This is a genomic window from Paenibacillus andongensis (genome assembly GCF_025369935.1).
Taxonomy (GTDB): Bacteria; Bacillota; Bacilli; order Paenibacillales; family NBRC-103111; genus Paenibacillus_E; species Paenibacillus_E andongensis.
Genome location: NZ_CP104467.1, coordinates 6,683,626 through 6,914,311, shown reverse-complemented (window position 1 = coordinate 6,914,311; position 230,686 = coordinate 6,683,626). Strand labels below are relative to the sequence as shown.

The 230,686-nt window shown below is 46.6% G+C and carries 185 protein-coding genes, 3 pseudogenes and 1 riboswitch; of the genes and pseudogenes, 134 read left to right on the top strand and 54 right to left on the bottom strand.

All coding sequences use genetic code 11. From position 1 onward, the window contains the following. Positions 1 to 287: 287 nt before the first annotated feature. Positions 288 to 467, bottom strand: coding sequence for a hypothetical protein (locus tag NYR53_RS30810; protein ID WP_261302844.1), 180 nt, complete (start codon positions 465 to 467; stop codon positions 288 to 290). A gap of 102 nt (positions 468 to 569) precedes the next feature. Between NYR53_RS30810 and NYR53_RS30805 the strand changes: the two genes are divergently transcribed. Further along, positions 570 to 1,541 carry a CapA family protein gene (locus NYR53_RS30805; RefSeq protein WP_261302843.1) on the top strand — a complete coding sequence of 324 codons (972 nt, stop codon included), beginning with the start codon at positions 570 to 572 and terminating at the stop codon, positions 1,539 to 1,541. Positions 1,542 to 1,706: 165 nt separating this feature from the next. Here NYR53_RS30805 and NYR53_RS30800 read toward each other — a convergent pair whose 3' ends face one another. Both NYR53_RS30800 and NYR53_RS30795 read right to left on the bottom strand, forming a co-directional pair. Next, the gene (locus NYR53_RS30800) at positions 1,707 to 2,705 is read right to left on the bottom strand and encodes a zinc-binding dehydrogenase (protein WP_261302842.1); all 999 of its coding nucleotides are present in this window, start codon (positions 2,703 to 2,705) and stop codon (positions 1,707 to 1,709) included. A 125-nt stretch (positions 2,706 to 2,830) separates the two neighbouring features. Then, positions 2,831 to 3,664 (bottom strand): helix-turn-helix domain-containing protein, encoded by an 834-nt coding sequence (locus tag NYR53_RS30795; protein WP_261302841.1) that lies wholly within the window; start codon positions 3,662 to 3,664, stop codon positions 2,831 to 2,833. Positions 3,665 to 3,851: 187 nt separating this feature from the next. Between NYR53_RS30795 and NYR53_RS30790 the strand changes: the two genes are divergently transcribed. Next, complete coding sequence (locus NYR53_RS30790; RefSeq protein ID WP_261302840.1) at positions 3,852 to 4,904, top strand: zinc-dependent alcohol dehydrogenase; 1,053 nt, start codon at positions 3,852 to 3,854, stop codon at positions 4,902 to 4,904. A gap of 472 nt (positions 4,905 to 5,376) precedes the next feature. After that, entirely contained in the window at positions 5,377 to 10,080 is a 4,704-nt protein-coding gene (locus NYR53_RS30785) for an OmpL47-type beta-barrel domain-containing protein (RefSeq protein ID WP_261302839.1), read from the top strand. 288 nt (positions 10,081 to 10,368) lie between these two features. On the opposite strand, the gene NYR53_RS30780 is transcribed toward NYR53_RS30785, so the two are convergent. Further along, on the bottom strand, positions 10,369 to 11,745 hold the full coding sequence (locus NYR53_RS30780; protein ID WP_261302838.1) for an extracellular solute-binding protein: 1,377 nt from the start codon (positions 11,743 to 11,745) through the stop codon (positions 10,369 to 10,371). A 224-nt stretch (positions 11,746 to 11,969) separates the two neighbouring features. Here NYR53_RS30780 and NYR53_RS30775 point away from each other — a divergent pair, with 224 nt between their 5' ends. From NYR53_RS30775 to abc-f, 9 genes are all read left to right on the top strand, one after another. After that, positions 11,970 to 12,698, top strand: a complete 729-nt coding sequence (locus NYR53_RS30775) for an amino acid ABC transporter ATP-binding protein (protein WP_261302837.1) — start codon at positions 11,970 to 11,972, stop codon at positions 12,696 to 12,698. A gap of 19 nt (positions 12,699 to 12,717) precedes the next feature. Continuing rightward, positions 12,718 to 13,590, top strand: coding sequence for a glutamate ABC transporter substrate-binding protein (locus tag NYR53_RS30770; RefSeq protein ID WP_261302836.1), 873 nt, complete (start codon positions 12,718 to 12,720; stop codon positions 13,588 to 13,590). A gap of 69 nt (positions 13,591 to 13,659) precedes the next feature. After that, positions 13,660 to 14,313: an amino acid ABC transporter permease gene (locus NYR53_RS30765; RefSeq protein WP_261306585.1), complete on the top strand. Its 654-nt coding sequence runs from the start codon at positions 13,660 to 13,662 to the stop codon at positions 14,311 to 14,313. A 20-nt stretch (positions 14,314 to 14,333) separates the two neighbouring features. Next, a complete protein-coding gene (locus NYR53_RS30760) occupies positions 14,334 to 14,984 on the top strand; it encodes an amino acid ABC transporter permease (RefSeq protein ID WP_261302835.1) in 651 nt (216 codons plus the stop codon). A gap of 34 nt (positions 14,985 to 15,018) precedes the next feature. Beyond that, complete coding sequence (locus tag NYR53_RS30755; RefSeq protein WP_261302834.1) at positions 15,019 to 15,780, top strand: TSUP family transporter; 762 nt, start codon at positions 15,019 to 15,021, stop codon at positions 15,778 to 15,780. A gap of 41 nt (positions 15,781 to 15,821) precedes the next feature. Next, a complete protein-coding gene (locus tag NYR53_RS30750; protein WP_261302833.1) occupies positions 15,822 to 17,075 on the top strand; it encodes a sensor histidine kinase in 1,254 nt (417 codons plus the stop codon). Between the two features lie 5 nt (positions 17,076 to 17,080). Then, positions 17,081 to 17,989 carry a response regulator gene (locus NYR53_RS30745; RefSeq protein ID WP_261302832.1) on the top strand — a complete coding sequence of 303 codons (909 nt, stop codon included), beginning with the start codon at positions 17,081 to 17,083 and terminating at the stop codon, positions 17,987 to 17,989. Between the two features lie 99 nt (positions 17,990 to 18,088). Beyond that, positions 18,089 to 18,232 (top strand): hypothetical protein, encoded by a 144-nt coding sequence (locus NYR53_RS30740; protein ID WP_261302831.1) that lies wholly within the window; start codon positions 18,089 to 18,091, stop codon positions 18,230 to 18,232. 107 nt (positions 18,233 to 18,339) lie between these two features. Continuing rightward, positions 18,340 to 20,409: a ribosomal protection-like ABC-F family protein gene (gene abc-f / locus NYR53_RS30735; protein WP_261302830.1), complete on the top strand. Its 2,070-nt coding sequence runs from the start codon at positions 18,340 to 18,342 to the stop codon at positions 20,407 to 20,409. Positions 20,410 to 20,937: 528 nt separating this feature from the next. Here abc-f and NYR53_RS30730 read toward each other — a convergent pair. Together NYR53_RS30730 and NYR53_RS30725 are read right to left on the bottom strand one after the other, a co-directional pair. Beyond that, positions 20,938 to 21,225, bottom strand: coding sequence for a transposase (locus tag NYR53_RS30730; RefSeq protein WP_261302829.1), 288 nt, complete (start codon positions 21,223 to 21,225; stop codon positions 20,938 to 20,940). A 47-nt stretch (positions 21,226 to 21,272) separates the two neighbouring features. Next, entirely contained in the window at positions 21,273 to 22,346 is a 1,074-nt protein-coding gene (locus NYR53_RS30725) for a GntR family transcriptional regulator (RefSeq protein WP_261302828.1), read from the bottom strand. A 388-nt stretch (positions 22,347 to 22,734) separates the two neighbouring features. On the opposite strand from NYR53_RS30725, the gene NYR53_RS30720 reads away from it, so the two are divergent. The 9 genes from NYR53_RS30720 to rarD all read left to right on the top strand — a co-directional run bounded on the left by NYR53_RS30720 (position 22,735) and on the right by rarD (position 31,822). Further along, complete coding sequence (locus NYR53_RS30720; RefSeq protein ID WP_261302827.1) at positions 22,735 to 24,078, top strand: ABC transporter substrate-binding protein; 1,344 nt, start codon at positions 22,735 to 22,737, stop codon at positions 24,076 to 24,078. Between the two features lie 93 nt (positions 24,079 to 24,171). Next, on the top strand, positions 24,172 to 25,056 hold the full coding sequence (locus tag NYR53_RS30715; protein ID WP_261302826.1) for a carbohydrate ABC transporter permease: 885 nt from the start codon (positions 24,172 to 24,174) through the stop codon (positions 25,054 to 25,056). A 3-nt stretch (positions 25,057 to 25,059) separates the two neighbouring features. Beyond that, positions 25,060 to 25,905, top strand: coding sequence for a carbohydrate ABC transporter permease (locus NYR53_RS30710; RefSeq protein WP_261302825.1), 846 nt, complete (start codon positions 25,060 to 25,062; stop codon positions 25,903 to 25,905). Between the two features lie 143 nt (positions 25,906 to 26,048). Continuing rightward, positions 26,049 to 27,380: an arabinan endo-1,5-alpha-L-arabinosidase gene (locus tag NYR53_RS30705; RefSeq protein ID WP_437180206.1), complete on the top strand. Its 1,332-nt coding sequence runs from the start codon at positions 26,049 to 26,051 to the stop codon at positions 27,378 to 27,380. A 2-nt stretch (positions 27,381 to 27,382) separates the two neighbouring features. Further along, positions 27,383 to 28,354: a glycoside hydrolase family 43 protein gene (locus NYR53_RS30700; RefSeq protein ID WP_261302823.1), complete on the top strand. Its 972-nt coding sequence runs from the start codon at positions 27,383 to 27,385 to the stop codon at positions 28,352 to 28,354. Positions 28,355 to 28,493: 139 nt separating this feature from the next. Further along, a complete protein-coding gene (locus NYR53_RS30695) occupies positions 28,494 to 29,192 on the top strand; it encodes a pirin family protein (protein ID WP_261302822.1) in 699 nt (232 codons plus the stop codon). 25 nt (positions 29,193 to 29,217) lie between these two features. Beyond that, positions 29,218 to 29,550, top strand: a complete 333-nt coding sequence (locus tag NYR53_RS30690; RefSeq protein ID WP_261302821.1) for a hypothetical protein — start codon at positions 29,218 to 29,220, stop codon at positions 29,548 to 29,550. Between the two features lie 72 nt (positions 29,551 to 29,622). After that, positions 29,623 to 30,708, top strand: a complete 1,086-nt coding sequence (locus NYR53_RS30685) for a nitric oxide synthase oxygenase (RefSeq protein ID WP_261302820.1) — start codon at positions 29,623 to 29,625, stop codon at positions 30,706 to 30,708. 232 nt (positions 30,709 to 30,940) lie between these two features. Then, positions 30,941 to 31,822, top strand: coding sequence for an EamA family transporter RarD (rarD, locus tag NYR53_RS30680; RefSeq protein WP_261302819.1), 882 nt, complete (start codon positions 30,941 to 30,943; stop codon positions 31,820 to 31,822). A 576-nt stretch (positions 31,823 to 32,398) separates the two neighbouring features. On the opposite strand, the gene NYR53_RS30675 is transcribed toward rarD, so the two are convergent. Both NYR53_RS30675 and NYR53_RS30670 read right to left on the bottom strand, forming a co-directional pair. Then, a complete protein-coding gene (locus tag NYR53_RS30675; RefSeq protein ID WP_261302818.1) occupies positions 32,399 to 34,063 on the bottom strand; it encodes an MORN repeat-containing protein in 1,665 nt (554 codons plus the stop codon). A 51-nt stretch (positions 34,064 to 34,114) separates the two neighbouring features. Further along, the gene (locus tag NYR53_RS30670; RefSeq protein WP_261302817.1) at positions 34,115 to 34,501 is read right to left on the bottom strand and encodes a DUF4280 domain-containing protein; all 387 of its coding nucleotides are present in this window, start codon (positions 34,499 to 34,501) and stop codon (positions 34,115 to 34,117) included. Between the two features lie 199 nt (positions 34,502 to 34,700). On the opposite strand from NYR53_RS30670, the gene NYR53_RS30665 reads away from it, so the two are divergent. The 10 genes from NYR53_RS30665 (at position 34,701) to NYR53_RS30620 (ending at position 50,251) form a co-directional block, all read left to right on the top strand. After that, on the top strand, positions 34,701 to 38,018 hold the full coding sequence (locus tag NYR53_RS30665) for a stalk domain-containing protein (protein ID WP_261302816.1): 3,318 nt from the start codon (positions 34,701 to 34,703) through the stop codon (positions 38,016 to 38,018). Positions 38,019 to 38,035: 17 nt separating this feature from the next. After that, positions 38,036 to 40,804: an adenylate/guanylate cyclase domain-containing protein gene (locus NYR53_RS30660; protein WP_261302815.1), complete on the top strand. Its 2,769-nt coding sequence runs from the start codon at positions 38,036 to 38,038 to the stop codon at positions 40,802 to 40,804. Positions 40,805 to 40,825: 21 nt separating this feature from the next. After that, positions 40,826 to 41,320: a GNAT family N-acetyltransferase gene (locus NYR53_RS30655; protein ID WP_261302814.1), complete on the top strand. Its 495-nt coding sequence runs from the start codon at positions 40,826 to 40,828 to the stop codon at positions 41,318 to 41,320. Between the two features lie 47 nt (positions 41,321 to 41,367). Further along, positions 41,368 to 44,400, top strand: coding sequence for a cyclic nucleotide-binding domain-containing protein (locus tag NYR53_RS30650; protein ID WP_261302813.1), 3,033 nt, complete (start codon positions 41,368 to 41,370; stop codon positions 44,398 to 44,400). 59 nt (positions 44,401 to 44,459) lie between these two features. Beyond that, positions 44,460 to 44,897 carry an ATP-binding protein gene (locus NYR53_RS30645; protein ID WP_261302812.1) on the top strand — a complete coding sequence of 146 codons (438 nt, stop codon included), beginning with the start codon at positions 44,460 to 44,462 and terminating at the stop codon, positions 44,895 to 44,897. Beyond that, positions 44,894 to 45,229, top strand: a complete 336-nt coding sequence (locus tag NYR53_RS30640) for an STAS domain-containing protein (RefSeq protein WP_261302811.1) — start codon at positions 44,894 to 44,896, stop codon at positions 45,227 to 45,229. Before NYR53_RS30645 ends, NYR53_RS30640 begins: the two co-directional genes overlap by 4 nt. A gap of 48 nt (positions 45,230 to 45,277) precedes the next feature. Further along, complete coding sequence (locus NYR53_RS30635) at positions 45,278 to 46,741, top strand: PP2C family protein-serine/threonine phosphatase (RefSeq protein ID WP_261302810.1); 1,464 nt, start codon at positions 45,278 to 45,280, stop codon at positions 46,739 to 46,741. A gap of 110 nt (positions 46,742 to 46,851) precedes the next feature. Next, positions 46,852 to 47,748, top strand: coding sequence for an eCIS core domain-containing protein (locus NYR53_RS30630; RefSeq protein ID WP_261302809.1), 897 nt, complete (start codon positions 46,852 to 46,854; stop codon positions 47,746 to 47,748). A gap of 47 nt (positions 47,749 to 47,795) precedes the next feature. Beyond that, positions 47,796 to 49,715 carry a hypothetical protein gene (locus NYR53_RS30625; protein ID WP_261302808.1) on the top strand — a complete coding sequence of 640 codons (1,920 nt, stop codon included), beginning with the start codon at positions 47,796 to 47,798 and terminating at the stop codon, positions 49,713 to 49,715. 14 nt (positions 49,716 to 49,729) lie between these two features. Next, positions 49,730 to 50,251: a YbjN domain-containing protein gene (locus NYR53_RS30620; RefSeq protein ID WP_261302807.1), complete on the top strand. Its 522-nt coding sequence runs from the start codon at positions 49,730 to 49,732 to the stop codon at positions 50,249 to 50,251. 80 nt (positions 50,252 to 50,331) lie between these two features. Here the strand turns inward: NYR53_RS30620 and NYR53_RS30615 are convergent, their stop codons facing one another. Together NYR53_RS30615 and NYR53_RS30610 are read right to left on the bottom strand one after the other, a co-directional pair. Continuing rightward, positions 50,332 to 50,964, bottom strand: a complete 633-nt coding sequence (locus tag NYR53_RS30615) for a hypothetical protein (RefSeq protein ID WP_261302806.1) — start codon at positions 50,962 to 50,964, stop codon at positions 50,332 to 50,334. Between the two features lie 495 nt (positions 50,965 to 51,459). Next, positions 51,460 to 52,443, bottom strand: coding sequence for a bile acid:sodium symporter family protein (locus NYR53_RS30610; protein WP_261302805.1), 984 nt, complete (start codon positions 52,441 to 52,443; stop codon positions 51,460 to 51,462). Positions 52,444 to 52,709: 266 nt separating this feature from the next. Here NYR53_RS30610 and NYR53_RS30605 point away from each other — a divergent pair, with 266 nt between their 5' ends. The 18 genes from NYR53_RS30605 (at position 52,710) to NYR53_RS30520 (ending at position 72,875) form a co-directional block, all read left to right on the top strand. Next, on the top strand, positions 52,710 to 53,363 hold the full coding sequence (locus tag NYR53_RS30605; protein ID WP_261302804.1) for a TetR/AcrR family transcriptional regulator: 654 nt from the start codon (positions 52,710 to 52,712) through the stop codon (positions 53,361 to 53,363). Positions 53,364 to 53,400: 37 nt separating this feature from the next. Continuing rightward, positions 53,401 to 55,176 (top strand): sensor histidine kinase, encoded by a 1,776-nt coding sequence (locus tag NYR53_RS30600; RefSeq protein ID WP_261302803.1) that lies wholly within the window; start codon positions 53,401 to 53,403, stop codon positions 55,174 to 55,176. After that, positions 55,148 to 56,758 (top strand): response regulator transcription factor, encoded by a 1,611-nt coding sequence (locus NYR53_RS30595; RefSeq protein ID WP_261302802.1) that lies wholly within the window; start codon positions 55,148 to 55,150, stop codon positions 56,756 to 56,758. Before NYR53_RS30600 ends, NYR53_RS30595 begins: the two co-directional genes overlap by 29 nt. A gap of 281 nt (positions 56,759 to 57,039) precedes the next feature. Next, the gene (locus NYR53_RS30590; protein ID WP_261306584.1) at positions 57,040 to 57,909 is read left to right on the top strand and encodes an ABC transporter permease; all 870 of its coding nucleotides are present in this window, start codon (positions 57,040 to 57,042) and stop codon (positions 57,907 to 57,909) included. A gap of 16 nt (positions 57,910 to 57,925) precedes the next feature. Further along, complete coding sequence (locus tag NYR53_RS30585) at positions 57,926 to 58,816, top strand: carbohydrate ABC transporter permease (RefSeq protein ID WP_437180108.1); 891 nt, start codon at positions 57,926 to 57,928, stop codon at positions 58,814 to 58,816. 59 nt (positions 58,817 to 58,875) lie between these two features. After that, complete coding sequence (locus NYR53_RS30580; protein WP_261302801.1) at positions 58,876 to 60,423, top strand: ABC transporter substrate-binding protein; 1,548 nt, start codon at positions 58,876 to 58,878, stop codon at positions 60,421 to 60,423. A 21-nt stretch (positions 60,424 to 60,444) separates the two neighbouring features. Beyond that, a complete protein-coding gene (locus NYR53_RS30575; protein ID WP_261302800.1) occupies positions 60,445 to 61,950 on the top strand; it encodes a DHA2 family efflux MFS transporter permease subunit in 1,506 nt (501 codons plus the stop codon). Beyond that, a complete protein-coding gene (locus tag NYR53_RS30570; protein ID WP_261302799.1) occupies positions 61,947 to 62,804 on the top strand; it encodes a sugar phosphate isomerase/epimerase family protein in 858 nt (285 codons plus the stop codon). Before NYR53_RS30575 ends, NYR53_RS30570 begins: the two co-directional genes overlap by 4 nt. A gap of 41 nt (positions 62,805 to 62,845) precedes the next feature. Then, the gene (locus NYR53_RS30565) at positions 62,846 to 63,946 is read left to right on the top strand and encodes a Gfo/Idh/MocA family protein (protein ID WP_261302798.1); all 1,101 of its coding nucleotides are present in this window, start codon (positions 62,846 to 62,848) and stop codon (positions 63,944 to 63,946) included. Between the two features lie 64 nt (positions 63,947 to 64,010). Continuing rightward, positions 64,011 to 64,109: riboswitch (TPP riboswitch) on the top strand. Between the two features lie 401 nt (positions 64,110 to 64,510). Then, positions 64,511 to 65,131, top strand: a complete 621-nt coding sequence (locus tag NYR53_RS30560; RefSeq protein WP_261302797.1) for a thiamine phosphate synthase — start codon at positions 64,511 to 64,513, stop codon at positions 65,129 to 65,131. Beyond that, a complete protein-coding gene (thiO, locus tag NYR53_RS30555) occupies positions 65,132 to 66,466 on the top strand; it encodes a glycine oxidase ThiO (protein WP_261302796.1) in 1,335 nt (444 codons plus the stop codon). Beyond that, positions 66,450 to 66,653, top strand: coding sequence for a sulfur carrier protein ThiS (thiS, locus tag NYR53_RS30550; protein ID WP_056828733.1), 204 nt, complete (start codon positions 66,450 to 66,452; stop codon positions 66,651 to 66,653). Before thiO ends, thiS begins: the two co-directional genes overlap by 17 nt. A 5-nt stretch (positions 66,654 to 66,658) precedes the next feature. Further along, on the top strand, positions 66,659 to 67,426 hold the full coding sequence (locus NYR53_RS30545; RefSeq protein WP_261302795.1) for a thiazole synthase: 768 nt from the start codon (positions 66,659 to 66,661) through the stop codon (positions 67,424 to 67,426). Positions 67,427 to 67,543: 117 nt separating this feature from the next. After that, complete coding sequence (gene thiD / locus NYR53_RS30540) at positions 67,544 to 68,431, top strand: bifunctional hydroxymethylpyrimidine kinase/phosphomethylpyrimidine kinase (protein WP_261302794.1); 888 nt, start codon at positions 67,544 to 67,546, stop codon at positions 68,429 to 68,431. Continuing rightward, the gene (gene thiE / locus NYR53_RS30535) at positions 68,428 to 69,072 is read left to right on the top strand and encodes a thiamine phosphate synthase (RefSeq protein ID WP_261302793.1); all 645 of its coding nucleotides are present in this window, start codon (positions 68,428 to 68,430) and stop codon (positions 69,070 to 69,072) included. Before thiD ends, thiE begins: the two co-directional genes overlap by 4 nt. Before the next feature lie 13 nt (positions 69,073 to 69,085). Next, entirely contained in the window at positions 69,086 to 70,870 is a 1,785-nt protein-coding gene (gene thiC, locus NYR53_RS30530) for a phosphomethylpyrimidine synthase ThiC (protein ID WP_261302792.1), read from the top strand. Positions 70,871 to 71,150: 280 nt separating this feature from the next. Continuing rightward, positions 71,151 to 71,756, top strand: coding sequence for an ArsR/SmtB family transcription factor (locus NYR53_RS30525; RefSeq protein WP_261302791.1), 606 nt, complete (start codon positions 71,151 to 71,153; stop codon positions 71,754 to 71,756). Between the two features lie 3 nt (positions 71,757 to 71,759). Beyond that, entirely contained in the window at positions 71,760 to 72,875 is a 1,116-nt protein-coding gene (locus tag NYR53_RS30520) for an aminopeptidase (protein ID WP_261302790.1), read from the top strand. A gap of 427 nt (positions 72,876 to 73,302) precedes the next feature. On the opposite strand, the gene NYR53_RS30515 is transcribed toward NYR53_RS30520, so the two are convergent. Continuing rightward, the gene (locus NYR53_RS30515) at positions 73,303 to 74,154 is read right to left on the bottom strand and encodes an AraC family transcriptional regulator (protein ID WP_261302789.1); all 852 of its coding nucleotides are present in this window, start codon (positions 74,152 to 74,154) and stop codon (positions 73,303 to 73,305) included. Positions 74,155 to 74,353: 199 nt separating this feature from the next. On the opposite strand from NYR53_RS30515, the gene NYR53_RS30510 reads away from it, so the two are divergent. Together NYR53_RS30510 and NYR53_RS30505 are read left to right on the top strand one after the other, a co-directional pair. Continuing rightward, entirely contained in the window at positions 74,354 to 75,205 is an 852-nt protein-coding gene (locus NYR53_RS30510) for a sugar phosphate isomerase/epimerase family protein (protein WP_261302788.1), read from the top strand. 136 nt (positions 75,206 to 75,341) lie between these two features. Next, positions 75,342 to 76,007: a TVP38/TMEM64 family protein gene (locus NYR53_RS30505; RefSeq protein ID WP_261302787.1), complete on the top strand. Its 666-nt coding sequence runs from the start codon at positions 75,342 to 75,344 to the stop codon at positions 76,005 to 76,007. 117 nt (positions 76,008 to 76,124) lie between these two features. On the opposite strand, the gene NYR53_RS30500 is transcribed toward NYR53_RS30505, so the two are convergent. Beyond that, on the bottom strand, positions 76,125 to 78,122 hold the full coding sequence (locus NYR53_RS30500) for an alpha-amylase family protein (RefSeq protein ID WP_261302786.1): 1,998 nt from the start codon (positions 78,120 to 78,122) through the stop codon (positions 76,125 to 76,127). Between the two features lie 140 nt (positions 78,123 to 78,262). Beyond that, complete coding sequence (locus NYR53_RS30495) at positions 78,263 to 79,147, bottom strand: AraC family transcriptional regulator (RefSeq protein ID WP_261302785.1); 885 nt, start codon at positions 79,145 to 79,147, stop codon at positions 78,263 to 78,265. Positions 79,148 to 79,612: 465 nt separating this feature from the next. On the opposite strand from NYR53_RS30495, the gene NYR53_RS30490 reads away from it, so the two are divergent. From NYR53_RS30490 to NYR53_RS30435, 12 genes are all read left to right on the top strand, one after another. Continuing rightward, a complete protein-coding gene (locus NYR53_RS30490) occupies positions 79,613 to 80,920 on the top strand; it encodes an ABC transporter substrate-binding protein (protein WP_261302784.1) in 1,308 nt (435 codons plus the stop codon). 88 nt (positions 80,921 to 81,008) lie between these two features. Further along, positions 81,009 to 81,893, top strand: coding sequence for a carbohydrate ABC transporter permease (locus NYR53_RS30485; protein ID WP_261302783.1), 885 nt, complete (start codon positions 81,009 to 81,011; stop codon positions 81,891 to 81,893). A gap of 18 nt (positions 81,894 to 81,911) precedes the next feature. Then, positions 81,912 to 82,739, top strand: a complete 828-nt coding sequence (locus NYR53_RS30480; RefSeq protein WP_261302782.1) for a carbohydrate ABC transporter permease — start codon at positions 81,912 to 81,914, stop codon at positions 82,737 to 82,739. A 39-nt stretch (positions 82,740 to 82,778) separates the two neighbouring features. Then, a complete protein-coding gene (locus NYR53_RS30475) occupies positions 82,779 to 83,813 on the top strand; it encodes a LacI family DNA-binding transcriptional regulator (RefSeq protein ID WP_261302781.1) in 1,035 nt (344 codons plus the stop codon). A gap of 66 nt (positions 83,814 to 83,879) precedes the next feature. Further along, complete coding sequence (locus tag NYR53_RS30470; RefSeq protein ID WP_261302780.1) at positions 83,880 to 84,833, top strand: carbohydrate kinase family protein; 954 nt, start codon at positions 83,880 to 83,882, stop codon at positions 84,831 to 84,833. After that, positions 84,833 to 86,203, top strand: coding sequence for a family 4 glycosyl hydrolase (locus tag NYR53_RS30465; RefSeq protein ID WP_261302779.1), 1,371 nt, complete (start codon positions 84,833 to 84,835; stop codon positions 86,201 to 86,203). The genes NYR53_RS30470 and NYR53_RS30465 overlap by 1 nt, the downstream gene beginning before the upstream one ends. Then, positions 86,203 to 87,486, top strand: a complete 1,284-nt coding sequence (locus NYR53_RS30460) for a glycoside hydrolase family 125 protein (protein ID WP_261306582.1) — start codon at positions 86,203 to 86,205, stop codon at positions 87,484 to 87,486. Before NYR53_RS30465 ends, NYR53_RS30460 begins: the two co-directional genes overlap by 1 nt. Positions 87,487 to 87,505: 19 nt before the next feature. Further along, positions 87,506 to 90,544 (top strand): glycoside hydrolase family 2 TIM barrel-domain containing protein, encoded by a 3,039-nt coding sequence (locus tag NYR53_RS30455; protein WP_367618593.1) that lies wholly within the window; start codon positions 87,506 to 87,508, stop codon positions 90,542 to 90,544. Positions 90,545 to 90,602: 58 nt separating this feature from the next. After that, positions 90,603 to 91,544, top strand: coding sequence for an aldo/keto reductase (locus NYR53_RS30450; protein WP_261302777.1), 942 nt, complete (start codon positions 90,603 to 90,605; stop codon positions 91,542 to 91,544). Further along, positions 91,541 to 92,296 carry a sugar phosphate isomerase/epimerase family protein gene (locus NYR53_RS30445; protein WP_261302776.1) on the top strand — a complete coding sequence of 252 codons (756 nt, stop codon included), beginning with the start codon at positions 91,541 to 91,543 and terminating at the stop codon, positions 92,294 to 92,296. The genes NYR53_RS30450 and NYR53_RS30445 overlap by 4 nt, the downstream gene beginning before the upstream one ends. Before the next feature lie 24 nt (positions 92,297 to 92,320). Next, positions 92,321 to 95,455: an alpha-mannosidase gene (locus NYR53_RS30440; protein ID WP_261302775.1), complete on the top strand. Its 3,135-nt coding sequence runs from the start codon at positions 92,321 to 92,323 to the stop codon at positions 95,453 to 95,455. A 602-nt stretch (positions 95,456 to 96,057) separates the two neighbouring features. Beyond that, a complete protein-coding gene (locus NYR53_RS30435) occupies positions 96,058 to 97,086 on the top strand; it encodes an LLM class flavin-dependent oxidoreductase (RefSeq protein ID WP_261302774.1) in 1,029 nt (342 codons plus the stop codon). 100 nt (positions 97,087 to 97,186) lie between these two features. Here NYR53_RS30435 and yxiS read toward each other — a convergent pair whose 3' ends face one another. Further along, positions 97,187 to 97,495 carry a protein YxiS gene (gene yxiS, locus NYR53_RS30430; RefSeq protein WP_056828707.1) on the bottom strand — a complete coding sequence of 103 codons (309 nt, stop codon included), beginning with the start codon at positions 97,493 to 97,495 and terminating at the stop codon, positions 97,187 to 97,189. Between the two features lie 76 nt (positions 97,496 to 97,571). Between yxiS and infC the strand changes: the two genes are divergently transcribed. Then, complete coding sequence (gene infC, locus NYR53_RS30425; RefSeq protein ID WP_261302773.1) at positions 97,572 to 98,057, top strand: translation initiation factor IF-3; 486 nt, start codon at positions 97,572 to 97,574, stop codon at positions 98,055 to 98,057. Positions 98,058 to 98,428: 371 nt separating this feature from the next. On the opposite strand, the gene NYR53_RS30420 is transcribed toward infC, so the two are convergent. Further along, positions 98,429 to 99,067, bottom strand: a complete 639-nt coding sequence (locus NYR53_RS30420; RefSeq protein WP_261302772.1) for a C39 family peptidase — start codon at positions 99,065 to 99,067, stop codon at positions 98,429 to 98,431. Positions 99,068 to 99,485: 418 nt separating this feature from the next. Between NYR53_RS30420 and NYR53_RS30415 the strand changes: the two genes are divergently transcribed. Beyond that, positions 99,486 to 99,992, top strand: a complete 507-nt coding sequence (locus NYR53_RS30415) for a hypothetical protein (RefSeq protein ID WP_261302771.1) — start codon at positions 99,486 to 99,488, stop codon at positions 99,990 to 99,992. Beyond that, a complete protein-coding gene (locus NYR53_RS30410; RefSeq protein WP_261302770.1) occupies positions 99,989 to 101,239 on the top strand; it encodes a M48 family metallopeptidase in 1,251 nt (416 codons plus the stop codon). The genes NYR53_RS30415 and NYR53_RS30410 overlap by 4 nt, the downstream gene beginning before the upstream one ends. A 133-nt stretch (positions 101,240 to 101,372) precedes the next feature. Here NYR53_RS30410 and NYR53_RS30405 read toward each other — a convergent pair whose 3' ends face one another. The 4 genes from NYR53_RS30405 to NYR53_RS30390 all read right to left on the bottom strand — a co-directional run bounded on the left by NYR53_RS30405 (position 101,373) and on the right by NYR53_RS30390 (position 106,238). Next, positions 101,373 to 102,521 (bottom strand): conserved virulence factor C family protein, encoded by a 1,149-nt coding sequence (locus NYR53_RS30405; protein WP_261302769.1) that lies wholly within the window; start codon positions 102,519 to 102,521, stop codon positions 101,373 to 101,375. 100 nt (positions 102,522 to 102,621) lie between these two features. After that, positions 102,622 to 103,209 (bottom strand): guanylate kinase, encoded by a 588-nt coding sequence (locus NYR53_RS30400; protein ID WP_261302768.1) that lies wholly within the window; start codon positions 103,207 to 103,209, stop codon positions 102,622 to 102,624. A gap of 156 nt (positions 103,210 to 103,365) precedes the next feature. Next, positions 103,366 to 105,369 carry a DEAD/DEAH box helicase gene (locus NYR53_RS30395; RefSeq protein ID WP_261302767.1) on the bottom strand — a complete coding sequence of 668 codons (2,004 nt, stop codon included), beginning with the start codon at positions 105,367 to 105,369 and terminating at the stop codon, positions 103,366 to 103,368. Between the two features lie 182 nt (positions 105,370 to 105,551). Continuing rightward, positions 105,552 to 106,238 carry a hypothetical protein gene (locus NYR53_RS30390; RefSeq protein WP_261302766.1) on the bottom strand — a complete coding sequence of 229 codons (687 nt, stop codon included), beginning with the start codon at positions 106,236 to 106,238 and terminating at the stop codon, positions 105,552 to 105,554. 278 nt (positions 106,239 to 106,516) lie between these two features. On the opposite strand from NYR53_RS30390, the gene coxB reads away from it, so the two are divergent. The 9 genes from coxB to NYR53_RS30345 all read left to right on the top strand — a co-directional run bounded on the left by coxB (position 106,517) and on the right by NYR53_RS30345 (position 124,998). Next, positions 106,517 to 107,533, top strand: a complete 1,017-nt coding sequence (gene coxB, locus NYR53_RS30385) for a cytochrome c oxidase subunit II (protein ID WP_261302765.1) — start codon at positions 106,517 to 106,519, stop codon at positions 107,531 to 107,533. A gap of 66 nt (positions 107,534 to 107,599) precedes the next feature. Beyond that, positions 107,600 to 109,432, top strand: coding sequence for a cytochrome c oxidase subunit I (gene ctaD, locus NYR53_RS30380; RefSeq protein ID WP_437180205.1), 1,833 nt, complete (start codon positions 107,600 to 107,602; stop codon positions 109,430 to 109,432). Further along, positions 109,429 to 110,043 carry a cytochrome (ubi)quinol oxidase subunit III gene (locus NYR53_RS30375; protein ID WP_261302763.1) on the top strand — a complete coding sequence of 205 codons (615 nt, stop codon included), beginning with the start codon at positions 109,429 to 109,431 and terminating at the stop codon, positions 110,041 to 110,043. Before ctaD ends, NYR53_RS30375 begins: the two co-directional genes overlap by 4 nt. A 1-nt stretch (position 110,044) precedes the next feature. Further along, entirely contained in the window at positions 110,045 to 110,362 is a 318-nt protein-coding gene (locus NYR53_RS30370) for a cytochrome C oxidase subunit IV family protein (protein ID WP_261302762.1), read from the top strand. A 75-nt stretch (positions 110,363 to 110,437) separates the two neighbouring features. Continuing rightward, positions 110,438 to 111,295, top strand: coding sequence for a cytochrome c oxidase assembly protein (locus tag NYR53_RS30365; protein ID WP_261302761.1), 858 nt, complete (start codon positions 110,438 to 110,440; stop codon positions 111,293 to 111,295). Positions 111,296 to 111,304: 9 nt separating this feature from the next. Then, positions 111,305 to 111,766 carry a DUF420 domain-containing protein gene (locus NYR53_RS30360; protein ID WP_261302760.1) on the top strand — a complete coding sequence of 154 codons (462 nt, stop codon included), beginning with the start codon at positions 111,305 to 111,307 and terminating at the stop codon, positions 111,764 to 111,766. 124 nt (positions 111,767 to 111,890) lie between these two features. Beyond that, positions 111,891 to 112,796 (top strand): ABC transporter ATP-binding protein, encoded by a 906-nt coding sequence (locus NYR53_RS30355; protein WP_261302759.1) that lies wholly within the window; start codon positions 111,891 to 111,893, stop codon positions 112,794 to 112,796. Beyond that, positions 112,789 to 114,075 (top strand): ABC transporter permease, encoded by a 1,287-nt coding sequence (locus tag NYR53_RS30350; RefSeq protein WP_261302758.1) that lies wholly within the window; start codon positions 112,789 to 112,791, stop codon positions 114,073 to 114,075. The genes NYR53_RS30355 and NYR53_RS30350 overlap by 8 nt, the downstream gene beginning before the upstream one ends. A 321-nt stretch (positions 114,076 to 114,396) precedes the next feature. Then, a complete protein-coding gene (locus NYR53_RS30345; protein WP_261302757.1) occupies positions 114,397 to 124,998 on the top strand; it encodes a glycoside hydrolase in 10,602 nt (3,533 codons plus the stop codon). Between the two features lie 176 nt (positions 124,999 to 125,174). Here the strand turns inward: NYR53_RS30345 and NYR53_RS30340 are convergent, their stop codons facing one another. From NYR53_RS30340 to NYR53_RS34690, 5 genes and pseudogenes are all read right to left on the bottom strand, one after another. After that, positions 125,175 to 125,882, bottom strand: coding sequence for a glycosyltransferase family 2 protein (locus NYR53_RS30340; protein ID WP_261302756.1), 708 nt, complete (start codon positions 125,880 to 125,882; stop codon positions 125,175 to 125,177). A 38-nt stretch (positions 125,883 to 125,920) separates the two neighbouring features. Continuing rightward, the gene (locus NYR53_RS30335; RefSeq protein ID WP_261302755.1) at positions 125,921 to 126,337 is read right to left on the bottom strand and encodes a protein kinase family protein; all 417 of its coding nucleotides are present in this window, start codon (positions 126,335 to 126,337) and stop codon (positions 125,921 to 125,923) included. Between the two features lie 57 nt (positions 126,338 to 126,394). Next, a complete protein-coding gene (locus tag NYR53_RS30330; RefSeq protein ID WP_261302754.1) occupies positions 126,395 to 127,831 on the bottom strand; it encodes a DUF7948 domain-containing protein in 1,437 nt (478 codons plus the stop codon). A gap of 166 nt (positions 127,832 to 127,997) precedes the next feature. Continuing rightward, entirely contained in the window at positions 127,998 to 130,601 is a 2,604-nt protein-coding gene (locus NYR53_RS30325) for a PAS domain S-box protein (protein ID WP_261302753.1), read from the bottom strand. 1,246 nt (positions 130,602 to 131,847) lie between these two features. Beyond that, positions 131,848 to 132,015: pseudogene (locus NYR53_RS34690) on the bottom strand (DapH/DapD/GlmU-related protein); the annotation flags it as partial. A gap of 558 nt (positions 132,016 to 132,573) precedes the next feature. On the opposite strand from NYR53_RS34690, the gene NYR53_RS30315 reads away from it, so the two are divergent. Next, entirely contained in the window at positions 132,574 to 133,413 is an 840-nt protein-coding gene (locus tag NYR53_RS30315; RefSeq protein ID WP_261302751.1) for a helix-turn-helix domain-containing protein, read from the top strand. Here the strand turns inward: NYR53_RS30315 and NYR53_RS30310 are convergent. Then, positions 133,403 to 134,293, bottom strand: coding sequence for a LysR family transcriptional regulator (locus NYR53_RS30310; RefSeq protein ID WP_261306581.1), 891 nt, complete (start codon positions 134,291 to 134,293; stop codon positions 133,403 to 133,405). The two genes, NYR53_RS30315 and NYR53_RS30310, sit on opposite strands and share 11 nt — an antisense overlap. A 175-nt stretch (positions 134,294 to 134,468) precedes the next feature. On the opposite strand from NYR53_RS30310, the gene NYR53_RS30305 reads away from it, so the two are divergent. Genes NYR53_RS30305 through NYR53_RS30285 form a run of 5 tightly spaced genes read left to right on the top strand, consistent with a single transcriptional unit; the run spans position 134,469 to position 139,263 of the window. Then, entirely contained in the window at positions 134,469 to 135,848 is a 1,380-nt protein-coding gene (locus tag NYR53_RS30305) for a GntP family permease (RefSeq protein WP_261302750.1), read from the top strand. Positions 135,849 to 135,873: 25 nt separating this feature from the next. Beyond that, positions 135,874 to 136,659 (top strand): 3-hydroxybutyrate dehydrogenase, encoded by a 786-nt coding sequence (locus NYR53_RS30300; RefSeq protein WP_261302749.1) that lies wholly within the window; start codon positions 135,874 to 135,876, stop codon positions 136,657 to 136,659. A 41-nt stretch (positions 136,660 to 136,700) separates the two neighbouring features. Continuing rightward, a complete protein-coding gene (locus tag NYR53_RS30295; RefSeq protein ID WP_261302748.1) occupies positions 136,701 to 137,408 on the top strand; it encodes a CoA transferase subunit A in 708 nt (235 codons plus the stop codon). Further along, positions 137,405 to 138,082: a 3-oxoacid CoA-transferase subunit B gene (locus NYR53_RS30290; RefSeq protein WP_261302747.1), complete on the top strand. Its 678-nt coding sequence runs from the start codon at positions 137,405 to 137,407 to the stop codon at positions 138,080 to 138,082. Before NYR53_RS30295 ends, NYR53_RS30290 begins: the two co-directional genes overlap by 4 nt. After that, a complete protein-coding gene (locus NYR53_RS30285) occupies positions 138,079 to 139,263 on the top strand; it encodes an acetyl-CoA C-acetyltransferase (protein WP_261302746.1) in 1,185 nt (394 codons plus the stop codon). Before NYR53_RS30290 ends, NYR53_RS30285 begins: the two co-directional genes overlap by 4 nt. Positions 139,264 to 139,346: 83 nt before the next feature. On the opposite strand, the pseudogene NYR53_RS30280 reads toward NYR53_RS30285, so the two are convergent. The 5 genes and pseudogenes from NYR53_RS30280 to NYR53_RS30260 all read right to left on the bottom strand — a co-directional run. Further along, positions 139,347 to 139,547, bottom strand: a pseudogene (locus tag NYR53_RS30280) (fumarylacetoacetate hydrolase family protein); the annotation flags it as partial. 22 nt (positions 139,548 to 139,569) lie between these two features. After that, positions 139,570 to 140,250 (bottom strand): TIGR00266 family protein, encoded by a 681-nt coding sequence (locus NYR53_RS30275; RefSeq protein WP_029194582.1) that lies wholly within the window; start codon positions 140,248 to 140,250, stop codon positions 139,570 to 139,572. 27 nt (positions 140,251 to 140,277) lie between these two features. Beyond that, positions 140,278 to 141,477 (bottom strand): MFS transporter, encoded by a 1,200-nt coding sequence (locus NYR53_RS30270; RefSeq protein ID WP_261302745.1) that lies wholly within the window; start codon positions 141,475 to 141,477, stop codon positions 140,278 to 140,280. A 99-nt stretch (positions 141,478 to 141,576) separates the two neighbouring features. Beyond that, a complete protein-coding gene (locus NYR53_RS30265) occupies positions 141,577 to 141,819 on the bottom strand; it encodes a hypothetical protein (protein ID WP_261302744.1) in 243 nt (80 codons plus the stop codon). Positions 141,820 to 141,899: 80 nt separating this feature from the next. Further along, on the bottom strand, positions 141,900 to 142,778 hold the full coding sequence (locus NYR53_RS30260; RefSeq protein WP_261302743.1) for a helix-turn-helix transcriptional regulator: 879 nt from the start codon (positions 142,776 to 142,778) through the stop codon (positions 141,900 to 141,902). 155 nt (positions 142,779 to 142,933) lie between these two features. On the opposite strand from NYR53_RS30260, the gene NYR53_RS30255 reads away from it, so the two are divergent. The 4 genes from NYR53_RS30255 (at position 142,934) to NYR53_RS30240 (ending at position 145,713) form a co-directional block, all read left to right on the top strand. Beyond that, positions 142,934 to 144,328 (top strand): MATE family efflux transporter, encoded by a 1,395-nt coding sequence (locus NYR53_RS30255; RefSeq protein WP_261302742.1) that lies wholly within the window; start codon positions 142,934 to 142,936, stop codon positions 144,326 to 144,328. 145 nt (positions 144,329 to 144,473) lie between these two features. Further along, on the top strand, positions 144,474 to 144,785 hold the full coding sequence (locus NYR53_RS30250) for an ArsR/SmtB family transcription factor (RefSeq protein WP_261302741.1): 312 nt from the start codon (positions 144,474 to 144,476) through the stop codon (positions 144,783 to 144,785). Position 144,786: 1 nt separating this feature from the next. Next, positions 144,787 to 145,242 (top strand): SRPBCC family protein, encoded by a 456-nt coding sequence (locus NYR53_RS30245; RefSeq protein WP_261302740.1) that lies wholly within the window; start codon positions 144,787 to 144,789, stop codon positions 145,240 to 145,242. Between the two features lie 36 nt (positions 145,243 to 145,278). Then, on the top strand, positions 145,279 to 145,713 hold the full coding sequence (locus NYR53_RS30240) for an SRPBCC family protein (RefSeq protein ID WP_261302739.1): 435 nt from the start codon (positions 145,279 to 145,281) through the stop codon (positions 145,711 to 145,713). A 183-nt stretch (positions 145,714 to 145,896) separates the two neighbouring features. Here NYR53_RS30240 and NYR53_RS30235 read toward each other — a convergent pair whose 3' ends face one another. Further along, positions 145,897 to 146,037, bottom strand: a complete 141-nt coding sequence (locus tag NYR53_RS30235; protein ID WP_261302738.1) for a hypothetical protein — start codon at positions 146,035 to 146,037, stop codon at positions 145,897 to 145,899. A gap of 536 nt (positions 146,038 to 146,573) precedes the next feature. After that, the gene (locus NYR53_RS30230) at positions 146,574 to 147,479 is read right to left on the bottom strand and encodes an ArsR/SmtB family transcription factor (protein ID WP_261302737.1); all 906 of its coding nucleotides are present in this window, start codon (positions 147,477 to 147,479) and stop codon (positions 146,574 to 146,576) included. Positions 147,480 to 147,644: 165 nt separating this feature from the next. On the opposite strand from NYR53_RS30230, the gene arfA reads away from it, so the two are divergent. From arfA to helD, 7 genes are all read left to right on the top strand, one after another. Continuing rightward, on the top strand, positions 147,645 to 149,156 hold the full coding sequence (gene arfA / locus NYR53_RS30225) for an arabinosylfuranosidase ArfA (RefSeq protein WP_261302736.1): 1,512 nt from the start codon (positions 147,645 to 147,647) through the stop codon (positions 149,154 to 149,156). A 492-nt stretch (positions 149,157 to 149,648) separates the two neighbouring features. Continuing rightward, positions 149,649 to 149,963: a c-type cytochrome gene (locus NYR53_RS30220; RefSeq protein WP_047687147.1), complete on the top strand. Its 315-nt coding sequence runs from the start codon at positions 149,649 to 149,651 to the stop codon at positions 149,961 to 149,963. Between the two features lie 97 nt (positions 149,964 to 150,060). Continuing rightward, positions 150,061 to 152,076: an LTA synthase family protein gene (locus NYR53_RS30215; RefSeq protein WP_261302735.1), complete on the top strand. Its 2,016-nt coding sequence runs from the start codon at positions 150,061 to 150,063 to the stop codon at positions 152,074 to 152,076. Positions 152,077 to 152,243: 167 nt separating this feature from the next. Next, the gene (locus NYR53_RS30210) at positions 152,244 to 153,020 is read left to right on the top strand and encodes an ABC transporter permease (protein ID WP_261302734.1); all 777 of its coding nucleotides are present in this window, start codon (positions 152,244 to 152,246) and stop codon (positions 153,018 to 153,020) included. Then, a complete protein-coding gene (locus NYR53_RS30205) occupies positions 153,017 to 153,808 on the top strand; it encodes an ABC transporter permease (protein ID WP_261302733.1) in 792 nt (263 codons plus the stop codon). Before NYR53_RS30210 ends, NYR53_RS30205 begins: the two co-directional genes overlap by 4 nt. A gap of 36 nt (positions 153,809 to 153,844) precedes the next feature. Beyond that, positions 153,845 to 154,816 carry an ABC transporter ATP-binding protein gene (locus NYR53_RS30200; RefSeq protein ID WP_261302732.1) on the top strand — a complete coding sequence of 324 codons (972 nt, stop codon included), beginning with the start codon at positions 153,845 to 153,847 and terminating at the stop codon, positions 154,814 to 154,816. A 21-nt stretch (positions 154,817 to 154,837) separates the two neighbouring features. Continuing rightward, on the top strand, positions 154,838 to 157,138 hold the full coding sequence (gene helD / locus NYR53_RS30195; protein ID WP_261302731.1) for an RNA polymerase recycling motor HelD: 2,301 nt from the start codon (positions 154,838 to 154,840) through the stop codon (positions 157,136 to 157,138). Between the two features lie 624 nt (positions 157,139 to 157,762). Here the strand turns inward: helD and bluB are convergent. After that, positions 157,763 to 158,410 (bottom strand): 5,6-dimethylbenzimidazole synthase, encoded by a 648-nt coding sequence (gene bluB, locus NYR53_RS30190; protein ID WP_261302730.1) that lies wholly within the window; start codon positions 158,408 to 158,410, stop codon positions 157,763 to 157,765. Between the two features lie 203 nt (positions 158,411 to 158,613). Here bluB and NYR53_RS30185 point away from each other — a divergent pair, with 203 nt between their 5' ends. From NYR53_RS30185 to NYR53_RS30150, 8 genes are all read left to right on the top strand, one after another. Continuing rightward, a complete protein-coding gene (locus NYR53_RS30185; protein WP_261302729.1) occupies positions 158,614 to 159,705 on the top strand; it encodes a GerAB/ArcD/ProY family transporter in 1,092 nt (363 codons plus the stop codon). Beyond that, on the top strand, positions 159,705 to 161,156 hold the full coding sequence (locus NYR53_RS30180; RefSeq protein WP_261302728.1) for a spore germination protein: 1,452 nt from the start codon (positions 159,705 to 159,707) through the stop codon (positions 161,154 to 161,156). The genes NYR53_RS30185 and NYR53_RS30180 overlap by 1 nt, the downstream gene beginning before the upstream one ends. Next, the gene (locus tag NYR53_RS30175; protein ID WP_261302727.1) at positions 161,153 to 162,316 is read left to right on the top strand and encodes a Ger(x)C family spore germination protein; all 1,164 of its coding nucleotides are present in this window, start codon (positions 161,153 to 161,155) and stop codon (positions 162,314 to 162,316) included. The genes NYR53_RS30180 and NYR53_RS30175 overlap by 4 nt, the downstream gene beginning before the upstream one ends. Positions 162,317 to 162,517: 201 nt before the next feature. Then, complete coding sequence (locus NYR53_RS30170; protein ID WP_261302726.1) at positions 162,518 to 163,450, top strand: hypothetical protein; 933 nt, start codon at positions 162,518 to 162,520, stop codon at positions 163,448 to 163,450. Positions 163,451 to 163,516: 66 nt separating this feature from the next. After that, positions 163,517 to 164,254 (top strand): ABC transporter ATP-binding protein, encoded by a 738-nt coding sequence (locus NYR53_RS30165; protein WP_261302725.1) that lies wholly within the window; start codon positions 163,517 to 163,519, stop codon positions 164,252 to 164,254. Continuing rightward, positions 164,247 to 164,996, top strand: a complete 750-nt coding sequence (locus NYR53_RS30160) for a DUF2705 family protein (protein WP_261302724.1) — start codon at positions 164,247 to 164,249, stop codon at positions 164,994 to 164,996. The genes NYR53_RS30165 and NYR53_RS30160 overlap by 8 nt, the downstream gene beginning before the upstream one ends. Positions 164,997 to 165,001: 5 nt before the next feature. Then, positions 165,002 to 166,477: a sensor histidine kinase gene (locus tag NYR53_RS30155; RefSeq protein ID WP_261302723.1), complete on the top strand. Its 1,476-nt coding sequence runs from the start codon at positions 165,002 to 165,004 to the stop codon at positions 166,475 to 166,477. Next, on the top strand, positions 166,474 to 167,163 hold the full coding sequence (locus tag NYR53_RS30150; protein ID WP_029194561.1) for a response regulator transcription factor: 690 nt from the start codon (positions 166,474 to 166,476) through the stop codon (positions 167,161 to 167,163). Before NYR53_RS30155 ends, NYR53_RS30150 begins: the two co-directional genes overlap by 4 nt. Before the next feature lie 27 nt (positions 167,164 to 167,190). On the opposite strand, the pseudogene NYR53_RS34685 reads toward NYR53_RS30150, so the two are convergent. Continuing rightward, positions 167,191 to 167,394, bottom strand: a pseudogene (locus tag NYR53_RS34685) (transposase); the annotation flags it as partial. A 446-nt stretch (positions 167,395 to 167,840) separates the two neighbouring features. On the opposite strand from NYR53_RS34685, the gene NYR53_RS30145 reads away from it, so the two are divergent. The 16 genes from NYR53_RS30145 to NYR53_RS30070 all read left to right on the top strand — a co-directional run bounded on the left by NYR53_RS30145 (position 167,841) and on the right by NYR53_RS30070 (position 185,022). Next, complete coding sequence (locus NYR53_RS30145) at positions 167,841 to 168,524, top strand: MgtC/SapB family protein (protein ID WP_437180204.1); 684 nt, start codon at positions 167,841 to 167,843, stop codon at positions 168,522 to 168,524. A 105-nt stretch (positions 168,525 to 168,629) separates the two neighbouring features. Further along, positions 168,630 to 169,568 carry a TrmB family transcriptional regulator gene (locus NYR53_RS30140; protein ID WP_261302722.1) on the top strand — a complete coding sequence of 313 codons (939 nt, stop codon included), beginning with the start codon at positions 168,630 to 168,632 and terminating at the stop codon, positions 169,566 to 169,568. Then, positions 169,565 to 170,236 (top strand): HD domain-containing protein, encoded by a 672-nt coding sequence (locus NYR53_RS30135; RefSeq protein WP_261302721.1) that lies wholly within the window; start codon positions 169,565 to 169,567, stop codon positions 170,234 to 170,236. Before NYR53_RS30140 ends, NYR53_RS30135 begins: the two co-directional genes overlap by 4 nt. Positions 170,237 to 170,689: 453 nt before the next feature. Continuing rightward, positions 170,690 to 171,943, top strand: a complete 1,254-nt coding sequence (locus NYR53_RS30130) for a DUF445 domain-containing protein (protein ID WP_261302720.1) — start codon at positions 170,690 to 170,692, stop codon at positions 171,941 to 171,943. A gap of 40 nt (positions 171,944 to 171,983) precedes the next feature. After that, complete coding sequence (locus tag NYR53_RS30125; RefSeq protein WP_047687171.1) at positions 171,984 to 172,823, top strand: ABC transporter ATP-binding protein; 840 nt, start codon at positions 171,984 to 171,986, stop codon at positions 172,821 to 172,823. After that, positions 172,756 to 173,520 (top strand): ABC transporter permease, encoded by a 765-nt coding sequence (locus tag NYR53_RS30120; protein ID WP_261302719.1) that lies wholly within the window; start codon positions 172,756 to 172,758, stop codon positions 173,518 to 173,520. The genes NYR53_RS30125 and NYR53_RS30120 overlap by 68 nt, the downstream gene beginning before the upstream one ends. Before the next feature lie 16 nt (positions 173,521 to 173,536). Then, positions 173,537 to 174,562, top strand: a complete 1,026-nt coding sequence (locus tag NYR53_RS30115) for an ABC transporter substrate-binding protein (RefSeq protein WP_261302718.1) — start codon at positions 173,537 to 173,539, stop codon at positions 174,560 to 174,562. 273 nt (positions 174,563 to 174,835) lie between these two features. Next, positions 174,836 to 175,795, top strand: coding sequence for an ABC transporter permease (locus NYR53_RS30110; RefSeq protein WP_261302717.1), 960 nt, complete (start codon positions 174,836 to 174,838; stop codon positions 175,793 to 175,795). Positions 175,796 to 175,879: 84 nt separating this feature from the next. Beyond that, positions 175,880 to 177,610, top strand: coding sequence for an extracellular solute-binding protein (locus tag NYR53_RS30105; protein WP_261302716.1), 1,731 nt, complete (start codon positions 175,880 to 175,882; stop codon positions 177,608 to 177,610). A gap of 80 nt (positions 177,611 to 177,690) precedes the next feature. Further along, positions 177,691 to 178,602 (top strand): carbohydrate ABC transporter permease, encoded by a 912-nt coding sequence (locus NYR53_RS30100; protein ID WP_261302715.1) that lies wholly within the window; start codon positions 177,691 to 177,693, stop codon positions 178,600 to 178,602. Positions 178,603 to 178,626: 24 nt separating this feature from the next. After that, positions 178,627 to 179,514 carry a CehA/McbA family metallohydrolase domain-containing protein gene (locus NYR53_RS30095; protein ID WP_261302714.1) on the top strand — a complete coding sequence of 296 codons (888 nt, stop codon included), beginning with the start codon at positions 178,627 to 178,629 and terminating at the stop codon, positions 179,512 to 179,514. Positions 179,515 to 179,557: 43 nt separating this feature from the next. After that, entirely contained in the window at positions 179,558 to 180,577 is a 1,020-nt protein-coding gene (locus NYR53_RS30090; RefSeq protein WP_261302713.1) for a LacI family DNA-binding transcriptional regulator, read from the top strand. Positions 180,578 to 180,608: 31 nt separating this feature from the next. After that, positions 180,609 to 181,565 carry a carbohydrate kinase family protein gene (locus NYR53_RS30085; protein ID WP_261302712.1) on the top strand — a complete coding sequence of 319 codons (957 nt, stop codon included), beginning with the start codon at positions 180,609 to 180,611 and terminating at the stop codon, positions 181,563 to 181,565. A gap of 73 nt (positions 181,566 to 181,638) precedes the next feature. After that, a complete protein-coding gene (locus NYR53_RS30080; protein WP_261302711.1) occupies positions 181,639 to 182,538 on the top strand; it encodes a metallophosphoesterase family protein in 900 nt (299 codons plus the stop codon). After that, a complete protein-coding gene (locus NYR53_RS30075; protein WP_261302710.1) occupies positions 182,535 to 184,103 on the top strand; it encodes a leucyl aminopeptidase family protein in 1,569 nt (522 codons plus the stop codon). The genes NYR53_RS30080 and NYR53_RS30075 overlap by 4 nt, the downstream gene beginning before the upstream one ends. Before the next feature lie 250 nt (positions 184,104 to 184,353). Beyond that, the gene (locus tag NYR53_RS30070) at positions 184,354 to 185,022 is read left to right on the top strand and encodes a DUF559 domain-containing protein (RefSeq protein ID WP_261302709.1); all 669 of its coding nucleotides are present in this window, start codon (positions 184,354 to 184,356) and stop codon (positions 185,020 to 185,022) included. 474 nt (positions 185,023 to 185,496) lie between these two features. Here NYR53_RS30070 and NYR53_RS30065 read toward each other — a convergent pair whose 3' ends face one another. Further along, positions 185,497 to 185,943, bottom strand: a complete 447-nt coding sequence (locus tag NYR53_RS30065) for a bactofilin family protein (RefSeq protein ID WP_261302708.1) — start codon at positions 185,941 to 185,943, stop codon at positions 185,497 to 185,499. Further along, on the bottom strand, positions 185,943 to 186,953 hold the full coding sequence (locus NYR53_RS30060; protein WP_261302707.1) for a M23 family metallopeptidase: 1,011 nt from the start codon (positions 186,951 to 186,953) through the stop codon (positions 185,943 to 185,945). Before NYR53_RS30060 ends, NYR53_RS30065 begins: the two co-directional genes overlap by 1 nt. Positions 186,954 to 187,223: 270 nt before the next feature. On the opposite strand from NYR53_RS30060, the gene NYR53_RS30055 reads away from it, so the two are divergent. Next, positions 187,224 to 188,426 carry a WD40/YVTN/BNR-like repeat-containing protein gene (locus NYR53_RS30055; protein WP_261302706.1) on the top strand — a complete coding sequence of 401 codons (1,203 nt, stop codon included), beginning with the start codon at positions 187,224 to 187,226 and terminating at the stop codon, positions 188,424 to 188,426. A 150-nt stretch (positions 188,427 to 188,576) separates the two neighbouring features. Beyond that, the gene (locus NYR53_RS30050; RefSeq protein ID WP_261302705.1) at positions 188,577 to 189,407 is read left to right on the top strand and encodes a C40 family peptidase; all 831 of its coding nucleotides are present in this window, start codon (positions 188,577 to 188,579) and stop codon (positions 189,405 to 189,407) included. Positions 189,408 to 189,427: 20 nt separating this feature from the next. Here NYR53_RS30050 and NYR53_RS30045 read toward each other — a convergent pair whose 3' ends face one another. The 6 genes from NYR53_RS30045 to NYR53_RS30020 all read right to left on the bottom strand — a co-directional run bounded on the left by NYR53_RS30045 (position 189,428) and on the right by NYR53_RS30020 (position 194,644). Further along, on the bottom strand, positions 189,428 to 190,354 hold the full coding sequence (locus NYR53_RS30045; protein ID WP_261302704.1) for a polysaccharide deacetylase family protein: 927 nt from the start codon (positions 190,352 to 190,354) through the stop codon (positions 189,428 to 189,430). 48 nt (positions 190,355 to 190,402) lie between these two features. Then, on the bottom strand, positions 190,403 to 191,095 hold the full coding sequence (locus tag NYR53_RS30040) for a polysaccharide deacetylase family protein (RefSeq protein WP_261302703.1): 693 nt from the start codon (positions 191,093 to 191,095) through the stop codon (positions 190,403 to 190,405). A gap of 191 nt (positions 191,096 to 191,286) precedes the next feature. Further along, positions 191,287 to 191,784: a hypothetical protein gene (locus NYR53_RS30035; protein ID WP_261302702.1), complete on the bottom strand. Its 498-nt coding sequence runs from the start codon at positions 191,782 to 191,784 to the stop codon at positions 191,287 to 191,289. A gap of 25 nt (positions 191,785 to 191,809) precedes the next feature. Beyond that, the gene (locus tag NYR53_RS30030) at positions 191,810 to 192,991 is read right to left on the bottom strand and encodes an MGDG synthase family glycosyltransferase (protein ID WP_261302701.1); all 1,182 of its coding nucleotides are present in this window, start codon (positions 192,989 to 192,991) and stop codon (positions 191,810 to 191,812) included. 57 nt (positions 192,992 to 193,048) lie between these two features. Beyond that, positions 193,049 to 193,624 carry a thymidine kinase gene (locus tag NYR53_RS30025; protein ID WP_261302700.1) on the bottom strand — a complete coding sequence of 192 codons (576 nt, stop codon included), beginning with the start codon at positions 193,622 to 193,624 and terminating at the stop codon, positions 193,049 to 193,051. Positions 193,625 to 193,666: 42 nt separating this feature from the next. Next, positions 193,667 to 194,644 carry an HD domain-containing protein gene (locus NYR53_RS30020; RefSeq protein ID WP_261302699.1) on the bottom strand — a complete coding sequence of 326 codons (978 nt, stop codon included), beginning with the start codon at positions 194,642 to 194,644 and terminating at the stop codon, positions 193,667 to 193,669. Between the two features lie 521 nt (positions 194,645 to 195,165). Here NYR53_RS30020 and gltB point away from each other — a divergent pair. The 3 genes from gltB to NYR53_RS30005 all read left to right on the top strand — a co-directional run bounded on the left by gltB (position 195,166) and on the right by NYR53_RS30005 (position 202,842). Then, a complete protein-coding gene (gltB, locus tag NYR53_RS30015; RefSeq protein ID WP_261302698.1) occupies positions 195,166 to 199,758 on the top strand; it encodes a glutamate synthase large subunit in 4,593 nt (1,530 codons plus the stop codon). Positions 199,759 to 199,865: 107 nt separating this feature from the next. Then, entirely contained in the window at positions 199,866 to 201,350 is a 1,485-nt protein-coding gene (locus tag NYR53_RS30010) for a glutamate synthase subunit beta (protein ID WP_261302697.1), read from the top strand. Positions 201,351 to 202,401: 1,051 nt separating this feature from the next. Further along, a complete protein-coding gene (locus tag NYR53_RS30005; RefSeq protein WP_261302696.1) occupies positions 202,402 to 202,842 on the top strand; it encodes a hypothetical protein in 441 nt (146 codons plus the stop codon). Positions 202,843 to 202,910: 68 nt separating this feature from the next. Here NYR53_RS30005 and NYR53_RS30000 read toward each other — a convergent pair whose 3' ends face one another. Together NYR53_RS30000 and NYR53_RS29995 are read right to left on the bottom strand one after the other, a co-directional pair. After that, positions 202,911 to 203,600 carry a response regulator transcription factor gene (locus NYR53_RS30000; protein ID WP_261302695.1) on the bottom strand — a complete coding sequence of 230 codons (690 nt, stop codon included), beginning with the start codon at positions 203,598 to 203,600 and terminating at the stop codon, positions 202,911 to 202,913. A 144-nt stretch (positions 203,601 to 203,744) separates the two neighbouring features. Beyond that, entirely contained in the window at positions 203,745 to 204,944 is a 1,200-nt protein-coding gene (locus NYR53_RS29995) for a sensor histidine kinase (RefSeq protein WP_261302694.1), read from the bottom strand. 200 nt (positions 204,945 to 205,144) lie between these two features. Between NYR53_RS29995 and NYR53_RS29990 the strand changes: the two genes are divergently transcribed. Together NYR53_RS29990 and NYR53_RS29985 are read left to right on the top strand one after the other, a co-directional pair. Continuing rightward, a complete protein-coding gene (locus NYR53_RS29990) occupies positions 205,145 to 206,077 on the top strand; it encodes an ABC transporter ATP-binding protein (protein ID WP_261306579.1) in 933 nt (310 codons plus the stop codon). 19 nt (positions 206,078 to 206,096) lie between these two features. Further along, positions 206,097 to 207,008 (top strand): ABC transporter permease, encoded by a 912-nt coding sequence (locus NYR53_RS29985; protein WP_261302693.1) that lies wholly within the window; start codon positions 206,097 to 206,099, stop codon positions 207,006 to 207,008. Between the two features lie 85 nt (positions 207,009 to 207,093). On the opposite strand, the gene NYR53_RS29980 is transcribed toward NYR53_RS29985, so the two are convergent. The 3 genes from NYR53_RS29980 to NYR53_RS29970 form a co-directional block, all read right to left on the bottom strand. After that, a complete protein-coding gene (locus tag NYR53_RS29980) occupies positions 207,094 to 207,828 on the bottom strand; it encodes an HAD family hydrolase (protein ID WP_261302692.1) in 735 nt (244 codons plus the stop codon). A gap of 81 nt (positions 207,829 to 207,909) precedes the next feature. Then, positions 207,910 to 208,362, bottom strand: a complete 453-nt coding sequence (locus NYR53_RS29975; protein WP_261302691.1) for a bactofilin family protein — start codon at positions 208,360 to 208,362, stop codon at positions 207,910 to 207,912. A 5-nt stretch (positions 208,363 to 208,367) separates the two neighbouring features. Continuing rightward, complete coding sequence (locus NYR53_RS29970; protein ID WP_261302690.1) at positions 208,368 to 209,399, bottom strand: M23 family metallopeptidase; 1,032 nt, start codon at positions 209,397 to 209,399, stop codon at positions 208,368 to 208,370. Positions 209,400 to 209,599: 200 nt separating this feature from the next. Here NYR53_RS29970 and NYR53_RS29965 point away from each other — a divergent pair, with 200 nt between their 5' ends. After that, positions 209,600 to 210,691, top strand: a complete 1,092-nt coding sequence (locus NYR53_RS29965) for a ParM/StbA family protein (RefSeq protein WP_261302689.1) — start codon at positions 209,600 to 209,602, stop codon at positions 210,689 to 210,691. Between the two features lie 64 nt (positions 210,692 to 210,755). Here the strand turns inward: NYR53_RS29965 and NYR53_RS29960 are convergent, their stop codons facing one another. The 3 genes from NYR53_RS29960 to NYR53_RS29950 form a co-directional block, all read right to left on the bottom strand. Continuing rightward, on the bottom strand, positions 210,756 to 212,126 hold the full coding sequence (locus NYR53_RS29960) for a GerAB/ArcD/ProY family transporter (protein ID WP_261302688.1): 1,371 nt from the start codon (positions 212,124 to 212,126) through the stop codon (positions 210,756 to 210,758). A gap of 305 nt (positions 212,127 to 212,431) precedes the next feature. Further along, positions 212,432 to 213,607 carry a Ger(x)C family spore germination protein gene (locus NYR53_RS29955; protein ID WP_261302687.1) on the bottom strand — a complete coding sequence of 392 codons (1,176 nt, stop codon included), beginning with the start codon at positions 213,605 to 213,607 and terminating at the stop codon, positions 212,432 to 212,434. Further along, positions 213,594 to 215,246 (bottom strand): spore germination protein, encoded by a 1,653-nt coding sequence (locus NYR53_RS29950; protein ID WP_261306578.1) that lies wholly within the window; start codon positions 215,244 to 215,246, stop codon positions 213,594 to 213,596. The genes NYR53_RS29955 and NYR53_RS29950 overlap by 14 nt, the downstream gene beginning before the upstream one ends. A 228-nt stretch (positions 215,247 to 215,474) precedes the next feature. Here NYR53_RS29950 and cls point away from each other — a divergent pair, with 228 nt between their 5' ends. After that, on the top strand, positions 215,475 to 216,902 hold the full coding sequence (gene cls, locus NYR53_RS29945; RefSeq protein ID WP_261306577.1) for a cardiolipin synthase: 1,428 nt from the start codon (positions 215,475 to 215,477) through the stop codon (positions 216,900 to 216,902). A gap of 29 nt (positions 216,903 to 216,931) precedes the next feature. Here cls and ligD read toward each other — a convergent pair whose 3' ends face one another. Beyond that, positions 216,932 to 217,816 carry a non-homologous end-joining DNA ligase gene (ligD, locus tag NYR53_RS29940; protein ID WP_261302686.1) on the bottom strand — a complete coding sequence of 295 codons (885 nt, stop codon included), beginning with the start codon at positions 217,814 to 217,816 and terminating at the stop codon, positions 216,932 to 216,934. 234 nt (positions 217,817 to 218,050) lie between these two features. On the opposite strand from ligD, the gene NYR53_RS29935 reads away from it, so the two are divergent. From NYR53_RS29935 to mnmH, 7 genes are all read left to right on the top strand, one after another. Beyond that, positions 218,051 to 218,650, top strand: a complete 600-nt coding sequence (locus tag NYR53_RS29935; protein ID WP_261302685.1) for a nitroreductase family protein — start codon at positions 218,051 to 218,053, stop codon at positions 218,648 to 218,650. A gap of 250 nt (positions 218,651 to 218,900) precedes the next feature. Continuing rightward, complete coding sequence (locus tag NYR53_RS29930) at positions 218,901 to 220,583, top strand: hypothetical protein (protein ID WP_261302684.1); 1,683 nt, start codon at positions 218,901 to 218,903, stop codon at positions 220,581 to 220,583. 158 nt (positions 220,584 to 220,741) lie between these two features. Continuing rightward, complete coding sequence (locus NYR53_RS29925; protein ID WP_261302683.1) at positions 220,742 to 221,308, top strand: sigma-70 family RNA polymerase sigma factor; 567 nt, start codon at positions 220,742 to 220,744, stop codon at positions 221,306 to 221,308. A 4-nt stretch (positions 221,309 to 221,312) separates the two neighbouring features. Then, positions 221,313 to 222,041: an anti-sigma factor gene (locus tag NYR53_RS29920; RefSeq protein ID WP_261302682.1), complete on the top strand. Its 729-nt coding sequence runs from the start codon at positions 221,313 to 221,315 to the stop codon at positions 222,039 to 222,041. Positions 222,042 to 222,123: 82 nt separating this feature from the next. Continuing rightward, the gene (locus NYR53_RS29915) at positions 222,124 to 223,092 is read left to right on the top strand and encodes a ring-cleaving dioxygenase (protein ID WP_261302681.1); all 969 of its coding nucleotides are present in this window, start codon (positions 222,124 to 222,126) and stop codon (positions 223,090 to 223,092) included. A 130-nt stretch (positions 223,093 to 223,222) separates the two neighbouring features. Beyond that, entirely contained in the window at positions 223,223 to 224,272 is a 1,050-nt protein-coding gene (selD, locus tag NYR53_RS29910) for a selenide, water dikinase SelD (RefSeq protein ID WP_261302680.1), read from the top strand. A gap of 15 nt (positions 224,273 to 224,287) precedes the next feature. After that, positions 224,288 to 225,340, top strand: a complete 1,053-nt coding sequence (gene mnmH, locus NYR53_RS29905) for a tRNA 2-selenouridine(34) synthase MnmH (protein ID WP_261302679.1) — start codon at positions 224,288 to 224,290, stop codon at positions 225,338 to 225,340. 40 nt (positions 225,341 to 225,380) lie between these two features. Here mnmH and NYR53_RS29900 read toward each other — a convergent pair whose 3' ends face one another. Then, positions 225,381 to 226,265, bottom strand: a complete 885-nt coding sequence (locus NYR53_RS29900) for a LysR family transcriptional regulator (protein WP_261302678.1) — start codon at positions 226,263 to 226,265, stop codon at positions 225,381 to 225,383. Between the two features lie 125 nt (positions 226,266 to 226,390). Between NYR53_RS29900 and NYR53_RS29895 the strand changes: the two genes are divergently transcribed. Further along, positions 226,391 to 227,668 carry an adenylosuccinate synthase gene (locus NYR53_RS29895; protein ID WP_261302677.1) on the top strand — a complete coding sequence of 426 codons (1,278 nt, stop codon included), beginning with the start codon at positions 226,391 to 226,393 and terminating at the stop codon, positions 227,666 to 227,668. A 91-nt stretch (positions 227,669 to 227,759) separates the two neighbouring features. On the opposite strand, the gene NYR53_RS29890 is transcribed toward NYR53_RS29895, so the two are convergent. Further along, positions 227,760 to 228,194, bottom strand: a complete 435-nt coding sequence (locus NYR53_RS29890) for a protein-tyrosine phosphatase family protein (RefSeq protein WP_261302676.1) — start codon at positions 228,192 to 228,194, stop codon at positions 227,760 to 227,762. Positions 228,195 to 228,229: 35 nt separating this feature from the next. Further along, positions 228,230 to 229,522, bottom strand: coding sequence for an arsenic transporter (locus tag NYR53_RS29885; protein WP_261302675.1), 1,293 nt, complete (start codon positions 229,520 to 229,522; stop codon positions 228,230 to 228,232). Positions 229,523 to 229,698: 176 nt separating this feature from the next. Between NYR53_RS29885 and NYR53_RS29880 the strand changes: the two genes are divergently transcribed. Then, a complete protein-coding gene (locus tag NYR53_RS29880) occupies positions 229,699 to 230,646 on the top strand; it encodes an ATP-dependent DNA ligase (protein ID WP_261302674.1) in 948 nt (315 codons plus the stop codon). Positions 230,647 to 230,686 lie beyond the last annotated feature (40 nt).

Genomic DNA, 230,686 nt, shown 5'->3' with positions numbered 1-230,686 from the left:
TGGTATTCGAGACATTCGTTGTTTAGTTGCGAGTAAAGGGTATGTTTACTTAAGGTGAACTTGTTTCATTTTTGTGGGACGTCGGTGCCGGTTAGGCTGGCTGGGTTGTAGGGTTTCCGCTCCGTAATGATGTTTTTCATTGCTAAAGTTTGAACGAGGTAGAAATGTGCTCCGTTAACGATATAAAACAACCTTAAATGATGTGGAATCAAGCTAATTAGTCCGATTATCGCTCCATAGTGATGTTTTTCATTGCTAAAGCGTGTGCCAGAGGGGAATCTCCATATTTAACGATGATTAACATCGCTAAATACCTTGCTACGGGTGAGGTTATCTGACCAGTATTCAGAATTAACACTCGCACCCACGCTCGCACCCACGCCCGCACCCGCAACTGCCCCTGTGCCCGCGCCACCCGTACCGCACCCGTACTCGCCCCCCGCACCCGTGCTCGCACCTCCCCGCACCTGCACCAGTTCTCCCACCCAGCGCGGACTCCAAAGCCCAGCCTATTTTACAATCAACAACCCCTTTCATCGAATAATGTGCTCATGAGAGGAGGGAATGCGTTGGAGCAAATAAAGATTGCCGCTGTCGGAGATTTGTTGATGAAAAGTGAAATCATTGACTCTGCGAAGCAAGGAGATGGTTACTCGTTTGATTCTATTTTTGAACCCATTAAGCCTTATCTAAAGAACCACGATCTAACGATTGGAAACCTGGAAACGACCTTCTCTGGGAACAGGAAATTGGGCAGGATGGGAATCCGACCCAAATGCAACTGTCCAATGGAACGAAGGAACCCGAGAACTGGGTACCCCGTGTTCAATTGCCCGGATGCATTGGCAGCAACGTTGAAAAGCGTGGGGTTTCATGTAGTAACAACTTCCAATAACCATTGTATGGATGGTGGTTCAGCTGGCTTGAAGCGAACGTTGAAGGTGCTCGATAAACACGGGCTCAAGCATACGGGTACCGCTCGTACCCTTGATGAAGCTAATCAGCATTTGATCATGCGTGTGAAAGGGGTGAATATTGGCATTTTGGCCTATACCAAAGGGACGAATGCCATACATGTTCCTCGTCGATGGATGGTGAATCCATTTGATCGAAAAAAGATGATTGCAGATATTCGCCAGTTGAAAAAGAAAACTGAATTCATCATAGTCTGCTTACATTTTGGGAAAGAGTATCAGACGTATCCGAGCAGAGATCAGAAGCAATTGATGCAGTTCCTCTTTAAACAGGGCGTTAACGTAGTCATAGGAACACATCCACATGTGCTGCACCCGGTAACTCAGACTGTAATGAAAGACATCGATGGTAAGGTGCGCAATCGAGTCGCTGCTTCCTCTTTAGGTAACTTCGTATCGTCGAAGCTAACAAAAAGTGAGAATACGATTCGGGGAATGATTCTGTCATTGACTCTCACTAAAAATGAAAATGGCATCGTAGATGTCCTGAGAATTGACGAAATTCCAACGATAGTGAAGAAGAGGAAAGCAGATAAGACTACGTTTACAGTTGTTCCGGTTAGGTAAAATGAAAAGTGCCTCTCTCTGCGTATAATCACACGGGAAAGGCACTTTTGTTGCATTTGTTATAAAGTAACTGATTTTCATTCCTATCGTGAAAAGGGAAGGGACTGCTCGATGCGAATCGAGTATTCAATGATCACCCCGAAACGGTCATAGGTTCCACTCTCATCATTTTAATTTCGTCCAATCAAACAAAACCCCCATGGCAGAACTGCGGTTCTGCACCAATGAGTCGTACACCTGCGGGGCCTCGGATGGCGAATAACGATGGGTAATCAAAGAGGTCACATCCATTCGTCCTTGCGCGATGTAGCTTAAGAATAGAGCGGCCATTTGGGGATGATTCCAACCGTTGTAATTCATAAGGGCGTGGATGCCCAGAATGGAAACGGAATTGGACACAACATTTCGGCCCATTCCCTGCTCAGAAGGAGTTGCCGTATCTCCCAGCAAAATAACTCTTCCCAAAGGCTTGACGAGCCGAGTAGCTTGGGCTAAGACGGCCGGATGCCCGGTAATATCGAAGATAACGTCCAGCATGCTGCCATCTGTTTTATGCTTGATTTCTTCATGTGCTTTTCCCGCATCCATGGGCAGCAGCTGAATGCCTGGCCGTTGCCCAACCAGCTGCAAACGGCTCTCTGCAGGATCGATAGCGAAAATATCTTTGACCCCGGACAGATATAAATATTGGGTTACCAGCTGTCCGAGAAGTCCCAGACCGATGACGCCCACCGTTTCTCCTAACTGCAGTTCTGCTCTTCTTACACCAAGCTGTGTTGTTTTGGAAAGATTGATCCATACGCCTTGCTCGGTGCTAATATTATGCGGAAGAAGATAGGCATGCTTGGCATCTGTTTTAAAATATTGCGTATGTGAATTCTCGACAAACACACGATCGCCTTTGTGTATCCCCTTAACTTCTGAGCCAATTTCAAGCACTTCAGCCACCATGCAATAACCGGGATAGAAAGGATACTTAACCCAGTCCGACCAGTTGGTATCGGGGTCAAATACACCTCTAAGGCATTGAAGCTCTGTCCCTGTACTAATCAGGGAGCATAGAGCGGCACATAGAATTTCGGTCTGACCGAGTGCAGGATCGAACGTTTCATTCCGGACCTCAACCTTTTGTTTTTCTGTGAAAACGATACGCAGTGTTTCCATTTCCCTACCTCCTCGAACGGGTTCATTTCCCCTCGAGATTAGTGTATAGGTATCGGATTTACAAAAATAGAGCACAACTTTGCTAATGTTTAACACTTATACAGGTGGTGCAGCTGGAAATATTTTTAAATATTTTTTTCAAACAAACGCTTGTATTGAACGGGGGAAATGCCCGTGTATTTCTTGAAAAGGCGGGTAAAGGATTGAAGGTCGTTGAATCCGAGGGAGCTGCTGATTTCGGTAATGTTCATTTCCTGCATTTCCAAAAGCGATTTCGCTTTTGCGATTTTCATTTCCCGATGCAGCAGGATCGGCGATTTGCCGAACATCTCTTTGAAGTGATTGCTTACGTAGGTTGGATTCATATGTAAATCCTTGGCTAAATCCGATAATGAAAACGAAGCCTCGGGCTGGGTTACTATTTTCAATAAGATGGACAAAAAGCTGTGAGACGGCTGTCTCAAATCCGTGGCATTCACACTTCCCAAAGCATTGTCCAATAACAAATAAAGCAATTCAAGAGACTTTGCTTTTTGCAAAATGATGGTAGGGATATGGCCTTCCCTTGTGGTAGAGAGCACGAATTCGTCGAATACGGCCTCGAATTTTTTGTGATTTTTCAGCGGATAGATATAAGGGATCTGTAAAAACGGCAGCACATCAATCACATTCTGAATCTTGTAAGTAAAATGCCACCAGAGAAACTCGGTTTCCTCATCACTATCTTTATATTGGTCGTGTTCCAGAAAGGTAGGGATAAAAATGACGGATCCCGGTTCGATCACATAGATATTGTCTTGAACCCTAAGTTTGGCCGAGCCTTTTCTCACATAGGTCATCATGTAATACTCATGAAATACACGGTTCCGGTAGTTCATCTCGCGGCGGCGATGGATATCAAACTTTAACACTTTAAGCTCGGCTGTTTCCAGCAGAGAAGAGAGCATCGTATTCTTCATGCTAGTCAACCTCCATTTTAAAGTTGATTATATCATAATCACTGGTTCTTATTTGATACTTATATAAATCTATTTTGCTGAAAAAATGAAAGAAAATCGCTATAAAAAAGGTTTGACAGTCCTTTTGCGATCGCTTAACATGAATTATATGATCCAGATAAATACCAATAAGGAAAGGAGTGAAGAGATGAAAGCAGTAATCTCCTTGAAAGGCAAGGTTGAAGTCTTAGACATTGAAGAGCCTTCCATTGAAGCGAACCATGTACGTGTTGAAACCTGCTATTCCGCAATTAGTTCAGGCACAGAGCTTCTGCTGAAAAACCTGAAGACGGATACTCCCATTCAACTTGGTTACAGTGCGATGGGAATTGTGCGGGAAATCGGGGAAGGAGTCTCCCATGTGAAGGCAGGGCAGCGAGTCGCTTGTTACGGTTCTCCTTATGTTAAGCATGCGGAGTTCTTAGTGGTGCCTAAGCATTTGATTGTTCCGCTTCCGGATGAATGCAGCTCGAAAGAAGCATCCTTCGTCGGACTCGGTGCGATCGCCATTCATGCGCTGCGGCAAGCGGATTTGCGTTTTGGAGAATCGGTTGCCGTGGTTGGACTAGGTATACTGGGACAAATCGTATGTCGGATTGCAGACGTTTCCGGCAGCCGGGTAATCGGGCTTGACTTGTTGGCTGAACGCTGTGCCAAGCTTTCGGCAGCCAGTGCCGTGCATGTGTGTGACAATGTACAGGATGTCAACCGCACAATCGACTCGTTAGGGCAGCATGAAGGTGTTGATGCGGTCATCATCTGTGCCAATGGTGCCAATTCCGGCATGATTGATCAGGCCCTTCACTGGATTCGCGACAGAGGGAAAATCGTCATTGTCGGCGATGTGAAGATGGACTTCGATCGGGAGTTGATGTTTGCCAAAGAAGCGCAGGTGCTCATCTCGCGTGCTGGTGGTCCAGGGCGGTATCATGACAGCTACGAAAGCAAGGGCGTCGACTATCCGATCGGTTATGTACGTTGGACAGAAGGTCGCAACATGGCGGAATTTATCCGTTTACTTGCGGAACGACGGATTTCCATCCAAACACTTATCACGCATGAGATGGCTTTACCCTCTATGACAGTGGCTTACGAATTGCTTCGCGAATCCCCGCGAGACGTATTGGGCGTTCTCATTGATTATGGGAAGGAGCAAGGAAGTAGAGCTGAGAATCAACTAGGTGCGGTACCTATATCTTAATAGTAATTGTTGCATTCCGACTCCAAAAGGCGGTTTCGAGTGTCGTTCAACAGCTTTATGAATGGATTTGGGTATTGTGGCTGGATACCAATGTTGTATTTCCTACAACAATTCGCATGCATGAAAGCTATTTTGCAACTTGAAGTTGCAGTTCGTACAACATTTTGAGCCCATTTGCTGCAAAATCGACTGTATTGGGCTCAATTGATGTACATTATGCAACAACGAAGGGGGAGAGGTGAGATTTAAGCAGCAATTGTTGCACTTTTTACAACATCATTTAACAAGAGAAATACAACCACCCTTTTTCATTTAAAATAGCGTTGTCATGTTTCAGGACTGGTTAGGTTACTGACTTTTTCCCATTATTTATACTTAAAATGTAAGCGGTTTCGTTAATGCAATCCATCAATATCACCTATCACCACACACACTGCCGATCGGGTAGAATTTTGAAAAAAGGATGATGAGAATGCCTGTATCTATGGTTGGGAGAAGTACATTTTTCAAATGGTTGTTGGGATTTTTAGCATTGCTATGCTTAGCTCTTTACTTGCCCTCCAACGTACGAGCCGCTGAGGCAGCGGAGATCATTCCGGTACCCAACTCCGGATTCGAGCAAGATCTGGTATCAGGCAAAATTCCGAGTTGGGGTTATTTTTCTGCTGGTATACCTTCAGGACTCTCATTGTCAGAAACGACCAAATTCGCTGGGAATAGGAGCTTGAAGATGGAGAGAACGGGGGCAATAGCAGGTGCGCTTGGAGCGGAAAGCGCAAAGCTGGCCGTAACGCCCGGAAAATCTTATGAGGCAGCAGTCAAGTTGTATATCGAAAACTTTACAGGAACACCATCTCTTTGGATTCGCTGGCATGACGCAGCGGGGAAGCCGTTGAACAAACAGGCGACTTATAACCTCGCCGCCCCCCCGTTAAACAAATGGCTGGACATTCGAGCCCAAGGTATTGCTCCGGCGGATGCTGCCTTTGCGACGGTATTCGTGTATGCTTCATCGGGTACTACCATGACGGCCTATGTAGACGAGGCTCAGTTTTACCGCGTGGCTGATACGATTGCCGTGATCAATCCAGGGTTTGAAGATCCTACTTCCGGATCAACTATTCCTGGTTGGGATTTATTCGGAGGTACACCCGCTAGCTCTGTGTCGGTAACTAAGACGGAGCAGAACAGCGGGTTGTCCAGTTTGTTGATTGATGACACCAGCACAACATCCCCATCTGGACTCAACACCAAGCCGATCACTGTTCAAGCCGACGGCATTTATGAAGCGAAGGCCAGTGTTTACTTAGTATCCGGAGGAGCCGTAAACCTTTATATGAAATTTTATAATTCATCAGGTAGCGAAATTGGAACATCCTCCGTTTCATACGGTACACCGCTGAATACATGGAGCCAGCTCAAAATAGAGGGTATAGCTCCGGATAAAGCGGCCACAGCGAAGGTTTTATTGTATTCCGGTGTAGCGACTCTCAGCAAAGCCTATTTTGATGATGTTTCATTTTCTTATAAAGGTGATGCGCTTAAATTGCCGTTTAAGTATGGCGCACCCGTCAATTTAGGTAAAGCGACACTCACGGCGACTACCTTAGGAGGAGCGATAGGAAACGGAGAGCTCTATTTCGTAGCCAACGGCAATCCGGGGACTTTCTATGCCGTCGATGCTGCGACTGGAGTCATCAATCATTCGGAAGCGGTGCCCGGTACGACAGAAACTTGGGCGGTTACGGTTGGGGCGGATAAGAACGTCTATTTTGCTGCTACAGCCAACCGTAAGTTCTGGAAATACGATCCGATCCTCAGAAAGATCACGGAAGTAGGGAATAATCCGTCCAATAATTTCGTATGGGATTTGGATGCAAGTTCTAATGGCCTCATATACGGCTCTACTTATCCGAATGCCAAAGTCTTTACTTACGATACCAATACAAGCTTGTTTGCCGATCTGGGCAGCATGCATCCAACCGAACAATATGCTCGGGGAGCCGGGGTTACGGACCAGTACTTGTATGTCGGAATTGGTTCAAAAAAGCATTTGATACGAATGGACAGGAATAGCGGAGAAAAAATGGAGATCCCATTACCATTCACGGGCATGGATGATTTCATACACAACATATCACCTTACAACGGACTGCTTTACATTACACATGGTACATCTCTCGCCGTCGTGAACGAATCGACGTTCGAAGTGAAGAAGCAAATTGCCTATACGGCTCCGGAAGCATTTGATGGCAAAATCTCACCTCCGTCTCCTTATGACGCCAATCTGCTTTATTACCGGAATAAATCTTCAAACAGTCTGTGGACGTACAACGTCGCAGCCAATACGGTGCAGGCCGTGATGCCGGAGGTTGAACTCCCGGAGGTTGGGAGTAAAGCGTTTGATTGGATCACTTTGCCTACTGGTGCTAAAGTGTTGGCTACCCTTTACGAGAACGGCAAGTACACGCTCTATAACCCGCAGGATCATTCGATACAGACCATCCAGGTGCCTATAGCTAGGGATGGTGTCAATATACAAAGCCTCGCAGCAGGGCCGGACGGCAAGCTATATCTCGGCGGTTTCATTGATGGATTGAGTGTATTTGATCAGTCAACGCAGAAATATGAAGCTCAAATGTCTTCTCCATTCTCTCCCCATCAAGTTGAGGAGATCGGCTTTTTGAATGGCAAGACCTATTTCGGCGCTTATGGCGGAGCGCGCGTTTACCGCTATGACGCAAGTCTGCCCTACAATTATGGATCAACGCCATCGCATAATCCAGGGCTCGTTTACACGGTTCCGGGTGGTCAAGATCGGCCATATGCGATTGCTTCTGGCGACAACAAGCTATTTATCGGTACGATACCGGTCTACGGCAATATGGGCGGCAGCTTGACCATCTACAATGAAACGACGGATAAGTGGACGTCAACTCGCAACGTTGTACAAGATCAAAGTATCATTGCGCTTGCCTATAAAGACGGCGTTGTCTACGGTGGCACCTCCATCGATGGAGGTCTCGGCACAACGACGTCAACCACAGCGGTGGCCAAACTGTTCAAATGGGATGTAGCGTCAAATGCCAAACTTGATGAGTTTGTACCCGTCATTCCTGGATTGACGTCCCCAAGATTACTCGGCGGCTTGTCTTTCGCTCCTGATGGACTTTTATGGGGCGGCGCATGGGGGAAGGACGATCAAGGGGGGCAGATTTTTGCTATCTATGCGATGAATCCCAGCACCAATGCGGTTGTGAAAAGTAAGCTGATGTACCCGAATGCAAGCGGTGGCAGCACATGGCGTTCCTTTTATTTACGCTGGGGACAAGACGGACTGCTGTATACAACGATTGCTCGTTATGTGACAGCAATCGATCCCGTCACCATGAATGCACGTAAACTTGTAGATACCCAGACGAATCTGATGGATTCGGGTGTGGATGGCAGCATTTACTATACGTCGGGGACAATCTTATTCAAACTACCTGTTCCTTTGGCTCAAGCTTCTATATCCATGGCCAAGGTTACGTTGGATGAGGGGCAAAGTGAGCCGGTCAACAGTTCTGGCGTTCTGGTGAACGGACTGCCGGCCATCTTGGCAGGGGGTACCACTGCCTTCACAAGCAGCGACCCGACTGTTTTGTCCGTTGTGTATGGTCAGGTTAAAGCGCTCAAGGCAGGAACGGCGAACGTTTATGCCGATATCACTCTAGGTGGAACGACGATTAGGACGAACACGATCGGAGTTACAGTGACTCGCCCACTGGTTATTGATCCTACCTTTACAGCAGATAAAATATCTCCGACCAATACGGACGTCACCGTAACGATCGGCTATCCAACGAACGCTGCAGTGAAAGAATATAAACTGGGTGCAAGCGGTACATGGGATGCATACACAAGCCCTATCGCCGTTTCGGACAATAACACCTTATATGCAAGAGCAGCGGATGCCGCAGGCAACGTTTCGAATGAAACCAGTTATGTGGTAAGTAATATCGATAAAATAGCTCCAGTTACTACAGCAAGCGTATCGCCTTTACAACCGGATGGACCGAATGGGACGTACGCAAGTCCGGTCACGGTTACATTGAATAGCAGCGATAGCTCGTCGACTGTAACCAATACCGTGTACAGTCTAGACAACGGGACTACATGGCAGCTTTATACTTCACCGATTACATTTGATAAGCAAGGCCAAGTCAAAGTGAGTTATAAGTCAACGGATCAAGCAGGGAATGTGGAGTCTCCTCAAATGGTTAGTTTTACGTTGTCGACGACAGCTGTTAAGGTTCAACTCAAAGACAGCAGCGGAAATCCGCTCAGCGGGGGAGTAGTCAGTTATTACGACGGAGGATGGAAGGATTTTGGCACAACGGATGCCTCCGGATCCGTAAGTAAAGCATTGCCGAATAAAAGCTACACGTTCTCGATGAAATATGAAGGTACGATCAAGGAGAAGTTACAGAATACGGGGACTGACGCTGTGGTTGGGTTCCAGACGGTTAAAGTCAAGCTGCAACTGAAGGATAGTCAGGGGAATCCGCTGGATGTCGGCAGTGCGAGCTACTATGCAGGAAGCTGGCGGACTATCGGAACAACAAGCGGCGGTGAGATTAGCAAGGAATTGCTGCCTGGCTCTTATACATTTGACATGACTTATGAAGGAACACACAAGGAAAAGGTACAGGATACAGGAGCCGACGCCGTCATTGTGTTCCAGACAGTTAAAGTCAAGCTGCAATTGAAGGATAGCCAAGGGAATCCGCTGGATGTTGGCAGTGCGAGCTACTATGCAGGAATCTGGCGGGCCATCGGAACTACAAACAGTGGTGAGATCAGCAAGGAATTATTGCCTGGCTCCTATACCTTTGACATGACATATGAAGGAACACATAAGGAAAAGGTGCAGAATATAGGAATCGATCCATTGATTGTCTTCCAGACGGTTAACGTTAAGGTGCAGCTGAAGGATAGCCAAGGGAATCCAATCAATGGCGGCATGGTAAGCTATTATGCAGGAAGCTGGAGGCCCTTCGGAAATACAACCAGCGGAGAGATTAACAAGGAACTACTAGCTGGTTCCTATACCTTTAGCGTGACATATGGAGCAACTCGCAAGGAAAGTGTAAATAACATCGCAACAAATCCAACGATACTATTTCAGCTGTGAATAAGTCTTACGATAGCTGCCGAAGGTGGGTTCTCACCAATTAGGCTATGTAAAAATTAAAAATCGGCTAGGGGAGCGTTTGCTCCTCTACCCGATTTTTTTCTTTTAGGCTACGAGGTAAGCCGAGGCTTATCCCTTTGGTAATCACTATAGCCCATCTGCCCTCACGAAAGCTGAATGACTCTAAACTCACATTCTGGAGTTGTGCATACCAGTTTTGAATCAATCGACAGTCTCTGTTCTGCAACAATTTAGTCCTTTTCTATGCTATAGAGCAACTTGTCTATCCTAATGGGCGACTTCCAACCTGCGGCAAACCGTCTCGAAGTCGTCGAGCCGTGCCCAGTATAGCTTGAGAATATGACGCATGGTTTCCAGTTCGCGGAAAGTAACATTCATGTCGGTATAGAAACTAAACGTCGGGATGATGTCCCGGTACATGAAGAACCTTGAAGGACGTGCCAACGTCTCTTCTCCAGTCCACTCCGCCGCCGTTTTGACACTCGGGATGGTAAGGGTCGTTTTGCGAATATGCAGCTGCGCTTCGTTCGAAACGAGAAAATCGAGCATGGTCTGGGCTGCTTCCTTGTGCTTGCTCGACTTAATGACCGCAAGACCAATGATTAAGAGCTGAGTCTTTGCTTCGAGCGAATAGGGAAGCGGCGCGATATCATAATTGAATTCAGCATTACGCAAATGGTTCAAGCTGTAATAGCTGGTCACGATCATGGACGTTTTTTGCTGCATGAAAAACCGTTCAGCATCAGAGTCATTCTCCGACATATAGACGGTGTCCGGGTTCATTCCTTCAAACAGCCCAAGGCTTGTTTGCATAGCTTTCCGAAAGTTATCGTTGTTGAAAATCAGTTTACCCTGCTGATCGCGTTCAAAAACAACTTTGTTTTGCAGCAAAAAAAGCGGCCAACGATTGATGGATTGCAGGTGAAACAAGATCCCGATTCGGTCTTGCTTTTGCGTTAAGGCTAGCGCTGCTTGGTTTACATCGTTCCAATGCCAGCTGCTATCCGGCTCTGGCAATGCTGCTTCCTTGAAATGATCTCGGTTGTAACATAAGATGATCGGTGAAAAAATAAACGGCTGCACGTACAACTGATTGTCTTTGGTGAACGGTCCCGACAGAAAACTATATGTGCTATTCTTTCGTTCAAGTGGCTCCAGGATATCCGAGACGGCCTTATTTTCAGTAACCCTTTCGTAGCTTTGGTTATTTAAAGTGATAAGGTCCAACGCGTCTCTCTCCATGGCTTCTTTCGCGTTCTGAGTAAAGTACGATTGCGAAAGAGGAATCATCTGGACGACAATATGCGGATGCTGCTGTTGAAACTTTTCGACCAGTTCCAATAAATTAGCTTCTAGAGTGAGAGTAGGGTAATAACCGAATTTCAGGGTAAGCTTTTCGTTCCGGCCTGTCCCAACTACGCGCGTCCCGATTCGCGGCACTTTTTCGATCATTTCCTGATCGAGTAGTAGTTCCAGTCCTTTGCGAACGGAGTTTTTGCTCAGCTGAAACTGTTCTGCAAGTGTTAATTCGGAAGGTAAGAAGTCACCGGGCTGCAGTTTTCCGATTGCGATGTCGCTGCGTAATTTCGTGACCATCTCTTCCAGTCGGGTTCGGAAGGTGGATCGTTTGGGTTTACCCGCCATTTATTTGAGAACCTCCGGGCCATTCAATGTTGGTATCTATCTGGGTTATATTATAGTATGCCAAGATGATCGGACACAAGGTTCGTAATCTTCTGTCGGCGTTATTTTTCTAACCGAATGTCGGATTGCATAAGATTCCATAGTTTTTCATTTATCCTTTAAATGTGTTAATTTACATAACAAACAGTTTACATCAATAATGATTCATCGAAGGGGGGGTTCCATTGATCTCATTTCGTCAAGTAGAGAAGCATTACGGCGATTTTCATGTGCTCAAAGGAATTAATCTTCAGATCAAGCAGGGTGAGGTCGTTGTCGTAGTAGGTCCGTCAGGTTCGGGCAAGAGCACGCTGCTTAGGTGTATTAACCGACTGGAAACCATCACAAGCGGTGAGCTTATCGTGAATGAGTACAAGGTCAGCGATAAGAAGATGGATTTGAACAAGCTGCGCCGAGATATCGGTATGGTATTCCAACATTTCAATCTCTATCCGCATAAGAAAGTGATCGATAACATTACGCTTGCTCCGATGAAGGTGCATGGTATGGCTAAGAAAGAAGCCGACGAGATCGCGATGTATTTCCTGGATAAGGTTGGGATTCAGGATAAGGCACACAGTTTTCCTTCTCAGTTATCCGGGGGACAGCAGCAGCGTGTAGCCATTGCTAGGGGACTGGCGATGAAGCCGAAAATTATGTTGTTTGATGAGCCGACATCAGCCCTGGATCCGGAAATGGTTGGAGAGGTGCTTGATGTCATGAAGGCGCTTGCAAACGAAGGAATGACGATGGTTGTGGTTACGCACGAGATGGGCTTTGCCCGTGAAGTAGCCGATCGCGTTGTTTTTATGGACAAAGGTCAAATTGTAGAAGAGTCACCTCCAGAGGAATTCTTCGTCAACCCACGTGAAGAAAGAGCGAAATTATTTCTGAATCGGGTACTTAACCATTAATAAGGAGATGAATAAAACCATGATGTCAAAAAAGTGGAATTTCATGTTTATGTTAATTACGATATTCGCATTGGTGGGGTGTGCCTCTAACGGGACAAAAGGAGGCGCATCAAGCACTCCGGCTAGCTCTACGGCAGCAAGCAGCGCTCCAAGCACTGCCAAGCCGGCAGGTGGAGCGTCCGTTCTGGATGAGATTAAAAGCAGAGGCAAAATTGTCGTTGGTGTGAAATTTGATACCAAGCTATTCGGATTGAAGAACCCGACTGGCGGCGAAGTGGAAGGCTTCGACATCGACATCGCCAAAGCATTAGCGAAAGAAATTCTCGGCGATGAGAAGAAAATTGAGTTAAAAGAAGTAACGTCCAAGACGCGCATTCCGATGCTCGACAACAAAGAGATTGATTTGATTGTTGCGACGATGACGATTACTGAAGAGCGGAAGAAACAAGTTGAGTTTTCCAATGTTTATTTTAAAGCAGGACAGTCTTTGCTCGTTAAGAAAGGCAGCCCTATTAAGAGTATAGCGGATATTAAAAAAGGAACGAAAGTATTGGCTGTGAAAGGCTCTACTTCCGTTACGAATATTAAAGCCAAATCCCCAGATGCCACCATACTTGAGTTTGATAATTACCAAGATGCTTTTAGCGCCCTGAAAGCGGGTCAAGGGGACACATTGACCACAGATAACGCTATCCTCTATGGCATGATGGTACAAGATAAGAACTTCGAAGTAGTTGGCGAACCGTTCACGGATGAGCCTTATGGTATCGCAATCAAGAAAGGTGAGACTGCTCTTACAACTGCTGTGAACGATGGATTGAAGAAGTTGGAGTCCAGCGGTGAATACGCGAAAATCTACGAGAAATGGATTGGCAAAGCGCCAACCAAATAAGAGCAACAAGAATAAAAGAAGAGATGGGTGGCAGCTGCTGCCCATCTTCTGTCTATGAGGGGGGAGCGCATGCCGGATTTCTCGATTTTTACTGATTATTTTGATCTCTACATGAAGGGCTTCTTCAACACGATCATTGCCAGCGTTATTGCGCTTATTGGCAGCTTTGTGCTGGGTACGATTATTGCCATTTTTCGTATCGGATCGGTGAAACCGCTGCAATGGATAGGGACTGCCTATGTAGAGTTCATTCGAAACATACCGCTCTTGCTTGTTGTATTCGTGTTCTTCTACGGGCTGCCGTCTCTCGGCATTACCCTTAGCGGATTCGTATGCGGGACCTTAGGCCTTACTGTGTATACGGCAGCTTTTATCGCAGAAGCGATCCGTGCCGGTATTATGTCGGTGCCCAAAGGCCAATCTGAGGCGGCACAATCCTCGGGACTGACCTATGTCCAAACGATGTGGCATATCGTCCTTCCACAAGCCATCAAAATTGTCATACCGCCGCTCAGCAACCAATTTATTAACCTCGTTAAGAACTCGTCGGTACTTGGCGTATTCGCAGGTTTTGACCTTATGTATTTCGGTGATCAGGTCGCAAGCGAGACTTATGCTACGTTCGATACCTATATCTTCGTTGCTGTGCTTTATTTGATACTTACGCTACCGCTAAGTTACGTGGCCTTGCGATTAGAACGTAAATTAGCTCGTACGGACTGACTTTAGGGGGAGGTGAACGAATGGATATCATACATGCTTTCTCAGCTGATAATGTAAGGTTTGTATTTGAAGGTTTCTATATGACGCTTAAAGTCGCTGCGATCTCTATTGTATTTAGCTTTATCGTGGGATGTGTTGTCGGTACAATTCGGTATACGAAGCTGCCGGTTGTTTCACCCATTCTGGCTATAGCAGTTGAGCTTCTTCGCAATTTACCACTGCTGTTAATCATTTTTTTCTCGAGGTTCGCCTTACCGGATATCGGGATCAAACTCGGACCCATGAATGCGACGATTTTGGCATTAACATTATTTGAAGGTGCTATGATTGCGGAGATTGTGCGAAGCGGGCTGAATTCCATTGATAAAGGACAGATTGAAGCCGCTAGATCTTCAGGACTAGGCTATGTGCAAACACTTTGGCATATCGTTCTACCACAGGGGCTGCGCCGAATGATGCCGCCACTCGTGAGTCAATTTATATCCCTGCTAAAAGATACTTCACTTGCCATTGTTATTTCCTTGCCTGAACTGATGCACCATGCGAAAATAGTAATTGGACAAAACTACAGTTATACCATTCCTATTCTATTTTTAGTGGCTATCCTGTATTTCGCTGTGAATTATGCGCTATCATTAGCAGCCCGCAGGATGGAATCAAGATTGGTATAAAAGGAATTTAACATCCAGAAGGAGTCTTAGCATCATGTTACATGTAAGTTGGGAAATGATGATATTCATCATCATCGGTGGTTTTGTGGCGGCGTATGTAGATTCTGTCGTTGGTGGAGGGGGGCTAATTGCTCTTCCGGTTCTGCTGGCAACGGGGTTACCCCCGGCTGTCGCGTTAGGAACGAACAAATTGGCGGGTACCATGTCTTCTCTGACGAGTACGATTTCTTTCATGCGGTCTGGGAATGTCGATCTGAAAGCCGTACGCGGTTTGTTCTTTTTGTCTCTCTTAGGAGCTGTATGCGGAACGATGGTGCTGCGGCAAATTCCATCTGATTTCTTAAGACCGCTAGTTATCGTTATGCTTATATTGATCACCATCTATACCATTTTTCGCAAAAATTGGGGGGATCTTTCTACCTTCCGCCAATTCTCAACGAAAACAGCGATGTTAATGGGCTTCGCAGCATTCGGTTTGGGCTTCTATGATGGTTTCTTCGGACCGGGGACCGGTTCCTTTCTTATTTTCGTATTTCTGATGTTAGGATTCGATTTCGTCAAAGCGGCTGGTAATTCCAAGGTACTTAATTTCGGGAGCAACGTGGCTAGCTTGGCTACTTTCATGGTCCTGGGATCCATTAATTACGGGATAGGCATTCCGATGGGAATAGCCATGGTTTGTGGATCTTTGTTGGGCTCACGCATGGCGATCCGCAAAGGCTCGGCGTACGTTCGACCGCTATTTCTTACTGTTTGTATAATCCTCATTGGTAAACAGATATGGGATATCTTATAGGGGGTGAAAGGCTGGGACGCTTAAAGAACGAAGGGCTGCAAATGATTTTCGTCGCAATTGTGACGGCCATAGCCGGAGAGTTTAAGATCACACCTTTCAGTGGCGAAGTGTTTCGGATTGGACTTGGCAGCAGCGCCTTTCTACTCTGTTTGCTTTTGATGAGGCATCTGCCTTATGTCTATACGGGTATCATTACTGGAATTACTGTTCTGCTTTTTCGGACTTTGGAGGATGGTATCCTTACTCAGGGGGCCATGTCTTACAGCGCGAGCGCGCAAACGCATTTATCAGCCGCATTTTATTATATGGCTTTTGCGATTGCCATGAGCTTGATTAAACGGGAATGGGATCAATTTCACCCATTTGTTCTGGGGTTGTTCTTTGCGGTTATTGATCTTATGTCCAATGAGATTGAATTGTTGGCGCGCAGCTTGATTTTTCATTCACCGTACATGTTTTACGAACAATTAGTATATATCACAGTTACCGCTGTCGTGCGGAGCTACTTCGTGGTTGGTATCTACAACAGCGTGACCATTAATCAGATGCGAGTCGTGCATAATGAGCAGCAGAAGCGTATGGAACAGATGTTAAATACGAATAGCGGTTTATATGGCGAAGTCTTTTACTTGCGGAAGTCGATGGACACGATTGAGCAAATAACAGCCAAGAGCCACAATTTATATGAAAAAATCAATGGCGCGGGGTTAAAAAGCTACGCTCGTACCATTTTGGAAATTACCCAGCAAATTCATGAGGTCAAAAAAGATTCGCAACGCATCCTAGCCGGGTTGTTGAAGCTGTTCGATCGCGATTTCGCTTCCGTTATGAGGCTGGCCGAAGTCGTGGAGTTCGCTATCAAATCTAATCTGGGTTACAGTGCGATGCTTGGAAAAAATATTCAATTCAAAAGCGGCATTCAAACGGACTATTGTTCGGATCAATATCTTCCCCTTTTAACCGTCATCAATAATCTCGTGTCTAATGCCGTAGAAGCAATTGAAGATCAAGGATCGATTCTCGTTAGTGCTTATGAGCAAGGTGCTGAGACCATCATAATCGTTGCCGACACCGGTGATGGCATTTCTGAGCAGGATAGAGATATGATTTTTGCACCTGGGTTTACGACCAAATTTAATCAGGAGGGCTTTGCCGCGACAGGGATTGGACTCTCTCATGTTCGAGATATTGTTCATTCTTTAGGTGGAGACATTCATTTGCGCTCTGACGAGCCGGGTTTTCAGACCACTTTTGTGATTACGATATTGACCGATACGTTGAAAAAAGGAGCGTAGAGATCATGCTGTCATTTGGGATTGTTGACGATGATGCGGTAAGTAGACGGATGCTGCAAAAGATCATTGAAAAAGGCGGTTTAGGCGAAGTCGTCGGTACGGCTGGCAGCGGAAGCGAAGGGGAAAAGGTCCTTCTGGAAACCACACCTGATGTTGTGGTCATTGATTTATTAATGCCGGATCAGGATGGCATTGAGACGATTATTCGATTGAAGGAGCAAGGTTATCAAGGGAAATATGTGATGATTTCGCAAATTGAAAATAAAGAAATGATTGGCAAGGCCTATCAAGCTGGTGTTGAATTCTATATTCAAAAGCCAATTAATAAAATTGAAGTGGAAGCGGTGCTATCCAAGGTTAACGAGCAGTGGAACATTAGCCGCTCCTTGCGGGAGATTAAAGAATCTTTAACCAAGCTAAGTTTACTGCACACAGGCCCTGAGAATATTCGTAAAAAGCGCAGTGTCCGCGAGATTATGCAGCCCATTCTCATGGATATGGGGATCGTGGGGGACACCGGCAGTCGCGACTTGATGGACATTATGGAACATCTTACACGTCATCATAAAGCGGAAGGAATTCCGCCGCTCAAGGAGCTTTATGAAACCGTTTCTAGATGCCACAAGATGAAAGAAGCGGATGTTGAAAAAGAAGGCAAAGCCGTCGAACAACGGATTCGCCGTACTGTTATGGCGGCATTAGCCCATATCGCCAGTATTGGCTTGACGGATTACAGCAATCCAAAATTTGAGCATTATGCGCCTCTGTATTTTGAGTTCCAGGATGTGCGTATGAAGATGAAAGAAATCGATGAGAACTCGAAGCCGGAGAAGGGTAAGGTCAATATTAAGAAATTTCTCCAAGTTCTCTATCTTGAGGTTACGGATAAGATGCGCAGCGAATATTCGGGGTAGGGCAGATAAGAACAATAACTCGGCCAGTTTCTGGTTGCGAATTGACCGGTGGTTATGGTATTATTTTGAAATAGTGACGAAGAAGGAGGTGAAGGTAGGATGAATCGAGAGTTCGTGAACAACCGTGTGAGCCAGTTACCCATTGCGATGGCTGGCATCGTTCATGCAGCATTCAAAGACGCGAGAAGTCTGTCCATTTATGCTCATACGGAATTACAACTCACGAAAAGACACCTACCTTAACCCTCAAACGGATCAATCCGAAAGGTCGTAGGAATTTTCCTGCGGCCTTTTTTGTGTTCAACGGTGCGATGGATAGGGTCTTTCACAAACTAGGAGGATCCTTCATTATGTTAATAATTAACGGTCAAAATATAAAGAAATACCATGGTGCCCAGCTCGTTCTTGAGGATGTTACTTTTGAAATTCATCAGGGAGAAAGAATAGGACTTGTGGGACGCAATGGCAGCGGTAAATCGACCCTTCTGCGCCTTATATCCAAGATGGAGAAGCCCGACGAAGGGCAATTAACGGTGCGAAAAGATACGCGGATTGGCTATTTAGCACAAATCTGGGCGGAGTGGGAGAGCGGTACGGTGTATGATGTGCTGGCGTCCAGCTTTCAAGAGATACTTGAATGCCGCGCCAACATGACGGAGCTTGAGCAGCGAATGTCCAGCCCGGAAGTCATGAGCGATGAGAAGCAGTTAGATCAACTGCTTAAGCGGTACGCACAGCTGCAAGAACGTTTCGAACGGGAAGGTGGCTACGAGCTGGATGCAAGAATCGACCAAGTGGCGAACGGACTTCGCATTGAACGGGAGTTTTACGAGCGAAGCTTTGCCTCGCTGTCTGGAGGAGAGAAGACGAAGATTGCTCTCGCATCCCAGCTGATCGGCAAGCCAGACTTGCTGCTGCTGGATGAGCCGACAAATCATCTAGATTTGTTTGGCGTGGAGTGGTTGGAGGACTATCTCACCCATTATGATGGTGCGTGCTTCATTGTTTCTCATGATCGTTATTTTCTGGATCGGGTCGTTACGAAGATCGTTGAGTTGGAAGATGGCGAGTCTACGACCTATCTGACTTCCTATTCAGGATATGTGAAGGAGAAAGAAGTCCGACTGCTGCAGCAGTTTGCTGAGTATCAGGAGCAGCAGAAGGTCATCAAGAAGATGAAAGAGACGATCAAGCAGCTGACGGAGTGGGGCCGAGTAGGAGGGAACGAGAAATTTTTCCGCCGGGCAGCTTCTATGCAGAAAGCGCTGGATCGGATGGAGAAGCTCAAACGGCCAGTTCTTGATCCGAAGGCAGCAGAATTCGGGCTGAAGCTTGACGACCGTTCAGGTCGGAGAGTGATTCGCTTCGAAGATGTGAATAAACGATATGGGGATAAGGTGCTGCTGCAGCGGGCAAGCGGATTGTTGGAATATGGCGAGAAAGTGATGCTCGTCGGGTCTAACGGTTCGGGCAAAACGACGCTGCTGAGGATGATTCTAGGTGAAGAGCAGCCTGACCAAGGGGAGCTCGAGCTTGGAGCGCGGGTCGATATTGGTTATCTGGCTCAACAAGAGTATCCAGAGGACCATAAGAAGTCGGTCCTAACTTACTTCTGTGAGGAAGCGAAACTGGAAGAAGGAGAGGCTAGGGGCCGACTTGCTGCTTATTTATTTTATGGCGCAGATGTATTCAAGTCGGTTAGTTCTCTCTCGGGAGGTGAGTGGACTAGATTGCGGCTAGCACTGCTTGTGCTGCGTAAGCCTAATTTACTTATTCTCGATGAACCCACGAATCATATGGACATTGCTTCAAGGGAAGCGTTGGAAGAGGCGCTTGAAGAGTTTCCGGGCACCGTGCTGGCTGTGACGCATGATCGTTATTTTATGAATCGGCTGTCTCGGAAAATATGGGAGCTGGATCAGGGGCGAATTACTGCTTACTTGGGTAATTTTGATGACTATAAAGAGAAAAGCGCTCAAAGGCGTGATAATCGAACGAGTGGCAACATAGACGTTGGGGCGCGGAAGGCACTTGCTGCAAATGATGATCCGAGACGCGCTACGGATGCTGCTTTGGCGGTTGGAGCTAAGTCTAAGACGAGGTCTGCGCCGAGAGATTCTGGGGGAGCAGCGACAAAAGATGCTAGGAGTACTGCTGCGCTAGGAGATTCAAGGATTGCTAAGGCTAAAAATAGTGCTGATGTGGCGCCACGAGGGAAGTCTAGAAGCTCGTCCGTGTTCGCACGGGAGAAGCTAGAGAAACAGATTGCGGATGGCGAAGTGCAGTTGAGCCATCTGGACCAGCGGCTGGAGAATCCGGCGGCAGATGAACTTAGCCAACTGTGGGCCGAAAGAGAAGCTGCGCAGGAGCTGTTGGATAGGCTCTATGAGCAGTGGATGCAGATAGAGGAGCAGGAATAGAAAAAGGGGAGCGGAAGCTCCCTTTTTGGTTTGGGTGGGCGGAGGCCCCTGCTTTTGGATTGGGTAGGGGCGGAGGCCCCCGTTTTTAGTTTAGGGTGAGCGAGTCTCACCCTTTTTTTGTTCCCGTGGATTCCGAGACGGCGAAATCGATGAGATTGCATCGCGTCGCGGAACGACGATCCGCTATTTGAAGGAAATAGCGCCAAATGGGCATGCCGCGGAACGTGAGGACTCTATTTGTTGGAAATCGCGTGATTTAGAGGACGAAACAAGGAAATAGAGGCACTACGTTCCGCGAAAGCATGAAACAGCCGAATTCCTCACAAATAACGCATCTACGTTCCGCGTAAGCATGAGAATGTACTTTCATCAATAAAGTAGATACACTTTTAAGCACGATCCGACGCTGCTCTTGAGAGCTTGGCTTACGTGTAAGCCATTTGTAATATCCGCTTCTTGATACGTGTAATACGGAGCACATCTTCTCGACCCGGTGCTGGAAGCGGTGATTAAAAACAAACGAATAAATCAGCGCGGGTCCTTTGTGAAGAAGTGCCTCGCCTTTTTTAAAATTTCATTTTCCTCCTGTAACTCCAGGTTGAGTTGTTCCAATTTCTTCAATCGCTCATAGTCGACAAACACTTGGGTTTGTGTCTCCGCAGCACCACTTCCATACTGTATAATCCAACGTTTTAAGGTACTTTCAGGGATATTTAGTTCTCTGGCAATCTCAATGGGTCTCTTATTCTCTGTTTCCATGCGTTCAACTGTTTTTCGTTTAAATTCCTCATCATGACTTTCGCGTTTGTTTCCCATGCCACACCTCGACCTTGCATTTATATATCTATTAGTATAATAGGGACTTAAACCTGAATCCACTGCACAGGTACTTCAATGCGCTGCGGAATATACTGCCCGTTGAACTGCTCAAGCAGCAACTTAACAGCAGATAAGGCCATTTGCTCTTCATCCTGTAAAATGTGCGAGATTCCCGGAATCTCAGGATCATCGAAGGAAACCAACTCGATCCTCGGGTTCAAGCCTTCTTCCTGATGCAGAGCATGATGCGTGAGCCTTGCCATCTCAGCGGTTAAAGCAAAAACTGCCGTAATGTTAGGATGCTGATGCAGGAATTTAACAATATAAGCTGAAGTATCGCCATTTCTAAGGATGTCGATGGGGACATGACACCATAAGCTTTTATCAATCAAAATGTTGCCATCAATATAAGCTTTCTCAAAGCCATGAGTCCGGTCTTCAACGGTTGTATTCGTATTATCGGGGGAGATGAGCGCGATTTGCTGATGGCCTTTGTTTAAAAGGTGGGTAACCGTCTCATAAGTGCCTCCCCAATTATCGGATGTAATCCGGTAGGTTTCGATATTTCGTAAATAGCGGTCAATAAACACAAATGGATACTTATCTAGGGATAAACGGAGCAAGGATTCATTATAGCGCTCATCCTCCGTAGGGAAAACAATGATGCCGCGGACGCCTGGGGTGTTGGTCAGTTCCTGGACCGAACGGGATTCTTCGATGGAAGATTCACGTGTGATATGCAGGACAAGCTGATACCCGGCCTCCTTGACGTAATATTCGATATAGTCGACAAGTCTCTGGATGACTTTCGTCTTCATGGTAGGGATAATCAAACCAATGTAGCTTGGAGAAGAAGACGTTGAAGAACGATGATGTTTAGAATCCACAGTGATTGAGCCCGGGGTGACTGACACGAATGTTCCCTTACCTTGAATACGATTGACAAGTCCCTCGTCAACCAATACAGCCAGGGCATTCTTCACGGTTATTTTACTGACCATAAATTCATCCATAAATTCTTGCTCCGAAGGTACACGATCTTTGGGACGAAGTTCTCCGGATAGAATCTTTTCTTTAATGGATTGGTAGATTTGTTTATAGAGAGGAATTTTATTCATTCGTGCATCACCTGATTCTTCATAGTCTTAGGTTCATTGTACTCAGTAAATGGGTAAAAGGGAATACATAAAAGTCAGAAAAGTATATTTATAATGTTTTAATGAAGATTTATAACCAATTGTATATATAAATAGTTTATATCTAATCATTCAACTGTCATCAACTCTGTTTTTCAAAATAAACCATTTAAATTTGGATTTCAAAAAATATTTCGCCATTAAATTTTATGTCGATAAATATAATAAACATAATTTTATACTCAATTGATTATATAATTATAGGTTTTTATGTACTATAATTCGATTTGTAAAGCGCTTACACATTAACCGACCATTTGTACGATAGTTTTTATGACAATCAAAATTTCTATTTAGGGGGATTAATTGTATGAAGAGAAAGCTACAAATGACTTCTGCTGCCATCTTGGCATCCATGCTTCTACTGTCTGCTTGCACATCAAACTCGGGTACGGGTAGTGAGGGAACAGCTACGGCAAATCCAGCAGCTACATCCAAAACTGATGGCGCAACCAAATCAGGTACTCCTGTTAAGTTGAGCTTCTGGACGTTCAATGAGCTGCATCAGAAATTTTTTGAAAGCATGGCAACATCGTGGAATAAAGCACATCCGGAGCAGCCGATCCAAGTGGAAGCAACGACTTTCCCTTATGACGATAACCACAATAAATTGTTAGTGGCACTGCAATCAGGAACTGGCGCTCCCGACATGGCTGATATTGAAATCAGTAAAATCGGTAATTTCCTGAAAGGCGATGTCCAGCTAGCAGCCCTGAACGATATTGTTGAGCCGGAGAAGGCCAACCTCGTTATGTCCCGACTCGATAATTATGCGAAGGACGGCAAATATTACGGAATTGATTACCACGTTGGGGCAGAAGTCATCTATTACAACAAAGAAATTCTCGATAAAGCAGGCGTGAACGCGGACGATATTAAGACTTGGGACGATTATGAAAAAGCGGGTAAGCAGGTTCTTGAGAAAACCGGCAAGCCGATGACGACGGTCGAAACGACGGACCAATGGAGCTTATGGCCGCTCGTTGTCCAACATGGATCGGACTTCCTTGATAAGAACGGTAACGTAACGCTTGGAGATCAAACGAATACAGAAGTGTTGACTTACCTGCAGAAGCTTGTGAAGGAAAAAGTGGCGGTTACAGCTCCGGGTGGCTTTCATCATGCGGAGGAATATTACGGCTTCATGAATAAAGGCGGCGCAGCTTCCGTCTGGATGCCGATGTGGTACATGGGTCGCTTTACGGACTACATGCCTGATTTGAAAGGCAAAGTCATCATTAAACCGATGCCGGTATTTAAACAAGGTGAGATGCGTTCTTCCGGTATGGGTGGTACGGGTACGGTTATTACGAAGCAATCGAAGAATCAAGACGTAGCGAAGAAATTCCTTTCCTATGCAAAATTGTCCAAAGAGGGCAACATTCAGATCTGGTCACAACTTGGATTTGACCCGATTCGTTCTGATGTTTGGAACGATCCGGCGCTGAAAGCGGACAATAAGTTCACGGCTTATTTTGGCAAAAATCTGTGGGACGTTTTGATTTCTGTGAAGAGCGAAATCGCGCCTACGAATATCAAGGAGAAAACGCCGGCTGTCTCCGACTATATTAAGACGAAAGCCATCTTCCAAGCGCTTAATGATTTGAAAGATCCGAAGCAAGTTCTTGATGATGCCGTGAAAAATATTAAGTAAATTGAACGCCCCGCGTTCCGTTGCTGGCTTTGCCCTAGGGACGTCCCTTTGGCAAAGCTTGCAGCGTTCTAGAGAGGAGTGGTGATTAACGATATGAATAAATTTCTATATTCCTCCCGGGTAGCTCCTTATGTCTTTGTTCTGCCGTTTGTGTTATCGTTCCTTATTTTCTTTGCTTATCCGGTTATGACCACGATTGTCATGAGCTTCCAGGAAGTTCTGCCCGGCCAAACCCATTTCATTGGGTTAGCGAATTACCGAAATTTATGGAGCGAGTCGTTTTTCACCGCGTTGAAAAATAGCAGTCGGTATACGTTCTGGACCCTGCTGGTGCTTATTCCATTGCCACTTGTACTAGCTGTATTCCTAAATGCGAAGCTGACCAAGGCGAGTGCGTTCTTCCGTTCCGCTTTGTTTATCCCCTCCCTCACTTCGGTTGTGGTGGCGGGAACGATATTCCGGCTTGTTTTTGGCAGCTTGGATGATTCGGTGATGAATGCTTTCCGTCATATGCTGGGTATGCCGACGATTAACTGGCTGGCTAACTCGACGACGGGAATGCTCGTAATGGTCATTTTGGCGACTTGGCGGTTTACCGGCGTTAACATTATTTATTTCTTATCCGCGCTGCAGAGCATTCCGCATGAATTATATGAATCAGCAGAAATAGACGGTGCTAACAAGTGGGAGCAATTCTGGCGAATTACACTGCCATTATTGAAGCCGGTAGCGATCTACGTCATTACGATTTCCATCTATGGAGGCTATTCGATGTTTACGGAGAGCTTCATTCTCTGGAATGGTAATCGTTCCCCAAATGACATTGGTCTGACGATGATCGGTCTGCTTTATCGCGAAGGCATCGAACGTAATAATTTGGGCTTCGGATCTGCGATTGGGATCACATTGCTAGGCATAACCATGATCTTAAATGTCATTCAATTGAAATTCTTCGGTTTGTTCAGAAAGGAGGACTAGGACATGCAGATACAACGAAATAAGTTCCTTCAAACCTCCTTACTGCTCTTACTGTTTGCGGTACTTGCTGCATTGGCGCTATTCCCGTTCTATAGTCTCACATTGGCTTCGTTTAAGCCTTCCAAGGAGATGCTGCGCTACGGGCTCAATGTGAAGCTGCAGCCGGAGTTATTGTCCTTTCATAACTATGCCTTCCTATTTTCTGCATCCGCGAAGAAGTATGTGATCTGGTATAAGAACAGCGTAGTTATCTCCATTGTTTATACAGCTTGCTGCCTGCTTTTATCCTCGATGGTGGGCTATGGACTCGCCATGTACCGATTTGTCGGAAGGAATCTTATTTTCCTCTTTGTGCTTCTGGTCATGATGGTGCCTGTGGAAATTATTATGCTGCCGCTTTACAAGCAAATGATTGCTTTCCACTTGATCGATACTTACAGCGGTGTCATTTTACCTTTCGTCGTTGCACCGCTGCCGATCTTCTTCTTCCGGCAATATGCTGCCGGGCTGCCCAAGGATTTCCTTGATGCAGGGAGAATTGACGGCTGTTCGGAGTATGGTATCTTTTTCAAAATTATGATGCCATTGATGGCTCCGGCCTTTGGGGCGATGGCGATATTGCAGGCCCTAGCTAGCTGGAACAGCTTTGTTTGGCCGCTGATTGTACTCAAAACAGGCGATAAGCTGACCCTGCCGATTGGTTTATCCAGTCTTGTAACGCCTTATGGCAATAACTACGATATTCTCATTGCCGGTTCCGTGCTTGCGATCGTGCCCATCCTGATCGTCTTCATCTTCTTCCAACGATTCTTTGTTTCGGGCCTTACGGTTGGCGGTGTGAAAGGTTAATGGCCGTCTCGCGGATGAAGAAAAGGCTGATGCTCACACTCGGATGCGCGCTTACAGCTGTGGCTGTTGGGGTTTCCATTCTACAATTCGGGAATTCAAGTACCGCCTATCTCGCGTTTCCGAAGAAACCTGTTCAGTACCCGATGTATGACACAGGAAGCACGAATACGGAATCAGGCTGGCACACGATGAATACGCACGACCCCTCTATTTATAAAGATGGAGATACGTATTATGTGTTTTCTACAGATATAAAGGTTGGCGCCAATAAGGAGCCGCTGCGGCCGGGGATCATGGTGAGACGATCCAAAGATTTGATCAGATGGGATTGGGTAGGCTATGCGCTGGATGGGATACCGAAGGAAGCCGAATCATGGACACGAGCAACGAATCTATGGGCACCAGACGTGTTCAAAATGGGAGATACCTACTATTTGTACTATGCGGCATCGACCTTCGGAAGCAATCAGTCCATGATTGGACTAGCAACCTCCAAATCGATTACCGGTCCATGGACGGATCAAGGCGTCGTCGTGAAGACGGCTAAGGGAGATGTGGCGAACGCGATTGATCCTAATCCAGTGTTTGATGCAGATGGAAAACCCTGGCAAGTGTATGGATCCTTCTTTGGCGGCATTTATCTTGTAAGACTTGATGAGCACATCGGCAAAGTAAAGCAAGGGGAGCAGCCTACGCTGCTTGCTCGAAGAGACAGCCGAACAGTTGCAGGTGCTGTCGAGGCGCCGTATATCATCTATCAGCCGGATCAGAAAAAGTACTACTTATTCGTATCCTACGACTCTTTATCATCCGATTACAGTGTTAGAGTGGGCAGATCTTCCTCAATTACGGGGCCTTATGAGGATTTCAATGGACATCAGCTTACGGATACGGAGTTTTCGCCGCAGACGAATGTAGGAAATAAGCTGATTGGCAGCTATGCGTTTAGTGGGAAAGAAGGATGGATCGCGCCTGGCCATAACTCGATTCTGAAAGATGGCAATCGGACGTTTATGGTTCACCATGCCCGGGGCGAAAAAGATAAAAATTGGTCTTACCTCCATATTCGCGAGCTTTTTTGGACACGTGACGGATGGCCGGTTGCTTCGCCTGAACGCTATGCGGGAGAGAAGCCACAGTCTCTATCATCGAAGCTGCTTGCAGGACATTGGGATCGATTGCCGATACCAATGGCATGGACGGGAACAGAACGTTCTGAACCAATGACATTGCAGCCAAATGGAAAGATCGAATCGGCACATGGTTCCGGCAAGTGGACATTTCAAAAACCAAACGAGCTCACCTTGCAATGGACTTCTTTGGATACTAATGAGGGTGTCCCGACGACAGAGAAGGTGCTTGTCTCGCCTGCATGGGATTGGGAGAAAGACAAGCCTACGCTTGTATTTACAGGCATGAACGAAAAAGGCATCAACATATGGGGAAAATACGCAGATAGCATCAAAGGAGAATAACGATGGGAAACTTAGAAACCGGCTATATCAAACCACTTTTGGAGCAGCGTGCTGATCCATGGATCTATAAACATACAGATGGATATTATTATTTTACCGCATCGGTTCCGGAATACGATCGTATTGAACTACGGCGTTCTGCCACGATTGCCGGATTGAATGAGGCGCAACCTGTCGTAGCTTGGCGCAAGTATGCTGAAGGTCCGTTAAGTGCTAATATTTGGGCGCCGGAGCTGCATTTTGTTGCAGGCAAGTGGTATATCTATTTTGCTGCGGCCAGAACGACCGAAACGAAGGAAGGCCTTTTTGATCATCGCATGTTTGTATTGGAAAATAGTTCGGCCAATCCGCTTGAAGGGGAATGGGAAGAGAAGGGGCAGCTGCGCACCGAGTGGGAGAGCTTTGCCCTGGATGCAACTTCTTTCGAGCATCGCGGCCAGCGATATCTCGTCTGGGCGCAAAAAGATTTGAATATACCAGGCAATTCCAATCTATATATTTCCGAAATGAGCAGCCCATGGACGCTTCGCGGTAAGCAGGTCATGATTACGACGCCGGAGTATGATTGGGAAATCATCGGCTTTAAAGTCAATGAAGGAGCCGCGGTGTTGAAGCGGAACGGGCGCATCTTCATCAGCTTCTCAGCTAGCGCAACAGACTTCAATTATTGCATGGGTCTGCTGACGGCTTCGGAAGATGCTGATCTGCTGGATCCGCAATCATGGACGAAATCCACGTCGCCTGTTCTGACGACAGATGAGAGCATTCGTCTTTTTGGACCCGGACACAATAGTTTCACCGTATCGGAGGACGGCACACAAGATATCTTCGTTTTCCACGCGAGAAATTATAAAGAAATTGTGGGCGACCCGCTCTACGATCCGAATCGGCACACCTTTGTGCGTGTACTGAAGTGGCACGCGGATGGCACGCCGGATTTTGTTGGCTCCGTATTAGCTGCCCAGAACAGTTAAATTAGTCTAAACCCTCTACCTCATGTTAATGAGAGATGAGGGTTTTTGACGTCTGGGAGATCTTTCCGCCACCGTTCCGACATGGAAGTCGGTAGTCCATATATGATAAGCTATACGTATTAAAGAGGAGGCGATTGCTGTGATACAAGTTTTCCCTGCGCATACGCGTAATTCAACCGATCTGGGCTGGCTAAAGAGCCATAAAAATTTCTCGTTCGGCGATTATTTTGATGAGGATAATGTAGGTTTCGGAGTTATGCGTGTTTGTAATGACGATGATATTGCTGCCGGTCGGGGCTTCGGTCCGCATCCCCATAGCGACATGGAGATTGTCAGCATCGTTCTCAGCGGAGCCATTAAACACGAAGATAGCTTGGGGCATGTTGCGGTAACGGGAGTGAATGGCGTGCAGCGGATGTCAGCTGGAAGCGGCGTTATCCATGCCGAGTACAATGCGTCGGATACGGAACCGATGAGTCTTTTTCAGCTTTGGTTCATGCCGTCTAAGCGGGGCTTGGAGCCGTCCTTTGAGAATGTTACCTATGATCCTGAAGCATTGGTCAACGCACTGCTGCCTGTAGTTACGCCTGAGGGAGGAGAGCATGCAGCCAAAATACATCAGGATATGAGCATTTACCTAAGCAAGCTGGAAGCAGGCAAAGAGCTTGTGTTTAAGCAAGGAGAGAATCGACGCATTTTTCTAATGCTTATAAGCGGGAAGTTATCTGCTAATGATGCTGTTTTGGAAACGAAGGATAGTGCTCGTATGGAAGCGGAACAAACGGTTGCAATTCGCGCGATAGAGGATACACATTTCATGCTAATCGATCTGCCATAATGGATGATGAAGGAGGGCTATACGAATGAAGGAAGTCTTTTTAATTAAACATGCAGTAGGCGGTCGAGCGTTCGTAGATACAGGGAAACATCCGATCCCCTACACGTTGGAGCAGGTTGGAGACCAATGGGTCTTTACTGTGCAGATAGAGAAGAAGGAAGATATTGCTGAGCTTTTGAAATGGAAAGAGGAACTCAATGTTTTCTTATTTCAGGAGTTTGAGAATGAGCCAACAAAGAAATTATGGTTTTATGTAGGCGATGATTCCGTTCATTATTCCGAGGAAAAAGGCGAGTTAACCATAGCAGCAAAGTCTCAAATCGTATACATTCCTGATCAGTTTAGTGCGCAATTGTAACTCAACATAGGGAGAGCTTTGCAGGCGTCAAATGCTTGTGGGGCTCCCCTTTACCGGATTGGAGTCACACCTATGAAAGTGCAGGATCAATTACTAGAGAAAGCTATCCCTTTTATCAAGGAATGTTATAGTGAACTAGGCCAAAGCTCGGGCGAAATCGAGGCTCGTCTTGCCCAAATTACCGAAACCATTAGGTACAAAGGTTACTACGAACATACCCGTCAAGAACTTGAGCACGGGGCCAAAATGGCTTGGCGCAACAGCAACCGTTGTATCGGGCGATTGTTCTGGGAAACACTGACGGTACACGATGCTCGTTATATAGAAACCGAAGAACAGATGGCTGAAGCCCTATTTCGTCATATAGAAACGGCAACCAATGGCGGCAAAATCCGCCCAGTGATTACGATTTTCCCACCTACGAACAATTCGGCTCAGAGAGCCTTTATTCATAATGACCAACTGATCCGTTACGCGGGCTATGAAAATGACAATGGGATTCTCGGTGACCCAGCTTCTCTTCAAATAACGGCGTTATGCCAATCGCTTGGATGGCAGGGGGCCGGAACGCCTTATGATGTGCTGCCGCTTGTTGTTCAACTGGGAGACCGGAAACCGAAGCTGTTTGAGATTCCTGCTGAGCTCGTCCTGGAAGTAGATATTACACATCCGGATATAGCCGCGTTCGATGATTTGCATCTCAAATGGTATGCCGTACCGATCGTCTCGAATATGTACCTTGAAATTGGAGGGATTCACTACCCCGCTGCGCCATTCAATGGATGGTACATGGGCACTGAAATCGGGGCGCGAAACTTCGCAGATGAAGCTAGATATGACATGCTGCCGCGTATAGCATCTGTCATGGGTCTGGATACTCGGCGTGATGCCTCTCTTTGGAAAGATAGAGCACTTGTTGAGTTAAATGTGGCGGTGCTTCATTCGTTTCAACAGCAGGGTGTAGCTATAGTGGATCATCATACGGCGGCGAGGCAATTTAGGAATTTTGAGGAGAAAGAGCAGAAGGTCGGTCGTGATGTCACGGGTGATTGGTCGTGGCTGATCCCGCCAGTATCTCCGGCGACGACACATATTTTTCATCAGCATTACTCAAATGAAGTGAAGCTGCCTAATTTTTTTTACCGGCATGAGGGTTGAGCAATTGATTACGTCTCCGTTCAAGGATAGTTCATTCAATCGCGTAGCCGGATCCTTTAGAATCCCCGTAAACCGGGGATATATTACCGCATAAGTAAGTACAACCTACATCTAAACGCGGGCGTTCCTCCTTGAATGGCCCCGTTAGAAGTTTCTTCATTCACGAATTAACCACCGGACAAATTGCTAGATTCATAGAATGTGTTACTAGAAATTGAAAAGAGGATTTTATATGAAAAAAGGGCTTTTGTACGCCATTCTTGCCTATACGGCATGGGGCTTGCTCCCTATTTATTGGCGGTCTTTTGAGTCTCTGCTCGCGGGTGAAATATTGTCCCACCGTGTTATCTGGTCATTTGTATTTATGGCCGTTCTCATACTGATAGGGAAAAGTCGCTGGACTGAATTTCGTAAGATGGTTACGAACCGGAAAGTGCTGCTTATGATCGGAGTCAGCAGCATCTTAATCAGCTCCAATTGGCTGATATTCATTTGGGCTGTCAATAACGGTCATGTTATCGAGACAAGTCTGGGGTATTATATTACCCCGTTGATAAACATCATGCTAGCGGTTCTGTTTCTACGCGAAAAACCAAGCCGCAGCCAGTGGGTGGCCGTTGCTTTGGCGGGAGCCGGCGTTTTGCTGGCAACCATCGATTATGGCAGATTCCCATGGGTTTCTCTCTCACTAGCGTTCTCTTTCGGGCTGTATAGTCTTGTCAAAAAGAGAGTTTCCTACGATGCCTCGCTCGGGTTGGCAGGGGAAACTGTCATTGTCTTCCCTATAGCAGTCGCGTATATTGCCTACTTACACTTTGCGCATCATGATGCCGCATGGGCATTACCGCCTGTCTCTTTAGCGCTGCTATTATTGTCAGGTGTGGCAACCGCTTTGCCTCTGCTATGGTTTACTAAAGCAGCTGCTCGGCTGCCACTTTCCATGCTGGGATTCATTCAGTATATTGGTCCGTCCATTACGCTGCTGTTAAGCGTGTTCGTATTTAAAGAGAAGTTCTCTCCCGTGCTTTTCATCAGTTTCTCCTTGATTTGGACGGCGTTGATCGTTTACGCCTTCGCGTCGATGCGAGTAGCGAGGACCGCTGTAGCGAAGTAGGCGTAGATAGAAAAACCGTTCGAGACATAGTCTCGGACGGTTTTGTTTTGGTTAGGTCCTGTAAGTACCGCCAATGGAACTGCTAGAACCGTAATAGAGTAATGACGAAGCTCTTTTCGCCGCTGAGAAGTGAGAAAGGCGAAGAGTTACCTGGTTATAACTGATTTAGAGGAACGAGGAGCCTCTAGTTTAGGAAATAAGTGTTAAAAATGAAAATGGCGGAACGTGAGGGCCTTATTTGCTCAATAAATGCGATTCGGTGGCAAATATAACGAAATAGCGCATCGTCGTTCCGTTTGCTTTGGATTTCGACCTTTTTCACCCAAATAGCGGAACGACGTTCCGTTAAAGGGCGGAGAACATGAATGTCAGGTCGGAATTTTATGTCTAGCTGTCCTTCCCGTATGTTAAAATGTGCCCATTAGCAAGTGAAGGACTCGAGGCAGACGCGTGTAAAAAGAACTACGTGAAGTACTGAGGCAGTGACGCCTGTAAAAAGAACTACGTGAAGGATTAGAAGCAGCGACGTGTCTAAAAAGAACTCACTAGTACATGAAGGACTCGAGGCGGCGCCTCTTATTTGGTAGAGCTGACCTGAAGCAGGTGAGCTTCTTTGGTTTTGTTGAAATGCGTAAAGGTGAAGATGAAATCACCTTTATAGTAGCTGTTCGTGTAGGTACCAGCCCCGGCACCTACCTGAAGTTCCATGACGATGTAGCCGGCATCGTTGGGTTCTCCGCGCTTTTTGATGGTCTCGATGGCTGGCTGCAGCAGCGCCAAAGGCTTCGAGCCCCAAATGCTGAGGGAGGTGACAACGGCCTCCTTCGGGTTGCCCTTGGACGGCTCTACCAGCAGCGACATCTGGTAGGCCGGATAGTTCATCAGCAGCTTAACGCCTGCTGCTGAAGCCGGATCGGCCGCGCCAGCGCCCGCGGCCGGAGCTCCCGCGGCGGCGTCGCCCGCAGCCGCCGTCTCTGCGGAGGCGGCCGCTGGCGCCTCCTGGCCCGCGAGCATGACGCTGGCATCCTGCAGCGTCACCTCGGCCGGTTTGCCCAGCAAGTCTTCGACTTTCTTGCTGGACAAACCGATGAAGCTCTGCAGGCTGGCCTGGCCGCCTGCAAAAAAGCTCCGCAGCAGCGGCGCACCGTCTGCGTCAAACAACGTGCCAAGGCCGTCATAGACGCCGGCCTTGAAATCGCCCTTGTAGACGAGTTTGCCTAACTCGTCATATGCTTCCCCGGCGCCGCTAAGGACGCCGCTCTGGAACGTGCCTTTGAAGCGCGGCACGCCCTTCTCATCGAAGGCGGTGCCTTCACCGCCATACGCGCCGGCGAGGAATTGGCCTTTATATTTGATCAGTCCATTCGAATAAAACTCGGTGCCATCTCCGGAATAGCTGCCGTTCTTAAAGCCGCCTTCATAGATGAGGTGGCCCTTCGCATCAAAAAGCTTACCAGCTCCGTTATATTGACCGGCAGCAAATTCACCCTCATACTGGGCGATTCCGCCTGATGAGAACAGCTTGCCGGCCCCATTATAAAGGCCGCCGTTAAACAAGCCTTCATACAAAAGATCTCCGCTTGGCGCGAACAATTTCCCAGCCCCGCCGTATTTTCCATTTTGAAATTCGCCGATATATTGCACTTTTTGCTGGGAGTCGTATTGGGTTCCCGCCCCGTTAAAGGCATCTCCGGCAAAGGCCCCTTTATATTGCAGGTTGCCGTTTTCGTCATAAAGGGAGCCGTTGCCTGACTTTTGCCCCTTTTCAAAATCACCTTCATAAGCGGGCTTGCCATTGCTGTGGAATAGTTTGCCTTTTCCGGCATATTTGCCGTCAACCAGATCTCCTACATAGAGAGAATCCTTTTGGGCACCCACGACGTTGCCATTGCCTGAAAAGCTCGTCAGTTTAGGAGTATCCTGCTGAAGAACAGGAACGCGATTCAACCACTTATTCACGATCGCAGGAGGGCGGATGAAGATAAAAAAGATCAAAACGAGTAGGAACAACGTGAGGAAAAGAAGCAATCTTTTGGAGACATAATAGGAGCCGATCAAAACGTAATTTTTCAGCGACGTTTCGCGCGTCTGCAGCATGACCCTAAGAATCTGTTGAAACTTAATGATCGCTAGTTTGGGCAGCCTTCCGACCGTTCCTATGGCTTTCATGATTTGCCCAATGAATGGTGCAACGACAGGCTTTAGCACTTTTTCAAGGGTTTTGACCGGCTGGATCTCCAAATCTTCTCACTCCTAGATGGAATTATGATAATGAGTTATTTTAAAAATGAGTTAAGGCACCTGAATGGTCATTTGCCCTGGTTGTTGAATTTGAATGACACCGCCCCAGTTGCACATGCATTTGGACGTATTGTTCAGAGCAGGCATGTTCGCGACGAGCACAGTCGGTGATCCAGGAGCCCAAGGAGCAGCGGTTACAGGCACACAGGGCATGGGGGTCAGAGCGCCAAATGCAGCCGCCGTTGCCGCAGCAACCATCGGATTCGCCATAGAATTGCACATCCCAAACGGCATAATGTTCACCATCGGCTTATTATCCATAATGTTGGCAATGGGCATAGCGGTCATCACCATGTTCGCTGGAAGCACCATTAATGTACCAGGTGCAGCACCAAACGAGCATTGCAGCATCGCTCCACCGCAAACGAGGTTTCCCATGTGAATGTCTCCTTTTCCGTCAAATCTCGCTGTTTTCCATTACTTTTATACTACTAGATAAGTATGTGAGCAGTCTATTACTATATTCGATCGTTTTCACTATTTTTCTCCAAAAGATGGGTGCGGGATTGGGGGGAGATATTGTACTATAAGAGAAGATGGTTGAGCGGAGGGATTTATAGTGATAGGGGTAAAATTAATGAAGTTGGGGCTTGTGCTGCTGTTAGGAGCATCGTCTATGGTGGCAGCGGGTTCGGGAGTCGAAGCTGCGACGGTGAAGTCTTTGACCATGCGGGAAGCCATCGATCAGGGTTTGAAAATAAGTCCTCTATTGCGGGATGCCAAGACGGATATTTTGAAGAAAAAAATAGAGCTGGAGCAAGCGCAGCATGCGGTTAAAAATGAGGAAGCTAAGGCTTCCGGACTATTTGCCAAGCCTCGCAATTTAGGTCAGGAATTGACGACTCATTTGAAGGTGCCTGAAGCACGCAAGCAGCTTTATATCGCGCAGGAGACGCTGCGGCAGTCGATGAATACGGCCCGATTTGATGTGCAGAAGGCTTATTTAGCAGCCTATCAAGATGCAGTGGCAGAAGAAAATGCACGTAAGAAAGCGGAAGAAGCTAAGACTTCAGTGGAAACGATGAAAAAGAAGCTGAAATTCGGTCTTGCAGATAGTGCCGAGCAGGAGAAGGCAAATAAGGCATTGGAGAAGGCGTTGTCTGAATATAAACAGGCACAGTTAACGGCGAAATCCAGTCGTCTGGCGCTGGGCAAGCTGTTGAATTTGGACATGGAAAATAAAGTTCAGCTTTCGTTTGAACCGGATTACGCGGATTTGAATCAGAAACAGCTGCCTGCCTATATCGCAAGGGCTCAAAAGTCGACGCTGAGTTTGCTTAAGGACACGGAGGACCGGCGTTTAGCAGATGAGAAGCTGAATACGACGCGTGATTTGTACAGCTCTAAGTTTGGTTCGGCGCGAATGAAGGTCATGGACGGGATGTATAAAGCCAAAGATGTGGATATGGAGCTGTTCCTAGCTAGCTATGAAACGACACTTTCACAAGTGAAGAAGGACTGGGAAGGCTTTTTCATGCTGCTTGGATTCATTCCTATTCCCAAATCGCTGCTGCAAGGGGAGTTTGACGGGCTGCGCTATTTGGACGATCTCCGGGATGCGCTTCCGATCGCGACCATGGAGCAGAATAAGGCGCTGCTTCAAGAGAAGGAAAGTCGGAATGCGGTCATTGCTGCGGTGCGGCAGTCGTTTTTGGAAGCAAAAGGGGCCGAAGAAGGTTATGCGCAGGCTTTGCGGGATAAAGACAATGCAGTAACCAATCTGGATAAAGCGAACCAGAAGCTGAAGCTAAGTCTAATGAAAACGGATGAGCTCCAAGCCTATAAGGATGCTGTCATTCAAGCTGATCAACAAATTCTATCTGCCCAAATGGGCTATAAAATGGCGCTTGGCAAGCTGGATATGGATACCGGCGGTGCGGTTGAACGAACGATAAAGAAAGGTATTTTGCCTTATCGTAGCCTCGATGATGGGCTAGCAGCTGTAAAGCCGCAAAAGCCGAAAGCTCCAATAGGAACTTGGAAACTGAAGCCTGCGGTCGGTGCGTTGCTTAGCGATTTCAGTGTGAAAGTTAATAAAAAGCTAGGTGCTACCGAGTACGCAGTGTTTACGAAAGAAGGCCGCGCGATTGGTAAGCGGACGAAAATAAATAAGCCTGTGCGTAATCTAACGCTCAAGTTTAGTTCAATCGATCAACTGAAGGTCGTGCTATACCGCAAAGGGAAAAAGATTGATGAACTGCCTCTGGAGGGAAAAGGGAATTCAGGGCAATTAGTAGCTGTAACTACCGAAGATGGAGCGGCTAGCGGAAATTCAGGCAGCAACAATTCTGGTGGAAGCAAAGGGGACGGAAGCAGCAGCACAGGAGAAAACGGCTCAGGTGCTGAGGGGGGGCTAGGAACCGTCATCATCGGTTCCTACAAAGTGCAGCTGGACGCGCTAACCCCAGCGGCCTATAACGCTGCAGCGGCTACGATGACGAAGTCGGGGCAAGGAATTTTTTATCAATCGGATGAGCCTGGGGCGGCTTGGATCGGCATGGATAATGCCGTAGACCCTAGCGCGCTAACCGATCCAAGCAGTTCTGCTGCGCTGACGAAGGAAGCAGCGGCTGCTTTGAAGGTTACCGTCGAGATCACGAAGCCGGGAGCTATTGCTTCCTTGGAAACACCCGCACAGCTGCAGCAGCAGATCGATACGCTGAAGAAAGATATTGTGAAGCTGGAAGCAGCCAAAGAAGCGGCTGTAACGGACTTGAAGCTGAGTGACATCGCTGATCTGGCGGTGCAGCTGAAGGATGCGCAGGCCCAGCTTGGGATGCTGGAGGCGCTGCTGAAAGGCGACAGCGGTGCAGCTCTCAAGCAGATGGAGCTGGTGAACAACCCGGACGCGCTGATCGCAGCGCTGGCCGAGGAGGCCGCACCGCCGGTCGAACCGGGCGGTGGAGAAACCCCAGGCAGCACCGCGCCTGGGAATAACGAGGCCAGCGAGGATCAGCTGGCCGATCAAGCCGAGCTCCAGCAGCAGAAGCTGGAGCAAGCCCTCGCCGCCGGCGACGCCACAGCGGCAGCAGCTCAGCTGCAGCCGCTTCTGGCGACGCAGGCGCAGCTCGCGGATGCGCAGGCTGGCGCATCCAAGGGTCTGGCTTCGCTCAAAGAGGCGAAGCAGAAACTCCAAGCTGCGCTTAGCGCAGCGCAGCAGGATCCTGAGCGGGTCGCGACGCTGACCCGCTCAATCGAAGCCGTCGACGAAGCGATGCAGTCGCTGCAGAAGGACGCGCTGTTCGCGCAGCTTGACGCTGTACAGGAGCTGCTGGCAGCGCTGCTGCCAGCTTCGGCCGTGCAGCCGCAGCTGGAACAGCAAATAACCAAGCTGCTGGAGCAGCTCCAGCAGCAAGAGAAAGCCAAGTACACGCCAGAGGAGCTGCAAGCTCTGGCTGAGATCTCAACCACCTTGGCTAACATCACAATGGTAGACACAAGCACTGCGTCTGGTTCTGACGGTTCCGCTGGTTCTTCGCTTGATTCTGCGTCTGAATCCTCTTCTGACCCGGAATCCAGCCTAGTTCCCGTCAGCATTCAACCGATTTCGGCAGAAAACGTACTCTCTTCCAATATTTTCATCAAGTTTGACGTTCCGCCTGTTATAATAAACGGGCAGGCCTATTTACCTATAAGGTCCGTATCCGAATCGTTCGGTGCGGCCGTTGATTGGGATCAAGAAAGTCTAACCGTAACGGTTAGCACGGAATATGCAACCATCACTAGCCGTATTAATAATACTACGGCCTATATAGACGGCGAGCCCACCCAGATCGATGGACCCTCTTTGCTGCTCGCAGGAAGAACCTATGTGCCATTAAGGTTCATGTCCGAATCCCTAGGTCTTCAGGTCGACTGGCATGCACCTACTCAAATCATTCAGATTTCTAATTAAGAGGAGATTAAAGAGCGATGAAGAAATCGATTGCGGCATTGCTGCTCGTACTGCTGCTTCTGGGTGCTGCCGGTACTTATCTTAGTCTAAACCGGGATAGCTTCTCGCTATGGCCCTTTAACCAAAGCATGCCTTTTGATGGTTTATCGAAGGCTGTCTCTGATCGTCAAAACAATTTGTTCGTCATCGACAATGCCAAAAAAACCATTCACAAGCTGAACAGTCAAGGTGTTCTACAATTCTCCATTACAAGTGAGACGGGGAAGAACGGTGAAGTGTATCGCTTTAATGATATGGCTGTCGATGACCAAGGCTATCTCTATACCATTCGTACGTTACTAGATCCGTATGGTATCGCAGTCAAATCCGAGCAGATTGTTCGTTATAGACCTGACGGACAGTTTGATCGCAGCCTGTTTACAGAAGAATATGATTCACAAACGAAACGATATAGACTGGGCTCCTTACGAAATGTCCAAGTTCGTGAAGGTGTGGTGTACTTTTTCAACGATGAAGTACATCAATTAACCTTATATCAGGCTCCAATTGGAGATACTTCTTCCTCCGAGCCGAAGTCCATTTACACGATCAAGCTTCCGGAGAATAAATATGTGTCTGAGGCAGATGGTTATAAGCCAGGGGAGATTTATTATTCAACGCGCAGCGGAGAAATTTACCGCGCTTTTGGTGATGGACGCTCGGAGCTGGTTTATCCGCTTCCGGGTCTTGACCGTACAAGGCGCAATTTTCCGGAGAGCTTGCATCTGGATAATCAGGGACGGCTCGTTTTCATCGATTTCAACAGCAAATCGATCTCCAGACTTGATCCCAAGCAGCCCTACATCATCGAAGGTCTTGTGAATGAGGATAAAGCCAAAGCTAGCGGTGTAGAGCTTGCTTTCGATGCAACGAATAGCAGTATCGGCCAAGATGGCAGCCTCATCATTGTAGAAACGGCTCAAATTAATCGCCGTCTTCCGGATGGAACCATTACCCCTTCCATGGTTGAGGCACAGTTTAGTGAAGCTATGAAGACAAAGGCCATTCTACTTTGGTCAATTGCAATTGCGGGAATCCTGCTTGTGCTGTATGCCACCAAATTAGTTTTCTTCAACTTGCTGCAGCGGCGTCTGCCGCTTATGATGAAGCAAATTTTCATTTTAGTGCCGGTCATCGCGGTTTCGATGATTCTTCTATCTACCGTTATTTACACGAGCTTCTCTAAGAAAATGGAAGAAGAAACCTTCAGTGAGCTTACTTTACTGGCCAAAAACGGTGGTCAAAACCTGATTGACGGCGATAAACTGGAAAGTCTAACCTCGCCGCTGGATTATAATGGGACTATATATCAATCGTTTCGTAAAAAGATTCAATCCGTCTTTGATAATAACGATCAAGATGATAATCAAGGATTTTACAAAGCGGTTTATAAATATGAGAATGGCGTCATTTATCGCATTTTAGAAGATGATGACGGGATGCATATGTTCAATCCGTTTCTGCCAACACCCGAGAATCAGCAAGTCGTGCTGCAAGGCAAGCCGGCGACAGGCCAATGGCAGGATTTCTCCGGTGAGTGGCGATATGCGATTGCTCCTATTTTTAACTCAGCAGGTAAAATTGTTGGTGTTTTCGAAACTAGTAAAAACTTGGACGGTATCCTTAAGCATCGCCAATTAGTACTTCAATCGATCATTCGAAATATTGCTTTTATATCGATAGGTTTACTGCTTGTTCTCTTTCTAATGACCTATGTGCTGCTCTCTTCGATTCGGAAGCTTCGCAATAGCGTTGGAGAGATTGCCAAGGGGAACTGGGATGCGGTTGTTACGATAAATACTAGGGATGAAGTGTCAGACCTGGGCGACAGTGTCAATACGATGGCTGCTCGCATTCGAGACTATATCACCAAGGTAGAAAACTTCAGCCAATCCTACTATCGCTTCGTACCGCAGCAATTTTTGCGTTTTCTGAACAAAGAAAGCATTCTGGATGTTGAGCTCGGTGATCAGGTGGAGCAAAATATGTCCATCTTAATTTTCAATATTCGAGGTTTTTATCAACTGTCCAAAAGGCTCTCGCCGGAAGAGAACTTCAACTTCGTCAACTCATTTCTGAAAAGATTCGGGCCTTATGTACGCAATCATCAAGGTCTCATGAATAAGTATCTGGGCGCGGGCTTCATGGCGTTATTCCCGAATCAAGCAGACGAAGCGCTGCGAGCCTGTATAGAGATGCGCAAAGAACTGGACATCTATAATTCTCATCGAGCCAAAGTGGGTTATAAGCCGGTTGATTTCGGCATTGGTTTGCATAAAGGACCGCTCCGACTAGGGATCATTGGTGAGGAGCAGCGTTTGGAAGGCAATGTGATTTCCGACGGAGTTAATTTGGCAACGATGCTGGAGAAAATGACGGAACCGCTAGGGGCATCGATTCTCATTACCGATTATGTGGTTCAATCATTGGAACAGCCTGAAGGCTTCCTCTACCGTAATCTGGGATTGATTCAGGTAGAAGGGGTGAAAGAGCCGCTTCATCTGTTCGATGTGTATCAGGGTGATCCGGATACGATCCGAACGCTGAAGGATAAAACCAAAGCTTTGTTCGAGCAAGCTGTTACGTACTACCAAGTAGGGCGTTTCTATGATGCGCGTGAAGCGTTCTTGATGGTCATAAAGCAAAATCGTCAAGATAAAGCAGCACAGCTGTATTTCTATATTTGTGATGAATACTTCCAGAACGGTACAACAGCAGAGTGGAATGGGACATTATCTGTTTCTTAATGTGAAAGAGGCGATCTTGGCATGTATGTACACGAATTAACAACGGAAAAGGACGCATTGCGCATTACAGATTTTTATTTGTCTTCGGAATCTTTTGATGACCAGCGGCATACACCGGGAGAACTAGAGCATTTCCGCAATGCCCCCCGACTTAGTTTAACGCAGCGCAATCACCGGCATTGGTTTATTGAGAACGAATCAGGTGAGATTATTGCCGTTACCAGCTGCAAAGAAAATGAGCATCAATCCGGAGGATTTCTGTGGGATTACTTAGCTGTACACCGCGATTACCGCAGACATGGCTTTGCGAAGATATTATTCCAAGCGTTGGAGACGTTCGCCAGATCAGCGGAGGGTCGATATATCCTTACATATACCTGTGATTTGCCAGAGTATCAGCCTATCCAAAAAATGTTTAGAACGAATGGTTTTGAATTAATCGGCACTTATCCGAATTACTATTATGAAGGTGAAGCCAGGCTGGCTTTTTACAAACCGCTGTTAAACAACAAATGAAATAATAGATTGGACCTGATGATATGCAAGGAAGCTTAACCAGATGGATGGGACTGCGCACAGAAGATATTCGGAAGCTATGGATGATGCTGCCGATCTTTTATTTTAGCGGGATTGCTGAATCCTTGAACTATACCGCGTTCATGGCGCTTTTTAACCAAAGATTCGGTGTGCAGTATCTGCCTTATATCTATATCGTAGAAGCGGCAATCATGCCTCTAGAGGGCTGGCTCTTAGCAAAGCTGGCGAATCGGCTGCCTAAGGCCAAAATGATGACTACGCTCTACCTAATTATGATGGGATTGCTTCTCCTCAATGGTGCGGTGCTGCTTGGATTTAAGCTGGGCGGCATTGATTTCAGGTATTACTACCCGATTCTGTTCTTGTCTTCCAACTTTGTCGTGAGACAGCTGACGCTGCTGCTTTGGAGTACGGCCTTTGATCTGTGTCCCACCCAGCAGGCCAAAAGGTTAATGCCGGTGTTCATCGCTTCGACGACGACCGGCGGTATTACGGCAGGCTTGATCGCCCACCAAATCGGTAAGCTGCTTGGTACCGAAGCGGTGTACGCGCTCGCTCCCGTGTTGATGGTGTTCGGCTTCATCTTTTTCCGCAAAGCGTTGGCAAGGTATTTGGTGCCTTTGACTTTGAAAGAAGACAACCGGTTGAAGACCCAGGGCACTTCTGGCACGGCGGAAGAGGAGCAGCAGCCTGCTGGCTATTATGTGAAGCAAATGCTGCGCAGCCCGTTCCTGCTATGCGCCATTGCTTTGATGACACTTATGCCCGCGGTCTATTTTATGATCGAGTATCAGTACTTCACGGCTGCTGAAAGCAGGTTCCCGATAGAAGGCGATCTAACCTCATTTTATGGATTAATTACCGCTATTCAATTCACGATCTGCTTGCTTCTACAAACGGTGTCTACCCGCTTAATGAACTGGCTGGGCGCGAGTAATATGCTGCTGGCGATTACGGTTATTTTCCTTGGCGGCTTTGGACTTACGGCTTTGTTTGTCAATCAATCGCTGGGACTCGTAATCGTATCTGGCTCTTATGCCATTTTTTATATCCTCCTGTATTACATTGCGGAGCCGTGCTATCAGCTCTTCTTCAAAATGATGCCTATCGGAAAGCGCGACGGCTATCGTTATTTTGCTCAGGGTGTGGCTGCTTCGGGCGGGATCTTAATCGGTTCGCTGCTATCCTTGCTGCATTCGTTTGGTCTCATTCAGCTGTCCCCCCTTGCTTGGGTAGGTGTCGTTGTAGCGGCTATTCTCGTCGTGGTGGCTTGGTACGGAAGGAATCTGTACATTCGTGAACTGGTCAAAAGTGTGCAGTCCTTGCATGCGGATCTATCGGATATTGCAGGCTCCTTTATCGGGGGCATTCGCAGCTCCAAAGCTTTATCCTCCATGCTCGGCTATCTGAAGCATCCAAATGATTATGTGCGAGAGCTGGCTCTCGAAGTGATTGGTAAAGCGAAGGACTCCGCTTTCCTGCCGCAGTTGATCGGAATGATCGGTGAGGAAAGCTCGCGAATCCGCATTGCTGTGCTGCGGGCTATGAATTTGCAAGGGGCAACGATTCAGGATCTCGTGCAGGTCGCTTCGTTCCTGGAAGATGAAGATCCTGAGGTACGTGCGGAGAGTGTGAAGTTGATTTCAAAGGCAACACACCTCAAAAGCCAATCGCATTTCTTCATTCGTGTTAAGCTGCTAGACAACCATCCGAAGGTCGTGCACGAAGGCGTTAAGGCGCTTTATGCGCTGGAAAGTGAAGAAAGCTATCAAGCCTGTGACGAGGCGATTATTAAAATGCTCGATAACGGTGGTGAATGGGCCGTATATGGCTGTCACACCGTAGCGGATCTGAAGCTGGATTCCTATTCCGCATGGGTGTTGTCGCTGCTCGACGATCATCGTCCTGCCGTTAAAGTTGCGGCTGCGCGCTGTATTGGCAAACTTGAGCATGTGGATGCAATTCCGCATCTCTTGTCGATGGTGCCACTGGCAGATCAGGAGCTGCGCAAGGCCATTCTCGAGGCTTTCGTAGATATGGGGGCTAAGGCGCTGCCAGCCTTGCTGAACGGTGTGAATCATGCGAATCCGTTTATTTGGAATTCGGCAGTTACAGCGCTAGCTGAGCTGCTGGATGAAAGTAAATTGCGATCAGAGTTAGTTGATCGCTGTGTAAGTCGAATGCTTGCTTCCACGCAGGAACGCGCACTGCCGGCTGCTCTGCAAGAGCTTGGGATGCAGGGGCTTGCCGAGCTTGCCAACCAGCGCTGCGGGGAGCTGCACAATGCGCTTGTAGGCGGAGCGTGGGCAGTAATGGCCAAGTTCGTAGATGAGCGTGTAGTTACGACACTCCGTGAAGCGACTCAGGACGAGAGTGACGAGGTTCGTGATAATGCCTTGGAAGTTCTTGCTGAGGGGCTCGGCGATCGCAGATTGGCCTTGGCTCTGTTGGAATTATTAAAGAAAGAGAATGGAAGAAGCAGTGTAGCGATGACGGAGCCGCTGCTCATTTTGCAAGAAGCTAAGATTTGGTCGGATGATTGGCTTCGAGATATTGCTGTTTATGCACTAAGTTCACTGGAGCGTGCCGATATGAAGGAAGATCGCAAGTTTTTAACGATGCTGGATAAAGTTATTTTCTTGAAGCAGGTTTCCCTATTCGCGGACCTATCTGTGGATGAATTAGGTTTAATTGCAGGGATTGCAACGGAAGAAGTACACGAGGATCTGACTTATCTATTGCGCCGTGGTGAGAAGAATGCAGCCATGTATCTCATTATTGAGGGTAACGTAGAGTTGAGCAATGAGACGGGGATTGGAGAGACCGTAACCATTGGTGTACTGGGACCGAAGCAAGCCTTCGGCGAAACGACGGCATTAGACGGATCGCCTTCCTCGATTACCGCTCAAGCGATTTTCGATGAGGTGCGAGTGCTCACTTTGCAAGGGGAAAGCTTGTCTCGGTTAGTGAGATTGTATCCAGAGATCGGAATTGGGCTGCTCCATGCTTCTAGTGCCAGAGTGCGGCTGCTCGAAAATATGCTTTTGAAAATGGCTTAAATAGGTTATTCCGCTATAGCTAGTGGCTTCAGTACTTAGTATCCGGGAGTGTGAATGTCGTGTCATCAGAGTCCATCATTTTGAGCAATGATCTGAAGGAACTGGAACGGCTAGGTGTATTCTTGCGAGGCTTGTCGGGGACGATGGGCATGGATGACCATACGTTGTACCAAGTGAATTTAGTCTGCGACGAGCTGGTGACGAACATCATTCTCTATGGCTATCCGCCTGATGAAAACCGTATGCATACGATCCGCATTGATTTGGGGCTTGTCCCTGGGGGCTGGGAGCTTCGAATGACAGATCGCGGAGTGGCATTCAATCCGCTGCTGAAGTCAGCTCCATGCACGGATCTTAGCATAGAGGAACGGGGGATCGGCGGGCTTGGCATCCACTTTGTGAAGCAGGTAATGGATGACATCGCGTATGAACGCTTGAACGAGGAGAATGTTCTAATGATGAAAAAATGGCGAATCAAGGAGGAGGGAATATCATGATGATAACCGAGCAAATGCAAGGCGATATCGTGCTGCTGAGCTTAAACGGCCGATTGGATGCGAATACATCCGCGAGTTTGGAAGCGGCTTTTGCAAAACTAGTCGAGCAAGGGAATGGCAAGTTTGTGTTTGATCTTCAAGGACTTGATTATGTCAGCAGTGCAGGGCTGAGAAGCTTACTTGCAGCAGCTAAAATGATTAAGGTGATTCAAGGGAAGTTGGCGCTGGCTCGAATGAATGAGCAGGTGAAGGATGTTTTCGACATGTCGGGATTTAGTCGTATTTTCTCGATTTATGAGACGGAAGCGGATGCTGTCCATGCTATTTCTTAGTATGAAGGCCAGGAATCTATGTAAGGCGAATAATAGGGGGCACGCTGGATGAATATGGTTGTAGCTGTGCTTCTTATTGTATGTCTTGTGGTCGTCATCGTTTGGCAGCTGAGCGAGCGAAAGCGTAGATCCGTAGAGCTGGAGCTTCAGAGAACTATGCAGCTATTCGATGTAAGTTTGGAAGTGAATTCAACGATTCGCAAGCAGGATTTGCTTGTGAAAATCATGGAAACCTCTTCTCGCATTATGAATGCGGAGGCTTCGTCGGTTATTTTGGTCGATGAGGAAAAAGGGGAGCTGTTCTTTGACCTCGCGCTGGGTGAAAAAGGCGATGAGGTTCGTGAAATTCGCCTCAAAATAGGTGAAGGCATCGCAGGCTGGGTGGCTCAGACCGGCGAATCGGTCAAGGTTGATGATGCTGGACAGGATAAGCGGTGGTCGTCGAAGGTAGCGAAACGAGTTGATTATCCAACGCGCAGCCTACTCTGCGTGCCACTAGTCAGCAAGGGGAAAATCATCGGAGTGCTGCAGGTGTTGAACAAGCGGGATGGCGCTCATTTCTCTGACCGCGATTTACAGCTGCTTGAGTCCATCGCATCGCCAACGGCGGTATCCTTGGAAAATGCCATGCTGTATGAAGCACTGGAGAAGTCTATCCATGCGTTGAAAACGACAACGGCTGCTAAGGAACGGATGGAGAGCGAGCTGCGTATTGCCACCGACATCCAGATGGGATTCCTGCCTCGCGGAAGTTTGTGTATAAGCAGTGGCGGTGTTGAAGGTGATACGAGCAGCTCATCTGAAGTGGATGGTCACGAAAGTGCTGCCGCAGTCACCGTGGAGACACTGGCCATTATTCGCCCAGCTCGTGAGGTGGGCGGAGACTTCTACGACTACTTCTGCATCGGCGCGGATCGCTTATTCTTCGTTCTTGGCGATGTTTCCGACAAGGGAATCCCTGCCGCTTTGTTCATGGCCGTAACGATGACATTGCTCAAAGGGAAGATGACCTCAGAGATGACTCCCGGTGAGCTGTTGACGGCAGTCAATCAGGAGCTTTATAAGGATGACTCGACGATGTTTGCCACGATTTTCTGCGGGGTTTTGAATGTCGCGACAGGTCTACTCCTGTATAGTGATGGCGGTCATTGTCCTCCTTACATCGTGAGAGATGGCGGTGAAGTTGAGCTTTTGAAGGGGGAAAAAGGTCTTCCACTTGGCGTCATGGACGACATGGTGTATATGAATAATGAGGTCATGCTAGGTCTAGGAGATCGCATAATCGTGTATACGGATGGCATTACAGAGGCTGAGGACCGACTTCAAGAACAATACGGCTTTTCCCGCCTCAAGGATGTATTAGTGAAGGAACAATCGAGTGCGCCTGAGCAATTGCTTGGTCAGATGGTGATGGATGTGGATCTATTCGCAGATGGTGCAGTGCAATCCGATGATATTGCCGTGCTCATTGTGGATCGCAGCCCTATCAAAATTGTAAACTCCGCTATATAGCGTTGTGATATAGTAAGTAGACAGACTTCTTGCACTCAAGGACAGAATTGTTGATGTACAACTATGATTCAATGAATGCTCCATCAAAAGCTCAATAGGAGGGTTATGCCATGCAAAAATCCCATATTAACCGGCAACCAGATTCTTCTTTGCATACGAATAAAATCAATAAACCGAATTCTTCTTCTGTTTCATCCGATTTGATGAATATTCAACGAACAATAGGCAATCGCGCCGTGGGCAATATGTTGACCGTTCAGACGAAAATGACCGTTGGACCAGCTGGTGATGCTTATGAGCAAGAAGCCGATCAAATGGGTAAACAAGCGGCTGACCATATTGCTGCATCTGAAAGTAGTGGAGCATCTAAGCCAGATGTTCAGCGCTCGGAAGGCGGAGAGTCTGAGGAAGAAGAGCTGCAGATGAAGCCATCATCAGAGTCGATTCAGCGCTCAGAGGGCGGAGAGTCTGAAGAAGAAGAGCTGCAGATGAAGCCATCATCAGAGTCGATTCAGCGCTCGGAAGGCGGAGAGTCTGAGGAAGAAGAGCTGCAGATGAAGCCATCATCAGAGTCGATTCAGCGCTCAGAGGGCGGAGAGTCTGAGGAAGAAGAGCTGCAGATGAAGCCATCATCAGAGTCGATTCAGCGCTCCGAAGGCGGAGAGTCTGAAGAAGAAGAGCTGCAGATGAAGCCATCGTCGGAAGGTGGCTTTGAAGCAGGTGCAGGGATTGAGTCGCAGATTAAAGCAAAGCAAGGAAGCGGGAGCAGAATGGATGCCAGCATTCAAGCGAAGATGGAATCGGCGTTCGGTACTGATTTTAGCAACGTAAATATACATAATGATTCAGAATCATCAAAGATTAACCGATCCTTAGGTGCAGAAGCTTTTGCTACGGGGAATGATGTGTTTTTCCGCGAAGGCAGATACAACCCAGATACACGCGAGGGGCAAGAACTGCTTGGTCACGAATTAACGCATGTTGTTCAACAACGAGGCGGCAAGTAGAGTAGCTATACAAGCGCAATTTTATCCCATAAAGGAGATATGTACGGATGCCTCAAGGAAGACAGTCCCTTACCAAAAAGCCGAGCACTTCGCATCAGCATGCACAGCAGTCGCCAATGTCACAGCCAAGTACTTCTACTTCACAAATGTCACCTGGGACCAATATCTTCATGCAGATGCAGCGTACGGTGGGTAATCGTGCTACGCAAGCTTACGCGAATCAGCTCATCCAGCGTACAGTCTCGGGAACGCAGCCTGTGCTGACTGTGCCAGCGCCTACGCAGACATCAGCGCCAGCGCCTACCGTGGCGCCGACGGTGGCTTTCCACCGCCGCAGGTCAGGCACAGCAGCACCGTCACAACCTTTGGCATCTACCGTAGCGCCAACCCAGACGTCCACCGTGGCACAGACCCCAGCGCCGACTACAGCAACAACATCACAGTCAACGACTACGGCACAAACGCATGCGCCAACAGCTGTGACAACGCCACAACCTGGTACAGTACAAACGCCAGCACCCACTGTGGTAACGCCAGTGGTACCTTCTGCCTCTACATTGCATCCTACGGGTGACGATACCAAAGACAATGCGGATATGACATCAGGTGTCACCTCTACTTTTAGTGATAGTTTCGGCAAACGTTCGGATGATTTGAAAGAGTCCTACGATAAAACGAAGGATGCTGGCACAGCGCAGCAGTCAGCTACTATGGGGGCAGTCGCCTCCACAGCAGATCTCGTTGGCGGGCCGTTCCAAATCATGAGTGCGATTAGAGAAACGCTTGCTGCTTCTCGCGAGCGCAAGGGACATGATAAACGTTTTCAGTATGCAGGTACAGGCTCGACTATGATCGAGGCAAGCGGTAAAATGGTCAGCGGCTCAGCTGGTATTGTTGATAAGGCAGCTAAATCAACTGGCCATAAGGATGGTGTCGGAGGCTCCTCGTCCGTCAGTGACTACACAGGGACGGTAGCGGAAGCAATCTCCGCAGTTAAGAATACGATTATGGCCGTTAAAGCGATTTACGATATGTATAAAAAGCATTCGGACAATGGCGGTCTGAATCATGCAGAAAAAGCAAGAGGCGTTATCGAGATCATTAGCAATGCGATTCAGGCTGCGCAATCTGGCATCAAAGTGGCCAAAGGCATCATGGATATCATGGAGTCAAGTACAGCTAGCTTGACGGCTGTTATTCCGGGCGTAAGTATTGCTGTTAGTGGTGTGAAAATTGCGATCAAAACCGTAGATGTGATCAAAGCCGGCTTAAATCGTAGCGCCATGACAACATTGAAACGTGACTTCAAAGGCAAAGCAGGGAATGCCGACGTACTCAAAGAAAAGCGCTGGTACACGCGAAATGCTGGTGTCGACAAAGCGAAGCTAGCAAAGAAAAAGCAGGATCTCGAAGTGCTTAAAGCGAGTGGAGATGCATCAGCAGCTGAACAACTGGACGAAATTGCCAAATATGAATTAGCGAAAGAAATGAAAAAAATTAACGTGAAGCGAACAGACCGTGGAGCTATTCAAATCGGACTTGAGCTCACGAAGATTGCTGCCGACATCGCTACGCTTACAGGGGTAGGAGCTCAGGTAGGAACGCCGCTGAAAATCGTTGCCACAGGTATTGGCGCAGCGATGCCAATTGCCAGATCCTTGAAGCAAGCTGGACGTGACCGCGCATCGAAAGCAGGCGCTTGGGGTATTACTAAAGCGATATTTAACGCTGATAAATCAACAGAGAAAAAGAAAGAAAAACGAGCCCATGACACAGAACTTATTTTTGATATGTTCGAGAAGCTCCCACTTTACAATGAACAGGATGCAGCGTGCGTCGCACGCTACAAACAAGTTGAGAGCTTCGTAGAAGCAGCTGGTGTAAGTCTTCAAGCTTTGTATAAGTTCGATGGCGATGCAGAGAATCTGAAAAAAGCCATTATTGAAGCGATGGGCAAGAGAGAATAGGAGATTGAAGAGATATGTTAACAGAACTTGCGCATGCGCGTCATTTGGCACAATTAGGGCATTTGAAAGAGATTTTGGATGAAGCAGAGCTTGCCACGAATTTATTAGAGAAATCCGAAGCTATTCCGCTGCATGTGCTAATGGCAGGGTTTCAAGAGGATAGTAAGGGACGAGATCGATTCCTTCACTTTAGTTTTTTACCGTTGAATGATGAGGAAATAGTCGCTATTCAACTGCTGCAAATCTACAGTACGCTGCCGTTTCATCTTCAAGCAGGTGCTCGCGAAGAGGTAGCCGCACTTTTATTGGAAGTTAATACTCGCTTACCCATAGGTCACTTTGGTGTGAATGAGGAGGGCGAGATCCATTATCGCTATGTGTATAGCCAATCGGCTTCGCGTACGTTCGATAGTGATGAAGTGTTAGAAATCCTTACCCTATTCGTGTATATGTGTGATATGTTCGGAGAGCACATCGAGCAGGTTGCCAGCGGTGAAGCAAAAGCAGAGCAGGTCATTCAGACCTTAAGATCATAAGAGTGAACCAGAAAGACCTCCAAACCCACATAGTGGTTGGAGGTCTTTCTCGGATTGTCATTTCCTCGGAAATATTCGACTTATTTCACCTTGTTTTGCAGCAGTTCGATCAGCTGCTTACCAGGATCTCTCATTTGGCCGCCAGCAGGACGATTTCCATTGCCTTTCTTGCCGCCGGTTTGATCGGGTGCGTCAGCGTTTGGTTGTGCAGAAGCATCTGGTTTATTTTCTGTATTTCCAGATTGACCATTTCGATTACCTTTGCCATTACCGGTGTTTCCGTTATTCCCGGGACCATTTGCACCGCCGTTTCCTCTATTACCCATACGCGCAGCTGAATCTTCTATAAATTTCTTCTGGGCATCTGTTAGCTTTTCGAACAGCTTGGTCTTGTTTTCATCACTAAGTTCAGCTTTTGTGACGATTTCTTGAGCAACGGGCAGCATGGCTTGAGCTTGTTCCTTCGTAATGGTAAGTCCATCAGCTTTGTCTAGCATGAGCAGGGTCTGAAACGTACTGAACATTTGTCTTTGCGCCGCACTCATGACAGGTCGGTCTTGAGCATTTTGCTTGCCGTCTGCCTGTGATTGTCCGTTTGATTGTTGTTGCTGCGGTTGCGCTGAGCTTGCTGCAGCAGGTTGTGAGGAAGACGCATTCCCACAACCGCTTAGTAAAACGGGGATAAGGATGCATAAGCCCGCTATTTTTGTCATTTTCATCAATGTTATGTATCGCTCCTTTCGATCATCTTCTTCACAATCGTACACGACAATTATGAAAAATCTGAGAAGAGAAGCTGAATGATACATAAAAGTTAGCTTAAAATGGGCTGAGGGAAAGGAGTTTTAGCCTAATATCACACAAATGATTCGTAATCGATCTGATTGCGCCGCGGCAAACATAATCTGCTGATAAGGGCATCCAGCTAATGGGGGTCCTTCATGTTAAAATAAATTCCAAAGTGATCGCCAGCAGAACAAGAACTGGAAGAATCAGAATGAGCAAAATTTTATAACTGGGAGGTGCTATTAATGAAGGAGCTTGTTGGGGAGTGCAAGGAATGCAAAAAGCAAATTTTCTGCCATGATGGATTTATTGACGGCGTAGTGTTAGACGATAACACGTTACTATGTTTTGAATGTTTCGACGGAGAGAGCGAAAACAACAGCTAGCAAAACAAAAAAAGAGCTGCCCGGGCAGCTCCCAAACTAAACTTGTTTCACACTATTGGCCGTTAAGTTAGGAATATCATGTTTCAGAGCGTAGCGTCTGTTCAACAGATAGCCGAAAAGCGAGGCCAACGATTGCTGGAACAGCATGCCTAGTACAACGGGGACAGCCACGAGAGGCGGGAAGTAGGCAACGGCGAGTACTGCGCCAGCACTTATATTACGCATCCCACTGTTAAACGTAAGTGCGACGACAACGTCTTGTTCCCACCGCAGGAGCTTGGCGACCAGCCATCCTAGGATGTATCCAAGTGAGGCTATGAAGAGTACAAATCCAGCTAAGCCTAGTAATTTAGTATTAAAGTCACGTAGATAAGGGGCGATTACGGAGCTGTTGATAGCGACAACGATGCCCATGGTTATTTTCGAAAAAGGACCTAGACGGCCACTCCATTGTTCCTTAATTTTGCCGCGTGTCCATTGATTCAGCAGCATGCCAATGATAGAAGGTAGAACGATCATGAGGAACAGGCCCTTCATCATCGCGAACGAGTCCATCTGTACTTTGGTACCAATTAACGCAGATAGCGTGTAGGGAACGACGAAGGGTGAAAGAATGGTGTCCATGAGAATAATCGATAACGTGAGCACGATATTTCCGCGATAAATGGCTACCCAGACGAAACTTGTAATGCCAGTAGGTATAGCTGCTGCTAAGATGAGGCCAGTTATAGTCATGGGCTCATGGCTATATACGACATGCCCGAGACCCATAGCAATCAGCGGCATCGCGACATGTAGAATCAACAGTGTGATGATGAGCGGAAGTGGCTGAACGACCACCTTGACGAATTCTTTGAAGCTGGAGCTTATGCTGCCTGCAAAGGTCATAAAGGCAAACAACCAAGGGGATAAAAAGGTGTATCCGGATAAATGACTGCCTAGTAAAACACCGATGAGAACACTGACTGGTGTGATTAGCGGCAAGATTTTTTCTAATTGACGATTCAATTGAGACAGCATTTAGGTGAACTCCTTCTTTTAAACTTCATGGGCAGCTTTGTCTCCCTATTATATGAGTTGGAAGGGGGAGTGACTAGCCCTACATCGTTATGGATGGAAATTGGGCGAGCCTTTTATGCCGCTGGAGAATGGTTAAAAGGGTCATTAAACTAATGAAAACGTTTGCAATGAATTTAGCAATTGGATATAATTGGAGTGAACTCAAAGGGTTTACACTGTGTAAATAGGCGATATTTTATGCATAGCTTGTATCAAGGAGTGTTTGTATGAAAAGCAAGTGGGAACAGGAATTAGAGGAGCATAGAGATAAACGGCGACAGGACATTGTTCTGGCTGCTCAGGAGCTTTTTTTGGAAAAAGATTTGCCAGGTGTAACGATGAAAGATATCGGACATCAATTGGGGATCAGCCGTGTCACACTTTATAAATATTATAATTCGATTGATGAGCTGGCGTTTGAAGTTCAGATGAAGGTTTTAGACGATTTATTTCGATTTGTCGATTCTCACAAAGTCGGTGAAAGAGCCGATGAGAAAATGCGGAACTTATTAGCAGCATGGCAGGATTTTACCCAGACTAGACCTAGCCATTTGCGTTTTATCGGACTGTTTGATCACTATTATCGGGAAAACTATCCAACCCGCGAATTGGAGGAGAAGTATCGAATATTCATCCAAAATGTCTTTCCATCACCTGTTCAGCTTATTCTCGAAGGCATTCAAGATGGCTCGATCCGTTCTGATCTCGATCCAGCCCAATCTTCAGCCATGATTGCAAACACGATGATGAGCATGACGCAGCGAATGGCATCTAGGGGGAATATTCTTCGTGTAGAACAAGCGATTGATCCAGGCGAGATGATGCGGCAGTTAATTGACATGATCATGGCCTATCTGAAACCCGAAGCACATTCAATTTGATCGAGTTAGCATTCATGAGAAGGGAGGTCTATCAGCCGTGCAAATTCGTACGCTGCCTCTATTCAAATCACTTCGCTTTCAGTTGGTAGTTGGGTTGCTAATTATTGTCATCCCCATCGTGGCTTTCATGATCTACAACAATTTATATGCCATCAAGGTTGTTCGGAATCAAGTGGCTCAATCGAATAAAAATTTAATCAGCTTATATATGGGGCAGATCGACCGTAATTTGGATGAGGTAGACAAGTATTTATTCAACTTCGCTGCGCAAGACACTGGACTGCTTGTACTTGACGCGCTGCGAGATCAAAATGCCGATCGGTACTCTTTTACGAAAATTCAATTAAACAATAAGCTGTTAAAAGACCTCCCTAGTTATAAACCAATGGACATGTTCTTTGTTTATTCGGAGCCGAATCAAGATTTATTGACAGTTATGAGTGATCAAGTTTCTTACACCAGACAGGTAGCCGTTGAAAATAACATTATGACCATTTTTCAGGACCAACGCGAGGGTGCAAATCAGACAAGCCTGAAAGAGTGGTTCATACAAAAGCTCGGAGATCAATATTTTTTGACCCGTGTAATTAAATATGGGAATGTCTATATCGGGGCGTGGGCAGATGCGAATAAATTAATGGTGCCGCTGAACTTAGTCGATTTGGGCAACAACGGCAGGGCGCTGCTGGTTACGGACGAGTTCGAGGCCATGTCTAACCAAGCTTTTGTACAAGAAAATCAAATTAATTTGAACGATGTTGGAACGGAGTACAAACTCACGGGAAAAGACGAGAAATTTCTAGTCGTAAGTGAAAAATCCGCGAAAGGTTGGTTCAGCTTAGTTGCTGTCATCCCAGACAGCATCATTCTGGAGAATCTTCCTTTCCTTCGCCGAATTGTCTCTTTTATTCTGATGGGATCACTGATTCTGTTTCCTTTCATTTTATTTCTTTTAAGGAAAATCATCTTAGTTCCGATAAATCGGATCATGATGGCTATGAGAAGAATCGAAGACGGGAATTTGGACGTCCGCATCACTTACCGTCCTTCCGTTCTGGAATTTGACAAGATGAACCAATCTTTCAATCGCATGATTTCGCAGATTCAGGAATTGAAAATTAATGTCTTGAAAGAAAAATTAAATCATCAGAAGGCCGAACTCAAGCATTTACAGCTTCAAATTAATCCGCACTTTTTTCTAAATTCGTTGAACATTATTTATAATTTGGCGCAGGTGAAAGACTTTACATTGATTCAGGAAATGGCGCTTAGTCTCGTAGAATATTTTCGCTTTATGTTTCGGAGCAACATGGCATTCGTCGCTTTGAGGGATGAGGTTCAGCATACACTTAATTACTTTCGTATCCAGGAGATGCGGTTTCCCCAAAATTTGACCTATGATCTATCCGTTCCGGACAATCTGATGGATATAGCGGTTCCTCCGCTTGTTATTCAAACCTTTGTGGAAAATACGATCAAACATGCCGTTAGCATGGACAAGCAGGTTCATATTGGTGTAACCATTGAAGCCAGGGAAGGTAACAGAATCAATATTCGGGTTCAGGATACTGGAAAAGGATTTCCTGAAGATGTTTTGGCTCGGCTACAGATGGAGATGGATATCGGTAACGGAGAAGGTCATTATATCGGGATATGGAATGTGCAGCGTCGATTGCGCCTGCTGTATCAAGATCAAGCCCAAATCGCATTTTCAAATTGTGATGGCCACGGCGCAGTCATTGAAATTCTCATCCCATTTCATGAGAAGGAAAGAGGCGAAGTCTATGCTTCAATTGCTAGTCGTGGACGATGAAATTCATGCCGTACGAGGGATCAAAGCGGGTGTCGCGTGGGACCAAGTTGGATTTTCGAGGGTTCATGAAGCTTTTAACATACGGCAGGCGAAGGAAATCATTTTAACCCAAAAAATTGATATTCTGCTTTGCGACATTGAAATGCCGGAAGGTGATGGATTTCAACTGTTAGCTTGGGTCAAAGAACACTCTCCGGATACCGAATCCATCTTCTTAACCTGTCATGCTGATTTCGAATTCGCGCAGAAAGCGATTCAATTGGGAAGTCTGGATTATATGCTCAAACCTGTCCGCTTTCCGGAATTGGAGAAAGCCGTTCGCAAAGCGATCGACCAATTGGAAAAGAAAAGAGGATTAGTCCAATTTAATGAAACCTATAAGCATTATTATAAGTTATGGGAATCGTATCAACCGATGGTTGTTGAGCGCTTTTGGCAGGATTTAATTCAGAGGTCTATCCCTTCGAATAAGCTTCAAATCAAAGAAATTATGGTGAAGCAAAATATACCTTATTCCGATACAGCCTTATTCGTGCCGGTATGGATCAGAGTTCAGCGCTGGCATAAAAAACTGACGCTTCGTGAAGAAAAAATAATGGAATACGCCTTGCGCAACTCTTTGGAGGAATTAGCTGTACGGAAGGAGTCCAACGGTCAAATCGTTCAGGTCAAAAGCGGAGGGTTACTGGCCATCCTCCCGGTCGACCCGGGCAGCAAGATCGATAAAGAGAATCTAAAGAGCGAATTACAGGGTTATATCGATGCTTGTAATCATTACTTTTTCTGTGATCTTTGTTGTTATATCGGTGCTCCCGTACATACGGAGGGAATGCTGGAGATGTTCGAATCCCTAGTCGCGATGGAATCCTACAATGTTACACAAACGAATAAAATATTCTTCCAGAGTGAACAACGGTGCAGCTGCTACGATACTTTTCAGCTGCCTAAAATGAACGGATGGGCGGAAATGCTCAAATGTGGATGCAAAGGGAAACTGATGAAAGAGATCGATCATAGTTTGAATGCGATGAAACAAATGGAGAGACTCGATGCCAAATTCCTGCGCGGATTTTATGAGGACTTTCTCCAGATGATTCATCACGTCTTGCATAATAAAGGTCTGAGGGCGCATCAAGTTTTTTCAGAGGAACTCCTGTCTATGCAAGCATCGACTGTTTCCCGTTCCATAGCTGATCTTAGACAATGGATAAATACGATGATCGAAGAAACTGTGAGTCGAATTTATTCGGTGGATGAAAGCCAAACCGTTGTTGAAAAAGCGAAACAATATATTGCTCTGCGCATCAACGAAGATGTTTCGCGGGAGGATATCGCCAGCCATGTGAATATGAATCCGGACTACCTGACAAGAATTTTCAAGAAAGAAACCAGCTTGACGATTTCTGATTATATTCTTCAGGAACGGGTCGAATTGGCTAAAGAAATGCTGGTGAAGACAGATCTTCCGATTGGCAGCATCGCCGCTTCGGTGGGCTACAATAATTTTTCCCATTTCTCAAAAATGTTCAAGAAAATGGCGGCCATCAATCCACAGGATTACCGCAAATTGTATGAAACTTAAGCAAATAAGGTTCCTGATACATGAGATCGTTCCCTTCTCGGGTTCGGTCTTTTTTTTCAAAAGAAGTCGGAAATGCTATAACAGGAAGTCGGGAAACAGGTAGAGTGCATAGTGGCAGAACTATATGATGAGAGTATAACGGATGAGGGGGGAACGACGTGGGGACAACGACAACAACTAGGACAAATACAGCGACCACGACAGCTGCTGGGATTACGACAACAAAATCAATTACTAGCAAAAAACTGAGAAAACTTTGGAGGTATGCCCCGCTGCTTGTGATGGTTATACCCGAAATTGTTTATCTGATCATCAACAACTACTTGCCGATGTTTGGTTTAGTCATCGCCTTCAAAGACGTCAACTTTACAAAAGGTATTTGGGCCAGCGATTGGGTGGGATTTAAAAATTTCGAATACCTGTTTAAAACCTCTGACGCTATGCTGATTACTCGAAATACGATTCTATATAACACGGCATTTATTATCATAAATTTGATCATCGCCGTCGGCGTAGCTATTTTGCTGAATGAAGTGAAAAAGAAATTATTCGCCCGGTTTTACCAAAGTGTCATTCTCATCCCCTATTTGATTTCTATGGTTATTGTCGGTTATTTGGTGCTTGCCATGCTAAGCGGAGAAACCGGTTACATTAATAAACAGGTGCTGCCTATGCTTGGAATGGATCCCATCTCATGGTATAGCGAAGCCAAATATTGGCCGTATATCTTGACCTTTGTGAACATTTGGAAGCATGTTGGCTACTTATGTGTCATCTATTTAGCGGCGATTATCGGAATCGACACGGAATATTACGAGGCGGCCAGGATTGACGGAGCGAGTAAATGGCAGCAGATCACGAACATTACGATCCCTTTAATCACCCCGGTTATCGTGATTATGACGCTGCTGCAAATCGGCCGCATATTTTACTCGGAGTTTGGATTGTTCTATCAAGTACCGCTTGATACGGGCGCGCTCTTTCCGACAACCAACGTTATCGATACGTATGTTTATCGGGCTTTACTAAGATTGGGAGACATCGGCATGTCTTCGGCAGCGGGCTTATATCAATCCGTTGTGGGATTCATTCTCGTCCTTATCTCGAATTACGTGGTGAGCAAGCGAAACAGCGATAACGCTTTGTTTTAATAAGGAGGGGACCCCATTGAAAGTAAAAAGCCAACTGTTCCAAGCTTTCATTCATGTTTTCTTTATTGGCATTGTTTGTCTCTGTCTTCTTCCGTTTTTTCTGCTCTTGATCACATCTTTTACGGATGAAATGACCATTGTGTCAGAAGGGTATTCTTTCTTTCCGAGCAAATTAAGCCTTGCAGCGTACGAATTCTTGTGGAATGATTCCGCTAACATATTTCGTGCTTACGGTATAACCATTCTCGTGACGGTAGTTGGTACGTTTGTGGGGTTGTCGATTACGGCCCTATGCGCCTATCCATTATCCAGAAAGGATATGCTGATTCGCAAGCCGCTCGCGTTTTTCGTGTTTTTCACACTGTTGTTTAATGGGGGCCTAGTCCCCACCTACCTGGTATATACACAAGTGTTTGATATGAAAAACACACTGCTTGCCTTAATCATTCCCGGTTTATTATCCAACGGATTTTACGTGCTGATTATGCGAACCTTTTTTATGACTTCAATCCCAACCCCGGTTATTGAATCAGCATCCATTGACGGGGCGGGGGAATTTAAAATCTTTTTCCGGATCGTGCTTCCGCTCTCTCTTCCCATTCTGGCTACGGTCGGATTGATGCAAACGATCGGCTATTGGAACGACTGGTTCAACGGATTAGTCTATGTGACCGACAGTAAGCTGTTCAGTTTGCAGAACTTGTTAAACCGGATTTTATTAAACGCGCAATTTTTGTCAAGCAATGCGAGCAGCAGCACAACGGAACTTGCCGCAAGCAGCAACATTCCGATGGAATCTGTACGGATGGCTATGGCGGTTATTGGGACTATACCTCTACTGTGCGCGTATCCTTTTTTTCAAAAATATTTCGTCAAAGGTCTCGTTATTGGAGCAGTTAAAGGCTAGGCTATACTCGGCATCAGCCGATTAGCATATATGCTAGGTAAATATAGGGAGGCTGCGAAATGAAAGGTAATCGGAAGCGTGTTCAAACCATGTTAGCGGGAATGATGATGGTTTCTCTTCTACTAACTGCATGCAGCAGTGGTAATGGAGGTTCTACGGCTACAAATGCAACAAGTACATCAAGTGCTTCAGGTGAAACAGGAAAGGCGAAATCGAACTTAAAACCTTATGAACTAACCGTGGCCTACTATAAAATTGGTAACAACAAGGATCTGCAGGAGGTCCAGGATGCCGTTAATAAACTGACCAAAGAGAAAATTAATGCAACGGTTAAATTTGTGCCTATTGATCCTGCTGCGTATCAGCAACAAATCAATCTGATGCTTGCGAGCAATGAAAATTTGGACTTGCTAGTCACTTTGACGGCACTTGGCTACGGTACGCAAGCGGCAAAAGGACAGCTTGTTCCTTTAGAGGATCTGCTTAAGAAATATGGACCGGATATTGCCAAGGTCGTCACACCGGAGATTCAAAAAGCAACGATGGCCAGCGGTAAACTTTATGGCATACCTAGCGTACGCGACTGGGCAGCCGACTACGGCATCCTGATGCGCAAAGATATTGTTGATAAATACAAGATTGATTTGAGCAAGATCAAGACCTTTGATGATTTGGATGCCGTATTCAAGGTCGTCAAAGATAACGAGCCAAATATGGCGGCTATAGTTCCGGAAGGCGGGGGTACATCCTATATCGCGTCCATTGCACCTGGCTTTATGGACCCTTTGAATGATGATAACGGCGTGCTGCCGGACCATGATAATAACCTGAAGGTAGTCAATTGGTTCGAATCGAAGCAATATGCGGATTTATTGAAAATGGTCAGAAGATGGTATTTGGACGGCTATATCCCTAAGGATATCGCTACAAACAAAATTCGCCCTGAAGACCTTGTGAAGGCAGGCAAAGCTTTTTCCTTTACAGTGCATATGAAGCCTGGCTATGAAACGAAGGAAGCCATCTTGACAGGCACACCGATGGTTGCAGCACGCATTATCCCACCTGTCACTTCTACGTCGTCGATTGCAAACGTCATGTTCAGTATCGCGAAAAACTCGAAGGATCCGGAGAGAGCCATGATGTTCCTCAACTTGCTTTATTCCGACAAAGAGTTGATCAACTTGATCGACTATGGCATTGAAGGAAAGCACTACGTCAAAAAGGGTGACTTGATAAGCTTCCCGAATGGCATCGATACGCAGAATGCCACCTATAGCCCGAATCATGGCTGGGAGTGGGGCAATCAATTCCTTTCCTACATCTGGGAAACGGATCCTATTACTCTTTGGAAAGATCAAGCTGATTTCAATAAATCGTCCAAAAAATCGAAAGCGCTCGGTTTCAGCTTCACTGTCGATCCAGTTAAAACGGAAGTGGCCGCTGTTCAAAGCGTGAAGGACCAGTTCAAATTAGGTCTGGAAACCGGTACGCTGGATCCGGACAAAAATTTGCCTGAATTTATAAGCAAAATGAAAGCTTCAGGCATGGATAAAATTATTGCTGAGAAGCAAAAACAGCTGGATGAATGGGCGAAAACGAATAAGTAGTGTTTTGCGAGGAGAAGCTGCATGTCCCCTAGAGAGATAAAGGAGAGAAACTTATCGTTTGTACCGGTAATGACTGCGATTTTCTTTGGATCCGTTCTTGCGACACTCGGAATGAGTTCGATCAGCGTCGCGGTCCCTGTTTTGATGGAACAGTTCCATACCGATTTGACGGCTATGCAGTGGACGATGACGGGCTATTTACTGGCAACCGGAGTGGTAGCTCCCATCACTGGGTATCTTGGGGATAAGTACAGTACGAAGTACCTGTATATCGCTGCGCTTATTGGCTATACGCTGATTTCAGGGCTTAGCGCTTTCGCTTGGAATATTGAATCGTTAATTGCGTTTCGTATCCTGCAGGGTATTTTTGGCGGGATGATCTTGCCAGCCACGATGACGATCCTTTATCAGGTGATTCCTCGCGAAAAGCAGGCGTTTGCGCTCAGCATGTGGACTTTGTCAACGATGCTTTCGCCCACGTTCGGGCCACTATTGGCGGGCTGGCTGATCGGAAAGTTCGAATGGAAATGGCTGTTCTTCATGGACATTCCGTTCGGCATTGCGGCAGTTGCAGTCGCTTGGCGGCTTATCCCTTATTACAAACTGAATACACCGAAAACGTTCGATTTGCCCGGCTTGGTTACCGTCATTCTGAGCAGCGGCTCCCTCCTGATCGCCTTCAGCGAAGTGCATGCTTGGGGATGGAGCTCATGGAGAATGCTGTCGCTGCTTGCTTTCGGCATCCTCATGCTCGGGTGCTTTATTCGAAGAGAATTGATGATACCCGAACCGCTCCTGAATTTGAAGGTATTTGTTAATGTGAAATATACGGTTAGCCTTGCCGTGTTGGCCGTTATTACACTCAACATGTATTCCGGCGCCTTCTTGATACCGGTGTTCCTGCAGAACGTACAAGAGGTATCCGCATTGGAGGTCGGTTTGATCTTATTTCCGGCCACACTTGCGATGGCGGGGGTGATGCCGCTCGTCGGCAAGCTGTATATGAGAGTAGCCCCGCAGTGGCTGATCGTTTCCGGGATTCTCTTGATCGCGATTGGAACGTTTGCGATAGGACGGCTAAATGTGAATGTATCCCACGGGTACATCGTGATGTGGCTAACGATTCGCTACATTGGGCTTTCCTTAACGATCATGCCGCTTACCAACGTTGGTATGGAGGCCATCCCGCGCGAGCTATCCGGTCACGCTTCATCGGTGAATAACTGGATCCGCCAAGTTTTCGGTTCGTTTTCAATCGCGTTGTTTACTTCACTTATCGCATCACGGTTGACCGTACATAACCAGGCACTTGATTTAGATGGGGCTGCGGAAACTGGGCGCAAGTTGCTGAAGGCGGAGGCCTTTACGTTGAGCTCCAATGATGTATACATCGTGGCGACGATGATCGTATTAGTCGGATTTCCTCTCGTATGGACGCTGTTTAGAGGCAAACCTCGAACTGAAAGGGTAGCGGGTCATAAACTTCGGCCCATCCAAAATTTAACACAAAAGGAGCAGTTAAAATGAGCATTTCAATTGGCGTGAATTTATTTTCAGTCTTTCAAGCACTAAACAACGACTACTTTGGCACCCTTGAGAGGGTAGCTGCTGCAGGCTATACCAATGTGGAGTTAATCACCACCAATTTTATGACAGGCGTCCGATACAGTGATTCATTCCCTCTGCAAACCATCAAAAATAAGCTGGAAGATTTAGGGCTTAACCCCATAGCATCCCATGAAAGATTGGATCAAGATGCCCAGAATTGGGATCAGTTAATCAAAGAAAATAGTGAGCTTGGATGTAAAGCGATTGTATTGCCGTCTGCCTGGATCAAAAATCGCGAAGATACACTGCAAACCGCAGAACAATTGAATGCGATCGGGAAAAAATGCAAGGAAAACGGTTTGCAATTTTACTTTCATAATCACTTCCATGAATTCAAAAGATGGGGGGATACGACCTTATACGATATTTTAGTTGAAAATACCGACCCGTCCTATGTCAAATTTGAGTTGGATTTGGTCTGGGTTATGCGCGCAGGCCTTGATCCCATGGCCGTTCTTGAGAAATTAGGCAGCCGATGTGATATCGTCCATCAGAAAGATTTGAATAAAGAAGTCCTCCATCTAAACGTATTTGACGCACTTCAGCCAGGTGACGAAGATTTGGATATGATGCAGCTATATCGGGGGAGGGGATACATCCAAGCAGGTGACTTTGTGGATCTAGGAACCGGTGTAATAGACTTCAAAGCCACTTACGACAAAATAAAAGAAATGGGCACCATCCAATATGCCTTTATAGAAAATGAGGGTATAAGCGATGATAAATTTACGAGTATAGAGAATGATTTAAAGGTTTTGCAAAAGGTTATATAGGGCCGCCAAATGGCGTATTAGCTTATAAGGAGTGTTCGATCATGTCAACAGCTAAATTGAAAATCGGAATTATAGGCTGCGGCGGCATTGCCAACCAAAAACATATGCCTTCTTTAGCGAAACTCACCCATTTAGGCGAAATGGTCGCTTTCTGTGACGTCGTTGAAGAGCGTGCTGTGAAAGCTGCAAAGGAATTTGGAACAGAGCAGGCGAGAGTTTACGTTGACTACTGGGACTTATTGCAAGACGAATCTATTGACGTTATTCATGTGTTGACTCCCAACCTTCAGCATTCCTTCATAACGGTGGCTGCACTGGAAGCGGGTAAGCATGTCATGTGCGAAAAGCCGATGGCCATCAATTCGATTGAAGCTAAAAAGATGCTAGAGGCAAGTAAGAAGACAGGAAGGAAATTGACCATTGGTTATCAAAATAGGTTCAGAGACGATTCACAGGTATTGTACAAAGCATGCCGCCAAGGTGAGTTCGGCGATATTTATCTGGCCAAAGCCCATGCTCTTCGCAGACGCGGCGTTCCGACCTGGGGCGTTTTTACAGACAAAGAGCAGCAAGGTGGCGGACCGTTGATCGACATTGGCACGCATGCGCTGGATTTATCTCTTTGGTTCATGGACAACTACAAGCCGAAATCGGTGACAGGATCGGTATTCCACAAATTGGCGGATAAGTCCGAAGGCAACATGTTCGGTCCATGGGATCCGAAAAGCTACGAGGTTGAAGATTCGGCTTTCGGATTTATCAAAATGGAGAATGGTGCAACCATATTCTTGGAATGCGCTTGGGCGCTGAATATAACCGATACCAGAGAAGCCATGACGACCCTGTGCGGAACAGAGGGTGGAGCGGAAATGAAAGGCAGTCCTGCTATCGGCAAAGGCGAATTGGTTTTCAACAGCGCTAAGTATGGAAAATTAGTGGAAACCAAGGCTACGACAGGCGGAGGCATCGCATATTTCGACACAGGTGCCGAAGATCCAGGCGTGAAAGAGGCTAGGCAATGGCTGGAAAGTATTCTTAATGACACGGAACCTCTTGTCAAACCTGAGCAAGCCTTCGTTGTTACCCAGATTTTGGAGGCTATTTATGAATCGGCAAAAACGGGGAAAACGATTGAATTTTGATCCACAAAAATTTCTATTTCCAAGCGTTTGATGACGTGCTATGATATTTAACAATTGCATACGAATGAATCCCTAGGGGCGCCGCAAGGCTGAGACAGAGCAATCTGAACCCTTTGAACCTGAACTGGGTCATACCAGCGGAGGAAAGTGGAACGATCATTGAGGCCATCTTTGTATGCTTATTAGGCGGCAACCTACAACCACTTTTCTTTGGAAAAGTGGTTTTTTTCATGTCTGAAATAGGTTATTTGGGGGCTGGGCCTGGGAGTTTGTGAGTAACGAGCAGCTTTAGGGGTGTTTAATGACGTTAAAGTTGGAATATATGAGATAGCTGGTGGGTTAGTGATGTTTTTCAGCGTTAAAGTAGCTGATTGCTCGTTGTGAGCGAGTATCGAGCAGCTTTGGCTCCATTTTTCATTGCTAAAGTGTATGTGAAGGGGAAAAGTGACTCCGCAGTGATGAACATGCTTAAAAACCAGAAAGTGAAGCTAAATAAGGAAAATTCTCGTTTTGTAGTGTTTTTCTGTTTTAAGGCAAAGAGCAGGAAAGGAGTTGAGTCTCTTAATGACTGGATATGAACTGCATGTCATTTCCAATGGTAAGTTACCTTGGACAGAGTTGGCGGCGATTGCAACTCAGATTCATCCCTATGTTACAGCCATCCATATACGTGAAAAGACGAAATCATTAGACGAGATCTTCCTAGGTGTTCAGTTTTTGCTCGAAACAGGTATTCCGGCGAAAAGCCTATATATCAATGGCTACCCGTCCATTGTCACGGCTGCGGGACTAGGTGGATTACAGCTTCAGGGCAGCACCCCGCCACTTGTAACCCTAAGAGAATTCTGTCAGGGAGTGCAGAGGACTGGCGTATCGATACATAGTGCGGAGGAAGCTAAGCAGCGAGAGCAGGAGGGTGCGGATTATGTGATGTTTGGTCATATTTTTGCTTCGAATTCTAAGGTGGGTATCCCGCCTAAAGGGTTGGAGTCGCTCAAAGATGTGGCAGCCCAAGTATCAATTCCGATTATTGCGATCGGAGGCATAAGGCCTGAGCGGGTAAGTTCAGTTTTGGAGGCAGGAGCTTCCGGAATAGCTGTGATGAGTGGGATATGGGAAGCGAAGGATCCGTTAGCCGCAGTGAAGGCTTACGCCAATGAGTTAGAGCGAAAGGAGGTGGGATAAATGAAACATACGAACGATGTGATCATCGTCGGCGGCGGAGTTATTGGCTCCTCGATCGCCTATAACTTGGCAAAGCGAGGCCAGTCCGTCCTGCTCCTCGAGCGCGGAAGGCTTGGCATGGAAGCCTCGGCAGCGGCAGGGGGCATGCTTGGAGCACAATCCGAGATGGAGGACACGGGAGCGCTTTTCCAGTGGGCCCGGCAAAGCCGAGCGATGTTCCCCCAACTGAGCGAGGAACTGAAAGCTCTCACGGGCATCGACATCGGTCTCGTCCGTGAAGGTCTGCTGAACGTGGCGCTCAGCGACGTTCAAGAGCAGGAGCTTCGCGCGAGAGAGAAGCTCCAACGCGCAGCGGGCGAGCAGGCGGAGTGGCTGAGCGCAGCTGCAGCCGCCAAGCTCGAGCCCGCCTTGAGCGGGGCGACGCGCGGAGCCTTATACCTGCCGGGTGATGGGCAGGTAGAGGCGCCGCTGCTGGCGGCGGCGTTCGCGCAGGCAGCCCGGGTACTGGGGGCGAAGGTGCAAGAATTCGCCCAGGTACAAGGGCTGCTGACGGAGCGAGGCCGAGCCGTCGGCGTTATGACGAGCGAAGGTCCGCTCTATAGCGATCACGTCATTGTGGCGGCTGGTACGTGGAGCGGACAGCTGATGGCCGGTATCGGCGTCGACTTGCCGGTGTATCCCGTGAAGGGCGAGTGCTTCTCTGTCTTTACTGCGAAGCCGTTGTTGAAGAAGACCTTGTTCACGACAGGGTGTTATATCGTCCCGAAAGCCGGAGGACGACTACTGGTCGGGGCGACGGTAGTGCCGAACAGCTACGACCGCAAGGTGTCGCTGGCTGGGCTGGCTGAGCTGATGGATCGCGCGAGGCTGCTCATGCCCGCGATTGGCGAAGCCGAGTGGGAGAAAGCTTGGTCGGGTCTGCGACCGCAGACGACAGACGGGCTGCCGTACATCGGCAAAGTGCCGGCGTACGAAGGTTTATATGCCGCTTGCGGGCATTACCGCAATGGGATTTTGCTTAGTCCGATTACGGGTAAGGTGATCGCGGATTTCGTTTTGGGCGGGGGAGAGGAGAACTTTCAGCTAGAGCTTGAGCTGGGATTTGAGGCAGGATCAGGGACTGGGTCAGGGTCAGAGATAAGATCAGGAATAGGAACAGAGACAGGACCTGAGACAAGATCCGAGGCAGGAACACAGACCTGTTCGGCTGTGGAATCGTTGCTCGATGCTTTTAGCCCAGATCTATCTGAGCAATCGAAGCGGATTGGGCGGCGTGAAGGGAACCTATTTTCAGCCACAGGAAAGGAGCTGCACGGCATTGAAGCTGCACATTAATGGGCAAAACGTAGACATTCCAGATTCGATCCGAACCATTGAAGAGCTGCTCGCTCATTTTGATTTGAGTGAGAAGATGCTCGTCGTGGAGCATAATGAAAACATTTTACAAAAAGAAGATCACGCGAAAGTTGAGCTTTCTGAAGGACATAAAATCGAAATCGTTCATTTTGTTGGAGGGGGATAATTCTTATGTTGAAAATTGGTCCTTACGAGTTTCGTTCACGGTTATTGCTAGGCACGGGGAAATTTCCGGATTTCGATATTCAGAAGCAGGCGGTTGATGTTAGTGAATCTCAGATTTTGACGTTTGCGGTGCGACGTATGAATATTTTTGAAGCGAGTCAGCCTAATTTCTTGTCGATGCTGGAAGTGTCGAATTTCACCTTGCTGCCGAATACGGCAGGCGCCAAAAATGCTGAAGAAGCTGTACGTATCGCGAAACTAGCGAAGGCTTCCGGACTATGCGACATGATTAAAGTCGAAGTTATTGGAGACGAAATGACGCTGCTGCCTGACCCGGTTGAAACGTTGAAAGCCTCGGAAATGCTGCTAGAGGAGGGCTTTATTGTGCTGCCATACACATCAGATGATGTTCTTTTAGCCAAACGTTTGCAAGCCCTCGGTGTTCATGCCATTATGCCTGGCGCATCCCCAATCGGAACAGGTCAAGGGATCATTAATCCGCTGAACCTGAGCTTCATTATCGAGCAAGCAACTGTGCCTGTCATTGTCGATGCCGGCATTGGCGCTCCTTCAGACGCGGCGCTTGCTATGGAGATGGGAGCCGATGGTGTGCTGCTCAACACCGCTGTGTCGGGTGCCAAGGATCCGGTTAAAATGGCTTACGCCATGAAATTGGCGATCGAAGCCGGACGTGCCGGATTCGAAGCGGGCCGTATTCCGAAGAAGCGATATGCATCGGCCAGTAGTCCGATGGAGGGTTTTAGTCGCGTTTAGTTGGGGGAGAGGTGAGAGGTCACTAAAGGTCTTCTCAGCAAATGTTACCCGGCTGAAGCAAGGATATGGGTCTGAGAGAGCGGACATGTAGAGGTTGAAGCTGAAAGGAGGAGTAAGATGTCTGTTTACAAAGCATTAACGATCGCGGGCTCGGATAGCGGAGGTGGTGCGGGGATTCAAGCAGATCTGAAGACGTTCCAAGAACTCGGCGTTTATGGGATGTCGGTCATTACCGCAGTAACTGCGCAGAATACGCTGGGTGTTCAAGGGGTTTATCCGATGAGCGCTGAGGCGATCGAGCAGCAGTTAGCCTCTATTGGGGATGATTTACCTCCCGATGCACTCAAAACGGGGATGTTATTCAGCGGTGACATTATACGAATTGTAGCGGCTGCGATACAAACCTATAAATGGGAGCGAGTCGTGGTTGACCCAGTGATGATAGCTAAAGGCGGGGCCTCCTTGCTTCAGCAAGAGGCTTTTGATGCGATGATTCACTCGTTATTGCCGCTGGCCGATGTGGTTACACCGAACATACCTGAGGCTGAAGCGCTTAGCGGGATGCAAATAACGGACAGCGAGTCGCGTCAGCTGGCTGCGAAGCGGATACATCTCTATGGCTGCAAGAACGTGATGATTAAAGGCGGTCATGAACTGAATACGGAGCATGCAACTGATTTGCTGTATGACGGGAAATCTTTCACGGAGTTTTCTTCCAGACGCTTGGTTACCAAGCATACGCACGGTACAGGATGCACGTTTGCTGCGGCGGTCACTTCGGGACTTGCGCAGGGATTAACGACGAAAGAAGCCATCCAACTGGCAAAAAGATTCATCCAAGCTGCAATTGCGGAGCCGTTAAACATAGGAAGCGGTCATGGTCCTACGAACCATTGGGCTTATCAACGAAGTGTCAGAGCGACTAATGCTCATGATTCAGTGGCAAAAGCGGAAGCTGATACGATCATAATCAACGAGAATGTTCACATTCGAGGTGCACGATGAATAGCGAGCAGCTGCGCAAAGCGCTGCGTTTGTACTTGGTCATGGGCAGCCCAAACTGCGGCGGGGCTGACCCGGCTGTGGTGCTTGAGGCCGCGATTGCCGGCGGCATCACGATGTTTCAGTTCCGCGAGAAGGGCGCCGGAGCCCTGCAAGGGGCGGCGAAGCTCGAGCTAGGCGCGCGGCTGCGCCGCCTGTGCGCGCAGCACGCGATCCCCTTCATCGTCAACGATGATGAAGGGCTCGCTCTAGAGCTTGAGGCCGATGGTATTCACATCGGCCAAGAAGACGCCCCAGCCGCCGACATACGGCAGCGGCTGAAAAATATGATCGTGGGCGTCTCGGCCCACGATCTCGCAGAAGCCCGGTCGGCGCTCGCCGAAGGCGCCGACTATCTGGGCGTAGGCCCCCAATACGCCACACGCACCAAGCTGGATGCGCGTGAGGTCCAGGGGCCAGCCGTCATCCAGCGGATTCGCGCAGGCGGCATCCGACTGCCGCTCGTTGGCATCGGAGGCATCGATGCCACGAATGCATCCCACGTCATCCGCGCAGGGGCGGATGGCGTAGCCGTAGTCAGCGCGATTGCAAGCGCGCACTCACCACGTGAAGCAGTAGCTGATCTGCTTAGAAACATCAAATAGAGGAGGAATTCGTATGACAACGACAAATAGTAGTTCCGTGAAGGACGTCCAAATTTCGACATTTCCAGGCAGTAAGAAAGTGTATGTTCAAGGTTCAAGACCAGATATTCAAGTACCAATGAGAGAAATTTCGTTGGGAACCTCCACGAATATACACGGAGAGGAAGTAGCTAATGATCCCGTGCAGGTTTATGACACAAGTGGTGTTTATACCGATACAGAACTGAAAACGGATATCCGTCAAGGTCTTCCTGCCAATCGCTTACCATGGATCGAAGAGCGCGGCGATGTTGAATCTTACGTTGGACGTGAAGTAAAGCCGGAGGATAACGGGCTTACATCACCTGATGCAAGAGGGGCTGCTGAAATGTTCCCAGGCTTACAACGCAGGCCGCTCCGAGCTAAAGAAGGTTGTAACGTGACACAAATGCATTATGCACGCCAAGGCATCGTGACACCAGAAATGGAGTACATTGCGATTCGAGAGAATCTCGATGCTGAATTCGTTCGTAAAGAAGTAGCAATAGGTCGTGCCATCATTCCTTCTAATATTAATCATCCCGAAAGCGAGCCGATGATCATCGGACGCAACTTCCTTGTGAAAATTAATGCCAATATCGGAAATTCCGCCGTCGCTTCTTCCATTGAGGAAGAGGTCGAGAAGATGACGTGGGCCACCCGTTGGGGCGCGGACACGATTATGGATTTATCGACGGGCAAAAACATACATACAACACGCGAGTGGATCATCCGCAACTCCCCGGTTCCTGTTGGAACGGTGCCGCTATACCAAGCACTCGAAAAAGTGAACGGCAAAGCAGAGGACCTCACTTGGGAAGTGTACCGTGACACGTTGATTGAGCAAGCAGAACAAGGTGTTAGCTACTTCACAATCCATGCGGGCGTACTGCTGCGTTACATCCCTATGACAGCTAAGCGCGTAACGGGTATCGTCTCCCGCGGTGGATCCATTATGGCCGCATGGTGCCTTGCTCACCACCAAGAGAACTTTCTCTATACGCATTTCGAGGATATTTGCGAAATTATGAAAGCTTACGACGTCGCTTTCTCCCTTGGTGACGGACTGCGCCCTGGTTCGATCGCGGACGCGAACGATGAAGCCCAATTCGCCGAACTGGAAACTCTTGGCGAGTTGACGAAAATCGCTTGGAAGCATGACGTCCAAGTCATGGTTGAAGGACCAGGCCACGTGCCGATGCACTTGGTCAAAGAAAACATGGACCGTCAGCTGGAAGTCTGCGAAGAAGCGCCATTCTACACGCTTGGACCGCTGACGACCGACATTGCGCCAGGCTACGACCATATCACCTCTGCCATTGGGGCAGCGATGATCGGTTGGTTCGGCACGGCGATGCTGTGCTATGTGACGCCGAAGGAGCATCTCGGCTTGCCGAATAAAGAGGACGTACGCGTAGGGGTTATCACGTACAAAATCGCTGCGCACGCCGCCGATCTGGCTAAGGGCCATCCGGGAGCGCAAATTCGCGACAACGCGCTGTCGAAGGCGCGCTTCGAGTTCCGCTGGCGCGATCAGTTCAATCTTTCACTCGACCCGGAACGCGCCATCGAGTATCACGATGAAACGCTGCCGGCCGAAGGCGCGAAAACGGCGCACTTCTGCTCCATGTGTGGACCGAAGTTTTGCAGTATGCGAATTACGCAAGATATAAGGCAGTACGCACACGCACAAGGGCTCGACGAAGAGTCCGCACGAAACAGCGGTATGGAAGAGAAGTCCAAAGAATTCCGGGAAGCAGGAAGTCAAATTTATCGATAAAATTGAGGGACGTTTCCACCATTAAAGGGTGACAGAAACGTCCCTTTTTGCTACCATAGAGAAAAGCTTAGCTTCGTTAATCCTTTAAAGCGTTGAAACGGTCAAAAAAGAGGACATTCATGCTTGCTGAGACTGCAATTGACATGAAATCCATTTCGCATTATGATACGGTTAAAAAGATTTGACCGTCGTTTAATTAATCTCATTAAGAGATTAAGCGTTGACCAAAAAGCGCATGTTTAAGGGCTAGATTGGTACAATAGAGGGAGGTCGAGTCCATATGAAGCTGCAACCGGTTTTTATTATTGAAGAACTCGAGCAATTAAAAACGATAAGCGATCCACTTCGCGCAAAGGTGTTACTTTATTTAATAGAGAAAGCTTACACTGGTCAGCAGTTGGCTAAAATGCTGGGTATGGCGCGTGCAAAAGTGCATTATCATTTGAATGAGCTTGAGAAGCATGGCTTGATTTCGGTCGTTCGTACGGAACTCAAGAATGGTATTTTGCAAAAGTTTTATCGTGCAGTAGCCCGCGGCTTCGTCCCTAGTGAAAAACTGCTGCCTTACGTTTCAGAGGTAGAGAATTACTATCGTGAGAGGACGCTTAGCGTACTTGGACGTGCCAGACGCAGAGCGATTAATGCCCCTGAAGAGGCGTTTCAAATTCCTTCTTCTGATCGTACACAATGGCCGATTATCATGACTCAGGTCGAAGTTAAAATGAGCAAAGAGAAGTATGCAGAATGGCTGAGAAAGTTTCGTGCTCTTATCTTTGAGCTCGATGCGTCACAGGAAGAAAATGGGGAGTGGTTTTATTTGACTACGGTCGGCTTTCAAACGAATGAGCCGTCTTTTGACCCTGTTGTAGAAGAAGAGGAGAGATAAAGGATGCTGGATCCAAGACTAACGAAGCTCGCAGATGTGCTTGTGAATTATTCGGTTAAAGCGCAGCCTGGCGAAAATATTTTGATAGAAGCGTATGGCATTGATTCTGCTCTTGTGAAAGAGATCGTGAAAAAGGTTCACGCAGCTGGCGCGCACCCTTACGTCAATGTAAGAGATCATGTAATTATGCGTCAGCTTATCATGAACGGTACGGAAGCTCAAATGCAAACATGGGCAGATGCCGATGCTTTCCAAATGAAACAAATGCAAGGCTACATAGGTGTACGCGGCGGAGCTAATATCTATGAATTGTCGGATATTCCGGCAGATCGGATGAAGCTGTATAATTCGATTTATTATCAGCAGGTTCATTTTGATGTCCGCATTAAAGATACGAGATGGGTTGTTCTTCGTTACCCGACGTCTTCTATGGCACAGCTTGCCAGCATGAGTACGGATGAGTTCGAGGAGTTCTACTTCAACGTATGTACGATGGATTATGGCAAAATGTCCAAAGCCATGGATGCTTTGAAGGAACTCATGGATCGCACAGATAAAGTGCGTCTTGTGGGTCCAGGCACGGATTTGACGTTCTCAATTAAAGGGATCGGCGGCGTTAAATGCGATGGGGAGCTCAACATCCCGGATGGTGAGGTTTACTCCGCACCGGTTCGTGAGTCGGTGAATGGTATCATTTCCTACAATACACCAACGCCTCATGATGGCTTCATTTTCGAGAATATCGTACTTGAATTCGAAAATGGTAAGATCATCAAAGCGACAGCCAATGATACGGATCGCATCAATGAAATTTTCGATATGGATGAAGGCGCACGTTATATAGGAGAATTCGCGATTGGTGTGAATCCTTACATTCAAGAACCGATGAAAGACACGCTTTTCGATGAGAAAATCGACGGCAGCTTCCACTTCACACCAGGTAATTGCTACGATGATGCTTATAACGGCAACAAATCCTCCTTGCACTGGGATATCGTGAATATCCAACGTCCGGAATACGGCGGCGGCGAAATTTGGTTTGACGATGTGCTCATTCGTAAGGACGGTATTTTCGTACTGCCTGAGCTGTTGCAGCTGAATCCGGAAAACTTGAAGTAGAGTAGGCAAGGTTTTCGGTAATCAGGTAGCTACTAGGTATCTCCTCGATTCAGTTAGATGTATTTTGTGCAGCAAATTTGGCTCTAAAGCTCTTATATCCATGATTTAACTGCAAAAAGTGCAGTTAATTTCGGCGATCAGGCTGTTATTTACTCAGAATTGGGAAAATAGATGCACTTTCTTCAGCAAGTCAACTCGCATCGGAGAATACTCACGAATTTGATGTACTTTCTGCAGCTACTAAGCATCAGAGTTAGCGTTCGCCTAGTCTGCGGATTTCATCCTGGTCTGATTACTGCTCTAAGTCCAAACAAAAAAAGGTTGTCCAAAGTCACGATGACTTGGGCGACCTTTTTCTGTTTGGAACCTTTTTCAATGGCACTTTCTCTAATTTGTCTAGCTTCCTGTTCCATTTGCAGTTTCCCGATCAAACCCGCCGCTGCTGGGCCTGATACTGCCGAGGAGGCAGGCCGACAGCCTTCTTAAAAGTTCGGATAAAGTTGGAGTAGTCGTTGAAGCCTGCTAGCTGGCACGTATCTGTGACTGTAGAGCCCTCACGCAGCAGTTGTTTCGCCTTGGCGATGCGCTTGAACAAAATATGCTCATGAATGGTGCTGCCTGTGTGTTTTTTGAACAGCCTGCATAGGTACGAACGATTCATGAATACGACGTGTTCTAGGACCTCGAGCGACAGATCCTGGTCTAAATTTTCGTCAATGTAGGTGAATAAAGAGGAGAGCTTGTCGGGAATCATGATCTGTTCCTCTTGTTTGCCTTGATTTTGAAAAATTCGATTGATAAACACGAGCAGCTCGATAAAGGCTGAAACAAAGAGAATTTCCGAGCCTGGGAGGGCTTGAGGTCGCTTATGCGTTTCCATACGCTCATAAAGCTTCATTATGTCATCAATTTGCGGTGGAGTTAACCGCATCCGATTTTGCTCACCAAATATACGATTATTGAAGCAATCGAGCAAGTTAAACTGAGGGGAATTAAACATCTCCACCAGCTTAGGATTAAAATGGATCACAACGTTCTCATAACGCTGCTTTTTGGATTGGAAATTAGGTCTGTGCAATTCATTACTGTGCATGATCAATAGATCCCCATACTGTAGGGGGTACACCTGTTTTTCAATGAAGTAGTGTACATCTCCGGTAAGAAAGAAATAAATTTCATATTGGTCCTGGTGCTGGTGGAAGTCCAATGGAATCGGATCATGAGTCACGGAATGTCTGAAATTGATCATGCGATGTAGATTCTGGTAAAGTTCCTGCATGTGAGGCTCTCCTCTATATGTAGCTGGAGTCAATATTAGCAAACTTTTGCCCAATTATTGCAATGAATACGTTTTTATTATACTGCAAAATAAGGAATAGTTAAACATTCAACCAGCTCTTGTTAAAAGCGAGACTTTAAGCTGCGCTCAAAGATCCCTGCAAAAGGGGGCCCCAAATGAAATTAGGAGGCATATTCAAATGAAATTATCCGTGTTTACTGTAGCGACACCTGACCTGACACCAGAAGAACTAGCCAAGGCGGCCGTCGCTGCCGGGATTGAAGGCATTGAATGGCGTTTTAAAGAAAATCCTGCTGAGGTTATAAATGAGAAGCCGTCTTTCTGGAGAAATAACCTTTGTTCTATTGATCCAAATGGGTCGGATGAAGAATTGGAACGTTTCCGACTTGCTGCTGTTAACAACAACTTGGTGAACTTAAGCGTCACCCCGTACTTAAACGCTTGTAATGTGGCAGAGACCGAACATGTTTTCAAAGCTGCGCAAAAAATAGGAGCTTCCTTCATTCGTGTTGGTGTTCCTGTCTATGACAGAAGCAAAAATTATAATGACTTGTTTGCAGCTGCTGTGGACTATTTGCACCATGTGCAGGAATTTGCTCAGCAGTATGGTGTTAAAGCCTTAACTGAAATCCACCATAATACGATCACACCAAGTGCTGGATTGGCACATCGGCTGGTTTCGGGCTTCAACCCGGATTACGTTGGGGTTCTGCATGATGCCGGCAACATGGTGCATGAAGGATTTGAGAATTATCGAATGGGTCTTGAACTGCTCGGACCTTACTTAGCGCATGTTCATGTTAAAAATGCAAGATGGTTGCCAACCGGCGAAGAGCAAGATGGTATCAAGCTCTGGAAAAGCGAGTGGGCACCACTAAATGAAGGGGTCGTCAATTGGAAGCAACTGCTGAGTGACCTAAAAGCGGTTGGCTACGATGGTTACCTTGGCATTGAAGATTTCAGCGGTCAATATGGCTCGCAGGAGATGCTGAACAACTTTGCTTCGAAAGTGAAGCAATGGTTGGCATAAATGCTTGTATGTTCGTAGGAGTCTCACTCGTCTTCAGCGGGTGGGGCTTTTTTTCATTTGACAGCCAAAAGGTTGATATTTAGCCCTTGCTTTGTGTAAGATTGAACCCAAGAACTCTGGGCAAGGGAGGGGAGCCATGGCGCGCTCGAAGTCGCTCTGGTTACTATTGTTATGGTTTATAATCGCTGTCGCGGGTCTGCTCGTTTTGAAATGGACCGGTGTATGGGAGCGCTTGGATCTAGATTGGCTGACTGATTGGCTGCGTGACTTAGGTCCACTTGGCGGGCTGCTATATATTATTGTTTATACGCTTCGTCCATTGGTGTTGTTTCCGGCGACACCGTTGACCCTGTATGGGGGCTATGTATTTGGCGCTTTCTGGGGGACTATCTATGATATTATTGGGGCTGGCGCCGGGGCGATGCTTTCTTTCTATATTACGCGCAAATGGGGTCGCAACAGCTTTCAGCGGATTTTGCGAAATAAGAAGCTGCAGTCTTTCGATCAGAAGGCCGAAGACAAAGGCTTTATGGTCGTCCTGTATATGCGGCTAATGCCTTTCTTCCCTTTCGATGGCGTGAGTTATGGGGCAGGACTGTCCAAAATTCGCTTCTGGGACTATACGTGGGGAACGCTGATTGGTATAATTCCGGGAGCCGTTGTTTATAACGTTTTCGGCGCATCACTGCAAAATATTGGATCGGGTAAGTTTTATGCCGCAGTGGGAATGTACATCGCGTTTGCGTTAATACCGCTGCTTCTGAAAAAGACACAGGCTCTAAGGACTCGCAATCGGGCATAGCGCACATACAAAAGGGCCGTCAGGATTCTCCTGACGGCTTTTTGGATTAAGGCAAGCTGGGAACTCTAGGATGGTTAGCCTTAGAGCGGCAAGTTTGAGTGGTTTTCAGAAAATTAGTTAGGTTTGAAAAAGAACCATTTGGTGACCGGTCAGGCTGACAGAAACGGAAGTATATCCTTCATCGTTCGTCATATGAGGGATCATCGTCATCTCAGGCAGCAGCATGACTTGTTTAACCGCCTCGTCCAATTTGATCTGCACGGAGATGTCCTTTAAAGTCAGTATATCTTCGATGACCTGGGTATCTCCACGCAAGATGGGAACGGCATAGAGCAAATGCAGCACGTAATCAGTCCCATTGGATTGACGGGTTAGGTTTACTTTGCCAGCGGAAGGCAGATCGGTTTTCACTGTTGGTGCTGAGATAAACTGCTTAACACACGCAAGGAATAAGTCTCTATACAGCTGCACGCCGTGTTTCCGATACAACCTGAATAGAGGTTGAGCGATATAGATGATATTGCCGTGTTTAATAACAGCCGGATAATCCGCTTCTTCTTTGGCCGGAGCATGGAGATGCGAACAGAAATGCCCGTATCTGCGGTTGAAATAAGGCCTGTAGGACTGGGCTAAGACTTCAGCTTTGTTCACCTGAACTTGATAACCCGATTCATAATTGAGAAAAGGGGATCTCACAAGCGAACCGGTTAGTTGATCCGTGACTGAGGTGTAATCCACATCCCACTCTGATTTCCCTTTAAATTCAACGCCTAGATCCAGCGCGAATTCAGGGCGGTCAACCCGAAGTCCGCTTTCTGCGCTCAAAATCACGTTTCCGCCGCTAGCTAGATAATCTTCAAGTTTACTCTGTAAGGTATCAGATACTCGAATACAGTCGGGCAGTACGATAATGCGATAGACAGAGAAGTCCATCGAGTCATCAATGATATCGAACAAATAGTGGCCCTCTTCCAGCATCATATAAGCACCCATGTCACTTGTTCGGCTATCGTCGGCATCCATGAGTGCATTGGCTGAAAGGATGGCAATTTCGGCTAAGCTGGTCGTATCCTTACACCAGGGTTCTTTGGCCGCAATGCCATCGAAAGCTTCCCCAATAATCCGGTAGGTTTCTTCGTCCATTCGTCCATCTGGGTGGAGCTGATCCCCAATACAAATTCTTGCGCCGAAAGCTAGCATTTGCTGGCATTCATACTTCAGAGCAGCCGGATTTTTGAATCCGCCGAATTCTCCCCACGATTTGTGGAATTTCCCTGTCATTCCAAGATACTGGAAGTCTTGTTTGCGAATGTACCGAACCATGCTGGTGAAGTAATCATAACCCCATCCGCCTGTCGGCAGCGATTCAATGTCGTAATGCGAATAGTAAGGGTAGTATTGTTTTTCGCCCATTTTTTCCGTGCAGCAGTTATGATACAGTCTGGTTTCCGGGTTAAGGGACCAGATGAGTTCGGAGGTCTTCTGCAAGTAATTCAAGTACACTTGCTTGGCCAATTGCTTGCGGTGATCCGCGTTGTTTGCATCAAGACCCATTTCTTTGAGGCTAGCTCGGCAGTAAGAACATACGCAAGGATATTCTCCTACAATATCGTAAAAGATGCCAACGGGCTGGAATCTCACCATAACTTCCTTCGTATAGTCGAGGAGATACTGTAAGTACGGTGTATTCAGACACAGCATATGCCAACCGTCAAAGCCAGTCGAACGGGGGTCCTCTGGATCCGATTTCGGTGGACCGTAAGGGTCATCACCTTCGGGAGCGATCGCCACCCAATCAGGGTGCTCGCGGGCAGAAAGCTCGTTAAATCCGACCGTCATATAGATCGGAGCTTCGATGTCATTTTTGCTGCAAGCATCCAGCATGCGCGGTAACAAATTCGTTTCCAAATGAGGATGAGGCTTCCCGACCTTCGTGTCAAAATAACTCCAACCGTGATGGCACATAGCGAAGACGTTGATGGTATCTACTTGAGCACTTTGCAAAACAGAGATGAATTGTTCTTCATCGAAATGTCTGCCAACGCCGGTAATGTGCTCGGACGTATGGAAGTCCAGATGGACTTGACGGTAACGAATTGATTTGAATGATTTCATAGATTCACATTCTTTCTACGTGTATTGTTATTCCTTGTGAACCATCAATCTGGATGGAAACTCACATTTAGAATAACAAAAGCGCTATGAACTGTCTTTGAAGGAATGTGCCCTATTTGTACAAAACTATCCTAATCTTTTTAATATCCCTCCCTTAATCGTTTGCGATAAGCCGAGGGTGACTCGCCAAAATTTTGCGTAAATAATCGTGAGAAGTAATGTATGGAACCAAAACCAAGGTCTTCCGTGATATCAGTGATCGACAGATTGGTCTCGCGCAGAATCTTTTTGGCTCTCTCCAGCTTGCATTTAATCGCATAAGAATGCGGGCTCATACCTATTTCCTGGATAAATAACTTATGCAGATACGATGTGCTTATCCCTAGTTGCGAAGCCCACTTCTCTATAGAAATATTATGTTGAGGAAATTCCTTCATCTGCTTCATGATCGATTGCATTCTTCTGTCACTTTTAAGGGTGGGATTCCGCCAGAGGTTCGCCAATTCTGAAACAAATTGCTCAAAAGCAGCCCTTCTGAAGAGCTTGGCATCTTCCTGTGTCTGCTCGATATTTTCGATGACATGCAGATATAATTCCATCCATCTCATCTGCTTGGGGGCCTGCACTTTGGTAGGAATCGTAGGCAAATCCTGAAATACGACATTAGGTGAGCACTCGGAAGGATCAGAGATCTGGTCTCCGAAATGAAACAAAGACATATCTCCCGCTCGGGGTCTCGTGTTGATCCAATCGAAGTAAATCGAAGCATGGACCATCGGATGCTGGGGGTCTGAATGAAAAGAGTGGGACAGGCCTGGCGGAATGTAAAATAGCTCTTCTCTGGTACAGGAATACATAGATGTTCCAATGGATATTGAACCCTTGCCTTCATAAATGTACACAAATGAATGTACGAACGATGTGCGCGGACCAATCTGCTCATTGGGACGAAACGGAAAATAATCGGCACGAAATATTTGCGGCACAATGTCCGAAAGCTGTATTGTTTTCACTTCTAGATTCATATATGTAGTGTCACCTCGATCACCTTACTATTTGTATAATACAATACTTTATGAATGAATGAGATTAGTAGGGTGGAATTTTCAATGCTTTGTAAATTTATGCCATTGTCAAAAGAAGATAATCGATTTATACTATGAACCAGAAGGACAGGAATAATTCTGGTATCGATACCAGAAAACGCGTTATGTATTTAGATACAAAATATTTGGGTATTGAACGAACAATCTGGTATCGATACCAGATTGTTCTAATCTTACACAGGAAGGTGGTTAGCCCCTGCGAACGTTTTGCCCATCATTCTGGAATCGATACCAGAAATAATTCTTAGATGAACTGTTTATGCTAATGGATACCGTGAAATCAAGAGGGCGCGTCGTAAGTGGTTGGGGAAAGCTGAAATGAGTCTTGGAGTTACAAAAGTCTGATATGTTATCAAATTTCGCTAAATCGGAGGAACAAAAACTATGAAATTTAAAGCATTGTATAGTGTGCCACTAGCTCTTAGTTTGATTCTTGTCGTTTCTGCCTGTGGTGACCAGAATAATACGAGTACTTCGACGCAAAAACCAACGACGACCAGTTCTAATCAAAATGAAAGCGCTTCTAACCAGAAGGTTGCTTTAACGATGTGGTATTGGAACGGTGCGATATCCGATTCAACCATTGAAGCAGCGAAGAAAAAATTTCCGAATATTGATTTGCAAGCACAGAAACTTCCGTCCGGAGGTGACTATGCTACCAAGTTAAAAACAACCATCTCAGGCGGAGGAAGCGGGCCGGACATCGTAGCGATGGATAGCTGGATTTCTTCCATGCTGCCTTACAAAGAAAAATTCGTCAATCTATACGATCAAGGCGCTAAGGATATTCAGCCGCAGTATTTGGACTGGAAATGGAAAATGGCTTCGTCAGCAGATAACAAATATTTGATCGGTTTGCCGATCGACGTCGCTCCTGTAGTTATGTACTACCGCAAAGATTTGTTTGAGAAGGCGGGAGTGCCGAGCACGCCGGAAGCCATTAAGAGCCAAGTGAAGACATGGGGAGATTATTTCAATCTTCAGCAGAAAGTGAAAGACGCAACAGGATCGCAATTGCTATCCATTGTGGATGTTTTCAGAAACATCATAGGCCAGAATAGCCAAGGTTATTTTACGGAAGATGGGAAATATATTGGTGATCAGGCGCATATCAAAGGTGCTTGGGATATGGCTGTGAAAGCTTACCAATCAGGCTTAACGTACCCGAATGTCAGCGATGCTGAGAAAAATGCCGCAATGAATAACAGCAAGGTTTCTTCTTTCATCGGTGCGTCTTGGGCCGTTGGTGATTTGATTGGCGCAGCTCCTGACACGAAAGGGAAATGGGAGATTGCCTACCCGCCTGGTGGTGTGGGTAATCAAGGGGGATCATTCTTCGGATTGTTGAAAACAACGAAAAATCCGAAAGAAGCTTACGAAGTGATTAAATTCCTTACAAGCCCCGACAATCTGGTTGCTGGGTATAAGGAATTCGGTAACTATCCGTCTACGCCGGAAGTTTACACGAAACCAGAAATGGTCAATAAAAATGAGTTCTTCGGAAATCAAGATCTGAGTCCGATATTCGCTGACGCGGCAAAAGATGTAAAAATCGCACCTGTCGATGCAAGAGACGATATGGTCGGTACTTCTTTGACCGATGAAATTGGATTAATTGACACGCAGAAGAAAGACCCAGAAAAAGCCTGGAAAGATGCGCAGGAGAAAATTAAAAGGCAGCTTTCACGCTAAACTGGATTTGGCAAGAAAAACGAATGAAATAATGGATGTAGGTGAGGAAGGAGACTTCCTCGCCTTGTCCAATTAGCGGAGGAATAGCATGGGAGGTCTTTTTAAAGAAATTTATAAGAGCAGAACACTGTATCTATTTATTTCTCCATTTTATCTATTGTTCCTGATCTTTTCTGTATTTCCCATTTTGTTCTCGATGTACTTAGCCGTACATAAATGGGATGGGATCGGGGAAATGAAATATGTTGGATTCAAAAATTTTGATTATATGCTCCATGATCCGACCTTTTGGAAGGTGTTAGTCAACAATATCGCACTTTGGATATTAGGGAACGCCCCGCAGCTTCTATGTGCATTGGTCGTTGCCTATATCATCAATTTATCCATCGTAAGATTCAAAGGCTTTTACAGAATTGCTTATTTTCTTCCGAATGTAACGGCTATGGTGGCTGTCGTCATTATCTTTCAGTCCTTGTTTGGCAACGAATACGGGTTGATTAACTATTTGATGGAAAAAATCGGCCTTCATAAGATCGCGTGGTTAAATTCTGAATTTGGGGCCAGAGTCGTTATTGCAGCCATGATTTCATGGAGATATATGGGGTATAACGCAGTTATTTATTTATCAGGCTTGCAAAGAATTCCAAAAGATCTATACGAAGCAGCAGAGCTGGATGGCGCTACATTATTTCAAACTTTCACCAAAATTACGATACCTATGCTGAGACCTATCATCTTGTTCTCAGTGATGATGTCGACCATCGGCGGGTTTCAAATTTTCACGGAACCACAAGTATTAGCTGGTAATCAAGCACCATACCCGGGTACCGATACGATCGTTCTCTATATGTTCCGGGAAGGTTTTAATTATCAGAATTATGGTTATGCAGCTGCGGTATCATGGGTGTTATTCATCATCATCGGCTTATTATCCGTCCTCAATTGGAAGTTTTTCAACAGATCGGATGATTGATAAAAAGGAGAATACAAGATGACTGTTGAAGTGTTGACCAAAAAAGTAATCGTAAATAGTTTATTGTTGATCGGTGTCGCGATTTCCATATTTCCATTTTACTGGCTTATTGTCATGTCTACGAATGAGACAAGCGCAATGTTTGCTTTTCCTCCGAAGTTAACGTTCGGAACTAATTTTATGAATAACTTTCATCATGTATTGGAGAAAAGCAATTTTATTCGTGCCTTCTTCAACACGATTTCTATTGCCTTAATTAGCTGCACGCTTCAGTTATTTTTCAATTCATTAACAGGATTTGCGTTTGCCAAATTTAAGTTTCCAGGTTCTAAATTGCTCTTTTTTGCCATGATGGCGACGATGATGATTCCTGCGCAAATGCTTCTCGTACCGCAATTCATCATCATTAAGGAGTTCGGCTGGTTGGGAAGTTATAAGGCCTTGATTATTCCGGGAATGGCAAGTGCATTCGGAATTTTCTGGATCAGACAATATGCACTTGCGATACATGATGATTTGCTTGAGGCTGCGAGAATCGATGGCTGTAATAAATTTGGTCTGTATTGGCATGTTGCTTTGCCGATTCTAAGACCTGCACTAGCCTTTCTCGCTATCACGACGTTTATGGGAGTTTGGGAAGATTACTTGTGGCCATTGATCGTATTGACGGACACATCCAAATTCACATTAATGTTAGCCTTGCAGCAGTTAAAATCGGCTCATACCGCAGACTATTCTATGGTCATGACTGGAGCTCTTATGGCTACCCTTCCATTGATTGTCTTCTTCCTTATTGTGAGCAGACAATTTATCGCTGGGATCACAGAGGGCGCAGTAAAAAGCTAAGATATACGTTGGAAGAGAATTCGTTTTTCAGAAGGCAGGGTGACGAGGTTGGCTCCGAAGATTAAGGATGTCGCCAAACAAGCAGGCGTTTCCGTGACTACGGTTTCGCGGGTGCTTAATGGAGAGAAGTACGTAAAGGACGATCTAAAAGCTAGGGTGAAGAGAGCTATTGAAGAGCTCGGCTATGCGCCTAGTCATATCGCAAGGAGTCTGGTACGGAAAAAGACGAACCTTATCGGTATCATTGTCCCAGACCTCACGTCAAGCTTTTACTCGACCATTCTAAGCAGTATTGAAGAAACAGCAAGTCTGAATGATTACAATCTTTTGGTGTGTAACATTATTGAGGATACCGATAAGGAATTCAAATATTTGAATGTATTTCATGAAATGCGTGTAGATGGCATTATCATTATGCATGAGAAATTAAATGATGAAATCCGGGCATTTTTGAATAAGCTGGACATTCCAATTATTTTCTCAAGTGTAAGACCATCTGATCAAACGTTCCTTTCTGTGATCATTGATGATTACGCGGCAGCCTTCGATGCAACCAATTATTTGATAGAGCTTGGACATCAACGAATTGGCTTTATTGGCGGGGACATGAGAGATGTGACCTCCGGCCAAAATCGCTATATCGGGTACCGCGGTGCTCTATCCGAGCGCAGCATTCCCATCGTAGATGAGTACATTCGGTTCGGCGATTATAAAATACAAAGCGGATACAATCTGATGAAAGAGATTCTGGCTTGCGGTACCCATCCAACCGCTATATTTGCGGTGAGTGACGATATGGCTGTAGGGGCTATGAATTGTATTCATGATCATCAGTTGCAAGTTCCTGAAGACATTTCGGTCATAGGATTTGATGGAAGCCAGTTGACGGAGTTGGTTCGACCACAGTTATCCTCGATGGAGCAGCCTATTCAAGATATGGGGAAAGTTACAGTGGAAACGCTGCTAGATTTGATAACAGGGGATGCGGAAGCACCCAAGGAAGATATCATTTTGAAACACAAGCTTGTTGTCCGCAATAGCTGTGGACCTTATCGTGAAGACAAAAAATTATAGAAAATCATACATGTAAAGAAGCGTAAAAGCATAGATAGTTAACTGGATTGAGAGAGGGAGAGTATATTGAAAAAATTTGATGCGGTGGTCATCGGTGACGCCAATATCGATCTCGTTGTGGCAGGACTTACTCAAATTCCTCAGCCTGGGCAAGAGATTTTCGTTAATAATATGACGATGCATGTTGGCGGGGGAGCGGCTTTGTTCGCGATTTCACTCGCTAAGCTCGGGCTTGATGTAGCTTTTAACGGTGTTCTTGGAGATGATAGCTACGGCCGTTATGTTCGAGACGAGTTCGGCCAATATGGTATCGATACCAGTTTGATAAAAACGAGTAAAACGAGTAATACCGGTATTACGATAGCGATTAATCCCGAGACGGATCGGTCATTTATCACTTATGGGGGATCCAATATGGAGCTTCATATAAAGGATTTGGACCCGTTACAAATCGCTCAAGGGAAACATGTCCACGTGACCGGATATAGAGGAAGACGCAACCACGAAGAATTCATAGCGATGGCCAAAACACTTAAGGAGATGGGGATGACCCTTTCCTGTGATGTAGGCTGGGATGATTCCGGTGAGTGGTTTAAGGGCGTATTCGATTTAATGACTTACTTTGATGTGTTTCTAATGAATGAAACGGAAGCTTTTCATTACACAGGCTTCGATGATATAGAAGAAAGCTTACGTTTTATGGCGAATTACTCTAATCATATTGTAGTTAAGCTTGGTCCAAAAGGGGCCGCAGCCATGAAGGAGGGCCGGATAACGTATCACTCGGCTTTTCCAGCCGAGACTGTAGATACAACTGGCGCAGGGGATTCCTTTAACGCTGGCTATATTTATGGACATTTGACGGGTCAAAATGTGGAAACATGCTTGCAGTACGGAAATGTTTGCGGAGCACTATCTGTCGGCGCTCACGGCGGCAGCACGGGTACACCGGACAAGGATGGGCTGGATGCCTTTATCCTTCAATTCGGAGATCATATCAAACAACGTATGGAGGCGTAATGATGAAATTGACCTTAATCGGAGGCGGCGGGGTTCGCGCCGTGTTATTTACCAAAAGCTTAACGTTAAAAGCAGAAGATACCGGGATTACTAAGCTTGTTCTTCATGATACGGATGAGGAGCAGCTTGCTGTTATCTCGAAGTTATGCCAAATCGTCATCGATCGCAGCGGAATCAACCTTCAATTGGAGACGACGACAGATAGCCGCGAAGCCATTAAGGGTGCCGACTACATTGTAACTACGGTACGTGTAGGTAAGGAATGGTCACGGTATGTAGATGAGCAGATCGCTCTAAAGCATGGCGTGATCGGTCAAGAAACGACGGGGCCTGCCGGGTTCTCGATGGCGATTCGGACGATTCCGGTTCTCATGGAATATTGCGAGATTGCTAAAGAGCTTGCACCAGAGGCTTGGATCTTTAACTTCTCGAACCCGTCTGGACTCGTAACGCAAGCCTTGCGAAATGCGGGCTACGATCGGGTGATCGGAATCTGCGATTCGCCAAGCCATACGAAGCTGAGAATGGCGGAGCAGCTAGAGATCGATCCGAAGGAGCTTGAGGTTGAATTTTTCGGACTTAATCATTTGTCATGGATGACCAAAGTGATTTACCAAGGCAAGGACATTATGACGGAGCTTAAGAATGATCCTGATTTTACAAGTCGGGTGGACGAATTCAAAATGTTCGACAGCGATTTGCTGAAATCACTTCCTTATCTGCCGAATGAATATTTGTACTATTACTACCACCGTGAAAAGGCCTTCGCCAATATTGTCAAATCAGGCATGACGCGCGGCCAGATGATCGCTGAGAATAATAAGGAAATGCTGGGTATCTTACGTGAGATGGATATCGAAAGCAACCCGGATGAAGCCATTCAAACCTATCTGTACTATACGCAAAAAAGGGAAGCTTCTTACATGGCGATTGAAACTAATTCGGCGTCGAAGCCTGTGTTACCGACAGATCAGCTGGAACTGCCTAACTCACTTGGCTATGCGGGTGTCATGCTGGATTTCGTGGAGTCGCTGCAAACGGGTGCGACCCATAATATTGTCCTATCCGTACCGAATGAAGGCAGTATCGAAGGGTTCGCAGATGATGATGTCGTTGAAATTTCTTGTGTTATTACGAAAGACGGAGCAAAGCCAGTTCACATCGGTTCCGTGCCAGAGGAAATGAGTCTGTTGATGAAAAATGTGAAGCTGTTTGAACGGCTTACCGTTGAGGCTGTTAAACATAAGTCGCGTGATTTGGCCATCCAGGCACTCACGGTTCATCCGCTTGTTAATTCCTATTCCATTGCTAAGCTGCTTGTCGATGATTATTTGGAAGCCTATAAGGAGATTCTGGGGGATTGGAAATAATGACCTTGCCTAATGCTGTCACTTCCTTGCTGGAAGAAGCAGAGATTAAGCTTGCTGGGCACCCGAAGCTGCTCGCCATGTTTAAGAACTGCTATCCGAATACGCTTGAAACGACAACCAAAATAATGGACGATAATACCGCATTTGTGTTCACCGGGGATATCCCGGCGATGTGGTTAAGGGATTCCAGCGCGCAGGTGAGGCATTATATACCGCTTACGGCCGGAGACAAAGAACTGCAGGACATCGTGGCAGGCTTGATTCGCAGGCAAATCGCTTATATTCATATTGACCCTTATGCGAATGCGTTCAATGAGGAAGCGAACGATAACCGGTACGATCAGGATCTGACCGAGCTGAATCCGTGGATTTGGGAACGCAAATACGAAATTGATTCGCTCTGTTACCCGATCCAACTATCTTACTTGTTTTGGAAGGCGACCGGACGGATGGATATGTTCGACGATTCCTTCCGGGCAGCGGTTCACACTATTATCTCGCTATGGAAAACGGAACAAAGACATGCTGAAGAGTCTCCCTACCGGTTCGCTCGTGTAGATTGTCCGCCAAGTGATACACTGCGTAATAATCGGATGGGTATGCCCGTAAATTATACAGGGATGACTTGGTCCGGCTTTCGGCCAAGCGATGATGCTTGTACATTCGGCTATTTGATTCCCGCCAATATGTTTGCGGTCGTGGTACTCCGATACATCGAGGAAATTGCCCAGATCGTATGGGACGATCAGGAGTGCGTACAGCTTGCGGCGGAGCTTCGCGAAGAGATAGACTTTGGCATTCAAACCTACGGCACTTATCTTCATCCTAAGTACGGAAAGATCTATGCGTATGAAACAGACGGATTCGGCAATTACAACCTGATGGATGACGCCAATGTTCCCAGCTTGCTGTCGATTCCTTATTTGGGTTACACGATCTTTGAGGATCCAGTCTATCAAAATACGCGTAGATTTGTGCTAAGCGATGACAATCCAACCTTCTTTGAAGGGAAATATGCGAAGGGGATCGGAAGCCCCCACACGCCTGCAGGCTACATTTGGCATATCAGTCTTGCGATGCAGGCTCTTACCTCGGAGGATGAAACTGAAATAAGAGAGCTTCTAGCGATGATCCTGAGCACGGATGCGGATACGGGGTACATGCACGAAGGGTTTGATCCGAATTCCCCGACCGATTATACGCGCCCATGGTTCGCTTGGGCCAACAGCTTATTCGGTGAGTTGATCCACCGTCTGATGGTCAAAGGTTACTTTAATTCATAATGTCTTGACGAAGGAGAGAGTGGTCACATTGATTCACATCAATCGATATTGGGAAGACTTAAGCGTTTTGCAGGTGAACAGGGAGACTCCCCGAGCCCATTATATCCCTTATGCGGATGCAGGATCGGCGAAATCCGGTAAACGCGCGCGTTCCCCTTTTTATCAGACATTGAACGGAAGTTGGAAATTCCAATATCATCGCAGTGTTAGGGATGTAGAGGAAGCTTTCTACGAGGAATCGGCGAATGTCAGCGCTTGGGACGAGTTAATCGTTCCTTCTTGCTGGCAGGTGAATGGCTATGATCAGCTTCAATACACCAATATCAATTATCCTTTTCCTTGCGATCCCCCTTATGTACCGGATAACAACCCAGCCGGGCTTTATGTGAGAGAGTTCAACCTTTCGGGTTACTGGGACAAAAAGGACAAATATATCGTCTTTGAAGGGGTTAATTCGTGTTTTTACCTATGGGTAAACGGCAAGTTTGCCGGTTACAGCCAAGGCAGCCGAGTACCTGCGGAATTCAATGTATCTTCCTTACTCCGCGAAGGGAAGAACCGTATTGCCGTCATGGTGTTGAAATGGTGCGACGGTTCTTATCTGGAAGACCAAGATGCGTGGCGGTATTCCGGAATCTTCCGGGATGTGTATTTACTTGCACGCGATTCTGTCCATGTTCGAGATGTGTTCAATAAACAAACGTTCGAAGATGGTTTCCGGAAGGTGACCCTGCTGACAGAACTGGAGACAACGGGTCAGGTTACGATCCGAGCCGAATTAAAGGATGCGGAAGGTAACCTCGTGGGTACGGATGAAGCTGATGTCGACGGAAAAGGCACGCTCCGCTTCGAGGTGACGGATCCAGTCTTGTGGAATGCCGAGAAACCGAATCTGTACCAACTCTATGTTCATAGTGGCAATGAGGTGCTTCAATTTCCAGTCGGATTCAGGCAAATAACAATTACAAACGGTGTTTTCCAGATCAATGGACAGGCGGTCAAGCTGAAAGGCGTCAATCGCCACGATTCCCATCCTGAGCTCGGACAAACGATTCCGCTGAATCATATGATCAAAGATCTCGTTCTGATGAAGAAGCATAATATCAACACGATCCGTACCTCCCATTATCCGAATGATTCGCGATTTATGGAGCTGTGCGACGAGTACGGTTTCTATGTCATTGATGAAGCTGACTTGGAATGCCATGGCATGGGGACGGCAAGCGAGGAATGGGATGATACGAATATCCATCTGCTTTCTCAGAAACCTGAATGGAAAGCCTCGTTTCTAGATCGTGCTATTCGTATGGTGGAACGGGATAAGAATCATCCGTCGATCGTGATGTGGTCCTTGGGCAATGAATCAGGTTATGATGTTAACCATATCGCGATGGCGGAATGGATCAAATCGCGTGATGCGTCCATCCCTGTTCATTATGAAGGTGCTGCATCGAGTCAAGCTAATCCAGACGTGGAAAGTCTCGATATGGTAAGCCGGATGTATGCTTCTGTGCAAGAGATTGAAGCATATGCCAAGGATGAGAAACATAAGAAGCCGCTGTTTCTATGCGAGTATAGCCATGCAATGGGGAATGGTCCAGGCGATTTGAAGGATTATTGGGATGCCATTTACAAATATCCGAAGCTCATGGGCGGCTGTGTATGGGAGTGGTGCGATCACGGCATCAAAACCGTGTCGAAAGAGGGTACGCCTTTCTTTGCTTATGGGGGCGATTTTGGAGATAAGCCTAACGACGGCAATTTCTGTATCGATGGTCTGATTACGCCGGATAGAAAACCGCATACGGGGCTGCTGGAGCTCAAAAAGGTGATCGCGCCTATTCGAATCGAAGCACAGGATTTGCGAAAAGGTACGATCAAGGTAACGAACCTTTACGACTTCATCGATTTATCTCATTTGGGGCTTCATTGGAAGGTGGAAATGGACAGACAGATCGTCCAGCAGGGACAGCTTTCGTCTATTGAAGCCGCACCGCATGGTCATCAAATGGTGACAATTCCTTATGATTTGCCGGAAACCTCAGCGGGAACTTATATGTTGACCTTATCCTGTTGGTTGAAGGAACAGACGAATTGGGCGGAAGCCGGTTACGAAATCACATTTGAACAGTTTGAATTGCCCGTGGAGCAGGTGACAGAATCAGGTGATAGCTTACGGCAGATGTTCCCTCTTCAAGCTTACCAGGAGGGAGATATCCTGACGATCGAAGGTTTTGATTTCTGCCATTCCTTTGATTTGTACAGCGGAACGATACAGAAGATGTCCAAGCAGGGAGTGAATATGCTCCAGGGTCCGGCTCAGCTCACGATTTGGCGCGCTCCAACGGATAATGACATGCATGTGAAGGAAAGATGGTTGAACGCAGGTTATGACCGAACAGCAATGAAGATCTACCGCTGTGATTGGACAAAAATAGACGAAACAACCGTTGAAATCAAGAGTGATTTCTCCTTAGGCAGCGATAGTCGGTTTATCGCCCTTCATGGAGAAGCGATCTGGCGAGTAAACGGAACTGGCGAGATTTCAGTCAAGCTGCAAGTAAAAGTGGGAGAAAAGCAGGTCTATCTTCCGCGTTTTGGCCTTCAGCTTACGATGCCTCAAGGTATGGAGGAAGTCGAATATTTAGGCTTCGGACCGCATGAGAGTTATATCGACAAACGTCAAAGCGTGAAAAAAGGCAGATACCTGATGACCGTCGATGAGATGTTTGAAGATTACATTATGCCTCAGGAAAATGGGTCCAGGTATGGAACAGCGTGGGCTATTGTTTCCAATGAGCAAGGGATGGGCATCAAGTTTTCCTCGGCAGAGGATTTCTCTTTGAATGTGGCCCACTTTACGCCAGAGGATTTGACAAGAGCGGCTCATAACTACGAGCTTGCGAAGAGGAAGGAAACGATCGTCCATCTGGATTACAAGATGAGCGGGGTAGGGTCCAATTCTTGTGGACCGCAGCTTCTTGAACCATACCGTCTTGATGAGAAAGAATTCGCGTTTGAACTCCGTTTAATGCCGGTGTTTAAAGAGGATGAATAAATTGTCGCTGCCGTACTCACTTTGATTGGTCGATCAATTGTTTGAAGGAGGATTCAGGATGAGATATATGAATATCAAGGGCGTAGACAAACCTATTTCCCGCTTGTTCATGGGAACGGGAGATTTGAGAAAATTGGAAGAGCCGGAACGGATGATGCTGGATGCTTACATTCGCGCTGGCGGCAATGCCTTCGATACCGCTCATCAATATCGGGGGAAAGAGCTGGTTCTCGGTCAATGGCTTGCGGAGCAGAAGAATCGGGAAAAGTTGGTCATTCTAACGAAGGGTGCTCACCACGATGACGGCAGCCCGGGTCCACGGGTAAATCCGCAAGCGATCCGCAAGGATTTAACGGAGAGTTTAGAAAGGCTAGGAACGGATTATGTCGATCTATATGCGCTGCACCGGGACGATCCGAGCGTTGCGGTCGGACCGATCATCGAAGAGCTGAATGCACACCTTGAGGCCAAGCGAATCCGGGCAATTGGAGCTTCCAACTGGTCACATAAACGAATCCAGGAAGCGAATGAGTACGCGGCTGCCCATAACCTCACAGGATTTTCATTCAGCAGTCCGAATCTCAGTCTTGCTAAGCCTAACGAACCCCGCTGGGAGGGCTGCGTTTCGGCAGATGAGGATACCTGCGATTGGCATTCGGTCAATCAGCTGCCATTATTGGCATGGTCCGCACAAGCTGGTGGATTTTTCTCAGGAAATTTCACACCAGACAATCGTGCGGATGAGGAAATGGTCCGCGTGTACTACAGCGAAAACAACTGGGAGCGTTATCGTCGTGCCGTAAAGCTGGCAGAAGAAAAGCAGGTTACACCGATTCAAATTGCCTTATCCTATGTTCTTAATCAGTCATTCCCGACTTGTGCAATTATTGGGCCTCGAAACCCGGAGGAGCTGAATTCCTCAATTCAAGCAATGAATTTGCCCTTAACTGAGCAAGAGGTCGAATGGTTGGATTTGAAAAGGGAGGCGATGGCGGAATGATTAAACATAAATTGGCTGCGCAATTGTATACCTTGAGAAACGAATTGAAAAAAGATTTCCCAAGCGTACTGAGAGAGCTGAAAAAGATGGGATGGGCGGCCGTCCAGATCGATGGGCTGCATGGTAATCCAGCGAAAGATATCGCTGCGGTTATGAAGGAACTCGGCTTGCAAACGGCAGGCATGCATGTCGGTTTGGAACGATTGAAGAACGATATGGACGCCGTATTGGAGGAGGCTCGCCTTTTCGATACGAAGGATCTGATCTGCCACTCCCTCCCTGATGGGCTGCAGAATCCAGAGGGGTATGCCAGTGTGCGTCATGATTTGCTGCAGGCAGCTTCCAAAGTCAGCGGCATGGGTTACCGCGTAGGTTATCATAATCACGATTTTGAATTTCATACGACAATCGATGGAAAATTTGCCTTGGAATATTTGCTTGAAGATCCGGCTATTTATGCAGAAATTGACACCTACTGGGTAAAAAAGGCGGATCAAGATCCGCTATCTTTCATTCAAAATTATGCTTTTCGTATGCCGATCCTTCATCTGAAGGATATTACTGCAGACGAAAGAAAATATTTTGCTGAAATCGGAACGGGATCGATTGATTTCGCACCTATCCTGAAGTGGGGATTGCAAAGTGGTGTCAAATGGTTCGCTGTTGAGCAAGATTATTGCCCGGGAAACCCGATGGATAGTTTGGCGTTAAGTTATACCAATTTGCTCAAGCTAGAGAAATTGATTCATTGAAATCGATAGGAGGAGAGATTCGATATGTTTTTTACAGAATCGAAGCTGGAAGCGAGACTGCGTGAATTAAGCGAAACCCGGTATCGCGATGCGGTGCCTTTGGAGCGATTTTCAGCTGCGGAAGACGAGGATGGAGCGAATGGAGCAAGGCCGCCAGTTACGCAGCCTACATTTGAGCTGAAGACGGGTGAGACTTGGAAAGGTCGCGACCGCTACGTATGGTTATCGCGCACGATTGATATTCCAAGGGAATGGGCCGACAAAACCATTTTGGGGCGCTTCGATTTCGGTGAAACGGGCGGAGGCAACAATGACGGATTCGAATCCTTATTATATTGGAACGGTTCCCCTTTTCAGGGCGTCGATTCGAACCATCAAGAAGTATTTTTGCCGGAAGATGCTGCAGGCACGCAGGGGCGGATGGATATCCGCCTGTGGTCAGGACTTGAAGGAGGCGGGAAACCGCGCGAGAAGAAGCATACAGTGAATCGCGCTGAACTCTGCTGGCTAGATGAGCGGGTTGACGATTTCTACTACACAGGACGCGCTGTGCTGGAAACCATCCGCAGTCTGGATGCTAACCATCCTGAACGTACGCAGTTAGTTAAAGCGCTCGATCGTTCTTTTAAGTTAGTGGATTGGTCGAATCCGCTCTCGGACGCCTACTTTGAATCCGTATATCGTTCTCGGGAGCTGCTGCATAGCGAATTAAATCAGATGGAGAAGAAGCATCCGGTTACGGTAACTTGTATTGGACATACCCATATTGACGTGGCGTGGCTGTGGAGACTTAAGCATACTAGGGAGAAATGTGCACGCTCGTTTTCAACAGTGCTACGCCTAATGGAACGATTCCCGGACTATGTGTTTTTGCAAACGCAGCCTCAACTTTATGCCTATATTAAGCAAGATTATCCGGATATTTACGAGCAAATTCTTGAGCGTGTACGTGAGGGTCGATGGGAAGTTGGCGGAGGCATGTGGCTGGAAGCCGATTGCAATCTAACCTCTGGGGAATCGCTGGTGAGACAATTTTTACATGGAACCCGATTTATTCGTGAGGAGTTCGGAGTGGAAAGCACTTATTTATGGCTTCCCGACGTATTCGGGTACAGCTGGGCGCTGCCGCAAATTTTGCGGAAATCCGGGTTCGATACGTTCATGACGACCAAAATCAGCTGGAACCAGTTCAATCGCATGCCACACGATACCTTCAAATGGCGGGGAATTGATGGAACCGAGGTTTTGACGCATTTCATTACCACGCCTGGCGATTGGGAGGAAGCTAACTCTTTCTTCTATACGTACAACGGCATGGTGACGCCAATGACAGTCAAAGGTACTTGGGACGCCTACCGTGATAAGGAAGTGAATCAAGAGCTTCTGCTTTCTTATGGTTATGGGGATGGCGGCGGCGGTGTCAATCGAGAGATGCTGGAGATGCGCCGTCGTTTGGAAGACATGCCTGGCCTGCCACAAGTGAAAACAGGGCGCGCAGACGAATACTTTGAGCGGTTACATGAAACCGTTGAAGCAACGGACCGTTATGTGCATACATGGGACGGTGAGCTGTATCTCGAATATCACCGCGGGACTTATACGAGCCAAGCCTATATCAAACGGATGAATCGTAAGCTGGAGCTTCTATATCGTGAAACGGAATATGTCAGCGCTTTGGCTGCCTTGTTGAAATCTGATTGGAGCGTTTATCCACAGGAGATGCTTAACAAGGGTTGGACTATCATTTTACGCAATCAGTTCCATGATATTATTCCTGGTTCTTCGATTACTGAAGTCTACGAGGACAGTCGTGAGGAGTATGCGGAAGCTATGTCTATAGGGACATCTGCGTGGAATGAAGCTGCAGCACGAATTGGAACACAGCAGGAAAAAGGTGCGGTAACGGTTCTGAACAGCGCTTCATGGGAACGCAGTGATCTTGTTATTATTCCTGGGGAAAAAGCTGCGATTGGCAGCGTCTGGACTGATCGGGAAGGCAACCAATTGAAATCGCAATACACGGATGGCCGCTGGATCATCGATGCACCTAATGTTCCGTCTGTAGGTATGACGACGATTCACTTTACAGAACCATCTCAATTCACTGCTGCAGCTGAAGAGATTCCTTTCCAACTGAAAGGACGCACGCTAAAAACGCCTCATTATGAAATCGAATGGAACGAATCCGGTCAATTGGTGCGCTTATTCGACCTAGATAATCGCCGGAACGTGCTTGCTGCAAGCTCACGAGGCAACGTTTTGCAGGTGTTTGAAGATAAGCCGATTGATTTCGACGCTTGGGATATCGATATTTTCTACCAAGAAAAAATGCGCGAAATTACCGATCTTGTTTCCGTTGAGCTCGTTGAAGAGGGACCACTAGCCGCAACGGTTGCATTCAAATGGAACTTTGCGAAGTCTACGATTTCGCAATGGATGACTGTCTATGCAGACAGCCGACGCATTGATTTCCGTACCCATATCGACTGGCAGGAACGTCAGCAGCTGTTGAAGGTTGCATTCCCGGTAGACGTGCGTTCTACGGAGGCTACTTACGATATCCAGTTCGGTAACGTTAAGCGTCCGACGCATTGGAACACGAGCTGGGATTGGGCGCGTTTTGAATCCGTCGGGCATCAATGGGCGGACTTGTCCGAACGAGGATACGGCGTAAGCTTGCTGAATGATTGCAAGTATGGCTACGACATTAAGGATAACGTCATGCGCTTGTCACTCATTAAATCCGCGATTCATCCGGACCCGACAGCTGATCTCGGGGAACATTCCTTTGTGTACGCGCTTCTCCCGCATGCGGGGGATTGGTATGCAGGCGGTACGGTGCAGGAAGCATGGGCGCTTAATAATCCGCTTACGAGTTATGCAGGTGTTCGGGCGCAAGGCACACTTTCCATGTTCGAATTTTCTGCCCCAAACGTGATGGCGGATGCGATTAAGAAAGCAGAGGATGGAGAGCGACTGGTGCTTCGTATCCATGAGTTTGCTGGAGTTCGAACGCATGTGGATATTAAGAGCGATTTTAACATTCGATCGCTGCAGGAATGTGATTTGATGGAGCGGCCTATCGGAGATGTTGAGGCTTCCAATATTGAGCTGAAGCCTTATGAGATTAAGACATTTCTTGTTAGTCTTGAAGTTTAATTGAGAAAGCTAAATTCTAACTTACACTTTAAAAGAACAATGGACCTAGCGGTTTTCGCTAGGTTCTTCGTTTAGTAGATAAGAAAGTATAAGTTTTAATGATCACGGTTACCCAATGTTGTAATATCTACAACAATTCACACGCCCAAAGCCCATTTGGCAGATAGAAGTTGTAGTTTGTACAACAATTCAACCCATTTTCTCCGAAATGGCCTGAATCGGACCCAATTGTTGTACATAATTATAATACAACATCAATAGGAGAAAGGCGGGATCTAGGCAGTAATTGTTGCACTTTTTACAACATCATTCAACTGCGAATGGGGATTCATTCATCCACAACTTCACTGAGCTTATAAGACGATGGATTCTGATTCTCTACCACTCAATTAAAGATAAAAGTGTATTGAAAAATGACTGTTTGGAAAAAAGACTGGCATAAAATTTTTCCGTAACCATACACTTTTAGTAAGTAAGAGGAATGGATTAATCAAAATTTAACAATTCGGGACAACGCCATTAGGGGTTTGTCCTTTTTCTTTTGTTGGTCGGACGTTGTATAATCAAGATCATCGGCAGATGACTCAGAAAGAAGGGATGACATGCTGAAGTTAAGTATTCTTGATCAGTCACCGGTATCATCCGGGTTTACGCATAGCGAAGCTTTACAGCAAACAATTGGGTTGGCTCAGGTGGCGGACCGTCTCGGCTACACCCGATTCTGGGTGTCGGAGCATCATAACTCGGCAGGCCTTGCCGGCTCCTCGCCAGAGGTGCTGCTCTCTACGCTGGCTGCCCGCACGAGTCGTATTCGGCTCGGCTCCGGCGGCGTGCTGCTGCCCCATTACAGCCCCTACAAGGTCGCTGAGAATTTCCGTATGCTCGAGGCGCTCTATCCGGGGCGCATCGACCTTGGCATCGGGCGTGCGCCCGGAGGCACGCCGCATACGGCCAAAGCGCTGCGAGGCATCAGCGCTGATATGTTTGAGGGACTTGAGCGGTTCCCAGCGCAAGTCACGGATCTACTCGGGTTCCTCGCCGACTCGGTGGAACCCGGGCATGTGTTCGAGGGCATCCGCGCCACCCCTTTGGTGGACTCGATGCCCCAGGTGTGGCTGCTCGGCTCCACCGGGCAGAGCGGGGTGTATGCCTCGCAAGCAGGCGCAGCGTTCTGCTTCGCGCACTTCATCAACGGAGCGGGAGGACAACATGCGGTGCGCAGCTACCGCAGCTCGTTCCAACCGTCTGCGCTGAATGTCGTACCGCAGGCTACGGTGTGCATCTATGTGCTGTGCGCTGAGACGCAGGCGGAGGCCGAGGGACTTGCGGCTTCCATTGATTTGCGCATCCTGCAAACGGAAAAGGGCGAATTCACAGGAGTGAAATCGCCCGAAGAAGCGGCTGACTATGTGTACTCAGATTGGGATCAAACAAGGGTAAGGGACAATCGATCCCGTATGATTATTGGTGATCCAAACCAAGTGAGAGAGCAGCTGCTGAAACTAGCCGAAAGCTACCAAGTCGATGAAGTGATGGTAGTGACCGGCGGCTACCGTTTTGAAACGAGACTGCAGACCATTGAATTGTTGGCTGAAGCTTTTAACCTTGAGATGAGACAGCATGCTTTTTAAGTAGATAAGAAAGTATAAGTTTAATTACACTTCGCGTCATCAGTCTTGACAAACGCGCTCGTCCTGAAGGACGACGGAGTCGTTTATCCTTGGGAAACGATTAACGGTTCTTTCTCGGACGCTTATCGATTTCTTGTGTGACGATGAAGGCTAGTTCCTCGTTGCCGAATAAAGATAGTACGCCTAGTACAGTGTCATCAGGGACTTCACCGGCTTCATCTTTGGGAACCGTTAAATCAAGGGCTTGCTGCAGCGCCTCATTATTTGGTTGGTCTGGGTATGCGCTATGATAGAGCGCTGCAGGATCCAAATCATGGTTGATACACCATTGTGCAAAAACGAGGATCATCATATGCTCTTCACGTTTGTAATTTTCGATCATTTGCTCTTCTAATTGTTTATTATTCATATGGGGTTAGACATCTCCTTAAACAACCTCTTCCTGTTAATGGGTTCATTATAGCGAAAGATTAGGTGTATTCACAATGATTAAGAATGAGAAAATCAAAGCATCCGAGGTTCATGTAACAGGACTACATGGTGAAGATCTGGGCGTAATGCCCACGAAGGAAGCACTGCTGCTAGCGAAGCAGCTGAAAGTGGATTTAATCTGCACCTCGCTCATGAGCAGTCCACCTCCCTGTAAGCTCATTGGCGCTGGGCAAGCGAAACAAGAAGCCCTGCAGGAAAAGCAGCAGGCCCGTAAACGAGAGCAAGCCCCTAAGGTTAAGGAGCTCCGCTTAACACCTCACATCGAAGATCATGACCTAGAGACGAAGAGGCAGCAGGCGGAGCGCATTCTGCAAGGCGGTGACGCTGTGCTGCTGGTCGTGAAGATTTCAGGCAAAGAAGGCGCGAAGGCGAAAGAATTGCTGGAGACGCTGACCAAAGATTTGAGCTCGCATGGACGTAAGCATACAGGCATACAGCTTAGCGGTAAGCAAGCGGTAGTGCAAATGGATCCCTTATAAAAAAAAGCATGGACTACTCGGGATAGATCGAGCAGTTCATGCTTTTTTAAGATAAAGAAAATTGGAGCAAGCAAAGATTACCCTCTGTTTATCATCGTCGGCAACATATTGTATAAAGGGCAACAATTTGTGCCCAGAACCCGCCTTTCTCCCTTCCGTGTTGCATAAAGTAGAACAATTGGGACTTAAACAGGCCATTTTGCATCAGAAAGAGGGCAAAATGTTGTACGGAATACAACTTCAACCAGCAAAATAGCAATAAAGCGTGTGAATTGTTGCAGTGTTTACAACATACGGAAACGTTAAGGCCAGCTTGCCTTCACGAAATCATTTATTTTTGTTTTGAGTACTATTATTTTAAAGGCCTGCTGTTAATTTAATGTAATCGCTTGAGAACCCATCTGCTCCCAGACAGTTTTGAAATCAGATAAAGCATAAGATTCCTGTTTTCCGGTCATAGGATCGTTCATATAGGCGTAATCGTCGTCCCAGCCTGTTAAGAGTAAGGCGTGCTCAGGTTGATACCACTCGACCAGCTGCCCCTTCTCATCCTGCCATTCCATCTCCAGATAAGGTATGTCCATATGTTCGGTTGCCCAGATCATGGCCGGTTTTCCTTGGGAAACAATAGTAAGCAAATCTTCAAAGGCTATGCCAGATAAATCCTTCACGCGACCGGGTAACCATTGATCCAGCATGTCCGCGATCGGCTTATGATAAATACCATAACCTACCTCATAGGGGCTACCTACAAATACATCTTTGGGATTACTGCCAATTAATGCTCCGTCGTCATTCACATAAGGCAACTCGCCTAAGGGGAGCGCATCCGCGACTTCCTCTTTGGATACGGGAACTCCAGCCCAGTTTAACAGCATCGTGGCAACGACGGCTTCACATCCGTTCGGCAGCTCAGGCAGCTGCGATAGGGCAGGAACATTTTGCAACTGAAAATGATGATTCGTCTTGGGTTTAATGGTTGGCAAAGATGTAGGTACTGACACTGTCATTGTCACCGGTACCGGTAGCTCCGTACCATCTAGATGTGCTTTAGTAACGGATATAGGTAATACCTGCTCTAGGGCAGGGGATGTAGGCATAGCGATTGCCAAACAAAAGATACTGAACAACACTAAAAAACAACAAGTTAATTTCATCATTTCCCACGTCCAATCGGGGTTGTCTTCTCATTACAACATGTGAAAATGGAAAAATCAAATAAAGTGACCGACTATTTATTTCTGCAAATTGATAATGATTGAACCCATGCACATACAATGACAAGGCTGTCGCATAGTCTAGAGAACGGGTGACCGCTCATTTGCCCGAGATATGATTAGATTTATGAGTATTTGTTCGTGAGGTATAAGCTCATTGAATAGGGTAAAATGGGAGCAACGACTCGTTCAATGGATATAGGGGAGATTTATGAATAAACACGAGGATCAGAAAAAGGCGTTGGAACAAACCGCAATTGATATTTTTCTAGATTTATACAATGTAAATAATGAGGTTCCATTGCGTATGGTTCAGCAGCAAGAGAAGCCTGACGCGCTGCTTGAGGATGCCAGAAATCATCAAGTAGGGTTAGAAGTCACCCATCTGTTCTACGATACCGAGGAAGCTCGGCTTATGCTGTCGCGATCTCAGTTGACTAAGCCCAGCGCCGAAGGAATTGATACGTTTATTCAGGTCATTAATGACCGCATTCAAAGTAAGGAGCATAAATTAAAAGATTACTCTCATGATTATCCCTGCATGCTGCTAATTCGTAATCTATCCCTTCTGTTTGGGATGTCCGATATACTTGGCCGGAAGCGTAATCTGGTACTGCCGAATGGTCATTTCACCCAGGTGTGGCTCCTGTCTAGAGACTTTACACCAGATTGGTTATTAATTAACTTGAACGAAGTTGGTCGTGGAGGTATGAAATGAAGCGTTTCTATATAGCTCTGGTCGTAACTTTTAGCGTGTATGCGTTAACCCTAATCGTTTATTTCTTAAAAGGGGAATTATTCAAAATCCCGCTTGAACTTATTGGAACCAGTGCTGACCCGCATACGTTTATGACCACACAAGAAATTACGAAGGCAGAGTCCTTGTCGCGCATACGGTCGCTAACTTATTTCCTAAGCACTCCATTACAGATGGGGGTCCTGCTGGCCCTGCTCGGAATTGCAGTAAGGTTTCGCCATATAGTGGAAAAGTTGTTCCGAGGCTCTTTCTTGCAGATGGTTGCTTTTGTGCTTTTATTTACCTTGCTTATGGACGTGCTCTTGCTGCCGATTGATTATTTCCTGTTCAAAATCGACCAGGTTTATGGGTTGTCCACGGAAACACTAGCTTTGTTCTGGAGTGATTATGGCAAAGATTTTCTGGTTAATGTCTTGGGTACGACAGTTATCGTATGGATTTTCAGAGGGGTGCTAAAATGGAGTCCTAACCGCTGGTGGCTCTGGTTCTGGCTGGTATCTATTCCGCTTATTTTGTTCGTCACCTTCATCCAGCCCGTTGTGCTGGACCCGCTGTATCACGATTTTAGGCCGCTCCAAAATCAAGAGCTAAAGGCACAAATTCTTCAGCTTGCTGCGCGGTCAGAGATCCCTGCGGATCAAGTCTATGAAGTCAATATGTCTGAGCGGACTCATACAATTAATGCCTATGTGAATGGCATTGGAGGGAACGCTCGTATTGTACTTTGGGATACGATACTGAAGAAGCTGCAGCCTGATGAGATTTTGACCGTGATGGCCCATGAAATGGGACATTATGCCGAGCGGCATATCTATCTAGGGATTGCTTATGGAATCGCATTAAGTTTTATCGGTTTCTGGCTTGCGTTTCATGCTTATCGTTGGTTTATTCGGCGTTGGGGTTCAATTTGGGGAATACAAGAGGAAAACGATTTAGCAGCGCTGCCGATCTTGCTGCTGATTGTGACCCTAATGAGTTTCGCCTCGGCGCCAGCGCAAAATGCGTTCTCAAGAGCCATCGAGCATCGCGCTGATGCCTATGCTATGAAAATGACGGGAGACGGCAGCGCCGCGATCCGCGCCTTTCAACACATTGCCAAAGAAAATCTCAGCCCCGTCACACAACCGAAGCTGGTTCAGTGGTTCCGCGGCTCGCATCCAACGATTTTGGAGCGGATTTTATATTTTGAGCAGTTTGGTAAGCGTTAGGTCTTTGTCCCACTTATATGTAAAAAAGCACGGAGGGCATCCAAAATTGGATGGGCCTCCGTGTTTTTTTTAAACCAATGGAGAATTAGAAAGGCAAGTTGTACGGTGTACAACAGACTATTTCCACCGAACATTATTCGTTCCTACGGGTCATTTGCTGCCATACAGAGCCTTCGGCGGCGTGCCCGCCTTCGATGCGCTCGAGTGCGATTTTCACCTGCATGCGCACCTCGAATTCAGGGTCGTCGACAGCTTCGTGCAGGGCACTCAGCACGGTGTTGTCTCCGACTTCGTACAAGAAGCGCGCCGCGCGCCAGCGGACTAGCTTGTTGCGATCTTTGAGCGCCTTCGCCATGGCTGGCATGGCGGCAGGGTCACCGAGATCGGACAGCGTATCGCCAGCAGTCCGCCGAACGGAAGGTGTATCGTCCTCAAGGGCGCGATACAGGAAGGGCAGTACCTCGGGTTCCTTGATATCCCCGAGATATACGGTTGCCAGTCGCCGAATCGACGTGTTCTCGTCCTGCAGGGCATGGACGAGAAGCGGCAGCGTCTCAAGCGACGGCTGGATCTTCTGAAGCGCGGCGTAGCGCAGCTTCCAGTCGCTGTGCCGCAGCTGCGCACTTGCTGCGCTAGCATCTTCAACCTCCGCGGATTCCTCCGCGGGGGCTTCTTCCGAGGTCTCCCGCATCGCGAGGGAGACCAAGCTTTCGACGCGGGCGTCGTCGTAAGAAGCGTCGAGCTCCTGGACGACTTCGCCCGCGATGTCCCCGAGCTCGCCGTAGCGTACGCCGAGCTCCTCGAGCTTCCGCTCCTTAATCAGGTTCGGCGATGCCGTACCTGCGCGAACGGCCGCCTCAGTGAAGCGCTGCGGCATTCCTACGCGCACTTCCTCTGTGCCGGCGCGAACCCTCACCTGGAGCGGAATGCCACGAAACATCTGCACGAGGACTTGTGCCTCACCGAATGCGGCTTCAGCTGTTGGCTGCTGTTCCGTCGGCAGGCCTCCGTCGGCAGATGGCTGCGCTTCGCCAAAAATCTCACGGGCTCTGGCCAGAATGAACTGCCAGTCCCCCTTAGAGGTGCGGTCTACGGCAATGAAGTCCGCTGCATGGAACACACTAATCACGCCTTGAACAGCCAGCAATTGCCCCATATTTTCAGGTGCTTGCTTGCTGTTTTCTTTTGTATAGGTTTTTCGTACACCAGTAGGTAGCGACTCATCCATATTGAGCTTCATTGAATTCGGGCTAGGTGTAGGTTCAATAGATATAATTTTCAAAGTGGACAACTCCTTAATGAAGGCATCGCAGCCGCTAATTGTTACGTGAAAAGACCCGGACGAAGTTCCGTCCAGGCCTGTTATAGGCATTCACTGCCGTTTAATCTAAATCAACTAAATTGCGATTTAAGTACTGATCCAACGTTTTCGTCAAATCAAACACGGTGTGCGCTAAATCAACATTCTCAAATACATGATCACATTGGTCACGGAAAGCTAATTCTTCTTCATAATAAGAAAGATACTTCGAAATCATTTCCTCGGAATCTCCGCTTTCTTTCATCCGTTGTTCAAGTTTATCCCGACCGGCATGAATGAAGATAAGGACTACGTGATCTCCGTAAATCTTTTTGAGGGTTTCGGCGCCAAAGCGGTTCAAAATTAAATAAATGCTTCCGCTAATTTCGAACATGTGTTCAATATCTGCACTTTTGATGCCATACAAATGGTCATTAACTGTACTAACCTCAATGAATTCACCAGCAGCTTGTGCTTTAACAAACTCGGCCGGAGAGATAAAGTGATAATCTTGACCATCTTCTTCGGTAGCCTTCGGAGGTCTGGTGGTGTAAGAGATGACCTGCTTCATGCCGAGCGTAGAGCCTGACATTTCCGCGACCGTCTTACGACCAGCACCGTGAGGACCGGTGAATACAAAAATCATTTCCTTGTCCTTTAATGCGTACATGGAACATACCTCCTTAATGGGAATTGTGGGGGGTAAATCCTACGTGCGTGCAACGGTATGAAACGATTTTTGATCAGTAGGATCACTTGCAACCGTATTTATATTTTACATCGTTCGGGTTATTCGGTAAAGCCTTGCTTGGAAAGCGCTTTTTTCCTAGCGCTTTCCGCCACGGCCACCGCCGCGTGGTGCGTTGCCGCGGGAACCGCCTGATTGCCCACCGCGCGGTGAGCTTGATCTGTCGCCCCGTGGCGCTCCGCCACGTGCTCCAAAGCTGTCACCGCGAGGTGCGCTGCCGCGAGCTCCACGCTCGGCACTGTCGCCGCGTCCGCGTGTCTGGCCGCGTTCGCCGCCAGCTTGCCCGCCCCGAGGTGCCCCGCCACGTGCACCAAAGCCCTCACCACGCGGCGCTCCGCCGCGTGCTCCAAAGCCCTCGCCCCGCGGTGCTGCTGCACCGCGAGCTCCGCGCTCCGCACTGTCGCCACGGCCTTTGCCGCCGCGAATCGTACGCGACGCGCTCGCTGCGTCATCACGCCCTGTGCCGGCATACTTGTTATATGGCGAGTAAGACTTATCGCCATGAGGAGCAGAACGTCTGCGCTCAGTACCTTCAGCGCGCGGCGCTCGTTCAGCTGCGTTTCCGCCGCTCCAGGACTTGGTGACGCGTGCTTTAGCTGCGTTCATGTTGTCACCGCGACCTGGACCAGCATTCGTTGCTGCCGGGCGCTCTTTACTCTCAGCGCGTCCCCATGTATTCGGATTGCGTTCCGAGTTAACCTTCTCAGGACGTGAGCCCGTACGTGAACTTCCCGTTGCAGCGGTACGCGAACCGAATTTATCGCCTCTAGAGGACGAGCTTCTTGTTCCATATTGAACGTTGTCTCGACCGCCACGGCTAGCTTCGCGAGCGCCGGATCTTCCGCTGCGTCCGCCAGTTGCACCGTTTCTTTCATTACGGCCCCCGCGTGATGACCCGCCGCTGCTTCTGCGTGCGGAACCTCTGCCATCTGTGTCTACATATTCCTCAGAGTTCGAACGAACACGTCTTTGCTGCTGTTCTGGACTTCTTAAAGACATCTTAATTCCTTTTTCGATTAATTCAATGGTAGGCATATCTCGCTGCGTAGCAAAAGTCACAGCTACACCTGATTCCCCAGCACGGCCAGTTCGGCCAATACGGTGAATGTAGCTCTCGGCATCTTGCGGGACATCATAATTGAAAATATGAGTGACGCCTTCAACATCCAAACCGCGAGCTGCGATATCCGTTGCAACCAAAAGTTCGATTCGCCCGTCTCTGAAACGCTTCATGACTTGTTCTCGCTTCGCTTGAGACAAATCACCGTGAAGCTCATCCGACATTAAGCCGATTTCCTGCAAAACTTCATTGAGCGCTATAGCCTTAGCTTTGGTCCGACAGAAAATCATCGCAAGGTAGGGCTTATATTCTTTAATAGCTGCGATCAAAGCATCTTGCTTATCTCGATCTGTCGTTGGAACAAGGACTTGTTTAATTTCAGCCAAAGTCACTTGTTTACTTTGAATTTTGATTTCCTTAGCTTCTTTCATATAGGCTTTGGATAGGTTTACGACCTGTTCAGGCATAGTTGCAGAGAAGAGAAGCGTTTGACGATAAGGGGACGTTTGGGCAATGATATCCTTCACTTCATGAAGGAAGCCCATATGCAGCATTTGATCGGCTTCATCTAATACGAGTATTTTCAACTTATAGAAGTTGATAGAACCGCGGCGAAGGTGATCGAGCAATCTTCCCGGTGTTCCTACTACTATATGTATGTTACCTTGCAGCTTTCTAAGCTGCTTTTCTACATCTTGCCCGCCATATGCGGCCAGAACCTTTGCTCCTGTAACTGGGACAAGGCTTTTCAACTCATTGCTAATTTGAATAGCTAGTTCACGTGTCGGTGTCAAAATAAGGGCTTGGACATCTGGGCTTTCTACATCAATTGTTTCTAATATAGGAAGTACAAAGGCAAGGGTTTTACCAGTACCAGTTTGTGCCTGTGCGATAACATCTGTACCTTTTAATAAAACAGGAATCGCTTCTTTTTGAATGGGGGTCGGTTCTACGACTCCTCCAGATTGCAATACGTGAACAAGACTTTCTCTAATTCCTAATGAGGCAAATCCATTTGACATGGTAAATTGGCCAGCTCCCTTTTTCCTGCTAATATAGGGACTTTGGTCATAGACCAGAGTCTCTTCTTGTTAAAGACGATTCCCTCATTGTACAGGAATGCTAGACAAATGAAAACAGGAGCCGACCAACAAGCAGCAAATACTACTTTATATAGAAGGAATTTTCTCTACTACACTTCTTCTTAGTGTTCAGGCAAAACTTGAGCTGTACCGAAAACCCGCGTAACCGTTTGATTGAAATCCGTTAATAAAGGCATAAGAGAGTGGCCCTTCCAGCTTTCTTGGGCGTAGTTATTCATTTTATTAAGGAAATCACGGTTCGCCGAAATATATACATCCATGATGTTAGGCTGAAGCGTACGAATTTTCTCAGCCATGGCTTGTTTGAATCGATGTGAAAGCATATCGTGATGCACGGCAGTTTCATAACTATTATGGCCATTGTTCAAATCATTGGACGGCATCGTGTCATTGAATGGCGCGTTATCGTTATAAAAGCCTTTGGTAGTCCCCTGGTTATTCGTCTCTCTGGCGTAACCCTTGGTACCTACAGCACTGCTGTCAATCATTAGAGCGACGTAGGCATTCTGATCCGTAGTCATTACGATGGCTGTATTTACCCCATTCATAGCATGTAGTTGATTGGAAAGAAATTGGCTGTATTCCAGCTTTGCATTGTTATGTGTAACTGGACCATAGAGCTGTTGAGTTTGATAAGCTCTTTCGGTTTCCTCTGTTTTTTCGACAGGGGCGCCAAAATTCGTGTGGTCGGGACTTTTTCCATATTCTCTTCCTTTCTCTGCACAACCGGATAATGTCAGCAGGAGGAATATCATTCCACAAATCGGAAAACCTAACTTCCTGAGCATCAAAAGAGACCTCCCATATACGTTGTAATGTTTATAGGATGGGATGTTTCTGCGCTTTTATTCGTGATCTCAAATAAAGGCTTTTATGCATAAAGAGGCGGGTGTATGGAAATAACCATGGAGGGAAAATATATCGCTACAGAGCGGTTTAAGAACAATTTGTGAACTTCCCTCCAGCGATTGACAAAAACTTTTCACGAATTTATAGTTAATAAAGTGAATTGACATGGGCATGGCCTTCGTGGTAAAAATATTGTTTTAAAAGTGGGGTTGATACAATGAGTCGATTGAAAAAGTTATGGCGTCTGGTGCCCCTTTTAGCGGCAATGACGTTCTTGCTAACCGGGTGTGGAGACCCAACCTTGTCTGCTTTAGTGCCAAAAGGTCCTGTGGCTACCGAGCAGCTTAATTTAATGAAATTAAGTCTCTTTATCATGGTTTTTGTCGTAATTGTCGTATTTGCAATTTATGTGTATGTGCTAATTCGTTTCCGTAAACGTAAAGGTGACACTAGCATACCTAAACAAGTTGAAGGCAGCCATGTGCTTGAGATTATCTGGACAGTCATTCCGATTCTCTTACTGTTAGTACTTGCGGTACCAACAGTCACCTACACATTTAAGCATTCAACGAATTACAATAAGGACAAAGCTGCGGTTCATGTCAAAGTAACTGCACATCAATTTTGGTGGCAGTTTGAATATCCCGATTTAGGCATCGCTACAGCTCAAGAGCTTGTTGTACCTAAGGATAAAATTATTGCCTTCGATCTTGTTTCAGCAGACGTGGCTCATGCCTTCTGGGTACCATCCCTAGGTGGGAAAGTAGATACAAATCCAGGTATCCATAATACGCTTTACCTTCAAGCGGACGAAATCGCAACCTTCCAAGGAAGATGTACGGAGCTTTGTGGAGCTTCACACGCTTTAATGAACTTCACTGTAACATCCAAAAGCGAAGCCGATTTCAACGCATGGGTAGCTAAAATGAAAGCTCCTGTTACTGTGCCGGCAACTGCACAAAAAGGTGAAGAGCTTTTCAAAGAAAATTGTATGTCTTGTCACGCTGTTAATGCGAACGGTCCTGGTGTTGCTCCTAACCTCAAAGGTTTCGCAGATCGTGATACACTTGCTGGTATACTGGAACACACTCCTGAGAAAATGGCGTTGTGGATACATAATCCGCAAGAACAAAAACCGGGCAATAAAATGCCGGCTTTTGGTAAAGAAGCAGGCGGTAAGCTTGATGACGCTCAAATTAAAGATATTGTTCAGTACTTACAGACTTTGAAATAAACTTCTCAGGTAAAGGAGGTTAATACGTTGGCTCACTCTCATCCAGTAAAAAAACATACCGGTCTGATGGATTGGCTTACAACAGTCGATCACAAGAAAATCGGTATCCTGTACTTAATAGCGGGCGGTTTCTTCTTCCTCGTAGGAGGACTTGAAGCCATCTTGATTCGGATTCAACTCGCTTATCCCGATCAACACATTTTTATCGGCGATGCATTTAACCAATTAACAACGATGCACGGAACAACGATGATTTTCTTTGCGGCTATGCCGGTTATCTTCGCATTCATGAATGCCATCGTTCCTCTACAAATTGGTGCAAGGGACGTTGCGTTCCCTTTCGTTAATGCACTTGGTCTGTGGTTGTTCATCGCAGGTGGCGTACTGATGAACACAAGTTGGTTCTTAGGCGGCGCACCTGATGCTGGTTGGACAGGGTATGCTCCATTATCCTCCATAACGGATAGCAGTTGGGGACAAACCCTTCAAAACAACCTGCAAGGTACTGATTTCTATGTACTAGGGCTACAAATTGCTGGTATCGGTACTCTAATCGGGGGTATTAACTTCCTTGTTACGATTATCAACATGCGTGCACCGGGTCTTACGTATATGCGTATGCCGATGTTCACATGGTCTGCTTTCATTACTTCTGGTTTGATCGTTCTTGCATTCCCTGCGATTACGGTTGCCCTTGTTGAACTTATGTTTGACCGTATCTTTGGCGGTGCTTTCTTCGATGCAGCCAGAGGCGGTAACAATGTACTATGGGAGCATTTATTCTGGATTTTCGGGCATCCCGAAGTTTATATTTTGATTCTTCCAGCTTTCGGTATCATTTCTGAGATCGTTTCGACTTTCTCGAAGAAACGTCTTTTCGGTTACAGCTCCATGGTATTTGCAACAGTATTAATTGGTTTCCTAGGCTTCATGGTTTGGGTTCACCATATGTTTACAGCAGGTTTAGGCCCAGTTGCCAACTCCATCTTCGCGATTGCTACTATGGCGATTGCCGTTCCAACTGGCGTTAAGATCTTTAACTGGTTATTCACACTTTGGGGTGGACAAATTCGCTTCACAACAGCGAATATTTTCGCTACAGCCTTTATCCCAACGTTCGTAATGGGTGGAACAACAGGGGTTATGCTTGCGATTCCAGCTGCTGACTTCCAATATCATGATACGTATTTCGTTGTCGCACACTTTCACTATGTTATCGTTGGTGGTCTAGTGCTTGGTTTGTTCGCGGGCCTTTACTACTGGTGGCCAAAAATGTTTGGACGTATGTTGAACGAAGGAATGGGTAAACTGCATTTCTGGTTGTTCTTCATTGGCTTCCATCTGACATTCTTCCCTCAGCATTTCTTGGGACTAATGGGAATGCCGCGTCGTGTCTTTACGTACCAACCCGGACATGAACTCGAAGTAGGTAACTTGGTTTCAACTGTAGGCGCGTTCTTGATGGGCATCGGTACATTGGTATTCCTGATCAACATTATTGCAACACAAAGAAAACCAATTACGGCTCCAGCAGATCCATGGGATGGACGTACATTGGAGTGGGCGATTCCTTCTCCTGCACCTGAATATAACTTTAAACAAACGCCGCTTGTTCGCGGATTAGATGCACTTTGGAAAGAAAAAATGGCTGGTAATAAAGAGATGACTCCGGCAGAACCTGTAGGTTCGATTCATATGCCTTCCGCATCTATCTTACCGCTTGTTATGTCCGCTGGTTTGTTCATTGCAGGTTTTGGTTTTATGTACCGAAACTACTATGTAGCTGCCGCGGGTATCATAGTTACATTTATTGCGATGTTCTTACGTTCGGTATACGACGATCATGGTTGGCATATTGAACCGGAAGAGCTTGAAGACGACAAGGGGGTAAAGGCATGAGTACTCATCATACGGGCGCACTGCCTGCTAATCCGGAAACGGCTACCCTCGAAGGGAAAAATAAAGTTCTCGGATTTTGGTTATTCCTCGGTGCTGAAGTTGTGTTGTTCGGTTGTCTATTCGCAACCTACATCGCACTTCGGAACTCTGTTCCAGACGGTCCTACAGCGGATGAACTTTTCAAACTCAAAACAGTGGGTTGGTCAACATTCATTCTCTTAACAAGTAGCTTAACGAGTGTGTTCGCGATCATTGCGATGCACAAGCAAAAGCTAGGACAATTGTTGTTCTGGTTATTAATTACTGTATTGTTTGGTCTTTCTTTCTTGGGTATGGAGATTTACGAGTTTTTCGAATATGTACACGAAGGTCACAAGTTCACAACAAGTGCTTTCTCAACTTCGTTCTATACGTTAGTTGGGTTCCATGGAGCTCACGTAGCGTTCGGTGTTTGCTGGATTACACTGTTGATTTTGCAAGGACTCAAAAAAGGTCTTACGGTTGTTACAGCACCTAAGTTTTATGTAGCAGCTTTGTATTGGCACTTTATTGACTTAGTCTGGGTATTTATCTTCACAGTCGTTTATCTGATGGGGAAGGTGGGTCATTAAGATGAGCAGCAATTCTCATGATACACACGCACCTAGCAAACGAGTTAAGCATGAATCACCACTGAATCACTACTTGTCTTACATTATCTCGATTCTTCTTACGATGTTGGCATTCGCTGTCGTTCTTTACGGAGACTTGGATCGTTCCTTTATTTTAATCTTCATCGTTACTTTGGCTATTGTGCAGGCTGTTGTCCAGCTTCTGTTCTGGATGCATGCCAAAGAAAGAGGACACTTATTCCCGCTCATTTTTATCGGGGGTGGAGCAATTGTTGCTCTCACCGGTGTTATTATGGCAGTATATTGGGTATGGTGGTAAGAAAGCAGGAAGAGGCAACTTTGTCTAGACAAAGTGCCTCCTCTTTTTTTAGTTGAAAGGAGATATAGATTAGCTATGAGCCAAATTGGTGGATTTTTCGATTTGTGGAATCCTGTTATACTATTGGTGGTCGTCGTTGTCGGATATGTCTATAGTCGATTTGTCGCTAAGGGGAATGGGAATTTCGCAGATGCCGAGCCAGTTTCGGATAAGCAGAAGCTATGTTTCTATACGGGGCTTGCCCTGTTCTACATAGGACAAGGGAGTCCGATTAACTACATCGGTCATCATTATTTGTTCAGCGCGCATATGCTGCAGCAAACGATTCTTTATTTAATTGTTCCTATATTTATATGGCTAGGTACGCCTGCTTGGGTGCTCCGTTTTTTCATGCAAAATCGAGTCTTCCGCGGCACATTTTCATTTTTCACACGTCCGCTGATTGCGCTATTTTTGTTCAATATGCTATTCTCCATCTATCACATGCCTTTTATTATGGACGGTTTGATGAAGAATGATGTGTTACTTGTAAGTTATCATACAGTGCTTCTGTTTACAGCGTTCATGATGTGGTTTCCTGTATTTTGTCCACTTCCGGAGTTGAATCGTCTGAATGACCTGAAGAAATTGGCGTATATTTTCGGTAATGGGATGTTGTTGACACCTGCCTGCGCGCTTATTATATTTGCTGATTCGATCATTTATGAAATGTACTCGAACGTTACTGTGCCTTTTGCTCATTTGTCTCCGCTGGATGACCAACAACTCGGCGGTGTTCTTATGAAAATCATTCAAGAAGTCGTATATGGTGCAACACTTGCCTATATTTTCTTCAGATGGTACCGTAGAGAGCGTAAGGAAGATGACGATATAGAACTTATTGAGACACAAGAGAACTTGAATAATCAAGGCGGGAACTGGAATCGCGCTTAGAAAGGATTTATGGAGATGCACATTTTACCAACTATTTCTACGATGTTTATCGTTATCAGTGCTATATTTGTTGGTTTCGGCTGGTATCATATTGTAAAAGGGAATCGGGAAACGCATCAAAAGCTGATGGTTCTTGGAGCAATCTTCGCACTGGCGTTTTTCATCATTTACATGTCCCGTACCTTGTTTGAAGGAAATACGGCATTTGGCGGGCCTGAGAGTCTGAAGCTGCCGTATCACTTATTCTTGTTCTTCCATATTACGCTGGCAACGGTGGGTGGAGTGCTAGGTCTAATCACATTATGGTTTGCTTACAAAAACAAATTTCTAAAACATAAAAAAATCGGACGAGTCGCCGCGATTGTATGGCTGCTTACAGCGCCTACTGGCGTCTTGGTGTATGTTTTGCTGTATTTGATGTATCCCGGTGGGACGACGAAGCCAGTGATTGATGCGATTTTTGGCTTGTAAGAGAAGCTGAATGTGTGAGTTATGCTCACAGCATTCGGCTTTTTTTGTTCCGTTTTTTTCCAAATCCTGTGGTAAACTTACTTATGAACAAATAAACACGTTATCTAAGGAAGGTGGCTTTAAGGTGACATATCCTTTGATCGTTGATCATGTTACGAAGCAATACGGGGAGAAAACGGCAGTGAATGACATCCAGCTCCGAGTAAAGCAGGGAGAAATATATGGGTTGCTTGGGGCTAATGGAGCTGGGAAGACAACGACGATGCGGATGGTATTAGGTCTTATCTACCCGGACCATGGAAGCATAAAGTGGAAGGGTCAAGGTTATCGAGAAGAGCTGAGGCAGCTGATGGGCTATTTGCCAGAAGAGCGAGGTTTGTATCCGAAGGTCAAAGTTAGCGATCAGATCATCTATTTAGGAGAGCTGCGTGGTCTTTCCCGTAAACAAGCGGATGCAAATTTGAAGCTTTGGTTGGAGCGATTTGACGTCCCCGAATACTACAACAAGAAGGTGGAGGAGCTTTCCAAGGGAAACCAGCAGAAGATCCAATTCATCGCTGCGGTCATACATAACCCGGAAATACTCATTCTGGATGAAGCCTTTACCGGGCTCGACCCTGTGAATGTGGAGCTGCTGAAAACAACAGTGAAAAGCTTACGCGACGAGGGAAAGACAATACTTTTTTCCAGTCATCGTATGGATCATGTGGAGGAGCTGTGCGAGCATATTTGCATTCTGCATCGTTCCAATACGCTTGTGCAAGGCAGCTTGAAGGATATTAAAGCAACGTTCCCCAAAGAGAGAATCATACTAGAGACCGAGAATCCGATTGAAGGTTTGGAGAAACTTCAAGGCGTTACTGCGGTTGAAAAGCATCTGACTGGGTATGAACTCCGTATTAACGAAGCATCGGCGGCGCAGGATATTCTCAGACATGCCATGAAGCAGTCCAATGTATATCGGTTTCAGTTGATGGAACCAACGTTAAATGAAATCTTTATCCAGAAGGTGGGGAGAACACATGAATAGAATCATGACCGTTATTCAATTCACTTTCATGACCCGTTTTCGGTCCAAATCGTTTCGTGTGATGAGTGTGATTCTGATTTTGCTATTATCCATTATGATTCATTTGCCTGCAATCATTGATAAACTTTCCTCCCATGAAGCAACGAAAATTGGAGTCTTCGAGGGCAAACAAACGGAGCTTGCCGGTAAGCTAGCAGCATTTTATAATAATCAACCCAATCCGGATATTGTCATTATTCCACTTCGGGATGCGGGGAGTACGGCAGCGAATGAAGCCTTAGGTAAGCAGCAGATCGCTGATAAAAAGATCAAGGGCTATTTGGAATTTACAGATGCCGTTACAGCCGGTTTTCCGAAAATGGTGTATAAATCCGAAGGAACGATGGAATTTTCGTTAAAAGGCAAGCTTCAGACCGCTCTTCAGCTTATTAAAACAGACGCGGCCCTGCAGGGAGCAGGTCTAGCAGCCGAACAAAAGGCCAATATTCAAGCGCCTGTTTCCTTAGAGACGGTGCAAATTTCAACCAATGACAAGGCTTCGTCTGGTAAAACGGAATCACAAATGGTGATGTCCTATGCACTTGTGTATGTCATGCTATTCATGCTTTACATGGGGGTAATCGGTTTTGGCAACATGGTTGCGATGGAAATTACATCGGAGAAAAGCTCTCGTGTGATGGAGCTGCTTATCACTAGTGTATCGCCGCTCAAGCAGATGTTTGGCAAAATCATCGGAATCTGCCTGCTCGCTCTATCGCAAATAGCGCTGATGATTGTGGTGGGCGCAATCAATTTAAGCTTATCTGGCAGCAGCAAACTAATTTCGGAGCTGCACCTTAACTGGTCCGATCTACAAATATCATTGATCGTTTATTTCTTAATCTTCTATCTCCTAGGGTTCTTCATCTATGCAACGGTTTTTGCGGCTGTAGGTTCGCTTGTGAGCCGTACAGAAGAGGTGGGTCAGGCTATTATGCCAGTCACCCTGCTCATCGTGGCAGCCTTCATGATCGCCATGTTCGGACTGAATAACCCGAATGCCGGATTCGTTGTTACGATGTCGTTCGTACCGTTCTTTTCACCGCTTATCATGTTCCTGCGTATCGGAATGAGTAGTCCGCCTATCTGGCAGATATGGCTCTCCATAGCCATTCAATTGGGATCAATCGGTGCTATGGCTTGGCTTGCTGCTAAGATCTATCGTACAGGTGTTTTGATGTATGGCAAGCGTCCCTCCTGGCGTGAGCTGCGAAAGGCGATGCGGGCTTATCGGGTGTAGCTGTTCTTACAGTAACAACACTTGCATCAGAACCTGATTGTGAGGGGATTATGAAGCAGAATGTCGGTAGTCTTTGTGAAATGTATAAGAAATCAGTGAAATATTGAAGGAAAAAAGCTGTGAATTCAGTTAATATTCACGGCTTTTTTATTTGGTTGCAGTTCGTAAAAAGCAAAGTTTTGTTATAAATTTGGATATTTATTTTAATGAAAGCGATTTCATCCAATTTTATACTATTCATATTGGCTAATAATCAGAAATCAAGAACCAATGAAATGGGTTTCATAACGAAGCTATAAAGAGATTTGAAGGAGGCTAAAGATGTTAAAACGCACCCTGTCAATGATCACTTCCGTTCTGGTAGCGGTCAGTCCTATTGCATCGACAGTAACGCACGCTGCCGATGTTAACAGGACTTTAGTGAACATCAATGCAAGTTCAACTTTTCAAACTATTGATAACTTTGGCGCTTCAGACGCGTGGTCTATGGATCCGATTGGAAAGGAATGGTCTGAAAGCAATAAAGAGAGGATTGCCGATTTATTATTTTCACAGGACAAGGGAATCGGCTTATCAAGTTGGCGATTTAACATTGGAGCTGGTTCCAGCGTTACGGATGAAAGTATCATTACGATCCCTTGGAGAAGGGCGGAAAGTTTTAAGAAAGATGAGAATAGTGCTTATGATTGGTCGAAGCAAGCGGGGCAGCAATGGTTTTTGAAAGCTGCAAATGATAGAGGTGTTAAAGATCTAATTGGATTTGTGAACAGCCCGCCAGTATGGATGACCAAGAACGGACATGCACAGCCGGATGCTTCAGTAGGCTCTACCAATCTTAAATCGGGTTATGAGGGCAAGTTTGCCGGGTTTTTGGCGGATGTTATGGATCATTTCGACAAATCAGGTATTCATTTTAATTATGTTAGCCCCATAAACGAACCTACTTGGGATTGGAATGGAGCCGGTCAAGAGGCGAACCGCTATAACAACACGGATATCATTAATGTTATAAATAGCCTCTATGCGGAGCTCCAGAATAAGAATATTACGACGAAAATAAGTGCTCCGGACGGCGTCGAAATCCTATCTCTGCTTGATGATGCGAAATATGCGCAATTTATGGCTACCTCCCAAAACCCTAACGATAACAAACTGCAATATCAGGGAGGAAGCAATAAATTAAATGTAGGCAAGTACCGGGAATATATAAAGGACCTTTTGGGTAACCCTGAAATAGCTTCCAAAATCAGTAACAAGATCGCTTCCCATTCCTATTGGTCGGATACCGTTTCGGATCGGAATGGGGACCGCTTAGGGGAATTGCGGAAGCTGCTGTGGGAGAATCTTCAAAGCACCTTGCCAGGTTCCTCCAATTGGATGAGTGAATATTGCATTTTGGGCGATGTCGGGGAAATGCAGGGGAACGGAAGGGACCTGGGCATTGATCCTGCACTTTTGATAGCGCGTACGATTCATTATGATCTATCTGTTGCGAATGCATCCGCTTGGCAATGGTGGACGGCTGTATCCAAAGGAGATTATAAAGATGGTCTGATCTATACGGATTATGGTATGCCGGGAGACGAGCAATCCATTTATACTTCCAAAATGTTATGGGCGCTCGGGAACTATAGTAAGTTTATTCGTCCGGGCGCTAAGCGGATAGCCATGACCGGATTGGCGGAGAATGATCCCAAGGGGCTGATGGGGTCGTCTTATTTGCATGAGGGCAATAATAAACTGACTTCCGTCTTTGTGAACTACACCAATGAGGACAAGCCGGTTACCGTTCAACTGAATCAGTTGCCGGAAGGAAAAAAAGTATATCATCTTACACCTTATGTGACAAACGCAAATGAAAGTTTGGCTCGGCATGACATGGTAACGGCCGATGCAAACGGTGCTTTCCAATATACCATTCCTGCAAGGTCTATTGTTACGTTGGACGGCAGCTATGCGGCGGATAATCAAGCACCGGAAAAACCGACTGTTGATTCGGTCAAGTCCTTGAATAACGCAGCTGAAATCAAAATAAACGACGTTCCAAAAGCTGAAAGCTATAAGATCGTCTACGGTACATCCCCGGACAATATGAATATGACAGCCGGTCCCGTAACGGGTTCAAACTATACGCTCCATGGTCTGGAGAATAATTCGATCTATTATATGGCAGTAATAGCCGTGAACCATTACGGTGACAGTTCTCCATCGGACACGGTATCCGTGACGCCGAAGCTGAGTCCGCCACAACAGGTTTCCGCTAATCCTACGGATGGAGGGGTGGACATTCAATTCTCCGGTGACCCCAATGTTCCGCATTATCTGGCAAAGTGGGGGACATCCAGCGGTACATACAACGGAACCGTTGAAATCGCCGGTCAAGATGGCATATATAAAGGTACCCTTTCAGGCCTAACCAACGGAAGTCCTTATTACGTGGCGATCCAGGCACAGGACGGAGTAGACAACAGCTCTTTGTCTTCGGAAATGATGGTCATTCCAACGATACAACCACCAAGTAAGTTGATTGCCATTCCAGGCGACGGCAAAGTTCAACTTGAATTCCCCGAGGTGCAAGGTGTCACCCAGTATTCTTTGGAGATGACGACGGAGAATGGGGCGCCAACCATCTTGGAGCTCCCTACGAATTATGCAACTGTTGATCATCTCACCAACGGCCAAAGCTATTCCTTCCGAGTATCATCTGTTGGTGTGGGGGGAATCGGGCAACCAACAGCCAACGTTCAAGCTACGCCTCAAGCTGAAACCGTTACGTGGGAAGATGGTTTCCAGAATTCCTCCATGAGTTCCTATAATCAGGACGTCAGTGTATGGAATATGGAAAATGGTTTGCTCAAGCATCAATCCGGAGGAGATAACCAAGGAGAGCTTTCCGTCAAAAACGTCAAAATGATAGATGGCACCATCTCAGTTACAGCCAAACATTCAGAGTTAGGCGCCGATTGGGGATTGGTTTTCCGCGGTACGGACTATAGTCATGCCTATGCCTTCGGATTTGAGAACGATGCCCTGTTCTTACGGAAGAATGGCGCGAATATCACCAATTCGAAAGCCTTTTCGGCAAAGCTTAACCAACTGTACCAGATAAAAGTTGTTTTGGATGGTCCGCATATTCAGGCATATCTGGATGACGAGCTGATCTTTGATGTGCTGGATTCCACTTACAGCAGCGGTATGGTGGGACTGCATAGCTGGAGTAATGCGCAGTTTAGCTATGTAAAGGTTACCCGGGCAGATGGTGCGATGAAAGCTCCGGAGATCAGCACAGTTCATATCGGCAACCATCGGATTGACCTGAAGTATGCGGAAGTCGACGGGGCAACCGCCTATACGGTACATTACGGCACAACATCCGATAACTTGCAGAATCAATTGGCTGTCAGTGGAGGAAACGCTGCGGTAACTGGACTTAGCAATAATCAAGTTTATTATTTTAAGGTTGTGGCCACGAATGGCAGCATACAGACTGAATCAACTGTAAAATCAGGTGCACCTCGCGATATCCTGGAACCACAGCTGCTTTATTATGTGGATGCTGGAGACGGAAGTTCGGCAACTTTAGAAGACGGAGAGTCTTTTGGCGCCCTGAACGGAGTGGAGGACCAAGCCTACGGGGTGGATCCGGTTACTGGGAATACGTGGGGCTATATAGCTGACGGTGATGCCACTTGGGCCCGGACTGACGCCAGCGGCAATTTCGAGACCATTCGGCAATATGACGGGAACGACTTGAATAACGGACTTGCCTATAAATTCAATCTTCCCAACGGGGCCTATCGAGTTACGGTCGGATTTTTCGATCCATGGCATGATAGCAACCGCAAGATGGATCTGACTATTAATGGGACAACGAAGTTAACGGATTATGTCATTGGCAATAGCCAGGAAGTAAAGCAGTTTGACTCCATCAATGTGTCGAATGGTCAGCTTGAAGTGAAGGTTCTCAAGAAGGCCAACTCCAAGCCTATGCTCAGTTGGATCAAGGTAGAGAAGGATTTGCTTTATTATGTAGATGCTGGAGATTCAAGCCCTGATAAATTGGAAACAAGCGAGGAGTTTGGTGTTCGGAACAGCGTGGAAGATCAAGCCTATCAGGAAGATCCTGTCACAGGATACAAATGGGGTTATGATGCCGATGATTCTCAAACTTGGGCAAACCAAAATGAGGAGCGCTGGAATAGCGTTCGCCAGTACGATGGCAATACAAATGGTAAAGGCCTAAGCTATCGATTTGAAGTGCCGAGCGGTCTATATAATCTGGATCTGGGTTTCGATGATCCATGGAATAGTTCCGACCGGGTCATGGATCTTGAAGTAGAGGGACAGAAAGTCCTTACCAACTACTTGATTGGATCGGGCCAAGACGTGAAGCGGATAGTAGGCATTTCCGTTACGGATGGAGAGCTTGACGTAAAGGTCACGAAGCAAGGCAACAGTAAGCCGCTAATCAGTTGGCTCACGGTTCAGCATGATAACGGCATTCCTGTTCAACCAGCTATCAAACGTGTAGCTGAAGGGGATTCCAAGGTTACTCTGTATTTTGATGAGACTGTTAATGCTTCTTACGACATTGCTTATGGCACGGATCAAGGGAGCCTTTCCCATCATGTTTCGGTCCCGGGAAATGTCAACTATTATACCGCCCAGAACCTGACGAACGGCACACCCTATTATTTTGCGTTGGCAACCGTTAGAGGGGACTTGTCCAGCGCCATATCCACTGTGCAAACATCGACTCCTGTGGGGCCTGCGGACCCTAATCTTTATTATTTTGTTGATGCAGGGGCAACGACCGTGCAAAACGGAGTTACACTCGGCGTGAAACAATCGGTTCCCGATCAGATTTTTGGCGTGGACCCTATCGCCGGAAAAACCTGGGGATATGTTGCAGATGATGGAAAAACGTGGGCCAAGAGCGATGAAACTGACCCGTATCTGTCGATTCGCCAATATGACGGAAATGATAACGGGAAGGGAATCGGTTATAAATTTGAAGTTCCCCACGGAACTTATACCGTACAAATGGGTTTTGACGACCCTTGGAACTCGTCATCCCGATTGATGGACATCTATGTTCAAAACGACCTCAAACTTCAAAATTATGTAGTTGGCGACAAGCGGGAGATCAAGGAATTTACTGTAGACGTGGACACGGACCAGCTTGAGGTAAAACTGGTTAAGGCAGGCTCCGACAAGCCCGCTGTGGGTTGGATTTCTGTACGTTATGTGAAACCACTTCCGCCTCCGGTGGGTACAAGTCCGAAGCTTTGGTACAAATTCAATGAGGGCAGCGGGACTACGGTGGGCGATTCTACCGGAAACGGTCATACCGGTACACTGAGTGAAGGCGCCTCATGGGGAACAGCGAAAAATGGCAGTGGTGCTGTCACGCTGAACGGAACGGGCGGCTTCGTACAGCTGCCAAATGGCATTCTATCTGATATAACGGATATCACCGTGGCAACGAACGTGTTTATCGATCCAACAATCAGCAATCCTTACTGGATCTTTACGTTTGGTTCAGCAGATGACCCTGCTTCGGGTCCCGGTACGAAATATTTTGGCATGCTGACCGATGGAGGCGGCAATTCCCGTGTCAGCATCACGAATGACAGATGGTCTGCGGAACAAAACGTATCGAAGGGTTCATCTATTTCAAAGGGTGTGTGGAAAAATGTTGCTGTGACCTTATCCGGCACAACCATGACCTTCTATGAGGATGGGAACAAGATTGCTGAAAGAGCGAACGTATCGCTGTCTCCCAAGGATATGGAGGCGACGATAGCCAACTATATCGGCAAGCCTGCTTATCCTGCAGATCACTATTTGAAAGGGCAGATCTCCGATTTCCGCTTATATAACCGTGCCTTATCTGCCGATGAAATCAAGAATGTCTGGATCGAGTCTCTGACCGACAGCGAGGCTGTTCAAGCGGTTAAAGAGGGGTTGAATCTTGGCGATACTTCGGCAGTGGTCAGCAACTTGACACTTCCGACTGCTTATGCAGCCGGTGTGAATATAACATGGAGCTCCGGTCGTACGGATCTGATAGCCATTGATGGCAAAGTGACCAGGCCGGTAGACGCAGATACGACCGTTCATTTAACAGCGAGTATCAGTAAAGGGTCTGCGGCGGACACTAAGACCATTTCGGTAACCGTTTTGAAAGCGGGAGATGTGGTCGGGCTGGATTCCAGCGCTTATGTGTTATTTTTCAACCAAACACACAGTACGAAGGTCACTGTAACTCATCCGAACGGATCCGTGGAAGATGTTACGGGTTCAGCAACGTTTGAATCCTCGGATTCGAATGTTGCCGAAGTAGACGGTTCTGGAAGGGTGACCGGGATCCATAAAGGGACCGCAGTTATTACGGTTACTTACAAAGGTGTGACATACCCAGTTACTGTAACGGTACAGAATGAAATGTTACTTTGGTACAAACTGGATGAAACCAGTGGTACTTCTGCAATAGACTCATCGGGGAATGGGAATGACGGCGTACTTAAAAACGGAGCAACCTGGGGACAAGGAATTGGAGGCAGCTCCCTTCAATTAAGTGGTGGTTACAATGGCGCATATGTACAAATGCCAAATAACCTTCTTCAAGGGGTTGACGATTTAACGATATCGTCCTTCATGAAGATGGATGCAACGGCAACAGCGCCGCAATGGTTGGCGACATTCGGCAACACGAACAATGGATATATCTTCTTCGCGCCGACTCTGAGCGGCAAGTTCAGATACACGATCACGCCTACGAATTGGAGCGGAGAGAGTGGTGTAGCTAGCACTTCGATTCCTGTCAATTCTTGGAGGCAGGTTGCGGTGACGTATTCTTCCTTGAAAGATACCGCCACCTTGTATGTAGACGGGGTTGCCGTACAAAGCGATGTGATTTCTAAAAAGCCGAGCAGTCTGGAACCGACCAATGCCAACTTTATCGGTAAGCCGTGGCCTAATTATGGCGACCCCTATTTTAAAGGCAATGTTAGCGACTTCCGCCTTTACAGAAGAGCATTGAATGCATCGGAAATTCAGGCGATCTATGGAAGTAAGTTGAGCGATATGTTTATAACCGATCAGACGGACCTGACGCTCGGGGATACCAGCGCTGTACAAGACAACTTGGCGCTCCCGAGCAGAGGTTTGTATGGAAGTGCCATCACCTGGACTTCGAGCAATGAAGCTGTGGTCAATAGTCAGACAGGTAAGGTAACACGTCCTGCAGCGGCCGCCGGTAACGCAACGGTAACGTTGACTGCAACAATCAGTAATGGCCATGCAACAGCAACCAAAACCTTTACTGTAACCGTCATTAAGCAGCTTGCAGATGCTGAGAAATTAAAACACGATGCAGAGAACTTGACGGTGCATAACATTAATGATGTCCGCGACAATCTGACCTTGCCTGTAAAAGGTGACTATGGCTCTTTGATTTCATGGTCCTCAGAGGATTCTACGGTTGTTACACAGACCGGTGAGGTAAAACGTCCCGCATCGGGAAGCGGTGATGTGGAAATCAAGCTGACGGCAACACTCCGGTTGAATGACGAAGTTCTCACGAAGGCGTTTCTGGCTCATGTCAAGGTGCTGCCCGCCAAGCCGGAGGATGCAGGCTATCTGTTTGCCTACTTTATCGGAGAAGGCACGACAGATGGTGAACAGCTCTACCTGGCAACAAGTAATGGGAATGATCCGCTTCACTGGAACAATTTGAACAGTGGCAAACCTGTGTTTACCTCTCACTTGGGTGAGAAAGGGGTTAGAGATCCTTCTATTGTTCGATCGCCGGATGGTGATAAGTTCTACATGATCGCAACAGACCTGAATATTAATAAAAACGGGGATTGGACCCGGGCTCAAACAACGGGCAGCACTTCCCTGTTGATCTGGGAATCTACGGACCTGACCCACTGGTCCAACCAAAGGCTGGTTAAGGTATCTTCCGATTTGGCAGGAAATACGTGGGCACCGGAAGCGTTCTATGACAAAACGACGGGAGAATATGTCGTATTCTGGGCATCGAAGATCTACAGTGATGCCACAAAGTCGGGAAGTCCGAACGAAAGAATTATGTATGCGAAGACGCGGGATTTTTATACCTTTACGGAAGCCCAAGAGTATTACAACCCCGGTTATTCGGTTATTGATACAACGATGATTGAAAACAACGGGAAGATTTACAGATTTACCAAGGATGAGCGTGATTACAACGCTACCACTGCGCCTAACGGCAAGATGGTATTCGAGGAATCAGGCAACGCCATTTTCGGCAACTTCACCATGATTAAAGAAGGAATCGGAAAAGGGAGCATCCCAGCTGGAGAAGGACCGCTGGTATTCAAGGCAAACGGAGAAAATAAATGGTATCTGTTTATCGATTACTTCTCCGGTGGGGGCTACAAGCCTTTCTACACCACTGATTTGGATTCCGGCATATGGACCCCGGTTTCCAGCGGTTACAGCTTGCCGACACCGACACCGAGGCATGGAACGGTGCTGCCGATCACAGCAGAAGAGTTGGCGAGAATCAATGGGACACTACCGATAGAAGTTACACCTGCGGTTGGTGAAGTGGCTAACGTGATGCTGGATCAGCAGGCTCTAGCCTTAAAACCCGGGCAAACTGCTGGGCTGATTGCGACCGTTGTTCCGGACCTTGCAGGAAACAAGACCGTCCTGTGGTCAAGCAGCAATGAATCGGTCGCCATCGTGAGCAGCACGGGAATTGTTACCGCGATCGGTAACGGAGCTGCTACGATTACCGCAACCACGGTGGATGGTGGAAGAATTGCAATGGCTCAGATCACGGTTCAGCAAGCAAGCGCTGTACCTGTATCCGGAGTGTCGCTCAATATAGCCGCAGCCCCGCTGCAAGTTGGAGGGACAATGCTTCTCGAGGCTACTGTTATGCCGGGTAACGCAACCAACAAGAAGGTAAGCTTCACCTCTTCAGATTCTAATGTGGCTACAGTGACGAATGCGGTCTATAACGCGGGCACCGGAACAACAAGTGTCATTGTTACCGGAGTCTCGACTGGAACCGCGCTCATCAGAGCCACAACAGAGGACGGAAGCTATACGGCCACCAGCACCATAACGGTGGAATTGCCGATTGAAGCGGGGATTGCCGTAACCGGAGTATCGCTCAATCAAACGTCAGCTTCGCTGCGAGTCGGAGGGACGACGCTTCTTGAGGCTGTCATTACACCGAACAACGCAACCAATAAGACGGTACGTTTTACCTCTTCAGCACCAGGTGTGGCTACTGTGACGAATGCGGTCTATAGCGCGGCAACCGGAATAACAAGTGTAATTGTGACCGGAATTTCGGGGGGAACTGCAACCATCACGGCCAAAACAGCGGATGGCGATTATACGGCCACTAGTCTTATCACAGTGGAACAGCCAACGATAACCGTGACTGGAGTGACTCTCGATAAAACCGCAGCGACGCTGGAAGTCAGGGGCACGGTGCTTCTCAAGGCTAACGTGAGACCAGACAATGCAACCAACAAAACGGTAAGCTTCACCTCTTCAGATTCTAATGTGGCTACTGTGACTAATGCGGTCTATAACGCGGCAACCGGAACAACAAGCGTAACCGTCACCGGAGTCTCGAGCGGAACTGCAACCATCACAGCAAAAACAGATGACGGAAAATTGACAGCAGCATTAACCGTAACGGTGACAAGCACATCTTACCCGCCTGAACCTCTTGATACACACAAAGAACCGGAAGCACCTGTCAGTAATATCCCTGGTATGGTGAAAATAAAAACTCCCGTTGTCGAGACAGGAACAGCCAAAGTCACTGTGGATGTCTTAGCCTTAAACAAGGCCTTCAAAGAGTCGGAGGTTGCCCTGATTGAAGTACCGAAGACAGCGGAAGTAAATCTTTATGCGGTCAACTTGCCGGCCTCTGTTTTGACAGCAAACGATGGTAAAAAAGTTGTAGTGTCCACAGAAATCGGCACAGTCGCTGTACCTTCCAACATGTTAGCTACTTCTGCCGGAGTGAGCTCGGCAGACGTTACATTGTCGATCGGGAAAGCAGATACAAGTAGCTTAGATGCAGAAACCAAAGCATCTATCGGCAGCAAACCGGTCATTGAGCTTAACTTAAAGGTGAATGGGTCAACCGTTGCTTGGAGCAACCCGGATGCGCCGGTACTCGTATCGATCCCTTATACACCTTCTATCGAAGAGCTTGCGAATCCGGAGCATATTACGGTCTGGTACGTAGATGGAAACGGTGGAATAACAGCAGTCCCTACTGGAAAATATGATTCCACTACCGGAAAAGTAACTTTCATGACTACGCACTTCAGTAAATATGCGGTCGCTTACGTCCTAAAGTCCTTCCGTGACCTAGCTGAATATAGCTGGGCAAAAAATGCAATCGAGGTCATGGTGTCTAAAGGGGTTATTCAGGGTACATCGAACGACATCTTTAAACCTGGCGAAGACATTACAAGAGCCGATTTCGTTCAACTTTTGGTTCATACCCTTGGTTTGACTGCCAAGACAGATGACCAATTTGCAGATATCAGCTCTGATGCCTACTATGCCGAAGCTGTAGCGATTGCCCGTAAACTGGGAATTACCAATGGGGTTCGCGGGAACGAATTCAGTCCGAATTCCAAGATAACCCGACAAGACATAATGGTACTGATTGAGCGCGCATTGAAGGAAGCGAAAAAAGAGATTGCAGCAGGATCGGAGGACAATCTTTCCGGATTTGCGGACAGATCGGAAATCGCATCCTATGCAAAACAAAGCGTATCTACGCTAATCAGGAATGGAATTATCAACGGGGACGGTAGCGGAATCAATCCGCTCGGGAATGCAACGAGGGCAGAAACAGCAGTGCTTATGTATAGAATATACAACAAGTAAGCGTATTGGCCATTAGCATTATTTTATGCTAATGGTCTTTTGCTGTTGTATAGGAAATTATGCATAATGCGGATCTGTGGATCATGGTTGCATCCCTCATCCCAATATGACAGCTTTATCAGAATTTAATGAAGGAGCTACCGCGGCAGCCCCCTCCATGTTAAGTTGGAAATATCTTATTTTGACCGGGTGCCCAGTTTTCGGAAATCCCTGGTTTTTGCAACGATCTGACTCCTGGATAGAAGGTGGTCGTCACTGGCTTTCCATGTGTGGCCTTTTTTGTTTTTTCTGCGGATCATTACATAATTGTAAGGACTTGAGGAGTATACTTTAAAGTGATTTTTCCTGCATCTATTTGCAAAGATCACATCTTCATTTAGTGAAATTTTTGGAAATCGAACTTTATTAAAAACACGCCTTTTAAATAAAATGGTTCCACCGGTCACCCACGTAACGAATTTATGTTGTTTTTCGGGTGAATGGAGGACGAGCAATTTTTTCGATTTAATATATGCCAGATAGGCTCTTTTTCCCACAACATGCGCTTTCGAACGGCGCAGCGCCTTCATCTGCTCAGTCAAATAATATTTTGAGTAGTAGTCGTCATCATCGAATTTAGCTATATAGGGGTACTTCGTCCGTTTTATTGCGTAATTCAAACACTCACCCAGAGAGACTTTTTCCCCCCTCTTGTAAACCGAAACATGTTTATGGTCTTTTGCTTTTTTGCGGTACTTGGATGATTTCATGCCGCTTTTATTTAATACGATAATTAACTCTTTTATCGGGTAACGCTGTCTTTTATAATTTGCTAAGACATTACTAATAAATTTTGGCCTATTCGTACATGTGATGATCGATACTCCCCGCTTTTTTTTGCTCACAATATCTCCTCCTAGAAGTTAAAAAAGACGTGTGCATTTCACTTTTTGCGGTGTTTGATAAAATTTCCATAATCAATAATAACGATTCGTCCACTATTTTTTAAACGTAAGTTAGTAGAATGAAGATCACGAGGAATGATTCCTTTCCTCATGAATCTGCGTTTCAAGGAGGAAAGTTTACGCTGATATTTTTTTGATCTGGGAAACATCCGTTTGTACTTTTTCATTATTAAAATGCGATATCCATACCCATGAGTTATTACTTTTCCCAAGTATTTTTTGAACCGAGATGGAACTGACTTATATATATTTACTTCTTGCTTATTGCTTGACCTCCCATTTTCTGATTTAGCAACTTTTATTACATGGTGATTACCCAAATCATGTACGACTCGCCATTTACCTACCCCGATAACTCTTTTTCCTTTTATCATTTTTTTTATCTTTTTTTTCATGTAACAATGTACCACTCCCTTCATAAAGAGTCGTATTATTGTATTCAACCGCGTCAATTAAATTTGGTATTTAAAATTTCCATAGTCAATCACAACGATCTCCCCGTCAGAATTTAGACGCAGATTTTGATAATTGGGTCCTTCACGCCCTGATATCTCATAAGGAATGATTCGATTTTTCTTGAATTTCCCTTTCATATCAAAAAACTTTTTCATGGTTTCTTTATTTTTTCGGAAATTTTTATAATAGTTTTTCATGATTATCCAATTGAATCTATCATCGTGCTTTAGGATATGGCCAAGATGTTTTTTTAACTCGGACGGAGATGACATGCATATGGCTACTTCTTTCTTGTTGCTTTTTATCCCATATTTAGACTTAGCTACCTTTAGAACGTAACCATTACCCAGATCATATACAACTCGTCTGGAGCCCAAACCGATAATGTTTTTTCCTCGAATCATTTTTTTTGCATTTTTGTCTAATGAAACATGATCCGCTCTCATGGAGTGAGTGCAGGTTATTCTATTTGTTTTACTTATTTGTTTTCGTTTTTTGCGTGTTCGTGAACCCGACTGCCCGAAAGCTCGAGGCTTACATTTTAATCCTTGCGATTCAGAAGGCACAGGGTTGTCTTCAAGTCCTAGGGTTATTGAGGGTTCCTGTAAACTGACAGGTCCGGCTTCCCCTAGAAGTCCTGGGGGTCCTTGTATTACGGGGCAGGCAATTTTCTCGATTGTAATAAATTTTTCTTGAAAATCGTCTGAAATAGTTGCTAAGCTGGGCGTAATGAGAGAATTGGCTGAATGAGTGTCTTCAGTCGCGTATACGTTACCAACAAAAGAATGACCTTTATGATCGCCTTCGGTCATCTCAAATCCAACGCTTTGGCTTCCATCCGCTTCAGCCCTAATGACAAACCGGTATCCGATTGGGTTTTGGATGTGATCCTTTTTCTGATAACCCACCGGTTTGAGGTCCATGAACGTCCCGAAGGGGGTAACGATTAACAAATTACCGGCATCATCGATCCGGATCTCATCTGCTCCCTCACATTTGAACCGAATATCTTCCAAACGGGCACCTGGCTGCAGTATCACATCATATTTCATATTCCCTTCGTGACCTTGAAACACCACATCAATGCCAGGCCATATTTGCCGGTAGATGATTTCCCGATAGACGGGGAGATTCGAGAAATGCTCATCTGGATTGCTGCCGCGTCCCGTTTCTGGTGACGTTACTCCAGGTGTCACGTCACAACTGGCATTCAAAAACCGCCGAGCCAGACTCGGATTATGAAAAACCGATAGTTTAGGATCAAACTCAAAATAGGTCATACCTACTTGTTCCTGGCTAAAGGTATAACGAAATTCTCTGCCTTCCGCATAGAACAGAACCGCATCATCCAACTGTCCACCATTGGGAACAAACGCTATAGGAAGCTCATAAGTCTCCAATATTCTCTGTTTCGTCTCATCATCAGGCTGCATGGGATTTCTTTTCCCCTTTCTGATAGACTCATGCCATGAGATCATGTAATTCATACATAGATACGTATGTCTAACATAGCTTGACTGGGTATGCACCCTTAATATAAATAAATAGGCATGCAGCATATCATGTAAAAAGCACCCAATCGGGTGCTTTCTAGTCTCATCAATCCGCAACAGGAAGACTTATCTCTATTGTGGTCCCTTTATTTTCTTCACTGAACACCACGATCTCACCATGGTGATTTTCTATAATCCTTTTACTGACCATGAAGCCTAGTCCGGTTCCTTTTTCTTTCGTTGTGTAGAAGGGTTCTCCTAACTTAGAAAGAATATTTTCAGGAATCCCACACCCTTGATCAATAAAGCGAAGCAACAGTTGATTTGGATTTTCATTTTTACTTTTTAATTGAATAACGATATTTCCGCCTTTCGGCATAGCTTCTATCGCATTTTTAATAAAGTTAATACATACTTGTTTCAGTTGATTTTCATCACACAGAATAGGGGGAATCTCCGGATCAAACTCCGTGATGATTTGAACATTGCTGATAATGGCTTGCGTATCTAGCAGGGGGGTGACTTGTGCTAGCAGCATCCGAATGTCTTTGCGTTCCATTTGAATGATTTGAGGCTTTGCAAGAATTAATAGTTCACTAAGAATCATTTCAATCCGCTCGATTTCGGAGGCCATGATGTCCAAATATATTTTTTTCTCGACAATGCCAGATTTCATGAGTTGAACGAATCCTTTAATTGCCGTGATTGGATTGCGAATTTCATGAGCAATTCCTGCCGCTAATTGACCCGCAATGGATAATTTTTCTGACCTAATCAAGAGCTCTTCCGCTTGCTTTTTGTCAGTGATATCCCTAAGGATCACAGCCCAACCATTAATATGTCCATTCTCACCCCGCATAGTGAAGCTCGATATCATAACCGTAAGAATAATGCCATCTTTTCTTTTTCTAATGGTTTCATGCCCTTCGAAGGCCTCAATAGATTTAATTCTAGCTAGACTATGAACGGCCTCTGGTCTGATTTCAATTGGAATGTTAGGTAAATCAACTAGATTGAGTCCAACAAGTTCTGACTCCGTCCATCCATACGTTTTTTCAAAGGCATGATTAATTCTTGCTACTTTTTCTTCTAAATTAAGGATAAGAATTGGATCCACATTTCGATCAATGAAGGATTCAAGCTGCTCTTTCGCTGCTTTCAGTTCTTGCTCCGCACGTTTTCTTTTACTAATATCTCTTCCCACAGCTAAGACTTTAACAATTTCCCCGTTTTCATTTCGTATTATTTTTGCTGTTGTTTCAAACCAGACATAGTGTCCTTGTTTATGGCAAACTCGGCATGTAAAAGTATCTACATCTGATTTTTGCAGAATACTTTTATCGATAAAGGAAGCAACATCATCCGGGTGCCAGAAGTCGGTTGCGACTTTGCCCACGTATTCATCAGACTCATAACCTAGTAAAGTCTTAATGGCAGGGGAAACATAACGAATTACGCCATCAGGCGTTGCATACGAAATAATGTCCTGCGCATTCTCTGAAATGAGTTGGTATAAATTCTGACTATCTTCCAATTTTTTCCATAGTTCTTTTCGGTATGTAATGTCACTAGCGATTCCGTAAACACCAATGATTTGCCGATTGACAAAGATCGGGACATTGGTCACGTCGAAAGTCGTATATCTCCCGTTCTTATTGATACCTGACGCCTCGTATCGTTGTGCAATACCTTTTGCAGCTTGCATGAAATGATGCTCTACCTTTTCAAAATCTGCAGGGTCTACGACCGATCGAAAGTTTATCGGGTTCTCTATCATTTCCTGTTTCGTATAACCCATCAGTTCTTCAAAAGTTTGATTTATCGAGGTGTAGTTGCCCTCCAAATCCATCGAATAAATTAAATCCGGATGATAGTCGAAAAGGGATTTATATCGCTGCTCGTTGTCCTGCAAGTTACGCTCTTTTTTGATTCGCTCGGTAATATCTCTGGAAACGATGATAATTTCTTTAACTTCACCTGTTTCTGAATCTAGAAGGGTACTGCTTGTCGACTCGGTCCATATATATCTCCCATCCTTTTTTCGTAAACGAACGATCTTGTTAGATTGCTTGTCAGTTTGAAGGATAGCCATATGATCCTGAATTCCCACTTGGACATCTTCAGGATGAAGGAATTCATAACCTGACTTCCCAATCATTTCTTCAGGCGTATACCCAAGAACTTCATAACAGGAAGGAGATGCGTAGAGGTAGGTTCCGTCAGGGTGATGCATGGTAATGAAATCAAAAGCATGCTCTACAACGGATCGATAGCGTTGCTCTCTTTCTATTAATAGGCGGGTTTTCTTTTGTAGTTCGTTAAATGTCCTTTTTTGATCGGAGATATTGAGAACCTGGGATATGAAAAAGAGGGGTTCTCCTGCTTTATCTTTCACCAAGGAGACCGTTATTTGTACCCATACAATCTCGCCATGTTGCTTAATTAGGCGTTTTTCCATTTGGTAAGATTCTCTCATACCTTCTATTAATTGGTGCCTAAACGCAAGATCAAGGTTCCAATCATCGGGATGTGTCATTTCTTGAACGGTTTTTAGGAGTAATTCTTTCTCAGACAAGCCTATGATCGAGCAGACCGTTGAATTTGCTTTGAGTATGCTCCCATTCGTTGCTGCGAGAACCATACCAATCGGAGCATATTGAAAAGCCTGGGAAAATAAGGTTTGATTCTCTAGCTGGTGATCAATTAGCATATGGTAACCCCTCCCGATATAACTCAATGTATGAATTGTTCTATGGAGTAGATCTTTTCTCCTTCTCATTGCTTAAAAAGGTTTGGCGTGAAATAGCAGCACAATGTAAAGGGAAACAGATGCACAGCATCCGTTTCCCTTTTTTTTGTAGGTCGTACAGCTATAGCGGTAAAGCCGCTTCTATTCGATGCACGCCTTTAGGACGATATCCTAAATGGTGGCTGATACCACAAACGTCTGCTAGTAAAAAAATGATGCTAAGCCACATTTCTGTTCCTTGAAGTCCTGTTGATTCTTGCTGAACCAGTTGAAAACTAAAGCCGCGCTCATCAACCCAGTGATCCAGTACCTTCTCCAAATGACTCATTGCCCATTGAGTAATCTCTGCTTTGCGATAATCGGTTTGCTTGAGGCACAGCCAGAGTGGGTGAATAACATCAAGTACATTACAGGCGTTCAAATGGTCAAAGCGGAAAAACTGTTGATTTCTACTATGTGCTAGAACGGTGTCTATGGTCTTATCCGGGTAGGGCAAAGGGATATCGAACTGGGCATAGGTGGCGCGAGTTAAACGATAGAAGCCGTTAACCGGTTGCAGCCAGGCCTCTTCATCTGTCGGGGATCCCCATAAACCGGAGTATCGATTAACATGCGTCTGCAGCCATCCAAACAGATCATCAGGCCGTTTTTTTGATTCAAAATGTTTCTGATTAAGGTACAAACCAGTCGCATAACAATCGATCCAATCGCCGGAACCCCAAGCATTTTTGTCCCATGGTAAAGATTCCAACCGTGCAAATAATTGTTCTGTACTCAACTTTTCAACGACATGAATGGGATGAAGTAGACTTGCGCCAAGCACCTCGAGCGCATATCCCACAGCTAGCAAATGGTAGCGAGCGAGGTGGTCTGAGAGTAGATTCGGTTCATACAGATCAGCATCTGGAGGTGACCAAAGGTCTGGTAGTAGTCCAGTAGCAGGATCCTGAAAACCTTGCAATTTTAAGATTAGCTCCTCTTTCGTCCAAACAGGTGGTAGTGTGTTAAACATAGCTGCGATTTCAACAGCGTCACAATAGGCTCTGACGGTTCTTTTGAATCCTGGACGGTCCTGAAAAAATGTTTCATTGGATGTAGAAACGACGTAATGACGAAGTAAGGGATCAAGTTGTTCTTTCACTTTACTGCCAAAGTCTTGTAATCTGTGCTCAAGTGAATATTTATTAGTAGTCGAAGATGATTCTTGGTTAAGCCTGCTGCGAATGACCCTAGCTGGATTTCCCCCGACGATACTATATTCGGGAACATCCTTTGTCACGATAGCTCCAGCAGCAATGATTGCATGCGATCCAATTCGTACCCCGTCGAGAATAACCACATTGGCTCCTATCCAAACATCATCACCAATATGAATTCCTTTGGACGTACAGGGTTGCTTAAAAATAGGTTGGTCAATGGATTCGTAACCATGATTAAATCCATAAATGCTTGCATGCGATGCCATTCTTACACCATCACCCATGGAGACCTTTCCTGTTACAACCGCATAAGCGTTAATGGAGCAATCTGCTCCCATGACAAGGGTCGTATTGCGAATTATAGCTCCTCCAGCTATATAACTACGGTCTCCCATTTGGAATTCATCTGGGAAAAAGATAGCCTGTGGAGAAACGAAGCAGTCTGTACCGAAGCTGCAGGAGAATTCCCCTGCTAATCGTTGCTGTAATTGTTCTTGTTCTTTCTTCTCTTCTTCGGTTTTTATGATCCACGGCATATAATCCAGCTCTTTATGATTGGTCTGATTCCGCCCCATATATGTCACCTCCGGTTAATGATTCATTGTCAAATTCACCTTCAGTTTAACATCTATTCAGACGTATAAACATGGCAATAAAGCATTTTAAACTTGTCAAAAACGCCTTTGCATCATATGCTAAATCTATCATCATTTCATGGGACATAAGGAGCCTAAATGGAAGATAAGCTAAGTAGTATCGCAATCCAGATTCATTGGATCAACGATAAGAAGACCCCTCCTGTATGGCGTGATATTCGGAATAACACTAGCGTTCATAGCTTTTATTGGATTCTTGAAGGGAAAGGGACATTCCAAACGGAAGAAGAAATCTCTGTTGAACCGGGCATGCTGTTCTATTTAAAACCTGGTTTAGAGATGAGCATGGAAGGTGATCGAAACGATCCACTGCGAATTATTATGGTATTGGTGTCGCTCATTTCCTTTTCTATGAAATCTCACGGAGCGTATGAGGCAAATGATCTTACTCAGTTAGATTTACCCTTTATGTCGAAATATGAGGACAGTATGGCAAATGAATATGATAACTTATTCAAAGCGTTAGCAGAGGGATGGGTTCCGGGACAGCTTGACAGTGAGCTTCTGACCAAATCAATCTTGTATGAGCTTTTATATAAATCGCATAAGCAAACTAGCTCAGGACTTCTAAGTAAAACTTCAACCTCGAACATTTATATCAAAGTGAAAGATGAGTTGGAGAGGAATTATAGAGAGGATATCCGACTAAATGAACTAGCGGATCGATACCAAATTTCAGTATCCTATCTTCGCAGCCTCTTTCAACGTCATATGGGCAAAAGTCCCAAGAGCTATTTGAGTGATGTACGTAACGAGCATGCGAAGAAGCAATTACTTTATACGGAGTTGACGATGAAAGAGATTGCCGAAAACTGCGGATATGCGGATGAGTTTCATTTTAGCAAAAGTTTTAAGCAATCCAATGGAATGCCACCCAAGCTGTTTAGAAATAAAAGAGTATTGGAATTTAAGTCATAGTCTCCGACAACTCTTGGCTAAAGGAAATAAACTCACGCATAGCGTAAGAGACGTAGTGATCCTTAGGCCAAATAATGACTAAATTCCAGGGAATAGAAGGCTCTACTAAAGGCAGTGTAAGTACTTCGGGACAAGTGATTTTACTGCATATCGTCTCAGGTATGATGGAAATGCCTGCATTCGAAGCAACCATTTCAGCCAAAAGGTCCCACTGCGAACTTTCATAGACAACGGAAGGATCGAATCCTACGGATCGACAGGCATGAATGACATGGTTTCGGACGGCATAGCCGCTAGGGAACAAGATAAAGGGTTCATTTCTAAGCTGCAGCAGAGATACGCTGGATTGCTCGGCTAGCGGATGAGAACGATGGATGATGAGCGCTAATTTTTGATAGATAAAAGGCAAAGTTTCAAAGTTAGACGTGTCTACAGGCCCAACCACCACGCCGAGATCCAGCTTTCGATTTTGCACAAGGCTTTCTACATTCTTAGCGCCTTCTTCAACAAGTTGGAAGTGGATATTGGGATGTTTCATTTGGAACTTTGCGATAACTCGTGTAAAGAATACGGAACCAACTACGGGGGGCAACCCTATGGTGATGGTTCCTTTTTTTAGGTTGGAGACATCATCTAAGAGGTGATGAAGATCTTGGACAGCCTGAACGATGACTTGAATCTGTTGAACGGCGATCTCGCCCGAGTCCGTCAATTGAACATATTTACCTGAACGATCAAATAAAGAAACGCCCAGTTCTTCTTCTATATTTTTCACCATTTTGCTGAGTGTTGGTTGTGAGAGGTGAAGAGCTTCGGCCGCTTTGGTAAAATTCATGTGTTTAGCAATTTCAAGCAGATAAGTTAACTGGCGTAAATCCAAAGGATCATCCCTCCCCGACCCATAGCATTTTTTCATGATAGTCATTCCAAATATGAATTTTACCTCTTGCGAATCTGCATGTAAACTGAAATTAATCCAAGTGCAATTTAAATAGCTTATTCATACCAGACAAGTTGGAAGCGCTTTTACAAATGACGATAAAGGAGAACAGAACATGTTTATTGAGATTGTAGCGATTGTGTTATCCTTAGGCCTTCTGATGTTTTTTGCTTACAGAGGCTATCCGGTCATCGTGTTCGCACCTATTTTCACCTTGCTGGCTGTATTGATTTCGGGGATTGCTTTAATGCCGAGCTATACAGAAGTGTATATGGTGAACGCAGCGAATTATGTGAAAAACTTTTTCCCTATCTTCCTATTGGGAGCTGTGTTCGGTAAAGTGATGGAATTGAACGGTGCGGCGTCCTCCATTGCGCAATCGTTAGTGAAGGCATTGGGGTCGAAGAGAGCGATGCTTTCCGTTGTTCTTGCTTGTGGTATCTTAACGTACGGCGGTGTTTCTTTATTTGTGGTAGCGTTTGCAGTGTATCCTTTCGCTGTTTCGATCTTCCGAGAAGCGAATATTCCGAAGAGATTGATTCCCGGTACGATCGCTTTGGGGGCATTTACGTTTACAATGGATGCGCTTCCAGGAACGCCGCAAATTCAAAATATTATTCCTACAACCTATTTCGGAACAGATTCTTACGCAGCTCCAATCCTTGGTATTATTGGCGGTCTTATTGTATTTGGCTTAGGGCTGTTCTGGTTGGAACGCAGACGCAAGCAAGCGGAAGCTGCTGGTGAAGGCTATGGCTTAGGACATAAGAATGAGCCTGAGGGATTGGAAAATCAGAAATATCCGAATCTCTGGGTATCCATCATCCCATTGGTGCTGGTCTTGGTATTTAACTATTTGCTGAGCAGAGGCTTCTTAACGGTAAACAATTGGTATTCAGCTGAACTTTTGAAAACGTTTAATATTGCCAACGTAAAAACGGTATCGTCCTCCTGGGCATTGATCGTGGCCTTGCTAATCGGTATTCTGTCTGCAATCTGTATTAATGTGCGCGTTGTTCAAAGCAAATTGGCGGCAGGCTTAACTGCAGCGGCAATAGGGGCACTTCTTGCCATTTTCAACACGGCGTCTGAAGTAGGTTTCGGTAATGTCGTAAAAACACTGCCGGGCTTCAAAGCGATTCAAGGTTGGATTTTAGGCTTAAGTTCCCATCCGCTTATCTCTGAAGCCATTTCCGTGAATGTGCTGGCTGGCGTTACGGGCTCTGCATCTGGAGGGTTGTCTATCGCTTTGGAAGTCATGGGTAAGCAATATTTGGAAGCAGCCAACAATGCAGGGATTAGCCCGGAACTGTTGCACCGGATTGCTTCCATGGCATCGGGTGGTATGGATACGCTTCCTCATAATGGTGCCGTTATCACACTCCTTGCCATTACAGGTCTCACACATCGACAGTCGTACAAGGATATTTTCGCAATTACGGTTATCAAAACAGTAACGGTTCTCGTGCTCGCGATCATTTTATCGATTTTTTAATAGTTAAAGATGGAGGTATGCACAAATGTCCAGGTTCTTGGAAAATAGAGTCGCTTTAATAACAGGAGCGGCAAGCGGTATCGGTCTTGAAATCGCTCGCACTTATGCACGGGAAGGAGCCAAGGTGGTCATTTCCGACATCAATGGTGAACAAGCGAATCTGGCTGCGCTGCGGCTGCAGGAAGAAGGCTTTGAAGCTATAGGGGTCAAATGTGATGTAACGCAGGAGCCGCAATTTGTCGAAGCCATTGAAACCGTGGTTCAAACCTATAAACGGCTGGATATTCTCGTCAATAATGCAGGGCTGCAGCATGTTGCACCTATTGAGGATTTCCCCGTAGAAAAGTTTGAATTCATGATCAAGGTGATGCTGACAGGTGCTTTTATCGGAATTAAGCATGCCTTTCCTATCATGAAGGAACAAGGCTTTGGCCGGATCATAAATATGGCTTCGATCAACGGAGTGATTGGCTTTGCAGGCAAAGCGGCCTATAACAGCGCAAAGCACGGGTTGATTGGCTTGACGAAGGTAGCGGCACTGGAAGGTGCCGCTCACGGCATTACGGTGAACGCGCTGTGTCCGGGATATGTAGATACACCTCTTGTTAGAGGCCAGCTGCAGGACTTGGCGAAAACGCGCAATGTTCCTCTGGAACGTGTCCTTGAAGAAGTGATTTACCCTTTGGTTCCACAAAGGCGCCTCTTAGCTGTAGAGGAAATTGCTGACTATGCGATGTTGATTGCAAGCGATAAATTACGAGGGGTTACGGGAGCTTCACTACTAATCGACGGCGGTTACACGGCACAGTAAATATAGATCAACCTAGGGATAGGAATAGGAGAGGGATCATCATGAATAAAATATGTTCTTCCATGGAGGAAGCTGTATCGGATATTCGTGACGGAGCCACGTTAATTGTTGGCGGTTTCGGGCTTTGCGGGATTCCGGAGAATCTGATTGCGGCGCTTAAAGCGCAAGGAACCAAAGATTTATGCGTAGTTAGCAATAACTGCGGGGTAGATGATTGCGGCCTTGGACGGCTGCTGGCCAATAAACAAATCAAGAAAATGATTTCCTCCTACGTGGGAGAAAACAAAACGTTTGAGCAGCAGTTTTTAAGCGGAGAGCTCGAAGTGGAACTGGTTCCTCAAGGGACGCTTGCCGAGCGAATTCGCGCTGGCGGAGCCGGCATTCCGGGGTTCTATACAGCTTCAGGCGTAGGCACTTTAGTCGCAGAGGGCAAGGAGCTCAAAACATTTGACGGACGGACTTATCTATTGGAAAAAGGGATTGTTGGTGATTTTGCCTTGGTCAAAGCTTGGAAAGCTGACCCGCTGGGCAATCTAGTGTTCCGCAAAACATCGCGCAACTTCAATCCGCTGGCAGCAGCAGCAGGGAAAGTGACGATCGCTGAGGTGGAAGAAATTGTGCAGGTGGGCGAGCTGAACCCGGACGATATTCATACGCCAGGTATTTATGTGCAGCGGATTGTGAAGGGTGCGTCCTATGAAAAACGGATTGAGCGTCTCACGGTTCGAAGTAAGGAGGTATCGGTATGAAAAACGACCGTTTAACGATCATTAAATGCGCAGTCGAAGAAATAAAAGATGGCATGTATGTCAATTTAGGCATTGGTTTGCCGACACTTGTCGCTAATTATATTCCCCCGGAAATGACGGTTATGCTGCAATCGGAAAATGGGCTTCTGGGCATCGGTGCCTACCCTTACGCAGGAGAAGAAGATCCGGATTTGATTAATGCAGGCAAAGAAACGGTAACCGCTGTAGCGGGCGCTTCTTTTTTCGACAGTGCAGAATCGTTCGCTATGATCCGAGGCGGCCATATTGATTTGGCCATTCTTGGCGGTATGGAGGTAGCAGAGAACGGAGACCTTGCCAACTGGATGATTCCCGGGAAAATGGTGAAAGGGATGGGCGGCGCCATGGATTTGGTCAACGGCGCCAAACGGATCATTGTCATCATGGAACATGTGAATAAGTCAGGTGAGTCAAAGGTTAAAAAGGCGTGCACTCTGCCTCTAACAGGCAAAGGTGTGGTGAATCGCCTGATCACGGATTTAGCCGTTTTTGATTTTACAGAAGATGGCATGGTTTTATCCAACATACAGCCAGGCGTAACGATGGAAGAGGTTCTCGCCAACACGGAAGCGCGTTTTACCATCAGTCCTCTACTTCACAATGAACCTCAGATGAGCAAAGGAGAATCGTTATGAGTAGAGAAGTCGTCATCGTTAGCGCAGTTCGTACAGCCGTTGGCAGCTTTCAGGGAGCACTGGCGGACATATCCGCTCCGCAGCTGGGCAGTACGGTTATCCAAGAGGCTCTGAAGAGAGCTAATCTGGCTGACAGCCAAGCTGACGAAGTCATCATGGGTAACGTGCTTCAGGCTGGACTTGGGCAAAACCCAGCCAGGCAAGCTTGGCTGAAGGCAGGTTATTCGCAATTCGTTCCAGCGATGACGATTAACAAAGTGTGTGGTTCGGGCCTAAAGGCTGTCATGCTGGCGGCACAGTCTGTGAGCCTCGGAGATGCGGATATCGTGGTGGCAGGCGGTATGGAAAATATGACACAAGCGCCTTATCTGCTGCCCGGGGCTCGCTCGGGCCTGCGGCTCGGTGACAGCACCATGGTGGATTCGATGATTCGGGATGGATTATGGTGCGCGATGTGCGACATCCATATGGGCATCACGGCTGAGAATATAGCGGAGCATCACCACGTTACACGTGCAGAGCAGGATGAGTTTGCTGCGTGGAGTCAACTGAAGGCGGAACAGGCCATTGCATCCGGCAGATTCAAGGATGAAATTGTACCGGTTACCATCCCGCAAAGAAAAGGCGATCCGGTGTTATTCGCGCAAGATGAATTTCCTCGGGCGGGTACAACAGCTGAAGTTCTGGGCAAGCTCCGTCCTGCTTTCAAAAAAGAGGGAACGGTTACGGCTGGCAACGCTTCTGGTATTAATGACGGAGCCGCTGCATTGGTTGTTATGTCTGCAGCTAAGGCTAAAGAGCTTGGGCTTCAGCCCTTAGCTCGAATTAAGGGTTATGCGAATGCGGCCTTAGATCCATCCATGATGGGCATGGGACCCGTTGATGCGGTTCATAAACTGCTCCGTAAAACAGGAGTCCCACTCGATAGCGTTGATTTATTTGAGCTGAATGAAGCTTTTGCTTCGCAGTCTTTAGCTGTTGGCCGCGAACTGGGCATCCCAAGGGAGAAATTAAATGTCAATGGAGGATCGATTGCCATTGGACACCCAATTGGTGCAAGCGGAGCCCGCATTCTGGTTACGCTGCTGCATGAGCTGGAGAAGAGAGATGCTAAGCTGGGTGTGGCTGCTTTATGTATTGGCGGCGGACAAGGCGTAGCGATGTTGGTCGAGCGAGTATAAATGGAGAAAAAGAGCAAGCCGCTGCGGCTTGCTCTTTGCTGTATAGTGGAGCTTTTGGATTCCGTTTTAAACGCGAAAGCTAGTTACTCGCTAACCATGCGATTAGTCAGGCTTCCTAATTTCTCAATCGAAATGGTAACGATATCGCCGTCTTTTAAGTACACACGCTTATCAACGGGATCGCCGAGCACAACACCTTCCGGAGTACCTGTTAGAATAATGTCTCCCGGATATAGCGTCATATGCTGAGAAATATAGCTGACAATTTCGTCACAGTGGAAGATACGGGACCGGTTGCCACAGCACTTATCTGCCGCCCGGAATGAACTGCTTAATCCACCCGCCGAAACCCTGCGGATTCCTCGTTTGAATAAGCACGACACCTTCGCCGCGGAATCGGCAAACAACGCCCTCGCCGCTCGTCAAACTGGATAACCAGCCTTTGGCCGCTTTTTCAATCGTATACTGCGTATAATCCGGCCAAGCGACGAGATGCCCGTTATCAATGATCACTTCTTGCCCTGGAGCAAGATTAATGGCATGAATAGCGCCGTAGGAGGAGAGGAACACGGTGCCTCTTCCGCTAATTTCAACGATGAAAAAGCCCTCGCCAGACATAAAGCCGCTCATCAGGTTTTGCATTTTCGTATTCACCTGAATGCCGGATGTTCCAGCAAGAAAGCCGTCTTTTTGTACATATAGCTTGTAGGATCCGTCCAGTTCTACGGCTTCAATATCTCCAATGACCGTAGGTGCCAGTAAAACCTCGCCCGATCCTCTGGTTGGAGTTAGTTCTTGGAAGAAGAATTTCTCGCCGCTCAGCATTCGGCCTAAACCGCGCATGATACCGCCCTCAACAGTTCCCTTGAGTTCGATATTAGGGGACATCGAGACCATGGCTCCAGCTTCCGCCTTGATGTTCTCGCCTGCTTCAAGTTCAACCTTCAACATAGGAAATGCGCCTTTGTATAGAATTTCGTGTTTCATAGTGATCCTCCAATTTAATAGAAAGTGTTAAGGCGTTTTTGAATGGTAATGACTGTCTAAACTGCGATTCGTATAGACGAATCCAGCACAGAGCAGTAAAATGCCCATCGTGACATAGAAGACGGACGAGAAACCGTACGCTGCCGCAAGATGGCTGCCAATTAAAGGGCCAATCAGATTGCCCAGGAACAGCGATGAAGTATTAAAGCCGTAAGCGGTCCCCTGGATCTGAGTAGGGGCTAGCTTCATAACCAGCGCATTCAGAGAGGGAATCATGCCGCCGATGAACAGCCCAAGCAGGAACCTGCCGACCAGGAGCATGGTGATGCTGGTGGCAAAAGCCTGCGGGATGAAGGCAAGTGCCGCCATCGATAAGGCGATCACAAGTGTTTTGCGCTGACCGATACGGTCGCCAAGTCGCCCTAAAGATGGAGCGCCAAACAGGTTCGCGATGCCGGTAATCGCAACGATTAGACCAGCGAACAGCTCCAAGTGGCTGCCGGTATATAAGGTCTTCGCGTACACTGTCACAATCGGCTCGATGCTCATCATGCCGATCTGTGTGATCAGGGAAGCAGCGAAGACCGGGAGCAAGGGCCGAAACAGCCGCCAATCGGTGCGCTGTCGTTCTTTTTTCTTAGAGGGAAGCTTACGCTCCTCTTTAATGAAAATCATGACGATGATGCTCGCACAGAGCATGAGCCCTCCTGTGAAGAAGAACACATGGCTGTAGCCGAAGAATCCAGCCAACAAGCCCCCAAGTAAGGGGCCGATGAGCGATCCGGCGATAGCTCCCGTTTGTAAGGTGCCGAGCGACTTGCCCGAATGCTCCGGCGGTGTAACGGAAGCTTGAAGAGACACCGCCATGGAGATGAAGCCGGAGAAGATACCGTTGAGTAGCCGTAGAGACAGCAGCTGCCACGGTGACGTGACGATGCCCATAAGTGCTGTTACAATCGCCATCCCGAATCCGGCGCGAAGCAGCATGATTTTACGTCCGCGTCGATCCGCGATAGCTCCCCAGAGAGGCTGAGTGAGAAACGATGTGATGAACTGTGCAGCGACAATCCAGCCTGTCCAACGTACAATTTCGCCAAGATCTTGAACCCCGAGTTCTCCGATGTAGAGCGGTAGAAATGGAAGAACGAGATTCATGCCGCACATAACGGAGAAATTAGCACCCCATAGAATCCATAGTGACTTTTTCCAATGTAAGGGGGAGGGCATGGTCGAGGGCTCCTTATCATTTTTTTTCCAGTATAACATAAAAAGAGCTATCCCCAAGCGGTTATGGCCGCATGGAGGATAGCTGCGCAACAGGAGGTTTTATTGATTCATATTCGACATCATGGCGCCGAAGAAGAGGACAAAGAAAATAAAATAGAGACCGAGTCCGATGAGAGCCCAGATTAAGCTTGCTTTGGCATAATTCGATTTTGTAGGGTTTTCTCCTTTACTGAATGCCCATAGGAATAACATCACAATATTCACCAGAGGAATCGCAAGAAGCAGGATTGTAATCATCCAATCTTTTACACTTAGTACCGGTGCATGTTGCTGATCTTCCATATCAAGTCAACTCCCTCTATGTTATATAAGTTAACTGTATTGTGAAGTTAGCTTATATATGCCTTCGAGTTGATCGTTCATTATCCTCGTGAAAACTGCTGCCTGTACTTGCGAGGAGAGATACCTTCCATTCTGGTGAAGCAGGTGGCAAAATAGGCAGGCTGCTCAAAACCCACCTCTTCAGCGACATGCGCAACGGGAAGATCGGTTTGCAGCAGCAGCAGCTTAGCCTGCTGGATCCTTAATCTAAGCAGGTATTCCGTTGGGGAGCAGCCATATTCTTTTTGCATGCAGCGTGCAATGTAAACAGGGTGGAAGTTGACATGATCGCCGAGCTCTTTGGCTGAAACAGATGCTTTGTAATGCTGCCTTAAATAGGCGGCTGCTTTTTCCGCGCAAGCCTTGGAAGGTGATGGATGATCGTTGTCCGTGGAAGCGGAAAGCTGGCGCAATAGCTCGTGAAAAAGCTGCTGCTGCGCAAAACGGACACTGCTCTGATGAGCACTCGGCTGCAGCTGCTGAAGCTGTTCGAACAGGTCATAGGTTTTTTCTGGCTGCAGAAGTGTTGTATATTGCGGGATCCGTATCGTAAAGGGCTCTACAGCAAATGGCTCAATTGGGGTTTGTGTTGGATCTTCCAAAGGTATAGGTTGGACCGTATGGTCTACCATAGCCCATGATCCTCCTGCGTGAAAGTGCATCCAATAAGTACCCGTCAGCTCGGAGCAGACTTGGGTAGCGAAATGATAGCTGTCCGGCCTTAGAATAACGGCTTGTCCAGCTGCTACCTCGAACCTAGCATCCTCCTCGCCTATATAGAAGCAGCCTGATGTGGTGATCAGTAAATCAAACACTTGGATATTTCGTCTGCTCGGATGTTTGCTGCCTTTGGATATCGTGCTGAAGCCGCTTGTAATGTAGTGCGGCAGCGGAGGGACAGTCATTTCGATAAATGCCATTGGAGTCACCTTTTCATCTCTTGAATGGAGGTTGGAATTTTGAAACTTTAAGTTGCAATACTCATACTTGGTGTCAACTATAGCATCTATAATTTGAACAGACAACAAAGTTTCATTTATATAAAAAGAGAGATGATAATCGGATGGTGAAAAACATGGTCAACGAGAAAAATAAGTTTACACTATGGCTTCTAGCTTGGCCTATTTTCGTCGAATTGCTTCTGCAATTGCTTTTAGGTGCCGTCGATACCTTAATGGTGAGCCGTGTTTCGGATGATGCAGTAGCGGTAGTCGGTTTATCGAACCAACTGTTCCAAGCGATGATGATCTTATTTATGACGGTTGCGAGTGGCGCCGGGATTTTGATTGCTCAGAAAATCGGAGCCAAGCAGAATGAATCTGCGCGCACCGTTGCCATTATGGCCGTAACCGTCAGCGCATTGATAGGCAGTGTATTGAGTGTGATTCTTTATATGGAGGCTCGCCCTCTGGCTAAACTTTTCCATTTGGAGGAGCGGCTGCTTCCTTTGGCTGAAACCTATATCTCGATTGTGGGGAGCGGGATGGTTTTAACAGCTTTGACGGCTTCGCTTAGCACTGTAATTCGGAATACAGGGAACACTAAGGGGCCGATGATAACGGCGATTGGTATGAATGTGATACACATCGTGTTTAACTACGGATTTATATATGGAGAGCTTGGATTTCCTCAACTGGGGTTAACGGGTGTGGCTATTTCGACACTTGTGAGCCGGTTGCTCGCGACATGTTTGCTGCTGTTTATGTTCGTTTCCGCGTTCGAGCGGAGGATGGAGTGGCGGGATCTAATCGTATTCAATCGAAAGCTGTTTGGCGATATTTTGAAAATAGGTTGGCCCCTCGGCGTGAACATGTCTTCTTGGGTATTGACGCAATTGACGATCTATACGTTCCTAGCCACGATGGGAGCTAAGGAATTGGCCGCGAGAACGTATATGAACACGCTCGAGTCGATTTGTTTTATGTTAGGCTATTCCATTGCCTTAGCTGTTCAAATTCAGATAGCCCATCTGTATGGGGCTGGAAATATCAAAGAAGCTTATAAGAGCGGATATCGAGGTACATGGATTGGACTCGGTCTGGTTGGATTCAACAGCATCATTCTCTTTCTCATCGGCAAAAGCTTCCTGGGTTTCTTCACCTCGGACGCGGATATTATCAAGCTGGGACTTTCGTGTCTGGTGCTGACACTTATCTTGCAGCCGGGGAGAATGCTCAATATGGGCTTCGGTAATGCGCTTAGCGCGGTAGGCGATACCCGTTACAATATGATCATTTCACTGTTCTCGATGTGGGGCGTTGCCGCGGGCCTTTCCTATGTATTAGGCCTGCACATGGGCTGGGGGCTGGCGGGTATTTATGTCGCCATGATTTGCGATGAATATTTGCGCGGTATTCTCGTCGTCATCCGTTGGCGTCAGCAGAAATATTTGCGCCGGGCGGAGGCCCGAGGTAAGAGCGCTGCTGCTTCAGGGAGCGGTGAGGCAGCTGGAGTAGGCGTGCATGCGTAGGTTGGCAAAGCGGATAGTTCAATTTGATTCTGAAAGGCACGGGATTGCTTCCGTGTCTTTTTGTGTTGCGAGAATGGAACACTCATGTAGATACACCAACAAACTAAACTTGACATGCAGACAAACGGTTGCATATAATGAGGGCATGGATAAAGTATTTAAAGCTCTTGCTGATTCAAGCCGAAGACAGCTCCTTGACGAGCTCTTCAAGAAAAATGGTCAAACATTAAATGAACTATGTGTTCATCTAGAAATGACGCGTCAATCCGTAACCAAACACCTGCTTATATTGGAGGAAGCGAATCTTATTCTTATTGTTTGGCAAGGCCGAAATAAAATTCATTATCTAAATGTTGAACCCATTGCAGAGATTTATGATCGCTGGATCAGCAAATATGATCGTGATCGTATCGAAGCATTGCTTGAACTTAAAAAGCAGCTTGAAGCGGAGGATTAAAATGACGGATGCAGCATTTGTTTATGTAACTTACATCAAGACGACGCCGGAAAAGCTTTGGGAAGCTTTGACAAGCAGCAATTTTACCGAAAAATACTTCTTCGGAAGCCAAATTCAATCGGACTGGCAAGAAGGCTCTAGCGTTACCTATTCGCGGAATGGACAAGTCACCGATCACGGAATTATTTTAAAGTGCGAGCCGCACCGGTTACTATCTTTTACATGGAACATGGTAGGGGATAAAACCACACGTAAGGAGCCGTCACAGGTCACCTTTGAGTTGAAACCGCTGGATTCGACTGTAAAACTAATACTTAAGCATGAAAATTTAGTATCTGCTGACATCGTGGATAAAGAAGATACCTTTGAGGGATTAAATAATGGATGGCCGGCCATTCTGAGCAATTTAAAGAGTTTACTCGAAACAGGGAACACGTTGCCGCCCATTTCCATTTAGCCCATCACAGTTACATTGAAAGAGAGTTGATTTAGGTTGAATAACCTTACGAAATTTAAGATAGTTAAGCCCATTAATGAAGTATTCGAAGCTATTATAGACCCTGTGAAAATGTCTAATTATTGGTTTTCTTCAGGTTCTGGAAGATTGGAGCAAGGTAAGACGATTACTTGGAGATATGATGAATATGATGCACAAGTGGATATAAAAGTATTGGAAATTGAGGTAAATAAGAAAATCGTATTCCAGTGGGGCGCAACGGATGATGGACATGTTGTTACGATTACGCTGAAAGAGCTAGATAATTCGAGTACCGTTATTGCAGTTGACGAAGAAGGCTTTAATGAAAATGATGAGAACCTTCTAAGCCAAATGATCGATAATAAAGAAGGCTGGGTTTACATGTTGACCTGTCTGAAAGGGTATTTGGAATTTGGTGTTAATCGACTAAGAGCAGCCATTGTAAGGTAACTGTTCAATTTGAAAAGTAGTTCGAAAGAGCCTAGGGGCTCTTTTTTTATTGTATAGGAGGGAAATTATGCGTAATGCGGATCTGAGGATAAGTGTTTCAGAATGGAAATGGGAGGGAGCAGAAGAAGATGGGTGAGCCAAAGTCGTATAAAAAGAAAGGGACAGTCAAGGCAAAAGCTGTTCCTAGATTGGATGCAGAAATGGTAGCCACTTAGCAAGACCTGCCATCTTCAGTCCCCTATCCGTAAACCGCTCAACCGTCCATTTCGTGTCGATTCCCGTATAGCCGCTCCTTCTGCCAAGTAGCCAAATTATAATGTTCACCCACCTGTGAACCTATTCTTGATATCTACCTGTCCTCGCATCAAACTTTTTAACTATACTCTCCAATAACGGAGCACGTCCATACCATGGTCCAATCACAAATAAGCCGCACCATAGTTCTTCTATTTGTATCCCAACCTCAACATACACCTGGTATCACCAGATATTAGCGGAACATAGATCTATTTCCCGCTTTCTGGCTTCTCAGACTCTGGGCACTCCTTTCAATTGCAAGGGAAAGCTACCCGACTCTAGTTAAAGGAACGTCGATTCGCTAATTTAGGAAATCTGCGTAATAAATCGAAGAAGAGGAACATGAATGCGCTATTTGATCATTTGAACGATCAGGAGTCAAAAAAAGCGAAATAACGCATCGTCGTTCCTCTTCCTTCTGCTTTCGGGTGTTTTTCGTCCAAATAGAGTATCGACGTTCCCTCGGGCAATACTTAGCATCCTAAAGTAAAGGGTAATGAGGCATAACTTCCCCAAAAATCACTTTGGCAGTCCCAAGTCCATGCATGTACCCAAGTCACCCCCTACCTGCGGTAGGTGCGAAACAGAATGTCACGGTTGTAGTTGCCAAACCCTTCACCGTACAAGGTCAAACCGCCGACATGCGCCGCATGGCTCGGAACTTCGAGCCGCAGTGTCCACTCGTTGCGGGACATGGGGAGATCCTTGATCGAGACAGCCGATAGCCGTTGTCCGTCAAGGAAGGTTCCCTGCTCTGTGACCCGGATGATTTTCAACCAACCATATTGGTTGATCGTGTCCGGCCACCAGGCAGGCGTGAGTTGGCCGCGGCCTTGTCCCGAATCACCGGGACTCGTCCAATAGCCGAGCAGCGTATCATTGACGTAAAAATGAATGTCGGACGGCCAATTCGCTTGAATTCCTGGTGCTTCGGAGCCGATTTCTAGGGAAATCTCGATTTCCTCAAGTGTCTGACCGGGCAGCACATAGTTCGGAATGCGATACTCGACGAAGCCGCTTCCGAACCAAAGAATCTTGGCATGCATCCGCTCAGGCTCGAAGAAGAAGCGCGGGTCATCATACTGACCAATTACATGTTCAGCCGTAGCCAGACCGCAGGTTGGATGCACATCGAAGCGTGTATAATGGCCAACCGGAATCTCCACTTCATCGAACGCTCGCTGCTGCTCCATGGACTGCGGGAGCAGCATTTCGATGCGAGAGAGGGCTAACTTGCACATTTTGTGCGTGCCGCCTTCCTTGCGAACTAATGCTGTCTGAATAAGCCCTCCAGCCTCGAGCTTTTTTACATGCATGGTTACGATGGCGCTGCTTAATCCGAGCATATGGGCTAATTCCTTGACATTCGTCTCTTTCTCAGCAAGCAGTTCCAATATCTTAAGCCGCACATCGCTAGCCAGCGCTTCATACAGCGGCAGCCATTTGCGGTCTGTTGTCGTTTGGATCATCGGACAATCTCCTCATAAGTAGACTAATTAATGAAAATATGAATTCAACAGAAGGCTGATGAAAAGCTTGAAATCATCCGCTGATTATTGTTTAATATAGTCAATAACATAATATATGTATTAACCGATTCATATTTTTATTAATTATACTACGAGGTGAATGTAATGTCTATGAAAGCAAGTATGATTGTCGACAAAGATTTTAAAATTGGAGAAGTAGATTCTCGTATTTATGGCTCATTTATTGAGCATTTGGGACGCGCGGTCTATGGCGGGATTTATGAACCTGGACATCCGCAAGCGGATGAGCAAGGCTTTCGAGCTGACGTACTGGAGCTGGTAAAAGGGTTGGATGTTCCGATTGTTCGTTATCCGGGAGGCAACTTTGTATCCGGTTACAACTGGGAGGATGGCATTGGACCGTTAGAAGGACGTAAGAAGAGGCTTGATCTGGCTTGGCGCACCATTGAACCTAACTTGGTTGGGCTGAACGAATTCATGGATTGGTGCCGTAAAGCAAATACAGAAGCAATGATGGCTGTTAATCTGGGGACTCGCGGTCCTGATGAGGCAAGAGATATCATTGAATATTCCAATATCAAAGGCGGTACCTATTGGAGTGATTTACGGATTAGTCATGGGTACAAGGCGCCTCATAATATCAAAACCTGGTGTTTAGGCAACGAAATGGATGGCCCTTGGCAAATAGGCAGCAAAACAGCCGCGGAATACGGACGCGCAGCTTGTGAAACGGCCAAAGTCATGAAGTGGGTAGACCCTTCGATCGAACTTGTTGCTTGTGGCAGCTCCAATTTGAATATGCCGACTTTCCCTGACTGGGAAGCGACTGTACTTGAGCATACGTATGATCACGTTGATTATATTTCACTGCATCAATATTATGGCAATCGTGATAAGGATTCAGCCAATTTCCTCGCACAATCTATGGGCATGGATCTGTTCATTCATACGGTGATCTCGACGGCGGATTACATTCAGGCCAAAAAGCGCGGAAAGAAGAAAATCAATTTATCCTTCGACGAATGGAATGTTTGGTATCATTCCAATGATGCGGATCGCAAAATAGAGCCTTGGTCCATCGCGCCACCGCAGCTTGAAGACATCTACAACCACGAAGATGCCTTGTTAGTTGGTTGTATGCTTATCTCCATGTTGAAGCGTGCGGATCGTGTGAAGATGGCTTGTTTGGCACAACTCGTTAACGTCATTGCACCAATCATGACAGCGAATGGGGGAGCAGCTTGGAAGCAGACGATCTATTATCCTTACATGCACGCAAGTGTGTTTGGACGAGGGACTGTTCTTGTACCGCTGATCAAATCACCGAAATACGACGCGAAGGATTATACGGATGTGCCTTATTTGGAAGCCGTTGCGGTTCATAACGAAGACAAGTCTGAAGTAACGATCTTTGCAGTTAACCGTCATCTGGAGGAAGCACTCCCGCTGGAGCTGGATCTACGCAGTTTTGGTGAATGTCGAGTTATCGAGCATATCGTTCTGGAGAACGATGATCTGAAAGCTTCGAATACCATTGATGCCCAAGATCGGGTGAAGCCTCACACAGGCGGTAATGCGACCACAACTTCAAACAGCCAGATTCAGGCGGTACTTGGCAAAGCATCGTGGAACGTCATTCGATTGAAATTAGTTTAAAAGGCGAGGACGATCATTAACTACATTAAAAAGACATGGTAGGGGACTAATGCCCGCTGCCATGTCTTTTTTTAACATATAAGAATTTGGGCTTGGTGTTGAGCGGAGCTTAAGCCTTATTTTTATCATATAAGAAAGAATAAGTGTTTTGGGTTGGAGCGAACTATAATGAGAAGGAGTGACTGTGGTTTTGGTAAACCTGCAATTGTACATGCTTTTTTTCTTTTAATAGCTCATAATCGAAAATTCCTGCAATCGTGCAGGCTTTTTCGGTCTTTTTTAATTTCAGGATGGAAAAGCTAAAAATTTCTGCATATTAGCAGGATTTTCCACTTCTGAAACAATTTCAGCAAAATACCTGCACTTTCGCAGTTATTTTAGGCCGTTGAATAATAGTTCTCTTTGAACATTGGTGAAGCCAACGCCTTTATTTTACAATCAATGCTCTGGTATGATGAGAGAAATACAACAGATTGAAGGAGTTTCGTGCGTATGAAATTAAAGCTGTTTGGTGTCATTGTTCTGGCTCTCGGCTTATCTGCCTGTGGAAATAAACAAAATGAAACGCAGTCGGCGGCGGTAAAAGTGGATGTTCCGAAGATTTATCAAAATTTCTGCATCTCGTGTCATGGTAATCAATTACAAGGCGGACAAGGACCTAATATTCAAAAAGTGGGGGAACGATTAGACGAAGCGGAGATCATCAAGCGTATTCAAAAGGGTGGTGGCGGGATGCCGCCGTTCCAAGTGGCACTGAAAGAGGAAGAATTGAAAGCGTTGGCGTCATGGCTGGCGGGACTCAAATGATGTAAATTAATGTAAAAACTAAGGTTCCTTTAAGGTTAGCTACATAATTCCTTCACAATTGGTGTCTATAATAGGGGCAAGAGGAGAGTGATGCAATATGCACTTGAATTTGAAGCCCCGGAACCATCTTGCTAATAAGATGAGACCAAACCGTCTGGGAGCGACGATTTCGCTTTTATTATTTATGATTTGTTTACCACTACTTTCTGTTGTCGGAATGGAACTTCTTGAACGCGGTACTTTGCATGAAACGGCCCAATGGATAACATCCAACCAGTCACTTTTTCTATTAAATGTTGGACTATCCTTCTGTTTATTAGCTTTCATTTATGCGGTTGTAGGGTCATTAGCTATTTCCGGATCCATCACAACCTTGTTGCTTGGCCTTATGGCATTGATCTCTTATATGAAGGTGAAAATGATTGGGGAGCCGTTCTTCCCGTGGGATATTTTACTGAATAAAGAAAGTATGGATATAGCTTCGCTCGTAACAGGGAAAGCCGCACTTCTCCGAATCGGAGCTGTGGTTATCGCAGTCATCCTTGTATTTTTATTAAAATGGATACTCCCGCGCATATCATTTTCTATCATCAGTCGAATTGGTTTAGGGCTGTTCTCGCTCTATGCCTTATATGCATTTGCAATCAAAACACCTTTAGCTGGCAAAATTCTTGACCATTTGGGTGTAAACGAAATTGTGTGGAATCAGAAAGAAAACTATGCGAACAATGGACTAGCCCTAGCTTTCACCCTTAATGTCAAAAATTCGATCGTTCAAAAGCCAGAAACGTACAGTGATCAGAGTATTGCCACAGTTGCAGCTAACCTCCAGGAGGCAGGCACGCAAAAGGCAGGAATGAAAAAGTCCGCAGATGCGGATTCTCTAAAAGGGAAGAAACCGAACGTGATTTTCATTATGAGTGAAGCGTTCTGGGATCCTACTTTGCTAACGAATGTGACGTTCAGTGAAGATCCGGTGCCCACTATCCACCGTTTACAGAAGGAGTCGACATCCGGCTACCTATTGTCCCCCCAATTCGGTGGCGGTACCAGCAATGTGGAATTCGAAGTGTTGACGGGGAACTCGATGAGCTTCCTGCCAGGAGGATCCATTCCGTATCAACAATATATAACGAAACCTGTACCGAGCTTGGCGAGCTATTTTGCCGATCAGGGCTACAAAAGTATGGGGATTCACTCCTATGAAGGCTGGTTCTGGAACCGTAATTCGGTCTATAAGGAATTAGGCTTCGAAAGCTTTAAGAGCAGTGAACATTTTGTGAATCCCGAAATGAAGGGTTACTTTATCTCGGATGCCGAAGTGTCTAGAAGCATTATTGATGAAGTAGATAAAACTGAGGATCCAATGTTTATGTACACGGTAACGATGGAAAATCACGGGCCCTATGATGAACCTCGGTACGGAGAAAATCATTTCAAAGCGCAAGGTAACTTAACGCCTGAAGCAAAATCGATTCTTGAGACCTACGCGCAGGGCGCGCACGACGCGGATCAAAGCTTACAAATGCTGATCGATCATTTCCAACAATCGGATGAACCGACGATGATCGTATTCTATGGAGACCATTTGCCGATGCTGGGATTAGATTATCAAGTATATAAAGAAGCAGGCTTCATCCAAACCAGCAACGCGAATGATTGGTCGCTGGAAGAAGTAAAGAAGATGCACAGCATCCCGCTTGTGACTTGGTCGAACTTCGATATGCCGAAGCAGGACATCCCACTGCTCAGTGATTCCTTCCTCGGCGCCCACGTGCTGGATATGCTGCATATGGAAAAACCGGCTAATTTCAAATTGAATGCCGAATTAGCGGCGCAAGTGCCAGGACTACTAAGTAATCTTGTTGTTGATGAGAATCAAGAACTCCATGCTGCAGTCCCTGAATCCGCGCAAGCACTCCGTGATGACTACAGGAATGTTCAGTACGATTTACTATTCGGCAAGCAGTACTTGGCTGAGCATATCGATCATGACTATTTGACGAAAACCACTCAGGATAGCTATAACGCTGAATTTAATGAAAATGCTCCTCCGCAAGCTGCGGGATTAAGCAGCAATTCCCCGCCGGATAAGCCGGTGAGCGCGCAGTAAGAGAAGTCCCTATTTTGTTGCTTTGAGCAGCGAGACGGGGACTTTTTCGTTTTTAAAAATAATCATTGCCATGGTTAGGGGAATTTTGGTAATATAGACTTCCGTCTCTACGCGGCGGCTGCAAAAAAGCTAGTTGATAAGGATCAAAACAGCTCAGGAGGTGTTTTATGCTTTTCGCGGTTTTGGCGCGCAAGGCGTATGCGAGGAATTTGCAGTATCGCGGTTCGCATCTGCTGCACAATGCAGTGAGTGCGGTGTTTGGCTTTATTTATGCTAGCATCTGGACTGGCTTGGGGAGCGATTCGTCACTAGGCGAGTACGGTGCGAAAGGGATTGTAGGTTATATTGCTTTTAACCAGGCGATCCTTTGGATTACGCAGTTCACGACGAATGGGCTCGGGCTCGAGCAATCGGTGCGCACCGGGCAAATCGCGGTCGATCTCATGCGGCCGGTACACTTATTCTATCAGGCGATGAGCCGGGAATGGGGCCAGGTATATTATCAGTTTCTTTATAAATTTATCCCGATTTATGCCCTCTACTACTTCATTTTCTCCTTACAGCTTCCACATCACGCTTCGGTTTATGGCTGGACAGCGATTGCGCTCGTCTTGGCGGCATATATCTCCATTTGTACGAACTATTTGATAGGTGTTGCAGCTTTGTGGACCACAGAGTCACGTTGGTTTTACTGGGTTAATTATTCCTTCAGTATGCTGCTCTCCGGCTTTTTCATTCCTCTAGAATGGTTGCCAGGTTGGCTCCGCACGATTAGCTTTTACACACCATACCCCTATCTACTCTATTACCCAACTCGAATCTACATGCAGCTTGAACAAGGAACGGTTGTGCTCGGCGCTCTTCTATGGGGCATCGGGTTTACTTGTGTCTGTCTGGTAGTTACGCAGGGAGTTCGCAGAAAGCTGGAGGTGCAGGGCGGATGATGTCAGTAAGGCTGTATATGCTGCTGATCAAGGCGAGCTTGCGAAGCCGAATGCAGTATAAGTTTAACTTCATTTTTTCGACCGTGATGGCTTCTTTTGTACATCTCTCAGAATTTCTGATGGTAGCGCTGGTGATGATGCGTTTTGGCAATATCAAAGGCTGGACACTGTACGAGGTGTGCTATCTGTACGGGGTTATGATGATATCCAAAGCGATATATCGCACGCTGGCTTCCGATGTGCATCATCTAGAGAAATATCTCGTATCCGGTGATCTGGATGCGCTGCTCACACGGCCAGTCCCCGTGCTGCTGGCGCTGATGACGCAAAATTCACGACTGTTATTTGCCGAAGTAGGGCAAGGACTCATCTTACTTTTTATTGCTATGAAAACCTTAATGGCTACTGGACAAATCGGATGGTCAGCCGTACCTTTAACGGTGTTAATTATCCTAACGGGTGCCATTATTTTATTCGCCATCGGTTTAGCGACAGCGGCTGCTGGCTTCTGGTTGACCCGGATCGAATCCCTGCAAAATATGACCGAAGACGCTTCCCAAACCGCGGCGCGCTATCCGCTATCCTTGTATCCAAAGTGGCTGCAGGGCGCGCTGCTGGTGCTTGTTCCAGTTGGATTCGTCAATTACATACCTACCCTTTATTTGCTTAGACATCAAGGCGGCATCTGGATGCTGCTAGGAACCATTGCTGTTTCAATTGCTGCGCTCTGGCTGGCCATGCGCTTCTGGAAACTAGGATTATCGCGTTATCAAAGCACGGGGAGTTAATTCGAGGGCCAAATAAAAGGAGGGATCACAAGAAACATGATTACTGTAACGAATTTGCGCAAAACCTTTCAAACTCCGATAGTCAAAGAAGGCAGATTCTCCGGTGTTCGAACTTTGTTCTCACGAGCCTATAAAGAGAAGGAAGCGGTACGCGATGTAAGCTTCGAGATTGAATCTGGCGAGTTCGTCGGGTATATTGGACCTAATGGAGCAGGAAAGTCGACGACGATCAAAATGCTCACTGGCATTCTTCACCCCACCTCTGGTGAAGTGCTCATTCACGGCTATAGTCCTCAGAAGCATCGAAGGCGAGTCGTAAGGCAGCTCGGCGTTGTTTTCGGCCAGCGTAGTCAGCTGTGGTGGGATCTGCCGGTGAAGGATTCTTATGAGATCCTTACGGCCATGTATCGCGTGGAGGAAAGCACCGCCCGCCGCAGATTAGGCGAATTGACAGAGCTTCTCGAACTGAAAGAGCTGATGGACACGCCTGTCCGGAAGCTGTCTCTTGGGCAGCGGATGCGGGCCGATTTGGCGGCTTCGATGCTGCATGATCCGGATATTTTGTTTCTGGATGAGCCGACCATCGGGTTGGATGTTGTGGCCAAGCGGAATATTCGCGGCTTTCTTCAGACGTTAAATCGAGATTTCGGTAAAACGATTCTGCTGACTACGCATGATATGGATGACATCGAGCAATTGTGTGAACGGGTCATCGTGATCAACCATGGGCAAATCGGCTACGACGGCTCGATTGATGAGCTGCGGGACCGCATTGGCTTACCAACGATGATGAAGGTCACTTATCGAGGTGAAATCCAAGTTCCTGCTAGCTGGGAACTTCCATTTCGTGTAGTGGAGCAAGAAGCGAATTGTCTCACAATTGCGTGCAACCGCCAGGAGCTCAAGGCGATGGAAGTGCTGCGCATCGTCAGCAGTTGGGGCGATATGGATGACGTACATATGGAAGAGCCTGAGTTTGAAGAGGTGATCCACGGTGTATATAACTAGATTGAAGTGGAGTGAGACCGTATGCCTATCGAGAACGAAGAACGGGAGAGGGAAACGCAGCGCGTTGCCTCTGTACGTACAAATATACAACAGCGAATTGAAGAGCTGCGCCAAACGGTGGATGAACGCCGATCGGAAGCGACAGCGATTGGCCGCAGTTTCTGGGATGATATCTCGGTCAACGCGGATAATGCGGATGATTTGATTGAGACGGCGGCGAGTATGGCCCAGCAGGAGCATGTGCTGCAGGGCCAAGAACGCAGTTATCGCTTGGCGCAGGATGCGCTGCGTAAGCTGCAGCGCGTCGTCGATGCGCCGTATTTCAGCCGCATTGATTTCAAGGAACGCGGTGAGCAGGAGCGCGAGAAGATTTACATCGGATTGACATCTTTTATAGATGCCAAAACGGATGAAATTCTTATTTATGACTGGCGTGCGCCCATTGCGAGCCTGTTCTATGACTACCCGCCGGGCCCGGCGACGTATCGGACACCGGAGATGGATGTCAGCGGCGAGTTGATGCTCAAGCGCCAGTACATTATCAAAGCCGGCGTGCTGCAGGATGTGTTCGATACGGGGATCTCCATCGGTGACGAGATGCTTCAGCAGATGCTGAGCCGCAGCGCCGACGAGAAGATGCACAGTATTGTCACGACGATCCAGCGCGAGCAGAACCAAATTATCCGCGATGATCGGCACAAGGTGCTGGTCGTGCAAGGGGCCGCCGGCAGTGGTAAAACTTCTGTCGCCCTGCAGCGCATCGCGTATTTGCTCTACAAATATCGGACGACGCTAAGCGCCGACAATATGATTCTGTTCTCGCCGAACTCCCTGTTCAGCGACTACGTCTCTCACGTACTGCCGGAGCTAGGCGAAGCTACCATGCAGCAGACGACATTCCAAGACTATTTAACACATAAATTAAGCGAAACCGGTTTGACGTTGGAAGATCCCTACGATCAATTGGAGTTCATTCTTACGGGAACGGATCAAGATCCCGCCTATGCGGCGCGGCTGCAAAGCATTCATTACAAAACGTCCGCTGCTTTCCTCAGTGTCATTGAAGCTTATGGAGAGAAGCTAAAAAGTGGCGGAATCCGTTTCCAAGATCTATCGGTAGGTAAGAAAGTGTTGATTACCGCCGATGAGCTTAGCGAACGGTTTTACAGCAAGTCCTCCATTCTTGCTCTGGGTGAACGGATGGAACAATTATCAGAGTGGATGCTGGAGAAGCTGGATGAGTTTCAAGCGGATGTACAGAAGAGATTTTATCGTAAAATGGTACGGGAGCCGAAATATGTGGGCACCGAGCCAGAGATGAAAAAGATGAGCAAGGTCAAAGCGCATAAAGCGATTGCTCCTCTTAAGGAGAAGGCGCGCAAGCTCGCTTATGTGGACGTGCTCGGGATGTATCAAGATCTTTATACAAATCGTGAGCTGCATCAAGAGCTCATGCACGATGAGGGGCAGCGCTTACCCGCTGCTTGGGACACGATCAGCGCGTTTACCGCTGACGCGCTTGCTAGGGGCATGCTGCACTACGAAGATGCGACACCACTTGTCTATTTGAAAGGTCTCGTTGAGGGGCAACTGCGCGTAGGTACCATCCGTTATTGTCTCGTGGATGAGGCGCAGGATTACTCGCCGTTTCACTATGCGTACTTGAAGAAGCTGTTCCCGCGAGCTCGGTTTACCCTGCTCGGGGACTGGAATCAAGGGATCTTCACCCATGCGAACGCGAGCAGCGGTACGGATGGCGAAGGGCAAACGAGCGAGTACAGCTCCATTAGCGAGCTGATGAAAGAAGACGAGACGGAGACGATCCGCCTCGTCAAGAGCTACCGCTCGACGCGCGAAATCGTCGATTTCGCTAGTCGCGTGCTGCCGGGCGGCGAGCCGATCGAGCCGTTCAGCCGCAGCGGCGAGACGCCGCGTGTGCTACGCGCGGCGGACGAGACCGAGCTCAGCCGCCTCGTGGCTGAGGCGGCAATCGCTAGACGCGACGGCGGCGCAAGCTCCGTCGCGATCATTTGCAAGACCGAGCGCGAGACGCGCCGCGCGCACGCCAGCCTGAAGCCGCTGCTGCCGGGACTCGCGCGGATCACCAAAGAGACGCTGCACTATGAGGCAGGCGTCATGATCCTGCCGGCGTACCTCGCCAAAGGGCTCGAGTTCGACGCGGTTATTCTCTACGATGCCGGGGCGGCTGTCTACGCGGAAGCGAAGGAGCGCAAGCTGTTTTACACCGCTTGTACCCGTGCCCTTCATCACCTAGACGTGTTCTATCTAGGTGAATTAACACCTTTTCTCCTGAATAAATAGTTATTCGTCCATACATATCTGCCCTGCCCGACATAGGATATATCGAGCAACAAGAAAAGGTTATAGCAGGCAGAAGGGAGGAATAACCATGTCAGGCGTTGGATATTCTAACACAGCAGTCGTATTGGTATTGTACATTCTGTTGGTCATCATTCTTGCAACATTCTAATAAATAAAAATAGAATGCAAAAAACCGCCTTCCGATGAATCGGAGGGCGGCTTTTTGACATGGGGTTTTGGGGTACGGCAAGCAAAAAGGAAAAAAACAAAAAGCTACAAGTTGTCCGTAAGCAACTACCTTCTGTCAGGGGATGAACAACCTGCATTTTATACATGATAAAACATACAAAAAGTAGAATGATTGGGGATGACCTGCAAATGATACATCTAAAATGATCACTTTATCCGCTGTTGGCGCTTTTTGAGCAAATGAGATGCAGGTTTTACAGGTAAGTACCTTGAAAACGGCAAATCCTTTAAAATGAGATGTACTTTTTGCAGGTCGAGGCTGGTCGGGCTGGGCAGATTGGGCAGCCTGGTCAGCAGACCGTGAAGTTTATTTGTTTGACTTGCTGGAAACCGAAAAGATACAGCTTGGTTTTGCATGGGTTTTTGATCGGACGGTCAACTTTTTGAATGTCCCCAAGTCTCGCTGAATATCAGATTACTCAGGCTCCTGCGTTTTTCCCAATTGGCAGTTTCCAAAATGGGCTTCTCTGGATAATTTTCAGTGAATCCAATTGATAGCAAAGCGACTGGATCAATATGAGGAGGTATCCCTAGGATATCTCGCACATCGTTTTTCTTATAGAAGCTTACCCAGCCCAGCGCTAATCCCTCTGCACATGCGGCTAGCCACATGTTTTGAATCGCGCAAGCAACGGACATGATATCGGTTTCTGGTATAGAATTTCTCCCAAGAACATGAGAACCGCCGCGTGTTGGGTCACATGTCACACAAATCGTGATTGGGGCCTGTTTGATGCCTTCGATCTTGAGATTGAGAAATTCGTCTTGGCGCGTATCTTCATAGTGAATGGCCAAAGCTCGTCTCTCTTTATCTGCCGCCCAAGCCAAACGCTCTTTCACTTTATCCGTGGAGATTATGATGAAATTCCAGGGCTGCATGAATCCCACTGAAGGACCATGGTGCGCTGCATTTAGCAATTTCATGATCGTTTCTTCCGGGATAGGATCCGATAAAAATGTTCGTACATCCCTCCTGGTATAAATGCTCTTGTACAAGCCTTCCTTTTCTTCTTCCGTAAACATTCCTTCACCTCACCCCTTCACTAAGCTCCCGTGCTATGTAATTATTCATTAAATTTACACCCTCGCTTCTCTTTTTGCAATCGATGGAAGACCTAATTTCGATAGGCGCCTAAATCTAATTTATCGCACCGCATAAATCCACATCAATTGGAAATCTTAACTATAAAAAGTTTCCACCTAATACCAATGTGGGAGATTAGATTATGTCCGGATCCAAGAAAATTAGCGCGCTTCAATTATATTTTATCTTAATCCTATCCATTGGCATTACGAACCATGTCATATTAATTCCTGTGCTGCTTCATTTCGGCAAGCGTGATTCCTGGGTTGGCGCAGCGTTATCTCTGATTCCTTTGCTCCTATGGGTATGTCTGCTTTATATCGTTGTTAATCGTACGAAACAGCAGAATATGATGGAGTGGATCAAACAAAAATTTGGGAAAGTGGTCGTTTTTCCATTCAAACTAGGTCTTATTGCCATTTGTTTTGCGCATTCGGTAATAACCATAAAAGATATGGTGACATGGACACATGTGACCTATTTACCTCGAACACCGCCATTCTTAATTGCTCTTCTGTTTATGTTCTTTTGCTTCTTCGCAGCGAGATCTGGGTTGCGGGCGATTGCAATCACCTCAGGCATATTGCTGCCGATAGTAGTTTTGCTTGGGTATTTTGTGATGGGAGCTAATTTCCAAAATAAAGACTACAGCCTGCTTACACCTCTATTTACACACGGTTATGGACCTACACTTACATCCATCATGTTAACTTGTGGCGCCTCCTTCGAACTGCTAGCTATTTTATTCCTCCAGCATCATGTAGATACGCGCATTCGGCTCTCAGCTTTATTCATTCTTGCAGCATGTATGATTGGACTTACCATTGGACCGTTAACGGGCGCTATAGCCATATTCGGTCCTTTTGAAGCCGCTGATCTAAGGTATCCTGCCTTTGAACAGTGGCGCATGATTACCTTGGGGAAATATATTTCCCACTTAGATTTCTTGTCTATTTTCCAATGGATATCAGGGGCTTGTGTCCGGACGTCGATGTTCATGTTTCTTAGTGTGGATGTTATTGGTATACAAAAGAAGCGCACTAGGACCCTAGTCCTGTTAGGGATTAGCCTGTTGTTTCTAGCGGCGAGCTTGTACCCAATTACAGACAACCAGATGGTGCATCTGATTCAAAATAGATTTTATCCCATCATGTTTGGTGTAGGTTTAAGCATGCTTCTTGTCTTGCTTGTGATGTCTATCCTGCCGGGGAAACGAAAGGAGAAGAATGCCTAATGAATGAGCAGGATTTACGAGATTGGTTTGCGTTGTCTGACGATGTCATCGTGAAGTCTTACCGATTATCGGATACTCATCCGAAGGGGCGAGTGATACTCATGTATTGTGAAGGTATGACCAATATGGATCATATCGAGAATCTCGTTCTGCCTAAGCTTGAAGGTCTATTCAAAAATGAACTGGATATGAGTGCGTCTAAGCTTGATGTGAATACGATGCTTCAATTGATTGAAATTACGGGTTCTAATGCCATGGAATCGATGACGGTTTCGTTGTATGCAGGATCGCTGATCTTATTTTTCGAAGAGACGCAATTGCTGTATGCACTGGATATTTCTGCGCCGCCCAACCGCTCTCCGGAGGAATCAAGTACAGAGACATCCATCAAAGGTCCAAGAGACGCCTTTACAGAAAGCATCGTTACGAATATCGCGCTCGTTCGCAAACGCTTGCTGACACGTAGTCTTTGCATTGAAAAAAAGCAAATCGGGACGAGAAGTAACACTTCTGTAGCTCTTCTCTATATTGGCGATGTAATAAATCCGAATATCCTCCAGGAAGCAAAGCAGCGGCTTCAAGCTATTAACGTTGATGCCCTGATTAGCAGCTCGCAATTAGAAGAAGAGATGTCAGGGACGAAATACCCATTCTTTCCCCTTTTGGATTATGCGGGTAGACCTGATTATGTAGCTGATAGCTTGCTGCGCGGACGATTCGCGGTCATCGTGGATGGTTCCCCCATGGTTCTTATTGCGCCAGCGAATTTGATGTATATATTGAAATCCCCCGAAGATGTGCACTCCCCGTACTATTATGTCGCGTTTGAACGTGTATTGCGGATAGGCGGGTTGATCGTGTCAGCATTATTGCCTGGTTTTTGGATTTCACTATCCGCCTTTAATCTGGACCAAATCCCGTTTCCCTTAGTAGCCACTATTGCTACATCCAGGTTAGGATTACCCTTGTCAGGTCCGATGGATTTTATTATCATGCTGCTGCTTTTCGAATTGTTCCGTGAAGCGGGAGCGCGGCTGCCCAAGGTGGTAGGACAAACCGTTACTGTTGTAGGTGGGCTAATTGTTGGGGACGCCGCAATACGCGCGGGAATCACGAGCCCTACAACATTAGTAGTGACCTCCATATCGACGATATCGATGTACACCCTAGTGAACCAATCGCTAGCGGGAACGATTACCGTGCTCCGGATCATGATTTTGTTGATATCCACAATTTTCGGTATTTACGGATTTATGGTATCCCTCATGGGGCTCGTTTTATATTTATCCACATTAGAATCGTTCGGTGTTCCTTACTTGTCGCCCTTGTCGCCGCCTCAGTTTAGGGATATCATCCCTGCCATTTTGGCCAAGCCGTGGAGCAAAATGAAGCGAAGACCGAAAGCATTACATCCGAAAGATGACACGCGCCGAGGTGGGGAGTCTTCGTGATAACGAAAGGTTTAGGACGACTGGCCATCGGAATGCTGCTTCTGGTTAGTCAGACAGGGTGTTGGGATATGAAGACGATCCAAGACACGAATTACATTACTGCGGTAGGCTTCGATTATCAAAAAGGTCGTTACGTGGTGTATTGTCAAATGTTAGACTTTTCCAGCGTGGCTAAACAGGAGGGCGGTAAAGGAGGGCAAACCCCTGCGATTTGGGTCGGACAAAAGGAAGGGGATACGGTTAGTGCGGCGTTCGCCCATTTGCACAAAACCATACAGCAGCGAACCTTTTGGGGGCATGTGGGCGCTTATGTTTTTACAAGAGAGGCCCTGAAGCAAGGTGTAGGCAAATTTACGGACAGTTCAGTACGCTATGGGGAAACAAGGTTTACCCCTTGGGTTTATAGTACGGATGAGCCGATTGAGACGATTTTTTCGGTCATCCCTTTTTTCAATGTCTCCCCTTTGGCCTCTATTCTTATGCAGCCTGAAGATAATTACCTTCAACGATCTTTTATTCGTCCGCTCAAATTGTTCAGGTTTGCTGCGCAAACTAGAGAACCTGGGAACACTGTAATGATGCCCACCTTGGCCATTCGCAAGGATGTATGGGTGAAAAATGAAAAACCAGATCCTAAATTAGAAGTAAGCGGAGTCTATGCGATAGCTAAAAAAAATCACGTGGAATGGCTATCAGAGGATCAGTTCAAAGGAGCGCGCTGGTTAGAAAACAGCACCGTCCGTACGCCTATGGTCGTTTATATAAATGGGGAGGCAAAACAATCTGTTACTATTCAGAAGCCTAAAGCCCGCATTACGCCGCGAATGAATGGAGATCACCCCCTATTCGATATTCATATCGAAGCCAAGGCAGTCGTTGCCGAATTGATAGAAAATGTGGATGAAGGTACGCTGAAAAATCAGATCTCCAAACAAATCATAGAGGAAATCGACCAAACGTTTAAGCAGGGAAGAAAGCATGATACGGATATCTATCAGCTCGAGCATGTGCTATATAAGCAAGCTTTTCCGGAGTGGTCTAAGCTTACAACTAACGGTGAGAAACCGCTGGAAAATTATCAATTAGGCGATATAAAAGTAGATATCCAGCTATCCCATTCCGGGATGCTTAAGATGAGAGAATACGAGCAGCAGTACTAGCTATTGATCCATATTTGAAGCCTTCATCTCCGCAGATTTTGCGGTTTTGGAGGCTTTTTTTATAAAAATTTAAGAATTGTTTTAGGCACGGTTAATAGGTGATTTAGAGGCAGTTAATTCGGAGGGGATATGATGAATACATGGAAGCGAGGAACGCATCCAAATTAGATAGAGCGTATGAATACGCGGAGGAAATAAGATATGAATAAGAAGTTAGCGATGATGGGATTAGGCGTTGCGGTAGGCAGCATGATGCTAGTGACCTCAGTATATGCAGGTGTGGGAGACGCTCCCGGGTATGAGACATTCAAATCAGCATTCAAACAAACTGCAGCGGTGAAGAATGTAACACGCCAGGTGAATGTGTCTCTACAAGACAATGGGGCTTCATTACTCAATGTGAAATCAACCATCAAGAGCACTGGCGTCGATCAAGCGGGCAGCGCGGTAGTCAACGTGAAAAGCGGAACGGATGAGCAAACGATTCACTTCTACAGCCAAGATGGGAAGCAGATTGTAAAAACAGAGGATTCCGAAGTGTATAAAGTGCTGGAAGGTGAAGGTATGCCAGGCAAGTTCAAAGGGCATGACCAAGCAAACCATACACCTGACCCGCAAGTGATTAGCGAAGTGGAAAATGTAGTCGATGCATTGGTTGGCAACCTGAAGAACTATGTAACGATGAGTGAAGCACCTGGTAATGTGAAGGACATTCATTTCAAACTTTCCGGTAGTCAGATTTCACCTGTTGTGAACACGATTGGCTCGCTGGTTATTAAACACGGCACGGCAGAGAACAGTCACCGTCCAATTCCGGCTAAAGCGGATACCCTTGGTGTAGATGTAACGACACTCAAAAACAGTCTGCCTCAGCTTGTAACGGACATCAAAATGGATGAGGTCGAAATGAACGCTAGCGTGGATGCGGATAACCACATTACGAATCAAACGGCACAAATTCATATTTCCGGTAAAGATGCTCAGGGTGCAGCGCATGATGTGGTCTTGAGTGTGGATATGTCACTATCTAGTCTGAACACGACAACGCCGGATACGATTGATTTGACCGGAAAACAAGTGGAGAATGTGAAGTTTGATGAGAATTCCCACAAAAACTGGGGAGAGAAACATTAATAGAACGACTAGAGGAGGATTCAACGCTCGTTGACCTCCTCCTTCATTCTGAAAGGCGGCCCATTCATGAAACCGGTAGTAGAAATTAAGAACCTCACGAAAACTTATAAAAATTTGCGCGGCATCCATCAAGTGAATATGACGGTGCAGCAAGGCGATATCTACGGCTTCTTCGGTCCCAATGGCGCTGGTAAAACATCGGTCATGAAGATCATGACTGGTCTAACAAAAGCGCAGGAAGGCGAAGTGAAGCTGTTCGGCCATGATGTATCTACTCATTATGAGCAGGCAATGGCGAAGGTTGGCGTGCTGATTGAAACAGCGGAAGCTTACACCTATATGAGCGGCAAGCGGAATCTGGAGCTAGCGGCGCGCTTTTATCCTGAGACCAACAAGCAGCGAGTGGACGAAGTACTGGAGATTGTCGGACTCACCCCTTTTCAGCACGAAAAGGTTGCTGGCTACTCACTGGGGATGAAGCAGCGGCTCGGACTAGCGGCAGCGATGCTGTCGAAGCCTGAATTGCTTATTCTCGATGAGCCGACCAACGGGCTCGATATTGAAGGGATGGTTCATATTCGGGAAATCATCATGCACTTAGCGCGTGAAGAGCGAATTACCTTCCTCATCTCCAGCCATCTCATTCATGAAATGGAGCTGATGTGCAATCGCATGGGCATCATTCATCAAGGGCGGCTTGTCCGTGAGGGACTCATCTCTGAATTAGCCAAAGGCAGCGCGACGCTGGAAGAAGCGTACTTGCGCGAAATCAAGGAAGTCAGGAGGCTCGCGGCCCATGCATAGCTTAACCGCCAACGTTTGGAATGAAACGATCAAACTCGCATCGAAGAAAAAAACCATATTCTTCCTAGTTGTTACGCTGTTACTTCCGGTTATTGCAGGCTTATTGCTTGCACGCTTTCAAAACGGCATCGGCATTGGAGCCATTGCATCGGGTGATTTCCCTATCGTCATGCTCGGATTGTTTACGAGTATATTCCTGCCTTTGTTCGTGTTCATGGGAGCCGCGGATGTATTCGCTGGTGAAATGGGTGAACGCACGATGAAAAATACACTCACTCGGCCCATCACACGGTTTAAAGTTTTCGCATCTAAGCAAATTGCACTGGGCGTGTACATTGCGCTTTATTTAATCGCAGCCTTGCTGGCTTCGATCTTGTCTGCTTTATTTTTCCAACATTTCGGAGGCGGTCGCACAGTCATTACGTGGTTCCTTGCCTATGGCTCGGCGTTCGTTCCTTTGCTTGTGCTCAGTATTGCAGCCGTGTTTCTTGCGCAGTTTTTCTCAAGCAGCAGCTCCGCATTGACCGTGAGCATTCTTCTTTATTTGGCGTTTAAAGTAGCCGCTTTTTTCATACCGCAAATTGCAACTTACTCACCAACAGCCTACACAGATTGGCATATGCTCTGGATTGGCAGTTCGATGGCCATTGGCAAGATGAGCAGCATCTTTATGTTTTTGATGGCGTGTAGTATATTGTTTTTTACAGCAGGATATTATTTGTTTGATAAAAAGGAGATTTGATCCGGATGTCGATTCGTTTACGGCTGGTACTTTCTTATATAGCCATGCTGCTTGTACCACTAGTGCTCTCCGTGCTAGCCGTGATCTTAATCAGCGTCGCAACGTTTGGGAATCTGAAGTCTGTCTTTCAAGTCGATTTCTCCCAAGGCAATCCGATCAAACGCGTAGTTGACCAAGAGCTGGAAAATGTCGCCTATATGAAAGCGAAGACGGATACAGAACCGGATGCTTTCTTGGATCCAGCATTCGTGAAGGATCTAGAGGCAAAATTCCATAAAATTAATATGGGCATCATCATCCGAAAGGATAAAGAGATTACGTACGTTTCACCGTACATTAAGCAGGGTGAGGCCGAGGATACCTCCAAGCTGCCTTCATTTGGCACATCATCCGGTCAATTTCAGAGGAATCAAGGTTCCCTGTGGATAACTAGGCAGCAGGATTTTTTATTTTCAGATAAAAGTAAAGGCTCTGTCTTCGTTTTTCTGGATGGCGGCCCCTTTCAAAAGTATCTTCACCAATTTTCAAAATCCGTCATTGTGACGTTTATTCTCATTCTTGTATTGACGAACGGGGTACTGACTTATTTCGTTTCTCGCAGTATTATTAGACCTCTAAGAAAGCTCAAACGTGCGGCGGAGGAAATCAAGGAAGGTAATCTCGACTTTGAGATTGTACCGCATTCCGATGATGAAATTGGCGAGCTTAGTACGGCATTTGAAGAAATGCGTCGTAAGCTCAAGAAGTCCGTGGAGGTTCAGCTTCAATATGAAGAGAACCGCAAGGAGCTTATTTCGAATATTTCCCACGATCTTAAGACGCCGGTTACGGCCATTAAAGGATATGTCGAGGGGATTATGGACGGTGTATCGAATTCCCCAGACAAGCTGGATCGGTACATTCGAACCATCTATAACAAAGCAGCTGATATGGACCGGCTTATTGATGAATTATTTCTGTTCTCCAAGCTGGATTTGGGCAAAGTGCCCTTTCAATTCGAGAAGGTAGATCTCGGACAATACGTGTTGGATTGCGCGCAGGAGTTGCAGTTCGATATGGAGAAAAAAGGCGTTCAGTTCGCGCTCACAGAGCTGCCGAAGTCACCGCTGTATGTAACAGCAGACCGTGACAAGCTCAGACGTGTACTGCTCAATATTATCGAAAATGCGATAAAATATAGTGAAGAAGGTAAATGCCACATTACCTTAACGTTGAGAGAGATAGACGGCAATGCCGTCATTCAAATAAAAGATAGAGGTCAAGGCATATCGGAAGAGTCGCTTCCTCATATATTTGATCGGTTCTACCGGGCAGATCCTTCACGTAATACAGCAACCGGGGGAAGCGGGCTGGGACTTGCGATAGCCAAACAAATTATGGAAGAGCACGGCGGGAGAATCAGCGCATCCAGTATCATTGGGCGTGGGACGACCGTATACATGGCATTACCGCTTAGTCAGCAGGGGGAGAGCGAAGGATGAGTCGAATCTTAATTATTGAAGACGAGCAAAGTATTGCCGAGCTGGAGCGGGATTATTTGGAGATCAGCGGCTACGAAGTCGATATCGAAAACAGCGGTGACAAGGGGCTCCAGCGAGCCCTCTCCACGGAGTATGATCTCATCATTCTCGACCTGATGCTGCCAAAGGTGGATGGCTTCGAAATCTGCCGGCGTATTCGCAGTGAGAAGGACATTCCCATCGTGATGGTTTCCGCTAAAAAGGAAGACATCGATAAAATCCGCGGCCTCGGCCTCGGCGCTGACGACTACATGATCAAGCCCTTCAGCCCCAGCGAACTGGTGGCCAGAGTCAAAGCCCATTTAGCCCGCTATGAACGGCTGATGGGTCGTCGCGAAACGCGGAATGATGAAGTCCGCATCCGCGGTTTGATGATTGATAAAACAGCGCGCCGTGTTTTTGTCAACGAGAAAGAAGTCGTCTTCACGACGAAAGAATTCGATCTGCTCACCCACCTGGCGATGAATCCGAATCGGGTGTACAGCAAAGAGCAGCTTTTTGACCTCCTATGGGGAATGGACGCCATGGGAGAAATCGCGACAGTAACGGTACATATTCGCAAACTGCGCGAGAAAATCGAGCAAGATCCGTCCAACCCGCAATACATCGAAACCATCTGGGGAGCGGGATATCGGTTTCGGATTTAACGGGAAAGGGGCTGTCCCAAAAGTAGATCATCTACTTGAGGACAGCCCTCTTTTCTTTAAACTAGACTTATTCTCAAGGAATAGCCAACCAACCTCAAGGCTCACTTTGACAAGCCTCAAAGCAGGAAGAGTTGAAATCCTCGGTTGCTCTTCATATTGGCCAAACAAACTCTCGGGCTCTATCATACGACTTACGGATAGTTCATAGCCTTCTTCGCTCCGCAGCTTCTGTCCCACAAATGATAAATCAATTAGAGGGGGAACGTAATGACGCTATTTACGGGAAAATGCGCTAATTCAAGCAAACGAGGAACGTAGCGACGTTATTTCGCTGTTTTTAGCTTCGGATCGCTCAAATTTCATCAAATAACGCCCTCTCGTTCCGCCAATTCAGTTTTCAGCTCATTTTAACCAATTTAGCGGCTTCTCGTTCCGTTAAGATCAACTCTGCCTCCAAAGACCTCCTTGACGGCGTCGCCCTGAGATAAGCGCGTTTTCCGAGCCTATCTCGGCGGACGTCATTCGAGAGCGCGTTTTCCGCGCCTATCTCGAGGGACGCCAGCGAGGGCGCGTTTTCTGCCTATTTGATGGTGTTGTAATTAGCAAGTAGGCATTTACTAATTCACAATGTTAAGATATTGTAAAGGTTATTTACAAAGAGGAGATAACTTACAATGATGCTATCCGTGGATGTAAACATTTTAATGAGATTAGGAATTTCTGCAATTTTCGGTTTAATTATTGGCTTAGAACGTGAAATCAGGAATAAACCGCTTGGTCTGAAGACCTCACTAGTTATTTGCTTGAGCAGTTGTTTGTTGACGATAGTTTCCATCGAATCAGCAAATAAATATGCGGTTGCGGGACTTCATGTCATGGATCCTATGCGGCTTGCTGCGCAAGTAGTCAGTGGGATTGGTTTCCTCGGTGCAGGGGTGATTCTTCGCAAGCACAATGATGTCATTGTCGGATTAACAACGGCTGCAATGATCTGGGGAGCGGCTGGACTTGGTATCGCAGTTGGGGCAGGCTTTTTTGTGGAAGCCTTTTTTGGACTCGTATTAATTATGATTAGTGTCGTCCTTTTACCTTACTTTATTAAGAAAATGGGCCCGAGACCCCTGATAATGAAAGACCTGCGCGTTAGGCTCGTCGTCTCCCATGACGGCAATTTAACGACGATTATCAAAGCGATCATTGCCAAAGGCTACAAAATGAAAAGCGTACACATCAAAGAGCTGAACCAAGACCAGCAAGAGCTGAATTTCATCGTGTACATTGATCGGAAATATGCTTCGGAAGTGTATGATGAGTTGAAAAGTATGGATTACATTGAGATTGCAGAAGTTGAGACTTTGTAGGTGAATGGAGTAGAAATAGGATCGGATTGTGTTTTTGACGCAATCGGGTCCTTTTTGCGTTTAAGAGGAGTCAGCAGAACTCTATACGACTTGAAGAATAAAATCATGTTACAATATTGTTCAAGAAATCATAACGGGTTAATGAAAAGGGGCGCTGGCATGGAGGATGTTCATCTGCATTTAAAAAACCTTGGCTTCACAGACCTAGAAGCCAAGTGCCTGCACGTGCTCGCCGAGAGCGGCACACGCACCGGCTACGAAATCGCCAAGCAGCTTGGCGTTTCGCGCTCGAATGTCTACTCCGCACTCCAGAAGCTCGCGGAGAAGGGGGCTGTGCTCACGAGTCACGGTGAGCCCACGCATTATCAAAGCGTGCCGATCGAGGAGATCGGCGAGCGAATTGAAGCGGAGCTGCAAGCCTCGATCCGCTATGTGAAAGCGCATATGCCGAAGCAGGATGCGCACCGCTCGGAGTACTTCAGCTTGGAGGGAGACGCGAAGGTTATTGAGCGCATACGAACTGAGCTGAAAAAGGCGAAGGAAGAGGCGCTCTGTGAGCTATGGTCGGAAGAAGCACAGCTGCTGAAGGAAGTTCTTCGTCTAGTGCCAGCGCAAGGCGTGCGCTTGCTGGTTTCGACGATTGGCGAAGCGGAGCTGCCAAGCGGGGTTCATCAATTCCAGCACGGACGCGAAGAAGGTTGGCAGAAGCGCAATGGGCGGAAATTTACGCTGCTGATCGATCGTAAGCTGGCGATTGTTGGCACACGTGGCGGCGATGAGCCAGCTCTGGCGATGATAACTGAGCATCCAGCGATGGTGGAGCTGCTGCTGAATAATTTTTTTCGTGATGTGGTGATCCACGAGCTGCAGCAGGATATGGGCGCAAAGCTGGAAGATAAATATGGCAAGAACTTCAAAAAAATTATCCAGAAGTACACCGAGGTGAAGGGGATAGATTCACAACCGGCGGGTGCAGGGAAGTCGTTGGAAGGCAAGTCTAGTGATGGTAAGTCTGCCGAAGGAAAAAGGAGAAAGAAGAAATGAATCAGCATGACGGAGAACATACGAAAATAGAGGGAATTCTACTCGCAGCGGAAGCGCTCGTGAAGGAGAAGCTGGAGCGCGATAGCAGCGGCCACGACTGGTGGCACATTTATCGCGTTGTGCAGACGACGAAGCGCATTGCTGCCCAGGAGGGCGCGGATGGCTTCGTCTGCGAACTTGCGGCGCTGCTTCACGACGTCGTCGACGAGAAGCTGAACGCCGATCCAGCCGCTGCGCAGCGCGAGCTGGAGGCGTGGCTCGCCGCCAGCGGCACGCCAGCGGAGCAAGTGCAGCACGTGCTGGAGATCATCAGCACGATGTCGTTTAAGGGCGGCGCGCGTCCGCCTATGCGCACGCTGGAAGGCCAGGTCGTGCAGGATGCCGACCGGTTGGATGCGATAGGCGCGGTAGGAATCTCGCGCGTATTCGCTTATTCGGGCTGGAAAGGCCGCCCGATTCACGATCCTACCGTCATGGCCCGTGAGCATATGACGGAGGCGGAGTATCGCGCTGGGAATGACACCGCGATTAATCACTTCTACGAGAAGCTCCTGAAATTGAAGGAGCTTATGAACACAGCCTACGCCCGGCAGCTGGCAGAGGAGCGGCACCGCTTTATGGAGCAGTACCTCGAACAGTTTTACGCGGAGTGGGAAGGCGAGCGGTAGCAAACGAAAAAGAGCCAATGATGGCTCTTTTTTTTGAGATAGACGGATATTTTCTCGTTTGCAGATAAGGTTATTGTATAGCGTACAACAATTTTTTGGATTTCAGGGTTATTTATGAAATTTGTTGTACGAAGTACAACAATATGCTCTAATTTGCTTCAAAAATGCTCGATTTGAGGGGAATTGTTGCACTTTGTACAACACTTGAGTGGATATCCTCATCTTCAAGGGCACATTGTTGTATAAAGTACAACTTCGCTTCACTTTCGGCTTCATTGATAGCTAATCATGTTACTTATCCGGCTATATCCTTGCCTGTCACACCATGCACACACTCATTTATTACGCATCAACGAAGCGCATCCAACAAAAAAAGCTTCAAGATCAGTTTTCGTCGCATTTTGTGATAAAATAGAAGGAATGATTCATTAACTTCGAGTAGAAAGAGATGTTATGACAATGAAAAAAGAAGCAAAGTATATAGCGACGGTTTCCTTAGGGGTTATGGGAGCAGGCTTTCTGGCGACACTGCCGGTTTCTTCAACAATTTGGGGAACCTTCTTGCAAGGTGGCTTTGAGGCCGGAGTTGTAGGCGGCTTGGCTGACTGGTTTGCGGTTAGTGCCCTGTTCCGTCACCCACTAGGTATTCCGATTCCGCATACGGCTCTTTTGCCGAAAAATCGTGAGAAGATCACGAAAGCGCTCGTCTCGACGGTTGAAAATGAACTGCTTTCCAAAGAAACCATTCGTGCCCGTTTGCAGCAAATTAGGTTTTTGGAACGTGGACTTGAGCTGGCGGAGAGTCAGTTGGACAATGTGGCACTTCACAAAGGCCTCTCGACACTTGCCAAACAAGCCATTAACGCGATTGATCTGGACAAATTGACGCCGCTTTTAGCGGAAGAAATTCATAAAGCACTGCAAGACGTAGATACGAGTCGACTCGTTCGGACGATTGTAGACAGCATTGTCGATGGCGGCTATGACGGCAAAACGTTTGATTTTGTTATCGATAAAGTGGAAGCATGGGCGATTAAGGCGGATACGCGCGATCAACTAGGCGCTATGGCGCTGAAAGCGTTCGAGGGTCTGCAGTCGAATGGGTTCATGGCATTTGCCGTTAATGCGTTCATCGGTATGGTGAATGAAGAGAAGATTGGCGGCATTATCCAGAACTTCGTTCTCTCCTACATCGAGCAGATGCGAACGAAGAATCATCCGCGCAGAGAAGCCGTTCTTACCTTTATTCGGAATGAGCTGAACAAGCTGGAGCGGAATCCGCAGCTTTTGGCGGAGCTGGAAGGTTTGAAGGCGAAGCTGCCGGGTCTATTTGATCTCGATGAGAAATTATCGGGGCTGTTAGAGCGGTTGAAGGCGAAGGCAGAGGATTTCGTGGATCAACCTGATTTTGTGCCTCAGTATGTGGTCCCGGTGGTTCGAAAAATGCTGATGTCGGTGAAGGACAACGAGGATATGCTGCTGCGCGGCGAGAGCTGGGTTCAAGAGAAAATCGCTGCTTATTTGGAGCAGAATCACAGCAAAATCGGTCTACTCGTCAAAGAAAATCTGGATAAGCTGACGAATGAAAAGCTGACCCAGTTGATGGAAGATAAACTCGGTAATGATTTGCAGTGGATTCGTGTCAACGGTGCGATTTGCGGGTTCATCATCGGACTTGGCTTGGCAGGGCTGAAATTGCTGTTTTAAATGAAAAACGACGGGACATGCCCGAGTGGAGGTAGGCATTTTGATCGAGATTAAAGGCGTTAGCAAGACGTTTGTTCAGCGATTAGGCGGCAGCTATCAGGCGCTGGATAATATCACTTTAACGATTGAAAAAGGGGAGTTCGTCTCCTTGCTGGGCCCGTCCGGATGCGGGAAATCGACCGTACTGAACCTGGTCGCAGGCTTCGATACGCAGAGTGAGGGCGTTATTCAGGTGAATGGGAAAAAGGTGACCGGCGCTGGAGCGGACCGTGTCGTTGTGTTCCAAGAGCATGGACTATTCCCATGGTTGACAGTGCTGGACAATGTAGCCTTCGGTCTCAAACAGAAGGGCATTGGGAAAAAAGAGCGTTATGAGCTGGCGATGGAACAGATCAAAGCGGTGCATCTCAGCCGTTTTACGGATCGCTATCCGCATGAGCTTTCGGGCGGAATGAAGCAGCGGGCCGCAATCGCCCGGGCGCTTGCGATGGACCCAGAGATTTTGCTGATGGACGAGCCGTTCGCCGCTTTGGATGAGCAAACGCGCCTTATTTTACACAAAGAATTGGAAGAAATCTGGATGCGCACGCGCAAAACGATCCTCTTCATTACCCATAACATTCGTGAAGCCGTGATCCTCTCGGATCGTGTATTCGTGATGTCCACGCGTCCCGGGACTATTAAGAAGGAGTTCGCCGTGAAAGCAGCGAGACCACGGGATAGCGCAGACACCGTCCTCCATCATGTGGAGAATTCGATCATGGACGCGTTGGCAGACGAGCTGGAGAAAGTGGTAAGGGAGGAAACTGGCGATGAGTACAGCATCAAGAAGAACGATTTTTCTGGTACTGCTTCTGATAGCTTGGGAGGCGGGATTTAGATTATTCGGATGGGGCTGGAAGTTCCCTTCGCCCACCCAAACCTTGCAGGCCTTCTACGACGGGTTGGTGCATGGCGAACTGCTCCAAGCGACATTTGCGAGTATGGTGAGGTTGCTGGTTTCCTTCGCTTTGTCTTTGCTGATCGGTACAACCCTTGGGTTCCTATTCGCACGTTACAGAATGCTGGATGATACGCTTGGATTTCTGGTTGTTTCTTTGCAGACCATTCCGAGTATTGCTTGGCTGCCTTTTGCTATTATTTGGTTCGGTCTTAACGAATCCTCTGTTATTTTCATTACGACACTCGGAGCAACTTGGACGATGGCATTGGCCAGCCGTACCGGGATCAAAAATATCCCCCCTATTTATTTGCGCGCCGCGCAGACGATGGGGACGGGCAATGGGTTCAATTTATTCGTACAAGTTATGATTCCTGCCGCTTTCCCGCATTTGATCAATGGTGTTCGCACGGCTTGGGCATTCGCTTGGCGCGCGCTTGTTGCCGGTGAACTTATTGCCAAAGGGGCTGGGCTAGGACAGCTGTTACAGGACGGAAGAAATCTTGGCGACACCTCACTGATGCTGTGTATTGTCATTATTATCGCGGTACTGGGCACGGTTTCTGATCACTTCTGCTTTAAGAAACTGGAAGATAAAGTGCTAGAGCGATACGGCCTCGCTGGCTCGAAGTCTTGAGTAGGGGGCGGGTCGGATGAGAAAACGTGCATGGGTGCTAATGCTGCTTCTGGTCGTGGTCGCGATGGTGAGTGCTTGTGGTGAGAAACTGACTTCTACAGGCAAAGCTCAAGTGGTACGAGTCGGCGTATTCAAAAATGTCACACATGCCGCAGCCTACATCGCACTGGAGAAAGGCTATTTCGCCCGGGAATGGGGCAGCGAAGTTAAGATCGAAGTCACAGCCTTCGATAACGGCTCTGACTTATCTATTGCTATGGCGACAGGAGATATCGATGTTGGATTCGTTGGTCCTGGGCCCGCGACAACCTTCTTTTTGAAAAGTGGGAACTATCGGGTCGTCTCCGGTTCAAATAACGGCGGCGCTGTATTAGTTGCGCGGAATGGCTCGGGAATTAATACCGTTAAAGATTTAGTAGATAAAACAATCGCGATTCCTTCCAAAGGAAACACGAACGAAATCTCGCTGCGCATGCTGCTGAAGCAAGAAGGTATAAGCTTGGGCAGAGGTGCTGAGAGTGCGCACCTCATCGTGCGCTCCCCGTCGGATGCGCTGATCTCTTTCCGCCAGAAGGAGATCGATGCTGCGCTTGTCCCCGAGCCATGGGGGACACAAATCGAGAAGGCCGGACTTGGCAAAGTCGTCGTCGACTGGAAGGCGATCCCGCCGAACAACGGCGATTATCCGACGGTTATCATGGTCGCGAGCGACAAGTTCATTGCGCAGCACCGTGATATGGTGAAAGGCGCGATCAAGGCGAATAGGGATGGCATCGCGTTCATCCAGAACAGTCCGGAGCAAGCCTATGATCTCATTAACAACCAGCTGAAACAATACAGCGGTAAAGGGATGGACAAAGTCTTGATCAAAGCCTCGCTGAGCCGTTTGAAACTCACCACCGACGTTGACGTCAAGGTGATGGAGGAAATGGCGAAGGTGTCGATCGATGCCCGATATATTAAGGGCATTAATAAAGAGGAGCTCAACCTTAGTCAATTCGTCGATTTGTCGATGCTCGACGAAGTAAAGAATGGGAAGTAAGGTAAGAAGCCTGTTTCGATCCGAATCTTGGATGGAAGCGGGCTTCTTTTCATTCCTACAGGTGTAGAAATGAATTTACAGAAAATTTAATAAAAGGAACCCAAAAAAGTATTGTCAAAAGAAACCAATGCCTATATACTGGAAATAGCTCCAATATGAAAGCGATTCCATAAAATGCTTGCTCATGTAATTTGCACCTCTATTTTTTATTTTATGTAATATGGAATCGATACCAGAAAAGTTTGCAGAAACCCATAGGAAGGTGGTTATAACATGGAAACGAATCTGCCGCAAGCTAGAGTTGGCGCTGCGGTGAAGAAGAAAAATGCTGATCTGGGGAAAAGAATACTTGGGCACAAGCAGTTATACCTCATGCTCCTTCCCTGTATTGTATTTTTCGTTATTTTCTCGTATATCCCGATGGGTGGACTCATGCTAGCCTTTAAGAATTACCAGTTTAACAAAGGAATCCTGGGCAGTCCTTGGGTGGGGTTAACGTATTTCAAAGCCTTTTTTAACGATTATCAAAGCAGCAAGCTGATTAAAAACACACTGATTATCAGCAGTATCAAAGTATTTCTGGGGCTGCCTTTTCCGATTCTGCTTGCGTTGATGTTCAATGAGGTCAGAAGCCGAAGATTCCGCGGAATCACACAGAGCATTTCCTATTTGCCGCATTTTCTTTCCTGGGTTATCGTCATTGGTCTTATGCAGCGGGTGCTTGCTCCCGAGACAGGGCTGCTGAACGAGGCGATCCGATTCTTCGGTGGAGACGGCAGCACTTTTTTCATGATGGAAAGCAAGTACTTTTATCCACTCATGTTTGGAAGCCATATTTGGCAAAGTATAGGGTGGGATTCGATCATTTATTTGGCCGCTATTGCCAGCATTAATCCTGAGCTGCATGAAGCCGCCAAGATTGATGGCGCTAACAAATGGCATGAAATCTGGCACGTTACCTTGCCGGGCATACGATTAACGATTTCGATCCTGTTTATTTTGTCGCTGGGTAGCATTCTGCAGGCGGGATTTGATCAAATATATCTTATGAGAACACCTGGGAATATGGAGCTAGCCGATATTCTTGACACCTATATCATCCGTGTAGGCCTTCAAAATGGACAATACGGATATGCGACGGCTGTTGGTTTAATGCAGGGTGTTATTGGACTGATTCTTGTTGTAACTGCTAATCGAGCTTCCAAAAAGTTTTTTGACGAATCAATATGGTAACGTTACCATGATTTCCGCTTTTCAACTGTTGAAGGACGCCTTCGGGTGTTATTCATAAAAATTGAAAGATAAGGGGAGTATTGTATGAGCAAAAAATGGGTCAAATGGGTTACTATGCCTTTGGCAGCAAGTTTACTGCTTGCCGGTTGTGAAAGTTCCAGTCAACCAGCAGGTGGAGGAGACAATGCGAGTTCAACACCGTCAACCACAGCCAGCAGCGGCAAGCCCGCAACTTGGATTGCAGACCGAACAATCAAGGGGCTTCTGTTTATTGACAGCGATGATATAACGAAAGATATCAATCCGGAGATTGCCAAGAAGCTGAAAGAAATGACAGGGATTACGCTGCAAATGGAAGGTGTAAACTCGGAGCATGCGATTGACGGTCTGATTGCAGGGCTAGCTTCCAACGATTTGCCTGACTTCATCGTTTATTATCTCAATAACAGTGGACGCAAAGAAATGCCAGTCATCCTGAAAGCTGCCAAAGAAAACATGTTCACAGACCTGACCCCTCTTATAAAGGGTACAAAAATATATAGCAAATATTTAGATGATAAATATTTGCCGCTGGATACGAAGAACGGCGTTATGTTCCGTCCGGAATTTAACGGCTCCAGTTACTTCGTCCATATGAACGTTCAAAGAGAGGGCGGCTACGAAGAGCGCAAGTATGTCGGAGGTCCTTTCATACGCAAAGATATTGCCGAAGCGTTAAAAGTTGATCCTCGAACGATTAAAACAACGGATCAAGTCTATGAATTGGCTCAGAAGATCAAAGATGGCAATTTCAAAGATAAAAACGGAAAAGCAGTTACCCCTCTCGGACCTAGATACTGGGGCAATAGCAATCACGAGAATGGACCGCTATTCAATGATTTGACCTGGGGAGCGATTGATCAAGGCTTCGAAAAGAACAAGGAAGGCAAAATTGTTCACGAAAGCAAGACGGAATATCCGATGAAGCGTATTGAGTTCGTTCAGAAGCTTTTGAAGGATAAACTAATGGCTCCTGATTATTACGCGATGCAGGAAAACAAAGCGACGGAAGGAGCTATTAACGGTTCATTTGGTATCATCGGCGATATGCATAGCTATTTGGATTTCAATAAAGATATGAGCTATCTTCCGCTTGGACCGATTAATTCTGTGGATGGAAGCTACCGGATGTCGGTTGACTATAAGAGCGGGTACATGGCCTGGTCGATTCCGAAAACAACGAAAAATCCGCAGGATGTCGTCAAATTCGCCGATTTCCTGGCCAGTCGTGAAGGCAAGCTGCTTTGGCAGTACGGTTTAGAAGGAAGAGACTATACGCTGGATGCCAAAGGTAATCCGCTCGTCAAGAAAGAAGTGTTGGAGCTTCGGAACAAAGATCCGAAAGCGGCCAAGGAGCTTGGTTTTGAAGGAGCAGGGAATGGCTGGGGAAGCTATCTCGGCAGTACGGATATCAACAGGCTGGGGGATTTCGGCGAAATGCAGTATGGGGATGCGGTTTCACCTGAAGCCAATGCGACACCTCTGAAAATTGCCGAATACTGGGGCTATGACGAGAAAAAGAAAAACGCAATCATCAATGACGGCTATCGTCCGCTCTCATTTATTGACGAGTTTGCAACAGGTAATGAATTAAAAACGGCCTTAACGAACTACAATGAAAGCGTCATTCGCGCATTCTATGCCAAGAGCATGGATGAAGCGCAGAAAATTCTAGATGCTTCGAAAAAACAATTACAGGCAGCTGGCTTGGACAAATTCGAAGAACTGCTTCAGAAGAAGGACAGCGATCCGAAAACGAAGGTTATTCTTAAATAATGAATGGATGAGTAGGGAAGCGGGCGCTCCCCCCCCCGATCATGGCGGGAGCGCACCTCTTAGTATGGGGAGAGATTAACGTGGGAAATGAATTTTATAAGCTCTCAGCAGGTGAAAAAATATTCAAGTTCGTTAATTATGCACTCATTATCCTCCTGTGCCTATCCATCATATTGCCTTTTCTGAATATACTGGCACTTTCCTTTAACGCCGGCAAGGATGCGGAAAGAGGAGGAATCTATTTCTGGCCCCGCGTATGGACGCTAGAAAATTATCGTGAAGTGTTTACATCGGCTAATATCGGCAAAGCATTTGCCATTTCCATATTTCGTACGGCTCTAGGCACCATTGCAGGCGTGTTTCTATCAGCTATGGCTGCTTATACGCTAAAAAGCAAGACGATGCCGGGCGTACGATTTTTTACGCTTATGGTCTTTTTTACGATGTTGTTCTCTGGCGGCATAATTCCTTATTACATGCTGCTCAAAAGTCTGCATTTGACCAATACGATCTGGGTCTATGTCCTTCCTGGATTATACAGTGCGTGGAATTTAATCATCATGCGGACGTTTTTTCAACAAATTAGCGTCAGTCTGGAGGAGTCGGCAAAGCTGGATGGCTGCAGCGACTTTGGTATTTTTATGCGGATTATCATGCCGCTCAGTAAGCCTGTGCTGGCAACGATCTCTTTGTTCACAGCAGTGACTCATTGGAACGATTGGTTCACAGGGGCATTTTTTGTCCGAACCGCTTCGCTTAGACCTTTATCTACCCTGCTGCAGGAGATGTTGACCAAACAGGATGCGATTCGGGAATCCCTGATGCAGGCCGCCGGTACGACGCAATTTCAAATGCTCGAACGTATGCAGCTTACGGGAGATTCCTTGAAGATGGCGACGATCATCGTGGTTGTGGCACCCATTATTGCTGCCTACCCCTTTATTCAGAAATATTTTGCCAAGGGTGCGATGATTGGATCGGTCAAAGAATAAACGGCTAAAAAGGAGAGGTTGTAAGTGACTGCAATAACAAACCCTTATGACAAACAAGGCATCTGGCTGCGAGGCAGCTTTCATAACCACACGACCAATAGTGATGGGCATCATCCGCTTTCAACTGTGTACCGCATGTATCATGATTATGATTTTCTTGGCATATCCGATCATGATCTGATTACCGAGCATGAGGGCGAGCATACGATAGGGACTGTATTTGAAGCCATTGAAGTGAGCAGTTCGCAAACGCATATGCTGCTTGTCCATCCTCCGAGATTTCTCATGGATGGCTACTCTAATGAATTTTCGATACCCAATTATCAAAGACTGTCCGATATTTGCATAGAAAACGGCGGCTTATCTATACTGGCCCATCCGAATCGTTTTTTCTCCCATTATTGGCGGCATGAGGATATGCTCAGTATGCAGCGGTACAATGGCATTGAGGTTGTGAATGGGGATGGAAATCCGGAGTATGACATCGCTTTTGATAAATGGGATTACCTATTGTCCGCAGGACGCAGGGTATGGGGCTTCGGAAATGATGACTCACACGTCTACGGGCAGGAGAAGCGGGCCTGGAATATGGTATTGGCGCAGGAAAATACGAATGAGGCTATTCTTTCAGCGATGCGCGAAGGCAGCTTTTATGTTTCTACAGGCTATGGATTTGATGGCATTCAGATAAAAGATGGTCAAATTATTTATGATCTTCGGTCGAGCCCATTATATGATAAAATGTATAAATATGTGACGTTGATCGGTAAAGATGGCCGTATCCTTCATGAGGAAACAGGAAGAATCAAACAGGTGAAGTATACGGTCAAGGGGGATGAAGGTTATATCCGAATTGCCGTCTACTTGGAAGGTGGATTCGGGGCGTTCGCTCAGCCGATTTTTGTCGAATAATAGAGGAAAATGTTCATGCTGCAAGCAAGGAAGGATGATAATCATGGCGCCCAAAATTAAAGATGTAGCCAAGAAAGCGGGAGTATCCGTAACCACAGTTTCCAGAGTGTTGAACGGAGAAAAATACGTGAAGGACGATCTGAAGGCCAAAGTGAAACGCGTGATTGAGGAGCTTGGTTATGCCCCGAGCCACATCGCGAGGAGTTTGGTACGGAAGAAAACGAACCTGATTGGCGTCATTGTTCCCGATCTGACTTCCAGCTTTTATTCCACTATTTTGAGCAGTATCGAGGAAACGGCGAGCTTGAATGATTACAACCTGCTGGTCTGCAACATTATCGAGGATACGGATAAAGAGCTAAAATATTTGAATGTGTTTAAAGAGATGCGTGTAGACGGCATTATTATTATGCATGAGAAATTAAGCGATGACATTCGCAGTTTTATTAATAAATTGGATATTCCAGTCATCTTTTCAAGTGTAAGACCTGTAGATCATAAGTTCGTTTCTGTCATTATCGATGATTACGAGGCAGCCTATGATGCGACCCGTTATTTAATTGAGCTCGGACATGAGCGAATTGCCTTTATTGGCGGGGATATGAGAGACGTCACCTCAGGGCAGAACCGTTATGTAGGCTATCGGAACGCACTCAAAGATCAGCGGGTCAGGATTGTGAATGATTATATCCGGTTCGGCGACTACAAGACGCAGAGCGGATACAATCTGATGAAAGAACTACTTGCCTGTGAGCCTCGTCCTACCGCTTTATTTGCAGTGAGTGACGATATGGCGGTTGGGGCTATGAACTGCATTCATGACCATCAGCTAAAAGTTCCAGACGATATATCGATCATCGGGTTTGATGGAAGCCAACTGACAGAGCTCGTTCGTCCGCGTTTGTCCTCCATGGAGCAGCCTATTCAGGACATGGGGAAAATTACGGTGGATACGCTGATTGAATTAATTTCAGATCCTACATTCAGTCCGAGGGAAGATTTGATCTTGGGACATAAACTTGTCGTGCGCGACAGCTGCAGGGCCCTTCAAACTGAGGGATAGACAGAGAACGGAGCGGGAGAGGGAGTGCGGAATGAACAAATTTGATGCGGTTGTCATCGGCGATGCCAATATTGATTTAGTAGTGGTGGGCTGTAATCAGATTCCTCTGCCTGGGCAGGAAATTTTTGTTGAAGATATGCTGCTGCATGTAGGCGGAGGGGCGGCTCTATTCACGATCTCCTTAGCCAAGCTAGGGCTGCATGTGGCATTTAACGGTGTTCTTGGAGATGATGGCTACGGTCATTATATCCGGGAACAGTTTGAACAATATGGTATCGATACCAATCTGATTCTAACGAGCCAAACGAGTCGAACTGGCATAACGATAGCGATTAATCCGGAACAGGATCGTTCTTTCATTACCTATGCAGGATCAAACGCGGAGATGCAAGTAAGCGAGCTGGATTTAGCTCAAGTCGCTTTAGGCAGACATGTCCACGTAACCGGTTATAGAGGGCGACGCAACCATGACGAGTTCGTCGCTATGGCCAAAAAGTTGAAAGAGATGGGAGTCACACTTTCTTGCGATGTAGGGTGGGATGATACCGGGGAATGGTATTCCGGGGTATTTGAATTGATGCGTTATGTCGATGTCTTTCTGATGAACGAAACCGAGGCGCACCATTATACGGGCTTCGAACACATAGATGACAGCTTAAGCTATATGTCTGGCTTCTGCAAGCATGTCGTAGTCAAGCTCGGACCGCAAGGAGCCGTAACGATGAAAGACGGTTTGCAAACGTCTTCCCCCGGATTCTCGGTCAAAGCCGTAGATACGACAGGAGCAGGAGATTCGTTTAATGCTGGTTACATATACGGGTTCTTAACAGGGCTGAATGTCGAGACTTGCCTGTTATATGGCAACGTTTGCGGAGCCATGTCAGTCGGAGCTTATGGCGGCAGCACCGGCACCCCGGATCGGGAAGGGCTGGAAGCTTTTATTAGGCAAAATAAACAACAGGCATCCGACCATTCTGAGGTGGGATAATGACGACTTGTCGCTGAAATCTCAGCAGCTTACTCAGACATTATTAGCTGCGATAAGAAAGGGGCATGGATGAATGGCGGACGATCTAAGGTTTCGGGAGGACGGGACATTTACCATTGTACAGTTCACGGACTTGCATATTGGAGGCGATAGGGACAATGAAGAGGATTTGCGGACGCTCGCTTTAGTCAGAGCGGTGCTGGCGGAGGAGAAGCCGGATCTCATCGTGTATACGGGCGATCTGATTTCTAGTTACGGCGTATCTGACCCTTCAGCATCCTTTCGAAGAGCTATTGCTCCAGCAGTTGAGTCTGGCTTACCCTGGACGCACGTATTCGGTAATCACGATGCGGAGGAGAATGTGACTCGTGAGGAACTGATGGCGATCGCGATTGAGCATAACACTTGCTACTCGCAAGCAGGACCAGTCGATCTCAGCGGCGTTGGCAAAAACATGCTTACGATTCAAAGCGTGGCATCCGAGAATCCGGCTGCTGTGCTTTATTTTCTAGATTCCGGCGCGATGGCGCCAGAATCGGTCGGCGGTTACGCATGGATTGCCGCGGATCAGGTGCATTGGTATAAGCAGCAGTCGCTTGCGCTCCGTCAGCGGAGCGGGGCTATACAGCCTGGACTAGCGTTTTTCCATATCCCGCTTCCTGAATACAACGATGTATGGCAACTGGGGAAAGTGAGCGGTATCAAGCACGAAGAGGTATGTTGTCCCAAACTTAACAGCGGATTATTCGCAGCAATGGTGGAAATGGGCGATGTGATGGGAACCTTTGTCGGACATGATCATGACAATGATTACTGTGGTACGCTGCATGATATTCGGTTATGTTTTGGCCGCGTGACAGGCTATAACACTTATGGAGATTTACCTCGGGGCGCCCGCGTCATTCGTCTGGAAGAAGGAAGGCATTCCTTTGATACATGGCAGAGGCTAGAAGATGGAGGTCTCTTAAGATGACATTTACGGTTGGTGGAGAAAATGCTGCCGAGACTCTCATTGTTCCGATCTGCTCGGACGACATCGAAGAGATCGGAGCAACACGCCTACCTTCATGGCTGCAAGCCTATTCACTTCTGCCGCATATGGGAGAACGAGGAGCGCTGACTTGGCTTCATGGCCGTATTGGAGAGCGTGATGCGCTGCTGGTCGGTTGTGGAGAAGCCTCACGCCTGGATACGGAACGAATCCGCGAGGCAGCGGGGAATGCAGGACGTGCGATTCATAAGCACAAGAAAGAGCGAGTAGGCATAAACTTGGGCGAGCTGCTGAAGCGCTTTGAGCATGCGGTTGCTATGAGCGAAGCGGAGGCCGTTACCGCTTGGGTGGAGGGCTGGAAGCTTGGCACTTATACGTTCGAGGTATATCGAACGCAACAGACCAAGCCTGCGGAGGTAAGCTTGCAGTTCTTTACTGGAGCAGATGTAGGATCGGAAGCGGAAGTAGGAGCAGGAGCGGATGTAGAAAAGGAAGAGAAAGCAAGATTCGAAGTGTTGAACGAAGCGGTACGATGGGGAAACATCTATGCAGAGGGGGCGATTCTAGCCCGCAATCTCGCGAACGAGCCTCCCAATATGCTGCGTCCGAAGACGCTTATCGAGAAGACTGTGGAACATTTTGCTGGCACAAAGGTCGAGGCTGTCGTTTATGAAGGGGAGCGTCTTGAGCAGCAAGGTATGGTCGGCTTGATCGCCGTGGGCAAAGGCAGCAAGTATCCTCCAGCGTTATTAGAGCTACGCTATTGTACTGATGAGGCATTGCCGCTTACGGCTCTAATTGGCAAAGGAATTACTTTTGATACAGGCGGTATCAGTCTGAAGAAAGACTTCGATATCAGCGATATGCGAATGGATATGGCAGGGGCGGCAGCTGTGATAGGTGCTCTTGATATTCTTGCTGCTGGGGACGTGAGGGCAAACATTGTTGTGCTGATTGCTGCTGCCGAAAACATGCCGGACGGAGAGGCATTGCTGCCTGGCGAGGTACTGCAATATCCGAACGACGTATCGGTTCAAGTGGGCAATACGGATTCGGAAGGCCGCTTGGTGCTAGCCGACGCCTTGATTCATGCCCATCGCCTTGGGGCAGTGGAAGCTGTTGATATTGCGACCTTGACCTATTCTTGCGGAGCCGCTTTGGGTTCCAAGTATGCAGGGATATGGGGGCAGGACACTTTGGTGGCTGAGATCACACAAGCCGGTAAGCAGGTAAGTGAAAAAGTGTGGCAGCTCCCGCTTGTGGATGAATACGAGGCTTACCTGCACAGTGATTATGCGGATATCTGCAACATCAGCAGGGTAGGTGAAGCAGGAGCTACGACGGCAGCTTTATTTTTGCGTAAGTTCGTCCAGCCATCGCTGCGTTGGGCTCATATCGATATGGCGTCTTTGAAGGAAGTATCGTCTGCTCAAGGCTGGCTCTCGGTCGGCGCGACCGGTTACGGGGCCCGCTTGCTCGCGCAATTTGTAAGAAATCGAACGTCCAGTGAAAACGTGATTTCCGAAGGGGATAGCCGTTTGATTTAGTGCCGTTATCTCCTCATTCATGCGATTAATATTTGCAGATAAGCAACACGAACACTCGCAGCATCAGAAAGCTCTCCTTCCTTGGCCGACTGCACCGCTCCTCAAACCAGGAATAATTATCCAATCATGTACTGGTTAAACGATCCGTTTCGCATTATAATAGTATCAACGAGACGAAGAACGTCCCGCTCCATTCCTCAACAGATGGAGCTGGGTCGTTCTTTTTTTCATTTGTGAGGGGAGGTTGAAGATGACGTTTGAGAAGTCACATGCTTATTTTATTCAGAACCATTTACAGAGGCGAACGGGAGAACGAAGAGGCCGCTTGGAGCGGGGACACCGGGAAGCCGAGATATTATTTTGCAGGAACATATGGTGGCCTCTCCTAGGAAATTTCGACGATTTACATCCGGAATTCGAAGTACTCGATTGGCGCGGCCTATCCTATTTCTGTGATTTCGCCTGGCTGACGCAAACTGTAAAACTGATCATCGAAATCAAAGGTTTCGGTTCGCATGTTCGGGATATGGACAGACAAAAATACTGCAACGAGCTGAACCGTGAAACTTTTCTATCCGCTATGGGTTTCCAGATCATATCTTTTGCCTATGATGACGTCGCTCATCGTCCAGAGCTATGCACCACGTTACTGCGGATGCTGCTTAGTCGCTATCAGTCGCTATCATCTCCCGCCAGTTCGAGCAGCGTGTCGGAGAGGGAAATCGTTCGTCTCGCCTGCAGACTCGCTCGTCCGTTGCGGCCTATTGATGTAGTGACTCATTTAGGTATCAATCACCGAACTGTCGTTCGAACGCTGCAGTCGCTCTGTACGAAGGGGTGGTTTTCCGCAGTCACAGGGGCAACAGGCAAAAACATTGTGCGATACGAACTTCAACGAAGCGCAGTTCAGCTATTGTAGAATGGATGCGATTATACATCCTTTTTACCTCTTATTTAGCTTGGTAGATACAATCCCTGCAAAAATACACTTTTTCGCGGCTACTTCTCAAGTTCAAGCAGAAGTGTTGCAATATTACTGTATATTTGCAGGGATTCCTTACTAATAATCGGATTCGATTGAAAAGTCTGCACTTATGCAGGCTTTGTTAGCTGCAGCTTCTATTCGCCTGACGAATAAAATCAATAAGGGGACAAAATAAGACTACCTCGAAGCTTGTCAGAGAGGGAAATCATTCGTAAAGCCTGTAGGCTATGCAGGTTTTGTAAAGTTCGAGGCTTCGCGGATGTCAAAGAGCTCCACAGACTCCACTTTTGCCGTTTTAGGAGCGAGAGGAGGTATGGCGTCATTGCACAGAACAAAATAAAGACTACCCACAACCTGGCCAAAAAGGCCAGATCATAGGCAGTCTCTATTTTGCTTACTTCCAATGACTCAGTTCCCGCCAGAAGCAGCCTGCTGCTCATTCTTCTGCTGTTTATGTGCTTTGGCATCGATGACTTTGCCATTTCCTTTTTCATTCACAGCTGCGAGGTTCATCGCACTACTTCCTTGAAAAATGCCGCCTTCCTGAATAATGAAGGAGCGGACATCGATATTGCCAACCAGCACGCCGGAGCTGGTCACGATGAGCTTGCCTTTGGTCTGAATATTGCCTTTCACTTTGCCGGCAACGATGACATCGCGTGCCTGGATGTTGGACTGTACGACCGCGTTCTCACCAATGGTGATGTCGCCTGCACACTCAATGTCGCCGTTCATCTGGCCTTCAATGCGAAGGCTGGCTTCGGACATAATTTTACCCTCGCAAATTGTACTGGCCCCGATCAATGTGTCGGTTGTTTTCGCATCAATTGGCTTCGTCTTTGAGCTCCCAAGCATTAGGGTTCATCCTTTCTATTGGTAATGAGATAAGGGAAGGGGTCAATCTGGACGCCGTTCTTATGAACTTCATAATGCAGATGGGAGCCCGTGCTTCGTCCTGTGGAGCCGAGTAGGCCGATCTTTTGACCTTTCGTTACTGATTCTCCGCGTTTGACGAGGATTTTATTCAGATGCATGTACTCCGTTTGTAACCCTCGAGAATGATCGATAATAATATGATTACCATGCTCGTTGTCAAAGCTCGCTTCTACGACTTTACCTGCAGCAGTAGCATATACGGGGTCATTGATCTCACCATCGAGGTCAATCCCAGCATGCATGGTCGGTTTAAGCGTAAAAGGATCTCTTCGTATACCGAACCCTGATGTAATAAGGTGGGTCACCGTTGGCCAAAGTGTCGGCGTAATGCTGCGTAGACGCTCGGCTTCTTCCAACCTGGCTTCGGATTCGCTCAAATTCACAAGAAGGGCGTTAATATCACCAACTAATGAAGTTAGTCCTTGTTTGGTGCTGCTGACCAAAGAAGTTACTTCCTGCGAAGTAACAGGGACCTCGCTGCCACCCATGTCAGAGCTTACGCCACTCGGAGATTCTGTACTCTCCATAGAAATCTTTTTGCTTGTCCGGTTTGTTCCTTCTGTCTGGCTCATTAACTGAATAACATGATCCAATTTCTTAATTTCTTCTAACTTCACCTTAAATTCATTCGCTTGCTGGGATAAGTCAATCAAATTGGTTTGAAGCTGTTCCAGTTCGCTATTTTTAAGTGTAATTTGATTAACCAGTTGGCGTTCTTGTCCATCGAACGTTTGCTGCATGTTGGTTCTCGTTTGATGGGAGTAGATATTCATTAAGTAAATCGTGACAAAAAATCCAATCAACACGAGCAGGATCAAGCTCGGCACAATATACAGACTGCTGTGCGGAAGCTTGAATCTTACGGTTCGGTGGTTGGCGCCCGGAATGATCATTAAGGTGAGTTCTTTTTTACCCCAGATGAATTTCAACCGATCCTCTTCCTTTCCGTAACAATGTCCCCCTCCTTGATTCGATTGTATTCGTCAATGGGATGAGTCATGCCTAATTTATTATTTTGCTGGAAAGGGATATCGGTCATTCGTGTAGCTTAAGTGTTACTTAAGTGCTGCCAACATAAGCACTATATGCTATGGGACATACTAAATCTGCCAATCAGAAATATGTTTAGGGGCTCAACTTTTTCAATGAAAGTTACGTCTAAAAGGTTGAACGAAGAAGGATTAGAAAGGAAGGGAGTTATGATGATGTTGAGAAAAACGATCACGCTTTTGGCAATAACATTATTCGCTCTTACAGGGTGTAAATCTTCCGGAACAGCAAGCGGAACAGTGAATGCTTCAAATTCACCGACACCTAGTGCAACGATCGCGCCACAACCGACAGCTGCGGCTGAGACGCCAGCCCCTGGTTCCACCGCTGTTCCCAATAAAGGTAATGAAACACTATCGAAGGTATCTATGAACGGGGTAACAGCGGTAAGGCTGGCTGATGCCAAATCCGGCTGGATCGGCGGCAAAGGTTGGATCGCACGGACGGATGATGGCGGCGTGAAATGGAAGGTTCAATATGAGGGGACAGGCGACATTAAGCAGTTGTTCGCTCTGAATAATCAAGATGCGTGGGCAGCAGTCGGTGATGAAGGTAAACTGCTTAGTACGAAGGATGGAGGCCAGCACTGGACATCCGTAGGTAAAGTACCGAATCAGGCGTTTCTTCATTTTGTATCGAAGACGGAAGCCTTTAGCGGAAATGCACACACCGTGGATGGAGGAGTGAAATGGACTTCCTTGCCAGTACCTGAGGGAACAAAGGGGGACACCTATTTCCATGATGCAAATAATGGATGGGCTGTAAGACAAGTCAAGGATACTATAGAAGTCCAGCGAACACAGGATGGCGGCAAGACATGGAATAAAGTGATGTCACGTAAAACAGCAGCTTCCCTAACGGGTGTCGTTATTCGTTCTGCGGGTGTAAACGATGCATGGGTTGAGTTAATTGGCGAATCCGGGATGACCCAAACCTCGTATTCGTTGTTCCACACGAAAGACGGCGGGAAGAACTGGCTGACGGTTCTCGCAAACAGCACCGCCGGAGGCGGACCAGCCCCTGGTTTCCCTGCGGGTGAGACCACGGGACCGAAGAACACGGGCGCGAAGCCCGGTCCTCTCTACGTTGTGAGTCCAGACGTTGCTTATATGGGCGGGCAGTGCCCGAGCTGCGACAAGCCGAACTCCGTCGGGTGGACGAAGGACGGCGGCAAGACCTGGGTGAACGGCAAGGAGTTGTTCACAGGCTTTGGTGAGCTGCTGCTGGCTATGGCAGATGCAAATCAAGGCTGGCTCATCACGAATGACAATGAGCAGCCAAGCGTGATGTATACTACGGCTAGCGGTGGTATCAGTTGGAACAAGGTGCATACGTTTGATTCACCGAAATGACGAAGAAGCCTTTCCGGGAGATGAGATCTGCTGACGGAAAGGCTTCTTCACTGTTTAATTTTCCATGAAATTCCAACCACTATACCCCCTAACCTTGTCGTCTGCCTCAGAATGTTATAGGTAAACTTGCTGATCAAGAGGAGACCATAGATGCTTGCCAAAAAATATGCGATAGCCGCTCTAGTCATTGCTTTTCTGGTACTAATCGGTTTTACCATTAAAAACCCTGAAAACATGGAATTATCGGCTGCATTCTCGAATGCTCACGCCAATAAATGGGTAGCAGCTCCTCCTATTCAGTTATCAGGACAGGATGCCACTACCTATAAAGATACGGCTACCAAAGTGGCGGAACCTTCAGCGAAACCAAAGGCTGAAGTGAGAAAGTCGGAGCAAAGGTCAACTCCTGATAACAGCGCGCCTTCCGTGAAGGAGAATGAGAGCGTTCTCACACAAGATCAGACTTGGGATGGAGATGAGCCAGTCCCAAATGCGAAGAATGTAAAGGTATCCGCTGCCGAAATAGCTAAAGTCGTCGCACATTTTGAACAGCTTGCCCATTCGGATCAAAAGGAGCCAAGTTGGAAACGCAAAGCCGACCATCTCATTGTGAAAGGATTTGACTTCCTTGGAACCCCCTATGTATATGGAGCCAAGTCGGACCAAACCGACTCTTTCGACTGTTCATCCTTCTTGAAATACATCTTTATCAGTCAAGGGGTGTCGCTGCCGCGAGATTCAAGGCAGCAGAGTCAACTTGGTACAGAGGTAACTATCGATCAACTACGTGAGGGTGATCTCGTGTTTTTCACCACGCCCAAAAGAAAAAATAAAAGCGGCATCGACCGTATCGGACATGTTGCAGTGTTCTTAGGTAACGGCCTTATGCTGCATACCTTCCGCCCGGGTATTGGAGTCACGATATCTGAACTGAATGGTTCTTGGAAAGAGCGCTTTGTCCAGGCTAAGCGTGTTCTGTAACACCACCAAAGCCTTTCTTGTCATTCGGTCCCAAAGTACTGCTCACCAACGGGAACCCGATTTGTAGATAATACATCACTTACAGTCCCTACATGCAATCCTTTATTCTTGGCAGCGGTAATCATGCCGTCCAAGGCTTTACTTGCTGATCGAGTAGGATGCATGAGGATTAAGAATCCTTTATCCACTTTTGTATGTATTTTTTGAACAATGGATTGCGGGCTTGGATTTCTCCAATCTATCGTATCTAACGTCCACAGCACCGTATTCAGCTTCATACTATGAGCAACTTCAACCGTCTCTTTATCGAAATCACCCGACGGCGGAGCAAACCATCGATTTTTTACTTGCAGTTCTTGAGAGAGCAGTTTCTCGGTTTTCGAGATTTCTTGGTAAGCTTGGCTATTGCTTAATTGACTCATGCTTTTATGAGAATAAGCATGATTGGATAATTCATGGCCGCGGCTTAGGATTTGTTTGGCCGTGGTCAGATTCTTTTTAAGCCAAGATCCGTCCAGGAAGAAAGTTGTTTTCACCTGATGCTTATCCAATGTATCGAGAATCAGAGGGAGATACTCATTTCCCCAGGCAACATTAATCATGAACGAAACCATAGGTTTTTGAGGGTTGCCGCGATAAATAGGGGCTGCTCCCAACTGATTAAGATGAATCTCAGGAGGTATTTCCTTATAAACATAATGAATAGATCTGCCGCCAAGATTATTCTTGTTCATTTCGTATGTCTTTTGAATATCGACTTCCAGACCATTGTAACCAGGGATAGCGCCCTCAACACGATCTATTCTGGCGGAAATAGGTAATATTCGCTTCTTCGGAGCTTCATTCATGATCTCGGTCATGACGGAGTCGCCAGCGGATGCCGTGAATCCGAACAAAACAGGCAGGGCACAAAGTATCAAACAATAACGCAGCTTAAAATATGCCATCGCAAAGCACTCCATTTCAACTTTCTTTTTAGTTAGAACACTCAATGTCTAATGAATTTTTGCTGGGAGAGCTTTGTTATAGTTTAGTAGTTGTGAAACGGTAACTAACTGATAACCCCTATTTTTTAATTCTGGCAAAATGATCTTCAAGGCTGCTATGGTCTGTGTAGGACCTTCAATATAGTCATGAAATAACACAATATTTCCGTTCTTCGCATTCTTTAATACGCGATCTACAATTTTGTTGACCCCTGGTGTACTCCAATCCTTTGTATCCAATTGCCAACTCCACATAATCATCTTATAGCCTTCTGCTCGGACAGTAGCTACAAGCCGCTCGTTATAAAAACCGCCAGGTGGGCGAAATAATAGGCACCGCTTTCCTGTTGTGTCATGGATAAGTTCCTCTGTTTGATTAATTTCTTTTTTCATGTTGTTTTTTTTGCTTAGATAAGCGTGGCTATAGGTATGATTAGCTATCTCATGGCCCTCTCGTATAGTTTGATTTAGAACGTCAGGATAAAGTTTTACTTTATTACCAACAACGAAAAAAGTGGCTTTAGCCTCGTATTGTTTGAGCAGTTCCAGGATTTGAGCTGTGTACTCAGGGTGAGGACCATCGTCGAATGTTAGTGCAATGACTTTTTCATCGGTGTTTACTTCCCAAACGATTTCTCCGCGTGTCTCGTAATAAGCTCGATCTTTCTTAGGAGCAGAACTAGCATTAACAGCAGGCTGCATCAAAAATAGACAACTACACAAAATCAAGAATATTCTCATGGTGTTCTCCTTTATACAAGTAGGTGACAAAATTATAATCTCCAATTAACCCAATCCAATTCAATATAAAATTGGAACGATTCAGCTTTTATGGTGATTTTGAGCAAAAAAAGACATGTTGCGGAGGCAACATGTCTTTTTGCGTCATCTTATTAAGCCTTCGGCTGATCACCGCCGTTATTTCCACTTCCGCTGCTGCTCCCATTCCCGTTTCCATTAAAAAACGTATTCGTCAATGCACGAATCTTCTCCATGAATTTCCCGTACCCATATCCGGTAAGAAAGGCCACACTGATACGTGCGGCCATCGAATCGCCGACCTGCAGCAGCAGAATGCCGCTCTCGAATAAGACGATGGTGATAATCGCCGATCCGAAGCATAGGACTGGGCGCATTAAATACCAGTAAATCCACTGTGTGGTGAGGTCGTGGTAATGCTCATGAAACATGCGCAGTCCATACAGCGCTCCGCCCAAAGCTCCAGCAAATCCAAAGCATGCATACTCGTGATACAGATTTACATCGATCCCTAGCCATTTACCCTGAACTGAGCCGCTGCCGAGCACAGCCATCATCCAGAGGCTGCCAACGAACCAGAAAAGCAAATAAATGAAGATGAACTGCTTACCGAATCGGTGAAGGGGATCCATAAATAAAACACCGCCCTATACATGGTTAATACCATTGTATGAGCGGTGTTGTTGTTGATGCCTGCATATAGGGGCGCTTCTCCGATAACTTTAAATATTGAATGATCGCCGCGGAGCAGTCTTGCGCCGTATATTTTCGATGGTTACGGATATCCATTCTACGTTTCACTAGTTCCGGATACTGTTCAAGCAGCAATTTGAACCAGTGATCTATCATCTCTAGCGAAATAATTTTCTGACCATAACCCTGTTCCTGAAAATAGTCGCAGTTCTTCTCTTCTTGACCAGGAATGGGGCTGTAGAACAACATCGGAATGCCTTTGGCCATCGCTTCTGTACAGGTCATCCCACCCGGCTTCGTAATGAGCAGATCGGAGATGTCCATCAGCTTGTTAATCTCGCTTGTGTAACCGATCAGATGTACGTTAGGCTGCCGGAACACATCTTCCTCGAGCAGTTGTTGACGCGCCTTTTCATTCGTCCCCAGGCAGATTAGAAGCTGAATATCCTTGCTCCAGCTTGCCAAATATGTCAGCAGTTCTTCCTTTTCTTCCTTTTTAAATACACCCCAACCGCCGCCCATAACCATAACAGTGGGCATGGCTTTTAGACCAAATTCTTGGCGAATCTGCTCTTTGCTATGTTCCAAACGGAAATTAGGATGCACAGGAATCCCTGTGACCTCAACATGCGTTTCCGGCACACCGCGGCCTATCATGCGTTCTCTCACCAATGGTGTAGAAACCAGATATTTGTCCACTGCTGAATCAATCCACGTGCCATGAACGTCATAATCGGTGATGACGGTGAAGAGCGGAACAGCAAGTCCAGCTCTTTTGAGACGTGAGACGATAATGCTCGGAAAAGGATGCGTGCAAACGATGATATCCGGTTTTAGCTGCTTGATGATTGCTTTCGTTTGGGAGTAGAAAATACGATGCAGAATAAGCGCTGCAACGCGGTTAGGCGACTTTTCATATTGATTACGGTAAAGCATACCATAGAGTTTGGGTTGTGATGTAACCGTGCGGCGGTATGCCGAAAAGATCCAAGGTGCTAAGGTAGGATGCAAAAAAGCGCCAAGTTCGATCACGCGTGTGATAATGTCAGATGAGCTTTGTCTTAGCTCCACTGAAAGCGCGTGAGCCGCTTGTGTGTGACCTTTCCCGAAGCCCTCGGATAAGAGCAAAATCCGTTTTTTTCGCAAGGAACTCACCTTTCTTAATAAAAACATATCTTTTGTGACCACAGATAGGTATTGCCTTTAAATTTGTGATGACTTCCGCTTAGATGCATAACATTTACGACACACAGGCACATAGCTTTCATTACCGCCAATTTGAATCTGTTCGCCGTGGAAGATGGGTTCCCCGTCTTTGCAGCGCATATTCATAATCGCTTTTTTGTCGCAGTACCAGCAAACGGTTTTGATCTCCTCAATCGTGTCAGCTACTGCTAATAAGGCATCGCTTCCTTCGAATAATTGCCCCATGAAATCAGCCCTGAGCCCATAAGCAATAACGGGAATATCCAATTCATCCACAATTTCAATTAATTGAGCAACCTGCTCTTTATTCAAAAACTGCGCTTCGTCAACCAAAATGCAGTTTGGGCGTTCTGTGCTCGCGAGTGCAATCATATCCAAGTCCTTGTCTACCACGATAGCGACCTTTTGCATGCCGATTCGGGAGACAACTTTGCCAACCCCAAAACGATCATCTACCACGGACGTGAGAAGCAGTACTTTCTTACCTTGTTCTTCATAATTGTGAGCGACTCGTAAAACTTCAATTGATTTACCACTGTTCATTGTGCCATAACGGAAATACAATTTTGCCAAGCTGGGCCATTCCCCTCTGCGGATGAAATAAATATAAGTATGTTAGATGGTAAAAAAGTAAGTGGCGTTCATGCTATCGAGCTCTGCCAATTTGACAGCGGATTGGAAGCTGGCTTCTGAGGCGAGCTTATCGCCGATCAGTGGCTGTTTCTTGTAAGGCTTTCGAATTTTGACTTCTATACTGCCTGGAACAGGCTCCCCTGTGATTTGAATCCGCTCAGGCTCGTACATCAGCACATGCATGATTTCCCTGGAAATCGCATTGCTGCTTTGCAAAAGTTCCTGGATCAATTCATGATCCATAAGGGAAGGAATACGTTCCTTCATGCCGGGATTCGACTCGCAGTGATGAGCAGCGGCCTTGGCCAGCAGAGCATCCATCGCAAGGAACTGTGGGTTCAGAAAGAGCCGGTGGTCCTCGACAACCGCATGAACGAGCGCAGCAGCCGTATCTTCGTCAGCCTCCACATAATGACCGCGCAAGCGAAGCCCTTTGACAATCTCAGAGGGTGGACGTACTTGTTGTCCGGCGTAATAAGTATCTCTTAGAAAGCTATCAAGATGATCAAGCCCAAGAAGCGTTGTTTTATTCGTAAGAGGGCTGTCTTGATTCAAAATATCCACGATAGACGGAGGAGAAATGCCGTGCTTGATAAGAATATCAGCAATAACGCCACGCCTAATCAATTGCTCAGTCTGCTGATGATGATCGTACCCAAGTGTTCTCTCAACCGCATGGGAGAATGGCAAGTGTCCAATATCATGTAGAAGCGCAGCAATACGCAGATGAGGTTCATCTGGGCAAAAGTGAGCCATCAATGACCAGACACCTACGGTATGTTCAAAACGGGAATGTGTCATTGGTGAAAAAAGCGCAGATGCCCCAAAGTGATGCAGAAACTTCAGACGGCGAACCGGCTGCGACCGGAAAAGCTCAACTTCAATCGGATGGGCCTTCATTTGCCATTGATAAAGAGGCTCCCAGATCGTTCCGGTTGAAAAAGTATGCTGTATACTCAAAACAGAGTTCCTCCTAGGCTGTGGAATCTGGATGTATGTTCATTGCAGCGGTATTAGCTATCATAGCATGAAACATAGAAAGTTCGCTATCATAGGCCAATGAATAAGAAACTTCTTGACACCTTTTCTACAGTTTTCTAATGAGATGGGAAGTTAACTTTACTTGGAAATATTCCCATGTAACTCCCAGTGATTGTATCATTATTTTAGGTGCTGTGGTATGGGATGGCAAGACGAAATGGATATCGGACAAAAGTGATGGTAACGCATAGAATCTATTATATTGAAAACCTTTTCATATTAATTATTTTTGAATTGAACTATAAGATATCAAGTGTTAATATAATATAAAAAATATTGAGAATATTTCATCTAATTAATTAGCTTGGTTTAGATGGAATAGGCATTCGCGTGTCATAACTTTTTAGCGCTTTAACGCGTGCGTCCAAGGGTAAACGACTCCGTCGTCGGGGCAAGGACGAAGCGTACAACCAAAAACGAGGGAAGAAAGGTTGCACAACATGACTAAAATTGGATTACCTCCCAAACAGGGATTGTACGATCCGGGGTTTGAGCATGATGCATGCGGTATTGGCTTTGTCGCCAATATCAAAGGTGTCAAATCACATGAAATCGTCAAGCAGGCGCTTCGTGTCCTTTGTAATTTAGATCATCGCGGTGGTCAAGGCAGTGAACCGAATACGGGTGACGGGGCAGGAATATTGATGCAAATCCCGGATACATATCTTCAGTCCGCTTGTGAGGAGGAGAATATTAAACTCCCTGCTGCTGGCAGCTATGGTGTCGGTATGGTTTATTTACCTCAGGATTTGGAGGCGCGCCAAGCATGTGAAAGTATAATTGAGCGAATTGTCAAACAAGAAGGTCAGCAGTTCCTCGGATGGAGAACCGTTCCAACGGATAACAGTTCCTTGCGGGATTCTGCCAAGTCTGCAGAGCCGTTTGTACGCCAAGTCTTCATCGGTCAAAGTGAGGATGTTACAAGCAACTTAGATTTTGAGCGTAAGTTATATATCATTCGTAAGCTGTCTGAAAACGCTATCAAATTATCTCGTCGTGATTCGCAATTTTACTATTCTAGCTTGTCTAGCAGAACGATTGTATATAAAGGAATGTTAACGCCTGAGCAAGTGGATGCTTATTACATGGAATTGCAAGATGAGAAAGTAGACTCCGCACTCGCACTCGTTCACTCCCGCTTTAGTACGAACACATTCCCTAGCTGGGAACGTGCACATCCGTACCGCTATTTGATTCATAATGGTGAAATTAATACCCTGCGCGGCAATGTGAACTGGATGCATGCCCGTCAGGCTATGTGCGAAACCGAACTATTCGGCGATGATTTCAAACGCATTCTTCCTGTTATTGATACCGATGGCTCCGATTCACAAATGTTTGATAATACATTGGAATTCCTCATGCTTTCTGGACGTTCGCTACCGCATGCAGCGATGATGATGGTACCGGAACCTTGGTCCAAACATGAAACGATGGATGATGAGAAGAAGGCTTTCTACGAGTACCACAGTACGCTGATGGAGCCGTGGGATGGTCCAGCAGCCATTGCTTTCACCGATGGCAGTCAAATTGGAGCAATCCTTGACCGTAATGGCTTGCGGCCATCGCGTTACTATGTAACTACCGACGATTTAATCGTACTGGCTTCAGAAGTGGGTGTCTTGGATATTGAGCCTGAGCGTATCCTGTACAAAGATCGTCTCAGACCTGGACGCATGCTGCTTGTCGATACGGTAGAAGGCCGCATCGTGACGGATGAGGAAATCAAAAGCCGCATCGCTGGCGAACAGCCCTATCGTGATTGGCTGAACGAACACCTAGTTTCACTTGAAGACTTGGAAGATGCGCCAATCGTGCTCGGTTCCGATCATGACACGGTACTTCAGCGTCAGCATGCATTTGGCTATACCTTCGAACAACTGCGTAAGACACTGGAGCCCATGGCCAAAACGGGTGTAGACCCCATTGGTTCAATGGGGACAGATGCACCGCTTGCTGTGCTTTCCGATCGACCGCAGCTGTTATATAACTATTTCAAGCAATTGTTTGCGCAGGTTACCAACCCGCCGATCGATGCGAATTTCGAAGAAATTATTACAGCTCAAGGCACGACAATCGGTCCTGAGCGTAATCTGATTAACCCTGAACCGGAGAGCTGTCGACAAATACGTTTGCAATCACCGTTTCTTTCTAATAAAGAGTTGGCGAAGCTGCGTCATATTAAGCGCGATGGCTTCAAAACAGTTACCTTGCCTACGCTATTCGAGGCGGCCGAAGGCACAGAGGGGCTGGAAAATGCTATGCAAGCCCTTTATGCTGCAGCTGATCAAGCCATTGTGGAAGGCGCTTCGTTACTGATTCTTTCAGACCGCGGAGTGGATAGCCGCAAAGCACCGATTCCGGCGCTTCTAGCGACTTCGGGTCTTCATCACCATTTGATTCGCCAAGGGACACGGACCAAAGTTAGCTTGCTTGTAGAGTCGGGCGAACCGCGGGAAGTGCACCACTTTGCTTTGCTGCTCGGTTATGGCGCAGGGGCTATTAACCCTTATCTCGCGTTGGAAACGTTAGACAACATGATTGCGCGCAAGCAGCTAGTTGGCGTTGATATTGAGAAAGCGACGTATAACTACATGAAAGCGGTGACGAAGGGCGTTGTTAAAGTCCTGGCGAAAATGGGTATCTCCACGATTCAGAGTTATCGCGGGGCGCAAATTTTCGAAGCGATTGGACTTAGCCAAGAGCTCATCGATTCGTATTTCACGTGGACACACACACCTGTTGGCGGGATTGGCATCGATATTGTGGCTAAGGAAGCTTTGATCCGCCACAACCGCGCTTTCTCCGAGCAAGAGGGACGCGATAAGGTGCTCGATACCGGTGGTGACCTGCAGTGGCGCCGAGATGGAGAAGATCATCTCTATACACCGGAAACGGTGCATGCCTTACAATCAGCCGTTCGTACGAACAACTACGCGATGTATAAGAATTTCTCGAAGCTCATCAAACGTGAGGATGAGAAATATATGGCTCTACGCGGACTTCTGAGCTTCAAGGAAGGCCGGCAACCGATCCCGATCGAAGAAGTGGAGCCGATCGAGTCGATCTTTAAGCGCTTCAAGACGGGAGCCATGTCCTATGGCTCCATTAGCAAAGAAGCGCATGAGACGATCGCGATTGCGATGAATCGCATCGGCGGCAAGAGCAATACGGGCGAGGGCGGCGAGCATCCGGAGCGTTTCACGCCGGATGCGAACGGCGACCTTCGCCGCAGCGCAATCAAGCAGGTGGCGTCCGGCCGCTTCGGCGTCACAAGCCACTATCTCGTCAATGCTGACGAGATTCAGATCAAGATGGCGCAGGGCGCGAAGCCCGGCGAGGGCGGTCAGCTCCCGGGAACCAAGGTGTACCCTTGGGTGGCCGAGGTTCGCGGTGTTACGCCAGGCGTAGGCTTAATCTCGCCGCCGCCGCATCACGATATTTATTCGATCGAGGATCTAGCTGAGCTGATCCACGATCTCAAGAATGCCAACCCGCGGGCACGGATCAGCGTGAAGCTGGTATCCGAAGTCGGTGTTGGCACCATCGCTGCCGGCGTAGCCAAAGGGAAAGCGGACGTTGTCCTCATCTCCGGCTACGACGGAGGAACAGGCGCGTCGCCGCAGACGAGTATTCGTCACGCGGGACTGCCGTGGGAGCTCGGTCTGGCGGAGACGCATCAGACGCTCGTGCTCAACAACCTGCGCAGCCGTATCGTCGTCGAGACGGACGGCAAGCTGATGACGGGGCGCGACGTTGTCGTAGCTGCCCTGCTTGGGGCTGAGGAGTTCGGCTTCGCTACAACTCCGCTCATTACTATTGGCTGCGTGATGATGCGCGTGTGTCATCTGGATACCTGTCCGGTTGGGGTTGCTACGCAAAATCCGGAGCTTCGCAAGAAATTTGCCGGGGACCCGCAGCATGTGGTGAATTTCATGACCTTCATCGCACAGGATGTGCGTGAGATGATGGCTGAGCTTGGCTTCCGCACCATCGAAGAGATGGTCGGCCGCACAGATGTGTTGGAGTCTAAGCAAGCTGTTGAACACTGGAAAGCCAAAGGTGTCGATTTATCGCCACTTCTGCATCAACCGGATATGGGCGAGGACGTTGGCCGTTTCTGCCAAATGTCGCAAGATCACGGATTAGATCGCTCTTTGGACGTAACGAAGCTGCTCGATATTTGTGGACCTGCGATTGAACGCAAGGAGCATGTGCATGCGATCCTGCCAATTAAGAATGTTAACCGTGTTGTCGGAACGATTGTAGGTAGCGAAGTTACACGTCGTCACGGCGTGGACGGCTTACCGCACGATACCATCCGTCTTCACTTTAATGGTTCTGCAGGACAAAGCTTCGGTGCTTTTGTACCGAAAGGGATCACACTTTCGTTGGAAGGCGATGCCAATGATTACGTTGGTAAAGGATTATCCGGTGGTAAACTGGCTATTTTCCCTTCCAGTAAGTCGCACTTTGTTCCGGAAGACAACGTAATTATTGGAAATACCGCGTTCTATGGCGCAACCGACGGGGATGCTTACATCCGGGGGATTGCAGGCGAGCGTTTCTGCGTAAGAAACAGCGGCGTGAGAGCGGTTGTCGAAGGTGTTGGCGACCATGGTTGTGAATACATGACAGGCGGCCGTGTTGTTGTTCTCGGTTCTACGGGCCGCAACTTCGCAGCAGGGATGTCAGGCGGTATCGCCTATGTGCTGGATGAGAAGGGCGATTTCTCAAGTAAGGTGAACAAAGAAATGGTTTACCTAGAACAGTTGGAAGAAACGTATGAAATGAACGAACTGAAAACGATGATTCAGCATCATGCCACATTTACGGATAGCAGCGTTGCCCACCAAGTTATTCAGCACTGGGATGAGTACGTTTGGAAGTTCGTGAAGGTTATACCGAAGGACTACAAACGGATGTTTGATGCTATCGAAAAGGTGAAACGTTCCGGACTAAGCCAACAAGAAGCGATCATGGTTGCTTTCGAGGCGAATATGAGGGACGTATCTCGTGTCGGTGGAAATTAACAAATCAGATCAGATGCTGACGAAGTACGTTTTGCTTAAGCAAAACAGTGTGATGCTTCCGATGCCAGTTTTTCTGGCGAAAAACTCTTGGGAGGGATTAAACGTAAATGGGTAAACCAACTGGTTTTATAGAACATCGTCGTGAAGTGGCAACTGAAGCTGCTCCCCTGGTCCGAATTGGCCATTGGAAAGAGTTTGCGACGCCGCTGACGGAAGATAAATTGCAGACGCAAGGTTCAAGATGTATGGATTGTGGGATTCCATTCTGTCACACAGGGGCATTGATCAGCGGCATGGCCGCTGGTTGCCCGGTCAATAACCTCATTCCGGAATGGAATGATTTGGTGTACCGCGGTCAGTGGAGAGAAGCACTGGATCGTCTGCATAAAACGAACAACTTCCCTGAGTTCACTGGGCGTGTATGTCCGGCGCCATGCGAAGGTTCGTGTACGGTAGGTCTGAAGGATACACCGGTTACGATCAAAAGCATCGAGAAAGCCATTATTGATAAAGGCTTCGCTGAGGGCTGGATTACACCTGAGCCTCCGGAAGTGCGCACAGGCAAAAAAGTTGCTATCGTAGGCTCGGGTCCATCCGGACTCGCTGCAGCAGCGCAGCTGAACAAAGCTGGACACTGGGTAACCGTGTTCGAGCGTGCGGACCGCGTGGGCGGACTGCTCATGTACGGTATTCCGAACATGAAGCTGGATAAAAAGTACGTCCAGCGCCGTGTGGACCTGCTGGAAGCCGAGGGCGTCACATTCGTTACCGGCGCTCATGTGGGTGTGAACTATCCCATCGAGAAGCTGCAAGAAGAGTTCGATGCCATCGTTCTATGCGGCGGGGCAACCAAAGGCCGCGATCTTCCGATCGAAGGGCGTGAGCTAGGCGGCGTCCACTTGGCGATGGAATTCCTGAGCAAGAACACGAAGAGCTTGCTCGATTCCGAGCACGCCGACGGTGCATTCATTTCCGCCGAAGGTAAGGATGTTATCGTCATCGGCGGCGGCGATACGGGTACGGACTGCGTGGGCACATCTTTGCGTCATAAAGCGAAGAGTGTTACACAGTTTGAGATTATGCCGAAGTCGCCGGACACACGTCCAGCGAACAATCCTTGGCCGGAATGGCCAAAAGTTCACAAGGTGGACTACGGTCAACAAGAAGCGGCTGCGGTGCAAGGCGAAGATCCGCGTCAATACTTAATCAACACGAAGAAATTCGTGGGGGATGAGAATGGCAACTTGAAGGAACTGCACACGGTGCTCATCGAGTGGCAGAAGAACGAGAAGGGTGGGTTCGTTCCTGTGGAAGTACCGGGCAGCGAGAAAGTATACCCAGCTCAGCTGGTACTGATCGCGATGGGCTTCACAGGACCGGAGAACACGGTGCTGGATCAACTCGGTGTCGTCAAAGACGAGCGTTCCAACGCGAAAGCGGACTACGGTAAGTTTGCGACGAGCGTGGACGGTATCTTTGCCGCCGGTGACATGCGTCGTGGGCAAAGCCTCGTGGTCTGGGCGATCAACGAAGGCCGCGCAGCGGCTCGTGAAGTGGATCGTTACTTAATGGGATCATCGAATTTACCATAAAGATGCGAAAAAGGAAGGAACCCCTGGGTTGGGTTTCTTCCTTTTTGTTTATATGTTTGGGGTTTTGGGGTCAGCGAAGAATACACCCGATCTATGGTTTTTAGCTACATATTGTAAAAAGTACAACAATTACTGCCTAAATCCCGCTTATCTCCCTAGATGTGTTGCATAAAGTGCAACAATAATTACCATATAAGGCGGCCATTTTGCAGCAATTGGGGTCGAAATGTTGTACGAACTGCAACTTCAACGAAGAAAATGGCCATTAGGTGTGTGAATTGTTGCAGTATGTACAACATTGTTAATCGCTGGAGCCTATTTTGCTTTCAATCCGCTATGTGGAGGCATATGAAATAGACACTCTTATTCAAGAACAGCGTAAGCCGGTTTTCTTGAGATTTGTATGTTTTGGGTTTGAGCGAGCTTAAGGAGAAGAAGTAACTGTGGTTGTAGTAAACCTGCAATAGTGCAGGCTTTTTTCTTACGAACAGCTCCTGTTCGTACATTCCTGCAATAGCGCAGGCTTTTGCGGTCTTTTTTTAATTTCAGGATGGAAAAGATAAAATTCCTGCAGAATAGCAGGCTCTTCCTCTTTTTAAACGATTTTAGCAAAAAATACCTGCACTTTCGCAGTTATTGTGGGCCGATGAATAATCGTTCTCCTCGAACGTTGGTGAAGCCCTAACTTCAACAGCGCTTGAAACCCATATCCCTCCCTATGCACGAAAGATAGGGTTTACACCAAGGACCTGAGTTAGAGCTTTAGGTTTTTGTTGTTGCAAATACTTTTTCACCATAATAGCAAGTAAAAGTTTCAGGTTGAACTTAAGGGTAGTCCCTTTCTAACCGCACTTGGCGGAAATGGAAGCAGTTTGGGGAAAGAACCGCAGTGAAGCTGGAAAAGCAGGCTGAGAAAACGTTTTCCGAGCTTACGCCAGGAGTGAGTATGGAATCAAAAGGTGAACAATTCATACACATCATGTACAATAGAAGGAGCGGGTAAGCGCGCGATGCTGCGGGAGCCTAGTATGTACGGATTGGAGGGGAGCACATGAAGAAAGAGGATCTCATTACGGCGGCGGAACTGCATGCACTGTTAGCTGAGAATGGAGAGGACTTTCAGGAGTTTGAAATGGATGAACCCATCGGTACACAGCATCTTCATTCTCTGCAAAAAGCCGTTGTGCTCCTCTCCCAGCAGGTAGCGGACCTTCAAACGCAGCTTCATGCGCATTTTGAACTCCAGAACAAACAGCAAGAACAACTGCTGCGGCAATTTAAATATCAGATTGAACATAAGCTCCATGAGCAGTTGGCAAATGGGATTGTGGTACTGCAGCAGCCGCCAGACATGGATGCCGAAGTATTGCATACGCTCTATTCAGATGAACTGCCTGACCCAGTTGATGAACAGCCGACATATTCCAGGGTGAAAAGCTACAAAAAGATTCGGAAACGAAAGAAGTCGTTACTGGAGAAGCTTTTCGGATAGGTGAAAAGGACAAAGACCGCATCTTCTTTCGAAGAGCGGTCTTTCCGTTTCTTAGCGCAGCTGAAAATCTATAACATCCCTTCCTCATGAGCCTTCTTGGATGCTTGCACGCGGTCTCGCACGTCCATTTTCGAGTATATGCTGGAAATATAGTTCTTCACGGTGCCTTCGGATAAGAACAGCTTTTCGGCAATTTCTCTGTTATTGAGGCCATCGGCGATACAGTGAAGAACTTGCACTTCGCGCTCGCTGAGTCCATATGCATCGGCTCGAACCTCTTCCATAGCTTTGGCCCCTGCACCCTGCGATGGGGATGAGTGATCTGCAGCGCCTTTTGCTTGCATGACGAGCATTCTGGCGATATCCTGCGGGATGAGTGTGCCGCCTTGATGCACCCATTTGATGCCGGCAGCCAGATCCTTCGGATGAATGGCTTTGAGCAAATAGCCTTCGGCACCCGCTCCTAGGGCATCCACAACATAGCTGATTTCCTGGAAGGTAGTCAGGATAATGACACGAATCTGAGGCCATGTGGCCTTGATTTGACGTGTCGCTTCGACGCCGTCCATGACAGGCATATGAATGTCCATGAGCACAACGTCAGGCTGCTGTTCTTCGCACTGCTTAAGGGCGATGTGACCATTCTCAGCCAAGCCAACGACATGAATGTCCGGATCCATATCAAGTACGATGTGTAGGCTTTCTCTTATTAAATCCTGATCATCGACCAGGAGTAGTTTAAGCGGGGTCGTGTTCATGCTTGGTCCTCCTTAGAGTTTTTCGCCAGAAAAACTGGCATCGAAAGCGTTACTTGAGTTTTTCGCCAGAAAAACTGGCATCGAAAGCGTTACTTGAGTTTGTGTATCCACATTGTACCACCCAGTGCTTCCAACGGGAAAGGATTAGAGTGACGGCGAGCGTTTGGCAGGAATGGAACAGTGGACGACAGTACCCTGACCTAATGTGGAGCTTACTTGCAGCGTACCCTGTAGAGCAAATATGCGTTCCTGCATGGCGTTGATACCGAAGCCAACTTTCAGCTGTTCCGTACCGATGCCATCGTCCTCAATGCGAATGTCGACTAGATCATTGGCGTAAGTTAGTGTAACTTCTACGGTGGTAGCCCGGCCATGCCGTTTGGCATTGGTCAGTGATTCTTGCAGACAGCGAATGAGCGAAAGTTTGGTTTGTTTCGGAATTTCGAATTCCTCGCCTACGGTCGTGAATCGGATTTGGGTCCCGGTATGAAGGGCAAATTCGTTGGCCAGTCTCGTCAATTGTTGGGATAGCAGCATATCGCCCTCGGGGACCATCTGATGAATGCTGCGGCGTACTTCTTCGAGTCCATTGCGAGTTACACTACGCAGGACGTCCAGCTTTTCTTTGGCTTTGTCTGGCGCAGCTTCGATGAGGTAGGACACAGCGTCCATCCCCATGATGACGGAAGTAAACGTATGGCCCACTGTATCGTGTAACTCACGTGCCATCCGGTTGCGCTCCTCAAGCAGCGTAAGCTGTTCGATTTGGTTGGCGTACTGCTCTAATGCGTTATTTTGCTCATGGATTAAATGGTACTGACGTTGGTTCTCGGCTAAAAGCTTTTCGGTTTTCTCATTCGAAGTCACAACCCGTTGTAAGCTAAGGCCGATAGCAAAGAACAGCACAGCATTTAAAATAATACTAAATAATTGGCCAACCCCCATCCCGCTATGCAGGATGAAATAATACTCAACAGGCACAGCCACCATAAATATGGGTGCGGTCCACCAAGCATTTTTTCGGTCGGTGAGGAATCCAATGACCATTAATGGGCAATTAATAGTAAGGTACGCATCCTGCTCCATCCATGAAAGATAGATTTGTAGAGGAATACCTGTTAGCAGCACGGCAATCGGATAGAAGGTTGAGTTGATGTAATTCGGTCTCCAGAATAGAAATGGAGCGCCATAGGACAAAAGGATGGCCAATATGGTTTGGATGTTGGTCGTTAGTTCATGCTCATACATATGCAGAAGCGCATAAAGCAGGCCAAGCAGCGTAGAACCGGTCAAGACGATAAAAAGGGACCATTCCACACCATGCCAAGGTCTTCTTTGAATCATAAAAGGACTCCTTTACACATGATCTTATAAGATCATTGTACCTAAAATCAGGAAAAAGCCATAGTGAGCGCAGTCATATAGGTTAGGTGTTGGTTTGTGACCGGACTCTATGACTATTCTTAAGAAGATTACTAGGCAAAGCGGTTCAGTTAAGGTAGCATTGGGTTATATTGGTTAAAAAGTTAGGGGTGTTAAAGATGATGGAAACTACAGATGCCATTGCGCCGATCGTAAAAATCGATCAAATTACGAAACGAATCGGTTCTAAGACGATTATTGATAAATTAAGCTTTGAGGTGCCGCGGGGCGAGGTGTTTGGGTTCCTGGGTCCAAATGGAGCGGGAAAAACGACAACCATTCGGATGATGGTCGGACTCATGTCGATCACGGAAGGGGACATACGGATTGGCGGGCATTCGATTCGTACCCATTTTGAGCAAGCGATTCGTCATGTTGGCGCAATTGTGGAAAATCCGGAAATGTACAAGTTTCTAAGTGGTTATCATAATTTGGTCCATTACGCGAGAATGTTCCCGGGTATTGAGGAAGATCGAATTCATGAGGTCATTGAACTTGTAGGTATGGAAAATAGAATCCATGACAAGGTCAAAACGTACTCCCTTGGTATGCGCCAAAGGCTTGGAATTGCTCAAGCTTTGCTGCATAAGCCGTCAGTGCTAATCCTGGACGAACCTACGAATGGGCTGGATCCAGCAGGTATTCGTGAGCTGCGTGATCATTTGCGAAAGCTTACCCGGGAGGATGGGATCTCCGTAATCGTGTCCAGTCATTTACTGTCGGAGATGGAGCTGATGTGCGACCGTGTCGCCATTATTCAGAACGGGAAGCTGGTGGACGTCAGACTGATTAAAGAATTTGGTCAGTCGGATGGCAAGCAGCAGGTGGTTTTTGAGGTGGCGTCGATGGATCGAGCTTTGGCTTTAGCGGCAGAACACGGAGCACAAGTGGAAGTATCAGGGGATGACCTCGTCATGAATCTCGATAAGCAAGAGACAGCAGCGTGGAACAAAAGGTTCGTGGATGCAGGGATTGCGGTCTACGGCATCCGAGCGGCAACCAAATCCCTGGAAGATCAATTTTTAGAGATGACGGGAAGTGATCCGATTGCTTAATCTCATTAGAAATGAACATATGAAAATTTATCGTAGGCTGCGAACTTGGATTCTAGGTGGCTTATTGATTGTCATTGTTGTATTAGCTGCACTATTCTCACATTCGGGTTATAAAACTGATGACGAAAACTGGAAGATAAGAGCAGCGGAATCGATTGAGCACAATCAGAAAGAGCTGGAAAATCCGGATGTGCCGGCCAAATTTAAACAACAGATGAAGGAGGACATAGCACTCCAGCAGTACATGTTGGATCATAATTACCCTCCGACAGATAACACATTATGGGGTGGCACTCTAAGCGCAGCAGGATTAATCATGATGGTTACGTTATTTACCGTGATCATTGCCGGAGATATGGTCGCTGGTGAGTTTACATGGGGGACAATTAAGCTGCTGCTCATTCGTCCTTCCAGCCGAGCGAAAATTCTCTTGTCTAAGTATCTAACAACACTGCTGTTTGCAGCTACGCTGCTGATTGTGATGTTTATTACTTCACTGATTGTGAACGGGTTCCTCTTCGGGTTTCAGAGTCTTAACCTTCCACACCTGACTGTAAATGCAGCAGGTAAAGTTCACGAAGGGAGCATGTTGGTGTATGTGTTTGCAACCTATGGACTAAAGTTGATCGAACTGATCATGATCGTGACGATGGCCTTTATGATCTCGACCGTATTTCGCAGCTCATCACTGGCTATTGGCCTTAGCATTTTCATCATGTTCGCGGGGCAAGTTATTACGTTATTGCTGATGAGATACAGCTGGGGCAAATATTTTTTATTCGCCAACACGGATCTCACTCCCTATTTAGAAGGGCAGCCGCTGGCAGAAGGGATGACGCTTGGTTTCTCAATAACCGTGCTGCTCTTCTACTACTTATTGTTTATTGTGCTCTCTTGGGAAATATTCCGCAGACGCGATGTAGCTGCCTGATTCTAGGGTAGCCTATAGACTAACGGATAACGGATATCAAAAAGGACGAATCCTAGGTTATGAAACCTTTGGAATCGTCCTTTTCTTATTTTTGAATATACGCGTGGATGGTATCAGGAACTTCCTGCAAGGAGTTCAACTGATAGAATGCCCCTTTGGGAGTGATGTCGATGGTTCCTTTGTTGTACTCCCAGTCCTGCTGCACAGGAATGTGAATCGAGTGAATGCCCGCATGAAGGGCAGGCAGTACATCCGTCTTAATCGAGTTACCGATCATCCATGTGTGCTTGCGATCAAAACGCTGTTCGTTCATGATCGTTTCCATGTATTCTCTCGTCTTATGCACAGTAACAAAAATGCGATCATCAAAGTAGGTGTCTAAGCTCAAATCCTTCACTTTTTTCATTTGGATAGATGCATCACCACCTGTATATAGGAACAGTCGGTGTCCGGCTTGCTGGAGATGATCGAGTGTTTCGTTCATTTGCGGATAAGGCTCTGCCGTGTATTCATAGACCGTGTGGCCTAATTGCATCAACCATGATTCTTCTTTACCATTCGTTGGACGGTTATATTGTGAGGCGAACCATTGGTATGTCTCAACAAATGATTTGGGAAAACGATCCGGCATAAAGCCATGAATGTGGATGCCAGCGAGATCGATTTGGAGCTGCTTCTGCTTGATGTCCTGTGCGCTAAGCCCGTGCCCAGAGTACCAAGTGAGCATAAGGTCAATAAACTGGTCAATCACGAAGTCAAAATATTTATTACAATGTACTAACGTATCATCAAGATCAAAAAGTATCGTTTGTTCTTTCATAGGCCTTGTCTCCTGCATCAGTTAGAAATGAATTTCCAACTATTATAACATGCGCATTGCCCCAAGCCTAGGCGAGCCCCTTTACATAGCCACCGTATTCCCCTTAAATGCCCCGTTGGCGGATGAGGCAGGTTTATTCCCATTGTCTTGCTCACCGTTTTGGATAGGAGCTGTTGTTGATGTTTTCGAGTCCATTTTACTATTTCCTTGGAATAGTCCACCTTCTTCAATGATAAAGGAAGCCGCGCTGATATTGCCTTGAAGAGAACCTGTAGAAGTAATCGTCAGCTTGCCCTTGGTGATGACGTTGCCCTGCACATTTCCTGCCAATACAACGTCTCTTGCAGAAATATTGGATTTTACAACGCCATTTTCCCCGATAATAACATCCCCTGCGCACTCGATATCACCTGTAATTCCGCCTTCAATGCGTATGCTCGCTTCTGATTTGATGCGGCCTTCAAAGGTTGTACCTTCTCCAATCAAAGTATCGGTTGTATTTGGATTCATGAAGTCTTTCTTTTTCTTAAACATGGTGGTTATTCATCCTTTCGAGTCGATTTGAGATAAGGTTTGGGGTCGATGCTTTCTCCATTTTTGAGTACTTCATAGTGCAGATGAGGTCCAGTACTGCGTCCCGTGGAGCCAACTAGGCCTATAGAACTACCTTTTTCCACCGAATCTCCCTTATTCACTAAAATTTTATTTAAATGCATATACCAAGTGCGTAGTCCTTTTGAATGCTCAATGACGATATTGTTGCCGTGGAACATATCACTCCCCGTACTAACGACTTTGCCGTCTGCGGTTGCATAGACAGGATCATTCTCACGGGCACCGAAATCAATGCCGGAATGAAAGCTTGGGCGATGCGTAAAAGGGTCTGTACGATAACCGAAAGTCGATGTGACAACCTTCGTGGTAGTCGGCCACAGGGTTGGAGTTATGCGAAGCAATTGCTGCTTATCGGCAACCTTTTGCTTCGTTGCTGTTAAGCTGGTTTGCAGTTCTTTCACTTCGCTGTTAAGTGCCGTGAAGGAAGCTAATGTCTGCTCACCAAGCTTTATAATGTCCTCCTGAGAAGCTGGATTAGGACTTCCGCCAATGCCGCTATCTAGGGCAGGGAGCTTCCCATCTGCATCCGCAGGTTTATCCTGTGTGCTGGTCGGCGTGCTAGCGACAGCTGTACCGGATGTATTTGCGTCGATCCCAGCAATCGATTTGAGATCACTTTCGAATTTCTTCATCTCTTCGACTTTTGTTTTCATTTGTTCGGCTTGCTCAGACAGTTGAATCACTTCATTCTGTAATTGTTCGATGGCCTTGTCCTTGGAATTTAATGCAGCACTCCACTGTTGGTTAGCTCCAGTTAGCTTTGACTGTAGAGCGCTAGCCTCTTTCAAGGTGCTTGCATGCATGACATAAGTGATTATAGATACTAGCAGCAGTACGGATAAGCATGCTGCAGCGATATAAGCGAATAGATGGGGAATACGAAACCTGACGACCGATTGATTGGCATCTGGAATGATGACTAGCGTCAGTTTTTTTGGTTTCCAGTTGAGCTTCATAAAGGCGTAATTGTCTCCTGTCGTGGTTGAATTTGGTAAATGTCGCTATCCTGTACATCATTCGTCATATTTTGATAAAAACCTTCCTTATACCTACTAGTCCTACATAAAATGAGTCGAAAGTAGGAAGGAATCCTGTCGGATATAATCGAATGTACTTAACAAATACAGGAAGATGAAGATATGGAGTGGAGCCACTAATGATAAAGCTTGCAGGTATCGATATAGGGAACGATAGTATTAAACTGGTGCTGGATGGTTCTAGAGAACCGTTAGTGATCCCGAATATCATTGCGCCGGGTTACGAAAGGCATATTTTGCAGGAAGAAGACTCACCATTGAAAGCGTTGGATGTGATGATTTACAGTCCATCTCTTTCACAAAGAAATCAACGTTATTTCGTCGGACAACTAGCTTTGGAACACGAAGATAACCTTGAGCTTGAAGACACGGATAATAAGGCGATATCGGATCAATCCCTTATTGTTGCGCTTACTGCATTAGCATATCAAGGTCTCACCAACCAAGCCTTTAATGCTGGGTACGGAAATGTAGACGAAGTCGAATATACACTCGGAACCGGTTTGCCTGTTCGTGCGTTTGCGAAGTTCAATCAGCAATTCGAGCAAAGACTTCTTGGTGAGCATGAAGTGACGTTTCTATCCACTCCACAATTCCAAAACCGCAAGATTAAAGTATCGGTTCGCAAGGTTGCAGTCTCCATTGAAGGGGCGGCAGCTGTGTTCCATTTGGCTACGCACGACAGCCTGCAAGTCAAGGATGAAGAGATTTACAACGGCTGCATCGGCGTTTGCGAGATCGGCGCGTTGACAACGGACTTCCCTGTTATCAAACGGATGGCCATTGACAATCACTTCAGCCATGGCGAGCAAATTGGCATCGCTACCTACCTGGATGCCGTCATTCGCGATGTCGAAGATGCTTATGGCTACGTGTTCCCAAGCCGCGCGAAGCTGGTTCAGCGAGTGAAGAATCGTGAATTTACGATTCAACTCCTTGGCGAAGGACAGGTTGATATTCGTCCGATCGTAGACCAGCATTTCCGTCGCGCGGCGTTGCGTATGATCGAGATGATCAAAAAGCGCTGGCGCAAATATCCTGATATTCAATGCTTCTATGTGATTGGTGGTGGCGCATCAGCGCTGAAGCCTTACATCCAAGAAGCCGCGGGGTCATTAAAACTGCGATTCGCGAATGAAAGCGAATTTCTAAATATGTATGGCTACTTGAAAGTGGCCAAAAGTCGGTTAAGCCAATCAGTTCCTGTTTAACCGTCACAAGCACCTGTTTATATGCGGGTGCTTTTTTGGTGCTTTTATACCAAAATAATTAAAATCATTTACCGGCTTCTGATTGCTTCGAAAGGTTCACCTCCATATAAGTTGTCAGGACCGTAAGGAATAAACAGCAAGCAAAACACATTGCGCAGGCCGTGCTCATGATAGGCTTATACTTGCCGAAGGCAAGTCCGATGACGATGCAGACTGTAGAAAAGATCATTAGGATATTGCCCAGCCATACCCATTGCTTGTAAGAAAATCGCGCAGTGATCTTGGACATCTGTTCGGGAGGGGAAATTTTAGAATTCCCACTGTTACTGGGTGACACTGCTGGTTGTGACTGCTTCCGGTGCTTGATACTCGCGGCAGCGAAGAGGATGCCCATGACGAAAGGCTGATATCCCAGTACGATGATCGGCATGCTGAAATTCGCGAAGGCGAGCAGCTCCGTTATACTCTTGAACGATAGAATCGTCGTAAGCGCCACCAAGAGGGCTACCTGCTTGTTAATGACGGGATAATTACGCTCCTTGATGATCGAGCTAATGCCTAAGAGAATCGCCATATAAATCGCGATCATTTTGCAAGCGAGGACAGGTAACCAGACGGTTAAAAGAACGATATCAAGCCGATCGAGGAAGTCCGTCACATGGATCACTTGCACTAAGTTGTAATAAGGATATATGAAGTTGGCTGGCATTTTCGGTCCCAAAACGGTAATTACCAAAAAAATGACAAGCGTGAATAGGCAAATACCGAGCAGGGACCCGTGTCGGATTGCAGAACGGATATGATTGGCGCTGTACATCATGTGCAAAAAGGCGCCGAGAATGAAAATATCACCTGCGCTTCCGATGGCAAGCAGGTTACTGAAGGCCAATTGTTTGTACGGCATTGTGAGAACAGGCATAGCGAGCCGAAGATTGAATTCGTTCGACAGCAGGAGCGGCATTAACAAAGTCGCGATGACGAAGAGAGGATAGAACATGTCATTGACGCGAGCGACGATTTCAACGCTGCTTCTCCCAAAATAAATCAGATACAAACAGGGCATCAGAACTAAGATTTCCAAGGGTGTGTTGTGCAGCAACAACGTGGAATTGTATTTCGATGCGGAAGCCATATCCTGCACGAGAATTTGCCAGAAGTGGAACAAAATCAAGAGATTGACGGCAGTACCGCCCCACCGCCCCAGCAAATGTAGGGAAATTTCGAAAATGTTCATCTGGGGAAACATCTTCACTAAATATCCGAAAAAGGCAGCAATTACAAATATATAGAAAACAGATAGGATATAGCTGAACCACGCATCCATCTCACTTACTCGAATCAATACATTTTGCAGCGTAAAGATGCCTCCGCTTGTGATGACAGATGAGGCTAGCCACGCCAGCTGTCTCTGGTTAATCACTTGTTTTTTATCCATGAAAGACACCGCCTTTTCGATTGCTTCAAGGGCTGATCACTGAATCATTGAATTATTGATGCTCATTTGCAATCAAATGCCCATTAAATGACTAAACCAAGGGGAGACCGTGTGGATAAAGAAGCGCGAAGGCATTGGAATGCGTATGTGTAAATATTTGGTTATGAAGAGTACGAATGTGATAGAGGTAATTAGCCCATATGTTACCTTAACATTGCTTTTCTGATGCTTAAGTACCTTGCGGTCTATCAGAAGGCTTGCAAACATAACGAAAAGAAAACTTAGTATAAATATGCTGTTCATCGCTATCTCCCATCTTTCGTCACATTCTGATTGATAAGACCGGTTTCGGTGATGGAAGCTTCCACCTTGATGCGGAATTCAGCTTCTTTAAACACCTCACGCCACCGTTCTTTTAAACCATTGTTCCATGTATTAGGATGACTTCTCCAAATCATTAATCCCAGTTGCGCTGAGTCGGTCCCTTCTTTTTGCATTTGCTTAATGGCAGCTTGGACACATTTCTTCACTTGCTCTGCGAATTTACGTTCCACCTTGTGGATGGCCTCCGGCTTGTTAAGATCTTGTTCGGATAAATCTTCACCAATGACCCCTTTAGCCTCTAAGTTGAGATCAAAGATGACCTTGTCCCCTTGCAGGATAGGTTTGATTTCGGTATGTCCTTCCTTAACTAGAATGGAGATATCTTTGCCTGATTCGAACGGAAAAGTGAGAAGATGCTCTCTCACATAGTTTCTCAGCCACATGAGTCCATTCGCCTCCTGGTTCTTGTAAATGCCAACCATTCGGTCTCCTTTGAACTGACCATAGCCGACTAACTGAATTTCTTGAGAGGGCTGCTTGCTTCCTTGGGATTCCTTGGGTTCGAGGTAACTCAAAATTGGATCACTGTTAAAGCTAAGCGCAAGGCCAATATCTTTCGTGGATGTCGCCATCGCGAGGCGCGATTTGGTTATTTCCCGAATGACTTCAGAGGGAAAACGTTCAAACTTGGGCTCCGTGTTAAGCAGATCATAGCCTTTGCCCTTCGTTACGACGAGAAAGGAGGTCAGCCGGCTCTCCGGTGAGCGCACCGCATCGTCAAATTTGATACCGATGCCTGCTTTGGCAAGCTTTTCGCCAATGATGATCGTACGCCGATGGGACAGAAATAGTCTGCGCGACATTCGCATCTGCAGTTTGCTCATCGCTTCGCGTATCGTCGTACCGACTTCCGAATCTAAATAGTAACTTTTGCCACCTCCGCTCGTGCCACCTCCACCTCCGCTTGCGCCGCCCATAGAACCGGGGAGGGGTAACATATAGGTAACGCGATACTTGCCGTCGTCCTCTAGATCAATGGAGGAGGTGAGCACAAAGGCGATATCATTGGTTTCGGTACGATCCCAACAGCCTGTCAGGAATGTGAGCATGAGGGTAATCATCATCCCAAACACGAAAAGACGCCTATGATGAGTCATTTGAATTGCCCTCCTCACTCGCTTTATGCTCATGCTGAATTCTGCTTCCGTCTATGCCTCCGTCCTCCTTGATTTGCTGAGGCAGCTTGCTATCCATGCGCTGAGTGTCTTGAATCGCCATAAATGCAGGACGTTTCTCCATCGCCCACCAAGGAGAGCGAACCAGCGAGTCTTGCAAGTCTCCAGCTGATAGCGGTCCTAATGGAGATAAATACGGCACACCGAAGGAACGTAAATTCGCCATGTGTCCGAATAAAATCACCAAGCAGAAGATGATCCCGTAGAAACCGAATATAGAGGAAGCGATCAGAAAAGGAAAACGCAGCATCCGAATAGCGATTGCACCGTTATAACGCGGGATGGTAAACGAAGCAATCCCGGTTATAGATACGACGATGACAATCGGTGCGGATACGATGCCGGCTTGAACAGCAGCTTGACCAACAACGAGCGCACCCAAGATGGAGACAGCGGAGCCGACCGCTTTGGGCAATCGGATGCCTGCTTCGCGTAAGGCTTCGAAGGTAATTTCCATGATGAACGCTTCAACAACGGCTGGGAACGGAATCGCTTCACGGGCGGCGGCAACACTTAACATCAGTGTTGTCGGCAGTAGTTCATGGTGGTACGTCGTAATAGCCACATACAAAGCAGGTGCCGTGAGCGACAGAAACAAGAAGATGTATCGCAGCAAGCGTAATAGTGTACCGATTTGGAATCGTTCATAATAATCCTCACTCGCTTGCATAACCTGTATAAATACGAAAGGGACGATTAGTGCAAAGGGGGTGCCATCAACGAGGATGGCCACTCGTCCTTGCAGGAGAGCACTGGCAACAACATCTGGCCGTTCTGTATATTGGATCTGTGGAAAGGGCGAATACGCATCATCTTGGATGAGTTCTTCAAGCATGCCTGATTCCAAAATGGCATCGATTTTGATTTGTTCAATCCGCTTGACCACTTCCTCAACAAGGGAGGGCATGGCCAAGTCGTCGAGATAACAGACGACGAGATTGGTGTTGCTTTCTTTGCCAACACTCATGGATTTCATCTTGAGTCTAGGCGTTTTCAATTTGCGGCGGATCATCGAGGTGTTCGTGCGAATGCTCTCCACGAACCCTTCTTTCGGTCCGCGCACGACAGTTTCCGTTTCCGGCTCGCCAACGGAGCGCTTATCTGTACCGCGAATACCAAGCAGAATGGCTTTCGCGTTGCCTTCCACGAGCAGGGCGGTATCCCCGCCCAAAACAGAAACGAGCAGGTCTCCGTAATTATCGGAGATTTGTGTTTGAGACACCGGCAGTATCGTGCCTACGATGCGGTCAATTGCTGTTTGGCCGCCACCCAGAATCATTAACGATTTCATCGTTTCGTTGAGCAGTTGGGTGCTGGTTAGTCCATCAACGAAGAGAAGCAGTGCCGGAATGTGTGGCTCGATCTCGAATTCACGGACGACGACATCAGAGCAGTCCTGAAACATGGCTTTAATAAATTCATGGTTTTCATGTAGAAGAAGTGATAGTTTAGTTTGCTTAAGTTCTTCGATGAAGTGATAGTCAAGCGAATCAATAAGCTCCGATTGCTCATCATTCTCACCGAGCCTGTCTGACGGGCGTTTACGCAGGATACTTTTCATCAATTGTTTGGATGCTTTAACCATTGCGCCTGGGCCCTCCTGTCGCAATCTGGATGAAGATTATAGGAATGCGTTTCATATTTTTCTCAAAATGAAAGGATTTTATTACGAAAGTTGGAAAATTTTATTCGGCCCAGTCCAGATTGAAGGATGGGTATAGATGAGAAGTCCTTGGCAAAAGCTATCAGAACAAGAAATCCGGGGAAATCGGTAGAGGAGATGGAGCTATTGTTGTGGGTTGTCATACTACTACTGCTATTCATCTTTCAGACCGCGACGATTCTGATCGGTGAATACAAACGGCCAGCTAAAACGGTAGCTTGGCTGCTCGTTTTGTTTATTTTTCCAATTATCGGATTTATCATGTACTATTTCTTAGCTAAGGAATATACCCAAAGGAAAATGGTTCGGCGCAGAGGACGTCGCAAAATGGATGAAATTAAACATCAATGGATGTATAAGGAATCGGCTGCGATTGCGAATAATGCGGAGAATTATCAGCTCTTTGATGAGCCGCGTCTTTGTGGACTGCTTCATAATATACCGGGGTCACCCATTACGCTCAAGAATCGGGTTGAAGTGCTGACGAATGGGGAAGTCACTTACGAAGCTATGATAAAGGCGATTGAACAGGCGAGAAATCATATCCATTTTGAATTTTATACCATTAGACATGATGAAACCGGTGTGAAATTTCAAGAAGTTCTGATTCGTAAGGCGAAGGAGGGTGTCAAGGTCAGAGTGATTTATGACGGGGTGGGGAGTTATACGCTTTCTGCAGCTTACATAAATAAATTTAAGCAAGCCGGGGTTGAAGTGCATCCTTTCTTGCGTCCGCTCATTGCATTCTTCGATAAACGAATGAACTATCGCAATCATCGAAAGATTATTGTCGTTGACGGTTTGGTGGGGTTCGTTGGCGGTATTAATATTGCCGATGAATACTTAGGGAAAGATCCAAAGCTTGGTTTCTGGCGGGATACCCATCTCATGCTGCACGGTGATGCGGTGTATTACTTGCAGATGACCTTTATGACAGACTGGATGTTCGTTAGCGGGGAGCGGTTGGTTGAAGAAACGTTATTTCCTGAGCATCATGAACCGCAAGCCTCGTTGGTCCAGGTTATTGCAAGCGGTCCAGATGCCCACTGGGATGCTATTCAGGAAATGTTTTTTGCAGGTATTATAGCGGCTAAGAAGCGAATTTACATGACTACGCCATACTTTATTCCAGATCCCAGTATCACGATGGCACTCAAAACTGCGGTAATCAGCGGTGTCGATGTCCGTATTATTCTCCCTTATAAATCAGATTCCCAAATCGTTCAGTACGCATCGCGATCGTATCTGCTTGAGCTGATGCAGGCGGGGGTACAGTTCTATCTATATCGCAAAGGCTTCATGCACGCCAAGGTCATGATCATTGACCATTTGATGGCTACAGTAGGTACGGCGAACGTAGATATGCGCAGCTTTTTTAGCAACTTTGAATTGAATGCTGTGATGTTTAATAAGGATGAAATTAAGCGCTTAGAGGCTGACTTTTTAATGGATTTAAAGGAGAGTGTTGAGCTGAAATTAGCCCAATTTGAGAAGAGGTCCCGCGTGGAAAAGGGGAAGGAAGTCATTGCCCGATTATTATCCCCTTTATTCTAATAGTGAAGTTCCGTTAGAGGCTGCGAAATCTATGTGAGACGCTCTAAAATGGCGTTCAAATTTTGTGGAGGGACCTTCTCGATGAGGTCGCCATACGTTCTCAAACGGTTCATCACCGTATGTAAGTTGAAATCTCGAATACTAGGGCGCAGCTCAACCTCTTTCCATAACAGGGGGGTGGAAACAGAGGCGTCCTTTTTGGCGCGTGGTGTATAAGGCGCGGATAATGTTTTTCCATACCAGTGCTGTAGGTAGTCTACGTAAATTTTGTCGCCACGATTTTTCTTGAACCTTTCGATGGTAAAAAGATTGGGATACTTCTTCACGACAAAGGCGCCAATAAAATGACCGATACGGCGAAGCTGTTCAAATGTGTAGCCATGTTGAATAGGGATGTAGATTTGAACACCTGTAGCGCCTGAGGTTTTGGGAACCGACTGAATATGCAGGGAATCGAGCACTTCTCCAATGATATGGGCAGCCTCCATAATACGCGGCTCTTCCTCTAGCGAAGGATCGATATCGATCACCCATTCTGCGGGCAGCGTCTCACCAATTCGGTGGAAGGAAGGATGAAACTCCAAACATGCCAAATTTCCCAGCCATATCAGGGTGGGTAACGAGTCTAGATTGATATAATTAATGCCATCCAGCGGCGCCAGCTTCACGAAGCTTGGTACCGGATCGGGGGCATTTTTTTGATAAAAGGATTTTTCATTATACCCGTTTGGGAAACGAATCGTTGTTAAGTGGCGATTACGGCAATAGCGCAGCAGGTAAGGCGACAACTCGGTCAATTTAGCGAGATAATCGGCTTTGGTAATGCCCGTTTCAGGCCATAAAAGTTTGTTCGGGTTCGTAATCGTCAGCTCATGCCCTTCCACGAGCAGCGTTCCTTTGGTTGAGACCGCCATGAAAATTCGTCCCTCCTGATATGGATTTACATCCGATTATTCCCCGTGGGGATGGATCTCAAACTTCGAAGACCAGTTGAAAATTAATGAAATTTTGCTTGACAAAAAGATGGATTCATATGATACTTACAAAAGTTAATAATAAATAGTAAGTAACATATCAAGTGGAAGTTAATTCTTATTTGTAAATAAAAACTTATTCTATCAGAAGATAGAAGCAGAGGAGAGATAAATATGAGTAACTCATTTTTAGCTGCAGTAAAAGAAAGACGTACGTACTATGGACTGAGCAAAGACGTGGTCGTTTCGAATGAACGTATCCAAGAAATCGTGAACGAGGCTGTGAAACATACACCGTCCTCTTTTAACTCACAAAGCGCAAGAGTTGTTGTATTATTCGGCGAGCAATCCGATAAATTGTGGAACATGACGAAGGAAACACTGAGAAAGATCGTACCTGCTGACAGCTTCGCGCCAACGGAAGAACGTATCGATAGTTTCAAAAGCGGGTATGGAACAGTGTTATTTTTTGAAGATGAGACAACAGTACAGAATCTGCAAAAACAATTTGCTACCTATGCTGACAATTTCCCGATCTGGTCCAACCAATCCTCAGGCATGCTGCAATTTGTAGTATGGACGGCACTGGAGCAAGAAGGTCTTGGTGCATCACTGCAGCACTATAATCCTTTGATTAACGAGGAAGTTGCACAAACGTGGAACCTTCCAAGCGAGTGGAAGCTGCTTGCCCAAATGCCCTTTGGTAAACCAACCTTTACACCGGGCGATAAAGAGTTCCAACCACTTGAAGACCGCGTGAAGTTTTTTCAATAAGAAATGTAAGATTAGCCATTAATTCATCCTTATAAAAAGGGGCCATCCCATTCGTCTTTGACGGTGGGGTGGCTTTTTGTACGAATCGAGAGAGCGAGTTGGCGTTTGGAGATTGAGAAGTCGTTTCTGAGCTTTTGCCATAACTATATAGTCACTTAAAAAAATTCCCCACCTCTACACTATTCATAAAACCGCTTGCATCTCCACTTCGTTACCTTAAATAGAAAAATTTAAGGAGGAGTAATCGAGCATGGGTAATTTTAAAAAAGTATTCGTATCTTCCCTAGTGTTACTAGGACTTATGGCGGGAGTGACGGCTCTATCAGCAGCTGCGGCTGAGCCTCTGAAGGTCAAATCCGAAACGGATATAGCAGGGGATCTTGGTATCCTCCAAGGAGAGGGCAGTGGGCTGACGGCAGAATACTTAAACAAGCCAACAACAAGGCTGCAAGCCGCGGTGATGTCCCTAAGATTAAAAGGTTTGGAAGCCGAAGCGTTAGCTTTTACCGGAACAACGAGCTTCAAGGATGCTAGCAGCGTTTCCAAAGAGAACCAAGCAATTCTAGGTTATTTGAAAGCGAACCCGAGCCTAGGCTGGCAAGGAACCGGCGATGATAAATTCGAACCGCTATCAGGAATTACAGCGCAGCAGTATTACAAGGTTTTGTTGGAATCGCTAGGTTACATGCAAGGAACAGATTTTGAGTACGCGAACGTATTTACCTTTGCCGCAAAAAATGGCTTATCGAAGATTGCCAATGTGAAGCAATTCAAAAACTTACATATTGCTACAGCAACTATCGAAGCGTTGAAGGTGCCTATCAAAGGAACTGCGAAAACGCTAGGCGCCGATTTGACGGATAAAGGTAAAATCAGTGCGACTAAGCTCGATGTGCTGAAGAACGAAGAACTCAGCTTGAAGCAAAGTGATACGTTGGGTAGTTATCTGACGGATTCCAAAGGAATGACGCTTTACTATTTTACCAAAGACGCTGCGGATGTGAATTCATGTGTAGGTCAATGTTTGGCCAACTGGCCGATTTTTAACAGCAATAATTTCACGGTTCCTGCGGAGTTTAGCGCAGCGGATTTCAAAGTGTTCGTGCGCGCTGACGGCAAAGAACAATTGACCTATAAGGGCTGGCCTTTATACTACTTCGTTAAGGATCAAAAAGCCGGAGATACAACAGGAGATAACGTTGGTAAGGTCTGGTTCGTTATTAAGCCCTCAAACGGCGGCGTGGCGCTTGGTACCAAAGCCGATCTAGGCAATTATTTGACAGATGCAAACGGCATGGCACTTTACTACTACGATAAAGATACGAAGGGCGTCAGCAATTGCTCCGGCAAATGCTTGGAGAAATGGCCATTATTCTACGCACCGAACATTGCGCCTCCAACGGGAGTCAACTCTGCAGATTTCGGCACGCTCATTCGCGCAGATGGCAAAATGCAGACCACATACAAGGGTTTCCCTCTGTACTATTGGGTGGATGATAAGAAAATGGGAGATACATTAGGCCAGGATGTTGGTAAAGTCTGGTACGTAATTGATCCTGCGAAATTCAGTGGAACTAAGGCGACGAATACATCCGTAAAAACAAGTAAATCCGATGCTCTTGGCACGTATTTGGTGGACGCAAACGGCATGGCTTTGTACTTGTTCACAAAAGATAAAGCGGATCCTAATTCTTGCGTTGGCCAATGTTTGGTGAACTGGCCGATCTTCTATGATGCGAATCTTACGGTTTCGGCGGATCTTACCGCAAGCGATTTCGGTACCCTTACTCGAAACGATGGCACGAAACAAAGCACATATAAAGGCTGGCCTCTTTACTACTGGATCAAAGATCACAACCCTGGCGATACTACTGGGCAAAATGTAGGAAAAGTCTGGTTTGTCCTCGATCCAGCTCAAACTACAGCAAGATAACTTCCTAGTCGCACCCTGTAGGTTTATTGCGCTCCAACATGCTGGCAGATGCAGCGGCGTTGGGGCGCTATTTTTCTATAAAGCTATTGCCAAGACGTCTAGCTGGCGATAAGGTAGAAAGATAATAAACTTCATTTCGACTCGGGGTGTACCGAATTATGCGAAATCGAACAGATGGTGAGCTCATGAAGCTGGTGATGGCTAAGCACCATCCAGCCTTAGAAGAGCTTTACGATCGCTATGCGAAGCTGGTGTATTCATTTGCGCTGAAATCCATGAAGGAAGAGCAAGCGGCCAGAGAAATTGTCCAGCTAGTTTTCACACGTCTTTGGACCACTGAAAAAGGCTATGACGCAAGCAAAGGTGCCTTCGTCAACTGGGTGATCACGGTTACCCGTAATATTACCATTGATAGCTTGCGTAAGAAGCGCAGACTTGATCAAGTGATCCAATTTGAGCCCAGAGAGTGGGAGCAAACGCTGATTTCAAGCGACCCTGATCCAGAATCGGTTATGTCACGTAAATGGATAGGAGAGCAAATTCAAGAGGCTTATGTACATTTGTCCGATAGCCAAATTCAATTGATCGACATGATGTACTGGCAGGGCTACTCTCTAAGTGAAATTGCGACTCAAACGAATGAGCCGCTGGGTACGATAAAAAGCCGTTTGCATCAAGGTTTGAAAATACTTCGGAAGCATCTGACATCACTGAGGGAGGGATGACGTAATGAAAGAACAGGAGACTGTGGAATGCAGTTATCTTGTCAATTATTTGACAGGCGACTGTACGGAGTGGGAACGCGCTGCTTTCGAACGGCATCTGCGAACTTGTGTCACATGCCGGGAAGAATTAAGCGAGCTGCAGGAGGTCTGGCAGGCACTCCCTTTTGAGATGGAGGAAATAGAAGTCCCTGCGGATTTGAAGCAACAGGTTATGCAGTCTATTGTCCCGACCGAACTCAAAGCGATCAAGAAGAAAGAGAAGAAGAAACGTTCGTTCAAATGGGTATATGGCGGAGCTGCTGCCATTATCTTAGGCCTCGTTGTAGGCGCATGGTGGAACAATCAACAACCAAAAAACCTTTCAGCCAACCCCACCTTAAATCAACCTGCAGAAATCGTGCATACGTTTCAATTGAAATCCGTTGAAAGTACGATGCCAACAGCCTCTGGCACAGCTTATGTGCTGCAAAATGGCGATGTCCATAATGTGGTCATTAATCTGCAAGGTCTCAAGGAAACGCAAGGGGATTGGGCCTATCAAGTTTGGTATAACCGAAGCGGGAAGCGATACAATTGCGGGACGCTCCGTGTAGACGAGAAGGGTACTGGTGTGCTGACATACAGCATCCCTGTGAAGGTAAAGGATTTCCAAATTGACTCCTTTGGCGTTACGTTGGAACCGGATCCGAATGGTTTACAGCCGCGCGGGAAAAAGATACTGGGCACTTCGTAGCTCATACTGCGAATAGGTTAAGGTTAAACTATTTGTTGTGCTTGATCAGAGGTCTGAGCATTTGTAGAGAGGACGGATAGATTTGAACGTAAAAGGGATTCATCATGTAACCGCGATGACAGGGGATGCAGCAGCGAATTTCCAGTTCTACACCGAGGTGCTAGGCATGCGGCTTGTCAAGAAAACAGTCAATCAAGATGATACAACGGCTTATCATTTGTTTTATGGAGATGAAAAGGGGAATCCGGGAACAGAGCTTACTTTCTTTGATTTCCCTGGGGTGGGACCGAACGTTGCAGGGGTAAGCAGTATTTCGGGTACATCACTTCGTGTAGCTAATGACGAGGCGCTTCCGTATTGGATGGAGCGATTCAAGGAACATGGCGTAAAGTACTCCCCTGTGGAGGATTTTGCCGGGCGCAAAGTCATTTTTTTCGAGGATCCGGAAGGTCAGCAGCTAGCCATCGTTTCCGATGAAAATAATACAGGTGTTAAGGGAGGGAAGCCGTGGGAAAAAAGCTCGGTTCCCGTCTCGTACGGCATCACCGGACTAGGCCCTGTAAAGCTGACCGTGCGGAAGCCGGAATCCACACTGGCAGCATTGCGTTTACTTGGCTTCAAGGAAATAGAACGAATTCCGGCGGTGGCTAAAGGACAAGAAGATATCATTGTCATGCAAGTAGGCGAAGGTGGGTCGGGGGCCGAAGTCCAAGTCGAGCCGCGCAGCGATCTCCATGTATCAAGCCAAGGTGGCGGTGGCGTTCATCACGTTGCTTTCCGTATTGAAGATAAGAAAGAACTGATGGCTTGGGTTGAAGTCCTTAACAAAGCAGGATTACCTAACTCAGGATTCGTAGACCGATTTTATTTCCGTTCTTTGTACTTCCGCGAGCCGAATGGCATTCTGTTTGAACTAGCTACGGATGGCCCGGGCTTTGCTACCGATGAGCCACTTGAAACATTAGGCGAATCGCTTTCCCTCCCGCCATTTTTAGAGAACCAACGAGTTTTCATTGAAGCAAAATTGAAGTCGCTGTATACGAAACGTTGATACCATGAACGAACATTCTGCTCTGTGATTCATTCACGGATAAGAGATGTTCGTTTTTATTTTAAGATTGACGTTAAATCGGTTATCATGGAAATATACATAGCGTGAAAAATGAAGGGATAGATGCCAGATGACGACAGGGGATAAAATCAAACTAACCTCCTACTCCACGAAAGGTGGATGCGGATGCAAAATCGGTCCGGGAGATCTTTCTCAAGTAATAAAATCTTTGCCGCCTACAGTTGCCAACCCCAATCTTCTCGTTGGGATCGATACCAGCGATGATGCAGGGGTATATAAATTAAGTGAAGAGCTTGCGCTCGTTCAAACCGTAGACTTCTTTACCCCGATCGTTGATGATCCCTATTCATTCGGACAAGTGGCTGCAGCGAATGCCATCAGTGATATTTATGCGATGGGCGGTAAGCCATTAACGGCATTAAACATTGTTGCTTTTCCGATCAAAACGCTGGACAAGCAGGTGCTTGCCGATATTTTACGCGGCGCTGGGGATAAAATGCTGGAGGCAGGGATTACACTAGTAGGCGGTCATTCCATTGATGATAACGAGCCGAAGTTTGGACTCGCCGTCACGGGATTGGTGCATCCTGGAAAGATCCGTACCAATGCTGGAGCTAAGCCTGGGGATAAATTGATCTTAACGAAGCCGATTGGCGTAGGTATACTGACAACCTCGATCAAAAAAGATCGACTAAGTGAAGAAGAAATTCAGCGAGTGACGCAAGTTATGGCAACGCTGAATAAGACGGCTGCGGAGACGATGGAGCCTTATAACGTTCATGCCTGCACAGATGTGACGGGCTTTGGTTTAATGGGACATTCTCTGGAAATGGCGACAGGCAGCGGCGTGGGAATTCGCATCACTGCACAAGATGTACCTGTATTACCGCGGGTGCGAGAGCTTGCCGAAGAGGGATTCGTTCCTGGGGGCACCAAGAACAACTTCGCTCATGTACAGGAATCGATCACATTTGCTGAATCGTTGGATCAAATTAGCCAATGGATTCTATGTGACGCGGTCACCTCGGGCGGTCTCCTTATCTCGGTTGATGGGGAGCAGGCAGATGAATTGCTTCGTAAACTGAAGGATGCCGGCGTAGAAGCGAGCTTGATTGGCGAAATCACGGCAGAACATCCCGGACGCATTGTTGTAAGTTAAAGGAGCGAAAATCCATTGTTTCAAGACATCACCATCGAAGAATTACTAACCCTGCAACATAAAAAAGAGATCGTTCCGATCGACGTCCGTTCCTCATCCGAATATGAAGATGGCACGTTCCCCGGCAGCTTGAATATTCCCATATTTGAAGATGCGGAGCGTGCAGAAATAGGTACCCTATATAAGCAAGTGAGCGTGCAAGCAGCTAAAGATAGAGGGCTGGAGATCGTTTCTGCGAAGCTGCCTGCTTTCGTGAAGTCTTTTGAGCAAATCAAAGAACCGAAGGTCGTTTTCTGCTGGCGCGGCGGAATGAGAAGTAAAACAACAGCAACCGTTTTATCGCTGATGGGCATTCGTGTTTATCGGTTGACCGGAGGTATTCGGGCCTATCGGAAGTGGGTTGTAAGTACACTTGAGCAGCTTAGAGATTTTAAGCCTCCTGCACACGTTATTCAGGGAAACACGGGAACGGGCAAAACAGCAATTTTGCGCAGTCTTCTGGAAGAGGGCTATCCTGTCTTGGATTTTGAAGGGATGGCGGGTCATCGAGGCTCCATTTTTGGAGAAATTGGCTTGAAATCTCATAACCAAAAGACGTTTGAATCCCTGCTGGTCGGACAACTGTTGAAGCTGGAATCGGCGCCTTACGTTTTAATAGAGGGAGAAAGCAAGCGAATAGGCAAAGTCGTTCTTCCCGAGTTTATCTTTCAAAAAAAAGAAACCGCCACACAGATATTTATCGAAATGCCGATTGAAGAACGTGTTCAGCATATTATTAAGGAGTATAAACCTTTCGAAAATCAGCCAGATATTTTACATGCTTTTAAGCATATTAAAAACCGCATCCATACACCAATTGCCAAAGAAATTGAGACCAATCTTCAAGCTCAGCACTATGAGAACGCCGTCAGGCTGCTTCTGATGCATTACTATGACCCGCGCTATGAGCATGCGATGAAGCAAAATGAACAAGACCGAATTGTTATCAAGGCTCGAAATAGGGAAGAAGCTGTAGAGGCTGTGAAAAATTATTTGTCGGAGCTTAAAATGAAGGCTTTGGTGAAGTAAAAAGCGAAAAAAGTGCTAACTGAAATCAGTTAGCACTTTTTCACATTTGTCTTAAAGTATCATACACATGAGTGGCAGCGGCAGATAGGGGGATGCTCTTTAACTTAATAATGCCAACTTTCCTAGCAGGGATCGGTGTGGTTAGCTGAATTTCATACAACGTTTCGTCCGACAGCTCTTGATGGACAAACTCCCTGATTCCGCAAGCAATACCGAAGCCATTCTTAGCGAATTCGATTAGTAGATCAACACTTCCAAGCTCAATCTCTGGCTTCATGGACAACCCGTGCCCTTCAGCAAAGTGATCTAAGTAGGCGCGGGTGCTGCTCCCTTTCTCAAGCAGGATAATCGGATGCTCGAGCAACTCCTGGAGAGAAATGGGGGTCTCTGTAAGATGCTTATACGCTGCCCCTGTTAAGAAACAGTCATGAATGACTATGCTTTCTTGAATGGAGATATGAGGGTCAGAAATAGGGAGATTGACGATGCCTAGGTCAATTTTTCCCTCTTTTAGTAGAGTAATCGTCTCAGTTGTGGTTCTGTTCGTTACTTGTATCTTAACTTTAGGGAACGATTCGTGAAACTGCTTAAGATGTGGCAGCAGAAAATGTTTACAAAGCGTATCACCAGCTCCAATTTTCACCTCTCCGTGCGTAAGTTGATGCATCTCCGTGATCTTTCTTTCACCATTAAGGATAAAATGATAAGCCTGCTCAATATAGGTGAAAAGCTCGCGACCCTCCGTTGTTAAAGTCACTCCTCTAGATGTACGGAAAAATAATTGCCCACCCAACTTTGCCTCCAATTGTTTAATCGAATGCGTAACAGCTGGTTGTGTAACAAACAGTTCATCAGCTGCCTTGGATAGACTTCCTGCTTTTGCCGTGATATAGAAGACTTGATACAGTTCCATATTGTGAATCATAGTACGTCTCCTCAATGACATCAATGTGGTTAATATCGATTATTAGTTATATTAATTTTTCTAATAGGACCATTATCATTATACTTAGTTTTAGGGAGTTATTTCAATGGAAGGGTGATCTTAAGATGACGGTTACAGCTATTGTGGGAGCGAATTGGGGCGACGAAGGCAAGGGGAAATTAACAGATGTACTTGCCGTGCATTCTCAGTTTGTCGTCAGGTACCAAGGAGGGAGCAATGCCGGGCATACGATTATTAACGACTATGGCAAATTTGCGCTGCATATGCTTCCCTCTGGAGTCTTTTATCCAGGGACCACGAATGTTATTGGACCGGGTGTTGCTTTAAATATGAGTAAGCTCCAAAGTGAATTTCAGGAATTAGTGAAGCGGGGCGTACCTGAGCCTAAGCTATGTATTTCTGAACGCGCGCAAGTTGTGCTTCCTTATCATATTCTTTTCGATGAGTTGGAGGAGGAACGTTTAGGGGATAGGAAGTTTGGGTCCACCAAGCAAGGGATTTCGCCCTTCTATGCGGATAAATATGCGAAGATTGGTATACAAGTATCCGAATTATTTGATGAAAGCCAGTTAAGATCAAAGTTAACTAGGGCATTGGAGTCCAAAAATATACTTCTCACTCATTTATATAAAAAGGCTCTGCTGGATGTAGATCAGCTTGTTGTTGAAGTGCAGAAGCAAGCGGCATTCATTCAGTCATTTGTGTGCAATACGACAACTTTACTGCAGGATGCCATATCACAAGGACAATCGGTATTAGTTGAAGGACAATTAGGAGCGCTCAGAGATCCAGACCATGGTATATATCCTTATACGACATCTTCATCAACATTGGCTGGATACGCTGCTGTTGGGGCAGGAGTTCCTCCACATGCCATCAAGAAAGTTGTCGCTGTAACGAAGGCGTATTCAAGCTGTGTCGGCGAAGGGCCATTTGTATCAGAAATTCAAGCTGAGGCCGCACACGAGTTACGCTCGCGAGGTGGTGATGCCGGAGAGTTCGGTGCAACAACCGGCAGGCCGAGGCGAGTAGGGTGGTTCGATGCCGTAGCGACCAAATATGGTTGTCAAATACAGGGGGCAACTGAGGTTGCTCTAACCAATTTAGATGTGTTGGGCTATCTTAATGAGATCCCAGTTTGTACCGCTTATCGTATTCAAAATGAGAATAGCATGGATTTCCCGCATACTTCACAATTACAGCAAGCAGAGCCAGTTTATGAAAAACTACCGGGTTGGAAGTGTGATATCTCACATATTCGTACGTTTAACGATCTCCCCATTGAAGCTCAAAATTATGTGCTTCACATTGAGAAACTGATTGGTGTACCTATTCGCTGGGTCTCCATTGGACCGAAACGCGAGCAAATTATTGAAAGATAGAGCTGTTGCCAGTTAGGCAGCGTAAGGAATAACAAAAAAACTAGGCCTCTAAGCAATTAATCATTGCACAGGGGTCTAGTTTTTATTTAGTTTATTTTTTAAATAATTTCTCAAGAGCTTCACGTTGAGGAGCTCTAACATTCACCACGGGGCGAATGCTTTGAGCGATTTTCTCCGCTTCTTCGATGGTTTGGCTTTTGCCCAATGTGATCAAAGTGCCGATGGCCACAGCACCGGTACGGCCTTTGCCGCCGCCACAGTGAAAGCCAACCTTTTTCCCACTGTTATAAGCCTCTACTACATGATCGATGGCTTTCTGGAATAGCTGATCCTGTGGTCCCTCAGCATTGTCTCCAAGGGGGATTTGAATCCATTCTACGTTACCAGCAGAGAAAGCACACTCCGTGGCTTCTCCACGTAGATCAACGATCACTTCAACGTTCTCATTCTTGACCATGTCCTCAACGTCAGAGGCACCGCCAAAGAAGATTTTATCCTCGATTAAAGCTTGATAATTTTTAGGCATCTATACGCCCTCCTTATTTTTCTTAAATAGGTTGATTATGAAACTACGTTTAACCATAGGTACAGACCAATTAACGTGATTAACAAAGTTGGGATCGTAAGGATGATGCCGATTTTAAAATAGTACCCCCAGGTGATTTTCACACCTTTTTTAGATAGGACATGGAGCCATAATAAAGTCGCGAGCGAGCCGATTGGAGTAATTTTAGGCCCTAAATTGGAGCCTATGACATTGGCATAGATGAGAGCTTCACGAATGATTCCCACTGTTTGAGTACCCTTGATTGCTAGCGCATCAATCATTACCGTCGGCATATTATTCATAACCGAGGAAAGTATAGCGGCTAGGAATCCCATCCCTATGGTGGCAGGGAACAATCCTTGTCCTGAAATGGTTTCAATTAGTTCTCCAAGAGCAGTGGTTAAGCCAGCGTTCTTCAATCCATAAACAACTACGTACATGCCGATTGAAAAAATCACGACAGCCCATGGTGCATCTTTGATGATTTTTTTGGTTTCGATCACCTTGCTCGATCGGGCAATCAGAATGAAGTTAAGTGCAGCGACCCCGGCTATAATGGAAACAGGAATTTTAATAAACCCACTGATTAGGTAAGCAGCTAATAAGATTCCAAGAATGACCCAAGATAATCGAAATAGTTGAATATCCTTAATCGCTTCAGAAGGACGTTTAAGCTGAGTGATATCGTAGTTTTGAGGAATGTCTTTTCTAAAATACAGGAACAGCACAAGCAAACTGGCAGCTAATGAGATTAGACTTGTAATAAACATTCGGCTAGCATAAGTGACAAAATCAATACCGAAAAAGTCAGCCGAAACGATGTTCACCAAGTTGCTAACAACGAAAGGAAGGGATGTCGTATCTGCAATAAAACCACTAGCCATAATGAACGGCAGAATCATTTTATCTGGAAATTTCAAGGCACGAACCATAGCTAGAACAATTGGCGTTAGAATTAGCGCGGCGCCATCATTAGAGAATAGTGCAGCAACAGCTGATCCGAGCAGGATAACATAGACGAACATGACCTTCCCGTTCCCTTTGGCAATTCGTGCCATATGAAGGGCAGACCATTCAAAGAATCCAATGTTGTCCAAGATGAGGGAGATTAGAATAATGGCGACAAAAGTCAAAGTCGCATTCCACACAATGCCTGTCACAGTAACGACGTCATGTAGAGAAACAACCTGAAAGAGGAGTGCCAGAATGGCACCTGCTGATGCGGACCATCCAATATTCAGCCCTCTAGGCTGCCAAATAACGAAGGTCAGTGTAAGTAAAAAGATGATAAGTGCTAAGTAAACCATGTATTGCTTTTAAACCTCCTAAGTTGTAAGTATCTACTAGTTGCAGCAATCTATTTGTTCGCAAGATATGATATCTACCTTTTCTTTTTGAGAAGGCAAATATTGACGGCTTTTTGGTTTGTTCTTTTTTAATAATGGCAACAATGAAGAGAATATATCAAACAGGGGAGACCCACATGGAACTTAAGCCCGTATTTCCTTTCGAGCCGGTCAGCACAGAAACGATTCCTACATCCGATGATTGGGTAGCGCAAATTAAATGGGACGGCGTCAGAATGCTAACCTATTTCGATGGAAATGACGTTCGTTTAGTGAATCGTAGGTGTAATGACCGTACGAAGCAGTACCCAGAGCTGCTAGATATCCAATCATACTGTTCGGCTTCCTCAGTCATCTTAGATGGGGAAATCATTGCATTTGATCAAAAAAAGCCTGCTTTTCACGAGATCATGAAGAGGGAATCTTTACGAAAAAGCCAAAGCATTGAGAGAGCCGTTACACAGACGCCGATTACCTATATGATTTTCGATATCCTCATGTACAATGACAAATGGATCGTGGACAAGCCATTATCGGAGAGACAGAAGATACTCCATGATATGATTACCCCTTTGCCCCATTTTCAACTTACACAAAACATTGCAGACGGAAACAAACTTTTCGATGTAATGAAGGAGCACGGTATGGAGGGGGTTGTATGCAAAGACCTTAACAGTACTTATGCCATTGGGGGAAAAGACAGCCGTTGGGTGAAGAAGAAAATTTTCCACGACTTATTTGCTGTGATTGGCGGGGTAACGACTAGGGCGGGGGTTGTTAATGCGATATTGCTAGGATTATACGACAAAGAGGGCCGTTTTGTCTATATCGGTCACGCCGGCACTGGAAAATTAAGCAGGGAAGATTGGCGTCAATTGACGAAGATCGTTGAACCGATGACGACACCTCATAAGCCATTTATAAACGAGCCTGAACGGAGCAAGGAAGCCATCTGGACCCAACCAAAGTTAACGGCGAAAATACAATTTCTTGAATGGACTCCCCACGGAACGATGAGGCATCCCAGCATTCAAGCTTTCGTTCAAATGGATCTAGCAGATTGCACTTTTTCACAGAATATGTAGATGATATAGCAGAACAAAGCAAAAGCGCTAATCCTTGAAT

Bases quoted from the DNA above. Each gene is read 5' to 3' on its own strand.
- NYR53_RS30800 (WP_261302842.1), bottom strand. From the start codon at position 2,705: ATGGAAACACTGCGTATCGTTTTCACAGAAAAACAAAAGGTTGAGGTC.
- NYR53_RS30795 (WP_261302841.1), bottom strand. From the start codon at position 3,664: ATGAAGAATACGATGCTCTCTTCTCTGCTGGAAACAGCCGAGCTTAAA.
- NYR53_RS30790 (WP_261302840.1), top strand. From the start codon at position 3,852: ATGAAAGCAGTAATCTCCTTGAAAGGCAAGGTTGAAGTCTTAGACATT.
- NYR53_RS30785 (WP_261302839.1), top strand. From the start codon at position 5,377: ATGCCTGTATCTATGGTTGGGAGAAGTACATTTTTCAAATGGTTGTTG.
- NYR53_RS30780 (WP_261302838.1), bottom strand. From the start codon at position 11,745: ATGGCGGGTAAACCCAAACGATCCACCTTCCGAACCCGACTGGAAGAG.
- NYR53_RS30770 (WP_261302836.1), top strand. From the start codon at position 12,718: ATGATGTCAAAAAAGTGGAATTTCATGTTTATGTTAATTACGATATTC.
- NYR53_RS30765 (WP_261306585.1), top strand. From the start codon at position 13,660: ATGCCGGATTTCTCGATTTTTACTGATTATTTTGATCTCTACATGAAG.
- NYR53_RS30760 (WP_261302835.1), top strand. From the start codon at position 14,334: ATGGATATCATACATGCTTTCTCAGCTGATAATGTAAGGTTTGTATTT.
- NYR53_RS30755 (WP_261302834.1), top strand. From the start codon at position 15,019: ATGTTACATGTAAGTTGGGAAATGATGATATTCATCATCATCGGTGGT.
- NYR53_RS30750 (WP_261302833.1), top strand. From the start codon at position 15,822: ATGATTTTCGTCGCAATTGTGACGGCCATAGCCGGAGAGTTTAAGATC.
- NYR53_RS30745 (WP_261302832.1), top strand. From the start codon at position 17,081: ATGCTGTCATTTGGGATTGTTGACGATGATGCGGTAAGTAGACGGATG.
- NYR53_RS30740 (WP_261302831.1), top strand. From the start codon at position 18,089: ATGAATCGAGAGTTCGTGAACAACCGTGTGAGCCAGTTACCCATTGCG.
- abc-f (WP_261302830.1), top strand. From the start codon at position 18,340: ATGTTAATAATTAACGGTCAAAATATAAAGAAATACCATGGTGCCCAG.
- NYR53_RS30730 (WP_261302829.1), bottom strand. From the start codon at position 21,225: ATGGGAAACAAACGCGAAAGTCATGATGAGGAATTTAAACGAAAAACA.
- NYR53_RS30725 (WP_261302828.1), bottom strand. From the start codon at position 22,346: ATGAATAAAATTCCTCTCTATAAACAAATCTACCAATCCATTAAAGAA.
- NYR53_RS30720 (WP_261302827.1), top strand. From the start codon at position 22,735: ATGAAGAGAAAGCTACAAATGACTTCTGCTGCCATCTTGGCATCCATG.
- NYR53_RS30715 (WP_261302826.1), top strand. From the start codon at position 24,172: ATGAATAAATTTCTATATTCCTCCCGGGTAGCTCCTTATGTCTTTGTT.
- NYR53_RS30710 (WP_261302825.1), top strand. From the start codon at position 25,060: ATGCAGATACAACGAAATAAGTTCCTTCAAACCTCCTTACTGCTCTTA.
- NYR53_RS30705 (WP_437180206.1), top strand. From the start codon at position 26,049: ATGTATGACACAGGAAGCACGAATACGGAATCAGGCTGGCACACGATG.
- NYR53_RS30700 (WP_261302823.1), top strand. From the start codon at position 27,383: ATGGGAAACTTAGAAACCGGCTATATCAAACCACTTTTGGAGCAGCGT.
- NYR53_RS30690 (WP_261302821.1), top strand. From the start codon at position 29,218: ATGAAGGAAGTCTTTTTAATTAAACATGCAGTAGGCGGTCGAGCGTTC.
- NYR53_RS30685 (WP_261302820.1), top strand. From the start codon at position 29,623: ATGAAAGTGCAGGATCAATTACTAGAGAAAGCTATCCCTTTTATCAAG.
- rarD (WP_261302819.1), top strand. From the start codon at position 30,941: ATGAAAAAAGGGCTTTTGTACGCCATTCTTGCCTATACGGCATGGGGC.
- NYR53_RS30670 (WP_261302817.1), bottom strand. From the start codon at position 34,501: ATGGGAAACCTCGTTTGCGGTGGAGCGATGCTGCAATGCTCGTTTGGT.
- NYR53_RS30665 (WP_261302816.1), top strand. From the start codon at position 34,701: ATGAAGTTGGGGCTTGTGCTGCTGTTAGGAGCATCGTCTATGGTGGCA.
- NYR53_RS30660 (WP_261302815.1), top strand. From the start codon at position 38,036: ATGAAGAAATCGATTGCGGCATTGCTGCTCGTACTGCTGCTTCTGGGT.
- NYR53_RS30655 (WP_261302814.1), top strand. From the start codon at position 40,826: ATGTATGTACACGAATTAACAACGGAAAAGGACGCATTGCGCATTACA.
- NYR53_RS30650 (WP_261302813.1), top strand. From the start codon at position 41,368: ATGGGACTGCGCACAGAAGATATTCGGAAGCTATGGATGATGCTGCCG.
- NYR53_RS30640 (WP_261302811.1), top strand. From the start codon at position 44,894: ATGATGATAACCGAGCAAATGCAAGGCGATATCGTGCTGCTGAGCTTA.
- NYR53_RS30635 (WP_261302810.1), top strand. From the start codon at position 45,278: ATGAATATGGTTGTAGCTGTGCTTCTTATTGTATGTCTTGTGGTCGTC.
- NYR53_RS30630 (WP_261302809.1), top strand. From the start codon at position 46,852: ATGCAAAAATCCCATATTAACCGGCAACCAGATTCTTCTTTGCATACG.
- NYR53_RS30625 (WP_261302808.1), top strand. From the start codon at position 47,796: ATGCCTCAAGGAAGACAGTCCCTTACCAAAAAGCCGAGCACTTCGCAT.
- NYR53_RS30620 (WP_261302807.1), top strand. From the start codon at position 49,730: ATGTTAACAGAACTTGCGCATGCGCGTCATTTGGCACAATTAGGGCAT.
- NYR53_RS30615 (WP_261302806.1), bottom strand. From the start codon at position 50,964: ATGACAAAAATAGCGGGCTTATGCATCCTTATCCCCGTTTTACTAAGC.
- NYR53_RS30610 (WP_261302805.1), bottom strand. From the start codon at position 52,443: ATGCTGTCTCAATTGAATCGTCAATTAGAAAAAATCTTGCCGCTAATC.
- NYR53_RS30605 (WP_261302804.1), top strand. From the start codon at position 52,710: ATGAAAAGCAAGTGGGAACAGGAATTAGAGGAGCATAGAGATAAACGG.
- NYR53_RS30595 (WP_261302802.1), top strand. From the start codon at position 55,148: ATGCTTCAATTGCTAGTCGTGGACGATGAAATTCATGCCGTACGAGGG.
- NYR53_RS30590 (WP_261306584.1), top strand. From the start codon at position 57,040: ATGGTTATACCCGAAATTGTTTATCTGATCATCAACAACTACTTGCCG.
- NYR53_RS30580 (WP_261302801.1), top strand. From the start codon at position 58,876: ATGAAAGGTAATCGGAAGCGTGTTCAAACCATGTTAGCGGGAATGATG.
- NYR53_RS30575 (WP_261302800.1), top strand. From the start codon at position 60,445: ATGTCCCCTAGAGAGATAAAGGAGAGAAACTTATCGTTTGTACCGGTA.
- NYR53_RS30570 (WP_261302799.1), top strand. From the start codon at position 61,947: ATGAGCATTTCAATTGGCGTGAATTTATTTTCAGTCTTTCAAGCACTA.
- NYR53_RS30565 (WP_261302798.1), top strand. From the start codon at position 62,846: ATGTCAACAGCTAAATTGAAAATCGGAATTATAGGCTGCGGCGGCATT.
- NYR53_RS30560 (WP_261302797.1), top strand. From the start codon at position 64,511: ATGACTGGATATGAACTGCATGTCATTTCCAATGGTAAGTTACCTTGG.
- thiO (WP_261302796.1), top strand. From the start codon at position 65,132: ATGAAACATACGAACGATGTGATCATCGTCGGCGGCGGAGTTATTGGC.
- NYR53_RS30545 (WP_261302795.1), top strand. From the start codon at position 66,659: ATGTTGAAAATTGGTCCTTACGAGTTTCGTTCACGGTTATTGCTAGGC.
- thiD (WP_261302794.1), top strand. From the start codon at position 67,544: ATGTCTGTTTACAAAGCATTAACGATCGCGGGCTCGGATAGCGGAGGT.
- thiE (WP_261302793.1), top strand. From the start codon at position 68,428: ATGAATAGCGAGCAGCTGCGCAAAGCGCTGCGTTTGTACTTGGTCATG.
- thiC (WP_261302792.1), top strand. From the start codon at position 69,086: ATGACAACGACAAATAGTAGTTCCGTGAAGGACGTCCAAATTTCGACA.
- NYR53_RS30525 (WP_261302791.1), top strand. From the start codon at position 71,151: ATGAAGCTGCAACCGGTTTTTATTATTGAAGAACTCGAGCAATTAAAA.
- NYR53_RS30520 (WP_261302790.1), top strand. From the start codon at position 71,760: ATGCTGGATCCAAGACTAACGAAGCTCGCAGATGTGCTTGTGAATTAT.
- NYR53_RS30515 (WP_261302789.1), bottom strand. From the start codon at position 74,154: ATGCAGGAACTTTACCAGAATCTACATCGCATGATCAATTTCAGACAT.
- NYR53_RS30510 (WP_261302788.1), top strand. From the start codon at position 74,354: ATGAAATTATCCGTGTTTACTGTAGCGACACCTGACCTGACACCAGAA.
- NYR53_RS30505 (WP_261302787.1), top strand. From the start codon at position 75,342: ATGGCGCGCTCGAAGTCGCTCTGGTTACTATTGTTATGGTTTATAATC.
- NYR53_RS30500 (WP_261302786.1), bottom strand. From the start codon at position 78,122: ATGAAATCATTCAAATCAATTCGTTACCGTCAAGTCCATCTGGACTTC.
- NYR53_RS30495 (WP_261302785.1), bottom strand. From the start codon at position 79,147: ATGAATCTAGAAGTGAAAACAATACAGCTTTCGGACATTGTGCCGCAA.
- NYR53_RS30490 (WP_261302784.1), top strand. From the start codon at position 79,613: ATGAAATTTAAAGCATTGTATAGTGTGCCACTAGCTCTTAGTTTGATT.
- NYR53_RS30485 (WP_261302783.1), top strand. From the start codon at position 81,009: ATGGGAGGTCTTTTTAAAGAAATTTATAAGAGCAGAACACTGTATCTA.
- NYR53_RS30480 (WP_261302782.1), top strand. From the start codon at position 81,912: ATGACTGTTGAAGTGTTGACCAAAAAAGTAATCGTAAATAGTTTATTG.
- NYR53_RS30465 (WP_261302779.1), top strand. From the start codon at position 84,833: ATGATGAAATTGACCTTAATCGGAGGCGGCGGGGTTCGCGCCGTGTTA.
- NYR53_RS30460 (WP_261306582.1), top strand. From the start codon at position 86,203: ATGACCTTGCCTAATGCTGTCACTTCCTTGCTGGAAGAAGCAGAGATT.
- NYR53_RS30450 (WP_261302777.1), top strand. From the start codon at position 90,603: ATGAGATATATGAATATCAAGGGCGTAGACAAACCTATTTCCCGCTTG.
- NYR53_RS30445 (WP_261302776.1), top strand. From the start codon at position 91,541: ATGATTAAACATAAATTGGCTGCGCAATTGTATACCTTGAGAAACGAA.
- NYR53_RS30440 (WP_261302775.1), top strand. From the start codon at position 92,321: ATGTTTTTTACAGAATCGAAGCTGGAAGCGAGACTGCGTGAATTAAGC.
- NYR53_RS30435 (WP_261302774.1), top strand. From the start codon at position 96,058: ATGCTGAAGTTAAGTATTCTTGATCAGTCACCGGTATCATCCGGGTTT.
- yxiS (WP_056828707.1), bottom strand. From the start codon at position 97,495: ATGAATAATAAACAATTAGAAGAGCAAATGATCGAAAATTACAAACGT.
- infC (WP_261302773.1), top strand. From the start codon at position 97,572: ATGATTAAGAATGAGAAAATCAAAGCATCCGAGGTTCATGTAACAGGA.
- NYR53_RS30420 (WP_261302772.1), bottom strand. From the start codon at position 99,067: ATGACAGTGTCAGTACCTACATCTTTGCCAACCATTAAACCCAAGACG.
- NYR53_RS30415 (WP_261302771.1), top strand. From the start codon at position 99,486: ATGAATAAACACGAGGATCAGAAAAAGGCGTTGGAACAAACCGCAATT.
- NYR53_RS30410 (WP_261302770.1), top strand. From the start codon at position 99,989: ATGAAGCGTTTCTATATAGCTCTGGTCGTAACTTTTAGCGTGTATGCG.
- NYR53_RS30400 (WP_261302768.1), bottom strand. From the start codon at position 103,209: ATGTACGCATTAAAGGACAAGGAAATGATTTTTGTATTCACCGGTCCT.
- NYR53_RS30395 (WP_261302767.1), bottom strand. From the start codon at position 105,369: ATGTCAAATGGATTTGCCTCATTAGGAATTAGAGAAAGTCTTGTTCAC.
- NYR53_RS30390 (WP_261302766.1), bottom strand. From the start codon at position 106,238: ATGCTCAGGAAGTTAGGTTTTCCGATTTGTGGAATGATATTCCTCCTG.
- coxB (WP_261302765.1), top strand. From the start codon at position 106,517: ATGAGTCGATTGAAAAAGTTATGGCGTCTGGTGCCCCTTTTAGCGGCA.
- ctaD (WP_437180205.1), top strand. From the start codon at position 107,600: ATGGATTGGCTTACAACAGTCGATCACAAGAAAATCGGTATCCTGTAC.
- NYR53_RS30375 (WP_261302763.1), top strand. From the start codon at position 109,429: ATGAGTACTCATCATACGGGCGCACTGCCTGCTAATCCGGAAACGGCT.
- NYR53_RS30370 (WP_261302762.1), top strand. From the start codon at position 110,045: ATGAGCAGCAATTCTCATGATACACACGCACCTAGCAAACGAGTTAAG.
- NYR53_RS30365 (WP_261302761.1), top strand. From the start codon at position 110,438: ATGAGCCAAATTGGTGGATTTTTCGATTTGTGGAATCCTGTTATACTA.
- NYR53_RS30360 (WP_261302760.1), top strand. From the start codon at position 111,305: ATGGAGATGCACATTTTACCAACTATTTCTACGATGTTTATCGTTATC.
- NYR53_RS30350 (WP_261302758.1), top strand. From the start codon at position 112,789: ATGAATAGAATCATGACCGTTATTCAATTCACTTTCATGACCCGTTTT.
- NYR53_RS30345 (WP_261302757.1), top strand. From the start codon at position 114,397: ATGTTAAAACGCACCCTGTCAATGATCACTTCCGTTCTGGTAGCGGTC.
- NYR53_RS30335 (WP_261302755.1), bottom strand. From the start codon at position 126,337: ATGAAAAAAAAGATAAAAAAAATGATAAAAGGAAAAAGAGTTATCGGG.
- NYR53_RS30330 (WP_261302754.1), bottom strand. From the start codon at position 127,831: ATGCAGCCTGATGATGAGACGAAACAGAGAATATTGGAGACTTATGAG.
- NYR53_RS30325 (WP_261302753.1), bottom strand. From the start codon at position 130,601: ATGCTAATTGATCACCAGCTAGAGAATCAAACCTTATTTTCCCAGGCT.
- NYR53_RS30315 (WP_261302751.1), top strand. From the start codon at position 132,574: ATGGAAGATAAGCTAAGTAGTATCGCAATCCAGATTCATTGGATCAAC.
- NYR53_RS30305 (WP_261302750.1), top strand. From the start codon at position 134,469: ATGTTTATTGAGATTGTAGCGATTGTGTTATCCTTAGGCCTTCTGATG.
- NYR53_RS30300 (WP_261302749.1), top strand. From the start codon at position 135,874: ATGTCCAGGTTCTTGGAAAATAGAGTCGCTTTAATAACAGGAGCGGCA.
- NYR53_RS30295 (WP_261302748.1), top strand. From the start codon at position 136,701: ATGAATAAAATATGTTCTTCCATGGAGGAAGCTGTATCGGATATTCGT.
- NYR53_RS30290 (WP_261302747.1), top strand. From the start codon at position 137,405: ATGAAAAACGACCGTTTAACGATCATTAAATGCGCAGTCGAAGAAATA.
- NYR53_RS30285 (WP_261302746.1), top strand. From the start codon at position 138,079: ATGAGTAGAGAAGTCGTCATCGTTAGCGCAGTTCGTACAGCCGTTGGC.
- NYR53_RS30275 (WP_029194582.1), bottom strand. From the start codon at position 140,250: ATGAAACACGAAATTCTATACAAAGGCGCATTTCCTATGTTGAAGGTT.
- NYR53_RS30270 (WP_261302745.1), bottom strand. From the start codon at position 141,477: ATGCCCTCCCCCTTACATTGGAAAAAGTCACTATGGATTCTATGGGGT.
- NYR53_RS30265 (WP_261302744.1), bottom strand. From the start codon at position 141,819: ATGGAAGATCAGCAACATGCACCGGTACTAAGTGTAAAAGATTGGATG.
- NYR53_RS30260 (WP_261302743.1), bottom strand. From the start codon at position 142,778: ATGGCATTTATCGAAATGACTGTCCCTCCGCTGCCGCACTACATTACA.
- NYR53_RS30255 (WP_261302742.1), top strand. From the start codon at position 142,934: ATGGTCAACGAGAAAAATAAGTTTACACTATGGCTTCTAGCTTGGCCT.
- NYR53_RS30250 (WP_261302741.1), top strand. From the start codon at position 144,474: ATGGATAAAGTATTTAAAGCTCTTGCTGATTCAAGCCGAAGACAGCTC.
- NYR53_RS30245 (WP_261302740.1), top strand. From the start codon at position 144,787: ATGACGGATGCAGCATTTGTTTATGTAACTTACATCAAGACGACGCCG.
- NYR53_RS30230 (WP_261302737.1), bottom strand. From the start codon at position 147,479: ATGATCCAAACGACAACAGACCGCAAATGGCTGCCGCTGTATGAAGCG.
- arfA (WP_261302736.1), top strand. From the start codon at position 147,645: ATGTCTATGAAAGCAAGTATGATTGTCGACAAAGATTTTAAAATTGGA.
- NYR53_RS30220 (WP_047687147.1), top strand. From the start codon at position 149,649: ATGAAATTAAAGCTGTTTGGTGTCATTGTTCTGGCTCTCGGCTTATCT.
- NYR53_RS30215 (WP_261302735.1), top strand. From the start codon at position 150,061: ATGCACTTGAATTTGAAGCCCCGGAACCATCTTGCTAATAAGATGAGA.
- NYR53_RS30210 (WP_261302734.1), top strand. From the start codon at position 152,244: ATGCTTTTCGCGGTTTTGGCGCGCAAGGCGTATGCGAGGAATTTGCAG.
- NYR53_RS30205 (WP_261302733.1), top strand. From the start codon at position 153,017: ATGATGTCAGTAAGGCTGTATATGCTGCTGATCAAGGCGAGCTTGCGA.
- NYR53_RS30200 (WP_261302732.1), top strand. From the start codon at position 153,845: ATGATTACTGTAACGAATTTGCGCAAAACCTTTCAAACTCCGATAGTC.
- helD (WP_261302731.1), top strand. From the start codon at position 154,838: ATGCCTATCGAGAACGAAGAACGGGAGAGGGAAACGCAGCGCGTTGCC.
- bluB (WP_261302730.1), bottom strand. From the start codon at position 158,410: ATGTTTACGGAAGAAGAAAAGGAAGGCTTGTACAAGAGCATTTATACC.
- NYR53_RS30185 (WP_261302729.1), top strand. From the start codon at position 158,614: ATGTCCGGATCCAAGAAAATTAGCGCGCTTCAATTATATTTTATCTTA.
- NYR53_RS30180 (WP_261302728.1), top strand. From the start codon at position 159,705: ATGAATGAGCAGGATTTACGAGATTGGTTTGCGTTGTCTGACGATGTC.
- NYR53_RS30170 (WP_261302726.1), top strand. From the start codon at position 162,518: ATGAATAAGAAGTTAGCGATGATGGGATTAGGCGTTGCGGTAGGCAGC.
- NYR53_RS30165 (WP_261302725.1), top strand. From the start codon at position 163,517: ATGAAACCGGTAGTAGAAATTAAGAACCTCACGAAAACTTATAAAAAT.
- NYR53_RS30160 (WP_261302724.1), top strand. From the start codon at position 164,247: ATGCATAGCTTAACCGCCAACGTTTGGAATGAAACGATCAAACTCGCA.
- NYR53_RS30155 (WP_261302723.1), top strand. From the start codon at position 165,002: ATGTCGATTCGTTTACGGCTGGTACTTTCTTATATAGCCATGCTGCTT.
- NYR53_RS30150 (WP_029194561.1), top strand. From the start codon at position 166,474: ATGAGTCGAATCTTAATTATTGAAGACGAGCAAAGTATTGCCGAGCTG.
- NYR53_RS30145 (WP_437180204.1), top strand. From the start codon at position 167,841: ATGCTATCCGTGGATGTAAACATTTTAATGAGATTAGGAATTTCTGCA.
- NYR53_RS30140 (WP_261302722.1), top strand. From the start codon at position 168,630: ATGTTACAATATTGTTCAAGAAATCATAACGGGTTAATGAAAAGGGGC.
- NYR53_RS30135 (WP_261302721.1), top strand. From the start codon at position 169,565: ATGAATCAGCATGACGGAGAACATACGAAAATAGAGGGAATTCTACTC.
- NYR53_RS30130 (WP_261302720.1), top strand. From the start codon at position 170,690: ATGACAATGAAAAAAGAAGCAAAGTATATAGCGACGGTTTCCTTAGGG.
- NYR53_RS30120 (WP_261302719.1), top strand. From the start codon at position 172,756: ATGAGTACAGCATCAAGAAGAACGATTTTTCTGGTACTGCTTCTGATA.
- NYR53_RS30115 (WP_261302718.1), top strand. From the start codon at position 173,537: ATGAGAAAACGTGCATGGGTGCTAATGCTGCTTCTGGTCGTGGTCGCG.
- NYR53_RS30110 (WP_261302717.1), top strand. From the start codon at position 174,836: ATGGAAACGAATCTGCCGCAAGCTAGAGTTGGCGCTGCGGTGAAGAAG.
- NYR53_RS30105 (WP_261302716.1), top strand. From the start codon at position 175,880: ATGAGCAAAAAATGGGTCAAATGGGTTACTATGCCTTTGGCAGCAAGT.
- NYR53_RS30090 (WP_261302713.1), top strand. From the start codon at position 179,558: ATGGCGCCCAAAATTAAAGATGTAGCCAAGAAAGCGGGAGTATCCGTA.
- NYR53_RS30085 (WP_261302712.1), top strand. From the start codon at position 180,609: ATGAACAAATTTGATGCGGTTGTCATCGGCGATGCCAATATTGATTTA.
- NYR53_RS30080 (WP_261302711.1), top strand. From the start codon at position 181,639: ATGGCGGACGATCTAAGGTTTCGGGAGGACGGGACATTTACCATTGTA.
- NYR53_RS30075 (WP_261302710.1), top strand. From the start codon at position 182,535: ATGACATTTACGGTTGGTGGAGAAAATGCTGCCGAGACTCTCATTGTT.
- NYR53_RS30070 (WP_261302709.1), top strand. From the start codon at position 184,354: ATGACGTTTGAGAAGTCACATGCTTATTTTATTCAGAACCATTTACAG.
- NYR53_RS30065 (WP_261302708.1), bottom strand. From the start codon at position 185,943: ATGCTTGGGAGCTCAAAGACGAAGCCAATTGATGCGAAAACAACCGAC.
- NYR53_RS30055 (WP_261302706.1), top strand. From the start codon at position 187,224: ATGATGATGTTGAGAAAAACGATCACGCTTTTGGCAATAACATTATTC.
- NYR53_RS30050 (WP_261302705.1), top strand. From the start codon at position 188,577: ATGCTTGCCAAAAAATATGCGATAGCCGCTCTAGTCATTGCTTTTCTG.
- NYR53_RS30045 (WP_261302704.1), bottom strand. From the start codon at position 190,354: ATGGCATATTTTAAGCTGCGTTATTGTTTGATACTTTGTGCCCTGCCT.
- NYR53_RS30040 (WP_261302703.1), bottom strand. From the start codon at position 191,095: ATGCAGCCTGCTGTTAATGCTAGTTCTGCTCCTAAGAAAGATCGAGCT.
- NYR53_RS30035 (WP_261302702.1), bottom strand. From the start codon at position 191,784: ATGGATCCCCTTCACCGATTCGGTAAGCAGTTCATCTTCATTTATTTG.
- gltB (WP_261302698.1), top strand. From the start codon at position 195,166: ATGACTAAAATTGGATTACCTCCCAAACAGGGATTGTACGATCCGGGG.
- NYR53_RS30010 (WP_261302697.1), top strand. From the start codon at position 199,866: ATGGGTAAACCAACTGGTTTTATAGAACATCGTCGTGAAGTGGCAACT.
- NYR53_RS30005 (WP_261302696.1), top strand. From the start codon at position 202,402: ATGAAGAAAGAGGATCTCATTACGGCGGCGGAACTGCATGCACTGTTA.
- NYR53_RS30000 (WP_261302695.1), bottom strand. From the start codon at position 203,600: ATGAACACGACCCCGCTTAAACTACTCCTGGTCGATGATCAGGATTTA.
- NYR53_RS29995 (WP_261302694.1), bottom strand. From the start codon at position 204,944: ATGATTCAAAGAAGACCTTGGCATGGTGTGGAATGGTCCCTTTTTATC.
- NYR53_RS29990 (WP_261306579.1), top strand. From the start codon at position 205,145: ATGGAAACTACAGATGCCATTGCGCCGATCGTAAAAATCGATCAAATT.
- NYR53_RS29985 (WP_261302693.1), top strand. From the start codon at position 206,097: ATGAAAATTTATCGTAGGCTGCGAACTTGGATTCTAGGTGGCTTATTG.
- NYR53_RS29980 (WP_261302692.1), bottom strand. From the start codon at position 207,828: ATGAAAGAACAAACGATACTTTTTGATCTTGATGATACGTTAGTACAT.
- NYR53_RS29975 (WP_261302691.1), bottom strand. From the start codon at position 208,362: ATGTTTAAGAAAAAGAAAGACTTCATGAATCCAAATACAACCGATACT.
- NYR53_RS29970 (WP_261302690.1), bottom strand. From the start codon at position 209,399: ATGAAGCTCAACTGGAAACCAAAAAAACTGACGCTAGTCATCATTCCA.
- NYR53_RS29965 (WP_261302689.1), top strand. From the start codon at position 209,600: ATGATAAAGCTTGCAGGTATCGATATAGGGAACGATAGTATTAAACTG.
- NYR53_RS29960 (WP_261302688.1), bottom strand. From the start codon at position 212,126: ATGGATAAAAAACAAGTGATTAACCAGAGACAGCTGGCGTGGCTAGCC.
- NYR53_RS29955 (WP_261302687.1), bottom strand. From the start codon at position 213,607: ATGACTCATCATAGGCGTCTTTTCGTGTTTGGGATGATGATTACCCTC.
- NYR53_RS29950 (WP_261306578.1), bottom strand. From the start codon at position 215,246: ATGAAAAGTATCCTGCGTAAACGCCCGTCAGACAGGCTCGGTGAGAAT.
- ligD (WP_261302686.1), bottom strand. From the start codon at position 217,816: ATGGCGGTCTCAACCAAAGGAACGCTGCTCGTGGAAGGGCATGAGCTG.
- NYR53_RS29935 (WP_261302685.1), top strand. From the start codon at position 218,051: ATGAGTAACTCATTTTTAGCTGCAGTAAAAGAAAGACGTACGTACTAT.
- NYR53_RS29930 (WP_261302684.1), top strand. From the start codon at position 218,901: ATGGGTAATTTTAAAAAAGTATTCGTATCTTCCCTAGTGTTACTAGGA.
- NYR53_RS29925 (WP_261302683.1), top strand. From the start codon at position 220,742: ATGCGAAATCGAACAGATGGTGAGCTCATGAAGCTGGTGATGGCTAAG.
- NYR53_RS29920 (WP_261302682.1), top strand. From the start codon at position 221,313: ATGAAAGAACAGGAGACTGTGGAATGCAGTTATCTTGTCAATTATTTG.
- selD (WP_261302680.1), top strand. From the start codon at position 223,223: ATGACGACAGGGGATAAAATCAAACTAACCTCCTACTCCACGAAAGGT.
- NYR53_RS29900 (WP_261302678.1), bottom strand. From the start codon at position 226,265: ATGATTCACAATATGGAACTGTATCAAGTCTTCTATATCACGGCAAAA.
- NYR53_RS29895 (WP_261302677.1), top strand. From the start codon at position 226,391: ATGACGGTTACAGCTATTGTGGGAGCGAATTGGGGCGACGAAGGCAAG.
- NYR53_RS29890 (WP_261302676.1), bottom strand. From the start codon at position 228,194: ATGCCTAAAAATTATCAAGCTTTAATCGAGGATAAAATCTTCTTTGGC.
- NYR53_RS29885 (WP_261302675.1), bottom strand. From the start codon at position 229,522: ATGGTTTACTTAGCACTTATCATCTTTTTACTTACACTGACCTTCGTT.
- NYR53_RS29880 (WP_261302674.1), top strand. From the start codon at position 229,699: ATGGAACTTAAGCCCGTATTTCCTTTCGAGCCGGTCAGCACAGAAACG.